Source organism: Bradyrhizobium sp. 35, from assembly GCF_023073215.1.
Classification (GTDB): domain Bacteria; phylum Pseudomonadota; class Alphaproteobacteria; order Rhizobiales; family Xanthobacteraceae; genus Bradyrhizobium; species Bradyrhizobium canariense_D.
In genome coordinates this window covers 1-173,883 of the sequence record NZ_JADPJC010000120.1, presented here as the reverse complement: position 1 = coordinate 173,883, position 173,883 = coordinate 1, and the positions used below count along the sequence as shown (strand labels likewise).

Here is a 173,883-nt window from a genome sequence, read left to right as displayed (position 1 = left end):
CCCCGTCAATCTCGACCCCCGCATGGCCAAGCTCGCCGGCGGTGTCCACCGTCTCGACGGCCAGCTCATGGTCGTCCTCGACGTCGATCGCGTCCTCGAGCTCGCGCCCGATATGATGGCGGCCTGATACGCCGGCACATCCGCCGACGTACCTGCAATTGGAAGTGCCCCCGCAAAAGGGGGGGAAGCAGAGGTTCACATGCGAACTTGTCTCGTCGTTGATGATTCCAGCGTCATCCGCAAGGTTGCGCGCCGGATCCTGGAGGGCCTCGACTTCCAGATCCTCGAAGCCGAGGACGGTGAGAAGGCGCTGGAGGCCTGCAAGCGCGGCTTGCCCGATGCGGTGCTGCTGGACTGGAACATGCCGGTGATGGACGGCTATGAGTTCCTCGGCCATCTCCGGCGCATGCCCGGCGGCGACCAGCCCAAGGTGGTGTTCTGCACCACCGAGAACGACGTCGCGCATATCGCGCGCGCGCTGCACGCTGGCGCCAACGAGTACATCATGAAGCCCTTCGACAAGGACATCGTGACGGCGAAATTCCAGGAAGTCGGCCTTATCTGAGCGACCGCCCTGGAGGCTGAACGGCTCCTTCGGCGTTTGTTTTCAACTGACCGTTTCAGTCTGAGTTGGTGAGTAATGAGTGTTGCGTTCGCAGGTAATTCGACCCCGGGCTCGTCGCGGGAAGCCGGACCGTTGCGGGTGATGGTCGTCGATGACTCCGTCGTCATCCGCGGTCTGATCTCGCGCTGGATCGGCGCCGAGCACGACATGGAGGTCGCGGCCTCGCTGCGCACCGGGCTCGAGGCGGTCAACCAGATCGAACGCATCAATCCCGATGTTGCCGTGCTCGATATCGAAATGCCCGAGCTCGACGGCATCTCGGCGCTGCCGCAACTCCTGGCGAAGAAGCGCGATCTCGTCATCATCATGGCCTCGACGCTGACCCGCCGCAACGCGGAGATCAGCTTCAAAGCGTTGTCGCTCGGCGCCGCCGACTACATTCCGAAGCCTGAATCGACGCGCGAGGCTTCGGCTGCGGACATCTTCCATCACGACCTGATCCAGAAAATCCGCCACCTCGGCGCACGGCTGCGCCGCAAGGCCGCGGTTGCGAGCCCGCCGCTCGCGCCCGCAACCGCAAGCCCGGCTCCGGCGACACGTGGGCCGGTTGTCGCGCGGCCTGCCGCGTCCGCGGCCGCTCCGGCCGTCCATGCGCCGTCGTCGTCCTCGGTGCTGTCCACGCGTCCGTTTTCGACCCAGGCCCCGAAGGTGCTGCTGATCGGCTCATCGACCGGCGGTCCTCAGGCGCTGATGGCGCTCGTCGCCGAGCTCGGTCCCGTGATCGACCGTGTCCCGGTGCTGATCACCCAGCACATGCCGCCCACCTTCACCACCATTCTCGCGGAGCATCTGGCACGCACGAGCCGCAAGCCGGCGGCCGAGGCGGTGGATGGCGAGCCGGTGAAGCCGGGCCGCATCTATCTTGCGCCGGGCGGCAAGCACATGCGCGTCGTGCGTAGCGGCGCCGACGTGGCGATCGCGCTCGACGACGGTCCCGCCGTCAATTTCTGCAAGCCCGCGGTCGATCCGCTGTTCACTTCCGCCATCGACATCTGGCATGGCGCCATCCTCTCCGTGATCCTGACGGGCATGGGCTCGGACGGCATGCGCGGCGGCAAGGACATCGTCGCCGCCGGCGGCAGCGTGATCGCGCAGGACGAAGCTTCCAGCGTGGTCTGGGGCATGCCGGGCGCAGCGGCCAATGCCGGCATCTGTGCGGCGATCCTGCCGCTCAACCAGATCGGCGCCCGGGTCAATCGCCTGTTCGCAGGAGACCGCTCGTGACGCCGGTTGACTACGACTATCTGCGCAAATTCCTGAAAGAGCGCTCCGGCCTCGATCTCTCCCCGGACAAGCAGTATCTGGTCGAGAGCCGGCTGCTGCCGCTGGCCCGCAAGGCGAGCCTCGCCGGGATTCCCGATCTCGTGCTGAAGATCAGGAATGGCGACGGACGGCTTGCGAGCGATGTGGTCGAAGCGATGACCACCAACGAGACTTTCTTCTACCGCGACAAGATCCCGTTCGATCACTTGCGCGAAACGATCCTGCCGGGACTGCTTCGGGCGCGCGCAGCGCGCAAGTCGCTGCGCATCTGGTCGGCGGCGTCGTCGACGGGACAGGAACCGTATTCGATTGCGATGTGCGTGAAGGAGATGGGCGTAGCCTTCGCCGGCTGGCGCATCGAGATCGTCGCCACCGATCTGTCGCAGGAGGTGCTGGAGAAATCCAAGGCCGGCGTCTACAGCCAGTTCGAGGTGCAGCGCGGCCTGCCGATCCAGCACCTGATGAAATACTTCACGCAAGCGGGCGAAGTCTGGCAGCTCAATGCCGACATTCGCGCGATGGTGCAGTTCCGCCAGCTCAATCTGTTGCAGGACTTCTCCCATCTCGGCACGTTCGACGTGATCTTCTGCCGCAATGTGCTGATCTATTTCGACCAGGACACCAAGGCCGTGATCTTCGAGCGCATGGCGAAGGTTTTGGAAGCCGACGGCACGCTGCTGTTGGGCGCCGCCGAATCCGTCGTCGGAATTACCGACGCGTTCCGCCCGATCGCCGATCGTCGTGGCCTCTATCAGCTCAATCCGACGCGCTCCGGGCGCCCGATGGGTGGATTGATGCCGCCGTCATTGAAGGTAGCAGCGGCGCGGTGAGATGCGTTCTTCCCCTCTCCCCTTGCGGGAGAGGGTGGCTCGCCGCGTAGCGGCGAGACGGGTGAGGGGTTCTATCCGCGAGCCCACCGACACTTGAACTCGCGGATAGAACCCCTCATCCGGCGCTTCGCGCCACCTTCTCCCACAACGGGAGAAGGAATGAAGAGCGCACCTCACAAGATCGCATGCGGCAGAAACCGCGAGCCGTTGCCGGTGATCGGGCTTTCGTCCTCGCGGATCGACAGGCCGCAGGGTTCGTGATCCACCAGCCAGCTTCCGATCACGGGATAGAAGCCGGAAAAATTCGGCAGCGGCGCGAGCGCCTGCCGCACGAATCCTTCGGCGCCGTAGGGGCCTGCCTGCTCGTCGAGCGGCATTCCACCAGACACCAGCGTGACATTGGCCCCTTCGCGCGACAGCAGCGGCTTGCGCACATAGGAGCTGCCGAGCTCGGCTGCCCGCGGATCGTCCTCGAAGAACGCCGGTAGCAGATTGGGATGGTTCGGAAACATCTCCCAGAGCAGCGGCAGGATGCCCTTGTTGGAGAGCACCGCCTTCCACGGCGGTTCGATCCAGCGTGTCTGTGCATCCTTGAGCTTTGCGCTAAAGGCGTCGTGGAACATCCATTCCCAAGGATAGAGCTTGAAGGCGAGCGTGATGTCGCGGTCGCCGAGATCGACGAAGCCGCCGGTATCATTGCGCCAGCCGATCGCCTCGATGTCGAGCAGCGTGGTCGTCAGTCCCGCGTGGCGCGCGGTATCTTCGAGATAAGCGAGCGTGCCGGCGTCCTCCTCATTGCCCGTGGTGCCGGTGAGATGGACGTGGCGGCTAGCGGCAATCTGCTTCCAGGCTTCGATCAATCGTTCGTGGATGGAGTTGAACTGGTCGGCCCGCGACGGGATGATGCGCCGTTCGATCGCCTGTTCGAGCCAGGTCCATTGAAAGACCGCGGCTTCGAAAATCGAGGTCGGCGTATCCGCGTTGTATTCGAGCAGCTTTGCCGGTCCCTTGCCGTCGAATTTCAGATCGAGCCGGCCATAGAGGCTGCGGTCGTCTCGTGCCCAGCTCTCGGCGATCAGGCTCCAGAACGCCTCCGGTATCTTCAAGCGCTGCAGATGGCGCTCGTCGCCGATCACGCGGCCGGCGAGCTCCAGGCACATCGCGTCGATCTCGCCGGTCGGCGCCTCGATGCCACGCTCGATCTCGTCGAGCGTGAAGGCGTAATAGGCGCGCTCGTCCCAATAGCGCTCACCGTCGATGGTGTGGAAGGCGAAGCCGCATTGTTCGGCGGTCTGCCGCCAGTCGTCGCGCTCGGGGCAGACGATGCGTTGCATGGGTCAGCCGCCGCCGGAGAAGCCATGGCCAAACGAGCCGAAGCCGCCGCGGCTCACGCCGCCGGAGCCTGAATCGGACGACGTTCCGGACGAGGAATGGCTCGAGGAGTCGCTGCTGAAGAAACTCGATCGCGACGAACTGCCGCCGCCGCTGGAGGAGCTGCGGCTGCTGCTGCACGAGGTGCTCGCTTGCACCGCCGGGTCCATGCCGGCAGGGGAGGGCTCGCAATTCTGCCGCGGCATCAGTGTGTAGGCGGTGGTGCCGACCGCGATCGTGCCCATCACCAGCAGCGCGACATGGCCGGAGCGCTTCACCGGCTGTTGTGCAGGCGGCGGTCCGGCCGCCGGCCGGCGCTTGCCGAACTCCTTTTTGGAGCGCTTGTCGGTCATGTCAGTAGATCATGCAGGCGGCGTTGAGCAGGCCTGCGGCGAGCGAGGACAGCCCGAGCCAGATGGCAGCTGCAAGTTCGCCGGCGGCAATCCGCGCCGACAGGTTCGGCACCGGCACTCTCACCAGGAAGAACACGACGATCTGGACGATCAGCGCGATCATCGCCCAGATCAGGCAGTCCAGCACATTGGCCGAATGCGCGATCGCGCTGACAAGCGGCGCCACGAAGCCGAGCAGGCTGAGGCCGAGTGCGATCGCCGCAGCCGGATCGTTGTCGCGGATCAGCTGGAATTCGTTATGCGTCGTGATGCGGGTGTAGACGAACAGGTACGCCACGATCGCGATCAGCCCGGTGCAGAAATAGACCAGGAAGGCGGGCAGGCCGGCCAGTGATTGCAGGATCATCGTTCCCCCATCGTGCAGCGACCATTCGTCGGCGGGGGAAGGATAGCGGTTCAACGGCGCAAGGACGATGAGGCCCCGTTCGCGTCCCCAAAAAACAAAACCCCGCCATTTGCGGCGGGGTCCAGGCTGGGAGGAGCAAGCCCCGAAGGGCTCGCGGGTAAAACCCAGGATCAGGCGGGGATGCGCTCTTCGACCTCGTGCGGCTCGCGCAGCACGTAGCCGCGGCCCCACACGGTCTCGATGAAGTTGCGGCCTTCGGAGGCATTGGCGAGCTTCTTGCGGAGCTTGCAGATGAAGACGTCGATGATCTTCAGCTCGGGCTCGTCCATGCCGCCATAGAGGTGGTTGAGGAACATTTCCTTGGTGAGGGTCGTGCCCTTGCGGAGCGAGAGCAGCTCCAGCATCTGGTATTCCTTGCCGGTCAGATGCACGCGCTGACCGCCGACTTCCACGGTCTTGGTGTCGAGGTTGACGACGAGGTCGCCGGTCTGGATCACCGACTGGGCATGGCCCTTGGAGCGGCGCACGATCGCGTGGATGCGGGCAACCAGCTCGTCCTTGTGGAAGGGCTTGGTCATGTAGTCGTCGGCGCCGACGCCGAGACCCTTGACCTTGTCCTCGATGCCGGCGAGGCCGGAGAGGATCAGAATGGGTGTCTTGATCTTGGAGACCCGAAGCTGCTTGAGCACGTCGTAGCCGGACATGTCGGGCAGGTTGAGGTCGAGAAGGATAATGTCGTAATCGTATAATTTACCGAGATCGACGCCTTCTTCCCCCAAATCGGTCGTGTAGACGTTGAAGCTCTCAGACTTCAACATCAGCTCGATCGACTGCGCGACGGCGCTGTCATCTTCAATCAGCAAAACGCGCATGCCAGTTCCCCATAGTCGCCGCTCCTGGGCGTCAGGTCGGCCGCATTCGCGGCACACAACAAAACGCCTTTGAACAACTGATTCGGATCCTGACAACAGATGGTTAACAAATTCTGATTCTGGAACGCAAGCCCTGTAGATGCAATTTTCGTCGAATCGCCCTAAGGTCTTGTGTGCGAAGCAGCTTTCGTTATCCGGTTGCGTTCAAGTTCCACTTTAAGAGACGGGCCTAACCGACTCTCGCGACTCAGCCTTCTTCTGAAGGGGAGCCACGCTCAGTCACAAAGACAGTGACGCAATGATTAACGATGCGGGTAAACACGAAGTTAAGCGCCGTTCAGAAATATGGCGAAACTTAAGGTTCTCGCCACGAAACCCCGGATTATGAAGGCGATCACCCTCATGAAGGCCCTCTTGTGAAGGCTCTTGCCGAACAGATCGGCGACATTGACGGCATCAATATTTATGGCCGTGTGGTCGGCGTGCGCGGCCTGATGGTCGAGGTCGCCGGTCCGATCCATGCGATGTCGGTCGGCGCGCGGCTCGTGATCGAGACCGGCGGCAACCGTTCCATCCCCTGCGAGGTGATCGGCTTCTCCGGCAACAACGCCGTCGTGATGCCGTTCGCCGGTCTGGACGGCGTACGGCGCGGCTGCAAGGCCGTCATCGCCAATGCCGCAAATCAGGTGCGGCCTTGCGCGGCCTGGCTCGGCCGCGTCGTCAATGCGCTGGGGGAGCCGATCGACGGCAAGGGGCCGCTGCCGCAGGGCCCGGCGCCGATGCCGTACCGCAATTCGCCGCCGCCGGCGCACTCGCGGAAGCGCGTCGGCGCGCCGCTCGATCTCGGCGTGCGCGCGATGAACACCTTTCTGACCTGTTGCCGCGGCCAGCGCATGGGCATCTTCGCAGGCTCCGGCGTCGGCAAGTCGGTGCTGCTGTCGATGCTTGCGCGCAACGTCGATGCCGCCGTCAGCGTCATCGGGCTGATCGGCGAACGCGGCCGCGAGGTGCAGGAATTCTTGCAGGACGACCTTGGCGAGGAGGGCCTGGCCCGTTCCGTGGTCGTGGTCGCGACCTCCGACGAGCCGGCGCTGATGCGCCGCCAGGCCGCCTATCTGACGCTTGCGGTCGCCGAGTATTTTCGCGACGAGGAGCAGGACGTCCTCTGCCTGATGGATTCGGTGACGCGCTTTGCCATGGCCCAGCGCGAGATCGGCCTGTCCGCTGGCGAGCCGCCGACCGCCAAGGGCTACACGCCGACCGTGTTCACCGAGCTGCCGAAGCTTCTGGAGCGCGCCGGTCCGGGCCTCGGGGAGGGCGCCATCACCGCGATCTTCACGGTGCTGGTCGATGGCGATGACCATAACGAGCCGATTGCGGATGCCGTCCGCGGCATCCTCGACGGACACATCGTGATGCAGCGCTCGATCGCCGAGCGCGGCCGCTACCCCGCCATCAACATCCTCAAATCCATCTCCCGCACCATGCCGAAATCGGCCGACCCGCAGTTCTGGCCGACCATCCAGAAGGCGCGGGCGGTGATGGCGACCTATGCCGACATGGAAGAATTGATCCGTCTGGGCGCCTACCGCGCCGGCTCCAGCCCCGAGGTCGACGAGGCGATCCGCCTGCACGAGCCGCTGGAGGCCTTCCTGCGCCAGCGCAAGGATGAAAATGCATCGCTGGCGGACGGCTACCGCCAGTTGGCGCAAATCCTTGGTGATTTGGAAACGGAACGCTAACTTTGTCCCGTCATCATCCCATCCCACAGAGTAGTAGAGCCGGTCTTGGCCCCCGTCGGGCCTGTGGGGAGACCGGTGTTGTCCCACGTGCAGCCAAGGGACTTCTGGGGAGTACGAGTCGATGAAGTCACGTGATACACTCATCCGCCTGAAGAAATTTCAGGTCGACGAGAAGCGCCGCCGGGTCACCCAGATCGAGACCATGATCGCCGACTTCCAGCGGATGTCGACCGATCTTGAACGCGAGATCTCGACCGAGCAGGAGCGCGCCGGGATCAACGATCCCTCGCACTTCGCCTATCCGACCTACGCCAAGGCTGCCATCCAGCGTCGCGAGAACCTGACCCGCTCGGCCGACGAGCTGAAGGGCCAGCTCGACGAAGCCAAGGCTGCGCTGGCCGAAGCCTTCGAGGAGCTGAAGAAGGTCGAGCTCCTTGACGAGCGCGATCAGGCCCGCGAACGCGCCGAGGAAAACGCCCGCGAGCAGGCCGATCTCGACAGCATCGGCCTGATGCGTGCCCGCATGGGCGCCGTCGCCTGAGACGCTAGCCGCCAGACCTGCGAGAATTTGCAGAACCCGGACCCCAAGGTCCGGGTTTTCGCATGCCCTGTCCACAGTGTGGCGCCGCGCCCCCTTGGTGGTCGGCTTTGTCGCGCGCTATGGTGGCGGAATGCCAGCGCCTGCGCGGAATGCGACGGGCCGCGCATTGGGGGGCTGAATGCTGACGCCAGCAGAGCTGGTCGGGCTGATTGGGGCGATGGCGCAGGGCGATCAGGCCGCGTTCGAGCGCCTCTACGTCGCCACGCGCGCGAAACTCTATGGCGTCGTGCTCCGTATCTTGCGCCGACAGGATCTCGCAGAGGAGGTCATTCAGGAGACCTACGTCAAGATCTGGAACAGCGCCGGCCAGTTCAATCCCGCTCTCGCGTCGCCGATCACATGGATGGCGTCGATCGCGCGCAACCGCGCCATCGACATCGTGCGCAAGAAGACGGAAGTCTCCATCGAGGAAGAGCCCCAGGCGATGGAAGTCGCAAGCGACAGCCCCGATCCGCTGGCGCGGAGGGAGATGACCGAGGAATTGAAGCGGCTGCTGGAATGTATCGGCCGGCTCGAGCCGGACCGTCAGAGGCTCGTGCTTCTCGCCTATTACAACGGCTGGAGCCGCGAGCAATTGGCGGAGAAATTCGCGGCGCCCGTCAACACGGTGAAGACGTGGCTTCGGCGCAGCATGATGGATATTCGCGAATGTCTCGGGCTATGAGATTCGGGCTACGGGAGCTCATACGGTGAGGGTGGGTCTGGACCGCAAGTGATGGCCTATACGGAGGACCATATCGCGCTCGCCGCGGAATATGCGCTCGGCACGCTCGACGCCGGCGAGCGCGCGCAGGTCGAGACCATGATGGCGGTGGACAAGGCGTTCGCCGATGTCGTGCAGGCGTGGGCATTCCGGCTCGGCGTCCTCAACCAGATGGTCGGCTCGATCGAGCCGCGGCCGATCGTGTGGGAGAACATCAGGTCCGAGCTCGCGCGGACAGGCTTTGCGCAGGATCCGCCAGCACTGCCGGACGCAGCGCCGCCGCCACCTGTGCCGGAATATTCCTCGCCCGACACCGTGCCTCCGCAGGTGCCGTCGGAGAATATGCAGCAACCGCCGCCGCCTCCCGAAGCGGAGCAGCCTGCCCCGGCGCGACTTGAGACCGATGCGATTCCCGACGTCGTGCCGCTATTCATGCCGCAGGTCCACGCGCCGGACCCGGAGGTCGCGCGTGCGCCACCGCCGCCGGTTGCCGACAACAGCAACGTGATCCGGCTCGAGGGCCGCGTGAAGCGCTGGCGCACCATCGCATCCGCCGTCGGCGCGCTCGCGGCCGCGCTGCTCGTGACGCTGTCGCTTCAGATCTTCCTGCCCGACGCGCTGCCGGGCGGCTTGCGACCGGTACCGCGCATCCAGACCGTCGAGGTGAAGACACCGGCGCCGCTCCCGGCGTCGTCGCAATATGTCGCCCTGTTGCAGGGCCAGGGCGGAGGTCCCGCCTTCATCCTCACCATCGACGGCGCGACCAAGAACTTTACGGTGCGTAAAGTGGGCGCGACACCGGAGCCCGGCAAGAGTTTCGAGCTCTGGCTGATCTCCGACAAGCTGCCGCGTCCGCGTTCGCTCGGCGTGATCGGCGCCGGCGATTTCACCGCACGACCGGTGCTCGGCTCGTACGATGCCGACGTTGTCAACGGCGCGACCTACGCCGTCACGCTCGAGCAGGCGGGCGGTTCGCCCAACGGCCAGCCGACCTCGGCGCCGGTGTTTTCCGGCAAGCTGATCGAAACCGTGCCATCGTCACAGCCACAGGCGCCCGCGAAGAAGTAGGTTTCCATTGTCGTCCTGGCGAAAGCCAGGACCCATTGCCCCAAGAGCTTGTTGCAAGAGTGAGCGATGGCAACACGGGTGAGCAACCACTCAATCCCCGAGGTAATGGGTCCTGGATCGGCGCTCGCTCTGCTCGCTTGTCGAGGACGACCCCGGGGGGCATTGGACGCTTCAACATGTGGTGGCAATGCCTGATCGGTTCTGTCGCCACGGTCCGTCCCGCGTCGTCTTCCGACAAATTCCGCCGAATCCGCCCCCGATTTGAACCTCTCCGCGTTTCGCGGCGTCAAATGCCCGGAATTTGCAGTCGGCGCCCCCCAATCATGGTGCCGGAGAGGGGCGAGAAATCAGATGGATGCAGCGAAAACGTCGGGCATCTTCATTCACCAATATGCGGGGCTGCCACACGGTCCGGCCTTCGAACATTGGCGCGAGCGGACTTTCGGGGCCTGTGGCCTGGATATCGCGCCGAGCCGGGGCGACAGCATCGATTGCCGGCTCCAAGTCAGCGTGGTCGACAATATCGCGCTCGCCATTCCCGAAGGCGCCTCCGCACAATATTCACGCACCCAGAGCCATCTTGCCGACGGCAGCGACGATCTCGTCCTGATCGCCGCGCATGCGGGCCTCGTCCGCGTCGGGCAGAACGGCCATGCCGTGGAGCTTGCGCCCGCGCAAATGGTGCTCGTCGACATGGGCATCACCGGCACCGTCGGCCACACCGAGGAAGATCGCTTCACCACCATCCGCATGCCGCGCCGCGCGCTGCTCGAGATCCATCCGCGCGCCGAGGACAAGCTGTCGCAAGTGCTCTCGGACGGCGCGCTCGCCGAGACGATCTTGCGCTACCACTCCCTTGCCGCCCATCATGCGCCGCATCTCGATGCCGTCGGCCAGCGCCTCACCGCGCAGCACATGGTCGATCTCGTCGGCCTGCTGCTCGGCACCGACGCCGAACATGCAAGTCTCGCGCGCGGGCGAGGTCATGCGGCGGCCCGTCTCGATCTCATGCGCGCCGACGTGATGGCTGCGCTTGGCCGCAACGATCTCTGCCTGTCCGAGATTGCTACGCGCTCCGGCCTGAGCCCGCGTCAGGCACAGCGCCTGTTCGAGCAGGCCGGAACGACCTTCACCGAATTCGTGTTGGAGCAGCGCCTGCTGCAGGCGCGCAAGCTGCTCAGCGATCCCCGCGCCAGGACCCGCAAGATCAGCGACATCGCGCATTCGTCTGGCTTCTCCGATCTGTCCTATTTCAACCGCGCCTTCCGCAAGCGCTTTGCCGCGACGCCGTCGGAACTGCGCGAGGCCTGAGCCGACCGAGAATTTGTGCGGCGCGCCGGTACCACCGCAGTTGGTCCATCCGGCAGGATGAGCTATATTTGTCTGCGCGGTCAGACAGCTTGATCGTTCGTCGCTTCGTCGTCGCTCTCTTGGGAAATGCAGTCAACGGACATGGCGCGTATCGTCGTGCTCGGCGCCGGGTTTGCAGGTCTGTGGGCGGCCATCGGTGCCGCACGCAAGCGCGAGGAGATCGGCGCGGCCGGCCGTGACATCGAGATCCGTGTCATCGATCGCAATCCCTACCACAACATCCGCGTCCGCAATTACGAGGCCGATCTCAGCGAGGTCGCGCTTCCGCTGCCGCAGCTGCTCGATCCGATCGGCGTCAGTCACGGGATCGGCGAGGTCGAAGCCATCGATCCGGCACGGCGGGAGATTTCGCTGGTCACGGGAGGCGGCGACGAGACGCTGGCTTATGACCGGCTGGTGCTGGCGCTCGGCAGCGAAGTGATGCGTCCCGACATTCCCGGGCTTGCCGAGCATGCTTTCGATGTCGACACTTATTCAGCGGCGCGCCACCTCGAGGATCATCTCACCTCGCTCGGACGCAGCGTGCCCGCGCCGGGGCGCTCGACGATCGTCGTGGTCGGCGCCGGCTTCACCGGCATCGAGGTCGCGGCCGAGATGCCCGACAGGCTGGCGCGCGCCGGCATTACCGGCAGCCGCCGCATCATCCTGGTCGATCCCAATCCGGTGGTGGGCGCCACGATCGGCGCGCATGCGCGTCCCGTCATCGCGACGGCGTTGGCCTCGCTTGACGTCGAGACGCGGCTCGGCGTGCGCGTCGTCTCCGTCGAGGCCGCCGGACTGCGTCTGAGCTCGGGCGAATTCATTCCGACGCGGACGGTGATCTGGTGTGCCGGGATGCGCGCGAGCCCCTTGGCCGCAAGCTTTCCGGACGCACGCGATCGCCTCGGGCGTCTTCTGGTCGATCCCATGATGCGGGTTGCGGATGCCGGCGGCGTGTTCGCGGCCGGCGACGTCGCCTCGAGCGTGGTCGACGGCTTGCATCCGACCGTGATGTCCTGCCAGTTCGCGCGTCCGATGGGCCGCTTCGCCGGCCACAATGTGGTCGCCGATCTCGCGGGCCTGCCGATGCTGCCGCTGCGGATAGACTGGTACGTGACCGTGCTCGATCTCGGCGGCTGGGGCGCACTCTATACGGAAGGGTGGGACCGCGAAGTCCGCGCCACCGGCGCGGCCGCGAAGGCAACCAAGCAGACGATCAACCGCAAGCGCATCTATCCGCCGTTGTCGGGCAGCAAGGACGAGCTATTCGCTGCGGCAGTCCCAACCGTGCAGGCGCCGCCGCCGACGTATGGGGCGCGGTAGTATCCGTGCCTGTTGCGGGATGACGGCGGTACGTTTTCCATCGTCATTGCGAGCGTAACGAAGCAATCCAGAATGTCTCTGCGGAGGGATTCTGGATTGCTTCGTCGCAAGAGCTCCTCGCAATGACGCAGCTGCACGCGCGTGCGCTCACGGTGACGACATACCCCAGACATGAGAAAGCGCCCGTGGGGGGCGGGCGCTTTCTGTAGTCGACTTGGGGTTGGGGTCGTCTACATATCCACGTGGCGACTTTGGGGGGCTGATAAAGAGCCGCGTGAATTCCTGAAACTCAAATCTCCTTAGCGAACGAGGGAAACGTTCGAGCTGGTGATAGCGATCGGCTTGCCCGCCTTCATGACGCGAGCGGTCTGGGTCAGGCCGTCATCTGAACTCGTACGCGCGGTGATCCCGAGACCCGCCACCGTGATGCCGGCAACGAGCGCGACAACCACGATCTTGAGGTGGGTCGAGCGATCTGCGCTGTAAATCGAGTGGTTCATGGAAGGCTCCTGCCGCCATCTACCCGAAGTAGTCGCCTGCGTGCTTGGGCAGGTTCATGCTTCCGGTGCCCAACAACCTAGTATTGGGGGATTCGTTCCCAAGAGGCGATCACAAGGGCGTGACAGGACGTGAGAAGCCGCGATCAGAAAACGACCCTTGATCGTGCAATTTAGCAATTATTTCAAAGCTGTAATGTGTCTGCCAAGCGCCTTGCCCGCCGTCGATCGGCAAGGCGCCAAAACCTGAAAAACCATTTGCCTGTGGCCAAAAAACACACGGCTTCTTAAGGCAAATCAGATGCTTCCGACCGTTTTCAACCTCGCCCTGGGGTGGATTTCAGCCTGCGACAGCACGGTCGTCTGGGCCCGGAACCGCTCGACCAGGGAACGCACGAAGGGACGAATTGCCGCAGAGGTGACCAGCACCGGGGCCTCGCCTTCACGCGCCGCGCGCTCGAAGGCGTCGCGCACGCCGGTCATGAACTCCGACAGCTTCGAGGGCTGCATCGCGAGGCTGCGCTCCTCGCCCTGGCCGATAATGTATTCGGCGAAGGCTTGTTCCCAACGGGCCGACAGCGCGATCAGCGGCAGGTAGCCGCTGTAAGAGGTGTTCTGCGCACAGATCTGCCGCGCCAGGCGGGCGCGGACGTGCTCGACCATGGTGGCCGGATTGCGCGAGAAGGCGAGCGAGTCGGCGATGCCTTCGAGGATGGTCGAGAGGTCGCGGATCGAGATGCGCTCGGCGAGCAGCAGCTGCAGCACGCGCTGGATGCCGGAGACGGTGACCTGTCCGGGCACGATGTCCTTGACCAGCTCGCCCTGCTCCTTCGGCAGCTCCTTGAGCAGCTTCTGCACCTCGCCATAGGAGAGCAGGTCCGACATGTTGGCCTTGAGCAGCTCGGTGAGGTGGGTCGAGAGCACGGTCGCGGCGTCGACGACGGTATAGCCCTTGAGCGAGGCCTCCTCCTTGAGGCTGGCATCGACCCAGGTCGCGGGCAGGCCGAAGGTCGGCTCGGTGGTGTGGATGCCGGGCACCTGCACCTGGCTGCCGCCGGGGTCCATGACCATGAACTGGTTCGGCCAGATCTTGCCGGTGCCGGCGTCGACCTCCTTGATCTTGATGATGTAGGTGTTGGCTTCGAGCTGGACGTTGTCGAGGATGCGCACGGCGGGCATCACAAAACCCATCTCGATCGCGAGCGAGCGGCGCAGCGCCTTGATCTGCTCGGTGAGGCGATCGGTGCCGTCGGGGCCGTTGACCAGCGGCAGCAGGGCATAGCCGAGCTCGATCTTGAGATCGTCGATCTTCAACGCCGCGGAGATCGGCTCCTCCGCCGCAGCGGAGCCGGCTGCGCCCGGCGTTCCGGGCGCAGGTGCGGTCTTCGCGACTTCCTCAGCCCTGGCAGTCGCCCGGTTGCGGTTGCGGGCGTGCCAGGCGAGCGCACCGGCGCCGGAGCCGAGCGCCAGGAAGGGAAGGGTCGGGATGCCCGGCAGGGCCGCCAGCACCAGCATGACCGCCGCGGACATCGCGAGCGCCTGCGGATATCCGGAGAACTGCTTCATCAACGCCTTGTCGGCGGCGCCGGACACGCCGGCCTTGGAGACGAGCAGGCCGGCCGCGGTCGAAACGATCAGCGCCGGCACCTGGGTGACGAGGCCGTCACCGACGGTCAGCAGCGTGTAGCTGCGGCCGGCATCGGCAAAGGACAGACCCTGCTGCGCCACGCCGATGATCATGCCGCCGACGACGTTGATGAAGACGATCAGGAGGCCGGCGATGGCATCGCCGCGGACGAATTTGGAGGCACCGTCCATGGCGCCGAAGAAGCCGCTCTCGTCCTCCAAATCCTTGCGCCGCTGCTTGGCGACCGTCTCGTCGATCAGGCCGGCGGAGAGGTCGGCGTCGATCGCCATCTGCTTGCCGGGCATGGCGTCGAGGTGGAAGCGTGCCGCGACTTCGGCGATACGGCCCGAACCCTTGGTGATGACGACGAAGTTGACGATGATCAGGATGGCGAAGACGATGATGCCGATGACGAAATTGCCGCCCATCACGAAGCTGCCGAAGGCTTCGATGACGTGACCGGCGGCATCCGTGCCCTCGTGCCCGTGCGACAGGATCAGGCGGGTCGAGGCCATGTTGAGCGACAGCCGCAGCATGGTCGAGATCAGCAGAACGGTCGGAAAAGCGGAGAATTCCAGCGGCGCCTGGATGAACAGCGACGTCATCAGGATCAGGATCGAGAGTGTGATCGAAATCGCCAGGAACAGGTCCAGCACTATCGCAGGCAGCGGAAGGATCAGCACCACCAGGATGGTGAGAACGCCGAGCGCGAGCGCGATATCGCCGCGCTTGAGGATGTTGCCGACTTCGGCAAGGGTCGGGAAACCGGCGTTCGTGCTGCCTACGCCCTGTCCTGCGGTGACGTCGACCATGGTAGCTGCCCCTCCGCGCGACTGCCGTCCGCGCGCCCCAAATGTCTGCGCGGCGGCCGAGGGGCCGCCGTTCCGAAAGTGAGGCACCGCACTGGCGTCCACGGGAGCTCCCGTTCTACGCGGCTGACGACACTCGACTCCACTGGGCAATTCTTGCCGGGTGTATGGTTAGCAAAGGGTTAATAAAGGGTGCGGCATGGGGGCTGACCGGGGTATTTCGGCCATCTGGCAGGCAAGCAGTCGTCATGCCCGGCTTGTCCCGCCGAAGGCGTGGATGGCCGGGACGAGCCCGGCCATGATTTGTGGAAGCGTCTGGGGCCGATATCGGCGGACGGAGGAAGTGGCCCTACTTCGCCTTCTCCATCCGGGTCACCGTATAGCCCGAAGTCGCCTCTTCGGCTTCGAAAGTCACCTTGTCGCCGACCTTCACCTGCTTGAGCACGGCCGGGTCCTTGACGCGGTAGATCATGGTCATGGGTTCATCCATGCCGAGGTTCTTCGCGGGCCCGTGCTTGAGCGTGATCTTGCCGGCGCCCTCGTCGATCTTCTTGACCTCGCCGCTGATCGCGGCGCCCTGGGCTGCCAGGGCACCTGTGGCACGGCCGACGGCCAGCGCCAGCGCGGCGGCGATACGGATGATGCGGTTCATGGGAGCCTCCCTTGCGTTACTTCACGGTGACGTGGCCGACCATGCCGTAGTCGCGGTGGTCGGGAATCAGGCAGGAAAATTCGAACGTGCCGGCCTTGCTGAACTTCCAGAGGATCTCGGCTGTCTTGCTCGGCGCGAGCCTGACCCCGTTGGGATCGTCATGCTCCATGTGCGGGTGCTTCTTCATCTCCACCGCATGCGCGAGATTCTCCTTTGTGGTGGCGAGCAGGAATTCATGGTCCTCCTTACCGACATTGCGCAGCACGAAGCGAATCTGCTCGCCGCGTTTGACCTCGATCCTGGCGGGGGCATAGTCCATCTCGTTCAGCAGGATCTCGATGGTGCGCGCGGGCTTTTTGGGATCGCCGGGCTCGCCGGCCGAAAAGGTGCCGTGCCCGTGCTGGTCGTGGGCCAAGGCCGGCGCGGTGGAAAGCGCGGCCAGCGCGAGACCGAGCTTGATCGTCGTCTTCATTGGTAGCTCCAGTTGGTGGTGGTTCATCGAAACGCTCACATCTTCATGTTCTTCATCGGCGGTCCGCCTGGTTGTTGCCGCACGGGCTCCGGGGCCGGCGGCGTGACCTCGTAGGCGACGGTGCCCTGCGGGAATTGGTAGGGGCCGGGATCGCGATAATCGTCCCGCGCGAGGCCTTCGCGGATCTTCATCACCGTGAACATGCCGCCCATCTCGATCGGGCCGAACTGACCGGTGCCGGTCATCATCGGCAGCGTGTTGTCGGGCGCGGGCATCTCCATGTTGCCCATCGCCATGCCGGTCGAGCCCATCGCCATGCCGTCAGGCGCGAGCTTGCCGACCGCCTTGACGAGATCCTTGCGCGACACCCCGATCATATTGCGCATGTCGTGTCCCATCGCATTCATGGTGTGATGCGACTTGTGGCAGTGGAACGCCCAGTCGCCGGGGTTGTCGGCGAGCACGTCGAACACCCTGACAGCGCCGACCGGTACGTCCGTCGTCGTCTCCGGATATTGCGCGCTCTCCGGAATCCAGCCGCCGTCGGTGCAGGTCACCGCAAAGCTGTGGCCGTGCAAATGGATCGGATGGTTGGTCATGCTGAGATTGCCGATGCGCACGCGCACCTTGTCGCCGAGCCTGACCGGCAGCGGATCGATGCCGGGAAACACCCGCGCATTCCAGGTCCACATGTTGAAGTCGGTCATCTCGTTGACCTTCGGCAGATAAGTGCCGGGATCGACGCGATAGGTGCTCATGACGAAGACGAAGTCGCGGTCCACGGCCCGAAAGCTCGGGTCGCGCGGATGCACGACGACCATGCCCATCATGCCCATCGCCATCTGCACCATCTCGTCCGAATGCGGATGGTACATGAAGGTCCCGCTCTTCCTCATCTCGAACTCGTAGACGAAGGTTTTTCCCGGCTGGATGTGCGGCTGGGTAAGTCCGCCGACACCGTCCATGCCGCTGGGAATGATCATGCCGTGCCAGTGCACGGTGGTGTATTCGGGCAGCCTGTTGGTCACGAAGATGCGGACCTTGTCGCCCTCGACGGCCTCGATCGTCGGGCCCGGTGACTGGCCGTTATAGCCCCACAAATTCACCTTCATGCCCTCGGCGAATTCGCGCACCACGGGCTCGGCGACGAGATGGAATTCCTTCCAGTCGCCGTTCATCCGGAACGGCAGCGACCAGCCGTTCAGCGTGACGACGGGGCGATAGTCCGGCCCACTGACGGGGTGCAGCGGCGGCTGCATCACCACCTTGTCCATGTGCGGGGCTTCCGGAATCGAGGCGGCCTGGGCGCGGCCGCTGACGACGGATGCGCCGGCGAGCGCGGCGCTACCCAAAAATCCTCGGCGGGAAAACATGTTGGCCTCCATGTCAGTGACCGCCATCGGCAGGCGCTGCCGCGGCGAGAGTGGTTGAATTGTCGCCGTCAGCAGGCGCGCCGCCGCCATTGACGGCGGTCTGCAAGTCGGATTGGGCAAGGAAAAATCTTTGCCTGGCATCGATTGCACCGCGCAGCGACGCGAGCCGCTGCCGCGCCTCGGTGAGCAGCGCGAAGATATCGACCTGCATGCTGGAGAAGCGGAGCTGCATCTCCTCCGTGATGATTTTTCGCAAGGGGATGATCTCGCGCTGATAATGGCTGGCGATGTCGTAGCCGGAGCGATAGACCCGATAAGCATCGCGTGCCTCGGAGCGTACATTCACGGCGCGCTCGGTCAGCCGGTTGAAGGCGAAATTGTAGGTCTCCGCCGCCTGCCGCACCCGCACCTCGCCGCCGTCGAAGATCGGGATCTGGAACTGCACGTCGAAGCCGCGCTCGCGGAACGGCGCGCCTTCCGGATCCCGGGTCCGGCGGGAGATGCCGGCAAGATCGAGCAGTGTCACGAAGCGCGTCGCCTCCGTGAGGTTCAGCGACTTTGCGAGCGCGCTCAGCTCGAGCCGCGCGATCTGCAGGTCGATGCGATGGGCGACCGCGTCGGCTTCGATCGACGGCAAAGCCTGCGGCCGGCGCGGCAGCGGCGGCAGTTGATTGGGCAGCCGGAAGTCGAGGCCGCCGTCCCACAGCCCCATCAGGCGCGCCAGCTTTTCGCGCGCGCTCGTCGCCGTCTGTCGCGCGGTGGCGAGGTCGGCGGTGGTTTCGGCGTAAAACACCTGTTCTCGGGCCTGATCGAGCTTGTTGATCGAGCCAGTTTCGCCGAGCTTGACCGCGAGCTGCGCGGTTGATTCCGCCGTCGCCTTCGCATCCGTCAGCAACGCCACCATCTCGTTGCCGCCAACGGCGCGCCAATAAGCGCGGCGGACATCGGCGGCAAGCCGCAACGTCGCCAGGCTTGCGCGCAATTGCGCCTGGCGGAAACGGTCGCGGGCGATTTCCGAGCGGAACGGCAGGGTGGCGAGCGCGAGGATGTCGCCGACAATTTGACGCTCGATTTCGCTGGCGCCGTTGCCCGAGATCCGGGAGACCGAGAACACGGGATTGGGCGGCAGGCTCTGCTCGACGAGATCGGTCTCGGCCAGCGCCAGCTCGTTATAAGCGGCCTGAAGCCCCTTGTTGTTGAGCAGTGCGATCTGCACGGCGGTCTCGATGCTGAGTGTTCGCGACAGCAGCTGGCGAACGCGCGCGTCGACCGCGCCGGCTCCTTCGGTTGTTCGCACAAAGGCGACATCCTTGTTGATGGTCTGGCTCGTCAGCTCCGAGACGGCATTCATGCCGCTTTCCGGCGAGAAGGCGGCGCAGCCTGCAAGTCCAAACGAGGTGAGACCGAGCAGGCTTAGCGCGAGACGATGTGTCATGGCGCGCTCCTACCGGTCTTGCTTGAGCTGCGGCGCGACGCTCTCGTTGCGCTCGCGCCATGGTGCCGGCGTCGCGGGCCGCAGGCTGGTGTAGGGCGCAATCGTCGAACGATAGCCGGCGCGCGCGATCTTGGCCGCGGGATCGGCAGGATCAGCGCCAGCGACTTGTATCGTTGCCGGCATGCAGCCGGACAACGCCAAGGCCGTCGCGGCCAGCAGCGGCCAATTGAATCGAAAGTGTCGTCCCCGCGCCGCGGATGCAGCGGCGGACTTCGCCCCGGAAAGCGTAAGCATGAGTCATCCCTGATCTGTCTGGAGACCACAGGTGCGCGCGCGCGGATGCGCGCTCGGCCTGACGTCGTCGCGCGTCAGATCAGGCGATCGGAGGGCGGTAGTGCAGGGGCGGCGCCGCGCTGTGCAGGCTGGCCACGATCTCGGGCGAGCAGGCGGAAACCGGCTGAAGCGACTTTGCGACGCTGGGCAGGTCGGCCGGCAGCGCGCTCACGCACATCATCGCGCAGCACGGTCCCGCCGTACCCTTGCCGCCGTGATGATGAGGGGTGGGGGGCGCGTCCTGCACGGCGCCCTGATGATGCGCATGCGGCCTGGCGTGGTCATGCGAGGCGCCGTCATGCGTGTGGCCGGCCTGCATCTGGTGATGCACCGGCACGCGGTCGGCGAGAAGCGCGTCGTCGAGGCACGGTGCTGGAGCGCTACCCCAGGCGAGGCTTGCGGCCGGCGCGATCACGCAGAACAGATAGGCGAAGGCAATGAAGCGCCCCACCTTGATCCGCATCGATCGTGTCAATCGCAGCAACATTCCGCCGACATGCTCTCCGCGCCGCCGTGTTGCATGCGCTGATTTGCAAAATAATGACAAAACGCGCGTTCGCCAAGCTCCATCTTACCGCAGTGCACCGTGCATGCCCAATATCGCGCCACAATGGTTGACCCTGTGGTGATCCGCGGGCCATGGTCCCGCCCGTGCACGCACCAAATCAGTTAGGACAAACACCCGAAGCATTCACCCCTGATTCGCGTCAGGCCTGGATGCGCCTCGTCATTGCGCTTCTGATCGGCTCGATCGGCGGTGTCGGCATGTGGGCGATCGTCGTCATGATTCCCGCGGTGCAGGCCGAATTCTCCGCCACGCGCGGCGCGGTGTCGCTGGCTTTCACCCTGATGATGTTCGGTTTCGGGCTTGGCGGCGTCATCGCCGGCAGGATCACCGACCGCTTCGGCATCGTGGCGGCTATGGCGATCAGCATTGCCTTCCTCGGGGTCGCCAATGTGCTGGCGGGTCTGTCGACCCAGCTCTGGCAGTTCGTGGCGGCGTATTTCCTGATCGGGCTCGGCACGTCGGCGACCTTTGCGCCGCTGATGGCGGAGGCCTCGCACTGGTTCGAGCGCTATCGCGGCCTGGCCGTGACGATCGTCGCCAGCGGCAATTATGTCGCCGGCACGATGTGGCCGCCGCTCGTGAGCACGGGCATGCAGACGATCGGCTGGCGCTTCACTCATATCGGCATCGGCCTCGTCTGCGTCAGCCTGATGACCATCCTGGTGCTGGTCCTGCGCGCGCAGATGGGCGACGACAAGGTTCACGATCATGCCAATGCAGCGCCGCCGCGGGTCGACCTCAAGCTCTCGACCAACACGCTGACGGTGCTGCTCTCGATCGCCAGCATTTCCTGCTGCGTCGCCATGGCAATGCCGCAGGTGCATATCGTCGCCTATTGCGGCGATCTCGGATATGGCGTGGCGCGCGGCGCCGAGATGCTGTCGCTGATGATGGCCTGCGGCATCGTCAGCCGGATCGGCTCCGGCTACCTCGCCGACAAGATCGGCGGCATCCCCACACTGCTGATCGGTGCGGTGGCGCAAGGCTTTGCACTCGTGTTCTATCTGTTCTTCGACGGCCTGACCTCGCTCTATTTAATCTCCGCGATGTTCGGCCTGTTCCAGGGCGGCATCGTGCCGAGCTATGCCATCATCGTGCGCGAGGCGATGCCGGCGAGCGAGGCCGCAACCCGCGTCGGCATCGTGATCTTCGCCTCCGTGTTCGGCATGTCCTTCGGCGGCTGGGTCTCGGGCGTCATCTTCGATGCGACAGGTTCCTACGCCGCGGCGTTCGCCAACGGCGTGGCGTGGAACGCGCTCAATATCGGCATCGTCTTGACGCTGCTGATCCGCTCGCGGATCAATGCAGTCAGGACCGGTCCGGGTTTTGCGACCTAGACTGCCTGTCCCGCCTTCAGCAGCGAACAACCCGTGATCTTGTAGCTGCCGTCCGGCTGCTGCTCCAGCGTGTAGAGCGCTTCCCAGGCCTCGCCATTGGCATCGATGATATGGACGTGCTGGGCAATCCGGCTGCCCTCGCTCTTGCTGTCGCCAAATTCAAAGCTCTTGTGCCGATAGACCGGCGGATAGCCGTTTTGCACCATGGACATGAAGATGTCGGGCGCGGGGAAGATCTCCTGGATCGCAAAAGCGGCGTAGGAATAGGCCCCGCGCGCGTCGTCGCGGCCGAATGCCTGCTCCTGGGCGCGGATGATACTCTGTGCCGTCGCGACATCGTCGGCGCGCGCTGAGATGGGACCGAAGGCGACACTGAGAAAGACCAGCAAGGCGGCGATGCGCATGACAAGCTCCGCGTTGAAATCCCGGCGGCGCCGATCCTAGCACATCTCGCGGGCTATCGCTTCCGCTTTGCAGCCGGCTTCGCAGGCTTGGCGGACGCGCGGACCTTGGCTTTCATGGCAGGCTGCACCCGCAAACCGTCAACGAACACGTCGAGCATCCGCAGCACCGAGGATTGCCAGCCGGGCTGGTCGTGCATGTAGCACATGCCGAAGAACGCGCGCAGCAAGTCCTCGGGACTGATGTCCGCGCGCATCGCGCCGGCCGCGGCTGCGCGATCGAGCAGCGAGCCGATCGCCTTGGTCAGGCGCTCAAAGGAAAAGGCATGCAACTCCGACCCGCTCTGCACCGCGAGTGCCAGGGCTGCCACCATGCCCTTCTTGGTGGCAACGAATTCGACTCCTGAGCGCAGCCAGCGCCTGAGCGCGTCGACCGGGTCACTGGCGTTCTTCAACTGCTCGGCGAGCTCGCTGAGCTGCTCGACCTCGCGCCGGTACACCGCCTCGAACAAATCCTCGCGGGTCGGGAAATGCCGATAGAGCGTGCCGATGCCGACGCCGGCGCGTTTTGCGACGGCCTCCAGGCTCGCCTCCGGACCACCCGCGTTGAACACGGCCTTGGCCGCCTCGAGCACGCGCTCGCGATTGCGCACGGCATCGGCGCGGGGCTTGCGGGTCTGGTCGGTGTGCTCGTCCATCCAGGCAATGTAGATCACGAATTAGTTAGATTGAACCCTTGTGGGGCTGCATCGCGTTGATGCGCACGGGCTTTTGACGAATTCCAAATATTTCCCGCCGGCCCTTGTTAAGCGGAGGCTGCCTCCGTATTTTCGCTGAAGACGCTGGCTCGGATGATATTCGGACGGCGCGGAATCGACGGCGGCCACGGCGGTGGCGCGCTGCACGATCACTCATGTCTATACCTGATCGGAGCCTTGTATGAACCACTCCATCAGCCTCACCGTGAACGGTGCACGGCGCGACTTCGTCCTCGACGATCCGCGCGTCACGTTGCTCGATCTCCTGCGTGAGCGCCTCCATCTGACCGGAACCAAGAAGGGATGCGACCGCGGCCAATGCGGCGCCTGCACCATTCTCGTCGACGGCAAGCGCATCAACTCCTGTCTCGCGCTGGCCATCAGTCATGACAGCGCCGACATTCTCACCATCGAGGGCGTGGCGCGCGGCGACCAGCTTCACCCCGTGCAGGCCGCTTTCATCGCCCATGACGGATTTCAGTGCGGCTTCTGCACGCCCGGCCAGATCATGAGCGCGATCGGCATGATGAGCGAGGCGCAGGCCGGCAACGATCCCGAGCGCATTCGCGAATGCATGAGCGGCAATCTGTGCCGCTGCGGCGCCTATGCCGGCATCGTCGATGCCGTGCTCGACGCGCAGGCCGGCATGGACGAATCCAATCAGAGGCGCTCCGCATGAAGCAATTTGATTACGTCAGGCCGGCCACGGTTGCCGAGGCCGTCGCCGCCGCGACGCAGCCGGGCGCCGCCTATCTTGCCGCCGGCACCAATCTGCTCGATCTGATGAAGGGCGGCGTCAGCCGTCCGGATCGTCTGGTCGACGTTACCCATCTCGACGGACTCGATCGGGTCGAGCGCCTCGCCGACGGTGGTATCCGCATCGGCGCACTAGTGAGTAACGCCGATCTTGCGCATGACGCAGATTTTGCCAAGGCCTATCCGGCCGTCGCCGAAGCGCTACTCTCCGGCGCATCGGCGCAGCTGCGCAACGCCGCGACCATCGGCGGCAATCTGCTGCAACGGACGCGCTGTGCCTATTTCTACGACACCGCAAGTCGCTGCAATAAGCGCGAGGCCGGCAGCGGCTGCGACGCTCGCGACGGCGAGAACCGCACCCACGCCGTGCTCGGCTGGAGCGAAAACTGCATCGCCACGCATCCGTCCGACTTCTGCGTGCCGCTGGTTGCGCTCGACGCCATCGTCGAGATTGAGGGCAGGAACGGGCGGCGCGAGATCGCGCTCGACGAATTGCATCGCCTGCCCGGCGATACGCCCGAGCGTGAATCGGCGCTTGAACCGGGTGATCTCATCGTCGCGGTGCGCCTGCCGCCCGCTGCGCGCGGCTTTGCCGCTCATGCGCGCTATCTCAAGGTCCGCGACAGAACGTCCTACGCGTTTGCCGTCGTCTCGGCTGCCGCTGCGCTGCGGATCGAGAACGGCAAGATCGCGGAGGCGCGGCTTGCGCTCGGCGGTGTCGCCGCAAAGCCCTGGCGCGCCCGCGCTGCGGAGGATGTGCTCAGGAACGTCGCGCCCACGGTGGACGCTTTCCAGGAAGCCGCCTCGCGCGCGCTCGCCGACGCAAAACCGTCCGGCGACAACGCCTTCAAGATCGAGCTCGCGCGCCGCATCGTCGTACGCGCGCTGAGCCTCGCCGCCGCCGGTACGCCCGTGCGCATCCCCGCGCTGCCGGCCTCTCCCTTTGCCTCGACGTCCGGAGCCATTCATGCCCGAGCTTAATCTCACCAGCGCGCCCGCTCATCTGCGCCACGGCTCGAACATCGGCCAGCCGCTGACCCGCCGCGACGGGGTCCTCAAGGTCAAGGGCCAGGCGACCTACGCCGCCGACAATCATCCGCCCGGCATGCTGTTTGCGGTGATGGCCGTTTCCAGCATTTCGCGCGGTCGCGTGACTTCGCTCGATGTCGCCGCTGCCAAGCGCCACCCCGGCGTCGTCGATGTCATGACGTCAGACCACAAGCCTGAGCTTGCGATCGACCCCGAGATCAAGACCAATCCATTCGTGTTCCGGATGGAGGTGTTGCAGAGCAATGAGGTCCGATACGCCAACCAGCCTATCGCCGTCGTGATCGCCGAGACGCTGGAGGCGGCGACGGAAGGCGCGGCGCTGCTGGCGCCGCGCTACGAGACGCTGCCCGCGCTCATCGGCCTCGATGCGGGTGAAAGCTTCGTGCCGCCGGTCGTCGGTGTCGGCAACCCCACGGAAAATCACCGCGGCGATGTCGAGGCGGGGCTTGCCTCCGCCGACAAGCGGATCGACGCGATCTACGAAACGCCGCCGCAATATCACAACGCAATGGAGCCGCATGCGATCGTGGCTGCCTGGAACGGCGACAGTCTGCAGATCGACATGCCGACCCAGGGTCTCATGCTGTCGCTGGCGCGCGTTGCCGAATTGTTCGGCATCGCACACGACAAGATCCACATCCGCAGCCCGTTCCTCGGCGGCGGGTTCGGCTCGAAGGGGCTCATGGCCGGCCCTCCGGTGCTCGGCATTATGGCGGCAAAGCTCGTCGGCAAACCGGTCAAGCTGGTGCTGCGCCGTGAGCAGATGTACGGCCCGGTCGGCCATCGCGCGCCGACGCGGCAGCGGCTGCGCATCGGCACAGATGGCGAGGGGCGCCTGACCGCGCTCGATCACCATGCGAGGACCGTGTCGAGCACGTTCGACGATTTCTACGAACCCGCGGCTGATGCCTCGCACACGCTCTATGCGGCGCCCGCGATCCGCACCTCGCATGATGCCGTGCGCGTCAACACCGGCACGCCGTTGTTCATGCGCGCGCCCGGCGAGGCCACCGGCTCGATCGCGCTAGAGAGCGCGATCGACGAGATGGCGTGGGCTTGCGGCATCGATCCGCTCGCCTTTCGTCTGAAGAACTATGCCGAGGTCGAGCCCATCACCGGCAAGCCGTTCTCGTCCAAGGCATTGCGCGCCTGCTACGAGCAGGGAGCGGCGCGCTTCGGCTGGGCGAAGCGATCGCTCCAGCCGCGGCAGATGCGCGACGACGATGGCCTTCTGGTCGGCTGGGGCATGGGCACCGCGACGTTCCCGGCGCTGATGTTCCAGGCCGAGGCACGCGCAGTGCTTCGCCGCGACGGCTCCGGCGCCATGGAAATCGGCGCGCATGACATGGGGCAGGGCGCCTGGACGGCGCTGGCGCAGATTGCGGCCGACGAACTGGGGCTTGATATCGACCGCGTCGAGTTCAAGGCGGGTTCATCCGACCTGCCCGATGCCGGCATCGCCGGCGGCTCGGCACACACGGCAACCGCGGGTGCCGCGATCCACAGCGCAGGCGCGGCCGTGATTGCAAAACTCGCCGATCTCGCCACCAACGATGAGCGCTCGCCGCTGTTTGGCGCCGGCAATGCCGGCGTGATCGCGCGCGATGGCAGGTTGATCCGGCGCGACGACGAGAGCCGCGGCGAAAGCTATTCCGAGATTCTCGCGCGCGCCAGCGTCGCCGAGCTCGAGGCGCGCGGCACGGGCGCGCCGAATCCGGCGGCGATGGAGGAGTATGCGATGCACGCCCACGGCGCGGTGTTCGCGGAGGTGAAGGTCGATCCCGAGCTCGGCCAGGTCCGCGTCACCCGCATGGTCGGCGCTTTCGCCGCGGGACGCATCGTCAACCCGCGTATGGTGCAGAGCCAGCTGTTCGGTGGCATGATCTGGGGCCTGTCCTTCGCGTTGCACGAGGAAGCCATCACCGACCGCCGCACGGGCCGGATCATGAACGCCAATCTCGGCGAGTACCATATCCCGGTGAATGCCGACGTGCCGCCGCTCGACGTGATCACGGTCGATGAGCACGACCCGCACGTGAACGCGCTCGGTATCAAGGGTGTCGGCGAGATCGGCATCACCGGCAGTGCGGGCGCGGTTGCCAACGCGGTGTGGCATGCGACGGGCGTCCGTGTCCGCCGTTTCCCGATCCGGATCGAGGAGTTGCTGACGTAGCCTTTAAGCAGCGGCGGGCGAGGCCGTCTCGCTCTCCGCCTGCTAGTGCAGCTTCTTGCGAAGAGCCTTGAGCGCTTCTCGCTGCGACTCGATGTAGTTCGCGATGGCCTTGCGCAGCTCCTCCGAATGGAGCTTGTCGTTGTCGCGCTGCACTTCATCGAGTGCGGCCTCTGCATTTGCGAGCGTGATCTTCATAGCGAGCCCTGTTACGAAGCGGCTCCGGAAAGCGGAGGCTGCTTGGCTATGGCTCGAAATATATAGAGGATCAGGCTGCGGAAATTGAGATGGCTCAAGCTCCGTAAGATACCGGTGGCTCCGTAGGATCGCGGATAACTTCAAAATGTCGGCGGTGTGCAGGCCGAGATCACCTCGCACGGCTTGCCGCCGACGCAGCGGAAGCGATGCGGACGCCGGCTCTCGAAGTAATAGGCATCGCCCGGATTGAGGATGCGGCGCTCGTCCTCGACGGTGACTTCGAGCTTTCCCGAGATCACGATGCCGCCTTCCTCGCCGTCATGGACGAGGTGAACGCGCCCGGTGTCGCTGCCGGGCTCGTAGCGCTCCTTCAGAATCTGCAGGCTGCGACCGAACAGATTGTCGCCGATCTGCCGATAGGAGATCGGCTTCTTGCCGACCTCGGTCAGCTCTTCGCCGCGGTAAAATATCTTGCGCCGGCTCTCCGGCTCCAGCGCGAAGAATTCGGCGAGCCCCATCGGAATGCCGTCGAGGATGCGCTTGAGGGCGCCGACCGACGGGTTCATCTGGTTGGATTCGATCAGCGAGATCGTCGAATTGGTGACGCCGGCGCGCTTGGCGAGTTCGCGCTGCGACAGCTTCTGGCGCGCCCGGATGAATCGCAGCCGTCCACCGATATCGACGCTCATGTCCCTGTCCCGTGTTGCAGGTGTTGCGGATCGCGCAAATATGGACCGGCAGCCCCAGTTAAATCAATGGCTTGCAGCCTCTCAGAAAAGGACTTGTTGCGCTATTCAAGCCGTGCCTCTGGTAGCAGGTCAGCAAAGGAGCGTGGCCCGTGACCCTTCATCAGATTCCGAACACCATCAAGACCGACTCGTTCTGGATGCCGTTCACGGCCAACCGGCAATTCAAGAAGGCGCCGCGCCTGTTCTCCTCGGCCGAGGGCATGCACTACACCACCGTCGACGGCCGCAAGGTGATCGACGCCTCCGCCGGCCTCTGGTGCGTCAATGCCGGCCACGGCCGCAAGCAGATCGCCGCCGCCGTCGAGCGCCAGCTGATGACGCTGGACTTCGCACCGTCGTTCCAGATGGGCCATCCGCTGGCATTCGACTTCGCCGAGCGTCTGGCCGAGATCGCGCCGAAGGGTCTCGATCGCATCTTCTTCACCAATTCCGGCTCCGAGTCGGTCGACACCGCGCTGAAGATCGCGCTCGCCTATCACCGCGCCAACGGCCAGGCGAGCCGCACCCGTTTGATCGGCCGCGAGCGCGGCTATCACGGCGTCGGCTTCGGCGGCACCTCGGTCGGCGGCATGGTCGCCAACCGCCGCGCCTTCGCGACCCTGCTGCCGGGCGTCGACCACATCCGCCACACCCACGATCTCACCCGCAACGCCTTCGCCAAGGATCAGCCCGAGCATGGCGCCGAGCTCGCCGATGATCTCGAGCGGTTGGTGGCCCTGCATGGCGCCGAGACCATCGCCGCCGTCATCGTCGAGCCAGTGCCCGGATCGACCGCGGTGTTGCCGCCGCCGAAGGGCTATCTCCAGCGCCTGCGCGAGATCTGCGACAAGCACGGTATTCTCCTGATCTTCGACGAGGTCATCACCGGCTTCGGCCGCCTCGGCACGCCGTTCGCCGCCAACTTCTTCGGCGTCACGCCTGACATGATGACGACGGCCAAGGGCATCACCAACGGCACCGTTCCCTGCGGCGCCGTGTTTGCGAGCCGCAAGGTTCACGACGGCCTGATGGTCGGCCCGGAGAACGCGATGGAGCTGTTCCACGGCTACACCTATTCGGCGCACCCGGTCGCCTGCGCCGCGGGCATCGCGACGCTCGACATCTACAAGGATGAAGGCCTGCTGACGCGCGGTGCTTCGATCTCTGAATACTGGCGCGACGCGCTGCATTCGCTGAAGGGCCTGCCTAACGTCGTCGATATCCGCAATTGCGGCCTGATGGGCGCGGTCGAGCTGTCGCCGCGTGACGGCACCGTCGGCGTGCGTGGCTACGACGTCATGGTCGACTGCTTCAATCGCGGGCTGTACTTCCGCATGAGTGGCGATAGCTTTGCGCTGTCGCCTCCGCTCATCGTCGAGAAGAGCCACATCGACGATATCGTGTCGATCCTCGGCGACGCCATCAAGCAGGTGGCCTGATAATTGCTCTCGCCGTTGCCGAGTTCCTCTTGCAGCGGCGAGCGTGATGCCGCGGGAGTTTGACCAAGCGTGAAAGTTCTGATCCTCGGCAGCGGTGTCATCGGTGTCACCTCTGCCTACTACCTCGCGCGTGCCGGCCATGAGGTGACGGTTGTCGACCGTCAGCCCGAACCGGCGCTCGAGACCTCCTTTGCCAATGCCGGCGAAGTGTCGCCCGGCTATTCCTCGCCGTGGGCCGGTCCCGGCGTCCCGGTGAAGGCGGTCAAATGGCTGCTGATGAAGCACGGCCCGCTGGTGATCCGGCCGAAGCTCGATCCCGTGATGTGGGTCTGGCTGCTCAAGATGCTGCGCAACTGCACCAGCGAACGCTACGCGATCAACAAGAGCCGGATGATTCCGATCGCGGAATACAGCCGCGATTGCCTGCGCGACCTGCGCCGCGACATCGGCATCCAGTATGACGAGCGCTCGCAGGGCACGCTGCAGCTGTTTCGCTACCAGGCCCAGCTCGACGGCACCGGTGAGGACATCGCCGTGCTCAAGCAATACGGCGTGCCGTTCGAGGTGTTGAGCCGCGAGGGCTGCATCGCGGCCGAGCCGGCTCTGGCGGGCGTGAAAGAGAAGGTCGCGGGCGGACTACGCTTGCCGCAGGACGAGACCGGCGACTGCCACATGTTCACGCAGGCACTGGCCAAGCATGCCGAAGCGCTCGGCGTGCGCTTCATGTTCAATACCGGCATCGACCGCATCGTCACCGACGGGGCGCGCGTCAGCGGCGTCGCGACCAGCGCTGGGATGTTGCAGGCAGACGCTTACGTGCTCGCGCTCGGAAGCTGGTCGTCGCGGCTGGTCGCGCCGCTCGATATTTCGCTGCCAGTCTATCCCGTGAAAGGTTATTCGATCACGGTACCGATCAAGGACGCTTCCGGCGCGCCGGAATCGACGGTGATGGACGAGAGCTATAAAGTCGCCATCACGCGCCTCGGCAATCGCATCCGCGTCGGCGGCACCGCCGAAATCTCCGGCTTCTCGAGCCAGCTCTATGGTGCGCGACGCGCCACGCTCGATCACTCGCTGACCGATCTGTTCCCGCGAGGCGGCGATCTCTCCAAGGCGACGTTCTGGAGCGGCCTGCGCCCGATGACGCCGGACGGCCCGCCCGTGATCGGCCCGACGCAATACGCCAACCTTCACCTCAACACCGGCCATGGCACGCTAGGCTGGACCATGTCCTGCGGCTCCGGCCGCGTGCTCGCCGACATGCTGTCAGGCAAGAAGCCGGACATTGATGTGAGTGCGCTGACAGTGGACCGGTACAAGTACCGGTTTGGCTAAGACTCTATCCTCCCGTCATTGCGAGGAGCTCTCGCGACGAGGAATCCAGAGTGTCTCCGCGGTGAGAATGTGGATTGCTTCGCTTCGCTGGCAATGACGGCTGCGCTACGCCGTCCCCGTCACGCAATTCACCCACAGCACCACCGCCTTCGCGTCATTGGCTGGATTTGAAAACCGGTGCGGCCGACGGCTTGCAAACCGAAAACTGTCGCCCGTCTTCAGCGACCACGTCTCGCTGTCCACCGTCAGCATCATCTCGCCTTCGAGAACGAGGCCGGCTTCCTCGCCGTCATGGGTGTAGAGCTCGTCACCGGTGGAGCCGCCCGGCTCCAGATGCACCAGGAACAGGTTGAGCCGGTTGTCGGGGCTGGCGGGGCTCAGCAACTGCTTGGACACGCCGGTGCGCCAGAGCTTCAGCTCGGGCCGCTGCAGTCCGCGCGTGACCACCTGATCTGGTGCACCGTCGGCGTTCGGGCTGGCGCCGAACAGCGCGGCGATGCCGACGCCGAGCACGTCGGCGAGCGTGGCCAGCACGCGCAGCGACGGCGACGACAGTCCGCGCTCGATCTGGCTGAGGAAACCGATCGACAGCTCCGTGCGCGAGGCGACCGTCTCGAGCGAGAATTGCCTGATGCGCCTGAGATCGCGAATGCGGCGGCCGACCGCAACATCCATCGCCGGCTCGGCCGCTTTGGCGATAGCCCGGGCGGAGGCTTTCACCTTCACCTTCTTCACCGGCTTTGCGGCGGCCGGCCTGTGCATTCTCTTGCCACCGCTCACGTCAAACCGCTTCCTTCATGTGCATGAAAACCACTTGCATCGGCCGCAGAAGTGTGACCAAATTTTCATACTGGTGAAAATAGGCCGAAACGGCTTTGCCCGCAACGTCTGCGATGAACGAGGTTTGCGAGCGCCGCCATCGGTCGGGCCCAAGGGGGATGCGATGAAGCGTTTTGGTCTGGCCGCGCTCGCGGCACTCGCGATTGCCGCAGCAGCGCCGGCTTCGGCGCAGCAAGTGCTGAAGGTCGGCTCGACGCCGACAGGCATTCCCTTCACCTTCCTCGACACCAAGACCAATAGCATCCAGGGCATCATGGTCGATCTCGTCACTGAAGTGGGCAAGGATGCCGGCTTCAACGTGCAGATCGAGCCGATGCAGTTCTCGGCCCTGATCCCGTCGCTGACATCAAGCAAGATCGACATCATCGCGGCCGCGATGTTCATCACAGCGCCGCGCAAGGAGGTCGTCGACTTCTCCGACCCGATCTACACCTATGGCGAAGGCCTCGTGGTCCCCAAGAGCGACACCAAGGCCTACGCCACCCAGGACGATCTGAAGGGCGAGACGGTCGGCGCTCAGGTCGGCACCGCCTTCGTCGACGCGCTGAAGAAGTCCGGCCTGTTCGCCGACGTCAAGGCCTACGACACCATCCCCGACATCCTGCGCGACGTGAACACCGGCCGCCTCAAGGCCGGTTACGCCGACTATCCGATCCTCGCCTACAATCTGAAGCAGGGCGGCTTCCCCGAGGTGCGCCTGGTCGATGGCTACAAGCCCGTCACCGTCGGCTCGGTGGGCATCGGCGTGCGCAAGGGCGAGGCCGCGCTGCTCGGCAAGATCAACGCTTCGCTCGCCAAGCTGAAGGCCAACGGCACCATCGACAAGATCCTCGATAAATGGGGTCTGAAGGCACAGGGTTGATCGGCAGAGGCCATCGATGAAAGCTGATCGATGAAAGGCTTCTGGCACGACGCGGCCGAATTCTTCCCGATCCTGATGAGCGGCGTCGCGCAGACGATCGTCGTCACCATCGGCTCGCTGCTGCTTTCGACGGTTCTTGGCCTCGTCTGGGCGATGATGCGGGTCTCCGGCATCCGCGTCCTGTCGCTGCTCAGCGCCAGCCTGATCAACGTGATCCGCGGCATTCCGATCATCGTGCTGTTGTTCTACCTCTATTTCGTGATGCCCGATCTCGGCGTTACCCTGTCCGCGTTGCAGGCCGCGATCCTCGGGCTCGGCATCGCCTACTCGGCCTATCAGGCGGAGAATTTCCGCGCCGGCATCGAGGCCATCGACAAAGGGCAGATCGAGGCGGCGCAATCGATCGGCATGGGCTGGTGGCTGACCATGCGCCGGGTCGTGCTGCCGCAGGCGGTGCGGATCGTGCTGCCGCCCTATGGCAACGTCATGATCATGATGCTGAAGGACTCTTCGCAGGCCTCGACCATCACGGTCGCCGAGCTCGCCCTTCAGGGCAAGCTGATCGCGTCCTCGACCTTCAAGAACACCAACGTGTTCACGCTTGTCGCGCTGATGTATCTCACCATGAGCATTCCGCTGATCCTGCTGGTCCGTCACTTCGAGAAGCGGGCCGGCAAGAAATGATCGAGTTGACCGACGTCCACAAGAGCTTCGGTGCGAACGAGGTGCTCAAGGGCATCACGGCGTCCGTCCAGAAGGGCGAGGTGGTCTGCATCGTCGGCCCCTCCGGCTCCGGCAAGTCCACCATCTTGCGCTGTATCAACGGTCTCGAAAGCTACGACCGCGGCGAGATCAGCGTCGAGGGATTGAAGGTCGACCGCGACGCGCCGTCGATCGTGAAAGTCCGCACCCAGGTCTCGATGGTGTTCCAGCGCTTCAATCTGTTTCCGCACCGGACGGTGCTGGAGAACGTGGTTGAAGGTCCGCTCTATGTGAAGCAGGAGCCACGCGCTGCCGCATTCGAGCGTGGCCGCGCGCTGCTCGCCCAGGTGGGCCTTGCCGAGAAAGCCAACGAGCATCCGCCCCAGCTCTCCGGCGGCCAGCAGCAGCGCGTCGCGATCGCACGGGCGCTGGCGATGCAGCCCAAGGCCATCCTGTTCGACGAACCGACCTCGGCGCTCGATCCTGAATTGGTCGGCGACGTTCTCGGCGTGATGCGCAAGCTCGCCGACGACGGCATGACCATGGTCGTCGTCACCCATGAGATGGGCTTTGCCCGCGACGTCGCCGACCGCGTGCTGTTCATCGACGGCGGCGTCATCGTCGAGCAGGGGCCGGCCAAGTCGCTGCTCAATCAACCCCAGCATCCGCGCACGCAGGACTTTTTGCGCCGCGTGCTGCATCCGCTCTGACCGGTCTTCGCCATGACCACGCGCCTGCCTCTGCCGCCGTCCCTCTACGCCGACACCGCCGTCGTGCCGCCGACTACGCCGCCGCTCGACGTCGACAGGACGGTCTCGGTCGCGATCGTCGGCGGCGGCTACACCGGCCTGTCCACGGCGTTGCACCTGGCGGAGCAGGGTGTCGAGGCACTGGTGCTGGAGGCGCAGGAGCCGGGCTGGGGCGCATCCGGCAATAATGGCGGCCACACCAATCCGGGACTGAAGCACGACCCCGATCAGATCGAGGCCGATTTCGGCGCTGAGCTCGGCCGCCGCATGATCGACTTCTCCTACGGCACCACGAATTTTACGCATGATCTGATCCGCCGTTACCAGATCCCGTGCGAAGCGCGGCAGAACGGTACGTTGCGCGCGGCCTATAACGAGGCCAGCGCGGCCGCCATCGAGAAAACCGCACAACAGTGTATCGCCCGCGGAATGCCGGTGTCGTATCTCAATCGCGAGCAATTGCGCGGGATGACCGGCACGGATCGCTATATCGGCGCCATGCTGGATGCGCGCGGCGGCGATCTGCATCCGCTCAGCTACGCCCGTGGTCTCGCGCGTGCTGCAATCTCGGCAGGCGCGAAGGTGCACGGCGAAACACCCGCACTATCACTCCGTCGCGAGGGCAGCCGCTGGCGCATCGAAATGCCGCGCGCGGTGGTGCATGCCGACAAGGTGCTGCTCGCGACCAACGGTTTTACCGACGATCTCTGGCCGGCGCTTCGCCGCACCATCGTGCCGGTGTTTTCCTCGATCGCGGCCACGGCCCCGCTCTCTGACGACGTGGCCCGTTCGATCATGCCGACGCGTCCCGTCCTTTACGAGAGCGGCCACATCACCGTCTATTACCGCATCGATCAGCAGAACCGCCTCTTGATGGGGGGCCGCGGCCCGATGCGCTGGATCAGTTCGCCGCGCGACGTCGCCTATCTCATGCGATACGCCGAACGGCTATGGCCGCAGCTCAAGGGCGTGGCCTGGACCCATGGCTGGAACAGCCGGCTCGCCATCACCGCGGATCATTACCCGCACGTGCACGAGCCCGCGGACAACATCCTGATCTCGCTCGGCTGCAACGGTCGCGGCGTCGCGCTCTCGACCGCGATGGGCGCGCAGCTCGCGCGGCGTCTGATCGGCGGCGCCAAGGCCGAGCTCGACATGCCCGTCACCGGCATCAAGCCGATCCCGATGCATGCCTTCTGGCCGGTCGGCGTGACGACGGCAGTGATCGCTGGTCGCCTGCGCGACCGGCTGGGGATCTAGGCTCAGCCCTCCGCCACCGCGTCGGCCCAGGGCTGGAAGATCTCGACCGCGCCGGAATTGGTGTCGCCGTCGCGCATCACGACGCTCGGGCAGGCGAACTTCTGCGGCAAGGACTGCACCCGCGCTTCCTCATAGTCGAATCGCGCCGCGAGCGTCTCGCGTGTGTCCGCCGGCAACCTGGTATCGCCGATCACGATCGCGCCTTCGCTGGCGTCGATGCGCGGTTGATGGATTGCGGCATCGAGATCCATGCCAAAATCCATCGCAAACGACACGATCTGCATCACCGACGGGAGGATGCGGCGACCGCCGGAGGCACCGACCGCGAGCCGTCTGCCGTCCTTGGCCTCGGCGATGACGGGCGTGTAGTTGGTGAGACAGCGCTTGCCAGAGGCGAGCGAGTTGGTGGTGCCTGGCTTCGGGTCGAACCACATGATGCCGTTGTTCATGGCGATGCCGGTGTGCGGCGTGACGTATTTCGAGCCGAAGGACGACAGCAGCGTCTGCGTCACCGCCGCGATGTTGCCGTGGCGGTCGACCACGGAGAAGTGCGTGGTGCAGGCGGGCGCCAGATAGTCCGCGCCGAGCGAGCGCTTGCCGTCGGCATCGCCCATATCCTTGAGCCGCTCGCGATAGGCCGATTGCAGCGCGGCGGCATATTCGGCATAGGCGCCCGCATCGGGCGCGCTTCCCGGCTTCAGGTTCTGCTGCAACAGGCGCAGCGCATGCGCCATGGTCGGTCCGGCCGTCAGCTCCGGTGTCGCAAACACCTTGCCGCCGCGATAGGGGATCGCCAGCGGATCGCGCAGATGGGCTCGGAACGCGGCGAGGTCCTCCACCGATAGCGCGCCGCCGTCAGCCTTGATGTCGGACGCGATGCTCCTGGCGAGGTCGCCCTGGTAGAAATCGCGCGGACCGGCGTCGGCGAGGTGCGCCAGTGTCGCCTTCAGCGTGTCCAGCGGCAGCCGCGTCTCGGACTTGATGCCCCACGGCGCGCTCGGCGGGAGGCCGTCCTTCAGGAACGTTGTCGCGCTCGCGGGATAGCGCCGAAGATCGGACGCCGATGCCGCGATCGTCAGCGTGGTCCACCAATCGACCAGCAGGCCTTCGCCGGCGAGGGCGACGGCCGGCGTGACCAGATCGTTCCACGGCAGCCTGGCGTGACGGCGATGCGCCTCCTCCATGCCGGCGACGACGCCGGGCACGGCGATCGAGCCGGGGCCGTGGATGTTGCGGTCGTCCTTCACCCGCTGCCAGGGAAACAGGTCGGAAGCCGCGCCTTCGCCGCTGAGCGGATAGTCGGCGGCGCGCAGGCTTTGCGGCGCGCACATGCCGTAGTCGATCACCTCGTAGAGATTTTCCGCGGCACGGTAGAGCACCATCCCGCCGCCGCCGCCCATGCCGCTGTTCCAGGGCTCCAGCACGTTAAGCGCGAAGGTGGTGGCGACGATCGCGTCCACACAGTCGCCGCCCGCCGCCAGCACTTGCGCCCCCACTTCGGCCGCCCGCCGCGATTGCGCGGCGACGATGCCGCCTTTGGATGTGACGGCGGGCTTGCGGACGGTTTGGGTGTGGCTGAACTGGTGCGGCATGATGATGTCTGTGTGCTGTCTTCGGTTTGGCTTCGTTGCGCTGAGCTCCGCGAAGAATGGCACATCGCCCCCATCGAGAACATCGAAAGGGCGACGCGGCATGGCTGGTGTGTAACAGCGGGGGTGGCGCAGTCGGCAAGACGTAGATGCCAAGACGAGAAAGCCCGGGACAGGCCCGGGCATGACGAGTTATGAGACCGATCAGTGGGAAGCGGAAGCCGCAGGGCTCAGCGCGCGCGATCCAGCCGGCTGGCCTGATACCTGGCGTGCCATTTCGGGCCAGGCCCGCGCATGTAGTGGAGCTCGGGGCGGTAGGGATTGCCCGCGATCCGGATCAGCGTCAGCCATTTGCTGGCGATGAAGTTCAGGGGCTGGCGGAGCAGGGTCAGTGACGCGAGCAACATGGCATCACCTCAGTGCGGCTTGCCGAGCATGGCAGTGAAGGGGAGGTCGAAGATCTCCTCGCCGTCGGAGCCGCTGACATGGATTACCCAGTCGCGCCAATCCTCAGCGCCGGGCGTCAGGATCATCGCGTTCATGATCTGGGCGGCACGGTCGCGCGCCTCGGTCAGGTTGGTCACGGCTGTGCCGCTGCGATCGATCAGCGTGCCGTCCAAGTTGGAGCAGTGAAAATAGACCTGGACCATATGCGTCTCCTATTGGGAGCGATTGGGACGGCAAACCGATACCATTCCAAGCCTTCGCGAAACATTCGGGTCGAGCCCGGTAAGGGAATCTACGGAGATTGGTCGGCGCCAAGCCCCCTGCTGGTTTGATCACAAGGGGGTGTTGATCAACTGGACGGCGTTCCCGCGGCATGGAACAACCCTGGACGGAACGTCCGGGAGGCGCCGTGAACCACCTCACATTTTGGCGTGAAAGCCGAAGCCTGCGCGCATGCACGGGCGCCTTGGTGGTCCTCCTGACCCTCGCCTCGGTAGGCTCATCAGAACCGGTCCGCAAGAGCGGCTATGCGATCGGCACGGAGACCTGCGGCAGCGCCGATCTCGCCTTTCCCAGAATCCAGATCGACATGAAGGCGGGATTTTGCGCTGGCCTCGTCGCCAGCGAGGAGGATCGGCTGAAATTCCCGCGCTCGATCATCCAGGTGCCCGGTCGTGACCTGTTCGTGGTCGCCGACATGGCGGGCTGGGGCCATACCGATGGCCGGCTGCTGTTGCTCGACCCGCGGGCACCCCAGGGACAGCGGTTCAAGGAGTTGCTGACTGCAATCGAATATCCGTTCGGCCTCGCGATCGGCCCGGACAAGAAGCTCTATGCCTCGAGCGCGGAGACGATCTTCCGGTTCGATCCGCTCGCCGACAATCCGCGCGACACGGTCGAGACCGTCGTCCGTCACATGCCCGGCCGCCGGATCACATTGCCCGACGGCAAAAAGCTCGACGAGAGCGCGCATCCATTCAAGCAGTTTGTCTTTGATAAGAACGGCCGGCTGTTCGTCAATGTCGGCTCGCACAGCGACGACTGCATCACGCCGGCGCCGATCACGAGACCTTGCGCGGCGGCCGAGGGCGTTTCCGCAATGGCGTCGATCTGGCTGTTCACGCCGCCCCCGGGCGGTATCTTCCCGGCGTTGAAGCCTGGCGAACCCGACCCGCCGCACGGTGTCTATGCGCGCGGCCTGCGCAACTCGATGGCGCTGGCGCTGCATCCGAACTTCCCTGATGCGGGCTATGCCTTTCTGCAAGGCGAGAACGGCCGCGACCTGCCTGACATTTTCAAGCCGAACGAGGAGATCAACGCGATCGAGCAGGGCAGGCATTACGGCTGGCCCTATTGCTACGATTTGTCGACGCCGAGTCTAGAATTCAGGATCGTATTGCGGTCGGGGGTCTACAAATCGCTGTGCACCGCCAACGCTCTCTACAAGGCGCCGTTCTCGCTGCTGCCGCCGCACGGCGCGCCGCTCGCGATGCTCTATTATCACGGCGCGAAATTTCCGGAGCTCGAGGGCAAGCTGCTGGTCGGCCTGCATGGCTACCGCCCGACCGGCAGCCGCGTCATCGTCTATGACGTCGACGATCACGGCTTCCCGAAGCCCGCCCCGGCGCCGGTACGCTATCATGTCAGTTGCGCGGCCGATCCGACCCACAGCTTTCAGACCGAGGCCGGCGCCGTCGCCGCCGCGCCGTTCGAGGAGCTGATCGCAGGCTGGCACCGCGTCAACGGCGCGCGGCCGCAAGGTGCGCCGGTCGGCATGACGGTCGCGGAGGACGGCGCAATCTGGCTGGTCGAGGACAAAAACCAGACCGTGATCCGGATCGACCGCGCCGCGGGCGATGCGCCGTCGCCGCTGCCCTGCGACGTGCGTAGCCAGGCGCTGATCGAGCAACTGGCGGTCTTCGTGGCCAGGGACGCGCAGAACAGCGTCCGGCTCACCAATTTGCGCAAGGGCCTCGTCGAAAAGCACTGCGTCGGCTGTCACTCGGATTTCGGCCTGAAGCGGGGGCCTATCGGACGCTCAGAAGGACGCGACGGTGCTTCGCTTCATGCTGTCGCAGGATGGCTGGATCTATCCTGGTGGTCCCGATTCCGGAAAGTTGCGCACGCGGCTTCGTGGGTTGGGCGCGGAGAAACTGATGCCGCCGGGTGGCGACGGCCTGCCGAAGGCCGAACCCGGTTACACGCGCCTGCTCGACACGGCGGATCTGCTGGTGTCAAGAATGGTTCCAGGCATCCGGATGCGGATCAAGTCCGGCCCGCCGCAGCGCAAGTTCTTTGGCAAAACGAACAAGGAATGCGGCGAAATACCGGCTGCCAAGGTCGTCGTCGTGACACAAAGGAACGCTGTAGACAAACCCGGTTTCAGCCGCTTCTTCCGATCGGCCGATGCCTATCTGAATGGCGAGTGCAGCGACGGCGATGGCTATTACATCCGGCAGGAATTTCTGGTGCCTGTGCAGTAGCGTTGTTCTCGTCCTTGCGACGGCACCGGCCCGAGCGGAAACGAAACTGTTCGAAAGCGTGCAGGTGACGCCATCAGGCGAATACACGTTCGGCATCGAAGGGCCGGCCGCCGATCTCGACGGCAATCTCTTCGTCGTCAATTTCGGCAAGCCCGGCACCATCGGTAAGCTGCCCGTCGGCGGCACGGCGTCCGAGCCGTTCACGGCGCTGCCCGAGGGCAGCGTCGGCAATGCCATCCGCTTCGCGCGCGACGGCACCATGTTCATCGCCGACTACAAGAAGCACAACATCTTCGCGATCCCGAAGGGATCGACCGAGCCCGCCATCTGGTTTCACTCCGACGAGATGAACCAGCCCAACGACATCACCATCGCCCGCGACGGCACGATCTACGCGAGCGATCCGAACTGGAAAGGTCGCGAAGGCCACATCTGGCGCATCGCGAAGGGAGCCGACGGAACGGTGCAGGGACAGCTGATGTCGGCGCCGCGCGCGATGGGCACGACCAACGGCATAGATCTCAGCCCTGATGACAAGACGCTCTATGTCGGGGAATCCAGCAGCGGTCAGATCTGGTCCTATACGGTCGCCGGCAACGAGCTCACCAGTCCAAGACTCGTCAAGGCATTTCAGCCCGACACTGTCGACGGCCTGCGCACCGACATCGCTGGCCGCCTGTATGTTGCGCGCATCCTCAAGGGCACGATCACGTTGATGAAGGCCAATGGCGCGGTGGAGCGGGAGATCACGCTGAGAGCCAAGGAGCCGACCAACCTCGCCTTCGGAGGCCACGACGGCAAGACGATCTTCGTCACTCAGCGTCAGGGCGGCTTCGTCGAGTCCTTCCGCACCGACCAGCAGGGCCGCGAGCACTGCCTTCAGCGCGGGCGCTGCTGAGCTTCACGAGGGATCTGCTTCCGGCGCAGGGCGGTGCGACAGGGGCGGCATTCTTCTTGCTTGCATCTCGCCGCCGCGGGGATTTAGACATCTGTGGCACCCTCAAAGCGACCACGGAGTGTTCGAGTGAAAGCCGTCCATACCGAGCTGCATCGCAGCCACGATCCGCAATTCTTCCTGGTTCGCGGTGTGGTCAAGCGCACCACCGAGCAGCCCGAACGTGCCGACCGCCTGCTCAAAGGGCTCAAGGACGGCAAGCATCAACTGGTCGAGCCGACCACATTCGGGCAGGGACCGCGTGCGCGCATCCACAGTCCGGAATATCTGTCGTTCCTGAGCGAGGCCTGGGAGGCCTGGACCGCGCTCGGCGATTCCGGCCCGGAGATGATCGGCAATATCCATCCGGTGCGCCATGCCGCGACTTATCCCACCCATATCACCGGCAAGCTCGGCTGGCACACCGCCGACACCGCGGCGCCGATCGGCCCGGGCACCTGGGCTGCGGCCTGCGCTGCGACCGACGTCGCGGTCACCGCGGCACAGATGGTGATGGACGGCGAGGATGCGACCTATGCGCTCTGCCGGCCGCCCGGCCATCACGCCTATCGCGACATGGCCGGCGGCTTCTGCTTCCTCAACAACAGCGGGATCGCGGCGGCGCATCTGCGGCAGAGGCACGAGCGTGTCGTGATCCTCGACGTCGACGTCCATCACGGCAACGGCACGCAAGGAATCTTCTACGCGCGGCCGGATGTCTACACGGTCTCGATCCATGCCGATCCCGTCGCGTATTATCCTTACGTGTGGGGCTATGCGCATGAGCGCGGCGAAGGTCCCGGCCTTGGCACAAATCTCAACATTCCCCTGGCGATCGGCACCGGCGATGACGGCTATATCCAGGCGATGGACGTCGCGCGCAAGGCGATCGAGTCCTTTGCGCCCGGCGCCCTCGTCATCGCGCTCGGCCTCGACGCCTCCGAGCACGATCCGCTCAAGGGTCTCGCCGTCACCACGCCGGGCTTCCGCCGCATCGGACAGGCCATCGCGAAGATGGGCCTGCCGACCGTGTTCGTGCAGGAGGGCGGCTACCTCTCGGACATCCTCGGCGCGAACCTGACCTCGGTGCTGGCCGGATTCGAAGAGGCGCGCTGATTCTCGCTGAGTGGCCCATCATTCTCCGTCATTGCGAGCGTAGCGAAGCAATCCAGAATCTTTCCGCGGAGGGACTCTGGATTGCTTCGCTACGCTCGCAATGACGATGTGGATGGTTAGGTCGACTTCATCCACAACTCAAAACATCCCGCTTGCCGCGAGCGCCTTGCAGACGTGCTGCATCTCGGTCTCGTCCGCGACCATGTCGAGCATGATCGTGGTCAGCCCCTTCGCGGCAAACTCCTTCAGCTTCGCGCCGATCTCCGCGTAGCTGCCGACGAGGTAGGGGCAGTCGGCCTGGAAGGTCAGGAACGGCAGCAGCCAATAGCCATTGTCCGCGAGCTCGCCGCTCTGGCTCTCGTAGAGGCGCCGTTTCCACACGGAATCGCTGTTCTCCACGGTGAGCGCGAGCAGCTCGCGATCGTCGGCATTATCGCGGAAACGCGCCTTTGCCGCTTGCCGCGCCTCGTCGCGTCCCTCGCGGGCGAAAATTCCAAAATTCATGCCCGGCGCATCGAGGCCGCGGTCGAGATCCGGCGGCAACATCTGCATCTTGATGCAGCCGGTCTCCTTTGCGACGCGCTGTGCCGGCTCGGACTGGCCTGCGACCAGAAATTCCGGCATCAGCTCCGGCGGCAGGCGCGGCCGCAGTTGCAGGTTGCTGGCGCGGTAGAACCGGCCCTCGAAAGTCGTCGGACGCGGGCTTGCCAGCAGCTGGCGCATCAGCGCAACGAATTCGCCGAGCCGGACATAGCGATCGGCGTGCGACTGCTCGTCGCCGAGCCCCTGCAGATCGCTGACCGCCGTCCCCGTGATCATGTTGAGATAGACCTTGCGGCCGTGGAGCTGCGCAAAGGACGAGACGAATTTTGCCGCCGTGAACGGGTGCATGTAGACCGGATTGACCGCGATCAGCGGCGAGGATCGGGTCGTCTCGCCGATGATGTGCTGGGCCATCGCCCAGGGCTCGACGAACACGTCGTTGCCTTCGAATAGCAGGATGCCTTCGAAGCCGTTGCGATCGGCGAACTGCGCCACCCGCATCAGCTCGTCGACATATTTCTTGGGGTCGCGGTTGCGCGAAATCGCGGGAAAGACGCGCAGCCGCCGCGGCGTCATTCAGCCGCCTCCTGTAGCGGCCATCCATTGCGGGTGATGGGAAGGCCGCCGGTGGCGCGGGAGCCGTCCGCGATCGCGAGACGATGCGAGGGCGACGGCGAGATCAGCTGGAATCGCCAGCCTTGCGGATCGTCGGGGATATCGGGCTTGAAGCTGATCTCGATGGCCTCGCGCGATACCTGCATCGCGAAGGCGTCGAGCGGCAAATTGAGGCCGAAACCCCTGGCCTTCAGATAGGCTTCTTTCAGCGTCCAGTAGTCGAAGAAGCGCTCGGTCGCGGCGGGCTCCGGCAGCCTGCGCAGCGTTTCGACCTCTTCCGGCGCGAAGAACCGAAGCGCGGTCGACAGCGGCGCCACCCGACGCGACACGGTCTCGACATCGACGCCGACGGTCTCATGCCCCGACACGACGCAGGCGACGCAGCCGTCGGCGTGCGACAGGCTGAAATGCAGCGTGCTCGATGTCCTGGGTGATGCGACAAACGGCCGCCCGTAACGCCCGGCCGCAAATGACCAGTCGGTCGGTGCGACCTCAGGTGCGACGTGCGAGAGCGCAAGGCGCAACATCGCGTGCGCGAAAATATACTGTCGCTGGTGCCGCTCGAACACGAAGCGGTCGGCTCGTACCCGTTCGTCGACCGAGAGCAGGCGCCGGCACGTATCGATCGCACCTGGCGTGTCAAAATTCTCGATCAATCCGACAAACAGTTCAATTCTGTCGTCTGCCATCAATTGGGCCCATGGCGCCAAGCCGGGGCCAAATCCCCTGCCATGACGGAAGAATCAACTGAGCAAGAATCAACTAAGCGGACCGCTTCTAGCGGTCCACTCGGGCGAATCCTTGTCGATTGCTGGCCGGTTTACGGGCGCAAGCTTGTGCGAGACCCCAACTCGACACGCGAGCGGCCAAATGTGAAAAATGAAGCCCGAAAACTGAAGCCTGAAGATTCGTGCGGCGTCCCGGCCGACGAGTCTTACGTCTTCTTCTTCTTGGACTTCTTGGAGCCGCCCAACATCGAAATGCTGGCGTCGACGTCCTTCAGCGCGGACTGCAGCTTCTTCTTCTCGGCGCCGAGCAACTTCTGCAGGGCCTTGCGGTCCTTGTCGCTCAACGAGGTGCCCTTGGTAAATTTGATGAAACCCATAACGAACTCCCCGGTTGAAAATACTCGTCCAAATCAAAACGCGAGAATAATCTTGCGCGATGGCGCCAAATAATCAAGATGCAACTTGGTCATTCACAGCTTTGACGAGTGACCCCGTATTCGTCCGTGATGTACGGTCGGTCATGCCGCCCTGCGATTGAGCAATCGGCCGAGCGGTGTGTTGGGTTGGGCGAGGGCGGCCGCGAGCAGCGCGACGAGATCCTCCATCCACTGGCCGACCGTAGCGCCGTCGAGCAGCTCGCTCTTGTAATTGCACGAACCGGTGATTCCCGTCGGCCGCTCCTTGAGCATCAGCGACAGCCATGTCTGGTCGATCGGCAGCACCGGCTGGCCTTCGCGGGCGATGTTGCCGATCGATCCTGTCGTGAGATCAGGCAGATCGAGCGGCTGGCGCAGCGGATTTTGCAGGGTGAAATAGACCTGGAGCAGCGAGGCTGGATTGACCCCCTCCTGCTCCAAATGATCGGCCAGGATGTTGAAAGGCAGCTCCTGGCGCGCATGCGCGTCAAGCACGCTCTGGCGGACCCGGACTAAGGCTTGCGCGAACGACAGCTCCGGCGTGATTTTGGTACGAACAATCACCGTGTTCTCGAACGGACCGACGATCCGGTCGGTGTCCGGCTGGGCGCGATTGGCCATGGCGGTGGCGATAGAGATGTCGTGGCGGCCGGTCCGCGCCAGCAGCACGGCTTTCAAGCCGGCCAGCAGGCACATGAACGCCGTGCAACTGTGCTGGCCGGCGAAAGCCGCGAGCCGGCCGATCAGCTCACGCTTGAGACTGACCGGATGGTGCCCCCTGGACGGGCCCGGCCTTGATTCGCCCTCGAAGAGGGGAGCCGCCCCGCGCAAATTCTCGGTCCAGTCGGCCGCCTGACGGCGGGCGGCATCGGTGCCGCACCACCAGCGCTGCCAGCGCGCCACGTCCGAAAAGGCCGGCGGCGGTTTCGGCAGCGGCACCGACGAATATCCGGCCAGCGCCGCATAGCGGTAGGACAATTCCTCGAACAGCACGCCGATCGACCAGCCATCGACGACGGCGTGGTGCAGCGTCAGCAGCAACACGTGATCGCCATCGTGGAGCCGCAACAGCCGGGCGCGCAGCAGCGGCGCGCGCGTGGTGTCGATCGGGACATAGGTCTCCTGTTCGATCAGGAGATTGATCTTGCGGAGCTCCAGCGCCTTGCGCCGCTTGTTGTTGTGGGGCTGACCGTCGCCGATCGTCCCGACAGTCAGGACACGGCCGAGGGCGCCGGGCGCGGCGATGCGGCTGACGGGCTCCCCGCCGCTCCAGCCGAAATGAGTCCGCAGCGATTCGTGCCGGCGCACGATGTCGTCGATCGCCTGCGCCAGGGCGGCCGGATTCAGCGGCCCCTGGAGGCGGAAAGCGAAAGGCAGGTTGAACAGCGGCAGTCCGCGAAGATTCTGCTCGATCCGCAGCATCTGGTCCTGCGCGATCGAGAGCGTGGGTGGGCTGCCTTCGGCCAGGCTCGCGCCAGCCAGCCTTGCAAAACTTGCAGCCGGCTTGCGCGGCTTTGCCGCCACGACCTCGTCGACCCGCCGGGCAAGCTCGTCGATCGTCGGTGCCTCGAAGATGGTCTTGATCGGCAGCGACGCGCCGAGCGCCCGAGCGACCCGCGCCATGACTTGGCCCGCCAGCAGCGAATGGCCGCCGAGGTCGAAAAAATTGTCGGTGACGCCGAGGCTCTCGACCTTCAGCAGGTCGATCCAGATGTCGGACAGCACCTTTTCGGTGAAGCGCCGCGCCGGCACGGCCGCATCCGGTCCGAACGTTTCCTGCTGCGCCGGCGCCAGCAGCGCGGTCCGATCGATCTTGCCATGGGCATTGAGCGGCACCTGATCCAGGAACAAGAACGCGGACGGGATGGCATGGTCCGGCAGCCGGCTCTTCAGGAAGTCGCGCAGCTCGCTGGCGCTGCTCCGGCTGCCGGATCTTGCGACGATATGGGCAATCAGCCTGACATCGCCGCTCGCTTCGCGACGCGGCTCGACGATGCCGGCGCGCACACTGGGATGGTCGGCAAGCGCGTTCTCGATCTCCTTGAGCTCGATACGGTAGCCGCGGACCTTGACTTGATGGTCGGCGCGACCGAGGCATTCGATCGTGCCGTCGGCACGGCGGCGGGCGAGGTCGCCGGTCCGGTACAGCCGGCTGCTTGCTTTGCGCGAGCACGGATCGGGCAGGAAGCGCTGCCGGTTCTGCGCGGGATCGTTGACATAGCCGCGGCCGACACCGGCGCCGCCGATGCAGAGCTCGCCGGTCACGCCGACCGGCTGCGGCTGCAGGTTTGCGTCGAGCACGTAGAGCTGCATGTTCGGCAGCGGCGCGCCGACCGGGACATGGCCTATGTCGGTCGCCGGCGCCTTGGTCAGGCGATGCAGCGAGACGTCGTCGGAACATTCCGACGCACCATAGGCGTTGATCAGCGGCACTTTCGGACAGCGGGCGAACCAGGCCTTGCACAGATCGACGGGCAGCGGTTCGCCCGTCGAAATCAGAAGGCGCAGCCTCGCAAAGGCGCGTCGGATTTGTGCCTCGTCCATACGATCGAGGATCACTCGCAGCAGCGACGGGACGATCTCGAGCACCGTGATGCCCTCGCGCTCGATCTCGCGCGCGAGCAAAATCGGGTCCTGCACGATCGCGGTACCGCAGACATGGACGCGCGCGCCGACCATGGGCCCCGCGAGGAACTGCCACACCGAGATGACAAAACTCTGTGGCGCGGTCTGCGCGATCACGTCCCGGGACGAGAGGTTCAGCTCGGAGATGAGCGAGGCCAGATGGTTCGAAAGCCCGCGCTGCTCGATCATAACGCCCTTGGGCGCCCCGGAGGACCCGGAGGTGTAGATGAGATAGGCGAGGCTCGAAGCCGCGCGCCGCGCCGCACGGGCCGGCTTGGTCGACGCTGGCGCGATCGCGTCCTCGAGCTCGGCCATTTGGATGCGCTCGACCAGCGGTTCGAGCAGCGCCTCCGCCATGGATGACTGCGCCCGTCCGATCAGCAGCATGCGGGCCCCGCTCGATCCGAGGATGGTTGCGAGCCGTTCCCGCGGCTGGTCGGGATCGAGATTGAGGAAGGCGGCGCCCACGCGTTGCACGGCGATCATCGCGGCGAGCAGGTCGGGCCCGCGATCTGCAAGCAAGGCGACCACGGCCTCGGCGCCGACGCCTTCGAGAGTGAGCCAGCGCGCAGCCGCTTGGCTGCGGCGCGCCAGCTCGCGGTAGCTCAGGGATGTGCGGCCGTCCGACACCGCGATCGCGTTCGGCGTCTTCTTGACCTGGCGATCGAAACCTTCGCTCAAATTGCCGCGCGCGACGAAATTGGCCAGCACGCCCCGGCCCTGCGCCAGCAGCTGCCGGCGTTCGGCCTCGGTCAGGAGTGCCAGGCGGGAGATGCGCTGCTCCGGATCGGCGATGACGGATTTGAGCAGGGTTTTCAACTGAGCGGCCATGCCCTCGATCGTCGCCGCGTCGAACAGATCGGTGGCGTATTCGAAGAAGCCGGTGAAACGGCCGTCGGCCTCGACCAGTTCGAGCGTGATGTCGAATCGCGCCACTTTTGGATCGATCTCGATCCGCCGCGTCGACAGACCGGAGAATCGTGCCGCCTCGATCGAGGCATTCTGGAGGATGAACATGATCCGGAACAGCGGATTGCCGTCCGTCCTTCGTGCGATCTGAAGCGAGCGCAGGACTTCCTCGATCGGGAGATCCTGATTGCGATAGGCATCGAGCGTGACCTGCCGTACCCGGCGCAACATGTCGCCGAAGCTCGGATCGCCGCCAAAATCATTGCGCAGGATCAGGGTGTTGGCGAACAGTCCGATCAGGCGCTCGCTCTCGATCTGATTGCGGTTGGCGATCAGCGATCCGGTCGCGACATCTTCGTGTCCGGTGTGACGGAACAGCAGGCACTGGAACACGGCGAGCAGGGTCATGAAGGGCGTGACGCCCTGGTTCTGGCTCAGCGCGCGCAGGTCGGCCGACAGGGTTTTGGAGAATTCGAGATAGTGACGGGCACCGTGGCCGCTCCAGACCTCCGGCCTTGGGCGGTCGGTTCGCAGCGGCAGCGTGGTGACGCCGTCCAGTTGCACCCGCCAGTAATCGAGCTGCTCCTTGGCCGCCGGCGTCTGCGCCCAGCTCTGCTGCCAGAGCGCAAAGTCGCGATACTGGAAGGCGGGCGAAGGCAGTGCCGCCACGTCGTTCTTGCGCGCTGCCGAATAATGGGCGGCGAGTTCTTCCCAGAACAGCCGCTGCGACCAGCCGTCGGTGACGAGGTGGTGGACGTTGACCACCAGCACATGGCTGCTCTTGTCGAACGAGAGCAGCGTGACCTTCAGCGGTGCCTCGTTCGCAAGGTCGAACGGATGTTGCGCGAGCCGGAGTGCTTCGCGCCTGACAACAGCGACCCGCTTGTTCGCGGGGCAGGGCTTGAGCTTGATCCGCTCGAACCGCGGTGGCGATTGCAGCACAAGCTGCACCGGCTCGCCCTCGCGTTCGACGATGACCGACCGCAACGCCTCATGGCGCGCCGATACGGCGGTGAGGCTCGCAGAAAGTGCGGCGACGTCGAGCCCACCCTTGAGGAGCGCGACTTCGACGACGTTATAATTGTAGCGCGTGGGGTCGAGCCGCGAGAGCACGTACATCCGCTGCTGCTGGAACGACAGCGGCGCGTCTGCTTCCCCGGCCTGGCGCCAGGCCGGTAGCATCGTTTCGCGATGGATTGCGGCGGTCTCGATCCGGGCCGCAAGCGCGGCGGCCGTGGCGCAATCAAAAACGTCCTCGAACGAGAAATCGACATTGAAGTGTTCGCGCAGGCGCGAACGCATCTGCGTCACCGCGAGCGAGTCGGCACCGAGCGCAAAGACGTCCTGATCGCCCCCGACCTGCGGCAGCTCCAGCAGATCGGCCCAGATCCCGGCGAACTCGGTCTCCAGCGCGTTGCGCGGCAGACGGGCCTCCTCCTCGCCGCCGCCCGTTGCAATCAATTCGGCGAGCGCATTGCGCTTGACCTTGCCGCTGGCGCCTTTCGGCAGCGTCGCGACGCTGCGGATCAGGCTCGGCACCTTGTAGGCCGCGAGCCGTTTCCGGGCGAACTGGCGCAACTGGTCCGAAGTCGCCTCGGAATTCGGCCGCAGCACCACGATTGCGGCGACGTTCTCGCCGAGCTTCGGGTGCGGGACGGCAAACACGCCGGCCTCCAGCACCGCCGGATGGCTGAGCAGAACCTCTTCCACCTCCAGAGGCGAGATCTTCTGCCCGCCGCGGTTGATGACGTCCTTGATGCGGCCGACGATGAAGAGATAGCCGTCGGCATCGAGATAGCCGAGATCGCCGGTCCGGAACCAGCCGTCGCGGAAGGCAGCCTGCGTCGCCGCCTCGTCATTATAGTAGCCGCGGCTCATGTTGGGTCCGCGCAGCATGATCTCGCCGTGCTGGCCGCTGGCGAGCGGGCGGCCCGTCTCGTCCATGATTGTGATCTCGGGGCCCGCGGCGCGGCCGACCGATCCGACCTTGCGCAGCTCGAACGGGTTGGCCGCGATCTGCGAGGCCGCCTCCGTCATGCCGTAGGTTTCGAGCACGGGAACGCCGAACGTCGCCTCCAACCCGTCGAGGATCGCAGGCGCAAGCGAGGCCGAGGCGGAGCGGATCACGCGCAGCGACGACGATCGGGCAAGATCCGGGTTGGCTTCCGCCGCCGTCAGCAGCGCGCGATGGATGGTCGGCACTGCCGTGTACCAGGTCGGTCGCAGCTGCCGCATCCAGCCGAAGAAGGAGGCTGCGTCGAAACCCTCGGTACAGACTACGCTGGAGCCCGCGGCCAGCGCCGTCAGCAGGCCGGAAATCAAACCATGGGCGTGAAACAGCGGCAGGACGTTGAGCAGACGATCGTGGGACGCGAGCGAGAGCACGCGGCCGGCATTGTAGGCGGAGAGGCACACATTGCGATGCGTCAGCGGCACCATCTTCGGCCGCGCCGCCGTGCCCGAGGTCAGCAGGATGAACGCGTCGTCGTCGCCGCGCGAGGCGCCGCTGCTGCTCGCCGGTCCGACCGCCGGCCCGACCAACGCGCAGCCGCCGAGATCGTCTTGCGGCCCCGGCACGAAATCGATCACCGCAATATCGAGCGCCTTGGCGACATCGCGGGCCGCCGAGTTCGTGTCGGCCCGGGTGACGAGCGCCGTCAGCTTCAATTCGCTGAAATAGCGTTGCAGCTCGTCCGCCGTCAGATCGGGATTGACGGGAACGCAAGCGCAGCTCGAGGCTACCGCGATCAGGGCCAGTGCGCTGTCGGCACCGCGCGGCAGCGCAACCGCGATGCGGTCGGTAGGAGCGATGCCGAGCCCGCGCAGCGTGCGGACGAGATCCTGCGTCCGCGCGCCAATCCCGCCGTAGTTGAGGACCGGCCGGCCGGGGGCGAGGAGGGCGGGGGCCACCGGCATCTTGCGGGCATGGAAATCGAGAAGACCGCCGATATCCTCGAATATCTTCGCTTCGGCCGTCGTGCTCGCTTCCCGCGGGGCTGGGCGTGTGGCGTCCGACAATTCCGTTCCCTTTTGATCCGATTGGGCTATTCTTCCAAGAAGTTAGGAAACGCGTCCAGTCTGAGGTGAAGTTTTGGCCCCAAAATCTGTGGTTGCGGGGCCCTAAGCCCTTCGACGGAGTGATTGGTCGGGCGGAATCACCATGCTGGAGAATGAGCCGGGCACGGGAGCGGAAGGCGGGCTGAAGCGCTGGCTCGAGGGTATCGGTCTTAGCCACTATACCGATCTCTTCGCGCAGCACCGTCTCGATCTCGACGTCATGGCGGACCTGACCGAATCCGATCTGATCGAGCTCGGATTGCCGCTCGGCGATCGGAAGCGGCTCCAGCGCGCCATGACCGCGTTGTTCCGGGCCGAAACCGCGGAGAAGCCCGACGCGACGGCTCGCCCGCAAATCCGGACGGAGGTCGGCGCCGAGCGGCGTCAGCTCACCACCATGTTCTGCGACATGGTGGATTCCACCTCGCTCTCGGTGCAGTTCGATCCGGAAGACGTGCGCGACATGATCGCGAGCTTCCGCGAAACCTGTGTCCGCGTCGTGAAGCATTACGAAGGTTTTGCTGCCCGCTTCGTCGGAGACGGTATTTTGGTCTATTTCGGCTATCCGACCGCACATGAGGACGACGCCGAGCGCGCCGTGCGTGCGGGGCTGGAAATCGTCCGGGTGCTGTCGACCGCTCGCGCGATCGAGCCGCGTGGCGCGCTCAGCCACTCACCCGCCGTCCGCATCGGCATCGCAACCGGTCTCGTCGTGGTTGGCGACCTCGTCGGACAGGGCACCGAAGAGCGCGACTCCGCGGTCGGAGAAACTGTCAATCTCGCCGCGCGCCTGCAGGGCCTGGCGCCGCCCAACGGTGTGGTGATTTCCACGTCGACCCAGTCGCTGCTGAAGGGGAAGTTCGACTACCGCGATCTCGGCGTCCACGTGCTCAAGGGAATCTCGGAGAAAGCCCAGGCCTGGCACGTGATGCGCGCCTCGCGGGTGGAGACCCGCTTCGCCGCCGCCATGGGCACGCGGCTGACCCCGCTCGTCAACCGGGAGGAGGAGATTGCGCTGCTGATGGGGCGCTGGCAGCAGGCCAAGGAGGGCGAGGGCCAGGTCGTGGTCAAGTTCGGCGAGCCCGGCATCGGCAAGTCGCGCATCATCCAGGAGATCTTCGACCGGATCGCGGGCGATCGCCATGGACAGGTCTCGTTCCAGTGCTCGCCCTATTACACCTCCACGGCGTTCTATCCGTTCGCCGAGCAGCTCAAATTCTCTCTCGGTCTCGATCGCGAGGATGCGTCCGTTCAGTCGCTGGCGAGCCTGGAGACCGCGATCGCCGCCGCTCATGGCGACATCGAGCAGGTTGCGCCGCTGTTTGCCGTGCTGTTGTCCATTCCGACCGGCGACCGCTATCCGCCGCTCGAGCTGTCGCCGCAGCAGCAAAAGGATGCGACCGTCGCGGCGCTGGTCAATCATTTCCTCGGCCTTGCGCGCGAGCAGCCGCTGGTGATCGCATTCGAGGATCTGCACTGGATCGACCCGACGTCCCGTGAGGTGATCGATCTCCTGGTCGACCGGGCACAGAACCGGGCAATCCTGGTCATCATCACCGCGCGCACCGAATTCCAGCCGAGCTGGAACGCCCATTCGCATATCACGACCCTGGTGCTGAACCGGTTGAGCCGGCAGTTGCGCGCGACGCTGGTCGAGCGCGTGGCGGGACGCGAGCTTCCCAAGGAGGTCATCGAGGAGATCATCGTCAAGACCGACGGCGTGCCGCTGTTCCTGGAGGAGCTGACCAAGACGGTTCTCGAATCCAACCTCCTGACCGAACGGCACGGGCGCTACGTGCTGTCGGGTCCGTGGCGGCAGCTTGCGATCCCGGCGACGCTGACGGACTCGCTGATGGCGCGGCTGGACCGGATGGGGCCGTTCAAGCGGATCGCGCAAATCGGTGCCACCATCGGCCGCGAATTCTCCTACGAGACTCTGCACGCGGTCGCCAACACACCCGCCGAACAGATCGAGGCCGCGCTCAATCATTTGGAGGAGGCCGGACTGATCATGCGCCGCGGCCATCCGCCCGACGCGCTCTACTCCTTCAAGCACGTGATGATTCAGAACGCCGCGCATGCGAGCTTGCTGCACAGCGAGCGGCGCAAGCTGCATTCCCGGATCGCCCAGGTGCTGGCCGAGATGTATCCCGAGAAGACCGAGCGCGAACCGGAACTGCTCGCCCATCATATGACCGAATCCGGCCAGAGCGAGAGCGCCGCCAGCTTCTGGCTCAAGGCCGGTAAGCAGGCGGCCAAGAGTGGCGCCAATCTGGAGGCGATCGGGCATCTGGGCCGCGGCCTCAGCGTCGTGCAGGCCAATGCGCGCATGCAGGGCGCCGACGAGATGGAGCTCGAATTGCGCATCGCGCTCGGCAACGCGCTGATCGCCGCCAAGGGCTATGCCGTGCAGGAGGTCGAGGAGAACTACGTCCGCGCCCTCGAACTCGGCCAGCAGCTCGACGACGACGAAAAGGCCTTCGCCGCCACGCGCGGGCTCTGGGTCTGTCATTTCATCCGCGCCGATCTGACCCGCGCGCACGATCTCAGCGTCGAGCTGTTGAAGTTCGCCAAGCGCGAGCGGCTGAACGAGGGGACGCAACCGGCGCAGCAGACCGGCTATCTGATCGAGGCGCATCGCTCGATCGCGATGACTATGCTCTATCGCGGGCGCTTTGCCGCGTCCCAGCATCATCTGCACCGCTGCATCAACCTCTACAGCCCCGACCTGCACTCCGATCTGATGGAGCGGCACGGCACCGATCCCGGTGTCGTCTCGCTGTCCTATCTCGGCTACCTCCTGTGGTTCCTCGGCCGGCCCGACGCGGCGCGCCAGCACAGCGAACAGGCGATCGCGAACGCCGAGAAGATCCGCCACCCATTCACGCTCGCCTTCGCGCTCGTGTTCGGCGCCTATCTCTGCCAGCATTTGCGCGATGTTGAGGGCACGCGCGACCACGCCAACCGCGCCATGATCATCGCCACGGAGCACAATTTCCTGCACTGGAAGCAGCAGGCGGCGATCCTGCGCGGCTGGGCGCTGGCGCAGCTCGGCGAGGCCGACGAAGGCCTCAGCCAGATGCGGTTCGGCCTCGACGAATACGAAGCGATGGATTCCTGGCTCGCCGGCTGCTGGTTCCGCTGCCTGCTCGCGGAGGCCTACGCCAAGGTCGGAATGCGCGATGCCGCCTTGCGCGCGCTGGACGGTGCGCTCGCGACCGCAAGACGGACCGGCGACCACTCCTACCTCGCCGAAGTCTACCGCCTGCAAGGCGAGATCACCCTGTCGGATGAGAATCCGGCCTCGGTGCAGGAGGCCGAGGACCTGTTCAACCTGTCGCTGGAGATCGCGCGTAAGCAGGGCGCTCTGTCCTGGGAGCTTCGCACCGCCGTCAGCCTCGCGCGCCTGTCGTACCAAGCCGGCAAGCGCGAGCACGCTCGTCTCCTGCTCGTACCGATCATCGGCAAGTTCAGCGAGGGCTTTTCCACGCCGGACCTGAAACAGGCGATGCAACTGATCGACGAGCTCGGCGTGGACGCGCTTGTTCGTAAACAGGCCGATTCCGTGAGATGAGCGATCTTGCCGCCGCGCGTGCGCGTTACGTGGAGCTGATCTCAAAACGCGAACGGATCTCTTCAACGCGCCTGCTCGAAGCCCTCGGCACTGTTCCGCGCGAAAAGTTTCTGGCGAAGGGGCCGTGGCGCATCAAGACCGAGGCGGCGCGCAACTATCGGCTGACGCCGGATGCCGATCCCGTTCATCTCCAGGACAATGTGCTGGTCGCGATCGATGCGCGCCGCAAGCTTGATACCGGACTTCCGAGCCTGTGGGCGCATTTCATCGATTTGCTCGACGTCGGGGAAAAAGACCGTGTGGTCCAGATCGGCTGCGGGCTCGGCTATTTCTCAGCCGTGCTGTCGAAGATCGTGGGCCCCAAGGGCAGGGTGCAGGCAATCGAATGCGACGAGCGGCTTGCGGCGCGCGCCGCAACCTATGTTGGCGCCTATCGCAACGTCGCGGTCGTCCATGGCGACGGATGCGAGGACATCGGCGAACCCGCCGACGTGATCATCGTTCATGCCGGCTTCTCGCAGCCGCATCCGCTCTGGCTTCGGTCGCTTCGTCCGCGCGGCCGGCTTCTGGTGCCGCTGACCCAGCGGGACCGCGAAGGCGCCGCCCTCAAGATCACCCGCAAGGGCAGTGGGTTCGAAGCCGAGGCGGTGCAGCAGATCCGGATATTTCCAGGCCAAGGCCGCGGTCGGACCGCGCTCGACGACCGCGTCGCCGACTGGTGGCAGCGCGCCTCCGCGCTGGCGCCACTGCGCTTTCGCGGCATCGCGCAGGGATTGCCGTCGGATGGCTAATGCTTCGTTTCATTTTACCTTGATTGCGAATGTAAGTATCCAACGCGTCTCGGCGCCGCTATGACTGCGGCCTGATCGCCATACGAGCGCGCGCCATGCATTCCGTTGCCCTGCTGACCGCCAGCTACGCCAAGGACATCGAGCGCTTTTCGCTGCTCAGCGAGAGCATCGACACATGGTTGACGGGCTACACACGGCATTATGTTCTCGTTAACGATGAGGATCTGCCGCTGTTCGCGCGGTTCGCTTCCGACAAACGCGTCATCGTTCCGGCCTCGCGCTATTTGCCGAAATGGCTGTGGGCGTTGCCGCCGGCTCTGCAGTTCATCAGCAAACGGCGCGTCTGGCTGTCGCTGCTGTCGTCACCTGTTCATGGCTGGCACATTCAGCAGATCCTCAAGATCGCCGGCGTCCTCAACGCGCCCGAGCAGCGCGTCTGCATCCTGGATTCGGACAATCTGTTCTTCCGCGAATTCGACGTCGGTGAGTATGCCGGCGCCGAGAAGACCCCGCTGTTCGTCACGCGCAACGGGATCGACGCCGCCCACCCCTTGCATGTCCTGTGGCTCCGCACCGTCGATCAGCTCCTTGGCATCAAGGACCGGTCCTTCCCCGCGGACGACTATGTCGGTAACGCGCTGGTCTGGGACAGGGACACCGCGCGCGCGATGACCGATTCGATCAAGTCGGCAACGGGATTGAACTGGGTTCTGGCGCTGTGCCGGAAGAAGAAGTTCTCGGAATATCTCATGTACGGCCATTTCGTCGCGAACTCGCCCGCGCATCTGGCCGCTCATCGGGTCACCGAAGACAGCATCGCGGTCTCGCATTGGGACGACACGCGCCTCGACCGTCCCGCCATCGAAGCGATGATGCGGGCCGCTTCGCCCGACCAGGTCGCGCTGTGCATCCAGTCCTATTCGTCGACCTCCATCGACGACATCCGCGACGTGTTCCGCCTCAGCTCGCGCGACCGTCGCGGTCCGAGTCTTTCGCCCGAGCACATGGGCGACGAGGCCCAGTTCGAAGTGCCGAAAGCTCGCTAGACCTTACACGTCTCTCGTGAACTTGCTGATCACGTTCATGAACGGCTTCGGCTTGAACTCGCCGTCGAGCGGCAAAGGACGGTTCGGCTGCTTGTCGGCGCGGGCAAAGGTGCCGTTGATCCAGCTGTAGCGGTCCGAGAGGCCCCAGGTCAGGATCGAGCGCACTGGTCCGCTGGTCGAGATCGCGGTCAGGAGATCATCGACGCGCTTGGCGACGATGGCATCGCGCTCCGCCGGCGTCCCCGTCAGCTTCTGGTCGTCGACATCGAGCTCGGTGACGAGCACCTCGAGGCCCCAGGCGCGCAGCTCGGTGACGAATTCGGCAAGCCCATGGGTGTCGATCTCGAGCTCGGCATGCAGATGCGATTGCAGTCCCACGGCGTGCAACTGCACGCCCTGGTCGAGCAGCTCCATGATGAGATGGCGGTAGGCCGCGCGCTTCGCGATGAACGTGTCCTTGGCCGACTCGATGTCGTATTCGTTGATCGCGAGCTTGACGAAGGGATCGGCCGCGGCCGCCGTGCGGAACGCCAGCGGAATCCAGCGGTTGCCCAGATGCTGCGTCCAGAACGACTCGCGTCGGTCTTTCGGGCTGTGCGGATTGTCCGGGATCGGCTCGTTGACGACGTCCCACGACGTCAGCTTGTCCTTGTAATAGGAGACGACGGTGCCGATGTGGTCGACATAGGCGCGCTCGACGCCCTTGGTATCCTTGATCTGCTTGGTCCAGTCCGGAATGTCGTGATACCAGGCGAGCGCGTGGCCGCGCATCGTCAGGTCGTTCTGCCGGGCGAAATCCAGGATCGCGTCGGCGCGTTCGAAGGCAAAGGTGTGCGCGTCCGGACGCAGCATCGGCCATTTCAGCTCGAGCACCGGCACGACTTGTGTGCAGTAGGTGCTGATGGCTTCGCCGAGCCTGGGATCCGCTTGCAGATCCCAGAGCGTGGCCGCGGCACCAAATCCCTGATAGCGCTGGGCGAGTTTCGACGCCGGCGCTGGGGACGCCGATGCGGCTGCCGCGAGTGCTGCGGCGCTGCCGAGGAGAAATTCGCGTCTGTCGAGCCTGGTCACGGCATTCCTTGAGCCAACGCGCCACCGTACCAAGCGACGCCTTGCAACGCCGGGGATTTCCCTCGTTGGGTTAACTTTGCCAGTGCGAAATCACGGTTCCTTTCGGTGGCCGTGGCGCCGTCAGGGAAGGGCAAATTTAACGCTAACCCGCGAAAGCGGCTTCAAAACCGGATTCGCCGCCCGATCTCCAGACTTATGTGACACTCTTGAGAGATGTTGCGGCGCAATTCGTTCGCCCCGCCATGGTCCAATTGATGAACGGCCGTCACACTCGCAACAATGTTGTCGGTCCCGTGCTCGCATGCTGAACCGCCATTTCTCGATTTATCTCGTCGCCTACATCCTGCCTGCGGCGGTGGGTTTCTTCGCCGTCACGGCCTACACGCGACTGCTGACGCCGGCGGAGTACGGCGTTTATGTCGTCGGCATCAGCCTGGCCGGCATTCTAGGCGCGATCTTCTTCGCCTGGATCAAGCTGTCGGTGTCGCGCTATCAGGCGATGTCGGCCGAGGTGGATTTCCGCGGCACTGCAATGGTCGCCTTCGCGCTCACCGTTGCCGTCCTCTGCGCCACCACGCCGCTGGTTTTCCTGTTCCGCAATGATCTCAGCGTTGGGCTGCTGCTTGCCAGCATGTTCGTCGCGATCATGGCGAATGCCGTCGATGTCGGCCAGGAGTTCGAGCGCGCAAAACTGCGCCCTTACAGGTTCGCGGCGATCTCGATCGTGCGCAGCGTGTCGGGCGTCGGTTTCGGCCTGCTCGGCATCTGGCTCGGCTGGGGTGGACTGGGACTGCTCGCCGCATTCGGCCTGGGTTCGCTCGCCGGGATCATCCTGAACCTTCTCGGTGACCGCACCAGGATCGCGCGCTTTCAGCGCAGCCAGTTCGTGCAGCTCGCGCGCTACGGCCTGCCGCTGACGCTGGCCGGATTGTCGATTGCGGTCTACTCGGCCTGCGACCGCCTCATCGTGGCTTATTTGCTCGGCAAGGACGCCGCCGGAATCTTTGGCGTCGCCGCCGATCTGCCGCGACAGTTCATGGTCATGATCGCCTCCAGCGTCGCCGCGGCGACCGTGCCGTTGGTGTTCCGGTCATTGTCGGACAAGAACATCGAGACGACGCGGGAGCGGCTGACCGAGAGCCTCGAACTTCTGCTCGTCGTAGTTGCGCCCGTCGCGGTCTGGCTCGCGCTCGCAGCCGACCAGGTCGCCGGCACGCTCGTCGGCGTCGACTTCCGCGCCGGCGTGTCGGTATTGCTGCCGACCCTGGTGCTCGCGCGCTTGTTCGGCATCGCCAATCAGTTCTATGTGCAGATCAGCTTCCAGCTTGCCGAGCGACCGTTCATGCTGGCGGCGCAGTCGTTCCTGACGCTGGTCGTCAGCGTGGCGTTGATGTTCGTGCTGGTGGCCGGCCATGGTCTCTACGGCGCGGCGCTGGCGACCCTTGCAACCGAAGCGATCGGTTTCCTCGTTGCCGTCGTGCTGATGCATCGCGCCCATCCGGTCCCGTTCGACCTCCACCGCCTCGCCGGCGTTGCGGTCTCCGCCGCGGCGATGGCGGCTGCGATCCTCGTGGCACGATCCCAGGTCAATGGCATCGGCCTCGTCCCGCTCATGCTCGTGAGCCTCGCCGGCGGGCTCGCTTATGCCGCTGCCGCGTGGTTGCTGAACATCGCAAACGTCCGGACGCTGTCGCTGCGTTTCCTGCGAACCTTCAACCGCAAGGCGCTGGGCGTTTAAGCCGCGATGCCTGACGAGGCTCGGCCTCAGCGTCTGAAGCTCTGAAAGCGCCGCCTGGCCTGGCGATGGCTCGGTTCTGACCGGAAGCGCACAGCCGCCCGGGTCTAGGGCGGAGGGCGATTTTGTTGCGTCCGTGGCCATAACTGTGCTTCTTGGGCGGCATGTCGGGAGCAGAGCAGATATGACCCAAGGAACGCCGGAAATCCGCGCATCGGCGCAGTTGCTTGCCCGCTATCGCGAGCCTGACAATACGCGGGGTGTCCTCGAACTGGCGATCACGGCGATCCCGTTCGTCGTCATCTGGGCTCTGATCTGGGTCGCTCTTGACCAGGGCTATTGGTTTGCCCTCCTGCTCGAGGTGCCCGCGGCGGGTTTGCTGGTCCGCCTCTTCATGATCCAACACGATTGCGGACACGGCTCGTTCTTCCGCGGCCGCGTTGCCAACGATTGGGTCGGCCGTGCCATCGGCGTGATGACACTGACGCCATACGGCTACTGGCGGCATAACCATGCGGGCCATCACGCGAATTCCGGCAATCTCGACCACAGGGGCTTGGGCGACATCGATACGTTGACCACGCGCGAATTTCTCGGGCGGTCGCGATGGCGCCGGACGCTGTATCGCTTGTATCGACATCCCCTCGTGATGTTTGGCGCCGGTCCCTCGTATTTGTTCATCTTGAAGCACCGATTGCCGGTCGGGATGATGCGTCGCGGCTGGAAACCCTGGTTGAGCACGATGGGCACGAACATCGCCCTCGCGGTTCTCGCCGTCACGATGATCTGGCTGGTCGGCTATGGGCCGTTGCTGCTTGTGCATCTGCCGATCGTTGTCCTGGCGGCGTCGATCGGTGTGTGGCTGTTCTACGTCCAGCACCAGTTCGAGCACACGCATTGGGCCCACGACGAGACCTGGAACTTTCACGACGCCGCGCTGCACGGCAGCTCTCACTACCAATTGCCGGGTGTCTTGCGATGGTTCACGGCAAATATCGGCGTCCACCACATCCATCATTTGTCCAGTCGAATTCCCTGCTATCGCTTGCAGGACGTATTGCGCGACCATCCGCAGTTCGCTGGTGTCGGGCGGATCACGCTGCTCCAGAGTTTGCGGACCGTGCGGCTGACCTTGTGGGACGAGGAACGGCAGCGGCTCGTCTCCTTTGGAGAGGCAGCCTTGTTTGGCAAGGCAGCCTTGTTTGAAAAGGCAGCCTTGACTCCAGTGGCTTAGCTTTACGCCGCCCCGCGCGGCCGCCGACCGGCGTGAATCCGCGCGATCGGAACGCGATGGGCGTCTAGCGGCCGTTCAACGTGGCTTCGCCGTCCGACGCCGGGCGCTGGCAGCCGTGTCACCGATCCCCGGTCATTCTGTCGCAGCGATAGACCGCCAGCTTCGGCCGCGCGGCGCCCTTCCGCCTGCGTTAACCGTCGTATATGAGATTTATCGCCGGAACGTGCCGAATGTCGCCACAGACGGAACGTAAGGCGGCTGCGATTTCTTAATTCAAAGATCGCAATCTGATCAATGACCGGCGGACTGGCATTTCGACCGAGGATGGCATGAGAAACCTGATGACAACGGCGCAATCCACCGTGGCGATGCGGCGTTGGGGGCCCCCCGGAATTGTGACCCTGGCGGCAATGCTCGCCTTTGCGGCCGTGGCTCCGGCCAATGCGGCCAAGCAGGCGCGTCAGCCGGCCGAGGCGGTGGCACCGCGCGAGGCCGGCGAACCGATCATGGCGATCGTGTCGATCAAGAGCCAGCAGGTCACCTTCTACGACGCCGAGGGCTGGATTTTTCGCGCGCCGGTTTCCACCGGCACGACGGGACGCGAGACGCCGGCCGGCGTCTTCGCCATCATCGAGAAGGACAAGGACCACCACTCGACCATGTATGACGACGCCTGGATGCCGAACATGCAGCGCATCACCTGGAACGGCATCGCGCTGCATGGCGGGCCGCTGCCCGGCTACGCCGCTTCGCATGGCTGCGTGCGGATGCCGTTCGGCTTTGCGGAGGGCCTGTTCGACAAGACCAACATCGGGATGCGGGTGATCATCTCGCCGAACGACGCGGCTCCGATCGACATCGTTCATCCCGCACTGTTCATGCCGAAGCGAGACGCCATTGCGGCGGCGCCGGGCCAAATCGGCAGGCTCTCCGGAGAGGCCGAGGAGGCCACAAGGGCGGCCGACGAGGCCAAGAGGGCCGCGACGGCGGCCGCGAAAGAGGCGGCATCGCTGCCGGCCTCGTTGCGCAAGCTGGAACAGCAGAAGACCCGCGCCGACGCCGAGCTCGCCTTCGCCGACAGGCAGCTCGCGGCCGCCAAGACCGATCAGGCCCGCGCCAAGGCCGAGGAGCTGAAGCAGAAGGCCGCCGACGCGGCGACGCAGCTCGATGCCGCCAAGAGCGCCGCACAACCGAAGCGCGACGCGGTGGCTGCCACGAAAGAGGCCGCCAAGGCGGCAGCGGCCAGGAAGGCCGATGCCGTGAAGGCCGCGACCGACGCAAAGCTCGCACTCGAGCCGGTCTCGGTCTACATCAGCCGCGCGACGCAGAAGCTCTACGTGCGGCGGAACACGCACAAGCCGGCACCGGACGGCGGCGGCGAGGTGTTCGACACCAGCATCGAGGTTCCCGTCACGATCCGCAATCCGGATCAGCCGCTCGGCACGCATATCTTCACCGCGATGGCGAAGACCGACACCGGCCTGCGCTGGAGCGTGGTCACGATCGAAGACAGCGACAACGCCAAGAACGCACTCGACCGCATCACCATCCCACAGGAGGTGCTCGATCGCATCGCGCCGACCGCGTTGCCGCGCTCCTCGATCATCATCTCGGACGAGCCGCTGAGCAGCGAGACCAACTACCGCACCGAGTTCGTCGCAGTGCTGAGCAACCAGCCCCAGGGCGGTTTCATCACGCGCAAGCCGACCGCGCCTCCGATGGCCATGGCGAGCGATGACGGCTGGGACAATGGCGGCAACGGTTTCGGCTTCTTCTTCCAGCGCGATCCGAATCCGCAGCCCGTCAATCCGCGCCGGCGCGGCCAGTATCAATATTATCAGCCGGCGCAGCCGATGCAGCGGGGCTTCTGGTAGGAGCGGGCGGATCGAAGCTCGCACTATCGCCGCGCCTCGATGACGATAGCCTGGATCTTGCCTTCGATCGGTCCGGACCCATGGCGCGTTCGGATCGCCTCGGCGACGATGTCGGTCGCAGCCTGAAGCTTGCTGGCATCGCGTGCCTCGATCTCGCTGCGCAGCGGCGTGCCCTGGCAGAGCGCGATCGCGACGTGCTCGGGCGACGGGGCCCGGCTTATTTCAGCTCGCGTTTCGATCGATATGTCACGGAAGCCTGCGCGTTCGAGGTCGGTTCTGATGACGGCCTTGTCGTGATAGCCGTGCGGCGTCCGGGCCATGAAACGAGGCGGGTCGTCGGGAAACAGCTTTTCGAGCGCGACGGTCGCTTCATGCGTCAGCACATTGTCCTCGATGCGATCCCAGACGTTGAACACGAACGTGCCATTGCCGTTGAGGACGCGCTTCACTTCCCCGTAGGCCTTCACGCGGTCCGGAAAGAACATGGCGCCGAACTGGCAGCAGACCACGTCGAAGGCTGCATCGTCGAAGGGCAGGGCCGACCCGTCGGCCTGGCGCCACGAGATTCGATCGTCGTCTGCCTGACGCTGCGCCGCGACGGCGAGCATCGGCTCGTTGAGGTCGGTGGCGACATAACGGACACCGCGCGGCAGCGCCGCCGCCACCGCGCGCGTCACGGCGCCGGTGCCTGCCGCGATCTCGAGCAGCACGGAGGGAGACCGGGCCGCGACACGTCTTGCGATGTCGTCGGCGTAAACGGCGAAGATCATCGGCACCAGATATTCGTCGTAAAGCTTCGGGATCGAGCCGGCGAAAACCTTGTCAGTGTTGGACATGCTTGCCTCGCTGAAGTTCGGAGACGAGGCTCACGTTACCATGGATTGCCGTCTACCGCGCCAGCAGCGCGGTGAACCCGGCCGGTTCCTGCATCGCCTTCGCCGGCCAGCGTCATCGGCCCCCTCCGACCTCGCGGATCGGCCGCGTGCCGTCCCAGCTCAAAGCCGCCTGCCGGACCTTCTCGAAGAACGGCCCCTTGGTGCCGCTGATGTCGGAGATCTCGATCACGGTGCCTGGATGGGCCTGGGTGTCGAAATAGGCAAAGCGCCCTCTGTCGCCGCCGATCTGGCCCTCGTGGCCGATCCTGTAGCCGAGCCCGAGCGCCCTGTCGTAGAGCGCCTGGTAGTCGTGGCTCCAGTAGGACATGTGCTGGAGGCCTTCGTGGCCGGACTCGAGGAATTCCCTGTATAGCGAGGGCGCGTCGTTGCGCTGCTGGATCAGCTCGATCTGGAGATCGCCGGAATTGGCCAGCGCGATGCTCATCTCGACGGCGGAGTTTTCGCCGCGATGGCAAAACCAGTCGGTCTTGACGCGGTCCATGTAGTACCAGGGACCGACGCCCATCACCTCGATCCAGTGCTTCATCGCGGAGTGGATGTCCCGCACCACATAACCGTTCTGGCGTACCGCGCCGAAGATGCGGCTCATGCCCGCGCTCCTCTTGTCAGCTTGATCACTTCAGTTCAATGCCGGCGTCCTTGGCAACCTGCTTCCAGGCCGCGATGTCGCGGGCGTTGATGTCACGCTGCTCGTCGCCCGGCACGAATTGCGGCGTGATGCCAAGCCCCAGCAGCTTCTCCTTCACCTCGGCATCGGCGAGCGCGTCCTTCAGCGCCGCGGACAGCTTTCTTGCGATCGGTTCGGCAAGCCCCGCAGGCGCATACATCGCCCAGGACAGGCTGCGGTCGAACGGCACGCCTTGTTCCTTGTAGCTTGCGACATCCGGCAGGCTCGGCGAGCGTTCGCCGCAGGCGGCCAGCGCCTTGATCGAGCCGTCCTTCACCAGCGGCGTCGCGGTCGCCATGTCGAGCGTCGCCAGCGAGATGTGGCCGCCGAGCAGATCGCCGGCCAGTTTGGCGATGCCGTTGAACGGCACGTGGTCCATCTTGATTCCGGTCTGCTGCATCAGGATTTCCGCGCAGAACTGTCCGGTCGAGCCGACGCCCCAGCTTCCGTACTGGATCGGCTCGCCCTTCCTGGCCAGCGCGATCAGGCCCTTGATGTCGTTGGCGGCAAAATCCTTGGTCGCCACCAGCATGATCGAGGACGTGCCGATGCGCCCGATCGTGGTGAAATCCTTGATCGAATCGTAAGGCAGTTTCGGATAGATCGCCGGCGCCAGCACATGCGTGGTCATGCCGCCTACGGTGATGGTGTAGCCGTCATTCGCCGACGCCGCGACCATCTGGGTGCCGAGCGTGCCGGCAGCCCCGGTGTGGTTCTCGATATAGACGCTCTGTCCGAGCGTCTTGCCTATCCTGTCGCCGAGCAGTCGTCCGATCACGTCGCCGCCGCCACCGGCCGCATAAGGCAGCAGCATCCTGATCTTGTGCGTGGGATAGGCGGCCGGATCCTCGGCCCGCGCAGGCAGCACTGCCGAGAACGTTATGACCAATGACAAAGTTGCGGCGCGCAGCAGACGAAAATGGACGAAGCGCGCCATGACCTGATCTCCCCAGATTGCTCTCCGCTTCTTTTGACAGCGGAGTTGAAGCGCAAGACCGAACGAGCGATCGTGCCGGCGGTTGACTAGCGAACGATCGTTCGTTAGTCAAGCCCGCATGGCTGTCCACACCACCAGCGCGGCGGAAGCGGCTGCGCCCACGACCCGCGCGCGCATTCTCGCCGAGGCGCTCGATCTGTTCGCGCAGAGCGGCTATGGCGGCGCCTCGATGCGCGAGCTCGCGCGTCGCGTCGGCATTCGCGAGAGCAGCCTCTACAATCACTTCGCCGGCAAGGCCGCGATCCTCGAGGCGATCGTCAGCGAGCACGGCCCGGCCAGCTCGGCGAGCCGGCTGAAAGAGCCGCGCTACAAGCAGCTCGCGCGCCAGCCCGCCGCGTTCTGCCGCCAGTTTGCACTGGATCTCGTCGAGCAATGGTCCGATCCGCGCGAGCACCAGTTCCAGAAAGTGATCACCGCCGAGCGCAACCGCGTGCCCGGCATCCGCGCCAAATTCGCCGATCATTTCTATGCGCGCGAGCAGAGCATGATGACGGATTATTTCCGCGGCTTTGCGCTCGCCGGTCTCGTCTCGACGCCGGACCCACGCGAGACCGCGCGGCTGTTCGCGGCCGGGCTGATCTACATCCGTCTCGAGCATTACGTGATGGGCGCGGCACCGTCGCCGCGGCCGAAGGTGATCGAGGCGATCGACAGCTATCTCACCTTCTTCCTGTCGCTGATCGCGGCGGATGGCGGGACACAGGACAATAAGAAACGAAAAGCCAAGGGAGAGACTCGTGGCAAGGCTGCCCCTGATTGATCCGGAGACGACGAGCGGCAACATCCGCGCCTCGTTCGACCGCATGCCGGTCAAGCTGAATATTTTCCGCATGATGGCCCATGCCGAGGCCAACATGATCCCGGCGATGCGGCTCGGCAATTCGATCCTGCACAAGCAGAAGCTCAGTGCGGTCCATCGCGAGCTCCTGATCCTTCAGGCCGCCCAGCTCGAAGGCGGTGCCTATGAATGGCGCCAGCACGTGCCGATCGCGCTTGGTGTCGGCTGCACGCAAGCACAGATCGATGCGGTCGAGCGCGCCGATTACGATGCTGCCGGTTTGAGCGAGGCCGAGCGCGCGCTGCTGAAATTCGGCCGCGAAGTGGTCGAGCACGTTCGCGTTCCCGAGCAGATCTTCGCCGCCATGCGCGCGCATTTCAGCGACCAGGAGATCGTCGAATCCATTGTCGCGCTCGGCTTCTACATGATGATGGCGCGTGTCACCGAGGCGACCGAGACCGATCTCGACCCGGCAGCCGGCATGAAGGTCTACGACAGCGGCAAGAGATAGGCGGCGCGCATGCGTGAGAATTCCGAGACCAGGCTGGAGCGCTATGTTCGCGCGCCGAGTGCGGAATCGCTGGGCGAAGCGCCGGGCAGGGGACGCCTTGAGAGGCGTCGCATCCTGATCGTCGCCGGTGGCCAGCGTGTGTTCGACGCCGCCACCGATCCGATCGGCAACGGCCGCGCCATGAGCATTCTTTGCGCGCGCGAGGGCGCGAAGGTCGCGGTCGCCGATCTCAACCACACCTCCGCGCAGCAGACCGTCAAGCACATCACCGACGAAGGCGGCGAGGGCTTTGCCATCACGGCCGATGTCACCTCTGAATCCGACGTCCAGCGCATGATCGAGGAAGCACATCGCGCCATGGGCGGGCTCGACGGCATGGTCCTCAACATCGGCACCTTCGGCAAGGTCGGCCTCGACGCCGTCAGCCCCGAGGAGTGGAATGCGATCTACGACGTCAACGTTCGCGGTCCGATGCTGTGCTGCCGCGCGGCCTGCCGAAATACGGCAACGGCGGATCGATCGTCTTCATCTCCTCCATCGCCGCTCTGAAGGCCGGCTCGCAGATGGCGGTGTATGATTCCTCGAAAGCCGCGCTCGGCGGCCTCATGCGCAACATCGCCCATCTCGGATCGCGCCGCGGCATCCGCGCCAACCTCGTCTATCCCGGTCTCGTCGACACGCCGAACGGTCGCGAGGCCGGCGCCGGCCGCCCCTCGCGCGGCAAGGGTCACGTCCCGTTCGGCCGCCAGGCCACCGCCTGGGAAATCGCCTATGCCGTGCTGTTCTTCCTCTCGGACGAGAGCGTCTACGTCACCGCGCAAACGCTCGCGGTCGATAGCGGCCTGAGCGGGATGTGACGTCGATCCGTAACAGGCTGCGGCTCGACGCGACAGTTTCGCAGGGCCTGCTCATCTGATAAGCCTCAAAGGCATGAAAACCACACTGCTGAAATCCGAAGACTACGCCCGCTCGCCCTGGAAGAACGGCGGCGGCATCTTCACCGATATTGCGGATGCCCATCGCGCTGAATCCGTGAAGGATTGGGACAGCCTGCTCTGGCGCTTCGCGACCACGCCGATTGTGGCGCCGGGGCCATTCTCCCATATGCCCGGCATCGACCGCCTGCAGATGGTGGTCGGCGGACGCGGGCTGGTGCTGAAGTCGCCCACCGAGGAATTCGACGAGCGCGAGCCGTTTACGACGGTGCGCTTCACCGGCGAGCTCGAGATCGTGACCCGGCTCGAGGAAGGGCGAGTCGAGGTGGTGAATTTGATGGGCCGGCGCGGTGCGGTCGCGCTTGAGCTCGAAGCGCTTAAGGAGCCCGGTGAGCGGCGATTTTCCGCCGGCACGCATCTAATTTATGCGGCGCGCGGCGACTGCACTATCCGTCTCGAAGGCACGGATTTTTCGATTTCGCACGAAAACACCTTGAAAGTCGAACTGACGGGGGCATCGACGCTTGCGCTCGTCTCGGGGCTGGCCGTGCTGGGCTCTATCCAGGTCGTCGGCTGAACGGCGTTCCCGCCGATCAGAGCGATGCGTACAATCCATGCAACTGGCTAGGTTGACGCCGTCGCGCCGGAGCACGATATCTGCCTTGATGCAGGCCGCCGCCCCAAGCGCGATATGGGTGGCCACGATATGAACGGGCAGATATGACCGCGCCAGAGAACAAATCCGCCACGCTGTCCGACGGCGTCGTCGACTGGTTGATCAACGGCACGCGCGACCAGCGCTTTATCGACAATATCTTTGCCGAGATGTGCATCCGGCTTCAGCAGGCCGGCATTCCGCTGGCGCGCTCAACCCTTCACGTGCTGATCCAGCACCCGCAATGGCTGGGCGCCCGCTTCATGTGGGCCGACGGCATGCGCGAGGCAGAGATTGCACGGGTCGACCATGACGTCCGCGAGCGGTCTGAATATATCGGCAGTCCCGCCAACGAAATGTTCGACGGCGCGACCGAGTTGCGCGAAAATCTCGAGCAGGACCCAGCGCTCGGCCGCAATCACGCGCTCTACCGCGAGATGCGCGCGCAGGGCCTCACCGACTATGTGGCTTGGCCGCTCTATCATACGCTCGGCAAGCGCCATCTCGTCACCTTCGCGACCAACCGGCCCGGCGGCTTCGACGACACCCATGTCGCTGCCCTCAAGAACTTGTTGCCTGTGCTGGCGCTGGTCAGCGAGATCCGCGTTAAGAATCGATTGGCGCGAACGCTGCTCGAGACCTATGTCGGCTCCCATGCCGGCGAGCTCATCCTGGCCGGCGCCACGCGGCGCGGTACCGGTACGACGGTGCGCGCCGCGATCATGATCTGCGATCTGCGCGACTTCACCAAGATTTCCGACAATTGGCCGCGCGACGACGTCATCGATCTGCTCAACGATTATTTCGACGCGATGTCGGAGCCGATCGCGCGGCATGGCGGCGAGATCCTGAAATTCATCGGTGACGGCCTGCTCGCCATCTTTCCGCTGAGCGAGCCCAAGGCCTGCGCAAACCTGCTGCATGCCGTGACCGAAGCCAGGCAGGCCATGATCGCGTTGAACGCGCGCAACGACGGCACCGGCCGAGCGCCGCTGAACTACGGCATCGGCGTCCATGTCGGCGACGTCATGTACGGCAATATCGGATCGTCCACCCGGCTCGACTTCACCGTGATCGGTCCCGCCGTCAACATGGCCTCACGCCTCGAAGCCTTGACCAAGCAATTGGGAAAGAAAGTGTTGCTGTCACGCGACTTTGCCGAGCTGGTCGAGCGAGAGTTCGAGCTGGAGCATGTCGGAAAATATGAGGTGCGCGGCTTCAGCGATCCGATCGAGCTTTTTGCGTTTTGAAGATGACGGAGGCCCCCGGCTAAGCAGCGGGCGATCATCGAGTCCTGTTGCCAACGCAGGATTGTGTGACTACGCTCGGTGCGAAGCGCAACCAAGCGTTTCGTCCAAGCGTGTCATCGATCGGCCGCAGTACATGCCAAAATTCCTCCGCATCGGAATCCATCAGTCGAACGTATCGGGTTACACGTCGAAGGCGTGGTGTGTCCGGCGCGTTGGCACGGCGATCCTCCTGAAATGGGGCGCCGTGGAAGTCCAGGGCGCGGGTGACGGACGAAAGGTCTACTGGACGCGTCTGCCGCAGCAGAAGACAATTCGCTGCGGCAGCGCGCAGCGCGCCCAGGATTACGCCAAGGCCGCGATCGCGCGGCGCCGCAATCATCGCTATGAACCGCTGACCGGCGCGATCGTGCTCCGGCGCCGACCGGCCGCAGGCAACACCGAGCTCAAGCGGGCGCTTGCCACGATCCTGATCGTCGATATCGTCGGCTCCACCGCAAAAGCCGCAAAGCTCGGCGATGTCCGCTGGACCAAGATCATGGGCCATTATTACGCGGCGGTCCGCAAGGAGCTGAAGAGCTCGCGCGGCAAGGAAGTCACGACGACGGGCGACGGCGTGCTGGCGACGTTCAAGACGCCGGCCGCCGGAATCAATTGCGCGACCGCGATCCAGAAGGCCGTGCGTACGCTCGGCCTCGAGATCAGGGTCGGCCTGCATGCCGGCGAATACACCGTGAGTGGCACTGAGGCGGTCGGCCTGGCCTTCCACATCGGCACCCGCGTCGCCGCAAAGGCGAGCGCCGGCGAGGTGCTGGTGTCGAGCGCGGTGAAGGAGCTGATGGCGTCGCAGTCGGCGATCAACCTGAAAGATCACGGCATTCACCGGCTCAAGGGCGTGCCGGAAAAATGGAGACTCTATAGAGTGGAGGGGTGAGAGTGGGTGAAGCTCTCACCGTCCTTCGTAAACGGGTGGACGCTTCTGTGCCTCGGCATCCCGCCCTTCCTGGAAGTCCCTGGTCGTGAGCAGCGCACGATATTGGTCGCCAAGTTGGGCAAGCGCGGCCTCGGGGTCTTCGAGCGCAAGGTGCGAGGACGCAATCGAGGTCTTGATGCCGAGGGGAGCGCATGCGGCGATCTTCTCGGCGATCTCGACGGCCTTCGCGCGAGCGGCGTCGCGGTTTGTTGCCACCTCCTGAACCGTTCCCATCCGGAGCGCTTCGTTCGCATCCCAATGATCGCCCGTCAGAATGAACCGCATGGCATTTCCCCAGCCGGCTTCTCGTGGGAAGCGAACGGTTGAGCCGCCGCCGGGAAAGCGGCCGTGCGTGTTCTCGTCCTGGCCGAAATCCGTGTCTTCCGATGCTATGCGGATGTCCGCAACGAGGAAGATTTCGTGCGCCATATTCCAGGTATCGCCATGCACCGCGACAATCAGCGGCTTGGTGAGCGCCGGTTTGGTCCGCCCGAGAGGGTCGATGAAGCCGGGTCCCTCCATCATCGTCTTTCCCGATTGAGCAAATGCCTTGTAGGCGTCGACATCGACACCTCTGGAGAAGCGTTCGCCGTAGCCGAACAGAACCGCTGCACGCAGCGAGGGATCTCGATCGTACTGGTAGTAGGCTCTCGCCAGGCTCTCTGTCGCCTCCGGGTCCAGCCGATTGTCGATGCCAGGCCGGTTGATGCCGATCAGCACGATGTGGCCTTTGCGCTCGATGGTGATCTTCGTCCGCTCACCGTACGGAATGTCCGCCATCGGCGCGGACTCGTCAGATTGTGACATCATGGATTCTGTCTTCCCGTGCTGATGAGAGCGCTGCAGCGATGATGTGGTATCATGCAGAAGATTGCATCAGGCCCGACATGGGCGATCGTGCGTATCGGAAAACGCATCTGCGTTTTCGAAACGACGATGAACGAGGGTGTGGGCTCAAGAGCGTGCCGGAGCGGTGGCGGGGTGGGGACTGAGGCGATTGCGCGCGGGGCGGATCCACGCCCTCATCTCATCTGGACGACGATTTTCCCCCTGGCTCGTCCCTTTTCGAGATAGGCCAGCGCGTCTTTCGCCTGTTCGAACGGAAAGACCTTGTCGATCACCGGCCGGATACGCTCCGCCTTGAGAAGCTCGCCGATCTCGGCGAGTTGCCTGCCGTCCGGGTGCACGAACACGAACGAATACTCCGCGCCGATCTTGCCGGCGCGGCGAATGATCTTGCGGCTCAGCCATCCGAACAGGAACACCATGACGACGTTCATCCCGCGGTCGCGCGCGAACGCGGCGTCCGGCGGCCCGACCAGCGAGGCAATCCTGCTCCCCCGCTTCAGGATCCGAAGCGATGTCTCGACCGCATCGCCCCTGAGCGTGCCCAGCACCGCGTCGTAGTCCCGCAGCGCTTCCTCGAATTGCTGGGTCTTGTAGTCGATCACCTCGTCAGCCCCGAGGCTGCGCACCAGATCGATATTTCCAGTGCTGGTCGTCGTCCCCACTTTGGCGCCGAAATATTTCGCGAGCTGGATCGCGAACGTGCCGATCCCGCCGGCGCCGGCGGGGATGAAGACTTTCTGGCCGGGTTTGAGACGTATGCGCTCCCTAAGAGCTTGCCACGATGTCAGGCCGACCATCGGGATCGAGGCCGCGTGCACGAAGTCCAGGTTCGGCGGCTTGAGCGCGGCGGCATCCTCCGGCACGGTCGCGAATTCGGCGAGAGCGCCTGTGCCGAGATCAAAGATGCTGGCGAAGACGGCGTCGCCCGGCTTGAAGCGGGTCACGCGGCTTCCGACCTCGACGACGACGCCCGCCAGGTCGCTGCCCAGCGTGGCCGGCAGTTCAAACTTCAGGATCGGCTTGAACGTTCCCTTCGGAATCATGTTGTCGATCGGGTTCAACCCCGCGGCATGAACCTGGACCAGGATTTCGTTCGGCTTCGGCGTCGGCCGCGGGATATCGGCCAACGCGATCTGGTCCGGCTTGCCGTAGCGCTTGAACACGAGGGCTCTCATTTTTTCTCTCGGTCCGAAGGTTCTTCGCACTGGCAAGATTGCGGCCCTCAGAAAGCCCGCGCGGTGCGGGCGGGCTGCAGCGCCGCCGTCGCATCCAGCCGCAAATCCTTTCGGATTCCGGCATCCACCAGGGCTGCGGGCGCGAACCGGCGCAGAAATCGCAGGCGCTTCGCAAGGCTGCCGGCCGCGTATTTGAGTTGCGGGCGCACCGCGCTCGCGGCCTTCAGCACGGCATCGGCCACGACGCCGGGCTGTTCGGCCGTCGCCATCACCTCGTTCACCCGCTTGGTCACGCCGGCGCGCGCCTCGCGATATTCGTCGAGCGTGGCGTCGGGCTCCATGAAGTTCGCGTCGAACGGCGTCTTGGTGTAGGCGGGCTCGACTACGGAGACCCGGATGCCCCGCGTGCGCAGTTCATGGTCGAGCGATTCCGAATAGCCTGCCACGGCGTGCTTGGTCGCGGCATAGAGCGCGCCGTAAGGCATCGGCAGAAAGCCGAGCACTGAGCCGATGTTGATGATGCGGCCGCTTCCATGGCGCCGCATGTGCGGCACGACGGCGCGCGTCATCCGGATCAGGCCGAAGAAGTTCGTCTCGAAAATCGCGCGCGCCTGCTCCATCGAGCTCTCTTCCGCGCCGGCAGGGGCAACGCCGAAGCCGGCGTTGTTGACGAGCAGGTCGATGCGACCCTCGCGCCGGATCACTTCGCCGACGGCGGCTTCCACCGATGCATCGCTGGTGACGTCGAGAGCCAGCATCTCGAACGCCTGCTTGCCCGCCTGCGCGCCCCGCCTGCTGGTGCCGAACACCTTGTAGCCGGCGTTCGCGAGTCGCTCCGCCGTCGCCTGGCCGATGCCTGAGGAGGCGCCGGTCACTAGCGCGATCTTCGGTGTAATCCTGTTCATAATGCCTCTCCGACGCCACTACCGGGCCTGAAATCGTTTGATTACGATCGTAACTATTGATATACATGACGATCGTAATTATAAAAGTCAAGCCCCGCCTCTAAGGATCGGTCCCATGCGCGTCTCAAAGGAACAGGCCGCCAAAAATCGCGAGCATATTCTCGAGACCGCCTCGCGCCTGCTGCGGGAGCGCGGCATCGCCGGCGTCGGTGTCGACGCGCTCGCCGAGGCGGCCGGGATGACGCACGGCAGCCTCTATAGCCAGTTCGGCTCCAAGGAGCGGCTGGTCGAGGAGGCGGTGGCCCATGCGATCGACGCCAAGGGTCAGGAATTCCCCGAGGCCTTCGAGCTCGAGGACTATGTTTCGCACTATCTCTCGCCGGGGCATCGCGACGATCCCGCCGCCGGCTGCCCCTTCGCTGCGCTCGCCTGTGAAGTGTCACGTCAAAGCAGCGGCCTGAAGCAGCGTTTCACCGCCGGCGTGCGCGGCGTGATCGGCTTGCTGAGCAGCCGAATGGCCACCGATCTGAAGCCACGCCAGCGCGAGGACAAGGCGCTCGCCGCCGCCGCCTCCATGGTGGGAGCCCTCGTGCTTGCCCGCGCCGTGGACGATCCCAAGCTGTCGGACGATATTCTTCGCGCGACGAGGAATTCGCTGGCGGGGTGAGGCCGCGTCCCGGCGGGGCGCCGAAAGTCCGGAACAAAATTCCGGTGACGACGTTCGACGTCGCGGACAGCCAAAAGCGATGGCTGCCGATCTTCGACATCGACATACTTTCGAACGCGCATGGATGACTACAGCGATCTGGTGCTCGGCATGTTGGCCCTGGCCGTCGCTGCCCTCCTGTTGGTGGCGGGCGAGCTCTATCTCGTGACCCGGCCAGAGCCGCCGCAAACTCACGCGCCGGCCCCACCGGTCGTTACATCGTCGGCCGAAACCATTTTTTGTCATGTCGATTTTGGAGCGTAAGCAGACCAACTCGAAGAGGTGGGCAATGGGAAGCACTGCAACTGTTCCGATGCTGTCGTCTGAGGGCGGATTGACACATTACCTGGCGGAAATTCGCAAGTTTCCGATGCTGCGGCCCGATCAGGAAATCGCCTACGCCAAGCGATGGCGCGAGCACGGCGACCGCGAGGCAGCCTATCATCTCGTCACAAGCCATCTGCGGCTCGTTGCCAGGATTGCGATGGGATATCGCGGCTACGGCCTGCCGGTTGCGGACATCATTTCCGAAGGAAACGTCGGCCTGATGCACGCCGTCAAGCGTTTTGAGCCGGAGCGGGGCTTTCGGCTCGCGACCTACGCGATGTGGTGGATCAAGGCGTCGATCCAGGAATACATCCTGCGGTCCTGGTCGCTGGTCAAGATTGCCAACAGCGGGGCGCAGAAGAAGCTGTTCTTCAAGCTTCGCCGGACCAAGGCGGAAATTTCCGCCCTGGAGGATGGTGATCTCCGCCCCGAGCACGCCAGCCGGATCGCGCGGCGGCTCGGCGTGCAGGAGAACGACGTCATCGAGATGAACCGGCGCCTCGGCGGCGACCTGTCGCTCAATGCCTTGGTGCGCGACGCCGACGGCGGCGAAGTCCAGGACTGGCTCGTCGACCCCGCGTCCAGTCCTGAAGCCGCGTACGCCGAGCAGGAAGAAACCAGACGGAGGCGTGAAGCCCTCGCCGGCGCCATGGGCGTCCTCAAGCCGCGCGAGCGCGACATTCTCGAGGCGCGCTGGCTCTCCGAGCCGCCGCTGAGACTTGAGCAGCTCGCGGCACGGTATGGCGTTTCACGCGAGCGGGTGCGGCAGATCGAAATGCGCGCGTTCGAAAAGGTTCGGGCTGCTATCGGCGGGCGCCTGGCAGCCGGCTCTTGAAACCAAATCGCCGCCTCCTAATTCTTTTGGCAGCCGCATGCGAGTGCGGTGCCGGACGCCAAAGCAGGGTCCGGCAAGGCCATCGGGGCTCGCCCCGGTGATGCTCTTAATCCATGTTGCTCACAGGAGGATGTGGTTATGAGAACCGACGATATGTCTCCCCTCTGGCGTTCGACCATCGGTTTCGACCGCCGTTCCGCCGCGTCGCATCGCGATCGATGCTGCCGGCAATGCCGACCCGAAATCGAGCACAAGCAGGCGGCCTGACGAGTTGATCGTCCGGGCTTTGCAGCGCGTGCGTGGCCCTCGCCGCGCGCCGAGCTGCGCCAATCGACAATCAAGACAGGAGATAAGGAGAAACGACAATGGCACTACGCGATCTCATTCCGTGGAACAACGGCTCACGCAATATGGCCGTTCAGCGCGGCGAAGCCGGCAACCCGCTGCTTGCGCTTCATCGTGAGATGAACCGGCTGTTCGACGACGCCTTCCGCAGCTTTGATCTCAGTCCGTTCGGCTCCTCGACCGCAATGGGCTGGCCGAACGTCGAACTCGACGAGAGCGACAAGGAAGTGAAGGTCGTCGCCGAGCTTCCCGGTCTCGAACAGAAGGACGTCAACGTCGAGCTTGCCAACGGCGTGCTGACGATCAGCGGCGAGAAGAAGAGCGAAACGGAAGACAAGGAACGTCTCTTCAGCGAGCGTTACTATGGCCGTTTCGAGCGGCGCATTCCGGTCGATGACGTCGACCAGGACAAGGTCGCGGCTTCCTTCAACAACGGCGTTCTCACCGTCACCCTGCCGAAGTCACCGGCGGCACAACAGAAGGTGAGGCGCATCGCGATCAACGGCAAGTAAGCATGAAGCGGCGGGCGGGAGCCACCGCTCTCGCCCGCGTCCGGCCGGCGGCGGCATTCGCGTCCGTCGGCTCGCTGCAAAATTTTACGGAACGCTCGGAAACTTCAATTCCGGTCTGGCGTTTTGCGGTCGGTTTCCAAGTTCTGGGAGTCGCATATGAAGAAACTTGCGTTGGTCCTGACGATGATCTCGGCCCTGTTCGTGGCGGCGGCCTCGCCGGCGCAAGCCCATGGCTGGCGCGGCGGCTGGCACGGCCATTGGGGAGGTCCCGGCATCGGCTTCGGTCTTGTTGCCGGTGCGCTTGCGGCCGGGCTCGCGGCCGATGCCTATTATGGCCCGCGCTACTATGGCCCGCCCTACGGCTATTATGGACCGCGCGTCGTGCGGCGGGCCTATTATGTGCCTTACGCCTACGCTCCGCCGCCTTATTGGGATCCCTGGTGGTGACGAGACAAGGCCCGGATCATCATCCGGGCCTTTTGCGTGAGGGCAATCGGTCAGCGGTTCGCGGCGCGCCTATTTGCGGTTCGCTCCCGTCGAGCCTGAGCCCGGCATAGCCTGCTGACCGCCCTGGGTTTGCCTGGTGTCGTTGTCGCCTGGCCGGGTCGTGGAGGACTTGGCCGGTGCGTTCGCGCCGCCGCCATTGTTGTCCGATGACGTGTTGAGGCCGGAGGCTCCCGCTCCCGTCGTGCCGCCGGTGCCTGAGGAGTCGATGCTCGACCCGGTCCTGGACGCACCCGCGCCGCCTTGCGCGAATGCGGAAGAGGGGAATGCGAGAGCCGCAACGAGCCCTGCGAGAACCAGCTTTTTCATGTCCGCTCCTGTGCTTGACGTCGTCACATGCCGTGCCGAGGCAAAGATCTCGGCACGCACCTGTTCCTGGGCGGGAGCGGAAATCCCGCGACAGCGACGATGAGTCATCCCGAGCTCATCGCACGCGGGGCGATCCGTTCCTGCGCCTGCGGCGTCAACTCGTAGCGATCGCCGGCTTTCACCAGCCAGCCCGCCTCGATCATGCGTCGCGTCATGCCTGCGCTGCACAGCGGGTGGCTGCCGCCGGGATGAAACAGCGCGCCCTCGCGTTCGATCAGGTAGCCGTAGAGCCGCGCCTGTCGAAGCGGGTTTTGCATCCCTGGTGTGGGCGCCTCCATGGTCTCTCGCGCAGTCCTCCAAGACGGCCTGAGATGCCGGGCCGATCCCCCGTCAGGCGGCCCCGGCCTGTGGCCCGGGGGCGGGGCTTCGAGCCGAGGCCGCCATTGCCGGAATCGCAAGGACCCGGCGCGGCCCAATACGCAACGGCCCCAGGTCGTTCCAACGACGTCGTTCCTGCGAGCTCGGTCCTACAAACTATGCGTTGCTCTTTCCGGATGGGTGTCGGCAAGGCGAATTGCCTAGGCCGACCAACGATCCTGCTCTTCCTGGTGAGCATGCTCGTTCAGCCGTTCGGCGATCTGATCCGCGATCGTGTCCGACTCGGCCGAGGCCACCGGCTCGCCCTTGTGGGTCCTGAGCTTGTCCTTGTCGGCTTCGATGGGGAAATCGTCGGGCTTCAGTCCGGCATCTTTGGTCATGCTGCGCCTCATTGTGTTTCTCGCATCCGGAAAACACGGGCGAGGGCCGTTCGTTGCTGGAACAATGAAGGCGCAATCGAAAGCCACAGCCTGGCGCAAGCGCCGCGCGGCCCGCGCTTTGCTCAGGCCCCGCCGACGGCCCGGATCACGGTCCCGCTGCCGCCGCACGTCGCGCAGGGCGCGCCGTCGATCCGCCCCTTGCCATGGCAATCCGGACACACATCTTCGCCGGTGCCCATCGTCCCCGGTGCGGCTTCGTCCCCGGGGTTGAGCGCCGCCGAACCCGTCGGCGGTGTCCCGGTCTTTACGCCCTCCGTGTCGGTCTTGGTCATCTGCAGCTCCCTCGAAAAGACCGCAACGCGTCTTGCCGCAGGAAGTGCCAATCGTGATGTCAGATGCGGTGAACGTCAGTCGCGAGCCTGCGCAACCTGGGAAAGTACGCCGTCCGCATTGGAGGCCATCACCTCATCATCACCGCACGCCCGTGCCTTTGCAGCGCTGGCACTTCACCACCTTGTCGCCCTTCTTGAGCAGGCCTTTGCCTTCGCAGTTCTTGCATTTCTGCTTCTTCTTGATGTTCGGGCCTTTTTCATTGGTCATGGACGGCTCCTGCCGCGAAAGAGCGGTTGATTGAGCATTGTATGGGCGGGTTCTCGGCGAGAACACGCAGCGTTTCTGGTGGGGCAGCCCAGCGGAACAGCCGAACGGTGCCAGATAAGCCCTACGCTCATGTCGGCTTCGGCACCACCCGCACAACGATGGCGCGTGATCGCGCCGATTGTTCGTCGCCACACGGCTCCCCGGCCTCGGAACGTTCACCGCCTAAACGCATTTAGGTGGTGTCAGATGATGGAGGCCTGAATGGCGAGCGGACTGGCGCACCGGCGCTTGGCGTTGAACGGGATGTCGATCTTCTATCGCGAAGCGGGACGCGCCGGCGCGCCGGTCCTGCTGCTGCCGCACGGCTATCCCTGTTCCTCCTTCCAGTTCCGCCGGCTGATGCCGGCGCTCGCGGACCGGTGGCGGACGATCGCGTTCGACTGGCCGGGCTTTGGTTACAGCGGCACGCCCGACCCGTCGGAATTCGCCTATGATTTCGATGCCTATGCAGACGTGCTGGCCGGCCTCGCCGATGCGCTCGGCCTCGGACGATACGCCTTGTGGCTCCACGATTACGGCTCCCAGATCGGGCTAAGGCACGCGATCGCTCACCCCGAGCGGATCGCCGCGCTCATCATCCAGAACGGCGATATCTATGAGGATGTGCTGGGCCCGAAATACGCGACCATCAAGGCCTGGTGGGCGGACAAGACGCCGGCGAGGCACCGCCCGCTCGAGGAGGCCGTGAGCGAGGATGGCTTCCGTGCGGAGTTCGTTGGCGAAGTGACGGACGACGTCGCTGCCCGGGTGCCGCCCGACCTCTGGAAGCTTCATTGGCCACTCATGGACACGCCAGTGCGCCGACAGGTCTGCGTCGGGCTGATGGAGAAGCTGGAGGAGAATCTCGGCTGGTTCGCGCGCTATCAGGCGTATCTGCGCGAGCACCGTCCTCCAACGCTCGTGGTGTGGGGCCCCGAAGACGGATACATGCCGGCCGAGTCCGCCCGCGCCTATCGCCGCGACTTGCCTGATGTCGATCTGCACCTGCTCGACGGCGCCGGACACTGGCTGCTCGAGACGCATTTCGATGAGGCGCTGCCCCTGGTCCGCGCCTTCCTTGCGGGTGTCCATGCCTGATCGTCCCACGGCGCGGCCTTCGCCGCGCTGGTGTCCCTTCGCCGCCTAAAGGAGGAAGCAAGCATGCCAACCAATCCTTCCATCGCACGAATCTGGCGTGGTCGTACCCGGCGGGACATCGCCGACAGCTACGAGCAATATCTTCCGCTGAAGGCATTCCGCCGCTCGAGAAGACGGCGCTCGGCGTCCAGCTGCTGCGCGAGGACCTTGACGAGGAGACATGGTTCACGACCATCTCTTACTGGTCCGACATGCAGGCAATGACTGCCTTCACCAAGGCCGAGCCGACCAAGGTGCATCACCTCGACCGCGATCCCGAACTCCTGATCGAACTCCCTCAAAGGGTGGAAATCCACCGCGTTCTGGTCGATCGGTACGGCATGCGCTGAGCACGACGGTGCGCAACTTTGTCCTCTTCGCCGCAATGTCGTTGATCTGGGGGCTGACCTGGGCCGCCATCAAGGTCGGGCTCGGCGATCTGCCCCCGCTGCTGCTCGCCGCCGCGCGATACCTGCTGGCGGCCGCACTGCTGGCCATCGGGGTGCGCGGGGCCGGCGCCGCATTCGCCGAAGGCCGCGCACGGCCAACGATCGTTTCAGCTCTGCTGGTCAACACCGGCACCTACGGCTTGCTGTTCTGGGGGATGCAGCACGTGCCATCAGGGCTGTCGGGGCTGGTCAACCTTACCCTGATTCCGGTCCTGCTGTTCGCCCTCGCCGCGTTGACCGGCGAGGAGAGGCCGACCTGGCATCATGCCGTCGTGCTCGCGATCGGTTGTGTCGGTGTCATCGGGCTGTTCTGGGCGCGGCTCGGGGCCGAGTCCGATGCGAGCGGCCTTGGGCTCGCGGCGATCGTCGCCGCGACCGTGAGCTATTGCGTCGGCAGCGTGGTCGCGCGTCCGTTGGTCGGTCCGGTGAAGCCCCTGGCGCTGACGATGGTGCAGGCGGCGATCGGCGGCGCCGCCCTGCTCGGCCTTTCGCTGGTGCTGGAACCCGTATCGAGAGACACGCTCGACGCTTTCCTCACTCCGGCGGCAATCGGCAGCCTGTTGTTCCTGTTGCTGCTCGGAACGATCGTGGCTTATACGATCTATCTCGTGCTGCTGCGTGAATGGGGTACGATGCGCGCAGGTCTGTATGCCTTTGTCTCTCCGATCATCGCGCTTGGCACCGGTGCGTGGTTGTTCGGCGAGGCGATCGGCTGGCTCGAGATCGGCGGCGCTGCCCTCATGCTGGTGGCCGCCGCGATGGCGCTGCTCCGGCCTTGGGAAGAACGTCCGACGTGAAGCGTTTGCGCAGCATCGCCGATCGACCGCCGCCGCTTCACCGCGTAGCGGGGAATCTGGCGCTCGATTTCGCCAACACGATCAGCTGGCGCGGCACGGACCAAGAGGTCGATCACTTGCGCGACGCCGAGGGAATGCTGGCCTGGGCAAGGGATGCTGGACTGGTGGGCGTCGATTTTTCGCTTAATGCAAGGCAGCGGGCGTTGCTGGCCGAAGATGGCCGGCGCCTGCGCAACGCGATCGACAAAGTAGGCGCTGCGATCGCGGACGGCGATGAACCGCCGGCGCTGGGCATGGCGGTGATCCACGATGTTGCGGCCCGTACCTTCACGGCCGCATTGCTGACCGGTTCGCCGGCCACCATCGAATTCACGCACGGGGACCGGATCCTTGGTCCGCTTGCCTGGGCTGCGGTCGACCTGCTGCGCGGCGACGAACTCGACCGATTGAAACGATGTCCACAGCACGACTGCCACTGGCTGTTCATCGATCGCACCAAGAACAGATCCCGTCGCTGGTGCGAAATGGCCACCTGCGGAAACCGCGCAAAGATGCAATCGCGCCGGTAAGCCGACAGCTGCCTTGAACAACAAGCCTCCAGCTCTATTTTGCGCTCGAGAAAGCATCCGCTGCGTAGACGACCTTGCCGCCCACGACCGTCAGCAGAGACGCCGTGGCGCCAATCTGCTCGACGGGGACGGACAGAAAATCCCGATCGAGAATCGCGAAGTCGGCGAGCTTGCCGGTCTCCAGCGTGCCGCGCCGCGTCTCGTCGAAGCAGAACCACGCGCTTCCCACGGTGTAGAGGCGCAAGGCATCTTCGCGGCTGGGTGTTTCGTCCGGGCCGCGCGTCGAGAGTCCGCCGACGGTCTTGCCGTCGAGCATCCATTGCAGCGCCACGAACGGATTGTAGGATGCGACCCGATGCGCATCCGTGCCGGCCCCGACATGGACTCCCATGCGCAACGCCGTGACGAGGGGTGGCATGCTGCGGGCGGCTTCGCCGACCTGCGCCACGATACGGTCACCTCCGAGATACATCGCGTCCTGCATGGTCCAGCCGATACCAAGGGCTTTCATGCGCGCCAGCGTTTGGGGCGAGGTGTTGTCGAGATGGGCGATGGACCAGCGCAACGGCGCGAGCGGCGTCTCCTTGTTGACCTCGTCATAGAGGTCCAGGAGGTGATGGACGGATTTGTCTTCCTGCCAGTGGATGGTGACTGTCAGCCCTTGTTTGGCCGCCCAGCGAATGATCTCGCGGAACTTGCCCTTGGCGGCCGCGTCGGGCGCATTGTTGTTGTACATGGCGCCGGTGATCCGCTCGCCTAGTCCGTTGAACCGCAGCATGTCGTCGCCGAATCCCATCGGCAGGAACGGCGTGAGAGTCTTGTACTCGTCGAATTCCGCGCCGACATTCTGGGCGAACAGGCTGAAGGCAACGCGAACCGACAATGATTTGTCACGCCAGAGCTTTTGCAAGGCCGCGTAGTGGCTGGGATAGATGCTGAAGCCGCCGGGATCCACGATCCCGGTCACGCCGAGACGATTGAGCTCCGTGAAGAACTGCCGGGTCCCGGCGACATTCTCCTCGAAATTCGGCCTCGGCAGCCGATCGAACAGCGCGGAGATACTGACGATGGAGCCGTTGAGCCACCCCGTGGCGTCGCCCGATGCGGCGCGTTCGGTCGTGATCCCGGCCGACAACTGATCCGCGGACATCCCGAGGGCTTGCTGCGCTTTGGGCGTCATCAGCACCGCCGAATAGAACAGCTGGATGTAAGCCGGATTGTCGGGAACGGCCGCCATCACCTCGGCGAGCGTTGGCCGCCGCTTCTCAGTAAACTGCAATTCGCTCCAGCCGCCGGCCACGATGATCCAGGATGCCGGGCGCGCTGTTGCCGCCTGGCGCAAGCGTTCCATGGCCTCGGGAATCGTCTTTGCGCCGATCCAGTTGACCTCGGTTGCGTAGGTGAGGCCGGCGCGCACGGCGTGAATATGGGAATCGATCAATCCCGGAATGATGGTGCGTCCACCTGCGTCGACCCGGCGCGTCGCGGGCCCGATCAGGCCTTCCACGGCATCGTTGCCGCCAATAGCAACGATCTTGCCGTCGCGGACTGCGAGAGCCTGCGCGATCGTCGATGCGGGATCCAGCGTCACGAGCTTTGCGTTCGTGACAATGAGGTCGGCCTTTTGTGCGTAAGCCAAACTGGCCCAGCACGAGATCACCAAAATCGCCAGAAGCTTTCGCATCATCAGTCCCGACATGAGAGAGGCCGAAGCGGCGCCACACATCCGCCGCCGGATGCGCTCGCGGACATCGCGTGTCGCAACGGGGAGTATCGTGATCCTGACCATGTCTGGCTCCAACAAAATCAGCCGGTCCACCGGAAAATCCGGTCAAGGCCCAAGTTTGATTTTGCAGCCCGCCTTCGCCGGTTGGGCTTCGGCGCGGCAGCCTTCGTTTGTGGCTCCGGCTTGCCTAGCCGAAGCTCGCGAAGCGAGCGAAGGCTGGCGGGCCCGGCAGGACTCGAACCTGCAACCAGACCGCTATGAGCGACGGGATAATGATCGGTCTTGTCTGCGTTTGGAAGTGCCGGAGGAGATTATGCCAGACGGTAGCATCGCCTTGCCAGACAAACATCTTGCTTCCCTCCATGGGATCGTTGAGTTCCTGAGGCGGCGCAAAATAAATTTCCTGCTTTTCGAGCTCGTGGAATTCATCGAGGACAGCGCTGGTGCGGCGAAAGCGAAAAAGATCGGTTGTAGGCTATCGGCCGCTGCGATGTTGAAGGTGCCCAAAAGTCTCTTATATAGCGCATCTTACGTCGGTCGGTAGAAAGCGATACCCTCAGTCGCCCGAGTACATCACGTCCGAAACCGCAAACTCCTGCTCGATGAAGCGGCGTGCCAGCCGGTGCATGACGCGGGCAGCCGTATGCAGGCGGACAATCTCAAGGGCATCGTCGGGATCGGACGTTGAGTGCTTTCCCGCATGCGCAACCGCAATACGGCATGAATCGTGTATATATTTATGCGGCGGTTCGCTGCCGCATATGGCGAGGAAGCGGCTGATATCGTCGTCTCTCTTGGACTTGCTGCGCAGCGTTTCGAGATTCGTGAGAAACCATTTTCGCGCGGCTTCCTTTCCGGGATATCTGATCTCGATGATTTTGTAGTAGTTCAGCACGGCGTAGCTGACGAATTCATTTTGCTGCGCGTTCCGCGCCTCCCGGTAGAGCGCAAGGGCGCGCCGTGCTTCCTCGGAATCCGGTATCTTCCGGTCGAAGATGTAGTCGTACGCTGTTGTGAACGCGAGGTCGCGCTTTGAGACCGGAACGGGGACGGGATTGCCCGACCACCCATGCTGTGCAATCGCGAAGTTATCGTCGCACCATGCCATCACGCTAAGAAAGCGGTTGATGACCGTCATAGCGCCTCGTTCGTCGAGGCGGTTGGCCGTCAGATCGATGTGGGCCGATTGCACGTTTTCGTTGGTCTTGGGCATGAGCACCAACTGGTACCGATCGAACGTGATGAGCTTTTCCTCCTTGGGCCAGGTGACCTGATTGTCCACGCCGACATGGAGATAGCGCGAGCCATTACGCACGCCGAGCTTACGGTAACGTTCCTGTTCGGCTTCTTCGGAATCGTATTCGGAGCCGTCGCCGTCAGGTGGCGCGGGAAAGCGCTCGGCCAGCGCACATTCCCGGGCCAGCCGGCGAAAGAACTCCTGCGTAAACGACAGTTCGCGCAGCGTTGGCGCATTCATCCGATCGCGGTCAGGGTCGAAATCGACTTCGCGTCCGGGCGAGATCAGCGAGACCGCTTCTTTTGGTACAAAATAGACTCGCTGCTTTTCCCCGTTGCGCCGGTACATGACCTCGGCGCCGCCATGACTGTTCATGCCGGTTTCAGCCATGGTAAGGGTCATCCGGATGAACTCCTTTCGGGCTCCGTCATCTGCCAGAAGCGCAGCAATGACGTCGCTCAGCGTCTCGGCCATGAAGAACGACGCCTCGGTGCCTCCAACGGGCCGCAACCCCTCCAGTATGATCGCGACATGCCCGGCCCAACCGGGATGCGTCGGGACAAGCCCAAACACGGCAGCGGCTATATGCTTGCCCGACAGCTTCTCTTCGCGCCGCTCCCTTCCGCGCGGGAGCCGGTCGTAGCGACGCAGTGACTCAAATCGCTGCTCCAATTCCTGCGGCGTGCTGTAAGACACGTCGCTGTTCTGGCACAGCAGCCCAAGAATACGGGCCAGATTCTTTGCATACATCGCCACTCTCTTCCCATGGCCCGACCGGCAGCTAATCGTAGGCCATGCGATAGTCCCGGAGCACGGAATTGGACCCGATTCGGTTAAGGCCGTCCTCGCCGATCGGCAACTCCAGGGCCGTCAGCAGATAGCAGAGCGCTTCCATCGCCTGCGTTGATTTCGAGAAGGCGCGAAATTCGGCGTCACTTTCCGGGTTGAAATGGCCATGGGCACTCTTGCCGCGAAAGCTGATCGCGCGCTTAAGGTGGTCCACGGCCTCGGGTGGCAGAACACCGATGCCGAATTTTGCTTCGACCGTGCCGATAAGACGCTTGAACTGCTGCTCGGCCGTTTCCGCCCTGATCCACCGGATGGCGCCCGCGATCCGCTCGGCAATCGCAGGACCGTGCCCTAGTTCCTGCGCCTTCGCAGCCGCCGTGGCCGCGATTGCGTCGGTATCCGACGGCGAGAGAACGGGTTGCGCTTTTGCGACGGGGATGTCCTCAAGCCAGCGGCAGGCGTTGAGGAGCCTTTCTGACGAAACCACATTCTTCAGGCCAAAGCTCGTTATCATCAGCGCGCCAGGGCGCCGCCACGCCGCCACGCGGTTCATCCAGGCAACGAGGCATTCGCGAAAGGAGGCGAGTTCCTTATCGTCCCAGGATCGTACCGGAGAACCCCCGACCCAGAGGTCGCGATTGTCGATCTCGGCCTCGGGCCAGACATAGTGCACTTCGTGGTCGCCGGGATATTCGTGTTTCTCGATCGCTTCCATCATTTGCGTAAAGGAGAGGCGGTCGATCCGGATCGCCGACGGCTTGAGATTCACGCCGAAGCAAAACGACAGGAAGCCGACGTAATCCGAGACGTACAGGATATAGTCCCGGATGCTTCGCGGCTCTTCGAACTCGATCGCGAAACTCGGCCAGAGTTCCTTGGGGGCGTCGAATTCCATGCCATAGCTGGCGCCGTACCACGCTCGAAGCGTCATTCCCCCGGCGGTGTCGGTGAAAAGCGTGAAGTGCTCCTCATTTGGGTACTTCGTCTGGCCGATCGCCTTGACCTTGGCGTTATGATGCATCAACTGCTTCGAGTGCTTCACCTGGAAGCTAACCCGCTTTACTCCGTCTTCGGCCGTCCATGGATCATGGCCGACAACAGCGACGTTTGAGATGATCTCTTGCCGGCGGGTAGCTCTCTTGGGCTCGATATTGCGCGAGTTCGTTCCCGCAGTCGTCGTGATGTTGGAATGCAGGGAGACAATCTCATTCGTCTCGGTCTGAAGGAAGACGGGTTGCTCCCCCTCAATGTGGAAGAAATCCGTATAGCTGTAAATGTCGGCGCGAATCTCTTCGTCCGACATCAACACGTTTCCCGTAAGGCGATCACCCGTTACTAGCTCAACGCAATGCAGCGGCTTACCGCTCTCGATCTTCGGCATGGAGCGCCTTTAGGTGTTCGGTCTGTTCGACATGACGTTTCAGCTAGAACCGCCATGCCACACAGAGCCACAAGAAAGATCAATACCGCGGGATTACGGTGACTGTGCACTTAATTCATAAGAATTGGGTGCTCGATAGCGGGTCAATCATGGAGTGCGCTGTCACCGCAACTTCACCGATGCTCTCCGCTCTACAGCTGCATGTTCCTTATTGCAGCGGGCAATTGTAAGTCGTGATGATATAGATTCCACGGCGCATCCGTTTCGAAGCAACGATTTCGCAAGTTGATCCGACGTGGCGGAGCCACTCCGAAGCTCCGCCGTCCTGAGTGAGGTTATCGCCCGGGTTCGAGACGAGGTAAGCGTCGTTTTCCATACCTGCCATCCCCCAGCTTTCCCAATCAAGCATTACCGAGTCCCTGTCTGCGAACCATTGCAGTGCGTCCTTGTGAGTGCGTAACCAGGCTAGAAACCGAAGTTCATCCTTCCGCTGCCGGCAGTGCCCAGAACGTTCCGCCGATCAGCGTGAGCATCACCACCAGCGAAATGACGATCGAACGTGCTCGGGGTGAGTTTCTCTCAACTCCTGCCCAGATGCAGAGTCCGAGGCAAACCAATGCCACCGCGGGCAAGTAGAGTGAGATGAGAAGCAGAAACGTGCCAAAGTTCTTGCTGTCCCACGCCAGGGGAGTCGCAGTCGTAACCCCGGCAACAGCGGCAACAAGGGGCAGCCACCATAGCGTACGAGCCTCTTTCTCCGGGGCTTGAGCAAAGGAGGTCATGGTCGCAAATTTATCGAAAAGACCCTTGGAGTTGCAAGCACGAACCGGCTTTCGACGGTCTGCTCTCGGGCGGCAGCCTTCGCATATTTCGCGCCATAGCCGCCTGCGCTGGCCTCGCAGCAGTTCGTCCGTCTTCGCTCTCACTTCGTTCAAGCTACGCCGGACACCACGCTTCGCCCTCGTTCTCCGCGCGGCTGCGCCACGCGTAGCCCGAAGGGCGAAGCGTGGTGGGCCCGGCAGGACTCGAACCTGCAACCAGACCGTTATGAGCGGCCGGCTCTAACCATTGAGCTACAGGCCCCGCCGCGAGACGGCCGCGAAAGCTGCGGCCGGCAACGGTGCGCGGTTCGTTTACAGGGACGGAGGCGGGGGTGCAATGCTGGCGCCGGCGGTTGCAAACGTTGGCGCGGCAAGCCTTGGGATTTTTGAATAACCGAAATTGGCGATGATGCCCTTATAGTCCTGTTTTGCCCGACGGCGCAAGCCCATCTCGCCGAGCCTTCGTCCCCGCCCTCTGGCAATCGCGCCAGGGGGCTCGGTTTTCGATTCTGTAACCCCTTGTAATGCCAAGATCTTTCTACTGTGCATGGGGTTGTTTTCGCACATTTTGTTGGAGAGGGGTCTTCCGATCCCCTCCGATGTCGCGTTGGCGCGCTGCAGGCGCGCGGCAGTTCCGCAGGCCTAGTCCACCGACACGCCGGCGAACTCCACCACCTTGCGCCACTTCTCGGTCTCGTCGGTGACGAGCTTGCCGAACTCGGCCGGCGTCATCGGCTTGGGGATGCCGCCGGTCTCGGTGAGGCGCGCGACCAGCTTCGGGTCCTTCAGCGCCTCGTTGACGGCCTTGTTGAGGATCTCGATCACGTCGGCCGGCGTGCCCTTCGGCGCGGAGATGCCGTAGAAGCCGACCGATTCGAAGCCGGGCAACGTCTCGGCGATCGCGGGCACGTCGGGCACGCTCGGCCAGCGCTGCGGCGAGGTGACGCCGAGCGCGCGGACGTTGCCGCCCTTGGCCTGCTCCATCGCGGAGGGGAGGTTGTCGAAGATCAGCTGCACCTTGTTGGAGATGATGTCGGGGAAGGCGATCGCAGATCCCCGATAGGGCACGTGCACCATGTCGCACTTGCTCATCACCTTGAACAGCTCCGCCGACATGTGCACCGAGGTGCCGTTGCCGGACGAAGCAAAGGAGATCTTGCCGGGATTGGCCTTGCAGTAGTCGATGAACTCCTGAACCGTCTTCGCCGGGAACGCGTTGGAGACGACCAGCATGTTGGTGAGCTGCATGATGCTGGCCACCGGCACGGTGTCGCGCAGGAAGTCGAACGGCAGCTTCTTGTAGAGCGAGGTCGAGATCGCGTTGTTGGGCGCGACGAACAGCAGCGTGTAGCCGTCCGGCGGTGAGGTGATCGCAGCAGCGGCCGCGATGTTGCCGCCCGAGCCGGTGCGGTTCTCGACGATGAACTGCTGGCCGAAGCGGTCGGTCAGCCACTGCGCCATGATCCGCGCCACGATGTCGACCGGGCCGCCGGCGGAGAAGCCGATGATCCAGTGCACGGGACGGTCGGGATAAGCGGCGGAGGCGGGAGGTGCGGCGCCCAACAGCGTTGAAAGGAAAACCAGCCCGAAAACACTGTTACGCAAAATTCGCAACATGACGCCTCCCATGTTCTATTGTCGTTGGGCTGCATGCTTTCACAAAATCGGGGCGCTGCCTACATCGCCGCAAGTCGATGTTGACGCGCCCCCGCCGGGACCGACCATGAGATTCGCTTTTGTTTTCCTTCTCGGCGCGGCGCTGCTTTCAAGCCCCGCTGCCGCTCAAACCGGAGCCAACACCATTCCGACCAACACACCCAGCCTGACGATCAGCTTGGGCACCGCGACGCCCGGCGGCGGTTTTCCGCTCTATGGCAACGCCTTTGCGCAAGTGATGAACGCGGCCGATCCGCAAGTGATCATCGCCCCGCGCAACACCAAGGGCAGCAACGAGAACATTCCGCTCTTGGAGAAGGGCGCGCTCGATCTCGCCCTGGTCGCGGGCGAGCCGGCCTATGAAGCCTTCGCCGGCATCGGCCGCGCGCCGGTACGGTTGAAGATCCTCACGGCGATCTATTCCAACCCCGGCATGTTCGTGGTGCGCGCGGACAGTGCCTACAAGACCATTCGCGATCTGGTCGGTCAGCCCGTCGCATTCGGCGCCAAGGGCTCGGGCCTGCCGATCCTGGCGCGCTATGTGCTCGATGGTCTCGGGTTGAAGCAGGACGAGGACTTCAAGGCGATCTATCTCGACCGCGCCGGCGATGGCCCCGCGATGGTCGAGGATGGCCGTGTCGCCGCACTCTGGGGCGCCGGCATCGGCTGGCCCGGCTTCGCCGCGGTGGCCTCGAGCACATCAGGCGCGCGCTTCATCGCGCCTGACGGGGAGGAGATCGCGCGCATCCGCGCCAAGCATGCGTTCCTGAAGCCGCTCACCGTGCCGGCCGGCAGCTACCCGAACCAGTCCGAGCCGATCGCCTCGCTCGGCTCCTGGAGCTTTGTGCTGACACGCGAAGATTTGCCTGACGATGTCGCCTATCGCCTGGCGAAGACGCTTCACGGTGTCGAGCCGACCTTCTGCAAGCAGCTCGCGCAAGCCTGCGAGACTACGGCCGCGAACACCGTCGCCGCCGCGCCGAAGCCCGAGCTGATCCATCCCGGCGTGATCAAGTACTTTCGCGAGATCGGGGTGGTGAAGTAGCGCGCTTCCTTCCTTCTCCCCCTGTGGGAGAAGGTGGCGCGAAGCGCCGGATGAGGGGTATCTCTCCGCGAACTCAACAGCGAGTTGGACTCGCGGAGACGACCCCTCACCCGGCTTCACTTCGCGAATCCACCCTCTCCCGCAAGGGGAGAGGGTGCACCGTCAGCGCGGCGTCGCTACACCCTCACTTCTTCACCATCGCGCACGCCGGGTCGGGCGGACCGAACGCCTTGTCGCCCGAGATCGTGGTGAGGATCTTGTAATAGTCCCACGGATATTTGCTTTCCTCCGGCGTCTTCACCTGCACCAGCCACAGATCGTGCACCATCAGATTGTCTTCGCGTAAGCGGCCGTTGCGGGCGAAGAAATCCTCGATCGGCTTTTCCCGCATCTTGGCGGCCACCTTGAGCGGATCGTCGGTGCCGGTGTCCTTGATGGCGTTGAGATAGTGCATCACGCTCGAATAGACGCCGGCCTGCCACATCGACGGCATCTTGTTCATCTTGGCGAAGTAGCGCTTCGACCATTCGCGGGTCTTGTCGTCCAGGTCCCAATAGAACGACGTCGTCAGCAATAGCCCCTGGGCGGCCTGCAGGCCCAGACCGTGGATGTCGGTGATCAGCGCCAGCAGCGCCGCCATCTGCTGGCCGCCCTTGAACACGCCGAACTCGGAGCCGGTCTTGATCTCGTTCATGTTGTTGGGCGGACCCGCCGCAATGCCGATGATCTTGGCCTTGGAGGCCTGCGCTTGCAGCACGAAGGAGGAGAGGTCGGGCGTCGCCAGCGGCGGCTTCACCGAGCCCAGCACCTTGCCGCCATTGGCGGTCACGACCGCCGAGGCGTCGCGCTCCAGCGAATGGCCGAAGGCATAATCGTCGGTGATGAAGAACCAGCTGTCGCCGCCGCGCTTGACCACCGCGTCCGCGGTGCCGACCGCGAGCGCGCGGGTGTCGAACACCCACTGGATCGCATAAGGCGAGCAGAACTTGCCGTGGAAATCGGCGGTGCCGGTGGAGTGGGTGATGAACAGCCGCTTCTTCTCGTTGGCCATGTTCTGCACCGCGAGCCCGACCGCGGAGACCGGTACGTCGACGATCAGATCGACCTGGTCGACGTCGTACCAGCGCCGCGCGATGGCGCCGCCGATATCGGCCTTGAGCTGGTGGTCGCCGACGACGATGCTGATCGGCTTGCCGAGCACGGTGCCGCCGAAATCGTCGATCGCCATCTGCGCCGCCGTCACCGAACCCTGGCCGGTCGGCGCCGAGGCCGGACCGTTCATGTCGGTGAGCACGCCGATCTTGACGACGTCGTCGGACACCTGCGCCATTGCGGCGCCCGGCAGCAGCGTCGCCGCCAAGAACGTCGCTGCAAAGCCGGCAGCGACCGGCAGTCCAAATCTCGTTGGCTTCATATTTGTCCTCCCCTGATCCGGCGCGTTGGCCGGTGTACCCCCGGGTATGGCCCGGCTGAATTGGTTTCTTTTGCAACTATTTGGGGGCGGGCGTCAACGTCAGGCGGCGAAGCGGATTTGTCCGGCCGGGGAGGGATCGTAGCCGGTCAGCTCCTCGGCGCGCTGGAGCAACCGCTTTTCGCCGAGGAACCGGATCAGGCCCTGCATGGCGGGGCGGAAATAGCTGCGCTGCCGCATCGCGAGGTCAAAATTCTCCCAGATCAGCGGCACGAAATCGAGGCCGGCCGAGCGCGCGGACGCACGCGTCGCGATGCCGCAATCGGCTTGTCCCGCGCGGACGATCTCGGCGAGATCCGGCCCGGTCAGGGCCGGCGTCTCGATCCGGCGCAAATCGCGCGTCGAGGCGCCGGCGCGCCTGAGCAGCACATCGAGCAGCATCTGCGCGCCCGTGCCCTGCTGCCGCATCGCCATCCTGGCCCCGAGCGCGAGCACGTCGGAAAGGCCGCGCAGCCGCTTGGGATTGCCCGGCGGCAGCACGAGACCCTGCTCGCGGCGCACGAACGCGACCAGCAATGCATCATGCAGGTCCGGAGCGTCTCGCAGGACCGTCGCATTGGCCTCGGCGGCAAGATTGCCGTCGGCGTCGAGGCTGTGGAAGTGCATTGCCACGGCCATCACCTCGTCGCGCTGCAACCGCTCGAGCCCGCGTGCGCTGCCCTCGCTCATCGAGCCCAGGCCCGAGACGGATTCGCGCAGACTCCAATCCAGCAGCTCGTCCTGGCTGCCGCCGACGACCGGCGGCGGCTCCGCGATCAGCATGCCGGCCGGGCGCGCCAGTCCGGACAGCACCCAGAGGTCGAGTTCGTGCCGCGGGAAGAGCCATTTTCCGGTCACCTTGGTGCAGGGGATCGCACCGGTGGTGACGAGTTCGTAAAGCTTGCGTTCGCCGAGCCGAAGATAGTCGGCGGCTTCGCTGGTCGTCAGGAATTCCATCCTGCATTCCTATGCAAATTCTTGCTTCTTTTTGACGTTCGACGCAGGTGGAATTCTGCATTTCAAGTTTTGTCCGCCACGACCATGCCCGATCATCTCGCTGCTTTGCAACACATCCCCACGCGCGATCTCTGCCTTGGTGAACGATCCTGAATTGCTCGCGTGGTGTGGATCTTGCGGTCTTCGCGCGCGGCGCATTGCCGGAATTTCCCGACGCTGCGGGCACAATGTGCAAACGCGTCACGAGTGCGGCGCAATCCATCAGCATCATGATCGCGTCATAGCCAGTGGGAACCCGATCATGGCCGTCCGCCGCCTCTCCGTTGCACTCGCGCTTCTCTGCGGCCTCGTCGCCGGCGTTGCAGCGTCATCCGCGGAGGACCGCGCGATCGTGCTCGCCACGACCACAGCGACGCAGGAGTCCGGCCTGCTCGACTATCTGCTGCCGATGTTCCGTGAGAAGACCGGCATCGAGGTGACGGTGATCGCGCGGCGCGCCGACGAGGTGCTCGAGGGGGCACGAAGGGGCGAAGTCGACGTCGTGCTGATGCATGCACGGCCGCAGGAGGAGAAATTCGTTGCCGACGGTTTTGCGGTGAAGCGCTTTGACGTGATGTACAACGACTATGTGCTGATCGGGCCGAAGAGCGATCCCGCCGGCGTGAAGGGCAAGGACATCGCGGCCGCGCTGAAGGCGATCGAGGCCAAGGGCGCGCCGTTCGTGACGCGCGGCGACCGCTCAGGCACGCATGCCGCGGAGCTCGCGCTCTGGATCGTCGCCGGCATCGACATCGCTCGTACCAAGGGCGCATGGTATCGCGAAGCCAAGCAGGACATGGCCTCAGCCCTTGATGCAGCGCGCACGGCGAACGCCTATGTGCTGTCCGACCGTGGCAGCTGGATCGCTTTTCGGGATCGCGGCGATCTCGACATCGTCGTCGAAGGCGACAAGCGGCTGCTCAATCAGTACGGCGTGATGCTGGTGAACCCCGCGAAGTTTCCGAACGTCAAGAAGGAGTTGGGACAAGACTTCGTCGACTGGCTGATCTCGCCTGACGGGCAGGCGGCGATCGCCGGATACAAGGTCGACGGACAACAGCTGTTCTTCCCCAATGCGGACAAATCGGGCGGCTGACGTTCGTGTCGCCAGCGGTTGCCAAACCGGGCGATGCATGGTCCATCATGGCGCATGACCCAGCGCCTGCCGCCATCGCTGACGCCACTCGACGCCGCGCTCGCCGCGTTGCTGAAGGGGCTTGATCCGCTCGAGCCGGTGGAGTTGCCGCTGAGCGAAGCGGCCGGCTGCATCGCCGCGGGCAATCCGCTGCTCGCGCCGCGACCATCCTGTGACGTCGCTGCCGCGGACGGCTGGGCGTTATGCGCCAATGATCTGGTCGGCGCGTCCTCCTATTCACCGCTGCCGCTGCCGACAGCGCCCGCCTGGGTCGATGCCGGCGACGCGATGCCGGCGGGATGCGACTGTGTGCTCGATGCCGATTCAGTCGAGGTGTCTGGTCCGCTCGCCCAGGTGTTGGCGGAGGGCGTGCCGGGGCAGGGCGTCAGGCGCGCAGGAAGCGACATCGACGGACGAACGCCTGCCGCCGCAGAGGGGTATCCGGTCGGTCCTGCCGCTCTTTTGCTCGCGCGCGCCGCCGGGCTGGACCGGCTGAGCGTGCGCCGTCCGCGGCTGCGCATTGTCAATGTATCAGGTGCAACGCTGACCATGCATTTGATCGCGGACATTGCTCGCGCCGCTGGACTGGATGTGCAGACGAGCGAGGCCGGCGCGCGAGACGCGGGATCGATCGCGGAGACGTTGGGGACGCCTACCTGCGATCTCCTGCTGACGATCGGCGGCAGCGGCGTCGGTCGCAAGGATGCCGCGGTCACGGCGCTGGCCCAGGGTGGTGACGTGATTGCCCATGGTCTTGCGCTCCAGCCCGGACGCACCGCCGCGATCGGGCGGCTGGGAACCATTCCTGTCGTCGGCTTGCCCGGATCGCCGGACCATGCGCTCGCGGTCTGGCTCGCGCTCGTGCTGCCGCTCGTCGACCTTCTGTCGGCGCGGCAGCCGCGCCGACAGATAGTCTTGCCGCTCGCGCGAAAGATTGCATCCAGCGTCGGCATCGCCGAAATGGTCCTGCTGGCCGAGGAACATCATGCGTGGGTGCCGCTTGCGGTAGGAGAATGGCCGCTCCAGGCAATGGCCCGTGCTGATGCATGGCTGCTTGTTCCCGCCGGCCACGAGGGATTTGCAGCGGGCGCGCCGGTCGATGCCTATCTGATGCGGGAATGATATGGGTTTAGCATGACCATGATCCCGCAATCGCAAGTCCGCAGCGCACTCGAACAGGAACAGTTCCTGCAAATCGTTTCCCGCGAGGAGGCCCTGGCACGCTTCGAGGCTGCGCTGTTCCCCCGCGCGATCCCAAGCGAAAGACGCAAGCTCGCAGCAGCGCTCGGCGCGTCGCTTGCTGAAGACATCACTGCGCCAATCGACGTGCCACCGTTCGACCGTTCCAACGTCGACGGCTTCGCGGTGCGCTCAGCGGACCTTGCGACAGCCGGCGAAGGTGCGCAAGTTCGCCTCGGGCTGAATGGCGAGACTATTCACTGCGGCACCGTACCCGCGCTGCAAGTGGCGGCGGGAACGGCAACGCCGATTGCCACCGGCGGTCCGCTGCCGCGCGGTGCCGATGCCGTGGTCATGGTCGAGCATACCCAGCCGGCGGGATCGGCCACCATCGACGTCCGTCGCGCCGCCTCGCCCGGGCAATTCATATCATACGCAGGATCCGATATCGCGCGCGGCGAGGCGCTGCTGCGCGCCGGCACGATCGTGGGCTCGCGCGAGGTGGGCATGCTGGCGGCTTGCGGTCTTGCCGAGGTGAGCGTCGTGCGCAAACCTCGTGTGGCCGTGATCTCCACCGGCGACGAACTGGTTCAGCCCGGCGAGGTGCTCGCGCCTGCTGCGATTTACGATACCAACGGCGCGATCGTCACTGCTGCGATCGACGAGAACGGCGGAGAGGCGGTTTTCCTCGGCGCCATTCCCGACGACGAAGCTCAGCTCGAAGCCGCCATGCGGCGTGCGCTGGCGGACGCCGACATGCTAGTGCTCTCCGGCGGCACGTCGAAAGGCGCGGGCGATCTGTCTCATCGCATCATCGGCCGGCTCGGCCAGCCCGGCATCATCGCGCATGGCATTGCGCTCAAGCCCGGCAAGCCGCTGTGTCTTGCGGTGTGCGACGGCAAGCCGGTGGTGATCCTGCCGGGTTTTCCGACCTCGGCGATGTTCACCTTTCACGACATGATCGTGCCGGTGTTGCGCAAAATGGCCGGACTGCCGCCGCGCTCCGATGCCAAGGTGAACGCGACCGTGCCGGTGCGCATTGCTTCCGAGCTCGGCCGCACCGAATTCGTCATGGTCTCGCTGGTCGAAGGCAAGGACGGCTTGATCGCTTATCCCTCCGGCAAGGGGTCCGGTGCGATCACGTCGTTCGCGCAGGCCGACGGTTTTCTGCGCATCGACGCACTCGCCGACCAGATGCCGGCCGGGACCGAAGCCGAGGTGACGCTGTTCACGCCGCATGTGCGGGTGCCCGATCTCGTCATCGTCGGCAGTCATTGCACCGGCCTCGATCTCGTCACGGCGCAACTCGCGCATGCCGGGCTGACCGTGCGTTCGATCGCGGTCGGCAGTCTCGGCGGACTTGCGGCGGCGCGGCGCGGCGAATGCGATCTGGCGCCGATCCATCTGTTCGACGACAAGAGCGAGACCTACAATGCGCCTTACCTCGTCGAAGGTCTCGAACTCGTGCCGGGCTGGCGACGGATGCAGGGCATCGTGTTCCGCAAGGGCGACAAGCGTTTCGAAGGCCACAGCGCGAAGGACGCCGTCGTCGCGGCGCTCGCTGATCCCTCCTGCATCATGGTCAACCGCAACCAGGGCGCCGGCACGCGCATCCTGATCGACCGGTTGCTCGGTGGTGCGCGCCCGGAAGGCTACTGGAACCAGCCACGCTCGCACAACGCGGTGGCCGCGGCGGTCGCGCAGCATCGCGCCGACTGGGGCATGACCATTGCGCCGGTCGCCAAGGCGGTCGGCCTCGGTTTCATTCCGCTCGCGGAGGAGCATTATGACTTCGCGTTGGTGACGGCGCGGAAGCAGCGTCCGGCGGTGCGGGCCTTTCTCGATGCGCTCGGCTCGGACGAAGCGCGTGCCGCGCTGGAGCGGGCCGGATTCCGGCCGGCGTAGAGCTTGGTTAGGACGCCGCATCCAGTGCGGCGAGCCGCTCGGCTTCCGCGATATCCTCGACCGTATTGGCATTGAAGAACGGATCGAGCGGTTCGGTCGGCCACGTCACGGTCGCGAGCGGATAACGCGCGGTCCAGCGGTCGATCTTGCGGAGATCCTCGACCACCAGCGCGTGACGCAGTTCGTCGCGCAAGCCAACGCGCCACAAGCCTATCACCGGATGCGACTGGCCGCCCGACGCCGCAACGGCGAGCTCGGCATTCGCGGCGATGCGTTCGTCATGCAAGCGTGCGACAAGATCGCGCGGCAGAAAGGGGCAGTCGCCGGCGGCGCTGAGCACCCACTTCGCCTCAGGCCGGTTCGCCGCGGTCCAGTCGAGTGCGGCAAGGATGCCGGCGAGCGGACCGGGAAAGCCGGGCACGTCGTCGGCAACGACCTGCAAACCGAACGCGGCGAAGCGGGCGGGATCGCCGTTGGCATTGAGGATCAGCCCGCTGCATTGGGGTGATAGGCGCGCGATCACGCGTTCCAGAATGGTGCGGCCGCCAATGGTGCGCATCGGCTTATCGCCGCCGCCCATGCGCCGCGCGAGGCCACCGGCGAGCAGCACGCCTTGCGTGGTCGGAAAGCTAATCGTCACCACCTTCACCCTTGCGCTTGTGCTTGGCCGCTTCCTCCTCGACGTAAGCGAGGTTCTGGTCGTAGACGATGCGCTCTTCCCCCGACAACGCGATGAAGCGTTTGCCGCGCGCGCGGCCGACCAGCGTCAAGCCCACCTGCCGGGCGAGATCGACGCCCCAGGCGGTGAAGCCGGAGCGCGACACCAGGATCGGAATTCCCATGCGGACCGTCTTGATCACCATCTCAGAGGTGAGCCGTCCCGTGGTATAGAGGATCTTGTCGGATGCATCGACGCCGTGGCGGTACATCCAGCCCGCGATCTTGTCGACGGCGTTGTGACGGCCGACATCCTCGGTGTAGCAGAGCGGCTCCCCCTCCCTGCACAGCACGCAGCCGTGGATCGCACCGGCTTCCAGATAGAGCGAGGGCATGGTGTTGATGGTCTGCGTCATCTGGTAGAGCCAGGACGTACGCAGCTCCGCCTTCGGCAACGCCACGCTCTCGACCGCCTCCAGCAGATCGCCGAAGGCGGTGCCCTGCGCGCAGCCTGAAGTCTGCGTTCGCTTCTTCAGCTTGGCTTCGAAATTGGTGTGATGCTCGGTGCGCACCACCACGACCTGGAGGTCGTCGTCGTATTCGACCTCGGTGACCGCGTCATTATACTTCAGCATGTTCTGGTTGAGCAAATAGCCCAGCGCCAGATATTCCGGATAGTCGCCGATCGTCATCATGGTGACGATCTCCTGCGAATTCAGATAGAGCGTCAGTGGCCGCTCCACCGGCACCTTGATCTCGATTCTGGCGCCGGACTGGTCGGTCCCGCTCACGCTCTCGGTGAGGCGCGGGTCGTCGGTATCAGGGACGATCAGGGGCACTGGGGCTTTGTCGATCTTCATCATGGCCGCGACGTTAGCATGACATTCGGGTCAAGCCGATATAAGCATGCTAGCGAGAGAACGAAATGCCGCCTTTTCGTCATTGCGAGCGAAGCGAAGCAATCCGGGCTGCCGCTGTGGATCCATTCCTAGATGCTTCGCTGCGCTCGCAATGACGGAGGAGAGAGTGGTTCCATCAGGGACCTGGTCGCTCGCGGAGACGGAGCTGGAATGAAAGTCATCGGCCTTGCGGGCTGGAGTGGTGCGGGCAAGACCACGCTGTTGACGCGGCTGATCCCGCATTTCAATGCGCTTGGCTTGCGCGTCTCGGTCATCAAGCATGCGCATCACCAGTTCGACGTCGACGTTCCCGGCAAGGACTCCTGGCGCCATCGTGAGGCCGGCGCGGCCGAGGTGCTGGTTGCTTCGTCAAATCGCTGGGCGCTGATGCACGAATTGCGCGGGGCGGCGGAGCCGCGACTGCCGGAACTGTTGAGCAAATTGTCAGCCGTCGACCTCGTCGTGCTCGAGGGTTTCAAGCGCGAGCCGCATCGCAAGATCGAGGTGCATCGCGCGGCCAACGACAAACCGTTGCTGTTTCCCGATGATCCCGGAATTTACGGGATCGCGGCCGATGTCGCCATTGAAACACGACTGCCGACCGTCCATCTCGACGATATCGCCGCCGCCGCGGAATTGCTGCTGCGCGCGGCGATCCCGGTCGAGGAAGCAGTCGCGAAAAGCGCTGCGATGCGCTGACGAGGCACCATGGCGCAATTGTCGGACGATTGTTTTGCCTTCGGCGGACCGATGATGTCGGTTGCCGAAGCCGTTGGCCTGATCACGACGCGCGTCAACGCGATTGTCGATCTCGAAACCGTGACACTCATCGATGCTGATGGGCGGGTGCTGGCCCGCGATATCGCGGCGCCGCTGCCGTTGCCCCCCTTCACCAATTCCGCTGTTGACGGCTACGCCGTGCGCAACGCCGATCTTCCGGACAGCGCCGAGCGGGCACTCCCGCTCGACGGCCGCATCCAGGCCGGCGGTCTGGCACTGGCGCCGATCAAGGCCGACCATACTGCGCGCATCTTCACCGGCGCGCCGATGCCGCCGGATGCCGAAACTGTCTTCATGCAGGAAGACGTGCGCGTAGACGATGCCGGCCGAATCGTGCTGCCGCCGGGGCTGAAGCCGGGCGCGAATGTCCGCCCTGCGGGAGAGGACATCCCCCAGGGCCACATCGCGCTGCGCGCAGGCCAGCGCTTGCTGCCGCAACATGTCGCGCTCGCGGCGGCGTTCGGCCTGGTCGGGCTCGACGTCGTCAGGCGCATACGTGTCGCGGTGTTCTCGACCGGTGACGAATTGACCTCGCCCGGCGAGCCGCGCGCGGCCTCGCAGCTGTTCGATTCCAACCGCTTCATGCTGATGGCGATGCTGCGCCGGCTCGGCTGCGAGGTCAGCGATCTCGGCATTTTGCGCGACGAACGTACCTCGCTTGCGAATGGCCTCAAGCAAGTTGCAGGCACGCACGATCTGATCCTCACCACTGGCGGCGTCTCGACCGGAGAGGAGGACCACGTCAAGGCCGCGGTCGAAAGCATCGGCTCGCTGGTGTTGTGGCGGATGGCGATCAAGCCGGGACGGCCCGTGGCGATGGGCATCATTGCGGGCACGCCGCTGATCGGACTGCCGGGCAATCCCGTCGCGAGTTTCGTCACCTTTGTGCATGTGGTGCGGCCGACGGTGCTGGCGCTTGCGGGCAGCCTGCCGGCGCCGCTGTTGCCGATCCCGGTGCGTGCGGCATTCACCTACAAGAAGAAGGCGGGCCGACGCGAATATGTTCGCGCCTCCTTGCGGCGCACGCAGGACGGCGCACTCGAGGCAATCAAGTTTCCACGCGAGGGGGCTGGGCTGTTGTCCTCTCTGGTCGACACCGACGGCCTCATCGAGCTCGATGAGGAGGTCACGCGTGTCGAGCCGGGGCAGAGCGTGGGTTTCCTGTCCTATGCCGATTTGCTCTGAGTCTGAACGTGATGCTGGTGCTGGCTCGGCGTTGACGCCATCGGTCGCTCCCGCCATGTTGCGCCGATGACCAGAACGACGCTCGATCTCACCGGACTGAAATGCCCGCTGCCCGCCCTGAAGACGCGCAAAGCGCTGAAGCCGTTGCATCCGGGGGATCAGCTCGAAGTGTACTGCACCGATCCGCTGTCGGTGATTGACATTCCGAACCTGATCCGGGAGACCGGCGACACGGTGGAGATCACCGAGCGCAACGACGCGCGCATCGTGTTCTTGATTGAGAAGGCCGATCGATCGATAGAAAATATCAATGGTGCGCCGCCCACTTAGCTCGCGGTCACTCGGTTGATACCTACCTTTTGTCTATCGACATCGATCATCACTTCTGCCCCAATTGACGTCCTCCGCCGAGACGCGGAGGTCGAGTCGTGCCTGCGATATGCGGAGCAAATGGGCCGTCGAAAGAAGCCCGGCCGTGGCGTCGGGCATAGTCCCCACGGTTAGGGGTTTAACGTCTCGGATGCGCGTGACGATCCTGGCGCGCGTCGATCATTGTGGAGCAGCAGGGACAAAGGCTGCGCTGCAGGCTGAGGAACAGGACCGTCGTGGCAGGCCGTTCAGAAGGGCGGCTTTAGGGGAGGAATGCATGTCTACCATCGAGAGCGCTGGAACACTTTCGGGTGCCGGCGCAGGTTTTCTGGATCGCGAGCGGACCATCGCGACCGCCGGGTTCAATCGCTGGCTGGTGCCGCCGGCTGCGCTGTGCATCCATCTCTGTATCGGCATGGCCTACGGCTTCTCGGTGTTCTGGTTGCCGCTGTCGCGCGCGATCGGAGTTACCGCGCCGAAGGCGTGCGCGGACATGTCACTGTTTCAGGAGCTGTTCACGACCAGCTGCGACTGGAAGGTCGCCAGCATGGGGTGGATGTACACGCTCTTTTTCGTGCTGCTCGGTATCGCGGCTGCGGTCTGGGGCGGCTGGCTGGAGCGCGTAGGCCCGCGCAAGGCCGGCTTCGTCTCGGCCTTGTGCTGGTGCGGCGGCCTCTTCCTCGGTGCGATCGGGGTATACACCCATCAGCTCTGGCTGTTGTGGCTGGGTTCGGGCGTGATCGGCGGCATCGGTCTCGGTCTTGGCTATATCTCGCCGGTCTCGACGCTCGTGAAGTGGTTCCCGGACCGTCGCGGCATGGCGACCGGCATGGCCATCATGGGTTTCGGCGGCGGCGCCATGATCGGCGCGCCGCTGGCTAACCTCTTGATGAACTACTTCAAGACCCCGACCTCGGTCGGCGTCTGGGAGACCTTCGTCACGATGGGCGTCATCTACTTCGTGTTCATGATGATCGGCGCGTTCCGCTATCGCTTGCCGCCGCCCGGCTGGCAGCCCGAGGGCTGGACCGCGCCGTCGAAGGCCAACGCGATGATCTCGAAGGCCAACGTCCATCTCAACGATGCGCACAAGACGCCGCAATTCTGGCTGATCTGGTGGGTGCTGTGCCTGAACGTGTCGGCCGGCATCGGTGTGATCGGCATGGCATCGCCGATGCTGCAGGAGATCTTCGCCGGCAAGCTGATCGGCCTGCCGGAGGTGGGCTTCAACGCGCTCGATGCGGGGCAGAAGGCGCAGATCGCCGCGATCGCCGCGGGCTTCGCCGGATTGCTGTCGCTGTTCAACATCGGCGGCCGCTTCTTCTGGGCATCGCTGTCGGACAAGATCGGGCGCAAGAACACCTACTATACGTTCTTCATCCTGGGCATCGTGCTCTACGCGCTGGCGCCGACCTTTGCGGCGATGGGTTCGAAGCTCCTGTTCGTGCTTGGCTTCGGCATCATCCTATCGATGTATGGCGGCGGCTTCGCCACCGTGCCGGCTTACCTCGCCGACATGTTCGGAACCCAGTTCGTCGGCGCCATCCATGGCCGGCTGCTGACGGCGTGGTCCACCGCAGGCATCATCGGTCCCGTCGTCGTCAACTACATCCGCGAGTTCCAGCTCGCGGCAGGCGTGCCGCGCGATCAGCTCTACAACACGACTATGTACATCCTCTGTGCGATGCTGATTGCGGGCTTGATCTGCAACTATCTGATCAAGCCGGTCGATTCGAAGTGGCACATGAAGGACGCCGATGTCGCCAAGTTGCAGGCTGCAAGCGCCAGCGCCGCCGCCGCGGGGCCGCACGGCTCCTACGGCATCGGATTTGGCGGGCTTGACGCCAAGGCGGCGCTGTTCTGGGCGTTCGTCGGCGTCCCCCTGCTTTGGGGTGTTTGGAAGACATTGGAGAGCGCGGTCAAGATCTTCTGACCGTCGTCGAGACAGAAGCGGGATGCTCATCAGGCGTCCCGCTTCGTTGGCCTTTCGGACATCATCAGAAATGGGACTTAGGGGGATTGAAATGATTCGCACCCGAATTTGCCTTCGAATTTGCCTCGCGGCCGTGTTGCTCGTCGCTGGCCTTCATGCCGCATCCGCGCAGACGGCGACGCCGCCGGCAGCGCCTGCTGCAGCGACGCAAGCCAAACCTGGCAAGATGAAGCTCACCATGCAGAAGCTGAAAGACATGAAGGCGAAATGGGCAACCAACAAGCCGAAGCTGAAAGCCTGCCGCGCCGACGTGAAGTCCAAGGGCCTCGCCGGCGACGATCGCTGGTTCTACATTGAAGAGTGCATGAGCAAGACTTGAGATCGGGTTCCATCCGACGCTTGCGCAAAAGGGCACGGCGGGCGACCGCCGGCCTCCTAAATCATTCTAGAGACGCTCTAAATCTCTTGCATCTGGCATACCAGAGATTAGAGTTGCGTCGAATTTGGCTTGATCGGCGGGACGCAGGAACCGGTGGTTCCGTTTGATCGAGTCGGGAAATGAAGACTGATCGCCTTGGCGGTCCGGTCCAAACTCATCACGCATTTGAAGAGAACGCGACGTCTCCATGAGCAGCAACGACGACGTTCACAAGGTTCGCGAGTTCGAACATCCCGGCCAGGGACGGAAGCGCGCCAAATCCACACCCAAGGGACGGCAGGTCGATCCCACCGCCTCTCATGAGATCGCGCAGTTGCTCGGCGACCGACCGCGGCGTCGCGACCTGTTGATCGAATATCTGCACCTGATCCAGGATCAGTACCGCCAGATCTCGGCCGCGCATCTCGCCGCGCTCGCCGACGAGATGAAGCTCGCCTTCGCCGAAGTGTTCGAGACCGCGACCTTCTATGCGCATTTCGACGTGGTAAAGGAAGGCGAGCCCGATATCGCGCCGCTGACGATCCGGGTCTGCGATTCGCTGACCTGCGCGATGCTCGGCGGAGAGAAGCTGCTCGCGGATTTGCAAGACGCGTCAGGTCCCGGCATCCGCGTGGTGCGTGCGCCCTGCGTCGGCCGCTGCGATACGGCGCCTGCCGCGGAAGTCGGACACAACTTTGTTGACCATGCGACGGTGGCCAATGTCATGGCGGCGGCGAAGGCTGGCGACACCCACGCGCATCTGCCCAAATATATCGGCTATGACGCCTATGTCGCCGGCGGCGGCTACAAGCTGCTCAATCGCCTGTGCTCGGGCGAACTACCGACGGACGACCTGCTGAAGGCGCTCGACGACGCCTCGTTGCGCGGTCTCGGCGGCGCCGGCTTCCCGACGGGACGTAAATGGCGCGCGGTGCTTGGTGAACCCGGCCCGCGCCTGATGGCGATCAACGGCGACGAGGGCGAGCCCGGCACGTTCAAGGATCGCGTCTATCTCGAGAGCGATCCGCACCGTTTCCTCGAGGGCATGCTGATCGGTGCGCATGTGGTGCAGGCCTCGGATATCTACATCTACCTGCGCGACGAATATCCGGCCTCGCGCGAAATCCTCGAACGTGAGATCGCGAAGCTGCCGCCGGGCGGTCCGACGCTGCACATGCGCCGCGGCGCTGGCGCCTATATCTGCGGCGAGGAATCCTCGCTGCTGGAAAGCATCGAGGGCAAGCGCGGCTTACCCAGGCACAAGCCGCCTTATCCATTCCAGGTCGGTCTGTTCGGCCTGCCGACCTTGATCAACAATATTGAGACCTTGTGGTGGGTGCGCGACATCATCGAGAAGGGCGCCGACTGGTGGAAGGGCCACGGCCGGCATGAGCGGCACGGCCTGCGCAGCTTCTCGGTTTCGGGCCGCGTCAAGAATCCCGGCATGAAGCTCGCGCCTGCTGGCATCACCGTGCGCGAGTTGATCGACGAATATTGCGGCGGCATGGCCGATGGCCATCAGTTCTACGCGTACCTCCCGGGTGGTGCGTCCGGCGGCATCCTGCCGGCGTCGATGGACGACATCCCGCTCGATTTCGGCACGCTTGAAAAATACGGCTGCTTCATCGGCTCTGCCGCGATCGTGATCCTGTCGCAAAAGGACAGCGTGCGCGCGGCCGCATTGAACCTGATGAAGTTCTTCGAGGACGAGAGCTGCGGCCAGTGCACGCCGTGTCGCGTCGGAACCCAGAAGGCCGCGCTGCTGATGCAGCAACCGGTCTGGAACCGCGCTCTCCTGGACGAATTGAGCCAGGCGATGCGCGATGCCTCGATCTGCGGGCTCGGACAGGCGGCATCGAATCCGCTTGCCACCGTGATTAAATATTTCCCTGACGAGTTCAAGGAAGCGGCCGAATGACGAAGATTACGTTCGAGCTCGACGGCAAGCAGGTCGAGGCCAATGCAGGCGAGACGATCTGGCAAGTCGCAAAACGCCAGGGTCGCGAGATTCCGCATCTGTGCTACTCGCCCGCGCCGGATTATCGCCCCGACGGCAATTGCCGCGCCTGCATGGTCGAGATCGAGGGCGAGCGCGTGCTCGCGGCGTCCTGCAAGCGCACGCCATCGGTCGGCATGAAGGTGAAGACCGAGAGCGCGCGCGCGGTTTCCGCGCAAAAAATGGTCATGGAGCTGCTGGTAGCCGACCAGCCGGCGCGCGAGACCTCGCACGATCCGGACTCCAAATTCTGGCACTGGGCCGAAACCACTGGGGTCACCGAGAGTCGCTTCCCCGCCGCCGAGCGTTGGGCGACCGACGCCAGCCATCCGGCCATGCGCGTCAATCTTGACGCCTGTATCCAGTGCGGCCTGTGCGTGCGCGCCTGCCGCGAGGTCCAGGTCAACGACGTCATCGGCATGGCCTATCGTAGTCACGGCTCGAAAATCGTGTTCGATTTCGACGATCCCATGGGCGAATCCACCTGCGTCGCCTGCGGCGAATGCGTGCAGGCCTGTCCGACCGGGGCCCTGATGCCGGCCGTAATGCTGGACGAGGCGCAGACCCGTGTCGTCTATGCCGACAAGAAGGTGGATTCGCTCTGCCCGTTCTGCGGCGTTGGTTGCCAGGTGACCTATGAGGTCAAGGACGAGAAGGTGATCTATGCCGAGGGCCGTGACGGCCCCGCCAACCGCAACCGCCTTTGCGTCAAGGGCCGCTTCGGCTTCGACTACATCCATCATCCGCATCGCCTGACCAAGCCGCTGGTGCGGCTACCGAACGCGAAGAAGGATTCCAACGACCAGGTTGATCCGGCCAATCCGTTCACGCATTTCCGCGAAGCGAGCTGGGAAGAAGCGCTCGACATCGCGGCCAAAGGCCTGGTCAAGATCCGCGACGAGAAGGGCGTGAAGGCGCTGGCCGGCTTCGGTTCGGCGAAGGGCTCCAACGAGGAGGCCTATCTGTTCCAGAAGCTGGTGCGCACCGGCTTCGGCTCGAACAATGTCGACCATTGCACCCGTCTGTGCCACGCCTCGTCGGTCGCGGCGCTGTTCGAAGGTCTGAGCTCGGGCGCCGTGTCGGCGCCGTTCTCGGCTGCGATGGACGCCGAGGTCATCATCGTGATCGGCGCCAATCCGACCGTGAATCATCCAGTCGCCGCGACCTTCATCAAGAACGCGGTCAAGCAGTACGGCGCAAAGCTGTTCGTCATGGACCCGCGCCGGCAGACGCTGTCGCGCCATGCGACCAAGCATCTGCAGTTCAAGCCGGGCTCCGACGTCGCCATGCTGAACGCGATGATCCACACGATCATCACCGAAGGGCTGACCGACGATCAGTACATCGCCGGCTACACCGAGGGGTTCGAGGAGCTCAAGGAGAAGATCAAGGAGTTCACACCGGAGAAGATGGAGCCGATCTGCGGTGTCCCGGCGCAGACCCTGCGCGAGGTCGCGCGAACCTATGCGCGGGCAAAATCGTCGATCATCTTCTGGGGCATGGGCATCAGCCAGCATGTCCACGGCACCGACAATGCGCGTTGCCTGATTGCGCTGGCGCTGATCACCGGCCAGGTCGGGCGTCCCGGCACCGGCCTGCATCCGCTGCGCGGCCAGAACAACGTGCAGGGCGCTTCCGATGCCGGTCTGATCCCGATGTTCCTGCCGGATTATCAGCCGGTCGGCCGCGACGACATGCGCGGCGCCTTCGAGAAGCTGTGGGGCCAGGATCTCGATCCCGTGCGCGGTCTGACCGTGGTCGAGATCATGAACGCGATCCATGCCGGCGAGATCAAGGGCATGTATATCGAGGGCGAAAACCCAGCGATGTCCGACCCCGATCTCCAGCATGCGCGCCAGGCGCTTGCCATGCTCGACCATCTCGTGGTGCAGGATCTCTTCGTCACGGAGACCGCGTTCCACGCCGACGTCATCCTGCCGGCCTCGGCGTTTGCCGAAAAGGAAGGCTCCTTCACCAACACCGATCGCCGCGTGCAACTCGCACGCCAGGTGATCAAGCCGCCGGGCGATGCGCGGCAGGATCTCTGGATCATCCAGGAGATCGGCAAGCGCATGGGGCTGCCGTGGAATTATGCCGGTCCCGGCGAGGTCTTCACCGAGATGGCGGAGTTGATGCCGTCGCTGAAGAACATCACCTGGGAGCGGCTGGTGCGCGAAGGCGCGGTGACCTATCCCGTCGACGGTCCCGACGTGCCCGGCAACGAGATCATCTTCACCACGGGCTTCCCGACCGCCAGCGGCCGCGGCAAGATCGTTCCGGCTCACGTCATCCCGCCGGACGAGATCCCCGACACCGAATATCCGATGGTGCTCTCGACCGGCCGCGTGCTCGAGCATTGGCACACCGGCTCGATGACCCGCCGCGCGCAGGTGCTTGACCAGATCGAGCCCGAGGCGGTCGCGTTCATGTCGCCGAAGGACATGCACAGGAAGAAGCTCGCGCCGGGCGATTTCATCCGGCTCGAGACCCGCCGCGGCGCGGTCGAGGTCAAGGTCCGCTCCGACCGCGACGTGCCCGAGAACATGGTGTTCATGCCGTTCTGCTACGCTGAGGCGGCGGCCAATCTCCTGACCAACCCGGCGCTCGATCCGTTCGGCAAGATCCCGGAGTTCAAGTTCTGCGCGGCCAGGGCGGAGCGGGCCGAGATGCGCGACGCGGCGGAGTAGGCTGCGCGCTCGCCGGTTATTTGGCGGCACAATGCCTGCGGTGTCGTCCCGGCGAAGGCCGGGACCCACACCGCGAGGTGTCTCGTTAGCGGATGGTGGGCGTACCGAACGACGAGTCTTCTCCAAACTCCTCCCTGTGGTTATGGGTCCCGGCCTTCGCCGGGACGACGCTGAGGCTGTGGTGCATGTGTCCATCCGTGTCGCCGTCCCTTCGCTCCTCGCAGCGGCGGTGCTAGACATCGTCCATGTCCAAAGCCACCCCAGCCACACGCGCGCTCACGGCCGCCGGTGTTGCCTTCACTGTCCACACCTACGACTACGATCCCGACGCCGAGAGCATCGGCCTTCAGGCTGCATCCGCACTCGGCGAGGATCCCGCGCGCGTCTTGAAGACGCTGATGGCGCTGGTCGACGGCAAGCCGGTCTGCGTGATCGTCCCGTCCGATCAGGAAGTCTCGATGAAGAAGCTCGCCGCTGTTGTTAGCGGCAAGTCGGCGCAGATGATGAAGCCGCCTGAGGCCGAGCGCCTCACCGGCTACAAGGTTGGCGGCATCAGCCCATTCGGGCAGCGGAAGCCTGTGCGCACCGTGATCGAGCAGAGCGCGCTCGCGCATGATTACGTGTACGTGAATGGCGGTCAGCGCGGACTGCAGGTGCGGCTCAGTCCGGGCGATGTGCGGGACGTGTTGAAGGCGATCGTCGCGGAACTGGTCGCCTGAGGCGGCGCTCTGCTATTGTTTTTGCAACAGCTTCAGCCGACAGCGCAGCGCTTCGCGGATGTGTGTGCGCGCGAGCTGCTCCGCTTTGCCGCCGTCGCGAGCCGCGATGGCGTCGATGATGGCCTGGTGCTCGCCGTGGCTGGTCGACGGGCGACCGGATACGGTGAACGTGGTTGGACCGAGCAGGGCGATCCAGTCCTGCAATTCCCGCGAAGCGTTGTCGAGATAGCGGTTGCGCGCGGCGCGGCAGATCGCCTCGTGGAAGGCGCGGTTGAGCCGCGCCATCTCGGCGGGATCAGTCCCCGACGCTTCCACGAAGGTCTGCTCGATGTCCCTGAGCGCGTCGACCTCGGTCGCAGACGCGTGCTCGGCGGCAAGTCGGGCGGCGGAGCCCTCCATGATCTCGCGCATGGCGTAGAGCTCGAGCACCTCCGAGATGTCGAGGTTGCGTACGATCAGGCCGCGGCCGCCGGCAGGTTCGACGAACCCACGTGCCGCAAGCCGCCCGAGAGCTTCCCGCACCGGGGTGCGGCTGACCTTCAGCCGCTGGGCGACCTCTTCCTCGCGCAGGCGGTCGCCGGCGCGGTAGCTGCCGGCCTGCAGCGCCTCGCAGAGCGAGCGGAACACTGCTTCGCCGAGCGCCACGCCGCCGCCGCGCGCGATCGAGCCGCCTGCTTTTGTCGGGCGTCTTGCCATGCATCCTCGTGCTCGCCACGCGCATCCTGCCCATGCAGGATGACGCTTGCCGGACATCGTATATCTTTGTATACAAAGGTGCGCAATGACCAGTCGGATTGGCCGAGGCCGCCGGCGGGCAGAATGTCTCCAACTTCGTCGCATCGGGCAGACGGCATGAGCAGCAAATACGATGTGCTGGTGATCGGCGGCGGCAACGCGGCGCTGTGTGCGGCAATCAGCGCGCGACGCGGTGGGGCATCGGTGCTGGTACTCGAAGGCGCGCCAAAGTTCTATCGCGGCGGCAACACGCGCCACACCCGCAACATGCGTTGCGCACATGACGAGGCGACCGAAATCCTCACCGGCCCCTACACTGAGGAAGAGTTTTGGGAGGATCTCCTGCGCGTCACCGGCGGCCAGACCGACGAGGTGCTCGCCCGGCACATGATCCGCGAGTCCAAGGACATCTTGAACTGGATCGTGGAGCAGGGCGTGCGCTGGCAGCCCTCGCTCGGCGGCACGCTGGGCCTCGGCCGCACCAACTCATTCTTCCTCGGCGGCGGCCGCGCGATGTTGAACGCACTTTATCTCACCGCCGAGAAGCTCGGCGTCGAAATCGAATACGACGCCGAGGTTGTCGACCTCATGATCGAAGACGGCATGTTTCTCGCCGCCCACCTCAGGCGGCCGATCAAGGGCGACACCGAGATCCGCGCGACGTCGCTGGTCGCCGCCGCCGGCGGATTCGAGGCCAACATCGAATGGCTGAAGCAATATTGGGGTGAGGCCGCCGACAATTTCCTGATCCGCGGTACCCGCTATAACCGCGGCTCGATCCTGAAGATGCTGCTCGCCAAGGGCGTGCAGGAGGTCGGCGACCCCACCCAGTGCCATGCGGTCGCGATCGACGCGCGCGCGCCGAAATTCGACGGCGGCATCATCACGCGGCACGATTCTGTCGTGTTTGGCATCGTCGTCAACAAGCACGCGCAGCGCTTCTATGATGAAGGTGAGGACATCTGGCCGAAGCGTTACGCGATCTGGGGCCGGCTGGTGGCCGCGCAGCCCGAACAGATCGCCTACATCATCTTCGACTCCACCGTGGTCACGAGCTTCATGCCGACGCTATTCCCGCCGATCGCAGGGCAGACGGTGGCTGAGCTTGCCGGCAAGCTCGAGCTCGATCCGGCCGCGCTGGAAAAGACGATCACCGAATTCAACGCCGCGGTGCAGCCCGGCACCTTCGACCACACCATTCTGGACGATTGCCGCACGGAAGGCATCACGCCGCCGAAGACGCATTGGGCACGGCGGATCGAGACACCGCCCTACCTTGCCTATCCGGTGCGGCCCGGCATCACCTTCACCTATCTCGGCACGCGCGTGACCAGGGAAGCGCGCATGCTGATGGCTGACGGCAAGCCGTCGGCCAACATGTTCGCGGCCGGCGAGATCATGGCCGGCAACGTGCTCGGCAAGGGCTATGCCGCCGGCATGGGCATGACCATCGGCAGCGTGTTCGGGCGGATCGCAGGACGGGAAGCGGCACGCCACGCGAAGAATTAGGCGGAAGAACAGACACGAGGGAGGAACCATGTCACGCATTGCCATTGCTTCGATCGCGGCGCTGCTGACCGTCGGCTACGCCCACGCGGCCGAGCCGATCACGCTGCGAGACATGGGCTCGTTCCATGTCGGTGGCCGTCTTGTCGAAATCTCGGGCAAGCCGGTGAGGGAGGTCGTGTTCGCGCCCGGCGGAGTGCCGGCCAAGGTTGATCCCAACGGCACGTATCAGGTCGAGCAGATGTATGTTCAGTATTTCCTGCCGGCAAACGAGAAGGGTGCCTATCCTTTGCTGATGTGGCATGGCGGCGGACTGACCGGCGTCACCTACGAGACCACGCCTGACGGACGCGAAGGCTGGCTGAATTATTTTCTACGCATGGGGTGGGGGGTCTATAACTCCGACGCAGTAGAGCGCGGACGCGCGGGCTGGGCGCAATATCCCGATATCTTCAAAGGCGAGCCGGTCTTCCTGACCACGGCCAACCCGTTCGAGCGTTTCCGCATCGGCGATGGGCCGAACTCGTACGATCCCGATCCCGCCAAGCGAAAATTGTTGCCGGGCAACCAGTTCCCCGTCGAGGGTTACGAGAATTTCGTCAAGCAGAACGTACCGCGCTGGACCACGACCGACGATGCGACCATCGCCGCCTATATCGCTGAGATCGATCGCGTCGGCCCCTCGGTGCTTCTGTTCCACAGCCAGGCCGGCACCTTCGGCTTCAAGGTCGCGCAAGCCCGCCCTGACAAGGTCAAGGCGCTGATTGCGATCGAGCCGGCCGGCATCGGCGATCCCGCCAAAGCGGATGTGCTGAAGAACATCCCGACCCTCATCATCTACGGCGACTATATCGAGCGCGATTCGCGCTGGCCCAAGATCCGCGCCAACGGCATCGCCTTTGCGGACGCCATCAAGGCGGCCGGCGGCAGCGTCGACATCATCGATCTCCCGCAGACAGGCATCAAGGGCAATTCGCATATGGTGATGATGGACAAGAACAATCTCGAGGTCGCGGCCCTGATCCAGAAATGGCTCGAGGGCAAAGGCCTGACGAAGTAAAGCCATGCACGGAAGCAGAATTTTGGATGAAGGCGACCGCCTGATGACGGTCTGCAATTCCTGCCGTTACTGCGAAGGCCTTTGCGCGGTTTTTCCCGCCATGGAGATGCGCCGCGCCTTCTCCGACGGCGACCTCAATTATCTCGCCAATCTCTGCCATGGCTGCGGCGCCTGCTACGTCGACTGCCAGTTCTCGCCGCCGCACGAATTCAACGTCAACGTCCCGCAGACGCTGGCGATCGCGCGCGCGGAATCCTATGCGACCTATGCCTGGCCGCAGGCGCTGTCCGGTGCCTTCGCCCGCAATGGTCTCGTCATCAGCATCGTCGCCGCGCTCAGCATGGCCGCCTTCATACTCGGCTTCGCTGCCCTAAACGACCGCAGCGTGCTGTTTGGCGTGCACACTGGCCCCGGCGCGTTCTACAAGTTGATGCCGCACAACGCGATGGCAGCGTTGTTCAGCGCCGCCTTCCTTTATGCGATTTTCGCGCTGGTGATGAGCGTGCGTGCCTTCTGGCGGGATATCGGCCCGCCGATCGGCGGCCGTGCGGACGGCGGCTCGATCTTTCAGGCGATGCGCGACGCTGGTGAGCTGCGCTACCTCCATGGTGGCGGCGTCGGCTGCTACAATGAGGATGACAAGCCGACCGACCGGCGCAAGCTTTTCCATCACCTGACCTTCTACGGCTTCCTGCTCTGCTTCGCCGCGACCTCGGTCGCAACGCTGTATCACTATCTGCTCGGCCGCGAGGCGCCGTATCCGTGGTGGGATCTGCCGGTGGTTCTCGGCACGCTCGGCGGCATCGGCCTGATCATCGGGCCGATCGGGCTGTTCGTCGCCAAGATGCGGCGCGATCCGGCGCTGCTCGACGAGCAGCGCTACGGCATGGATGTCGGCTTCATCGCCATGCTGTTCCTGACCGGGTTCACCGGCATGCTGCTTCTGATTCTGCGGGAGACTGCCGCCATGGGACCGCTGCTGGCACTCCATTTAGGTGCAGTGTTCGCGCTGTTCATCACCATGCCCTACGGCAAGTTCGTGCACGGCATCTATCGCTTCGCGGCGCTGGTGCGTTATGCGCAGGAGCGACGCGGAGAAGCCGGTTCTTGAGATTCAGGCGGCGCGGAAGCGGCCGATCGGAGCACCGCGCCTCGCCTGATTGAGGCGCCTCGTGCATCTCTCTTATGCCACCTCGCGCTCTGGTCCAGACGCCTGCTCGCGGGCCATCGTCGTTGCCGTGACGTAGTCGGTCTTGCCGGTCCCGAGCAGTGGCACCTTGTCGACCACCATGATCGCAGCGGGAACGGTCAACTCGGACGCGCCGATCGCCTTGGCGTGGCCTTGCATGGCGCTGCGCTCGGCGTTCTTCTCCGTCGTCAGCAACACGATGCGCTCGCCCTTTCGCTGGTCCGGGATCGACACGGCGACTGAACCGGCCTGCGGCCACAGCGTTGCCGCGATGTTCTCGACCGCCGACAGCGAGACCATTTCGCCGGCGATCTTGGCAAAGCGCTTGGCGCGACCCTTGATGGTGATGAAGCCGGCCGGGTCGATCGCCACGATGTCGCCGGTGTCGTGCCAGCCGTCGGCGAGCGGTTCGAGCACGCCGGGATTTTCGGCCCGCAAGTATCCGAGCATCACGTTGGGTCCGTGCACCGACAGGCGTCCGCCTTCCTCGATGCCGGGGACCGGGTCGAGGCGGCTTTCCATCAGCGGCGACAGGCGGCCGACCGTGCCTGGACGATTGGCCATCGGCGTGTTCATCGCCAGCACCGGTGCCGTCTCGGTGACGCCATAGCCTTCGAGGATGCGGATGCCGTAACGCTCCATGAAGACCTGCCGGGTGCGATCCTTGACCGCCTCCGCGCCGGCGATCACCAGGCGCAAGGTGCGGAAGTCGTAGGCATGGGCCGAGCGTGCATAGCCCGTGAGGAATGTGTCGGTGCCGAACAGGATCGTGGCTCCGGTCTGGTAGATCAGCTCGGGCACGATCCGGTAGTGCAGCGGCGAGGGGTACATGTAGATCGGAATGCCCGCGAGCAGCGGCATCATCATTCCACCGGTCAGCCCGAAGGAGTGGAACACCGGCAGCACGTTGAACACCTTATCATTGGCGTTGGCATCGACCCGCGCCAGCGCCTGTGCGGCGTTCGCAAGGATATTGCGGTGGGATAGCACAACGCCCTTGGGGGTGCCTTCCGAGCCCGACGTGAACAGCACGACGGCCGGATCGCTCGCCTGGCGGACGACGCGCGGCGTAGTACCGGCGAGCAGACCCTTGATCTTGTCGGCCGTGCCGATCGAGGCCCGGACATCCTCGAGATAGACGACGCCGACTTCCGCGGAGACCGCCGCCATCAGCTTGTCGAGCTTGCCCTTCTCGATGAAGGCCTTCGACGTCAGCACGGTCTTGACCTGTGCGGCCTTCATGGCGGCGAGCACGTTAACCGGGCCGGCCGAGAAGTTGAGCATCGCCGGCACCCGGCCGATGTTTTGCAGCGCCATGAAGACCACGGCGACGCCTGCGGAATTCGGCAGCAGCACGCCGACATTTTCACCGATGGCGGTGCCGTTCTCCAGCTTCCGGCTCAAGACCTGCGCGCCAAGGATCAGCTTGCGATAGGTCAGCTTGGTGCCGAGCGCGTCCTCGACGATGACCTTGCCGGTGTCGCGGTCGCGATAGGCGTGTCCGAGCGCCTCGAACAGGGTGTGATCGAGCATGGCGTTCTTCACCATGGCGTCGATCATCACGTCCTGAAGTGCTGCGCCCGCGGCATTGCGGCGCGCCTTGCCCTTGAGCGCCGCGTCGACCGGTAGCTTGACCGGCGGCAGGATGGTGACGGTCACCCGCGGAAACCACGAGCGCTTGATCTGGCTGCCGTTGAGATAGCTGAGATGCGAGCGTTGGGCGCCTTCGATGCGGACCGGGACGACGACCGCGTCGGCCTTGTCCGCGATCATCGCGGTGCCGTCATAGACCTTCATCAGCGAGCCGGAAACAGTGATGCGTCCTTCCGGGAAAATCACCACTGGCTCTCCGGCGGCGACGAGCTTGATGAGGTCGCGCGCCGCCAGCGGCTTGGTGGGGTCCATGGTGTAGTGCTTGACCACCCGCAGGAACGGCTTGGCCCACCAGGCCTTGGCGATGCCGGTATCAACCGCGAAGCTCGCGTCGATCGGCAGCACGGCGTGCAGGAGCGGGCCGTCGATCAGGCTGACATGATTGGGCGCGATCAGCATGCGCGTGCCAGCAGGCGGCAGGTTCTCCAGCCCGCGGACCTCGGTGCGGAACAGCGCGCGGAACAGCAGCCCGCCAAAGTCGCGCACGCCTTCCTTGCCCCACTTGGTCAGCACGAACCAGACTGCGCCGAAGCTGATGACGCCGAGGCCAAAGAAGATCCAGCCGATGTGCAATCCGCCGGCCTGCAACAGCGCGACGAACAGCGATCCGGCCACCATGAAGGCGGCCTGCAGCACGTTGCCGGCGGCGATAATGCGGGCGCGCTCGGAGGGGGCCGACCAGGCCTGGACGGCGGCGAAGGACGGAACGACGAACAGCCCGCCGCCGAATGCGAAGGCGACGAAGTCGAGCAGCATGCGCAGGCCCGCGAACGAAGTTGCGAAGTCGGCAGCAGTGATGTCCTGGCCCTTGGCGGTCACGCCGATCGCCCAAGCGAGGTCGATGCCGGCAAACCCCATCATGACGGCGCCGATCGGCACCAGCGCGAGGTTTGGTCGAACGTGGCTCAGATTCGCGGCGAACAGCGAGCCGATGGCGATGCCGATTGCGAAGCTCGCGAGACACAACGTCACCACGCCCTCGGTGCCGCCGATGACCTCCTTGACCAGCGCCGGCAGCAGCGAGAGCACGATGGCGCCCACCAGCCAGAACCAGGAGACGATCACGGTGCCGTCCCACAGCCGGTGGTCGGCGTGCAGCGTCTTCAACAGGCCGAGCGTCGAGGTCCAAGGATTGGCGTTGACCGGCAGATCGGGTGCAGACGGCGTCGTCGCGGGAATGCGGGAGGCGAAGGTCCAGGACAGCAGGGCCAGCACGACCACGGCCGATGCGACCCAGCCCATATGCGCGGAGCCGGCCACGAACTGGCCACCGGCAACGGTGCCGAGCAGGATGGCCATGAAGGTCGCGCCTTCGACCAGCGCGTTGCCGGTCGCGAGCTCGCCGAGCTCGAGCTGGTCCGGCAGCATCGCGTATTTCACGGGTCCGAACAGCGCGGCGATGGCGCCGAACAGTGCGAGCGCTGCGAACAGCAGCGGCACCGAGTGCAGGAAGAAGCCGGCCGCGGCAAAGCCCGCGGCAAAGATCTCGGCGAATTTGAGCCGCCTTGCGACGAGGGATTTGACGTATTTGTCGGCGAGCTGGCCGCCGAGCCCGGACAGGATGAAATAGGGGAAGATGAACACCGCGCCCGCGACCGTCACCAGCGCATCACCGTGGCCGGTCGCGGCACTGTAAAGCAGGATGATGACGAGTGCGTTCTTGAGCACGTTGTCGTTCAGCGCCGAGAAGAATTGCGCCCAGAACAGCGGCGCGAAGCGGCGTGACGACATCAAATCCCTGATCATGACTAGTCCTGTTTTGGAAACGCTGTCTGAGGTTGTTTCATTGTCGGATGGGCGTCGGGACCCGAGGAGATGCGACGGGCATTTGCGGGTTGACGAACGATCGCCCCGGCCTGCTCTGCGCCTTTACCTTCGGATCCTGTTGGTCTCCGCGTGGCGACGTTTGGTTCGCAAATGGCTGGTCGCGGCTCTATCACGCCCCGGCAAGGAGGCGTGCGCGCCTCAGGTAAGGTGGGCAAGGCGGCGAAAGGGCGAGAGGCGGCCGAGCAGGCTAATGCGGCGGCCCTCATGACGGGCGCGGTCGCGGTTGGCCCGCCACATCGGGAAGGTCACGCGGCGCTCGGTCAGGACGCCGGCAATGTCGCAGGCATTTGCAATGCGATCGATCGGCCCCGTCGCGAACCGCAGGAGGGCGCGGCCAGATCCGGTCACGAGAGCTGTGGCGTCATCGACGAAGGTGGAGGCGATATCAACAGCGAGGGTTTGCATTTTGCAGATCTCCAGGTTAATTTGAACATTGTTCAAATGAGTACCTTGAAAATGAACAATGTTCAAGACGAATCGTTGCGAGACCGAAAAAAATCTCGCCGGCGGCAGCAGATCGTGGAGATCGCTCGCAGCATTATCGCGACTAAGGGGCTGAAATCGTTGAAAGTCCGGGATGTTGCGGACGCCGCAGGCTGCTCGGTTGGGAGCGTCTACAACGAGTTCGGCGACTTCGACGGGGTGATCCTGACCGTGAATCGGGAGACCGTTAAGGAGCTGACGGTGCGGCTGGGCCAGGTTCCCGCCGAGGATCCCGTTCGCCAGCTCTACGGGCTGGCCGCGACCTACCTCGAATTTTTTGCGGAGCACGCCAATCTGCTGCGCTCGCTGTTCGAACATCGGATGGAGGACGACCGCCCTTACCCCGATGACATCCTTCAGATGGTGATGGACGCCTTCGCGCTGATGCATCCACCCCTGGTGCGGCTGCTTCCGAATGCAGACGACGTGCAGATCGCGCTGCTGTCACGCACCCTGTTTTCCGCCGTGCACGGGATCATCTCGCTCGGCCTCGAAGAACGCATGGTAGCCGTGCCGCCGCAGATGCTGCGCCAGCAGGTCGATCAGTTTCTGGATGCGCATCTCGCAGGGCTCGGGATTGTGCCAGTACGATAAAGTGTGGAGCGCTGCTACGCGCTGGCGGCCTTGCGGTGCCGCGAGGTGACGACGACGACGTCCGTCGTCCCGTTGTCGACCTGAACACGGTTGCGTCCGTTCTCCTTGGCGCGATAGCAGGCGGCATCCGCGCGCCGCATCGCGTCCTCGAGCGTGGTGTTGCCGTCGGTGATGCAGGCAACGCCGATGCTGGCGGTCACTGCAAAGCAACGATCGTCCCACGCGAAGACGGATAGCTCGAGCGACCGGCGCAGCCGTTCGGCGATATCCACGGCGTCGTACGGCGTGCTTTGTGGAAGGATTAGGCCGAATTCGTCACCGCCAAGCCGGGCCACCAGGTCATGCGGCCGTCGTTCCTGTTGCAGGAGACGCGAGATCTGGCAGAGCAGGCGGTCGCCGGCGAGATGACCGCAGCTGTCGTTGACGTCCTTGAATTGGTCGAGATCGAGCAGGACCAGGCCCAGCGAACCCGCCGCGGTGTCGTCCAACTCGCTTTGCAGGCGGGCCTCGAACGCGCGCCGGTTGGACAAGCCGGTCAGCCAGTCGTGCGACGCCTGCCAGACTAGGCGCTCCTTCTCGGCATGCAGGGCATCCTCAAACGCCTGTCGTTGCAGCACCAATCGCCGCGTGTGCCAGATCAGGAGCAGGATCAGCGTCATGGCTGTGACGATATTGACGCCAGTCAGCGTCATCTTGATGGCGCGCGAGCCTTCGCCGAGAACGGTGGAGAACCGCTTGGCGTGCACCGTGAACTGAGTGTTGAGCTCCGAAAGCCGCGACGACAATAATTGCAGGCGGTTGCCGTCCTGAACCGGTCCGCTCTTCAACTCTGACCGGATGACCTCGCCGAAAACGCTCAGCTCCAGCAGCATGGGGTCGGTGGCAGCCCACTCGCTGATCGCTTCCTTGAGAAAGCTGACCTGTTTGAAGTAGCGAAACAGCCAGATCAGTCCCGGCACGTCATCGGGATGGTTGCCGCCTTGCAGGAAGCCGATGCGGGCGGCCTCGACGTCGACCGGATCGCGCTCGAGCGCCCAGCGCGCGAACTCGTCGCCGATGGGAACGGCCAGCGAGGTCTGATATTGCGCAAACTGGCTGGCGTCGCCCGAATGCAGATAGAGATTGAGGAAATAGACGGCGTTCTTCTGCGAGCGCGACCACAACGCTTCGCCCGCGACATAGGCGCGGACCGAGGACATCACCTCCAGGCTGAATCCGGCGATCGCGGCCTGCAGCAGAACGACGGTGACGAAAGGCGAAACGAGCTTGATGACGTGAAGGAAGCTTCGTCCCTTCGTTGACGGCGCTGTTCTGCGAAACACTATGCGTTCCCCAAGTCGCTCAACGACCCCAGCGGAGCGATCCGCTCATAACGCGGATTACGCGCGAAAGGTGCTTAACTCGACTTGAAAATGCCAGGAGACTGCGTCGCAGGGTGAAGGCGTTGTGAAGTGGATGCTTGCAGATCGTCGCAAATGCCGTCGACCCGGAACTGACGCGGCATCGGCGAGCTGATGTCGCGCATTTGCCCCAGATGGTTTACTTGATGGAGATAGATTGCTCTGGCGCTAGACCAGCACCGGCTTGCGCACGCGGCCGGCGTCGCCGAAGACGCGCAAATAGCGCTCGATCTCCGAAGGCAGGCCGGTCGCCTTCTCGGGATTGTCGGAAAGCTTGACGGCCGGACGTCCGTCCACCGACGACACCTTGCAGACCAGCGAGATCGGATCGAGGTTGAACGAGCCGTCCGGCGTGCAGCCGACGAAATCATTGGTGAGATTGGTGCCCCAGCCGAAGGAGAGCCGCACCCGGCCGACGAAGTGGTGGTAGGTCTCCTCGATCGAGCCCACGTCCATCGCGTCGGAGAACACCAGCAGCTTGTCCCTGGGATTGCGGCCCTTCTGCTCCCACCATTTCATGATCTCCTCGCCGGCTTGAATCGACGGCGCGCTGTCGGGGCGGAAGCCGGTCCAGTCGGCAACCCATTCCGGCGCATCGCGCAGGAAAGCCTTGGTGCCAAAAGCGTCGGGCAGCGCAATCAGGAGGTTGCCGCCATAGGTCTGGCGCCACTGGTCGAGGATGCGATAGGGCGCCCAGCGCAATTCCTCGTCGTCCTTGGCCAGCGCAGCCGCGACCATCGGCAGTTCATGGGCGTTGGTGCCGATGGCTTCGAGATCATTGTCCATCGCGAGTAGCACGTTGGAGGTGCCGATGAAGGACGGGCCCAGGCCTTCCTTCACGGCCTCCACGCACCAGCGCTGCCAGAGGAAGCCATGGCGGCGACGGGTGCCGAAATCGGAGAGCCGGAGGCCATCCAGCTTGCGCAGGCGTTCCACCTTGGTCCACAGCTTGGCCTTCGCGCGGGCATAGAGCACGTCGAGCTCGAAGCGGCCGCGGCCCTTCATCGCCGCCCGCGAGCGCAATTCGTTGAGGATGGCGAGCGCAGGAATTTCCCACATCGTGGTATGGCTCCACGGCCCGTGGAAGTGCAGCTCGTACTGGCCTTCGACCTTGCGCAGCTCGTATTCGGGCAGCCGGAATTCGGCGAGCCAGCGGATGAAGTCCGCCGAGAACATGTGGGTCTTGCCGTAGAAAGTGTTACCGGCAAGCCAGATCAGCTCTTTCTTGGTGAAGCGGATGGTGCGGGCGTGGTCGAGCTGGGCGCGCAGCTCGCCCTCGTCGATGATTTCGGCGAGCCGGACATGGCGCGATCGGTTGATGACCGAGAATGTCACCTGCTGATTCGGGTAAGCTTCCCGAATCATTTGCAACATCAATAGCTTGTAGAAGTCGGTATCAAGCAGGCTGCGGATGATGGGATCCAGCCGCCAGCTGTGATTGTAGGTCCGGCTCGCAATGTCGGTCACTGTCATGGGGGAATTCTAGCGTGGCGGCCGCGGCGCAACCAGTGGGTTTGACGGGGATCAGGTTTTCGCGGGGGCGGGGTGCGAGGCCGTCGCCGCCACGGTCTCGAGTTGGCTTCTGATCCAGCGATGCGCGGGGTCCTTCTGATAGCGCTGGTGCCAGACCATGAACATCGGCAACTCAGCCAGGGTTCGCGTGCGCGAGGCCAGCGGAATCCGCACCTGGGCGAAGCCATGCATCACGCCGGTCGCCAGCAGGCTCGGCATGCTCGCCAGCATTTGCGAGCCACGCAGGAAGGACGGCACGCCGGAGAAGCTCGGCACGGAGATCGCGATGTCGCGGTGGAAGCCGTTGGCTGCAAGCCGGCGATCGAAGTCGAGCCGCTCATTGTCAGTGTAGACCACCGTGACGTGACGCGCCGCGAGATAGGCGCCGCGCGTAGCCGGCGTCGCGCGCGCTTTGGGGTCGTAGTAACAAACGTAATGGTCTTGCAGCAGGCGCTTCTGCACGATGTCCACGCCGGATGGCGGCAGCGGCGTGATCAGCAGATCGCAGCGGTTTTCGCGCAGCATCGCCGGCGAGGGCGACTGCGAGGGGATCACGCGCAGGTTCAGGCTCGTCACTTGCGCTGCGACATGATCGAAGAACCGCGGCAGCAGCAGGTCGCGCTGGAAGTCATTGGCGGCGATTGTCAGCGAAAGCTGCGCGCTCGCCGGCTCGAACGTGACGCCGCCGGCAAAGCTGCGCATCTCGTCGATCAGCGCTCGCGCCTTTGCCGCCAGGGCCTGGGCGTGCGCTGTGGCCACAATGCCGCGGCCGGATTTGGCAAACAGCGGATCGCCGACGATCCGCCGCAGCTTGTTCAGGGCGTGGCTGACCGCGGATTGCGTCAGGCCGAGCCGCGTTGCGGCCGCCGTCACCGAACCTTCTTCCAACACGGCCAGGAACAGCTCAAGCGCGTGGCCATCGAGCGCCAAATGATCGATTTTATTCATGGAATGCATTATAATCGATCTATTTATCTTGAGAATAGCCGGCGCCATCATCTCCCGATAAGCCGTGCGCCCCAACGGGAGCGCCAGAGGGAGAGACAACGCCGATGCATGCCCAGGCGCCAGCCTTGCGGGAATCCCGCCCCAACCGTCCCGAGCCGTTCACGCCGCCGCTCGGTGACGGCGGCTTCTTCCAGCGCGACCGTTCCATGCATCCGCCGGCGCACGCGCCGGGCTACAAATCCTCGGTGCTGCGCTCGCCGCGCCAGGCGTTGCTGTCGCTTGAGAACTCGGTCTCGGAGATCACGGGGCCGGTGTTCGGGCACAACGATCTCGGCCCGCTCGACAATGATTTGATCCGCAACTACGCCAAGGACGGCGATCCCGTCGGCGAACGCATCATCGTCCACGGCCGCGTGCTGGATGAGACCGGCCGCGGCGTGCCGAACACGCTGGTCGAGTTCTGGCAAGCCAATGCCGGCGGCCGCTACCGGCACAAGAGGGACACGTATCTGGCGCCGATCGATCCGAATTTCGGCGGTTGCGGCCGCGCGCTGACCGACGACAGCGGCTACTATTATTTCCGCACCGTGAAGCCGGGACCCTATCCCTGGCGCAACTACGTCAACAGCTGGCGTCCCGCTCACATCCACTTCTCGGTGTTCGGCTCGGGCTTTGCACAGCGTCTGATCACCCAGATGTACTTTGAGGGCGATCCCCTGATCCCGGTCTGCCCAATCCTGACGACGATCCCGGACAAGGATGCGCTGGAGCGCCTCATCGCGCCGCTCGACCTCAACGTATCGACCCCGTTCGACTCGCTCGCCTACCGCTTCGACATCGTCTTGCGCGGCCAGCGCTCCACTTACTTTGAAAATCGCACCGCAGGGAACTAGGTCCATGCCGCAGCCGCTCAACTACCTCAAGGAAACCGCCTCGCAGACCGCTGGGCCCTACGTCCATATCGGCCTGATCCCGGCGATGGCCGGCTTCGACATCTTCGAGAAGAACTTTTCCAACGTGCTGGTGACGCCGAACACGCAGGGCGAACGCATCACGCTGGAGGGCAAGGTGTTCGACGGCAGCGGCACGCCGCTGCGTGACGTGCTGTTGGAGATCTGGCAGGCGAACGCGGCCGGCCGCTACAACCATCCGGCCGATCGGTCGACCGGCGCGCTCGACGAGGAATTTCGTGGCTGGGGCCGCGCCGGCTCCGACTTCGAGAGCGCGCTGGTGACGTTCGAGACCATCAAGCCCGGGGCCATCACCGACAAGGCGGGCCGCAAATGCGCGCCTTACGTCAACATCTGGATCGTCGCGCGTGGCATCAATATCGGGCTCAACACCCGGCTGTATTTCTCCGATGAAGAGACTGCGAACGCCGCCGACCCCGTGCTCAGCCTGATCGAGCAGCCGGTGCGACGTTCGACGTTGATCGCAAAGCGCAGCGAGCGTGGCGCCAAGATCGTGTATGCTTTCACGATCAATTTGCAGGGGCCGGAGGAGACGATGTTCTTCGACGTCTGAGAGCCGCCGCCCGAAGGTTCACTCCACCTGGTCACTGCGATCGATCACTACGCGCGCGTGGAATTGCGGTGACTGACGCATCTCGCGCGATCCCGGCCTATTGGCCGGATCGCGCCCCACTTTTGGTTTCAGTTCTGCCAAATCGATGAATATGTCCGCCTGTCGGCGCAGCTCGTCAGCGACCATGGCCGGCTGAGTGGAGAGTGTGGAGACGACCGTCACGCGGACACCGAGGCGTTGCAGGGCTTCCACCAGCGAACGAAAATTCCCATCGCCCGAGAACAACACGATCTGATCGACGTGCTCGGCGAGCTCCATCGCATTTACGGCGAGGTCGACATCCATGCTGCCCTTCACCTTGCGGCGGCCGGTGATGGCGTCGACGAATTCCTTCGTGAGTTTCGTGACGACGGTGTATCCGTTATAGTCGAGCCAATCGATCAGCGGACGGATTGACGAATACTCCTGATCCTCGACGACGGTCGTGTAGTAGAAGGCCCGCAACAGCGCACCTCGGCTTTGGAATTCGCCGAGCAGTCGCCTGTAGTCGATGTCGAAGCCGAGCGCCTTGGAGGTGGCATGGAGATTGGAGCCATCGATAAAGAGTGCGATCTTCTCAATCGAAGACATTATGCACAAATCTCCAGTTGTACGCGAAAGGTGGCCGGTCCAACCGCCGGGGGCGGTGTGTCGGCCGGAAAAACATTGAAGGCACCGATGGCTTGCCGAAAAAGAAGCGCAGACGACCGGACAGGGGCGGCCGTCTTGCGCCCAGGTTAGGGAGGATACAATGCCACCGGCGCCAGGGCGCCGAATGCAGCCAGGCTAAGGCGCGCGCATTCCCTACTCAATTGTACTGAGGTAAAGGGCGCCTATCCAAAGGATAGGGCCCCATATACGAAGGTTAAGTGGCAGCGCTGGCAACAAAGGCCATTGCGGTTCCCAGCGTGGCCTTCGACCACAGGCGCGGCTGATCGATCGGCCGGTGTGTCAGCCTTCATCGCCATGAAGCTGGGCACGAAAGGCCCGCGGTGACACGCCCGTGGCGGCGGCGTAGACCCGGCTGAAATAGGCGGGGTCCTCGAAGCCAAGCGCATAGGCGATCGTCGAGACCGGTAAATTGGTGTAGACGAGGTTGCGCCGCGCCTCGCGGATCAGCCGGTTGAGGATCAGGTGCGAGGCGGTGTCGCCGGTTGCTGCCCGGGTCACACGGTTGAGATGGGTCGGCGTGATCGACAGCGCGCTCGCATAGTCCGCAACGCTCCAGCGTTCCAGATGATGCTGTTCCAGCAGCGCCTCGAAGCGGCGGAATAGTCCGCTTTCAGCCGTGCCGTTGCCACCGCTCTCGCCGGTGAGCGCGCGGGCCACCAGCCCGATCATGGCCGCCGAAAGTGCACGCAGCACATGCGCTCGGCCGAAATCGCGCGCGGCGTGTTCGGCAAAGATCTGCTTCATGGTGGTCCGAATCTGCGGCGTGCCGCGTATCACGGCCGAGCGCGACAAGGCACCTCGCAGCCCTTCGGAGGCGAGCAGCGCTTCGTCCAATATTTCCGCGGCGATGGTCAGCACCCAGCCCTGGGTATCAGGCACGAAACGGAAGCCGTGGACGTGGCCGACGGGCACGTTGACGATTTGCATCGGCTTCAGCTGCACCACGCGCCCGTCGAGCGTCGCTTCGCCGCCGCCGCGCTCGATCAGCAGCACCTGGTGCAGCCGGGCATGGCGGTGCACGGCGAGCGTCCAATCGTGCAGCACCGAGCGCGACGCTATCGTCTCGCAATGCACGACATCGGGCAGATCACCGGATTCGCCGAACAAATTGTAGACCCGGATTGCCGGGGCGGGGGCTGGGTTTCTCATGTTCGAATAGTACAAGACAAAGACGAAAGCCTCCATCCGTCAGCGGCGCTGAATCTGCAAGAAAGTGCCGAGGAGGACGCAAAAATGAAAGTCCAGGTCTGTATCATCGGCGGCGGGCCGTCCGGGCTGCTGTTGTCCCAGCTCCTGCACCTCAAGGGCATCGACACGGTCGTGCTGGAAAAGTACAGCCGCGACCACGTGCTTGCCCGGATCCGTGCCGGCGTGCTCGAGCACGGCTTCGCCAGGCTGATGCGCGAGGCACAGTGCGGCGAGCGGATGGACCGCGAGGGCGAGATCCACAAGGGATTCGAGATCGCCCATGACGGGGTGCTCTCCCAGATCGACCTCCACAAGCATTCCGGCGGCAATTCGGTGCTGGTCTACGGCCAGACCGAGCTGACGCGCGACCTCTACGAGGCGCGCGACCGCCTTGGCGGCAACGTCGTGCACAATGCCGAGGACGTGACGCCGCATGACCTGACCTCGGACCAGCCGTACGTGACCTATCGTTCGAATGCCGAAACCGTCCGAGTCGATTGCGACTATATCGTCGGCGCTGACGGCTTTCACGGCGTCAGCAGGAAGTCGATCCCGAAGGACGTGCTGCGGGAATACGAGAAGATCTATCCGTTCGGTTGGCTCGGCGTGCTGTCGCGCACGAAACCGGTGTCGCCGGAGCTGATCTATGTGAAGCACGAGCGCGGCTTCGCGCTGTGTTCCTTGCGGTCGCAAGTGCTGAGCCGCTACTACGTCCAGGTGCCGCTCACCGACAAGGTGGAGGACTGGAGCGACGATGCGTTCTGGGCCGAGCTGAAGCGCCGTTTGCCGCACGAGGTCGGCGACCGCCTGATCACGGGGTCGTCCATCGAGAAGAGCATCGCGCCGTTGCGCAGCTTCGTCGCCGAGCCGATGAGCTACGGCCGCCTGTTTCTCGCCGGCGATGCCGCCCACATCGTGCCGCCGACCGGCGCGCGCGGGCTGAACAGCGCCGGCTCCGACATCTATTATCTCTACCACGCCATGCTCGCGCATTATCAGAACGGCGATGATTCCGGGCTCCAGGGCTATTCCGCCAAGGCGCTGGCGCGGATCTGGAAGGCGCAACGCTTTTCGTGGTGGATGACGATGCTGCTGCATCGCTTCCCCGACCGTTCCGAGTATGAAGAGAGGCTTCAGCAGACGGAGCTGGAGTATCTGCTGTCGTCCGAGACGGCGCAGCGTCTGCTGGCGGAGAATTACGTGGGGTTGCCGTTCTAGCGGGGAGTGGACCCGAAAAGCGGTGGGACGCTGCGCTACTTTCCTTCTAGGATGTTCACCGGCGTCCAATCCGACCCCGGTGGATTTGTAGCGAGCGCAGTCGCGCGCTTGCCAAAAAGCGCTGACGCCGGATCCATTTCCGCCATTCGCCCGAACGCATCAGCCGCCTTCGCAAACTCCCTTGCCCGCCAGCACGCCAGCCCTTCCGCATACGCGGCGGCAACCTTCGTCTGCCCGGCACTCTCCGTGCCCTTCTCCGCGAGGGGCTCGAACACCTTGATCGCCTCGCCGCGTCCTATCACTTTGATGGCGTCGAGCTCGCGCCAGGTGAAAGTATTGCCTGTCTGCGCGACAGTCATTTCTGAAGCCATGATTGCGGTGCCATAATATTTGTTGGCGCCTTCGAGCCGCGAGGCGACGTTCACGGTGTCGCTCATCACGGTGTAGTTGAAGCGGCGGCGGGAGCCGATATTGCCGACGACAGCCTCGCCGCTGTTGAGCCCGATGCGGTGCGACAGGCCGCGGCCGGCGAAAGCGGCGCTGCCGGCGTTGAGCTCCGCCAGTTTTGCGTGACATTTCAGCGCGGCATGGACGGCGTGGCGCGCATGCGCGGGATCGTCGGCGGGCGCGCCGAACATGGCGACAATAGAATCGCCGATATATTTGTCGACATAGCCGCCATGGCTCTCGATGATGTCGGTCATGGCCGACAGATATTCGTTCATCAGCGTCACCAGTTCGCCCGGCGTCATCGTCTCGGCGATGGAGGAGAAGCCACTCAGGTCGGAGAAGAACATGGTGACGTTGCGCATTTCGCCGCCGAGCGCCGGCATCTTGCCGGAGGCAACCATGGTGTCGATCACTTCGGGGGCGAGATAGAACGCAAAGCTCCTGCGCAGGAAACGCTCGTCGCGATCGGCCAGCACGAAACGGTAGCCGATCATCATCGCGAGCGCGGCAAGGCTTGCGAGTGCCGGCTCCGTCAGCGGCAGCGCCAAGGCATGGACGAATGCACCGACAGCCACAGCGGCGTATACCGCGGTGAGGCCGAACCATGCGATCAGTGCGCCACCCGGTGCGAGCACGCAGGCCGCGCAGGCCACGATCGCTGCGAACACGATGGTGAGAATGCTCCGCAGTGGAAAGCCGAGCTCGGTCACCGCATCGCGTTCGATCAGATTTCGCACCGCGTTGGCATGCACGAAGACACCGGCGATGTCGCTGCGGGCTTTTTGTTCGGTGGTTGCCGGTGCGGGCAGGGCGCATCTTGCGGCCGGCGTTCCGTCATAGCCGCCGGAAAGACGCATCGAGGTGATCTTGCGGTCATCGACATTGAGGATCGTGCCGAGCACCACAATCTTGCCACCGAAGGCGCGGCGGAAGAAGTCGCGGTCGTTCTTCTCGACGCAGGCGTGCAGGTCTGCGAACGAATATGTCGGCACGTCGCGGCCGAGCCCTCGGAAATTGAGCGTTAGCGTGTTCGGCACCGCGCTCGGGATCGTATAGCCGGACAAAGCAGTCACGCCAGAAGGCGCGGTCTGCGGTTTTGCGCCGAGCGCGCGGGTGGCGAGTTCGACGGCCATTGCGGAAGCTCGCATGTCGCCGACAGGAAAACTCAGCGGCATTCGCCGGATTACATGGTCGGTGTCGGTATAGACGTTGAGGCCGCGGACGTTATTCCCCACAGCCAATTGCTGTGCGCGGTCCGGATGATCGCTGCTGAGGACCTCGCCCAGCACCAGCTTGCCGTCACTAGAGAGTTTCCGCAAGGCGATGAGATAGTCTCGGTCGAATCCCTTCAGTCGCGCGCCAAGCGGCGCATCGCCAAAGGGAATCTCCGACCGCTCGATCGAGCTCGGAAAGATGACATCGAAACCGATCACCTTGGCGCCGCCGTCGGCAATGCTGCCGAGCACCCGGGCGATCTCGCGCGTCCAGGTCAGCGTCGGCGACCCCTGGAACGGCGGAGTGTCGTAGGTCTCGCCGTCGATGGCCACGACGACGACCGGTGATGTCGCGGGATCGCGGTGGTCGCCGACGAGCTTGCCGCGCAGTGCCGTGAGGACGTCGAGCGACAGGCCCTGCAGCGTCTGGAACGGCGGAGACGTGACGACGGCGCCTGCAAGAAGCGCAATCAGGATCGCTGCAACGATGTCCCGTCTGCCGATCCGCCGCATCGCCCCGTCGCTAGCTGCCTATTCGAGCCGCAGCAGGCGTCCCACGATCGGCGTCGGCGACGACGTGGCGCTGGGATCGACCTGGAAGGCGTAACGCTTGGTGCCGAGGATGGCGAGATAGCTGCCGCCCGGCGTCAGCGACTTCCCGGCCTTGGCGAAGTCATAGAACTTGCCTCCGACCATGGTCTCGCTCTTGAGCGGCACGCTGATCGTGGGCTCCTTGCCATCGGTGCGCTCGATCACCAGGGTGCTGCCGCTCTTGGCCTGCACCAACGGCGCGACACCGTAGAGCGTCGGCAGCTTGGCCGGAGCGCTGCCCTTGGCGTCCGACCGCATGGTGCGGAAGGTCGTCGCGGCACTCTGGTTCGCCTCGCGCTCCGACAGTTTTGCCGCGTTGGTATCGCAGGGGACCTTTTCCCGCTTGACCTCGCCGAGTTGCACGGTGCTCTGCTCGGTGCCGACCATGACGACGCCTTCGCTGATGGTCTCGCGCTGGCACGATTTGAGATAGCTGAGCGTAATGGTTGCCTTGGGCCCCAGCTTGATGATCTTGCCCGGCACCACATAATCCATGAACGCGACACCGTCGACCTTGCCTTGCACGTCCTCGACGATGGCGGTCGGGCTCTCCGCCAAAGCCGGAGCAGCAAGACAGCATGTGCCGACAACAGCGCCGATCAGGCTTTTCATGGCAATTCTCATCCAATTCGACCAATATTTGCCGGTCCCCATCCAGGCCCGATGCTTAGCAGCGAAACGCCCAGGCAAGTGTGACCGGAATCACTCTTTGATATTGGTGCACTCTATCAGGAAGAGGTTCAAGCCGGCGACCCGAGAAGACAGTGCGCCGGCAAGCTGGATGGATAATTTCAATCGGCTGGGACGGCCTCAACCGGGTGGCTCTCCATATCTATGATGGGCGCGAACGTAGCCTCGGTCTTCTGATACGGCGTCGCCTGCTGACCGGCGGCGATCTCGACCACTTCCTCCCGCGTGACAGGCTAGCTGTCACGAGCTGGCTGGAGTTGATAGCGGTTATATGCGTGCTGCAAACGAGGTCGGCACGCCGATCGTTTTTAGCGCGGTATGCAACGAGGTCCAGCTCCAGCTTTCTTGCCCGCCGCACGGGAAGCATGCGCCCGCGTCGCTGCGCCTCGGCGTCAAATTGACGAGTTGATTTTGCAGGGCGTTAACCGTGGCGGAATGCTCCCCGCGCGGGTCATTGTCGCGCCCCAGAGTTGGTTGCAAATACGTTGGAGTTTTACGGTGGATGTTTTCATGCTGAGAGACGGCAAATATGCGGCCTGGTTCAGGACCCCGCGCGGTCAGGGCACGGGCGTCGTGCATCTGGCGGAGGGACGAATCTCCGGCAGCGACAGCTTCTTCACTTATGGAGGCTCTTACCGAATTGACGAGCAGCGCTTCACGGCGGTTCTGACCACGCGGCGTCATGCCGAGGGGCCGCCGACCGTGTTCGGGCTCGACGAGGTCGAGGTCAAGCTCTCGGGCGTGTGCAGCGGTGCGATGGCGACCTGTTCCGGAACGGCCGAGCAGGCCCCCGATGTGACCTTCGAGGCGACGCTCATCTACAGCCAGGACGAGGTGCAGGCCGTTGACGCCCGAGGTGCGGTCGTGAAGCTCAACGCCGACAAGCTGCCCAAGGGGCTCGACGGCCGTTCGCGATCGCGCCATCCGTTTGCGCCGGGATCGCTCGGCTCAGAACGGAATAGACCATAAGGCCACGTCTTATCCCGCCTGATCGACTTCGAGGATGTTGTCAGAGCTGCTTAAGCGGATGAGCCCTCTGGTGCCAGGCCCAGGCGGTGCGGATTACAGTCGGCAGATCCGAATATCGCGGCACGAAATTCAGCGCTTTTCGCGCTGCGGAGGGATCGGCGACCAGATAGGTGGGATCGCCGGCGCGGCGCGGTTTGACGGTGTGGGGCACCTCGCGCCCGGTCTCCTGCCTGATGGCGGTCAGGATCTCCCGTACCGAAAAGCCGGAGCCGGTGCCTAGATTGAAGCTGCCGCCGGCATGCCCTTGTTCCAGCAGCTTCAGCGCCGCGACATGCGCTGCGGCGAGGTCGGTGACGTGGATGTAGTCGCGGATCGCGGTGCCATCGGGCGTGTCGTAGTCTTGACCGAACACGGCAAAATCGACATGGCCCTGTAATGCCATCATGGCGCGCGGAATGAGATGGGTTTCATTGTCACGCAATTCGCCGATGCCGCCGGCAGGATCGGCGCCGCTGGCATTGAAATAGCGCAGGCAGAACGCGCCGAAGCCGTAAGCGGCGCGGTAATCGGCGAGCATGCGCTCGATCATCCACTTCGATGCGCCATAGGGGTTGATCGGCGCGCAGGGGAAGTCTTCCGGCAGTTCCTTGGAATCGGCATTGCCGTAGACGGCGCCGGTCGAGGAGAACACGATACGATGGCAGCCCGCATTGCGCATCGCCTGCAATAGCGACAGCGTGCCCTGCACATTGTTGATGTAGTACTTTTGCGGGTCGGTCATGGACTCGCCGACGAGACTCGCCGCCGCGAAATGCATGACCGCCGTGATTTTGTGCTCGGCGAAGGCGCGCGCCAGCGTGGCGCCGTCGAGCAGATCGCCTGTTACCAGCGGGCCGGCGACGAAGCCGCGATGACCTGTCGACAGATTGTCATAAACGACGGGCTGATAGCCGGCGGCGGTCAGGGCGCGACAGGCATGCGAGCCGATATAGCCCGCGCCTCCCGTAACGAGGACAGTCGGTCGGTCGGTCATGTCTGCTTACCTCGAGGTGAAATCAACGATCATCCATGCGTCCGCGGCCAGCACCAAATCGGCACCCGGCACGAGCACCGCAAGCGTCAGCCATGCGGGACGTTTGCGGAAGGCGAGGACATGCCGCGTGGCGCCACGGGAGACGACATCAATCAAGGAGAGGGCTTCCGAAGTGACCTGTCCCAATGCGATTGCCTCAGTTCAATAGTTGATCGATCTGGTGAGCATAGATTGATCTTCGCTGTATGCAACCCACCGGCGGCTCGGCACGATCGTCCTTCTTCGTTTAGCTCGCATTGACCCTATCGCTGCGAAACGGTGGGCGCGCGCATCGCGGCAACCGAAGCTTTAAGAACCAAAATTAAGCTGATGGCGAGTAAAGGAGTGACTGAAACATGGCACAGATCTGGATGACCTATGACGAACTCGCCGAGCTTAGCGGCTGCACGTCTGCCGAGGCACGAATGCGGGCCATCCATTTGTCACTTGACCGCCGCAAAAGCCGCGACGGCGCAACCCGCGTCAAGCTCGATCTGGCGCTGACGGCCAAATATTTCGCCTCTGTCCGGGACGCCGATTTTGATCTGGACGGCGCCATCGAGGCGCTCCAGGCCACCCATCGGCAGATGGCAGAACTCCTGACGCCGAACCAGTTCCTGGGCCGGCGCCGCTCGGCTTAGCTCCCGCACGCAATCCATCAGGCTCCGGGTATAAGGAGCCGAGATTCTCGCGATAGTTGTTCCGAATCAGGCATAAATCTCCATCCGGAATTTTCATTGCTGGCCGGGGTTCAACCGCAGCGGGCCGTAGAGCAGGAGAATGCCATGAGGAACGACAGCGATCGAGGCTACGCGACACTGTTGGCAGCGGCGATGCTGGGTGCGCTGATCATCATGACAGCCGCAACGGCAAATGCAGAGCTCGTGAAGTTGCAGGCCGATTTAAAAGGCAGCAATGAAGTGCCTCCGAACAACTCGCCTGGAACAGGCAAGGCCGAGGCGACCTACGATACGGAGGCGAAAACCCTGACCTACACAGTCAGCTTCGCCGGCTTGACCGGGCCAGCCATGGGGGCACATTTCCATGGCCCCGTGGAGGCCGGCAAGAACGCCGGCATCGTGCTGCCGTTCAAGACGGTCCAAAGCCCGATTCAGGGGAGCGCAACGCTCACCGAAGCTCAGGCTGCGGACCTGCTGGCTGGGAAATGGTATGCCAACATTCATACGGCCGCGAACCCGGGCGGTGAACTACGCGGACAAATGATAAAATAAGGACGGTCACTTCCCCGATGCAGACGTGCAGGCCATGCATCTGCTCAGGAGGGCGGCCTCGGTAAGAAGGCCAGGATTGTTTGAGCGAGGAGGACCCCGACGGTCCCGCCTGCTGCTTTTTGCAGCACGTCCAGGAAACCCGGATCACGATCGGGCGTCATTGCTTGCAGAATTTCCAGCCCCATTGCGACCGCCACGACAAGCGAGCATGCGAGGGTGAGCCGACCGGGCAACAGGAAGGACAAGAGAAATCCCAGCAACCCGTAGGCGCTGAAGCGCTCGATCACGACGACCCAATAAGCGTCGTGATGGCCAATAAGCACGGGTCTCCCCGCCAGTCTCGCAAGCGTGGCATAGACGATGAGCGCGAAGCAGACGCCTGCGGCTGCGATAAGGTGGTTGCGGCGCATTGAACGACCATAGCCGGACCGGAGCCAGGCCGCGTTGAAAGATGAGAGTATCGTTAAGGCTGATTGAGCAAGGGGCGCGGCGCGGCGCGTTTGCCGTCCCGGGTTAACGGCTCAATCCTTTCAGGCCACCAACGCCGCGTCGGTCGGCAATTTAGCGCTCTGCGCCAAGCAGCGTGACTCGACCAACTCGTTGAATCGAGGGAAGGGCAGTGGGGCGGAGACCAGATAGCCCTGCCCCTCCTCTACGCCGGATGAAATAAGCGCCCGGACCTGCTCCTCCGTCTCGATGCCTTCCGCGACCACCGTCATTTGGAGGTCCTTCGCAAGTGCGACCAGCATCTCCACGATCGTGGCAGTCGATGCGTCCACGGTGATCGTGTCGACGAAAAATTTGTCGATCTTGATTGTATTGGCGCCCAGGCCCTTGAGCCGGGATAGCCCGCTATGACCGACGCCGACGTCATCGATGGCGACGCGAAACCCGCAGTCCCGCAATTCGCTGACCACGGCTGCGGCGCGTGCGAGGTCGTCGAGCTCGTCGCGCTCGGTCACCTCGATGACGATCTGGCGCGCGGAGACTTGCGCCGCCATGACCGTGCGGCGGAGCGTTTCAATGAAGCCCGCACTCAAGAGATGCTTTGGTACGACGTTGAGGGAGAGCTTAAAATCCTTGTTCGCTTTCAACAGCGGCTGCAGATCCGACAGCGCTGATCGCAGGATCTGCCAGGTCATGACCTGGATGCGGCCGCTGGATTCCGCGAGCGGGATGAAGTTCATCGGAGGCACGACCGATCCGTCTTTGAGGAGCCACCGAGCCAACACCTCGCAGCCTTTGATCCGACCGGTCTTGAGCTCGAAGATGGGCTGGTAGTACGGCTTGAATTCGTTCGCGGCCAGCCCGCGGTCGAAATCGGCAACGGGCCCTTCCATGCGGCGGCTCCGCGCGAAAAGCCCGCCGAAAAGGGCGCCGATTGCAAATGCTACGGCCAGCGTCGGCCAGTAAGCCTCGTTGTTCCACGTCGAGAGGATGCCGCGTTCGAGGCGAATGGTCGCATGGAGTGGGAATCGAGCTGAATTTTTGTCGAGCTCGATCGGGGCCTGCAAGGCTTTGTCGGGATCGAGCAGGAATTCGCCAAGTTTCTCGCCGTTGCTCAACGCGAGGATCACTTCGCTGTGGGCGCGCAACTCGGCGGGCATGATGTCGAACAGGCTGGCGTTGACGCCAAGAATGGCGACCAATGCGGCATTGCCGTTGATGTCTTTGAGCACGCCCAGAGCATCGCCGCCGAATTGCTCGACACGGAAGAGCGAAAGGCTCTTGTCGTGGGAGGGAAGCATATCGCGGCGGTCGATCCATCCCTTGTCGAATTCCAGCGTTTCGGAATAGGCCGAGCAGATCACCGAGCCATCCGGGTTGACGAGGCGCACATCCTTGATCGCGGAACGTTGGTAGACGTGGAGCCGGATCGCCTGCAGCGTCGCGGGCCCACAATCGGCAAGATCGCGCCGCGCGAGTTCGCCCAGGCTCGCGCCGGCAAAGTCGACCGCAAATTCGGCGCGACGCAGAACCACCTCGGTCAATTCGTCGAGCTGGTGGGCCTGCTGGTACCGAATGAACGAAGTTGCCGCAAAGTGGCCAGCCACGCCGAACGCGGCCGTGCTCTCGAGCACGAACGCCGCAAATACGAAAGTCGGTCGCTGCAATCTCATTCGGCCCGGCGGAACAGAGGGAAGCGTCGGCCGATCCTAATCAGGACGCGCTAAGATAGGGTTTAATGCGCGGGCGAGGCATGTGGAACCGGCCTTTGGGGGTGGGCAGGCGAGGGACCCGTCTGCCCCCGGACCGGGGGACCCTATCGAAAATGCTACTTAACCTTCCGCTCCCAAGTTCTGGCGGCCCATTCGATGGCGGAGGGAAGCGGGTGCGGGATTGTAGGGCGCGATGGAAGCCTGCCGAGGGCTGCCACCATGCTGTGGCCGGGTGGCTCGCAAGCGCAAGACCACGAAGGCGATATTGATAGCCAACCAGACCAGAATGACGGAAATGGCAAGATGGGCCACGGCCAGACCTCGCGATGGAGTTGGAGTCAACGCGAGCGCGCTGGTTCGGTTCCCTGGCGAACCGGGCTAGAGCGCATCTATTTCATGTAGCCGGAGTCGAGCCTTCGGGGCGGACGGCGACCTCACCTTGCCTTGAGGTCCTTGCTCTACTCCGATCAGCAACACGACGCATTCGTTCTTCGTCAGAACCGGCGATCGCGCGCCCGCGGCCATCATGACGTCGTTGGCGGAACGCCGCCGCACGCTCGCTTAGGCCTTTTTTCTCGCCTTCGTTTTCAACGAAAGACCAAGGCGCAGGGCCATGCGCTTGATCGCATCGGGCGATCGTCCGAGCTGTTTCGCCGCCTCCTCCAATGAAGCCGAAGACTTAGCCAACTCCATCAGCCGGCGGTCTTCCTTGAACGACCAGGGCTTGCGCGCCATAACCGAAATCATCCTCTCGTCGCGACAAGGACAAAGCCGCCAAGCGGACCCATGTCGCTCGACGGCTTTGCTTGGGTGGGGCCGAGCTTGGGGGAGCCCGGTGAGACGATGGGATAAGTGATTAGTGAGAATTCGCAACAAACAACGCGGATTAAGCTAACCGCTCAACCTTAACGCGTCTAATCCGGCTTTGTCGCTCCGTACTATCACGGAGGTGTCAATGCTGATCAGCGGCGGCCGTTACCGCGCTTTGAATGGCTGGAAGCCGAATTGTCGGGCGCCGGTTCTGAAGGCTGCATGGACTGCGTGAACCCCGATTAACATCCGGCCGGATCCAACTTCAATCAGTGAGACGTTTTGTCATTCCCCGGCCCGCGGCTGTCCGGCAACGACCAAACTTCAATCAGCTCCTTGCACAAATTTCGTCATCGCCTGGCAAAACTTTCAGCGGTGCCGATCTTGAAGTCGTCACAACGACAAGATGAAATGCAATGGGAGGAACGCGCCGAAAAAATGGGACGTTCAAATATTGGCAATTGTGATTTTGGGTTCGATCTTCGCGGGCGGTTTTGCTTGCGGCTATGGTGCGAGGGCGTGGCGCTCACGCAAGCGATCGGCAAGATATCGTCTCTATGCGCCCTATACTCCCGCAACAGGGGCGGGACGAAGTCGGTCGCCCTCCTAATGATGGTATTTCGCGCCTGGCCTGTTTGCCGAGCGATCTCTGTAGCATTATCGAAATAACCATGTGCGGTTAGGTTAACTTGTCGCAATTCTTGAGAGCCTAGCCAATGCCACCTAGAACATCTCGATTCACGGCGGAAGCTTAGCCGCCCCGATTTTTCCGTGGCCCCGCGTTAGGGTAGGCGTAAATGACGTATCTGATTGCATTGCTAGGCGCGATAATTTGCATCGTTATTTTGATGGTTTTCGTTCGCGCCTATGATCGACACCTGAAAGATCTTCCAGGTCCTTGGATCATGGACGAGGCTCATTCGAATGACTGAAAGGCACAACGCGCCCCGCAGGTATTTCGTTGATGCGCAAGGGAAGCGGGTGCTGATAGGGCTGTCGCTTCCGGAAACGGCGGAGTTCGAAGCGCTGGACATCACATCGGGAGAGACGGTTCAAATCGGTCCGGGCGATGGGGCCGCCGCGGCGCACGAAGCTCGATGGCTTGAGCTTTATTCGAAACACGAAGGAGCCTGGCGGGCGTGGATCGTACAAAGCCAGGCGGAGCAGCCACAAGATTCAAGCTTTGTTAACTATGTCTGACCGATGTTAGCGGTCCAAATCTCGAACGTGGGATGGCCCAAATGTTTCAGCTGTTCCTGAGAGCGCGCGCACACAATTTTCTCAGCTCCCGCCGTGAGGACAAAGGCTTCAAGGCCCGTACCATCGAGCGCGATGCGGAGACGGACCGCGTTCGAATCGATGCCGTCATGGTCGCGATCGATACGGCATTGCGCGATGCGGAGAGGGAGCAGGTCGGCCTCGGACGACGTGTTGATGACGCACTCGCGCGTGCATCCGTCACTTTCGGAAACGGCACCGATGAATATCTCGAACGGGAGCCGATCGACAGTCATCATCAAGATCTCTTTGCCGCCGACATCTCCAACGGCCAGCGGCGGCTCAAGGAATTGGCAAACACCATCGCTCATCTGAGGTTTATCAGGACCGCGATGCTCACGCGCTTTCCGAACCTGAAGCCGCCGCAGCTCAATAGCTAGGATCGAGGGTTTGGCTCGGCACCCTTCCGTCTGCTAAACGCAGCAGGTTTGGGCACGATGGATATCTCGGTCCGAAAAGCATAATCTCTCGCTGAACAGCTTTGCCACGGGACAATTCGGGCGCCGCTTTGCCGTTTGGCTCTTCTGCCGGTTTTGATATGGTCCCGTCCAGCGTTCTCGGACGGATTGAAGGAGCGAGCCAGGTGATCTCCAGAAATTTGCAAAGGTCTATGGGATTGGCATTTGTTTTGGCTATTGGCGCGCCAGTAACGGCGTCGGCCGTCACTGTAGAAGTAGCGCGTGCATGCGACGCAGCTTTGGCCAAGGCCTTTCCTCCAAAGCAAATCGGCAATCCCGCTGCCGGCAGCGCAGGGACAGCCAAGGAGCGGCGCGATTATTTCAGCAAATGCGTCACGAACAACGGCAAGGTCGATGATGCGCCCGCGGATGCGCCTAAAGACGCCAAGGCCAAGAAATAAACGGAACGCGTCGCGCCACTTTAGCGTCGCGGCGGGCAGGGGGAGTAGAATGCGCCGTTCGTTGCATTGATGCGTTCGACGCATTGGTTGGGATCAGTCGGCGTCCCGGCCACCGTGAAGTCATAGCCCATACCTTTGACGACCACGACGTAGCGACCCGGCGAAAGCGTAAAGCCGTCCTGCTCCGGCTGCAGCGATAGCATTCTCGGCTGATCCTCGACCGGACCTACTTTGTAAGGGAAGGACATGCTGCGGATGACCCAGGTGTCGCCGGCAGAGACCATGGCCGCTTTCCCGGTTGCATCGACGCCCATCGCTCGGGAGACTTTTGCGACTACTCGAACCTCGGTCCCGGTTGCATCGACACCACCGTCGGGCCCGAAAACAATGAAGCTGACATCTCCGCTTGTCAGGGTCGTCGCGCTCGGTGTGGTGATTGCTGCTGAGATCGCGACACGACGATCCGGAATCTTCCCGGGGACCGGCTTGAGCTCCTGGAGCTGGCCCTGGCTCAGGGCGTAGACGCCGAAGGTCGTTGGCAACGGCATCGAGGGTTGCGCAGGCGTCACCGGCTCCTTCGGTTGATCCGGTGTCCGTTCGACGCTCTCACCGCTCGATGGAGTCACAGCCCCGGTGGGGTGAGGCTCGGGGCTTGTGGAGGTGCGCTTGGACAGCGTCGCGGACTGCCACAATGCGAGGGATTGTGTCCTCAACCGCGGCCAATAAGTAACCGCCGCGCTGGCACCGGCAATGACGACCAGGATGGCGGCTAATCGGATGAGGGAGTTGAGGATGCCGCTTCGCCGAGATTGGTCGGGCGGGCTTGGCGGTGCGACAGAACCGCGCCCTGTTTCCGCAGGCTTCGGGACGGGCGGCGAGGGCGGAACGGGCGCCAGATGCGGAACGGGCTGAGGAGCCGGGGGACTGGGTGGCGACTGATGCGAAGCGACGTCTAGCGCCAACTCCGGCGCTTTGGACAGCGCGTCGCGCTCGCTACGGTCAAATGAAAGCTCAACCTCCCGGATGGCGCGCTCAAGCACTTGCTGGAGCTCGCGGGACTCCCGTGCGTCGCCATGCGTTAATTGTTCCAGAAGCTTGATGCGAGCCAGCTCGTATACGATTTCGCGGATCTGCCGGGGGTCGCTGGATATGTCGCGAATCCGCCCGGACAGGAGACGCACAAACCCGGCCTTGATCGCGTGCATATTTGGCGCGCCGGCGGCGGTGTCGCTGGGGTCGGTCATCAAGGCCGATCAAGTAACCCGGAACAGGCTCTTTCGCTAGGCTTTTCCGCGTCAAAATCCTATCTCGGCGAAAGCCGCTCTGATCGCCAGCCTTGCAAGAGCCCATGGTCGAACAGCTTCGGGGGCTTGCTTTTGGGCAGAAAGCTGTGACAGTTCGACGAGCTCCTCTTTCCGGTATTTTGATCATGCGCGACGGTTTCATAGCACTCACGTTTGTGGCTCTCCTGGTGCAACCTTCTTTTGCACAAGGGACCAAGGACAAAGCCAATTTGACGAGCACCAGCATCGTGACCACCCCTACGAAGAAAACCCAAACGGCCCAGAGCGCCTCACGACCCACAGCCACCCGAAACCTGGCGCCGGGCAAGCTGCCGAGCGGGATGGCGGCTCAGGGGGTCTGGAGAGACGGCAAGTTGATCGCCGTGCCTCGGCAATGACGACCCAAGCAACCGTGAAGGAACGGTGATCGCCTCCCGATGTTCTCGCTTGGGAGACATCTTATGAAACGATTAGTCCTGACCGCGTTTACGCTTCTTGTGACGGCAAGCACGTGGGCCCTCAGCGCTCGGGCCCAGGGGGTCAATGATCCATCGACCCCCGATCGAAATGTAATTATCGTCAATCCCTCGCAGCCCGCGCCGAGCACGGCTACGCGGAATATTCCGAGCCAGATTCAGCCGCCTCTGGTCAGTGGAGGGCGCGCGCGCCCCTATTACGGCAACAGAACGCGGACTAGTGGGTCGAGCAGGCGTTAGTCTGGCTACTGTACGTTGGGTGTCATTCCGCCGCCGGCGGGGAAGTTGCTGGATTTGAGCGCCATCCCACTGACGCGAAAGCGGACATTTCCTGCCAGATACAGATAGTCCGACGTCGTGCTGCTGACGGTCCGCACCTCGACATAGGTCAGTGTGATCGAACCCACGCTTGGGGTTACCTGGGTGATGTCGACAAACCGAGCTCCCGGGAAAAGCTTCTGGTCCAGGCCATAGAAGATCTTTTCCCGCTCCGACCACAGCACGAAGTGACCCCCGGTCTTCTGATCGACGGCTTCGTATTGCGTATGGATCACTTGCGGGTATTCGATCTGGCCTGCTGTCGCAAAGTGAGTGCCTAAAAAGATCACCAGAACCAGGAAAGTAACGTTGCGGACCACTGGTCAATATCCTCGCGAGCTAAAGCACGAAGCTTGCCCGCGATTTGGCTTTCGTGCAATCGGCAAACGTATAGATTGAAGGGAATGGACGAGAAGTTTCCGGCCCTTGCTCGTTCTTCTCGCTCTGCCCTGGAGTTACAGCGTGCCAACCGCGCGACCTCACACCTTTCTAGCTCATGCCAGGCGGCTTGGGCAGCTGGCCGGAGTGGTCCTGACCGTTGCCGGTGCAATCGACTTCGGTCTCGCCAATCCGCCCTCGTGTTTTGCGCAGACCGAACCGGAGCCCTCGGTCAGCGACTATCTTCCACCAAGCGAGCCGGAAGTCAGCCGTGACGAGTGGCGTCAGCGTATCGAAGATGCGCGGCGACGAGCCAAGGAGCTCTCGCGCGAGCGGCGGGACCATCCAGAGCTCTATAAACCGGTCCCGGAGGATCCGGACCTTGTCGCGACCGAACGCCTCCTCAACGACGACAGCCTGCAGCGCGGCGACATCGTCTCGACCAAGAAGGGCATGTTCGTCTACCAGGGGCGACCGGATCAACCGCGCCGTGAGCGGGATTTCGTGCCGATCGCACCAAAAGCGACGCGCTGAAAAATTGACTGCAAGCCAGCAGGCTAACTCGCGCTCGAACTTCAGTACCGCCGCAAAATCTGATTGAACTTGGGATCGGTCCCCTGCGTGGTCTCCAGAAGCAGCGACTTGCCTTGCGGCGTGGCCTGCAGGTAGGCAGCGATCAGGAGCTGCTCGTAGCGAGAGCGGTTGGCAAGCGCCGCGCGGACGTCCGATTGCGCCAGCAGCTTGATCTCTTCGTCGGCTGCTGCCGCGTTCGATGTGACGGTTTGGAGCCGTGCGAAGGCGACGGCGATCGGCACCGCGCCGGCCAGGTAAGACATTTTCACTGCAGGCGTCGCCAGCTCACCCGCCTGCGTCTTCAGCGTGCCGAGCGTCAGCCAAAGCGCGGGCCGGATGGGCGATACTTTCAGAGCCGCAACAACGGCATCCTGGGCAGCCTTGTTCTCGGCGGCCCTGCTGTTCACATCGGCTGCAGGACGGTGAAGAAAATCCGCGGCTTTGGCCGCCGCATAATTCGCCAGCAAGTCGCCGTCGAATGAAAGGGGCGCCAGAACGCCCGAAGCGGCTACGTTGACCTTCTCGGGCGGAAACTCGCCCAAGAACAAATCGCTCGCCCGAAAGTTCGACCGCGTGAGATCGCCGTAAAACCCCAATGCTGCGTAAAGCAGCAACATCACTGCGATGCAGGCGCCAATGATGCGAAGCAAGGTCATGCGGCTCATGATGAATTTCGATGCCCGTGTGGAAGGGCGCAGGAGTTGGCCAGCAACTCTGCAAAAGTCCTAAATTGCGAGCAGACTATCGCCCTGGATCGTGAGCAAGGTCAAGTTGCCGGTCGCGTAAGCGCCGGTGTCGATATTGATCCGGTTTGAGCGGATATCCGGGACGCTGACCGGGGTATGGCCGTGGACGATATATTTGCCGAAGCGTCTTTCGGACTCGAGGAATTCCTCGCGGATCCAGAGCAGATCCTCCTCCTTCTGACGTTCCAGGGCTACGCCCGGCTTGACGCCGGCGTGCACAAAGAAGAAGTCGCCACACGCGAAGGACGGGCGGAGCTGCTGAAGAAACGAAAGATGCTCCCGCGGAAGCGCCTGCCTCAACCCTTCGATCAATTCAATCTGCTGCTCCGGCGTCGGATTCATCGTCGGGTTGATGCCGTATGAAACAAGGGTCAGCAGGCCTCCGTAGCGACGCCATTCCTCCAGGCGCGCCGGGTCCTTGAGGACCTCGAGCAGGAACACCTCGTGATTGCCCTTGAGGCACACTGTCTCATGCGACTTCGAGCGCTCGATCAGGAGATCAATCACAGCGCGCGAGTCCGGGCCCCTGTCGACGTAGTCGCCAAGAAAGACCTGAATCGCTCGTTCGGGAGCGGAGCGGGCAAGGTCGGCGTCGATGACAGTTAAGAGCGACTGAAGCAGGTCGGCGCGTCCATGCACATCGCCGATGGCATAGATCCTCACGCCGTCGGGGAGCCGCGGCTTGACGTTCTTACGAAAACGCTTGGAAAGGCCCATCAGCTGGTCGAATCGGGTCTGGCGTCATGAATGGAGGGCATGGTCGCTCATAGCAGAACAAGTTACGCATCGGTATTCTTAATTGTTTCTGACGGAGTCGCAGCGGTTTTGATTAAAGGATCGCTCGGCTTTTGAGCCGGATTTCAAGACGTGTCCCGTAGCGTTTCCCCAACAAGAAATGGGGAGCGCGACATGCGCAAGACTTTAAAGTTCCTGGCGATTGCCGCCGCTCTGTTGGCTGGGGCGGCTCAACACAAGGCCGAGGCCGCCTTTGTCGGTGCGCCGTCGGCGTTGCGCGGCGCCATCCAGTACATCAAGTTCGACCAGCCGACCCTGGCGCCGATGGCTTTCACGCTCTTTTGCCTGAAGTACGAGGGCGAGTGTAAGCCGCGACCGCAGCAAATCGTGTTCAGGGGCGGACGTCTCAAGCTCACGGCCGAGCGCATGGCCCAGCTTCAGGAGGTCAATCGGCGGGTCAACAGCGCGATCCGACCCGAGCCTAATTTGGAGGGGCTGCGCGGCGAGAAGTGGCTGCTGCATCCCACCAGCGGCGACTGCAACGACTACGCCGTGACAAAACGCCACGATCTGATTGCCAAGGGCTTCCCGGCGCGATCGGTGTTGCTCAGCGAGGTCGTGACGACCTGGGGTGAGCATCATCTTGTGGTCGTGGTGCGCACGTTCGCCGGCGATCTCGTGCTGGATAACCTCACCGGGCACATCCTGCCCTGGTCGAAAAAGTCCTATCGGTGGGTCCGCATCCAAATGCCCAAGAACCCGACCTACTGGGCGTCACTGGCTGATCGCGACGTCTAACGACGAACGACTAATGACCCGTGCCGCGTGGGGACTGGGTGATGCTTTGGGACAAGCCGAGTCCCATGATCGTTGACAGGCAAAGGATTGCTGCCGGATGCAGCAGTCCTGAACCGGCGAAGCCCTCAACCAGCGCGAAGACAAGGCAGGCCGCGGCCGCCGCCGGGAAGAACGAGTCGCGGCCGCGCTGCAAAGCCCCCAAAAACAAGCGGCCCAAAGCCAACATGCCCGCCAGCAGCGCGGCGGAAAAACCGATCCATCCGGTATCCGCGAAGATGGCAAAAGCCGTCGAGGGCGCCATCAAAGCCGCGCCGGAATCGCTTTGGTAGATCCTGCCAACGGCAGAAAAGGTGCCTGCCCCCGCACCGAACCACCTGGTGTCGGCCAACATTCGCTCCAGCGCGGCTCTGGTTTCGGCTCCCGCATCCGGGACAAGCCGCAAAAGAATCGGCCCTGCATTCTTTTCGAACAGGAAGCTCAGGACAATCATCGCTCCGACCAGCGCGGCGAAGGACAGCGCGCCTGCGGCCAACGGCGATAGGTCGATCCTTCGAATGACAAGGATCAGCAACATCAACACGAGGCCAAAGGCCGCGGCGATCGCGCTGTTCGTCCCCGACAAGCCAAAAACCGCGACCGCGCTGGCCAGCGCGCCCACAAGGCCGCAAAGGCCGATGGCGACCGATCGAACGACCGAGTGGCGCGTTTCGGCCCGCTCGGCGGCCAGCTGCATGACGGCTAGATTAAGCATGACGCCAAGACCGGCCATCGTTGTCGCCAGGTCGGAAGGAACGGCGGTTGCAAGGGCGGATGAGAACGGACGCAAATCCAAGGTCAGAGCCGACACCGCTGTTACCCCGCTCAGCACGAACAGCACCAGTTCGGCACGGCTGCGGTCACGGACCACGACGATGGTCACGCTGAGCAACGAGATCGCTGCGAGGGCTTGAAACAGCGCATTCAGGGTGAGGCCGAGATCCGCCGTCACTGGCCCAAGCGACAGGCCAGCCAGAGCATCGTGGCTGCTCGCCCAGATCGGATGCGCCCAACTCAGCCACAGCGGCACCAGCTGAGCCGCGATACAAAGGGGAATGCCGATCAGGATCCAACGGCCCCAGACCGTGGCACGCAGATAGTGCTCGTAGTCGGCCTTTCGTGCGCTGAAGACCGCTGCAAATAGCCCCAGGGCCGTAGCCGTCATCCCGAGCTGTACGCCGAATTTGGCGCCGGCAATGTCGAGAGCGGATGCAGAAACAAGGCAAACGATGAGGGCAAAATAAGCGAAGGACAAACGTGCGCCTGGAAGGAATCCTGAAAGGGTCAGGCCACCATACAAGCCGGAGGCAAGTTTTCAAACAGAGCTCTGCAGCCAACGCAGCTCCCAACCCCAACCCAACCCCACATTAAGGCAGCGTCGCCTGCGGGGGATCAGACGGACTCTTGATGCGCCAAAGAGGTCAGCGGGCGGTCTTGAGCGGACGGGCAAACACGCGGGCGGCACGACCGGCGGCGAGAGCAAAGCGGGCGGCCGAGCCGAAGAGATAGCCGGCCTGGAGCGCGATAGCCGCGAACGCCACGCCCTTCAGGCCGTCAAGGAAGCCCAGATTGGCCATCCAGCCGACCGGGATCGCGGCGAGCAGCATGACGAATGTCAGCGGCAGGAGCACCAGGACGCGAAAGCGTTGGCCCAGAACTGCGCCCACCAGAAAGCTGAAGATCAAAAGCTCGGTCATCCGAAACACTCCGTGCTCCGGACCTTAGGTTCCCCACCCTAAAAAGACCCTTAAGTCGTATGGCTAAATTTTGTCTATTGGCCGCAACTTGCCGCCAGAGAATTATAGGCTTCACGAAGCCCGCTCAGGGTCACCACGCCTTTGATTTCGGTGTCACTTTCCTTCACCACCACGGAAAGCGAGGGCGTCGTCTGCCACTTACCGGCCGCGAACGCAGAAACTTCGTCGGGTAATAGGACGGCAGCGCCGGCCGCCGCCATGCTGGCCTCGAACGTCTGGGTACCGCCGCCAGTTGAGGAGATCGTCACTCGCGGGTGGCTCCGTGGCGGGAACGGCCGGATCAAGGCGACCAACACGTCGATCTTGCCCTTGGGAGCGCAGCGGACGATCAGGCCGGCGAACTCCGGGTCAGACTGCATCGTCTCGGCTGTCTTGGAGATGGAAGCGAAGCTCTCGCTCTCTTTGGAGCCTTGGGTGCGGGAGAATTTCCAGGTCGAGGCCGGTGCGGCTACCCGGATCAAAGGTTGGTTGAGGCAAGCCTGCTCTAAAGCCGACCTGCCGGTACATGCGGCCTGCGAGCCCACCAAGAACAATGCTGCAATTGCGAAAGGCGCCACTTTAGATATCCATCCATCGTTACGCGCTCAGTTTTAGCAGATGCGTGGACAGGTGAGGAGCGGCGGTTCCGTAGACGGCTGCCTGATTAAGCCGCACACAGAATATAACAAATGGTCACAAAGGGTTAATGCGGGTTCCATCCCGTTGCTGAAACGCAACACTCCCGGTCAGATCGCACTGTCAAGCTGCCATTTGGGCTGCGAAGGCTTGTCGCAGTTCGCCGCGCACCGTACCAATTGAGTCAATTGGGGAACCACCGGGCGCCTTCATGCATGCATTTGCGACGACTCGTGTTTTGACGCTGGCGCTTTTGGCCGCGGGCTTGGTGCTTGGGGGATGTTCGACAAATCCAGGCTCGGGACCGTTAACGGACGACGTCAACAACCACATCCAGACGGACAGCGCGCCAGCTTACGAGCTGGTCCCTCTCAACCCAGCTACGGTGAATATCCTGCACACCCACGAGCCGAAAGGGCTCGCTGGCGTATTTACCGACCGTCGCCCGCCGGCAAGCATCGTGTTCGGCATTGGCGATGTCGTTAGCGTCACCATCTTCGAAGCGGCTGCGGGTGGTCTGTTCATTCCGGCGGAAGCCGGCGTCCGTCCGGGCAATTTCGTGACAATTCCGGACCAGGCGGTCGACAATGACGGCTTCATCACTGTGCCCTATGCCGGCCAGGTTAAGGCGGGGGGCCTCACAGCGGTCCAAATCCAGCGCGCGATCGTCGAGAAAATTTCCAACCGTGCCATCGAGCCGCAGGTCGTGGTCGCGATGTCGTCGCAGCGGACGCAGCTCATCAGCGTTCTCGGCGAAGTCAATGCGCCGGCACGTTATCCCGCCAGCGCCGCGGGTGCAAAGGACAAGGTGCTCGACGCGATCACCCGCGCTGGCGGCATCCGGGGTCAGGGTTTCGAGACTTGGGTTATGCTGGAGCGTGCCGGAAAGCGGGCAACGGTACCGTTCGAAAACTTGGTCATGAGCCCGGAGAACAACATCTACGTCCGGCCTGACGATAGCATCTACGTCTATCGCGAGCAGCAGAAGTTCCTGGCGTTTGGTGCGAGCGGTCAGAGCGGCGAGTTCAACTTCGATGCCTGGCGTATCAACCTGGGCGAAGCCGTCGGCAAGGCCGGTGGTCTTTTGGACGGTCAGGCGGATCCGGCAGCCGTGTACCTGTATCGCCGCGAGCCGCGTGACGTCGCAGCCCAGCTCGGCATTGACGTCAGCAAATACACGACCGAGACCATCCCGGTCATCTTCAACGTGAACTTCCGCGATCCGGGTGGATTCTTCCTCGGCACCAAGGTCATGATGAAGAACGGCGACATCATCTACGTTTCGAACTCGCGCAACGTCGAAACTGCCAAGTTCCTGCAGTACCTGCGTGTGATCATGGCGACCGGAAGCGACGCGGTGAATCTGTCGAACAATGCGCTGATCTTCCGCAACAACATCAAGTTGGCGCCGTAAGACCGGAGCCAACCTGATCCACGAAAACGATGGCACCGGGCTTTGTCCCGGTGCCATTTTCGTTTAGCAATCACAGCGGTTCTGTTCGGGGTGGATTAAGGCGCCACTGAGCAAGGCGTGCCGATCATCGGTCATCCCGCAGTGTTGCAAGGGGCGGCATGCGCTTTCGACGACGAGCATTCTGGTGTTTTCTGACCCTTATCATCGGGGGCCCTGTTTTGCTCGAGCAGGCTGCCGGTGCGGCGGGGGAGTTCGGAGTACGCCACCGGATCGATGTCGTGGTCTCTGCCGAGCCCGACGCGCCGATCTTTCAGCGCCTTCGAGGTGCCAAGGGCGAAGTTTCATTCGCAGTCCGCCTGTCGGCGAATTCCAAGGAGAGCCGGTTCTTCGGGATGCTGCACCCGTCCTTTCCGGATATCGTTGTGCCGGAAGGAGCGGGCAAACCTCTCGTCCCACAAACAAAGCTATGGGAGGAGGAGGTCTGCCATCAGCGGCGGGGCTTGCCCAAGGTGACGGTCACTCAACTCGCCGGGAATTTCGGCGAGGGGGTAGGGCGGATCGAGATATCCGGAATTAACCGCCACATAGGCAATCTGGTGCCACCCGACGAATTAACCCCTGGAATAAAGCTCGATCAGGGGAGTGATAATCTTGGGCTGTTTTACGGCTTTCGGGCGCAGACCCGGATCAGCCGCTTGAACGTGGATCTGAAGATCTATCCGATCGATTGCTTCCTCTAGAGCTAGAGCCAAAGGCCGGCTAACCGACGATGCGCTTTCCGCTTCCCCGTATAAGTTGGTCGTGGAGCTGGCCTGCGACCTTCATCCTGTTCTTCGTCGCTGCCGGCGCGCCGTTCCCGTTCGGTTCGACCAACGACCTCTCGATCGCGTTCTGGTGCCTGTGCCTGGGCCTCGCCCTGATAGTGGCGCCGACGCGCGAGTTGCGCCGACCCCATTTCTGGATGATCGCGGGCATCGGGGTGATGGTGGCCGGATACGCCTTCGTGCTGCATGAGCAGCTGTCCGACCATCCCTGGATCGCGCCGTTCAATCCGATCTGGAAGCAGGCGTCCGACCTCCTGGGCGTGCCGATTGCGCCGTCGGCGTCGATCGTCAAGAACGAGGCGTTCTTCGCGTTGGGCGCGCCGCTCGCCAACATTCTGGCGATCCTCCTCGGCATCACCGTCGGCGCGGAGCGTGAGCGCGCCCGACGTCTGCTTTGGGTCATCGCCGTCTCTGGCAGCCTTTACGCGCTTTATGGCGTCGCTTCGTTCCTGATCGAGCCCACCATGATCCTGTGGCGGGACAAGACGGCCTATATGGGCAGCGTCACCGGCACCTTCATCAATCGCAACACGGCCGCCGCCTATTTCGGTTCTTGCGCGGTGATCTGGATGCTCTTGATCCTGGAGGATGTCCGCCGGCGGCTTCCCGAGCGGCACGTCGAATGGCGGCGTTTGTCAGTCGATCTGCGCACAATCCCGCCGAAACAGATCCTGCCGCATCTTGCGAGCTTGCTGGTCTGCCTGATGGCGATGTTCATGACCGGCTCGCGCGCCGGCGTCGGCCTGTCGCTGCTGGCGATGATCGTCTCGTTCACGCTGTTTCTGCGAAAGGACGTGCCCCCGCGCTCCGGCATCTGGATCTCGCTCGGCTCGGGCATCGCGGTCGCGCTCGGCCTGATGCAGCTGCTCGGCGGCCGCGTCTCCTCCCGCTTCGACAGCCAGGGGCTGGTCGACGAGGGCCGCATCGAGGCCTGGAAATCGACGCTGAAGATCATCGCCGACAACCCCTGGTTCGGGACCGGGATGGGCACTTTCCAATGGGCCTTTCCACCCTACCGAAGCCCCAACATTTCGATTCGCGGCATCTGGGACGCTGCGCATTCGACGCCGCTGGAGCTTGCCTCCGAAGTGGGTATCCCCATGGCGCTCCTCATAGCTGCTGCCTGGGCCATCATGCTGGTGGTTCTGGCGAGGGGGGTGTTCGGGCGCCGGCGCGATGCCATCATTCCGCTGGCGGCGGTGGCGACCGCGACGTTGTCGCTGCTGCATTCGTGCCTCGACTTCACGCTGCAGGTGCCCGGCTACAGCATTCCGTTCTTTGCGGTTTTCGGCGCGGGTCTGGCGCAATCCTTCCGCACCAAAGAGGTCCGCCCCATTGCGGAGGCGGGCGCCAGCAGCGGGCGAGGCGAGGGACGTCTGACAACCGCGGGCGCCGCGCGCCGGACCCCTGAGCTTCACAAAACTGTCCAGTTTTGAACCAGTTATGCCGTTTACGAAGTCTTTAGAATAAATGGACAGCGCTTTTTTCTTCGGCTAGGTTCCTGCACTGCACCGCCATTTGCCCGGGCCGAGAAAGCACATCGGGGCAACTGATTTTGTTTGGAGGTTTATTTATGAGCGTTATCAAGATTGCGCTTCGCATGGCTGCGACTGCGGCGCTCGCTGTGACGATTACGTCGGCGGCAAACGCCGCCATTTACCCGCCGCAGCGCCAGCTGCCGGCAACTGTCATTTCCGACTTCAAGGCTTCCCCCAACAGCCTGTTGCAGCAATATCCGGCTGGTGGCCCGCAGCTGATCTCGCGCGTGCGCGACCTCGGGGCCTCCGATCCGGCCACGCTGCCGGGCCTGATCGCACTTCTAAAGGATCCCGCGACCACTAAGGACCAGATGCGCGCGATCGTTGGCGGCCTCGCCCTGGTCGCCCGCATGGCGGCACAGCAGGACCAAGCCTATGGCAATGAGATCCAAGCCGCGATCGCCGGAACGGGCAATCCCGACGTGATCGCCGCCTATCAGACCGCGACCGGCGACGCTGCGATCGCTGCGACCGGTGGCGGTGCCGGCGGCGGCACCGGCGCCGGCGGCCCAACCGGGACCAGCGGCGTCGCTACCGGTGGCAACGGCGGCGGCGTTACTACGTTCGGCAACAACACGACCGCGAACAACGCGCCCAACCCCGGCAATGGCGGCGTTGGCAGCTCCGCGAACAGCGTGAGCCCGCGCTGACCGGTCTGGTTCTACGGCCTGCCCTTTGAGACTTCACGGCAGCGGCGCCCATTCGGCGCCGCTTTGCTTTTGCGCTATTAAGGTTCACGACAGATGCTGCTTCGGTCGCGCGTCGCGCGATTCAACCACGTTCACCTGCACGCGACATTGTGATAGTCTCGACTTGTTGGCTTTGGGATCTGGTTCTTTCCGCCGCCTTCGTGTAGTCGGCAGACTTTTTGGCCCTTGAGACCATCGATTTTTCTTCAGGAATTTGTTTGATGCTGCAGGTAAATAGGCCGGGCTCGGAGATCAACCGGGATTTCGCCGAGTTGAGCGGGTCTTCCCACACGCTGACCTCATACCTCGACATTGTTCGCCGTCAATTTCCGACGATGCTTGCGATCGTGTCGGCCTGCGTGATCCTGGCGCTGCTTTATCTCTTCACCGCCGCACCGTTGTTCACCTCAACCGCTTCGATGGTGATTGACACCCGAAAGGTCCAGCTCTTTCAACAACAATCGGTGCTCGGCGATGTGGCTATCGACTCGGCTACGGTGGAAACCCAAGTCGAAATACTGAAGTCCGAAAACATCAGCCTGAGTGTGATCCGCGATCTTCATCTCACGGAGGATCCCGAATTCGCGGGCAGCGGTGCGGGCCTGCTCGGCGCTATCCTCGGCTCGGTGACCAGCCTGTTCTCCTCCGGCTTCGCCCCCTCTGAGTTCGAACTCACGCGCAAAGCCCTTCAGCGTTTCGAGAGCAACCGATATATCAAGCGCATAGGTGTTACCTATGTGATGGAAATCGGCTTCACCTCACGCGATCCGCAAAAGGCCGCCCGGATTACCAATGCGATCGCGGATGCGTACATTGTCGACCAGCTCGAAGCTAAGTATCAGGCGACTCGTCGCGCAAGCATCTGGTTACAGGACCGCATCAAGGAGTTGCGCACCCAAGCCTCAGCCGCGCAGAGGGCGGTGGTGGATTTCAAGACTGCGAACAATATCGTCGACACGGGCGGGCGGCTGATGAATGAACAGCAACTCGCGGAGGTCAACAGCCAGCTGGTGATGGCGCATGCCTCCACTGCTGAGGCCAAGGCCCGGCTTGACCGCATAAATGACATTCTCAAGCAGGAGATCCCGGACGCCAACGTAGCCGACGCACTGAAAAACGACACCATCGTCAAGCTGCGGGGGCAATATGTCGACATGGCCTCCAAGGAGTCGATCTGGTCGATGAAATACGGCTCCGAGCATCTTGCTGCGGTCAACCTGCGTCGGCAGATGGCCGAGATCAAGAAGAACGTCATCGACGAGCTGAAGCGTATCCAGGAATCCTACAAGAGCGATTACGACATCGCGATGACCCGCGAGGAAGCAATCAAGTCTAGCCTCGCCAATGTCGTCTCGGAGTCGCAGCTTACCAACCAAGCGCAGGTGCAACTCCGCGAGCTCGAGAGCAGCGCGCAGAGCTACCAGGCGATGTATGACAATTTTCTCCAGCGTTATATGGAGAGTGTACAACAGCAGTCGTTTCCGATCACGGAGGCCCGTGTGATCAGCGCGGCGACCACACCGCTGGTCAAGAGCGCTCCGAAGACATCGGTCATTCTCGCGGCGAGCCTGCTTGCCGGCCTGATGCTGAGCTTCGGGGTCGCCGTGGCGCGCGAGTACGCTGACAGCGTGTTCCGTACGACTGCGCAAGTCGAGGAGCAGCTAGGAGCCAACTGCGTAGCGATCGTTCCGGCGCTCGGCGGTGCCGTATCGACGTCAGTATTGAGCGGCAAGCTCAACCGGAGGAATAGCAATCCGCAGCGGGATCTCCTGCGCTTTGTCGTCGACAATCCTCTATCACGCTTCTCGGAGGCGGTGCGATCGCTGAAAGTTGCCGTAGACCTAAACTCCATCGTGCGCGAAAACCGCGTGCTGGCGGTGACCTCGACCCTGCCTAACGAGGGCAAGAGCACCCTTTCGACCAACCTCGCGCAGCTCATTGCTCATGGTGGAGCGAGGGTGATTCTGATCGATGCAGATCTGCGCAACCCCTCTTTGTCCCGAGCGTTGATCCCGGACGCGCAGGTCGGTCTCGTCGACGTGATTGCGCACAAGGCCCAACTCGAGGATGTCATCGCCGTCGATCCTCAAACCCAGCTAGCGATCTTGCCCGCCGGCGCAACTTCGAAGCTCCTGCACACCAACGAGATTTTGGCATCCAAGCCGATGCGCGATCTCATCGCGGCGCTGCGTACGAAGTATGATTACGTGGTGCTCGACATGCCGCCAATGGCGCCCGTGGTGGATGTGCGTGTCACTACCCACTTCGTCGATTCATACATATTCGTCGTGGAGTGGGGCAAGACCAAGATCGACGTCGTACGGCACAATTTGCGTGGAGCGCCGGAGATCCAGGACAAGCTTCTGGGCGTAGTGCTGAACAAGGCCGACACCAAGCTCCTCTCACGCTATGAGTCCTATCATGGGCGCTACTACTACCAAAAATACTATGCCCGCTACGGATATGTGGAATAGCGAGCCCGTGCGGTCGTGCTGCCCTGGTCTAAGAGCTGCGTTGGTGCCTCGATAAACGTCCTGCGAGAATGCCTTTTTTTGCCTGTCTGAGATCCATACTGTTGTTGTTCGGCATTCTTGGGGTCATCTGGCCCCTCAGAGCGCTGCCCGCGTTTTGGTCGGCGGTACCACTCAAGGAGCCAGTAGGACGCATCCTTGCTGGTGACAGGTTCAAGCTGGCTGCGTTGAATGGGATTGGGGCCACGCTGCAAGCCCAAGCTAGGCCACCGATCGCGCGCAATGATGTCGCACGGGCGGAAGCACTGATCTGGCTGCGGATTGCAGAAGAAACAACAGGGCGAATGAGCGCGGAGGAGGCGGATCACGAAGCAGCCATGGCAGATACGAAGATCAAGTCGTCGCTCGAGTTCAACCCAGCCGATTCCTTTCTGTGGCTGATGCTGTACTCCATGGAGACCGCTCATCGCGGTTTCGATGAGAAGACCCTCGGTTATCTCTCCCAATCCTACACAACCGGTCCTATCGAAGGTTGGATTGCGCTAAGACGAAACAAGCTGGCTCTCGCCACATTTGCGGATTTGATCGGGGCCACGCAACAAAGAGTTGTCTCGGAGTTTACTGGCATGGTGGATAGCGAATTTACCGATGCCGCCGCACTGAATCTGATGGGCGTCGGTTGGATGCAAAGTGAGCGCCTGCTAGCCAGCATTGCAGTTGTGAACATTGTTCCACGCGAGTCCTTTGCAAGACGGTTGGCCAGAGAGGGACTGATGGTTCGTGTCCCGGGGGTTGAACTCGAGGAGAGGACATGGCGTCGATGACGATGGACCTATCATGGACGGCCGCTGCAGTCGGTCTGCTGCTGTCGTTTCCATCTGTTGGGTATGCGCAAACGCTCTCACACAATCCGCCGAGGTTGACTTTTCAAGGACCTGCTGAGCAAGCAGGATCGACAGTAATACGGGATGCGCTTGGTAGACCCTGTTTGGATGTTGAAGCAGCAGCGAGGGCACATGTAACCCAACCGAGCGTCTTTGATCACGTCATCAGTATCAAGAACAACTGCCCTCGGCTGACGAAGGTGACTGTATGCTACGTCAATTCTGACAGATGTTTGGATACAACCCTTGCCAGCTATGCCAGGTCCGACGTGATTCTGGGGACAATGACAGGCGTGAAGCTGTTTAAGTATTCAATGAGGCAACGATAGCGCTTGCTATCGCCGTTGCAAGGTTAGCAGGCGGCAGGCTTTGGACTTGACCGGTTGCTTAACCCCGGTGTCACAAGCCAGTGGAACGTGCCAACCTTGCGTTTCCCTTCCGCTCGACGATATTTCCGCCAACAGTGTGAAATCCCCCCGTTGAGGAAGTGTCGGAAGTGACAAGCGAATTGTGTTGGTGCCATCCGCTCCACGCTCTCCAAGATGCTTCGCTTGTTTCGCATACAATGTACTGCGAGCATTGGTGGTCTCATCAAGCAAGAAGATGTTAATCGTCTCATCTCGCCATGTATCGTCCGGCAGTCTAATGGGGACTTCTAGCTCGGTGCGGCCCTCATTTGGCAAGAGAGTAGCCCCCAACGAATCGCGTGCAAGAGTGGCTCGGGGAGGCAAGAACGTTGGCTTTGGCATATCGCTATGCTCAGTTTCGTACGAAAACTGGACTGGATCAGGAGTGGCTGCACTTTCACCACAAAGTCGCGAGCCTTCGTTGGACGCAGTGAATTGGCAAACGTGAACGTAATCTATTTTGAACGACTGGGGGAACGCGGGCTCGTCGATCCCGTGCCGGCCGGCCCATCCGGCACCACCTATTGCAAAATTCAAGATGACCTGGGCTGGCGGACCCAGTGCGCCGTCCGGACGCAGCCAACGGTAGGGGCGAGAATAAATCAGTCGTCCGTCCCAAAAGAACGAAATCCTCTCAGGGGCCCAAACCAAGCCAGCGGTGTGCCATCCTGCGTTCAGAGGAGCGTTAACACGCATCTGATTACGGCGGGCATCAAAGGAGGGGGCAACGAACGTGTACACGCTCGCTGGAGCCTTATCTTGAGCTCCTGAGTGCAACATCGTATCTTTGTCGTCATGGTCGTTTATGACATATTCAAAGATATCGATTTCCGGTGGGTGCCAGGTTCGTCCGTCCCGATCATAGTCGCCTAGCAGCCAAAAGGCTGGCCAGATGCCCTTTCCCTTGGGCAGGAAAACGCGAGCTTCGAAGTAGCCATAGTAGAAGGTTTGATATGTCCGGATCATACCAGAATCGAAGTGGCTCGAGCTTCCTTTCTTGGCGATCAAGCTTAGAACGCCATCCGAGAGAAGGTGACTATCGCGATAGCGCTGAACTTCGTCCTTGAAGTGATCCAACGTTTCATTTTCGTAGATATAACGAGTAGCCCATTTGTCCCTGTCCAGGATGTCGGTGCTGAACTCATCCGAAAATATCAGCTTCCAGCCGCCCGCGGTCGCTGACCCCGTCGCGACCGACATGAGAATTAAGATTGACGACAGAATTCTGACCGCGCCGTTGAATGAAGCAATAGAACAGTAGCCCTCAGAGGCCATTTCCTGATTTTCCTTCCAGCGCTGTCAGCGAGACCAGGGATTCGAATGATTCTTCGACCAAAAATCAGCGTTATTATAACGAACTACAATTACGAGGAATACGTCGGGCATGCCATTGAAAGCGTGCTGTCACAGACCCGGTTGCCGGACGAGATTATCGTGGTCGATGACGGATCTACCGATTCCTCCCGTGACATCATTCGCTCTTACGGAGAGCGCGTCCAGGCCGTGTTTCAATCGAACCAAGGTATTAAGAGCGTCACGAACACCGCTTATGGCAGGACCACTGGCGAAATTGTTATGTACCTGGACTCCGACGATTCGTTTTATCCGATGGCTGTGGAGCGTGTGGAGAAAGCGTTCGGCCCTGGCATTGTAAAGGTTCAATTCGACCTGGATGTCGTCGATGAGCGCGGTCGTCGCCTCGGTAGGCGTATGCCAGACTTTTCCCACCGGACCGTAACAGAGGCAGAGGTGGCTCGCGAGTTCAACGAAACGGGCACGTATCGTTGGCCAGTGACTTCAGGAAACGCGTACTCCCGCGGTTTTCTGAAACAAGTGATGCCTATCAATTCGCCGGTTTCCTTGGACGGAGTTCTCAATACCATCGCTCCACTCTATGGAGGTATCGCCACTATCTCAGACCCACAAGGTCAATATCGCGTGCACCAACGTAACAACAGTCGAATGAATAGCAGCGGCAAGGTTGCTTTCATTCCGGATTTTGCATCTAGAATTAGGTATCGCAAGCAGGAGTTTGACATTTTGCGGGAGCATGCAGCTCGTCTTGGGCATGAACTGCCGAGCGGGGATTTGCTCGACAACGAATTGGTGTTTGTGAACTATCGGATTATGGCGCGTAAGTTATCGCGCGAGGATGAGAGCGATCGAAACAGATCTCTCTTCGATTTGGGGGCCAAGGGCATAATCGCGATAGGTCGTGGCCGCTTTCGATGGAGCGTCGCCCTCAAACACGTGATCTGGATATCCAGTATGACACTATTGCCTGCTTGGTTGGTGCGGAGATTAATCGAGATACGTTTCTCGAGGACGCAATGGTGGTCGAATGTTCGGGGCCGTCTCGGAGGTCTATCTTGTGGTTGACTCAGCTTGACTCGCTTTCACGAACGGCAGCGCGCATCGTTGCGTATGCGGCGACCGGGCGGGACCGGAGTTCGTTAGGGGCTGTTCTTTGAAGCAAATTCTTTGGATTTCTGGACGCATTCCGTCGCCACTGTACAGTGGCGATGCGCTCTACTCGGCCGGACTACTTGAGGCTCTCGTCACTACTCGACAAGTAGCTGTTCATGTCTTCGGCACTCAACGAGATGGCCATAGAAGCGACGACAAGCTGTTTGACTTGCCCGGGGTGACGAGCAGCATGGTTCGACCTGCGTCCGGGATCGGTCTTGGAAGCTTGCTCTCTTCATTGCCGAGAGACGCATACAAGCTCGCCTCTGCGTCATTTCGGAAAGACCTGAGCGATATCCTGGACAAGAAGTGGGACTGGATCGTCATTGATCACGCTAATTCGGCCGGCGTTCTTGATATGCTCAAGGATCGCCGTGTACCGATCTGTTATATAGCGCACAACGCGGAGGGCTTGGTTCGTCCGATGATCGCGCGAGAGTTCGAGGGCCTCGCTCGACGGGCCGTCATGAGACTGGATGCTGAGAAGTATCGACGGCTCGAACGGCAAATCGTAGGGCTTGCCGATGCAGTGATCTGCATCACGAGCGACGATGCTTCGTACTTTCGTCGGTTCTCTGGCAATGTCCACGTCATTCCCCCCGTCTATCTCGGTCCGGTGAGCCCTCGTCGCACTATTGTTGATGCCTGTCCGAGGGCTCTGGTGCTGGTGGGGTCCTTCGAATGGGCCGCAAAGCAGCGAAACCTGCAACAGATACTGGACGGGCTTGTCCCAACTCTCCGACGGAATGGAATCAACCTCCAAGTTGTTGGTGTGGTGCCGAAAGCCATTCGGGCGAGGCATGAAGGCGATTCTTCTGTGACTTTCCATGGACGCTTGCCCGATGTGCGGCCGCTTTTTGACACGTGTAGAGGTGGGCTGGTCCCCGAAGTCTTGGGAGGAGGCTTCAAATTGAAGATTCTTGACTATGCCTTTGCCGGCCTGCCAATCTTTGGCCTGCGGCCCGCGCTGACGGGCATGGCGCCAGAGGAGCACTCTGCAATGTTTGAGGCCGAGAACCTCAGTGGGCTTGGCGACCTCTTAGTGCGCAACATCGATGATCTTGGGGCGCTCAACGCCAGTCAAATTGAACTTCAAAGCCTGGCGGCGCAGCGGTTTGGATTGGCCGCGGGAATAGAGCGGATGAGTCGCGTCTTTTTGAGGTAACGGAATTGAGACCGCTGGTGGATTTTCAGTACGCTAGGACATCGCTTGTCGAACTTGGCGCCGTGAAATGATAGCAAGAGTTCAGGCCTCTTCGGCATCTTGGGAGAGCCAATATCAATCCGTGCAAGGTCAAGCCCGGGCGGAACTGACTCGGCTCGCGAAATTAGCTATCTGGTGCTCCGTTGTTTCGCTGCTATTCCTCTCGCAGATTGCCATCAATATTGGCGACTTTCCCGCCTCGACCGATCTATTTTGCTATCTGGCGTTAAGTGTCTATCTTCTGGGTTCTGGTTTTGCGGCGCTGGATGTTTCGATTGGCGTACTTTGGGTGGCTATCGCGACGGTCGGCTCCGGTCGTATAGTCTATTCGGCAGAGCCGACCTCGTGGAGCTCGCTCTTTTTGCTCCTTTGCCTCTATGCTCCGTTTTCTGTCAGACTCGCTCACCGCGAGAAAATGGATCGTGTCAGCGAATACGTTCAATCCACATTCATTCTTCTAGTAGCGGTCATAGCCGCAATAGCCGTTCTTCAGCTGCTGGCTGTGAATGTCTTCAAGGCCTCGGGCTTTATCAATATTGCTTTCATCTTGCCCGACGAAATCCGTGGAGCTGGCACTTACTCATTTTTTAGAGAGAGTGGCGGCGTCGTTAAAGCCAATGGCTTCTTCCTAAGAGAATCGGCGACGCTTTCGATTCTGACCGCGATCGGCTTCTTGCTTGAATATCATTCCAAGCGAAGGTTGTTCCTGATCGTTCTCCTGCTCGCGGGTCTGCTATCGTCGATCTCCGGCTCGGGTATCCTGATTGTCATTGTGGCCTTTCTCGTTCCGACCTCTCTCAGAAAAGTGCCGCTTTTCGTGGCCGCGCTCGTGGTTCTTTTTGGCTTACTCGCGTACGGATCCGAGATTCCTGGACTGGGCTTGTGGCTTGATCGTTTATCCGAACTCGACAGCCGGGGCTCGAGCGGCTATGCGCGATTTGTGGCTCCGCTCCAGATGCTGGAGCGGAGCGTTGAGAAGGGCAGCGCTGCGATCTGGCTTGGAAACGGGAGCGGAAGTTATCTTCGTACGGTTGCCGCGCTTCAACTGAAATATGAGATCAACGATCCAACCTGGGCAAAGCTGATCTACGAGTATGGTGTGGCCGGCTTTTGCGTCGTCCTAGCTCTCTTTGCCTGCCGGCTGTATTCAAGTCGGCTTCGCCCCGAGATTTGCAACGCTGTTCTATATGCTTGGATCAGTGCTGGAAATATCTTGAAACCTGACTTCGTGCTGTTGGTTTGGATGTTGAGCCTAGTGCATAAGGACCGACGGTAGTTGGTTCCCGCGAATATGCGGGATCAATCCAGACATAGGTCCTGAATTCAGCTTCTGATTGCTCAGGCCGACTGAACCGTTCGCTGCACAAATCGAGGACGAGACATGGGGGCGAAGCGCCAAGAAACGAGAACGTGGGCAATCCTTTTCGGCGCCAAGGCAACACATACGAGCCAAAGTGACATTGCCACATGTCTCGACGGGGTGAGCCCCTGCAGGCTGCAGGTAGCAACTACACCATCTCTCAGGCATCTCAAGATTGTATCGTTTTGGATCGGATGGTTTTCACGGGCGAGCCGCAGAGACGCGATGCGCATTGCAAGATTATAGAATCCGTAACGCCATCGGTCGGGGGCGACTTCGATGCCAAAGTTGCGCGCGAGCTCGGCACCGTAACCAGTGCGCGTAATGTGTTTTCGCAAGTCGCGTGTTATGCGGGCGACATCCAGAGTCAGTTGAGCTCCATCGTTTTTGCCGTGCATTCGGTATGAAATCAACGGTTTGCGGACGGTTATTACATCGCCCAGCAAGGGGGCTGTTGCCAAAAAATAGCTATCGATGAACCTATCCATATCTTGTTGCAACGGCATAATCTTATCAAGGAACTGTCTTGAAAGCAGGTTTCCCGACGCAGGGGGGGTCGGATAGCTGGCTGTGGTGGCCAACGACCTCCTGATCTTCTCAGGTGTGGTATGCTTGTTGTACTTTGGGAAGACGCTTCCGAGAAACCGGCCGGTCTCGTCAACCAGTTTCATCTGAAACTGGATCATCGACCAGCCGGGTCTCATCACAGCCCGAGCTTCGCGGATCAGGGACGGATGGACCGTATCGTCCGCATCGAGAAAGACAATCCACTTGCCTTGGCTATTGCGATAGCCTTCTTCGGCAGCGCTCGCTTGGCCTCGATTAGCTCGAAAAATCATTTTGACGCCGCGAGATGCAAATGATTCGATGATGGTTCGGGACCGATCCGTTGAACCGTCATCGACGACGATCACTTCCACGCGAGGCCAATCGAGGTTGAGAGCACTCGAAATGGCTTCTCCGACAAATTTCTCATAGTTGTAGTTACAGATTATCACGGAAGCCAGTTCCGAGGGATCTGCTGCCACCTGAAGGTGAGCGTTGCTGAGAGATGCCATGGCGCGAGGCCTTATGAATCCGTTGTAGGCGGGCGATATCTATGTGTCCGCCAAAGCCCAACTGCGAGCATCAGAGGGTCCTTGGCGTGGAGCAATGACAGTCCTGCATAGGTGACGAAGCCAACAGCTGAAAGGAGTGCGATACTCAAGCCTGGCTGTGAGTGGGGCAGGAATTGGCGCGTAAGGCCGATCACAATGGCCATCAGACCCGATGCGATCACCGGACCGGTCAGGATACGAAGATGTTCATACGATGAGATGGCGCACTTGCGATTAGCCAAGATCGTCAACAGTACAAGTGCCAAGCATTCGCTACCTGACCAGACCGCCAGCGCGTAGCCGGAGTCGGGGAGTCGGGTAAGTGTGATAGCGATTGCCATGTACGCGAGGACTGCGAGGTTTACGGAGCGAATGCTTTCGATTTCACCGACGGCGCTCAGCAGAGATGTCATGAACAGGCGAGGAGCTTGAACAAAAACCAGTAGGCTTAGCCAGAACGCCGGCTCGGCGGCGGGCAACCATTTCGTTCCAAAGATGACGGTGATGAGTTCAGATGCTTCGCAACCGATCCCTACGAAGATCGGGAACATCAAAATGCAACCCATCGCGAGGGCCGTTCTATATGACCGAAGGAGTCGTTCTCGGTCATGTTGCATCCGCGCCATCAACGGAAGCATTACTTGCGAAATGGCAGTTGCAGTGATTGCCCAGACCGTATCGACAAGCCGAAAAGCGATGTTAAGAAAGCCAACTGTTTCGACCCCGAGAAATACTCCTGCAAAGAAGATGAAAGCGCGTTTGGTAGCAAAGTTGGTTGCGAGTGACGTGACTGCTCCAACGCTGTAGTTGAGCACATCGGCTAGAGGGCGCAGTTCTCTTGTCAGACGAGGACGCCACGCGGATAATACAACCAAGGTGGTGGAGCCTAAGATCGTCATCGAAAGCGATTGGATAACCAGAGACCAGATACCAAATCCTTGCAGGGCTGCCAGTATTCCGATTGCTGCTCCAGCTGTACGGCCAATCAGCGTACGTATTGCGAGAAGTCGGAAGCCGAACTCTTTCCTCAGCCGCGCATTCAAGATGCTCGCTGGAGCTTCGAATAGCAGTCCAACTCCGAGCACGCGGCCGATGTCGCCAATTCTCGGATCACCAACAAGGGTCGCCAGAAGCGGGAATATGGTCAGCAAGATGACAAAGACTACCACACTGACGAGAAGCGATACTGTGAATGCCGCGTTGAAGTGGGCGTCGCTTGCCTTGGGCTCTCGCACCAAGGCGTCATGGAACAGCATGTTGGTGAAGATGCCGGCGACCTCGATCACCGACACAGCTACTGCGTAAGAGCCGAAGTCATTGGGTTCGAGAAGTTTGGCAAAGATGATCAGGGCCGCAAAGGAAACCGCGGTCAAGCTGCCGTTTTCGACTATGCTCCACCAGATAGAACCAATTGCGATGCGTGCGAGCGACAAAGCTGGAGCGCTCAAGTGTCTATCAGGCTATGGCGCACACCAGTCAGTGCTAGCGGTGCCGCCCTCAAATCTTGCATCCATCGCATGACAAATCCAGCGTGTGACGTTTCACTCAGTGAACGGGTTTCCGCGAACCCTTTAATAGGCACTCGGCTTGAACAGAGTGAGGATGGCAGTCCGTGCTAGAATCAAGACATCCAACCTAAAGCTCCAATTGTTGACATACCACAAATCGTGCTCCACACGCTTCTGCATCAGCTCGATGGCGCGGGTTTCTCCGCGGTAACCATTAACCTGGGCCCAGCCGGTGATGCCGGGCTTGACGTGGTGGCGGTAGGCGTAGTTGCCGATGATCTGCTCATATTCGGTGTTGTGGGCGGCCGCGTGCGGGCGGGGGCCGACCAGCGACATGTCGCCCTTGAGCACGTTGAAGAGCTGCGGCAGCTCGTCGATCGAGGTCTTGCGCAGCCACCTGCCGACACGGGTTACGCGCGGATCGTCCTTCTCCGCCTGGCGAACGGTCGGGCCGTCCTCCAGGACGCACATAGTGCGGAATTTGATGATCTTGAAGGCGCGTCCGTTGAAACCGTTGCGGGTCTGTCGAAAGAATACCGATCCTGTCGATGTCAGCTTGATTACGATGGCGGTCATCAGCATCACGGGAGTGAAGACAATCAGTGCGACGCCAGCACCCAAGAGGTCGAGGGTGCGCTTAACCGTTCGTTCCTTCCAGGATAGCGGTGCGCGGCGCAGTTCGGCCGTAAAGGTGTTGCCGGTGCTTTGCAGCGGATGGCGTAAAAAGCGCGCGGTATGCGCGTCGGGCACCAGGTGCACGGGAACGGGCAGGATTTTTAGTGCGTCTAGAATGCTATCGATCGCGTGCTGACGGCTCCAACTCATCAGCAGGAAGACGTGCTCGATCCGATTCTCTCTCACATAACCAACCAGTTCGTCGAGTCGGGGCGCGATCGCGGAAAGCAGAAGGGGCGATGCAAGCTCGTTGGAGCGAATCTCCATGATGCGCCTCAGGCGATAGCCGTGCTGGGCGAGGTCTTGGATTGCGTTGGACGAGGCCGGCAGGCCGAACTCAGCAATCATCACTGCGGGACTGTTGGCGAAAGCTCCGCTGCGTAAGCCACGCGCGATCGCCCGTGCGGCGATGGTTTTCCAAGTCAAGAGCATGGCAAGACCGAGCAAATAGAACGAGATCGTGGTCGCGCGGGAAAATTCCTCGCTCACTTTCATGGTGAAGGCGATGGCGAGCAGAGCGCCGAACAAGCCCGTCCAGGTGGACACTGTCATGCGGAAGCTACGCAACAAATTGGTGATTGTCTTGATCCGGTAGCCGTGCTGGACGGTAGTAAGGAGGACGAAATTGACTGCGACCAAGAGGCTCCCGGCGGCATATTGATTGATCTTAGCAACCTCGGCGTGCACATAAAGGTGGTAAGCTATCGCGCAGCCGATCCCGACGGTTAACACTAGGGCCGCATCAATCAGCATCACCAGCCGCTCCACAACCGGGGGGCGAAGCCAGCTGTACCCTAACCCAGAGGGCGAAGGAGAAGCTTGTTCTGGGTTGCGAGTGTCCTCTGACGAATGACGAGAGGGCGCCCGTTGAGTCCGCAAAACCGTCATCCAAAACTCACTTAAAAATGAATCAGATATCCGAACGTGCCGAGCTATCAGGCGAAACCGCAATTAAAACAAGGAGAAGGGGAAAGTAACCTTACCCCTAAGGAGGATTGTAGCTTACAAGGTATCTTTGAAGATATGTCAATTTTCTAGTTCGTTAGGATGCTCCAGTGGTTCGAAGCGAATCCGGACGCCGGCTCAGACGGCGACTTCGCCGGCTTGTATCGATCGGCCTCGCCGCGGGCGCTCTGCTGGGCGTGGCGGCGCTTGCGCTTCGTTCGGATCGGGCGCCGCCGCAACAGCCATCGAGCTTTGGGGCCACGGCGAACCTCTATATTGACGGACGATATGACGCGCGGTTTGCCGGCGAGTTGGCTGCGACGAAGCAGGGCTTCTTCGCGACCGCGGTCACGCTTCGCCCCAGCTCGGACGACCCCAGCTTCGTCGAGACCGTCGCACGGGACCATGCCATTGGCGTAACAAGCGGCCAGAAATTCCTGTTGGCGGCTTGGCGCGGCGTCCCTGTGACGGCTTTCGCCGCAAGTTTCCTCGATACTTCACTTGCGATATTTGCCTTGGAAAGCTCCGGCCTGCGCCGACCCCAGGATTTGGTTGGCAGGCAAGTCGGCTACCGCAAGGGCAGCGAGGGCGAGGTCGTCTTCGACGCCATGATTGCCCAACTCGGACTGCCCCGCAGCCGGATCACGAAGGTGCCCGATCGCTACAGCTTCGAATTTCTCTACACTCGCGAGGTCGATGCCATCATCGCTCCGATCGACGAACAGCCCGATCCGTCCGCCGCCAGCTACGTACGACTTAGCATTATCAAGCCGCAAGACTACGGCATTCACGTTCCAGGGCTGGTCTATTTTGCCGGCAATGACCTCATACGTCACCGCCCATCCGTCATTGCCGACGTGCTCCAGGGCATCATCCGAGGCTGGCAGTTCGTGTATGCCGACTATGCACGTAGCGAGCCTGTTCTTTCCGGCTTTGACCCCTCAAGATTGAAACCCGAACGTCTGAGATTCGAGCTCCAGCAGCAGCGCAGCTTGGTCCTGCCTACCGGCAGCCGTATCGCAGATTACGATGAGAGTCGTTGGCGGACGCTTCGGGATATTCTCCTGTTCGCCAAGCTCGGCGAGGAGGAGGTGCCGTTGGCCCAAACGGTCAACTACCAGTTCCTTCGGGATCTGTACCGCCGTTCACCGGATCTGGCTGCCCCGGCAGCGTGGAGCGCGGAAAAATAGGACCTAGAAGCCACACTTGTGCGCCATATTGATGCAAAGGACCTTTGGCCGCCGCGGCATCGGTTGCTTTTCTGCCGGCGGCCTTGGTAAGCTTGGGTTCTAGCCGCGGGGCGGTTTGCGGACCGTTGGCATGCCGGGGTCTGACGGTGCAAGCCGACCTTCAAATCCGCAGGGGCAGGAGCTTTTTTGGGATGTTCAAGACGTTGATGCGAGCAGGTTTTTTGGCTGCCATCGTTGCCCTCAGCGTAGCGAGCGGAGCAAACGCGGCAATGCAGATGCCTGCACCGGCGGCCCTGCTCACAGGAGAGAGCCAGGTAACGCCTGTTACATTCTGGGCTCAGCCGTACCCATATCGGTATGTGCCGTGGCGCCGTTGCCCCCTGGTGCGGGTCGAGACACCCTATGGCTGGTATATGGACCGCGTTTGCGCGTCTGTCGGTCCTGTCCTGCGTCGGGCGTACTGAGGTTGGGCTAAACGAGCGGCGGCTGCCGTTTTTTCGAAGAATCTTTTCAAAGGCAGCCGCATACCTAACATGCGGCTGCCTTTCTCATTTTGCTTCGCTGAGTGCTGCTCTCTTGTGCAGCCAGCACGGGTTCACCATGAATATCTTTGTCGGACCGGGATAGGATGTCCCATGGTGAAGATTGTGTTACCAGACTGGCGGGGCTGCATCGGCAGCGTGATTGCGTAAGGCGGCGGTGACGGGATCTCCTCGGAGTGGTGACCCGGCAAACCGGACGTACATAGAGGATACGATGACAGGGGTTTCAGCCTACGATCTCACGGGCAAACGTGTCTTTGTCGCGGGTCACCGCGGCATGGTCGGATCAGCTGTCGTCCGAAGGCTTGCATCAGAGAATTGCACAATGCTGGTTGCCGATCGACGCGAGTTGGACCTCACGAAAGAGGAGCCCACGCTGCGATGGCTGGAGGCCAACCGTCCCGAGATCGTAGTTCACGCCGCTGCAAAGGTCGGCGGTATCGCGGCCAACAGCAATTTCCCGGTTGACTTTCTCTGCGACAATCTTGCGCTGGAATTGAACGTCATCCGTGCAAGCCATACGGTTGGTGTGCAGCGCCTGCTGTTTCTGGGCTCATCCTGTATCTATCCCAAGCACGCCAAGCAGCCGATCGCCGAAGGTGAATTGTTGACGGGACCCCTTGAGCCGACCAATGAGTGGTATGCGATTGCCAAGATTGCCGGCCTAAAGATGTGCCAGGCGTATCGTCGGCAATATGGCGATGACTTCATCTCGGTGATGCCGACCAATCTCTACGGCCGCGGCGACAACTACCACCCGGATCACAGCCACGTCCCCGCAGCGTTGATCCGGCGCTTCCACGAGGCCAAGATGGCCAATGCGCCCAGCGTCTCCGTGTGGGGGACCGGCACGCCGCTCCGCGAATTTCTCAACGTCGACGACTTTGCAGACGCCTGCGTCTTCCTGTTGAAGAACTATTCAAGCGACCTGCCAATTAACGTCGGTAGCGGCGACGAGCTATCGATCGCCGAATTCGCGGTGGCTGTAGCCGAGGTCGTCGGTTACGAAGGCAGGTTGATTTTCGATACCTCCAAGCCTGATGGTACCCCCCGCAAGCTCCTGGATAGCTCACGGATCCAGGCGCTTGGATGGCGCGCCACCACTTCGCTTCGTGCGGGAATTGCTTTGGCCTTTGAAGACTTCCTTCAAGGCCACGGCCGTCACCTGGAGGTTAGCCGCGCGGGTTGAGCAGCTCCATACTTCGATTGCCAAGTTTTTTGAATCTTTTTTTGTTGGATTGTATCAATGCGCTTTCTGCTGGTCGGCATCAATTACGCGCCCAATCTAATTGGGGTGGCGAAGTACAACACGGAGTTGTGCGAAAGCCTCGTCGACGAAGGTCACGAAGTCAGGGTGATTACCGCGCCACCCTACTATCCCGCCTGGAAGATCCCGACGGACTTCAGCGCGTCATATTTCAGGGCAACGGATATCAACGGTGTCCGCGTCACGCGCACGCCGATTTACGTCCCTGCGCAACCATCGGGCGGGAAGCGTTTGATTCATCATGCATCCTTCGCGTTGAGCAGTGTGCTGCCCGTTGCGAAAGAGGCATTCAGCTGGCGCCCTGATATCATGCTCTCGGTGGCGCCCTCATTGATGTCAGCTGCATTCGTTTCCTTCATCGCTCCCCGGGTTCGCGCCAAGTCTTGGCTTCATGTGCAGGATTTCGAGGTCGACGCGGCTTTCGATCTAGGATTGCTTCAGAATGACAATCTGCGAAGGGTGATGCTCAAGACGGAAGCTGCCATCATCCGCTCGTTTGACAGGGTTTCATCGATCTCTCCGCAGATGGTCGCTCGTCTTCATGGCAAGGGTTTGGAGATGGGACGCACGAGCGAGGTCAGGAATTGGATCGATACGAGTGCTATCTTTCCCGCATCCAGGCAGACTAGATATCGTCGACAGCTGGGCATTCCCGACACAGCGACCGTTGGGCTCTATTCAGGCACGATGTCGAACAAGCAGGGTCTAGATCTTGCAATAGATGCAGCTGCAGCTTTGGGAGATAGTCGTCCCAATACGCATCTCATTCTCGCTGGTGAAGGACCTCACAAGGCCAAGTTGGTCGAAATGGCGGATGGCCATTCGAGAGTTCACTTTTTGGACTTGCAGCCCAATGAGAGCTTCAATGAGTTGATGGCGACCGCCGACTTTCATCTCATTCCTCAGAAGGCTGAAGCGGCCGACCTAGTCCTGCCTTCAAAGCTTGGCGCAATCCTGGCATCCGGACGGCCGGTTATTGCAATGGCAAGTCGAGGGACAGGACTCGCTGCGGAAGTTGATGGCGCTGGACTGGTCATTCCTCCGGGCGACTCGCGAGCGCTTGCCGCCGCGATTGTAAAACTGAGCGACGATCACGCGCTTTGCGAAGAGTTGGGCGCTGAGGGGCGGAGGCGTTCCATCGAGCGTTGGGATCGCCGGACAATCGTTCGACGCTGGGTCGAGGACATGGCAGCCATGAAGGCTCCATTCGCTCGAGCGCCAAAGCCCACTCTTGGAGTTAGGGACGTCCCGATTCCGGTGAATGATGGCGTTTCTCTGCCTTGATGATAACGGGTTGGCATACCAAGTCTTGAAATCGAAAAGGGCGGGAGTGATTCAAGCTCCCGCCCTTTCCGTTTTACATCTGCCGCCGCTCACTCATGGCGCGGAAAATATCTGAAGCCGTGTTGCTTGATCAGTTCGTCGCGCTTTGCGGATTCGAGATCTTCCTTCATCATTTCTCGAACCAGGCTTTCGAACGATGTCTTGGGCTCCCAGCCGAGTTTCTGCTTGGCCTTTGATGGATCACCAAGAAGCGTGGCGACCTCGGTGGGACGGAAATAGCGAGGATCGACCGAAACAACGCACTTTCCTGTAGCGGCATCGTATCCTTTTTCTTCGGCGCCGCTTCCTTCCCAGCCAATTGTCATGCCCACTTCGCTCGCGGCGACGTCGACGAAGTCCCTGACCGAGTGCTGCACGCCGGTAGCGATCACGAAATCCTCCGGCTTCTCCTGTTGCAGCATCAGCCATTGCATCTCGACATAGTCACGTGCGTGTCCCCAATCGCGCAGGGCGTCCAGATTGCCGAGGTACAGCCGTTCCTGCAGACCCAAATGAATGCGCGCTACCGCTCGAGTGATTTTGCGAGTGACAAAGGTTTCACCGCGGACCGGAGATTCATGATTAAAAAGGATGCCGTTGCATGCGTACATTCCGTAGGCCTCACGGTAATTAACCGTGATCCAATAGGCATAGAGCTTGGCAACAGCATACGGCGAACGTGGGTAAAAGGGAGTGGTCTCCTTTTGCGGGATCTCCTGGACCATGCCGTAAAGTTCGGACGTTGACGCTTGGTAGAACCGAGCGGTTCTTTCCAATCCGACGATCCGCATCGCCTCGAGAATTCGGAGCGTACCAAGTGCGTCGGAGTTCGCCGTGTATTCTGGCTCCTCGAACGAAACGGCCACGTGACTTTGCGCAGCGAGGTTGTAGATCTCGTGCGGCTGAATCTGACCAACAATGCGTATAAGGCTCGAAGAGTCTGTCAGGTCGCCGTAATGCAGACGGAATGCTGGATTGGGCTCATGAGGATCCAGGTAGAGGTGGTCGATGCGATCAGTATTGAAAAGCGAAGTCCGACGTTTGATGCCGTGGACCTCATACCCCTTTTCCAAGAGCAATTCGGCCAGATAGGCGCCATCTTGACCAGTTACGCCGGTAATGAGTGCACGTTTCTTTGTCATGGAAATCTCTAAGTTCGATATACTCTGTTCGTACTCGAAAACTGGGCCAATAGGGAGAGGTCGGGCCGTAAAATCAAGCTTAGATTAACGGCTCTTAAGGCTCTACTAAGGCAGGGGATGTCGTCTGGGTGCCTGGGTCGGAGTGATGCAATAGAGCATTCGGCTTGCCACGCGCCGACGTCTCAGGCGCGCCCCGCAAGCCTTGGCCGCATCAGCCGCTCAATTCGGTGCAGGCCACGACATCTGCCCCGTCGGCGAGCAGATCACGCCACACCGGCGTGCGCCATAGGTCCGGTCGCCGGCGGCGATGCTGGTCTTGACCTCGCGGCCGGGTTCCTCGTCGCCGCGGGGTCTGGCGCCGAGAGAGCGGGTCCGGCGTTTCGCGACGAAGGCGAACCTCATGACACTTCCTTCGCGAATTAGTCCCCTCGGCCTTCAGCTTGGCGACCTCACGGCGCAGCCGCTCGATCTCCAGCTGCTCCGGCTTCATCTGCCCGTGGTCGGTAAAGGTTGCGCCGGATCGGAGCCGACCTCCTTCACCCATTTGCGGAGAACGTTCTCGCGAACGTCTAGGTCACGACCGGCTTGCGCAACCGACATCGCACGTTCCCGGCCCAGCTTGACCAACTCGACCTAGAGCTCGCGACTGAACTTCCGTCTCTTCTTCGCCCGCCTCCGGGCTTCATGAAACACCTAATCTCCGCGTCCATCAAACCGGCAGCAGCTCAGTCGTCATCGTGGAGTGTAAAGTCGGGACAGCTCCGCGAGCTGACGGCGTGATCTGGAGAGATAGTGCCCGTACGACCGACCTGGTTTCCAGACGAGCAAACGATTCGTTCCGCCGCACAATGTTGAGAGCGCGCCTTCGGTCCGTTAGGCAAGGTCATTGACTAGAGTCCAGCGAGGCTCGTCCAAGATATTGCGGCCGACACCTTAAGCCCCTGCGGGACGCACTAGCGATGATTTTCGCGACTTCCAACCCACTGTTCAGGCCTGACAAAGGATGATTTTGTCATCGCCTTTTGCTGTCGTGTTTGCACTTCCTTGGCACCCACTGCTGCACTGAGATGCCCTCATGGATCGACTTGCACTCCTGCAGCAATGCACAGGCTCCTCCTCTGAACAGTTAATGGGTGGTCTATGAAGCCGAGTTTAGGCAAACATTAAGTTCGCGAAGGCCCCGGACCGTTCTACTTCAATTTGTTGGGATCCGGGTAAGCTGATCTTGAAAGGGAGCATGGATCGTTGCCGCAACAACAGGCGGGGCGTTCATGTCAAAATCGGCAACATCTGCGAAGACCCAGAACTACGCGAGCGTTGTAATCGGTACCTCCGGCAACGATGTTCTTTCTGGTGGCACCGGAAACGATTTGTTGACCGGAGGAGCCGGAAGCGACACGTTTGTAATTTCCAAAGGATTTGGCTCCGACACGATTAGCGATTTCACGGGTGGTGCAGGTGGTGACATACTGCGCGTCGTAGACTATGGGTTCACAAGTTTCGCTGCCTTCAAGGCTGCAGCGAAGCAGGTCGGATCTGACGTCGTTGTCACTCTGTCGACTAGCGAATCTCTCACGCTAAGCAACGTAAAGTTGGGTTCACTGACTGCCGCGAATGTCCTTCTCGTTAATGAGGCGGTCAATCATGCGCCAGTGGCGAGCCCCGTAACCTTGACCGCAGGGATCGAGGACACTGTCTACACGATTAGTGCGACGACATTGTTAGCTGGCGTTGTGGACGTCGACAGCTCTTCGCTGTCGATTACCTCGATCAGTGTGGCAACCGGTGGTGGCAATATTGTCAACAACGGCAACGGCACTTGGACATATAGTCCAGCAGCGAACTACAATGGATTGGTCAGTTTCAACTATACGGCGTCCGATGGATCGGTAACCGCAACCTCGACTGCCAGCTTGACATTGGCGGCAGTCAACGACGCTCCAGTGGCCAAGTCGATGACGCTCGCTCCAGGCACGGAGGATGTCGCCTGTACGATCAGTGCGGCGACTCTGTTGGCTGGAGTTACGGACGTCGACAGCTCCTCATTGTCAATTACTTCAATCAGCGTGGCAAGTGGCGGTGGCAACATTGTCAACAATGGCAGTGGCACTTGGACCTACACGCCGGAAGCGAACTACAACGGACAGGTCAGCTTCAACTACACGGCGTCCGATGGATCGCTGACCGCAACCGCGACGGCCAGCTTGACCCTTGCGGCGGTCAACGACGCGCCGGTGGCAAGGCCGGTGACGCTCGCTGCGGGCACGGAGGATGTCACCTATACGATCAATGCGGCGACCCTGTTGGCCGGAGCTACGGATGTCGACAACTCCTCACTGTTGATCACCTCGGTCAGTGTAGCCAGCGGCGGCGGCACCATCGTCGACAACGGCAACGGCACCTGGACGTACAGTCCGGCAGCGAATTACAACGGCCCTGTTAGCTTCAACTTCACGGCATCCGACGGATCGCTGATGGCAACCTCAGCCGCCAACGCGACCCTTGCGGCGGTCAACGACGCGCCGATAGCCACGTCGGTGACTCTGGCTGCGGGCACGGAGAATGTCGCTTATACAATCACTGCGGCGAGTCTGTTAGCCGGAGTTGTCGACGTCGACAGTTCTTCGCTGTCGATCACCTCAGTCAGCTTGGCCAGTGGCGCCGGTAACGTTGTCAATAACAGCAACGGCATCTGGACATACACGCCGTCGGCGAACTACAGCGGACTGGTCAGCTTCAGCTACACTGCGTCCGACGGATCGTTGATGGCGACCTCGACTGCTAGTCTGACCATTTTGGCGACACAACCGCCGGTTCCGCTCGCGGCAAGCAATATCTTGTTCGGAAGCTCCGGCAATGACGTGTTGACCGGAGGCGGAGCCCCCGACCTATTCGTGGTTTCCAAGGGATTCGGCTCGGACGTTGTCAGTGATTTCCAAGTCGGCGCCGGCGGCGATGTGCTGCGGTTCCAGAACTACGGGTTCGGGACTTTTGCAAGTCTCCTGGCCGCTGCCAAGCAGGTTGGTTCTGATACGGTGATAGCACTGTCCAGTGCTGAGACTGTGACGTTAAAAAATGTCGCAGTTACGTCGCTGGTTGCCGCGAATGTCCAGCTCGATAATCCTCTGCCCCTTAGCGCGACTGCGACCTATGTGCCGGCCGCTGTAACGACCGGCACAGCGTATGGAACTTCCGGAAATGACAAGCTGCAGGCAAGTGGCGCGGCGGTAACTCTCGTCGGTGGCGCCGCCGATGATACCTATGTCGTCTACGATCGCACCACGAAGGTTCTCGAACAGGCTGGCCAAGGCGTCGATACGATCCTGGCCGGGAAGTATGACGGCTATAGCCTCGTCAATGCACCAAACGTCGAAAATCTGACGCTGACAGGGAGTGCTGCAGCACCTGCTACCGGTAACGCGCTTGACAACATCATTACTGGTAACGCCGGCAACAACATGATCGATGGAGGGCTCGGCAACGACGTCCTTGTAGGTGGTGGCGGCATAGACACCTTCGTGATCAAGGCCGGAAATGGAAATGATGTCATCACCGATTTCACCGCCGGGGCGGGAGGGGACATCCTTCAGGTTAGTGGCACGAATTTCAAGACGTTTGCCGATGTTCAGGCTGCGATGACGCAAGCAGGCACGGACGTCTACCTTGCCCTCGGAAATGGCGAGAGGATTACCCTTGAACACGCCAACATTCAAAATATCGTGGCAGCTAACGTCAATGTCGTGACGCCGTCCTCAGGCTTGCTCAAGACGTTTGGCGATGATTTCGATTCGCTGTCGGCCGGTCAGGATCCCAGTTTGACTTGGCGGACGAGCTACGCGTGGAGCGGCCCGGCCAGCTACCTGTTGAGCGGCAGCGGGGAGCAGGGCGTTTACGTCGATAGCAGCTTCTCCGGCTTGCCGGGGACGCAAGCATCGAGTTCGCTTGGTCTCAACCCGTTCTCCATTGAGAATGGCGAGTTGGTCATTACAGCTAAGCCCATCCCTTCGACCGTCAGTTCATATGTCGGAGGAGCTCAATTCTACACCGGCATGATCTCGAGCGAAAACAGCTTCGTCCAGACTTACGGGTACTTCGAGATGACGGCCACGTTGCCGAGCACAACCGGAGCCTGGCCTGCCTTCTGGCTGTTGCCGATTAACGGGCAGTACAGCGGCGAGCTCGACGTGCTTGAGGCATTCGGGCAGAATCCGGACCAGGCTCATTGGCAGGTCCACTCGTCGACCGGATCGACGGCTGCTCCCGGCGCTTGGGCAAATACGGCCGATCTTACGTCGGGAATGCATACTTTCGCGGTTCAATGGACACCCTATGATCTGACGTTCTTTGTCGATGGCGCCGAGATTGCCAAGGCTCCCACGCCTGCAGACATGAACACGGCAATGTACATGATCGCCAATCTCGCCATGGGCGGTTGGGCCGGAGCCGCCGATGGATCTACCGCGACGCTGACTATTGATTCGATTGAAGCCTATCAGCTGCCTGAATACACGCTGGCTAATTATACGCTTCTGGCGAGCGGTACTCCAACCAAGACGATTGCTGGGACAAGCAATGCCGACACTCTCACAGGAACAGACGGTAACGATCTGATCGCAGGCTACGGTGGTGCCGACGTCATGACCGGCGGTCTCGGCGATGACACCTATATCGTGGCGGATACAGGCGCGCGAATCGTTGAGGTCGCCGGGGGTGGGGTGGATACCGCGCAGGCATCGGTCTCGTACGCCCTTGCCAATTACGTCGAGAACCTCACTCTGACCGGATCCGCCGCTATCAATGGGACCGGAAACAGCCAAGCTAATATCATTGTCGGTAATTCCGCTGCAAACATCATCACTGGAGGGCAAGGCAACGATATCCTTACAGGAGGCGGTGGGAGTGATGAATTTGTGATCAATTTGGGGGATGGGTCGGACGTCATCACCGATTTCCATCCAGGCGCTGCCAGCGACCATGACGTCGTCACGCTGACGGGCTTTAGTTTCACCTCGTTCGATGACATCACGGCTGCAATGAATCAGGTCGGATCAGATGTTTACCTGACGTTGACAGACTATGAGACGCTGGTCTTTCGCGGGACAACGATTTCCGATTTCGTGAGTGACAACTTCCAGCTTCCGGGGACTCTGGCGACCAGCGGTGCGGCTCTGAGCTATTGGAGCGGTACTGCCGCTAATCAGTACGTCTATGGCACCGCCATGAACGACAATCTCAAAGCGGGTGGGACAGGCAACACCCTTGTTGGCGGTGCGGGCGACGACACCTATGTTGTCGGTTCGGCAAATACCACTATTGTTGAGAAACCGGGCGAGGGCATCGATACAGTTCAGGTGTGGGGCGTTTCGTATACGCTCGCGCCAAACGTCGAAAATCTAAATCTGATGCAAGGGGGCTTGACCGGAACTGGTAACGATCTCGCAAATCGAATGGTGGGCTCAAGTGGCAATGATATTCTTGCTGGAGCAGCTGGCGATGATTGGCTGTTTGGAGGTGGAGGTAACGACAGCTTTGTGTATGGCAAAGGAAGCGGGCACGATACGATCGCCGACTTCCATGTCTATACAAGCTCAACGGCCGAGCACGACAAACTAGTTTTCAAGGGTTATGACGCAAGCGCCTATCTGACTGTCGAGGGGGACGAGTGGGCCGTTCAGTATGCGGGCGGAGTCGATAAGCTTACGATTGTGGGGGTGACGCATCTAAGTGCTCTGGATTATTCATTTATTGCATAGCTTTGTTTGACCTCCAAATTTGAGCTCGATGTCATAAGCATGAGGCTCCGAAGGGCGAGAAGACTTTGTCGGAAGCACGGAATGGTCGGTTCTAAGTTGGCTGCCTCATAGCTGAGAACGGCTCGCGAGCAAGACGAATTGTAACTCGCCTCACTCCGTCGGCTGCTGTCCGGAGAGAGAGCCAGTTGCGTCTTGAGATAATGAAGGAGTAAGGCAGCCATGACAGATCACCAACCTTGTCCTGAGTTGCCGATCGTTCTCGGCTTCAATCTCATCGTGCACGACCCACCAGGCTTCTGAATAAGGACGGAGGGCGAGTAATACTCTCTCACGTTCTTTGTTCGGCTGGCGTGCAATGGAAGGACTTCTTGCGCGCCTCGCGGTGTAAGGTGGATTGGAGTTGCGGCCTAATCCATCCCATCCAATTGCACGGCCTGGCGTCAATGGTGCGGTTGCGCAGCCTGCGAGCAGGAAGGAGACGCTGGTGGCTGTCATGAAAAATCGGCTATACATTTGGGCCCAATGCAAAGCGGCAAGAGGCACACGGTTCCGCGAATGGAACTTGACGGAAATTGGTTAATGGAAAATTAAGTCAATGGATGATCAGCGTGTCAGCATTCTGTCCTGACTGTAATCCGCTGTGCCCCCTTGGTCCGCCATCGATGGGTGTCAGCATTGAACGCTTTCTAATCGAGACTCTGCGAGGAGAACATCCCGAGGATCGCAGCTGTGCGATCGTCAGCCGTCCGGTTTGATGTCGTTCGAACTTTTGCCGACTTCGATTCGTTCGCGGCGGGGCCTTTTTAGAAGACGGTAACGTTCGCGTCCAACGCTGCAAATCTGCTCCTGACTGCGCGCAATGTATCGGTCTAAGGCGTCCATCAGCGATAGGACTACCGGGCTGAGGTTATCAAGTACGAGGACACCTCTTGCCTCGCGCACCAGTAATACAAGGTGGTGCTCTGCGGTCAATCGGATGACGACCTCCGCTAGGAGCAAAGCTGAGCTGGGCCAACCGGCCCGAAGCAACAGATGGCGTTTGGTAACGGCATAGTCGCCGCAGTTGCCGTCATAAGGAAATATCTCCCATTCCAGGTCGTGTTGGCTTGCGGGCGGACCTTTTGGAACTATGCCGAAGTTCACCGTCGAATTAATGTAGGCGAGTTCTTGCCATCGTTGGACTGACGAAGGGAAGTCTCGAATCCGACGATCTTTGTGGAGCTGACAATCTTCGGATACTCGTTGCAAAATCGTGAGAACAAAAGCGGAGGAGTAACCGCTTGATTTTCGTCATTTGAGTAAGCAGTCTGACTGACAACACAACCAAACTGCGGGAAGCACCTCTAACCATGGGGCTTGACCTGAAAATTGATTGTACGGCGGAATAGCTAAAGTATGTCGCAACGCGACGGAAAGTAAGCGCGAAGCCGATACCCTTGCTTCAGAATTCGAATGAACGTGCGAAAGAAGCCTCCGGCTTGGACGGAGGTTTCGGATGGGATTGGACAGCAAAA

The 173,883-nt window shown here is 62.8% G+C and carries 155 protein-coding genes, 1 tRNA gene and 5 pseudogenes; 86 read left to right on the top strand and 75 right to left on the bottom strand.

The window, feature by feature from the left end; all coding sequences use genetic code 11:
- From IVB36_RS26270 to IVB36_RS26255, 4 genes and pseudogenes are all read left to right on the top strand, one after another.
- Nucleotides 1-127: pseudogene (locus IVB36_RS26270) on the top strand (chemotaxis protein CheW); the annotation flags it as partial.
- Between the two features lie 72 nt (nucleotides 128-199).
- A complete protein-coding gene (locus IVB36_RS26265; RefSeq protein WP_007600538.1) occupies nucleotides 200-565 on the top strand; it encodes a response regulator in 366 nt (121 codons plus the stop codon).
- Nucleotides 566-640: 75 nt separating this feature from the next.
- A complete protein-coding gene (locus IVB36_RS26260) occupies nucleotides 641-1,849 on the top strand; it encodes a chemotaxis response regulator protein-glutamate methylesterase (protein ID WP_247372417.1) in 1,209 nt (402 codons plus the stop codon).
- Nucleotides 1,846-2,718, top strand: coding sequence for a protein-glutamate O-methyltransferase CheR (locus tag IVB36_RS26255; RefSeq protein WP_247372419.1), 873 nt, complete (start codon nucleotides 1,846-1,848; stop codon nucleotides 2,716-2,718). The genes IVB36_RS26260 and IVB36_RS26255 overlap by 4 nt, the downstream gene beginning before the upstream one ends.
- Nucleotides 2,719-2,891: 173 nt before the next feature.
- Here the strand turns inward: IVB36_RS26255 and IVB36_RS26250 are convergent, their stop codons facing one another.
- The 4 genes from IVB36_RS26250 to IVB36_RS26235 form a co-directional block, all read right to left on the bottom strand.
- Nucleotides 2,892-4,052, bottom strand: a complete 1,161-nt coding sequence (locus IVB36_RS26250; protein WP_247372421.1) for a glutathionylspermidine synthase family protein — start codon at nucleotides 4,050-4,052, stop codon at nucleotides 2,892-2,894.
- Nucleotides 4,053-4,055: 3 nt separating this feature from the next.
- Nucleotides 4,056-4,442: a hypothetical protein gene (locus IVB36_RS26245; RefSeq protein WP_018455721.1), complete on the bottom strand. Its 387-nt coding sequence runs from the start codon at nucleotides 4,440-4,442 to the stop codon at nucleotides 4,056-4,058.
- Nucleotide 4,443: 1 nt separating this feature from the next.
- On the bottom strand, nucleotides 4,444-4,848 hold the full coding sequence (locus IVB36_RS26240; protein WP_018455720.1) for a DUF350 domain-containing protein: 405 nt from the start codon (nucleotides 4,846-4,848) through the stop codon (nucleotides 4,444-4,446).
- Between the two features lie 170 nt (nucleotides 4,849-5,018).
- Nucleotides 5,019-5,720, bottom strand: a complete 702-nt coding sequence (locus IVB36_RS26235) for a response regulator transcription factor (protein ID WP_007600544.1) — start codon at nucleotides 5,718-5,720, stop codon at nucleotides 5,019-5,021.
- A 416-nt stretch (nucleotides 5,721-6,136) separates the two neighbouring features.
- Between IVB36_RS26235 and fliI the strand changes: the two genes are divergently transcribed.
- The 6 genes from fliI to IVB36_RS26205 all read left to right on the top strand — a co-directional run bounded on the left by fliI (nucleotide 6,137) and on the right by IVB36_RS26205 (nucleotide 12,507).
- A complete protein-coding gene (fliI, locus tag IVB36_RS26230) occupies nucleotides 6,137-7,462 on the top strand; it encodes a flagellar protein export ATPase FliI (RefSeq protein ID WP_018455719.1) in 1,326 nt (441 codons plus the stop codon).
- 121 nt (nucleotides 7,463-7,583) lie between these two features.
- Nucleotides 7,584-8,003, top strand: a complete 420-nt coding sequence (gene fliJ, locus IVB36_RS26225) for a flagellar export protein FliJ (protein WP_007606301.1) — start codon at nucleotides 7,584-7,586, stop codon at nucleotides 8,001-8,003.
- Nucleotides 8,004-8,181: 178 nt separating this feature from the next.
- Nucleotides 8,182-8,727, top strand: coding sequence for a sigma-70 family RNA polymerase sigma factor (locus tag IVB36_RS26220; RefSeq protein ID WP_018455718.1), 546 nt, complete (start codon nucleotides 8,182-8,184; stop codon nucleotides 8,725-8,727).
- 51 nt (nucleotides 8,728-8,778) lie between these two features.
- Entirely contained in the window at nucleotides 8,779-9,834 is a 1,056-nt protein-coding gene (locus IVB36_RS26215; protein WP_247372424.1) for an anti-sigma factor, read from the top strand.
- A gap of 351 nt (nucleotides 9,835-10,185) precedes the next feature.
- Nucleotides 10,186-11,145 carry an AraC family transcriptional regulator gene (locus IVB36_RS26210; RefSeq protein WP_247393446.1) on the top strand — a complete coding sequence of 320 codons (960 nt, stop codon included), beginning with the start codon at nucleotides 10,186-10,188 and terminating at the stop codon, nucleotides 11,143-11,145.
- Nucleotides 11,146-11,286: 141 nt separating this feature from the next.
- Complete coding sequence (locus IVB36_RS26205; RefSeq protein WP_247393443.1) at nucleotides 11,287-12,507, top strand: FAD-dependent oxidoreductase; 1,221 nt, start codon at nucleotides 11,287-11,289, stop codon at nucleotides 12,505-12,507.
- Between the two features lie 299 nt (nucleotides 12,508-12,806).
- Here IVB36_RS26205 and IVB36_RS26200 read toward each other — a convergent pair whose 3' ends face one another.
- From IVB36_RS26200 to IVB36_RS26165, 8 genes are all read right to left on the bottom strand, one after another.
- Nucleotides 12,807-13,007: a hypothetical protein gene (locus tag IVB36_RS26200; protein WP_247294690.1), complete on the bottom strand. Its 201-nt coding sequence runs from the start codon at nucleotides 13,005-13,007 to the stop codon at nucleotides 12,807-12,809.
- A 294-nt stretch (nucleotides 13,008-13,301) separates the two neighbouring features.
- Nucleotides 13,302-15,443, bottom strand: a complete 2,142-nt coding sequence (gene flhA, locus IVB36_RS26195) for a flagellar biosynthesis protein FlhA (RefSeq protein ID WP_247393440.1) — start codon at nucleotides 15,441-15,443, stop codon at nucleotides 13,302-13,304.
- Nucleotides 15,444-15,789: 346 nt separating this feature from the next.
- Complete coding sequence (locus IVB36_RS26190) at nucleotides 15,790-16,092, bottom strand: copper-binding protein (RefSeq protein WP_247393438.1); 303 nt, start codon at nucleotides 16,090-16,092, stop codon at nucleotides 15,790-15,792.
- A gap of 16 nt (nucleotides 16,093-16,108) precedes the next feature.
- Entirely contained in the window at nucleotides 16,109-16,564 is a 456-nt protein-coding gene (locus tag IVB36_RS26185) for a cupredoxin family protein (RefSeq protein WP_085383679.1), read from the bottom strand.
- 35 nt (nucleotides 16,565-16,599) lie between these two features.
- Nucleotides 16,600-17,937 (bottom strand): copper oxidase, encoded by a 1,338-nt coding sequence (locus IVB36_RS26180; RefSeq protein WP_247294688.1) that lies wholly within the window; start codon nucleotides 17,935-17,937, stop codon nucleotides 16,600-16,602.
- A 13-nt stretch (nucleotides 17,938-17,950) separates the two neighbouring features.
- Nucleotides 17,951-19,372, bottom strand: coding sequence for a TolC family protein (locus IVB36_RS26175; RefSeq protein ID WP_247393437.1), 1,422 nt, complete (start codon nucleotides 19,370-19,372; stop codon nucleotides 17,951-17,953).
- Between the two features lie 9 nt (nucleotides 19,373-19,381).
- Nucleotides 19,382-19,666, bottom strand: coding sequence for a hypothetical protein (locus IVB36_RS26170; RefSeq protein ID WP_018455708.1), 285 nt, complete (start codon nucleotides 19,664-19,666; stop codon nucleotides 19,382-19,384).
- 79 nt (nucleotides 19,667-19,745) lie between these two features.
- Entirely contained in the window at nucleotides 19,746-20,168 is a 423-nt protein-coding gene (locus IVB36_RS26165) for a hypothetical protein (RefSeq protein ID WP_247372433.1), read from the bottom strand.
- A 176-nt stretch (nucleotides 20,169-20,344) separates the two neighbouring features.
- Here IVB36_RS26165 and IVB36_RS26160 point away from each other — a divergent pair, with 176 nt between their 5' ends.
- Nucleotides 20,345-21,610 (top strand): MFS transporter, encoded by a 1,266-nt coding sequence (locus IVB36_RS26160; RefSeq protein ID WP_247372435.1) that lies wholly within the window; start codon nucleotides 20,345-20,347, stop codon nucleotides 21,608-21,610.
- Here IVB36_RS26160 and IVB36_RS26155 read toward each other — a convergent pair.
- Nucleotides 21,607-22,014, bottom strand: coding sequence for a DUF4864 domain-containing protein (locus IVB36_RS26155; RefSeq protein WP_247393433.1), 408 nt, complete (start codon nucleotides 22,012-22,014; stop codon nucleotides 21,607-21,609). The genes IVB36_RS26160 and IVB36_RS26155 overlap by 4 nt on opposite strands.
- Nucleotides 22,015-22,067: 53 nt before the next feature.
- Complete coding sequence (locus IVB36_RS26150; RefSeq protein WP_247372583.1) at nucleotides 22,068-22,709, bottom strand: TetR/AcrR family transcriptional regulator; 642 nt, start codon at nucleotides 22,707-22,709, stop codon at nucleotides 22,068-22,070.
- 241 nt (nucleotides 22,710-22,950) lie between these two features.
- On the opposite strand from IVB36_RS26150, the gene IVB36_RS26145 reads away from it, so the two are divergent.
- From IVB36_RS26145 to IVB36_RS26135, 3 genes are read left to right on the top strand one after another with little or no spacing between them, the layout of a single operon-like run.
- On the top strand, nucleotides 22,951-23,448 hold the full coding sequence (locus tag IVB36_RS26145) for a 2Fe-2S iron-sulfur cluster-binding protein (RefSeq protein ID WP_204513706.1): 498 nt from the start codon (nucleotides 22,951-22,953) through the stop codon (nucleotides 23,446-23,448).
- Complete coding sequence (locus IVB36_RS26140) at nucleotides 23,445-24,506, top strand: xanthine dehydrogenase family protein subunit M (RefSeq protein ID WP_247372440.1); 1,062 nt, start codon at nucleotides 23,445-23,447, stop codon at nucleotides 24,504-24,506. The genes IVB36_RS26145 and IVB36_RS26140 overlap by 4 nt, the downstream gene beginning before the upstream one ends.
- Complete coding sequence (locus IVB36_RS26135) at nucleotides 24,493-26,748, top strand: xanthine dehydrogenase family protein molybdopterin-binding subunit (protein WP_247393430.1); 2,256 nt, start codon at nucleotides 24,493-24,495, stop codon at nucleotides 26,746-26,748. Before IVB36_RS26140 ends, IVB36_RS26135 begins: the two co-directional genes overlap by 14 nt.
- Nucleotides 26,749-26,790: 42 nt before the next feature.
- On the opposite strand, the gene IVB36_RS26130 is transcribed toward IVB36_RS26135, so the two are convergent.
- Both IVB36_RS26130 and IVB36_RS26125 read right to left on the bottom strand, forming a co-directional pair.
- Nucleotides 26,791-26,943: a hypothetical protein gene (locus IVB36_RS26130; RefSeq protein WP_018455699.1), complete on the bottom strand. Its 153-nt coding sequence runs from the start codon at nucleotides 26,941-26,943 to the stop codon at nucleotides 26,791-26,793.
- Nucleotides 26,944-27,083: 140 nt separating this feature from the next.
- Nucleotides 27,084-27,632 (bottom strand): cupin domain-containing protein, encoded by a 549-nt coding sequence (locus tag IVB36_RS26125; protein WP_007600574.1) that lies wholly within the window; start codon nucleotides 27,630-27,632, stop codon nucleotides 27,084-27,086.
- A 149-nt stretch (nucleotides 27,633-27,781) separates the two neighbouring features.
- Between IVB36_RS26125 and IVB36_RS26120 the strand changes: the two genes are divergently transcribed.
- Both IVB36_RS26120 and IVB36_RS26115 read left to right on the top strand, forming a co-directional pair.
- Nucleotides 27,782-29,110 carry an aspartate aminotransferase family protein gene (locus IVB36_RS26120; RefSeq protein WP_247372444.1) on the top strand — a complete coding sequence of 443 codons (1,329 nt, stop codon included), beginning with the start codon at nucleotides 27,782-27,784 and terminating at the stop codon, nucleotides 29,108-29,110.
- Between the two features lie 69 nt (nucleotides 29,111-29,179).
- A complete protein-coding gene (locus IVB36_RS26115; RefSeq protein WP_247372446.1) occupies nucleotides 29,180-30,445 on the top strand; it encodes a D-amino acid dehydrogenase in 1,266 nt (421 codons plus the stop codon).
- A 105-nt stretch (nucleotides 30,446-30,550) separates the two neighbouring features.
- Here the strand turns inward: IVB36_RS26115 and IVB36_RS26110 are convergent, their stop codons facing one another.
- Nucleotides 30,551-31,207 (bottom strand): XRE family transcriptional regulator, encoded by a 657-nt coding sequence (locus tag IVB36_RS26110; protein ID WP_018455696.1) that lies wholly within the window; start codon nucleotides 31,205-31,207, stop codon nucleotides 30,551-30,553.
- A gap of 181 nt (nucleotides 31,208-31,388) precedes the next feature.
- Between IVB36_RS26110 and IVB36_RS26105 the strand changes: the two genes are divergently transcribed.
- From IVB36_RS26105 to IVB36_RS26090, 4 genes are read left to right on the top strand one after another with little or no spacing between them, the layout of a single operon-like run.
- Complete coding sequence (locus tag IVB36_RS26105) at nucleotides 31,389-32,147, top strand: ABC transporter substrate-binding protein (protein WP_018455694.1); 759 nt, start codon at nucleotides 31,389-31,391, stop codon at nucleotides 32,145-32,147.
- Between the two features lie 30 nt (nucleotides 32,148-32,177).
- Nucleotides 32,178-32,831 (top strand): amino acid ABC transporter permease, encoded by a 654-nt coding sequence (locus tag IVB36_RS26100; RefSeq protein ID WP_247393426.1) that lies wholly within the window; start codon nucleotides 32,178-32,180, stop codon nucleotides 32,829-32,831.
- Nucleotides 32,828-33,559, top strand: coding sequence for an amino acid ABC transporter ATP-binding protein (locus tag IVB36_RS26095; RefSeq protein WP_018455692.1), 732 nt, complete (start codon nucleotides 32,828-32,830; stop codon nucleotides 33,557-33,559). Before IVB36_RS26100 ends, IVB36_RS26095 begins: the two co-directional genes overlap by 4 nt.
- A gap of 12 nt (nucleotides 33,560-33,571) precedes the next feature.
- Nucleotides 33,572-34,858 carry an FAD-binding oxidoreductase gene (locus IVB36_RS26090; protein ID WP_204513709.1) on the top strand — a complete coding sequence of 429 codons (1,287 nt, stop codon included), beginning with the start codon at nucleotides 33,572-33,574 and terminating at the stop codon, nucleotides 34,856-34,858.
- A gap of 2 nt (nucleotides 34,859-34,860) precedes the next feature.
- Here IVB36_RS26090 and IVB36_RS26085 read toward each other — a convergent pair whose 3' ends face one another.
- The 3 genes from IVB36_RS26085 to IVB36_RS26075 all read right to left on the bottom strand — a co-directional run bounded on the left by IVB36_RS26085 (nucleotide 34,861) and on the right by IVB36_RS26075 (nucleotide 37,097).
- Complete coding sequence (locus IVB36_RS26085; protein ID WP_247393424.1) at nucleotides 34,861-36,450, bottom strand: gamma-glutamyltransferase; 1,590 nt, start codon at nucleotides 36,448-36,450, stop codon at nucleotides 34,861-34,863.
- A gap of 227 nt (nucleotides 36,451-36,677) precedes the next feature.
- A complete protein-coding gene (locus IVB36_RS26080) occupies nucleotides 36,678-36,854 on the bottom strand; it encodes a hypothetical protein (protein WP_018455689.1) in 177 nt (58 codons plus the stop codon).
- A 9-nt stretch (nucleotides 36,855-36,863) separates the two neighbouring features.
- Nucleotides 36,864-37,097 (bottom strand): hypothetical protein, encoded by a 234-nt coding sequence (locus IVB36_RS26075; RefSeq protein WP_007606355.1) that lies wholly within the window; start codon nucleotides 37,095-37,097, stop codon nucleotides 36,864-36,866.
- A 206-nt stretch (nucleotides 37,098-37,303) separates the two neighbouring features.
- On the opposite strand from IVB36_RS26075, the pseudogene IVB36_RS26070 reads away from it, so the two are divergent.
- The 3 genes and pseudogenes from IVB36_RS26070 (at nucleotide 37,304) to IVB36_RS26060 (ending at nucleotide 41,427) form a co-directional block, all read left to right on the top strand.
- A pseudogene (locus IVB36_RS26070) lies at nucleotides 37,304-39,377 on the top strand (PQQ-dependent sugar dehydrogenase).
- Entirely contained in the window at nucleotides 39,334-40,275 is a 942-nt protein-coding gene (locus IVB36_RS26065; RefSeq protein ID WP_026233001.1) for an SMP-30/gluconolactonase/LRE family protein, read from the top strand. Before IVB36_RS26070 ends, IVB36_RS26065 begins: the two are co-directional and overlap by 44 nt.
- 126 nt (nucleotides 40,276-40,401) lie before the next feature.
- Complete coding sequence (locus IVB36_RS26060; protein ID WP_018455686.1) at nucleotides 40,402-41,427, top strand: histone deacetylase family protein; 1,026 nt, start codon at nucleotides 40,402-40,404, stop codon at nucleotides 41,425-41,427.
- 138 nt (nucleotides 41,428-41,565) lie between these two features.
- On the opposite strand, the gene IVB36_RS26055 is transcribed toward IVB36_RS26060, so the two are convergent.
- The 4 genes from IVB36_RS26055 to IVB36_RS26040 all read right to left on the bottom strand — a co-directional run bounded on the left by IVB36_RS26055 (nucleotide 41,566) and on the right by IVB36_RS26040 (nucleotide 50,281).
- On the bottom strand, nucleotides 41,566-42,546 hold the full coding sequence (locus tag IVB36_RS26055; RefSeq protein WP_018455685.1) for an LLM class flavin-dependent oxidoreductase: 981 nt from the start codon (nucleotides 42,544-42,546) through the stop codon (nucleotides 41,566-41,568).
- The gene (locus tag IVB36_RS26050; RefSeq protein WP_247372448.1) at nucleotides 42,543-43,274 is read right to left on the bottom strand and encodes a 4'-phosphopantetheinyl transferase superfamily protein; all 732 of its coding nucleotides are present in this window, start codon (nucleotides 43,272-43,274) and stop codon (nucleotides 42,543-42,545) included. Before IVB36_RS26050 ends, IVB36_RS26055 begins: the two co-directional genes overlap by 4 nt.
- A gap of 245 nt (nucleotides 43,275-43,519) precedes the next feature.
- A complete protein-coding gene (locus IVB36_RS26045) occupies nucleotides 43,520-43,690 on the bottom strand; it encodes a hypothetical protein (RefSeq protein ID WP_162847227.1) in 171 nt (56 codons plus the stop codon).
- 141 nt (nucleotides 43,691-43,831) lie between these two features.
- Complete coding sequence (locus IVB36_RS26040; protein WP_247393422.1) at nucleotides 43,832-50,281, bottom strand: non-ribosomal peptide synthetase; 6,450 nt, start codon at nucleotides 50,279-50,281, stop codon at nucleotides 43,832-43,834.
- 142 nt (nucleotides 50,282-50,423) lie between these two features.
- Here IVB36_RS26040 and IVB36_RS26035 point away from each other — a divergent pair, with 142 nt between their 5' ends.
- The 3 genes from IVB36_RS26035 (at nucleotide 50,424) to IVB36_RS26025 (ending at nucleotide 55,731) form a co-directional block, all read left to right on the top strand.
- Nucleotides 50,424-53,894, top strand: a complete 3,471-nt coding sequence (locus tag IVB36_RS26035; protein ID WP_247372455.1) for an AAA family ATPase — start codon at nucleotides 50,424-50,426, stop codon at nucleotides 53,892-53,894.
- Nucleotides 53,891-54,685 carry an rRNA adenine N-6-methyltransferase family protein gene (locus tag IVB36_RS26030; RefSeq protein ID WP_247372460.1) on the top strand — a complete coding sequence of 265 codons (795 nt, stop codon included), beginning with the start codon at nucleotides 53,891-53,893 and terminating at the stop codon, nucleotides 54,683-54,685. The genes IVB36_RS26035 and IVB36_RS26030 overlap by 4 nt, the downstream gene beginning before the upstream one ends.
- 95 nt (nucleotides 54,686-54,780) lie before the next feature.
- Nucleotides 54,781-55,731, top strand: a complete 951-nt coding sequence (locus IVB36_RS26025; protein WP_247372463.1) for a DUF6492 family protein — start codon at nucleotides 54,781-54,783, stop codon at nucleotides 55,729-55,731.
- 3 nt (nucleotides 55,732-55,734) lie between these two features.
- Here IVB36_RS26025 and IVB36_RS26020 read toward each other — a convergent pair whose 3' ends face one another.
- Complete coding sequence (locus tag IVB36_RS26020; protein WP_247372465.1) at nucleotides 55,735-56,802, bottom strand: endo-1,4-beta-xylanase; 1,068 nt, start codon at nucleotides 56,800-56,802, stop codon at nucleotides 55,735-55,737.
- A 301-nt stretch (nucleotides 56,803-57,103) separates the two neighbouring features.
- On the opposite strand from IVB36_RS26020, the gene IVB36_RS26015 reads away from it, so the two are divergent.
- From IVB36_RS26015 to IVB36_RS26005, 3 genes are all read left to right on the top strand, one after another.
- The gene (locus tag IVB36_RS26015; RefSeq protein ID WP_247372467.1) at nucleotides 57,104-58,540 is read left to right on the top strand and encodes an oligosaccharide flippase family protein; all 1,437 of its coding nucleotides are present in this window, start codon (nucleotides 57,104-57,106) and stop codon (nucleotides 58,538-58,540) included.
- Nucleotides 58,541-58,721: 181 nt separating this feature from the next.
- Nucleotides 58,722-59,771, top strand: a complete 1,050-nt coding sequence (locus IVB36_RS26010; protein WP_018455677.1) for a fatty acid desaturase — start codon at nucleotides 58,722-58,724, stop codon at nucleotides 59,769-59,771.
- Nucleotides 59,772-60,100: 329 nt separating this feature from the next.
- The gene (locus IVB36_RS26005) at nucleotides 60,101-61,645 is read left to right on the top strand and encodes a L,D-transpeptidase (protein ID WP_247393418.1); all 1,545 of its coding nucleotides are present in this window, start codon (nucleotides 60,101-60,103) and stop codon (nucleotides 61,643-61,645) included.
- Between the two features lie 23 nt (nucleotides 61,646-61,668).
- Here IVB36_RS26005 and IVB36_RS26000 read toward each other — a convergent pair whose 3' ends face one another.
- The 3 genes from IVB36_RS26000 to IVB36_RS25990 form a co-directional block, all read right to left on the bottom strand.
- Nucleotides 61,669-62,481, bottom strand: coding sequence for a class I SAM-dependent methyltransferase (locus IVB36_RS26000; protein ID WP_247294648.1), 813 nt, complete (start codon nucleotides 62,479-62,481; stop codon nucleotides 61,669-61,671).
- A gap of 112 nt (nucleotides 62,482-62,593) precedes the next feature.
- Nucleotides 62,594-63,130 carry a VOC family protein gene (locus IVB36_RS25995; RefSeq protein WP_247372473.1) on the bottom strand — a complete coding sequence of 179 codons (537 nt, stop codon included), beginning with the start codon at nucleotides 63,128-63,130 and terminating at the stop codon, nucleotides 62,594-62,596.
- Nucleotides 63,131-63,155: 25 nt separating this feature from the next.
- On the bottom strand, nucleotides 63,156-64,145 hold the full coding sequence (locus IVB36_RS25990; RefSeq protein ID WP_247372474.1) for a tripartite tricarboxylate transporter substrate binding protein: 990 nt from the start codon (nucleotides 64,143-64,145) through the stop codon (nucleotides 63,156-63,158).
- 118 nt (nucleotides 64,146-64,263) lie between these two features.
- Here IVB36_RS25990 and IVB36_RS25985 point away from each other — a divergent pair, with 118 nt between their 5' ends.
- The 6 genes and pseudogenes from IVB36_RS25985 to IVB36_RS25960 all read left to right on the top strand — a co-directional run bounded on the left by IVB36_RS25985 (nucleotide 64,264) and on the right by IVB36_RS25960 (nucleotide 69,265).
- Nucleotides 64,264-64,965: a TetR/AcrR family transcriptional regulator gene (locus tag IVB36_RS25985; protein ID WP_247372476.1), complete on the top strand. Its 702-nt coding sequence runs from the start codon at nucleotides 64,264-64,266 to the stop codon at nucleotides 64,963-64,965.
- A complete protein-coding gene (locus tag IVB36_RS25980) occupies nucleotides 64,943-65,494 on the top strand; it encodes a carboxymuconolactone decarboxylase family protein (RefSeq protein WP_247372478.1) in 552 nt (183 codons plus the stop codon). Before IVB36_RS25985 ends, IVB36_RS25980 begins: the two co-directional genes overlap by 23 nt.
- Before the next feature lie 9 nt (nucleotides 65,495-65,503).
- Nucleotides 65,504-66,351: pseudogene (locus IVB36_RS25975) on the top strand (SDR family oxidoreductase).
- Nucleotides 66,352-66,424: 73 nt separating this feature from the next.
- Entirely contained in the window at nucleotides 66,425-67,006 is a 582-nt protein-coding gene (locus IVB36_RS25970) for a HutD family protein (RefSeq protein WP_247363737.1), read from the top strand.
- Between the two features lie 143 nt (nucleotides 67,007-67,149).
- Complete coding sequence (locus IVB36_RS25965; protein ID WP_247372480.1) at nucleotides 67,150-68,334, top strand: adenylate/guanylate cyclase domain-containing protein; 1,185 nt, start codon at nucleotides 67,150-67,152, stop codon at nucleotides 68,332-68,334.
- A 133-nt stretch (nucleotides 68,335-68,467) separates the two neighbouring features.
- Nucleotides 68,468-69,265 carry an adenylate/guanylate cyclase domain-containing protein gene (locus tag IVB36_RS25960; protein WP_247372482.1) on the top strand — a complete coding sequence of 266 codons (798 nt, stop codon included), beginning with the start codon at nucleotides 68,468-68,470 and terminating at the stop codon, nucleotides 69,263-69,265.
- A 15-nt stretch (nucleotides 69,266-69,280) separates the two neighbouring features.
- Here IVB36_RS25960 and IVB36_RS25955 read toward each other — a convergent pair whose 3' ends face one another.
- From IVB36_RS25955 to IVB36_RS25945, 3 genes are all read right to left on the bottom strand, one after another.
- Entirely contained in the window at nucleotides 69,281-70,084 is an 804-nt protein-coding gene (locus IVB36_RS25955) for an enoyl-CoA hydratase-related protein (RefSeq protein ID WP_249803237.1), read from the bottom strand.
- A 242-nt stretch (nucleotides 70,085-70,326) separates the two neighbouring features.
- Nucleotides 70,327-71,328 carry an NADP-dependent oxidoreductase gene (locus IVB36_RS25950; RefSeq protein WP_247372488.1) on the bottom strand — a complete coding sequence of 334 codons (1,002 nt, stop codon included), beginning with the start codon at nucleotides 71,326-71,328 and terminating at the stop codon, nucleotides 70,327-70,329.
- Between the two features lie 47 nt (nucleotides 71,329-71,375).
- Nucleotides 71,376-72,233 (bottom strand): oxidoreductase, encoded by an 858-nt coding sequence (locus IVB36_RS25945; RefSeq protein WP_204513725.1) that lies wholly within the window; start codon nucleotides 72,231-72,233, stop codon nucleotides 71,376-71,378.
- 115 nt (nucleotides 72,234-72,348) lie between these two features.
- Between IVB36_RS25945 and IVB36_RS25940 the strand changes: the two genes are divergently transcribed.
- From IVB36_RS25940 to IVB36_RS25920, 5 genes are all read left to right on the top strand, one after another.
- Nucleotides 72,349-72,900 (top strand): TetR/AcrR family transcriptional regulator, encoded by a 552-nt coding sequence (locus IVB36_RS25940; protein ID WP_204513726.1) that lies wholly within the window; start codon nucleotides 72,349-72,351, stop codon nucleotides 72,898-72,900.
- A 120-nt stretch (nucleotides 72,901-73,020) separates the two neighbouring features.
- Entirely contained in the window at nucleotides 73,021-73,203 is a 183-nt protein-coding gene (locus IVB36_RS25935; protein WP_018455661.1) for a hypothetical protein, read from the top strand.
- 25 nt (nucleotides 73,204-73,228) lie between these two features.
- Entirely contained in the window at nucleotides 73,229-74,101 is an 873-nt protein-coding gene (gene rpoH, locus IVB36_RS25930) for an RNA polymerase sigma factor RpoH (protein ID WP_247372491.1), read from the top strand.
- A gap of 365 nt (nucleotides 74,102-74,466) precedes the next feature.
- Nucleotides 74,467-74,958: an Hsp20/alpha crystallin family protein gene (locus IVB36_RS25925; protein WP_085350347.1), complete on the top strand. Its 492-nt coding sequence runs from the start codon at nucleotides 74,467-74,469 to the stop codon at nucleotides 74,956-74,958.
- 156 nt (nucleotides 74,959-75,114) lie between these two features.
- On the top strand, nucleotides 75,115-75,405 hold the full coding sequence (locus tag IVB36_RS25920; RefSeq protein WP_085350348.1) for a hypothetical protein: 291 nt from the start codon (nucleotides 75,115-75,117) through the stop codon (nucleotides 75,403-75,405).
- Nucleotides 75,406-75,474: 69 nt separating this feature from the next.
- Here the strand turns inward: IVB36_RS25920 and IVB36_RS25915 are convergent, their stop codons facing one another.
- The 5 genes from IVB36_RS25915 to IVB36_RS40195 form a co-directional block, all read right to left on the bottom strand.
- Entirely contained in the window at nucleotides 75,475-75,771 is a 297-nt protein-coding gene (locus IVB36_RS25915) for a hypothetical protein (protein WP_026232997.1), read from the bottom strand.
- A gap of 104 nt (nucleotides 75,772-75,875) precedes the next feature.
- A complete protein-coding gene (locus tag IVB36_RS25910) occupies nucleotides 75,876-76,088 on the bottom strand; it encodes a hypothetical protein (RefSeq protein ID WP_018455656.1) in 213 nt (70 codons plus the stop codon).
- Between the two features lie 261 nt (nucleotides 76,089-76,349).
- Nucleotides 76,350-76,529, bottom strand: coding sequence for a hypothetical protein (locus IVB36_RS25905; RefSeq protein WP_247372493.1), 180 nt, complete (start codon nucleotides 76,527-76,529; stop codon nucleotides 76,350-76,352).
- 122 nt (nucleotides 76,530-76,651) lie between these two features.
- Entirely contained in the window at nucleotides 76,652-76,861 is a 210-nt protein-coding gene (locus tag IVB36_RS25900; protein WP_018455654.1) for a hypothetical protein, read from the bottom strand.
- 139 nt (nucleotides 76,862-77,000) lie between these two features.
- Nucleotides 77,001-77,129 carry a hypothetical protein gene (locus IVB36_RS40195; protein WP_018455653.1) on the bottom strand — a complete coding sequence of 43 codons (129 nt, stop codon included), beginning with the start codon at nucleotides 77,127-77,129 and terminating at the stop codon, nucleotides 77,001-77,003.
- A 261-nt stretch (nucleotides 77,130-77,390) separates the two neighbouring features.
- Here IVB36_RS40195 and IVB36_RS25895 point away from each other — a divergent pair, with 261 nt between their 5' ends.
- The 4 genes and pseudogenes from IVB36_RS25895 to IVB36_RS25880 all read left to right on the top strand — a co-directional run bounded on the left by IVB36_RS25895 (nucleotide 77,391) and on the right by IVB36_RS25880 (nucleotide 80,120).
- Nucleotides 77,391-78,266 carry an alpha/beta hydrolase gene (locus tag IVB36_RS25895; protein ID WP_247372495.1) on the top strand — a complete coding sequence of 292 codons (876 nt, stop codon included), beginning with the start codon at nucleotides 77,391-77,393 and terminating at the stop codon, nucleotides 78,264-78,266.
- Nucleotides 78,267-78,329: 63 nt separating this feature from the next.
- Nucleotides 78,330-78,655, top strand: a pseudogene (locus IVB36_RS25890) (hypothetical protein).
- An 8-nt stretch (nucleotides 78,656-78,663) separates the two neighbouring features.
- Nucleotides 78,664-79,551: an EamA family transporter gene (locus tag IVB36_RS25885; RefSeq protein ID WP_247372497.1), complete on the top strand. Its 888-nt coding sequence runs from the start codon at nucleotides 78,664-78,666 to the stop codon at nucleotides 79,549-79,551.
- Nucleotides 79,548-80,120, top strand: coding sequence for an ABATE domain-containing protein (locus tag IVB36_RS25880; RefSeq protein ID WP_085350352.1), 573 nt, complete (start codon nucleotides 79,548-79,550; stop codon nucleotides 80,118-80,120). Before IVB36_RS25885 ends, IVB36_RS25880 begins: the two co-directional genes overlap by 4 nt.
- A gap of 34 nt (nucleotides 80,121-80,154) precedes the next feature.
- Here the strand turns inward: IVB36_RS25880 and IVB36_RS25875 are convergent, their stop codons facing one another.
- Nucleotides 80,155-81,909: an amidohydrolase gene (locus IVB36_RS25875; protein ID WP_247393408.1), complete on the bottom strand. Its 1,755-nt coding sequence runs from the start codon at nucleotides 81,907-81,909 to the stop codon at nucleotides 80,155-80,157.
- Here IVB36_RS25875 and IVB36_RS25870 point away from each other — a divergent pair.
- Nucleotides 81,896-82,390, top strand: coding sequence for a hypothetical protein (locus IVB36_RS25870; protein WP_157642946.1), 495 nt, complete (start codon nucleotides 81,896-81,898; stop codon nucleotides 82,388-82,390). The genes IVB36_RS25875 and IVB36_RS25870 overlap by 14 nt on opposite strands.
- 12 nt (nucleotides 82,391-82,402) lie before the next feature.
- Here IVB36_RS25870 and mauJ read toward each other — a convergent pair whose 3' ends face one another.
- The 5 genes from mauJ to IVB36_RS25845 form a co-directional block, all read right to left on the bottom strand.
- Nucleotides 82,403-83,833 carry a methylamine utilization protein MauJ gene (mauJ, locus tag IVB36_RS25865; RefSeq protein ID WP_247393406.1) on the bottom strand — a complete coding sequence of 477 codons (1,431 nt, stop codon included), beginning with the start codon at nucleotides 83,831-83,833 and terminating at the stop codon, nucleotides 82,403-82,405.
- A gap of 31 nt (nucleotides 83,834-83,864) precedes the next feature.
- Nucleotides 83,865-85,253: a hypothetical protein gene (locus IVB36_RS25860; protein WP_247372504.1), complete on the bottom strand. Its 1,389-nt coding sequence runs from the start codon at nucleotides 85,251-85,253 to the stop codon at nucleotides 83,865-83,867.
- A gap of 479 nt (nucleotides 85,254-85,732) precedes the next feature.
- Complete coding sequence (locus tag IVB36_RS25855) at nucleotides 85,733-86,035, bottom strand: hypothetical protein (protein WP_247372506.1); 303 nt, start codon at nucleotides 86,033-86,035, stop codon at nucleotides 85,733-85,735.
- Between the two features lie 225 nt (nucleotides 86,036-86,260).
- Nucleotides 86,261-86,336, bottom strand: a tRNA-Ile gene (locus IVB36_RS25850).
- 380 nt (nucleotides 86,337-86,716) lie between these two features.
- A complete protein-coding gene (locus tag IVB36_RS25845) occupies nucleotides 86,717-87,691 on the bottom strand; it encodes a tripartite tricarboxylate transporter substrate binding protein (RefSeq protein WP_035969311.1) in 975 nt (324 codons plus the stop codon).
- 106 nt (nucleotides 87,692-87,797) lie between these two features.
- On the opposite strand from IVB36_RS25845, the gene IVB36_RS25840 reads away from it, so the two are divergent.
- Nucleotides 87,798-88,775: a TAXI family TRAP transporter solute-binding subunit gene (locus IVB36_RS25840; protein WP_247372509.1), complete on the top strand. Its 978-nt coding sequence runs from the start codon at nucleotides 87,798-87,800 to the stop codon at nucleotides 88,773-88,775.
- A 184-nt stretch (nucleotides 88,776-88,959) separates the two neighbouring features.
- Here IVB36_RS25840 and IVB36_RS25835 read toward each other — a convergent pair whose 3' ends face one another.
- Entirely contained in the window at nucleotides 88,960-90,189 is a 1,230-nt protein-coding gene (locus tag IVB36_RS25835) for an ABC transporter substrate-binding protein (RefSeq protein WP_018456163.1), read from the bottom strand.
- Nucleotides 90,190-90,288: 99 nt separating this feature from the next.
- Nucleotides 90,289-91,182: a helix-turn-helix transcriptional regulator gene (locus IVB36_RS25830; RefSeq protein WP_247372511.1), complete on the bottom strand. Its 894-nt coding sequence runs from the start codon at nucleotides 91,180-91,182 to the stop codon at nucleotides 90,289-90,291.
- A gap of 301 nt (nucleotides 91,183-91,483) precedes the next feature.
- Between IVB36_RS25830 and IVB36_RS25825 the strand changes: the two genes are divergently transcribed.
- The 3 genes from IVB36_RS25825 to IVB36_RS25815 are packed head-to-tail and all read left to right on the top strand — an operon-like array spanning nucleotide 91,484 to nucleotide 95,440.
- A complete protein-coding gene (locus IVB36_RS25825; RefSeq protein WP_247372513.1) occupies nucleotides 91,484-92,317 on the top strand; it encodes a substrate-binding domain-containing protein in 834 nt (277 codons plus the stop codon).
- 54 nt (nucleotides 92,318-92,371) lie between these two features.
- A complete protein-coding gene (locus IVB36_RS25820) occupies nucleotides 92,372-93,478 on the top strand; it encodes a molybdopterin-binding protein (protein WP_247372516.1) in 1,107 nt (368 codons plus the stop codon).
- Nucleotides 93,479-93,490: 12 nt separating this feature from the next.
- The gene (locus IVB36_RS25815; protein ID WP_247372519.1) at nucleotides 93,491-95,440 is read left to right on the top strand and encodes a molybdopterin biosynthesis protein; all 1,950 of its coding nucleotides are present in this window, start codon (nucleotides 93,491-93,493) and stop codon (nucleotides 95,438-95,440) included.
- A 7-nt stretch (nucleotides 95,441-95,447) separates the two neighbouring features.
- On the opposite strand, the gene mobA is transcribed toward IVB36_RS25815, so the two are convergent.
- The gene (mobA, locus tag IVB36_RS25810) at nucleotides 95,448-96,083 is read right to left on the bottom strand and encodes a molybdenum cofactor guanylyltransferase MobA (protein ID WP_085384396.1); all 636 of its coding nucleotides are present in this window, start codon (nucleotides 96,081-96,083) and stop codon (nucleotides 95,448-95,450) included.
- A complete protein-coding gene (gene fdhD, locus IVB36_RS25805; protein WP_247372521.1) occupies nucleotides 96,070-96,960 on the bottom strand; it encodes a formate dehydrogenase accessory sulfurtransferase FdhD in 891 nt (296 codons plus the stop codon). The genes mobA and fdhD overlap by 14 nt, the downstream gene beginning before the upstream one ends.
- Nucleotides 96,961-97,167: 207 nt before the next feature.
- Between fdhD and mobB the strand changes: the two genes are divergently transcribed.
- From mobB to ybaK, 8 genes are all read left to right on the top strand, one after another.
- On the top strand, nucleotides 97,168-97,695 hold the full coding sequence (gene mobB / locus IVB36_RS25800) for a molybdopterin-guanine dinucleotide biosynthesis protein B (RefSeq protein WP_247372524.1): 528 nt from the start codon (nucleotides 97,168-97,170) through the stop codon (nucleotides 97,693-97,695).
- A 9-nt stretch (nucleotides 97,696-97,704) separates the two neighbouring features.
- Nucleotides 97,705-98,961 carry a gephyrin-like molybdotransferase Glp gene (gene glp / locus IVB36_RS25795; protein ID WP_085384381.1) on the top strand — a complete coding sequence of 419 codons (1,257 nt, stop codon included), beginning with the start codon at nucleotides 97,705-97,707 and terminating at the stop codon, nucleotides 98,959-98,961.
- A 66-nt stretch (nucleotides 98,962-99,027) separates the two neighbouring features.
- Nucleotides 99,028-99,291: a sulfurtransferase TusA family protein gene (locus IVB36_RS25790; RefSeq protein WP_018456154.1), complete on the top strand. Its 264-nt coding sequence runs from the start codon at nucleotides 99,028-99,030 to the stop codon at nucleotides 99,289-99,291.
- A gap of 316 nt (nucleotides 99,292-99,607) precedes the next feature.
- On the top strand, nucleotides 99,608-101,263 hold the full coding sequence (locus IVB36_RS25785) for an OFA family MFS transporter (protein WP_018456153.1): 1,656 nt from the start codon (nucleotides 99,608-99,610) through the stop codon (nucleotides 101,261-101,263).
- 91 nt (nucleotides 101,264-101,354) lie between these two features.
- Entirely contained in the window at nucleotides 101,355-101,642 is a 288-nt protein-coding gene (locus IVB36_RS25780; protein WP_026233096.1) for a hypothetical protein, read from the top strand.
- A gap of 247 nt (nucleotides 101,643-101,889) precedes the next feature.
- Entirely contained in the window at nucleotides 101,890-103,599 is a 1,710-nt protein-coding gene (locus IVB36_RS25775; protein ID WP_247393401.1) for an NADH-ubiquinone oxidoreductase-F iron-sulfur binding region domain-containing protein, read from the top strand.
- Nucleotides 103,596-106,364, top strand: a complete 2,769-nt coding sequence (gene fdhF / locus IVB36_RS25770) for a formate dehydrogenase subunit alpha (protein WP_247393400.1) — start codon at nucleotides 103,596-103,598, stop codon at nucleotides 106,362-106,364. The genes IVB36_RS25775 and fdhF overlap by 4 nt, the downstream gene beginning before the upstream one ends.
- A 245-nt stretch (nucleotides 106,365-106,609) precedes the next feature.
- The gene (gene ybaK / locus IVB36_RS25765) at nucleotides 106,610-107,083 is read left to right on the top strand and encodes a Cys-tRNA(Pro) deacylase (RefSeq protein ID WP_085350047.1); all 474 of its coding nucleotides are present in this window, start codon (nucleotides 106,610-106,612) and stop codon (nucleotides 107,081-107,083) included.
- Nucleotides 107,084-107,095: 12 nt separating this feature from the next.
- Here ybaK and IVB36_RS25760 read toward each other — a convergent pair whose 3' ends face one another.
- Nucleotides 107,096-107,779, bottom strand: coding sequence for a GntR family transcriptional regulator (locus tag IVB36_RS25760; protein WP_247372532.1), 684 nt, complete (start codon nucleotides 107,777-107,779; stop codon nucleotides 107,096-107,098).
- 156 nt (nucleotides 107,780-107,935) lie between these two features.
- Here IVB36_RS25760 and tcuA point away from each other — a divergent pair, with 156 nt between their 5' ends.
- Genes tcuA through tcuB form a run of 3 tightly spaced genes read left to right on the top strand, consistent with a single transcriptional unit; the run spans nucleotide 107,936 to nucleotide 111,495 of the window.
- On the top strand, nucleotides 107,936-109,327 hold the full coding sequence (gene tcuA / locus IVB36_RS25755; protein WP_247393398.1) for an FAD-dependent tricarballylate dehydrogenase TcuA: 1,392 nt from the start codon (nucleotides 107,936-107,938) through the stop codon (nucleotides 109,325-109,327).
- A gap of 28 nt (nucleotides 109,328-109,355) precedes the next feature.
- Nucleotides 109,356-110,384, top strand: a complete 1,029-nt coding sequence (locus IVB36_RS25750; RefSeq protein WP_085384376.1) for an esterase — start codon at nucleotides 109,356-109,358, stop codon at nucleotides 110,382-110,384.
- A gap of 4 nt (nucleotides 110,385-110,388) precedes the next feature.
- On the top strand, nucleotides 110,389-111,495 hold the full coding sequence (tcuB, locus tag IVB36_RS25745) for a tricarballylate utilization 4Fe-4S protein TcuB (RefSeq protein ID WP_085384375.1): 1,107 nt from the start codon (nucleotides 110,389-110,391) through the stop codon (nucleotides 111,493-111,495).
- A 72-nt stretch (nucleotides 111,496-111,567) separates the two neighbouring features.
- Here tcuB and IVB36_RS25740 read toward each other — a convergent pair whose 3' ends face one another.
- Both IVB36_RS25740 and IVB36_RS40570 read right to left on the bottom strand, forming a co-directional pair.
- Nucleotides 111,568-114,972, bottom strand: a complete 3,405-nt coding sequence (locus IVB36_RS25740; protein WP_247393397.1) for an acyl-[ACP]--phospholipid O-acyltransferase — start codon at nucleotides 114,970-114,972, stop codon at nucleotides 111,568-111,570.
- A gap of 219 nt (nucleotides 114,973-115,191) precedes the next feature.
- Complete coding sequence (locus tag IVB36_RS40570; RefSeq protein WP_345947073.1) at nucleotides 115,192-115,458, bottom strand: hypothetical protein; 267 nt, start codon at nucleotides 115,456-115,458, stop codon at nucleotides 115,192-115,194.
- 51 nt (nucleotides 115,459-115,509) lie between these two features.
- Between IVB36_RS40570 and IVB36_RS25735 the strand changes: the two genes are divergently transcribed.
- Nucleotides 115,510-116,130 carry a TetR/AcrR family transcriptional regulator gene (locus IVB36_RS25735; protein WP_162496297.1) on the top strand — a complete coding sequence of 207 codons (621 nt, stop codon included), beginning with the start codon at nucleotides 115,510-115,512 and terminating at the stop codon, nucleotides 116,128-116,130.
- A 14-nt stretch (nucleotides 116,131-116,144) separates the two neighbouring features.
- Here the strand turns inward: IVB36_RS25735 and IVB36_RS25730 are convergent, their stop codons facing one another.
- The 3 genes from IVB36_RS25730 to IVB36_RS25720 all read right to left on the bottom strand — a co-directional run bounded on the left by IVB36_RS25730 (nucleotide 116,145) and on the right by IVB36_RS25720 (nucleotide 119,999).
- Nucleotides 116,145-117,452 carry a GGDEF domain-containing protein gene (locus IVB36_RS25730; RefSeq protein WP_085384371.1) on the bottom strand — a complete coding sequence of 436 codons (1,308 nt, stop codon included), beginning with the start codon at nucleotides 117,450-117,452 and terminating at the stop codon, nucleotides 116,145-116,147.
- Nucleotides 117,453-117,698: 246 nt separating this feature from the next.
- Complete coding sequence (pncB, locus tag IVB36_RS25725; protein ID WP_247393396.1) at nucleotides 117,699-119,003, bottom strand: nicotinate phosphoribosyltransferase; 1,305 nt, start codon at nucleotides 119,001-119,003, stop codon at nucleotides 117,699-117,701.
- A gap of 51 nt (nucleotides 119,004-119,054) precedes the next feature.
- Entirely contained in the window at nucleotides 119,055-119,999 is a 945-nt protein-coding gene (locus IVB36_RS25720; protein WP_162496296.1) for a LysR family transcriptional regulator, read from the bottom strand.
- Between the two features lie 95 nt (nucleotides 120,000-120,094).
- On the opposite strand from IVB36_RS25720, the gene pcaH reads away from it, so the two are divergent.
- Both pcaH and pcaG read left to right on the top strand, forming a co-directional pair.
- Nucleotides 120,095-120,883 (top strand): protocatechuate 3,4-dioxygenase subunit beta, encoded by a 789-nt coding sequence (gene pcaH / locus IVB36_RS25715; protein ID WP_247393393.1) that lies wholly within the window; start codon nucleotides 120,095-120,097, stop codon nucleotides 120,881-120,883.
- Between the two features lie 4 nt (nucleotides 120,884-120,887).
- Nucleotides 120,888-121,514 carry a protocatechuate 3,4-dioxygenase subunit alpha gene (gene pcaG / locus IVB36_RS25710; protein WP_247372536.1) on the top strand — a complete coding sequence of 209 codons (627 nt, stop codon included), beginning with the start codon at nucleotides 120,888-120,890 and terminating at the stop codon, nucleotides 121,512-121,514.
- An 18-nt stretch (nucleotides 121,515-121,532) separates the two neighbouring features.
- Here the strand turns inward: pcaG and IVB36_RS25705 are convergent, their stop codons facing one another.
- Both IVB36_RS25705 and IVB36_RS25700 read right to left on the bottom strand, forming a co-directional pair.
- Nucleotides 121,533-122,144, bottom strand: a complete 612-nt coding sequence (locus IVB36_RS25705) for an NYN domain-containing protein (RefSeq protein WP_085350038.1) — start codon at nucleotides 122,142-122,144, stop codon at nucleotides 121,533-121,535.
- A 360-nt stretch (nucleotides 122,145-122,504) separates the two neighbouring features.
- Nucleotides 122,505-123,410 (bottom strand): helix-turn-helix domain-containing protein, encoded by a 906-nt coding sequence (locus IVB36_RS25700; RefSeq protein ID WP_085359783.1) that lies wholly within the window; start codon nucleotides 123,408-123,410, stop codon nucleotides 122,505-122,507.
- A gap of 48 nt (nucleotides 123,411-123,458) precedes the next feature.
- Here IVB36_RS25700 and pobA point away from each other — a divergent pair, with 48 nt between their 5' ends.
- A complete protein-coding gene (gene pobA / locus IVB36_RS25695; RefSeq protein WP_085350037.1) occupies nucleotides 123,459-124,631 on the top strand; it encodes a 4-hydroxybenzoate 3-monooxygenase in 1,173 nt (390 codons plus the stop codon).
- A gap of 35 nt (nucleotides 124,632-124,666) precedes the next feature.
- Here the strand turns inward: pobA and IVB36_RS25690 are convergent, their stop codons facing one another.
- Together IVB36_RS25690 and IVB36_RS25685 are read right to left on the bottom strand one after the other, a co-directional pair.
- Nucleotides 124,667-126,808, bottom strand: a complete 2,142-nt coding sequence (locus IVB36_RS25690) for an adenylate/guanylate cyclase domain-containing protein (protein WP_085384367.1) — start codon at nucleotides 126,806-126,808, stop codon at nucleotides 124,667-124,669.
- Nucleotides 126,809-126,826: 18 nt separating this feature from the next.
- Nucleotides 126,827-127,498, bottom strand: coding sequence for a hypothetical protein (locus IVB36_RS25685; protein WP_085384366.1), 672 nt, complete (start codon nucleotides 127,496-127,498; stop codon nucleotides 126,827-126,829).
- 588 nt (nucleotides 127,499-128,086) lie between these two features.
- On the opposite strand from IVB36_RS25685, the gene IVB36_RS25680 reads away from it, so the two are divergent.
- Nucleotides 128,087-128,545: a hypothetical protein gene (locus IVB36_RS25680; RefSeq protein ID WP_247372539.1), complete on the top strand. Its 459-nt coding sequence runs from the start codon at nucleotides 128,087-128,089 to the stop codon at nucleotides 128,543-128,545.
- A gap of 40 nt (nucleotides 128,546-128,585) precedes the next feature.
- Here the strand turns inward: IVB36_RS25680 and galE are convergent, their stop codons facing one another.
- Together galE and IVB36_RS25670 are read right to left on the bottom strand one after the other, a co-directional pair.
- Nucleotides 128,586-129,578 carry a UDP-glucose 4-epimerase GalE gene (galE, locus tag IVB36_RS25675; protein WP_085350033.1) on the bottom strand — a complete coding sequence of 331 codons (993 nt, stop codon included), beginning with the start codon at nucleotides 129,576-129,578 and terminating at the stop codon, nucleotides 128,586-128,588.
- Nucleotides 129,579-129,584: 6 nt separating this feature from the next.
- On the bottom strand, nucleotides 129,585-129,734 hold the full coding sequence (locus IVB36_RS25670; RefSeq protein WP_240543981.1) for a hypothetical protein: 150 nt from the start codon (nucleotides 129,732-129,734) through the stop codon (nucleotides 129,585-129,587).
- Nucleotides 129,735-129,973: 239 nt separating this feature from the next.
- On the opposite strand from IVB36_RS25670, the gene IVB36_RS25665 reads away from it, so the two are divergent.
- Together IVB36_RS25665 and IVB36_RS25660 are read left to right on the top strand one after the other, a co-directional pair.
- Nucleotides 129,974-130,258 (top strand): hypothetical protein, encoded by a 285-nt coding sequence (locus IVB36_RS25665; protein WP_085384365.1) that lies wholly within the window; start codon nucleotides 129,974-129,976, stop codon nucleotides 130,256-130,258.
- Between the two features lie 192 nt (nucleotides 130,259-130,450).
- Nucleotides 130,451-130,849, top strand: coding sequence for a CHRD domain-containing protein (locus IVB36_RS25660; protein WP_039799634.1), 399 nt, complete (start codon nucleotides 130,451-130,453; stop codon nucleotides 130,847-130,849).
- A 44-nt stretch (nucleotides 130,850-130,893) separates the two neighbouring features.
- Here IVB36_RS25660 and IVB36_RS25655 read toward each other — a convergent pair whose 3' ends face one another.
- The 3 genes from IVB36_RS25655 to IVB36_RS25645 all read right to left on the bottom strand — a co-directional run bounded on the left by IVB36_RS25655 (nucleotide 130,894) and on the right by IVB36_RS25645 (nucleotide 133,743).
- Nucleotides 130,894-131,259 (bottom strand): VanZ family protein, encoded by a 366-nt coding sequence (locus tag IVB36_RS25655; RefSeq protein ID WP_204513754.1) that lies wholly within the window; start codon nucleotides 131,257-131,259, stop codon nucleotides 130,894-130,896.
- 120 nt (nucleotides 131,260-131,379) lie between these two features.
- Nucleotides 131,380-132,969 (bottom strand): EAL domain-containing protein, encoded by a 1,590-nt coding sequence (locus IVB36_RS25650; RefSeq protein WP_247393391.1) that lies wholly within the window; start codon nucleotides 132,967-132,969, stop codon nucleotides 131,380-131,382.
- A gap of 600 nt (nucleotides 132,970-133,569) precedes the next feature.
- Nucleotides 133,570-133,743, bottom strand: a complete 174-nt coding sequence (locus IVB36_RS25645) for a hypothetical protein (protein ID WP_162847250.1) — start codon at nucleotides 133,741-133,743, stop codon at nucleotides 133,570-133,572.
- 999 nt (nucleotides 133,744-134,742) lie between these two features.
- Between IVB36_RS25645 and IVB36_RS25640 the strand changes: the two genes are divergently transcribed.
- The 3 genes from IVB36_RS25640 (at nucleotide 134,743) to IVB36_RS25630 (ending at nucleotide 135,955) form a co-directional block, all read left to right on the top strand.
- A complete protein-coding gene (locus IVB36_RS25640; RefSeq protein ID WP_018456121.1) occupies nucleotides 134,743-135,018 on the top strand; it encodes a hypothetical protein in 276 nt (91 codons plus the stop codon).
- A 41-nt stretch (nucleotides 135,019-135,059) separates the two neighbouring features.
- On the top strand, nucleotides 135,060-135,476 hold the full coding sequence (locus IVB36_RS25635; protein ID WP_018456120.1) for a hypothetical protein: 417 nt from the start codon (nucleotides 135,060-135,062) through the stop codon (nucleotides 135,474-135,476).
- Between the two features lie 203 nt (nucleotides 135,477-135,679).
- Nucleotides 135,680-135,955 carry a hypothetical protein gene (locus tag IVB36_RS25630; protein WP_083926416.1) on the top strand — a complete coding sequence of 92 codons (276 nt, stop codon included), beginning with the start codon at nucleotides 135,680-135,682 and terminating at the stop codon, nucleotides 135,953-135,955.
- 20 nt (nucleotides 135,956-135,975) lie between these two features.
- On the opposite strand, the gene IVB36_RS25625 is transcribed toward IVB36_RS25630, so the two are convergent.
- Nucleotides 135,976-137,199, bottom strand: a complete 1,224-nt coding sequence (locus IVB36_RS25625) for a hypothetical protein (protein WP_247393383.1) — start codon at nucleotides 137,197-137,199, stop codon at nucleotides 135,976-135,978.
- A gap of 104 nt (nucleotides 137,200-137,303) precedes the next feature.
- Between IVB36_RS25625 and IVB36_RS25620 the strand changes: the two genes are divergently transcribed.
- Nucleotides 137,304-137,636 (top strand): hypothetical protein, encoded by a 333-nt coding sequence (locus IVB36_RS25620; RefSeq protein ID WP_231188852.1) that lies wholly within the window; start codon nucleotides 137,304-137,306, stop codon nucleotides 137,634-137,636.
- Nucleotides 137,637-137,959: 323 nt separating this feature from the next.
- On the opposite strand, the gene IVB36_RS25615 is transcribed toward IVB36_RS25620, so the two are convergent.
- Entirely contained in the window at nucleotides 137,960-138,352 is a 393-nt protein-coding gene (locus tag IVB36_RS25615) for a hypothetical protein (RefSeq protein ID WP_204513756.1), read from the bottom strand.
- A 142-nt stretch (nucleotides 138,353-138,494) separates the two neighbouring features.
- Here IVB36_RS25615 and IVB36_RS25610 point away from each other — a divergent pair, with 142 nt between their 5' ends.
- A complete protein-coding gene (locus IVB36_RS25610) occupies nucleotides 138,495-138,944 on the top strand; it encodes a hypothetical protein (RefSeq protein ID WP_247363721.1) in 450 nt (149 codons plus the stop codon).
- Nucleotides 138,945-138,985: 41 nt separating this feature from the next.
- On the opposite strand, the gene IVB36_RS25605 is transcribed toward IVB36_RS25610, so the two are convergent.
- Together IVB36_RS25605 and IVB36_RS25600 are read right to left on the bottom strand one after the other, a co-directional pair.
- Nucleotides 138,986-139,648: a hypothetical protein gene (locus IVB36_RS25605; protein WP_085384362.1), complete on the bottom strand. Its 663-nt coding sequence runs from the start codon at nucleotides 139,646-139,648 to the stop codon at nucleotides 138,986-138,988.
- Nucleotides 139,649-139,708: 60 nt separating this feature from the next.
- Nucleotides 139,709-140,446, bottom strand: coding sequence for a metallophosphoesterase family protein (locus IVB36_RS25600; protein WP_085359805.1), 738 nt, complete (start codon nucleotides 140,444-140,446; stop codon nucleotides 139,709-139,711).
- Between the two features lie 192 nt (nucleotides 140,447-140,638).
- On the opposite strand from IVB36_RS25600, the gene IVB36_RS25595 reads away from it, so the two are divergent.
- On the top strand, nucleotides 140,639-141,262 hold the full coding sequence (locus IVB36_RS25595; protein WP_085359807.1) for a transglutaminase-like cysteine peptidase: 624 nt from the start codon (nucleotides 140,639-140,641) through the stop codon (nucleotides 141,260-141,262).
- Between the two features lie 10 nt (nucleotides 141,263-141,272).
- Here the strand turns inward: IVB36_RS25595 and IVB36_RS25590 are convergent, their stop codons facing one another.
- The 3 genes from IVB36_RS25590 to IVB36_RS25580 form a co-directional block, all read right to left on the bottom strand.
- Complete coding sequence (locus IVB36_RS25590; protein WP_247393381.1) at nucleotides 141,273-142,553, bottom strand: hypothetical protein; 1,281 nt, start codon at nucleotides 142,551-142,553, stop codon at nucleotides 141,273-141,275.
- Between the two features lie 166 nt (nucleotides 142,554-142,719).
- The gene (locus IVB36_RS25585; RefSeq protein WP_085359811.1) at nucleotides 142,720-142,995 is read right to left on the bottom strand and encodes a hypothetical protein; all 276 of its coding nucleotides are present in this window, start codon (nucleotides 142,993-142,995) and stop codon (nucleotides 142,720-142,722) included.
- A 74-nt stretch (nucleotides 142,996-143,069) separates the two neighbouring features.
- On the bottom strand, nucleotides 143,070-143,612 hold the full coding sequence (locus IVB36_RS25580; RefSeq protein ID WP_247393379.1) for a hypothetical protein: 543 nt from the start codon (nucleotides 143,610-143,612) through the stop codon (nucleotides 143,070-143,072).
- 269 nt (nucleotides 143,613-143,881) lie between these two features.
- Between IVB36_RS25580 and IVB36_RS25575 the strand changes: the two genes are divergently transcribed.
- The 6 genes from IVB36_RS25575 (at nucleotide 143,882) to IVB36_RS25550 (ending at nucleotide 151,430) form a co-directional block, all read left to right on the top strand.
- The gene (locus IVB36_RS25575) at nucleotides 143,882-145,084 is read left to right on the top strand and encodes a polysaccharide biosynthesis/export family protein (protein WP_247393378.1); all 1,203 of its coding nucleotides are present in this window, start codon (nucleotides 143,882-143,884) and stop codon (nucleotides 145,082-145,084) included.
- 218 nt (nucleotides 145,085-145,302) lie between these two features.
- Nucleotides 145,303-145,824: a hypothetical protein gene (locus tag IVB36_RS25570; protein ID WP_247393377.1), complete on the top strand. Its 522-nt coding sequence runs from the start codon at nucleotides 145,303-145,305 to the stop codon at nucleotides 145,822-145,824.
- A gap of 29 nt (nucleotides 145,825-145,853) precedes the next feature.
- A complete protein-coding gene (locus IVB36_RS25565; RefSeq protein WP_247393374.1) occupies nucleotides 145,854-147,344 on the top strand; it encodes an O-antigen ligase family protein in 1,491 nt (496 codons plus the stop codon).
- Between the two features lie 137 nt (nucleotides 147,345-147,481).
- Complete coding sequence (locus tag IVB36_RS25560) at nucleotides 147,482-148,096, top strand: hypothetical protein (RefSeq protein ID WP_247393372.1); 615 nt, start codon at nucleotides 147,482-147,484, stop codon at nucleotides 148,094-148,096.
- 260 nt (nucleotides 148,097-148,356) lie between these two features.
- Nucleotides 148,357-150,609, top strand: coding sequence for a polysaccharide biosynthesis tyrosine autokinase (locus tag IVB36_RS25555; protein ID WP_247393370.1), 2,253 nt, complete (start codon nucleotides 148,357-148,359; stop codon nucleotides 150,607-150,609).
- A 101-nt stretch (nucleotides 150,610-150,710) separates the two neighbouring features.
- Nucleotides 150,711-151,430: a hypothetical protein gene (locus IVB36_RS25550; RefSeq protein WP_247393369.1), complete on the top strand. Its 720-nt coding sequence runs from the start codon at nucleotides 150,711-150,713 to the stop codon at nucleotides 151,428-151,430.
- A 395-nt stretch (nucleotides 151,431-151,825) separates the two neighbouring features.
- On the opposite strand, the gene IVB36_RS25545 is transcribed toward IVB36_RS25550, so the two are convergent.
- Nucleotides 151,826-153,172: a glycoside hydrolase family 16 protein gene (locus IVB36_RS25545; protein ID WP_247393367.1), complete on the bottom strand. Its 1,347-nt coding sequence runs from the start codon at nucleotides 153,170-153,172 to the stop codon at nucleotides 151,826-151,828.
- 45 nt (nucleotides 153,173-153,217) lie between these two features.
- Between IVB36_RS25545 and IVB36_RS25540 the strand changes: the two genes are divergently transcribed.
- From IVB36_RS25540 to IVB36_RS25530, 3 genes are all read left to right on the top strand, one after another.
- Nucleotides 153,218-154,276 carry a glycosyltransferase gene (locus tag IVB36_RS25540; protein ID WP_247393365.1) on the top strand — a complete coding sequence of 353 codons (1,059 nt, stop codon included), beginning with the start codon at nucleotides 153,218-153,220 and terminating at the stop codon, nucleotides 154,274-154,276.
- An 88-nt stretch (nucleotides 154,277-154,364) separates the two neighbouring features.
- Nucleotides 154,365-155,528: a glycosyltransferase gene (locus tag IVB36_RS25535; protein WP_247393363.1), complete on the top strand. Its 1,164-nt coding sequence runs from the start codon at nucleotides 154,365-154,367 to the stop codon at nucleotides 155,526-155,528.
- Nucleotides 155,529-155,649: 121 nt separating this feature from the next.
- Complete coding sequence (locus tag IVB36_RS25530; RefSeq protein WP_247393355.1) at nucleotides 155,650-156,843, top strand: hypothetical protein; 1,194 nt, start codon at nucleotides 155,650-155,652, stop codon at nucleotides 156,841-156,843.
- A 62-nt stretch (nucleotides 156,844-156,905) separates the two neighbouring features.
- Here IVB36_RS25530 and IVB36_RS25525 read toward each other — a convergent pair whose 3' ends face one another.
- From IVB36_RS25525 to IVB36_RS25515, 3 genes are all read right to left on the bottom strand, one after another.
- Nucleotides 156,906-157,985 (bottom strand): glycosyltransferase, encoded by a 1,080-nt coding sequence (locus IVB36_RS25525; RefSeq protein WP_247393353.1) that lies wholly within the window; start codon nucleotides 157,983-157,985, stop codon nucleotides 156,906-156,908.
- 11 nt (nucleotides 157,986-157,996) lie between these two features.
- A complete protein-coding gene (locus tag IVB36_RS25520; protein WP_247393351.1) occupies nucleotides 157,997-159,472 on the bottom strand; it encodes an oligosaccharide flippase family protein in 1,476 nt (491 codons plus the stop codon).
- Nucleotides 159,473-159,595: 123 nt separating this feature from the next.
- Nucleotides 159,596-160,960 (bottom strand): undecaprenyl-phosphate glucose phosphotransferase, encoded by a 1,365-nt coding sequence (locus tag IVB36_RS25515; RefSeq protein ID WP_247393451.1) that lies wholly within the window; start codon nucleotides 160,958-160,960, stop codon nucleotides 159,596-159,598.
- Nucleotides 160,961-161,262: 302 nt separating this feature from the next.
- On the opposite strand from IVB36_RS25515, the gene IVB36_RS25510 reads away from it, so the two are divergent.
- The 3 genes from IVB36_RS25510 to IVB36_RS25500 all read left to right on the top strand — a co-directional run bounded on the left by IVB36_RS25510 (nucleotide 161,263) and on the right by IVB36_RS25500 (nucleotide 165,435).
- Nucleotides 161,263-162,342 (top strand): ABC transporter substrate-binding protein, encoded by a 1,080-nt coding sequence (locus IVB36_RS25510; RefSeq protein WP_247393349.1) that lies wholly within the window; start codon nucleotides 161,263-161,265, stop codon nucleotides 162,340-162,342.
- 756 nt (nucleotides 162,343-163,098) lie between these two features.
- A complete protein-coding gene (locus IVB36_RS25505; RefSeq protein WP_247393346.1) occupies nucleotides 163,099-164,073 on the top strand; it encodes a GDP-L-fucose synthase in 975 nt (324 codons plus the stop codon).
- A gap of 57 nt (nucleotides 164,074-164,130) precedes the next feature.
- Nucleotides 164,131-165,435, top strand: a complete 1,305-nt coding sequence (locus IVB36_RS25500) for a WcaI family glycosyltransferase (RefSeq protein ID WP_247393344.1) — start codon at nucleotides 164,131-164,133, stop codon at nucleotides 165,433-165,435.
- Between the two features lie 89 nt (nucleotides 165,436-165,524).
- On the opposite strand, the gene gmd is transcribed toward IVB36_RS25500, so the two are convergent.
- Both gmd and IVB36_RS25490 read right to left on the bottom strand, forming a co-directional pair.
- Entirely contained in the window at nucleotides 165,525-166,616 is a 1,092-nt protein-coding gene (gene gmd, locus IVB36_RS25495) for a GDP-mannose 4,6-dehydratase (protein ID WP_247393342.1), read from the bottom strand.
- 209 nt (nucleotides 166,617-166,825) lie between these two features.
- Nucleotides 166,826-167,243 (bottom strand): annotated as a pseudogene (locus IVB36_RS25490) (transposase); the annotation flags it as partial.
- A 644-nt stretch (nucleotides 167,244-167,887) separates the two neighbouring features.
- Between IVB36_RS25490 and IVB36_RS25485 the strand changes: the two are divergent.
- Nucleotides 167,888-172,369 carry a cadherin-like domain-containing protein gene (locus IVB36_RS25485; RefSeq protein ID WP_247393341.1) on the top strand — a complete coding sequence of 1,494 codons (4,482 nt, stop codon included), beginning with the start codon at nucleotides 167,888-167,890 and terminating at the stop codon, nucleotides 172,367-172,369.
- A gap of 738 nt (nucleotides 172,370-173,107) precedes the next feature.
- Here IVB36_RS25485 and IVB36_RS25475 read toward each other — a convergent pair.
- A complete protein-coding gene (locus tag IVB36_RS25475) occupies nucleotides 173,108-173,617 on the bottom strand; it encodes a transglutaminase-like cysteine peptidase (protein WP_247393337.1) in 510 nt (169 codons plus the stop codon).
- Nucleotides 173,618-173,883: the final 266 nt, after the last annotated feature.

Bases quoted from the DNA above. Each gene is read 5' to 3' on its own strand.
- IVB36_RS26265 (WP_007600538.1), top strand. From the start codon at position 200: ATGCGAACTTGTCTCGTCGTTGATGATTCCAGCGTCATCCGCAAGGTT.
- IVB36_RS26260 (WP_247372417.1), top strand. From the start codon at position 641: ATGAGTGTTGCGTTCGCAGGTAATTCGACCCCGGGCTCGTCGCGGGAA.
- IVB36_RS26250 (WP_247372421.1), bottom strand. From the start codon at position 4,052: ATGCAACGCATCGTCTGCCCCGAGCGCGACGACTGGCGGCAGACCGCC.
- IVB36_RS26245 (WP_018455721.1), bottom strand. From the start codon at position 4,442: ATGACCGACAAGCGCTCCAAAAAGGAGTTCGGCAAGCGCCGGCCGGCG.
- IVB36_RS26240 (WP_018455720.1), bottom strand. From the start codon at position 4,848: ATGATCCTGCAATCACTGGCCGGCCTGCCCGCCTTCCTGGTCTATTTC.
- IVB36_RS26235 (WP_007600544.1), bottom strand. From the start codon at position 5,720: ATGCGCGTTTTGCTGATTGAAGATGACAGCGCCGTCGCGCAGTCGATC.
- fliJ (WP_007606301.1), top strand. From the start codon at position 7,584: ATGAAGTCACGTGATACACTCATCCGCCTGAAGAAATTTCAGGTCGAC.
- IVB36_RS26220 (WP_018455718.1), top strand. From the start codon at position 8,182: ATGCTGACGCCAGCAGAGCTGGTCGGGCTGATTGGGGCGATGGCGCAG.
- IVB36_RS26215 (WP_247372424.1), top strand. From the start codon at position 8,779: ATGGCCTATACGGAGGACCATATCGCGCTCGCCGCGGAATATGCGCTC.
- IVB36_RS26210 (WP_247393446.1), top strand. From the start codon at position 10,186: ATGGATGCAGCGAAAACGTCGGGCATCTTCATTCACCAATATGCGGGG.
- IVB36_RS26205 (WP_247393443.1), top strand. From the start codon at position 11,287: ATGGCGCGTATCGTCGTGCTCGGCGCCGGGTTTGCAGGTCTGTGGGCG.
- IVB36_RS26200 (WP_247294690.1), bottom strand. From the start codon at position 13,007: ATGAACCACTCGATTTACAGCGCAGATCGCTCGACCCACCTCAAGATC.
- flhA (WP_247393440.1), bottom strand. From the start codon at position 15,443: ATGGTCGACGTCACCGCAGGACAGGGCGTAGGCAGCACGAACGCCGGT.
- IVB36_RS26190 (WP_247393438.1), bottom strand. From the start codon at position 16,092: ATGAACCGCATCATCCGTATCGCCGCCGCGCTGGCGCTGGCCGTCGGC.
- IVB36_RS26185 (WP_085383679.1), bottom strand. From the start codon at position 16,564: ATGAAGACGACGATCAAGCTCGGTCTCGCGCTGGCCGCGCTTTCCACC.
- IVB36_RS26180 (WP_247294688.1), bottom strand. From the start codon at position 17,937: ATGTTTTCCCGCCGAGGATTTTTGGGTAGCGCCGCGCTCGCCGGCGCA.
- IVB36_RS26175 (WP_247393437.1), bottom strand. From the start codon at position 19,372: ATGACACATCGTCTCGCGCTAAGCCTGCTCGGTCTCACCTCGTTTGGA.
- IVB36_RS26170 (WP_018455708.1), bottom strand. From the start codon at position 19,666: ATGCTTACGCTTTCCGGGGCGAAGTCCGCCGCTGCATCCGCGGCGCGG.
- IVB36_RS26165 (WP_247372433.1), bottom strand. From the start codon at position 20,168: ATGCGGATCAAGGTGGGGCGCTTCATTGCCTTCGCCTATCTGTTCTGC.
- IVB36_RS26160 (WP_247372435.1), top strand. From the start codon at position 20,345: ATGGTCCCGCCCGTGCACGCACCAAATCAGTTAGGACAAACACCCGAA.
- IVB36_RS26155 (WP_247393433.1), bottom strand. From the start codon at position 22,014: ATGCGCATCGCCGCCTTGCTGGTCTTTCTCAGTGTCGCCTTCGGTCCC.
- IVB36_RS26150 (WP_247372583.1), bottom strand. From the start codon at position 22,709: ATGGACGAGCACACCGACCAGACCCGCAAGCCCCGCGCCGATGCCGTG.
- IVB36_RS26145 (WP_204513706.1), top strand. From the start codon at position 22,951: ATGAACCACTCCATCAGCCTCACCGTGAACGGTGCACGGCGCGACTTC.
- IVB36_RS26140 (WP_247372440.1), top strand. From the start codon at position 23,445: ATGAAGCAATTTGATTACGTCAGGCCGGCCACGGTTGCCGAGGCCGTC.
- IVB36_RS26135 (WP_247393430.1), top strand. From the start codon at position 24,493: ATGCCCGAGCTTAATCTCACCAGCGCGCCCGCTCATCTGCGCCACGGC.
- IVB36_RS26130 (WP_018455699.1), bottom strand. From the start codon at position 26,943: ATGAAGATCACGCTCGCAAATGCAGAGGCCGCACTCGATGAAGTGCAG.
- IVB36_RS26125 (WP_007600574.1), bottom strand. From the start codon at position 27,632: ATGAGCGTCGATATCGGTGGACGGCTGCGATTCATCCGGGCGCGCCAG.
- IVB36_RS26110 (WP_018455696.1), bottom strand. From the start codon at position 31,207: ATGCACAGGCCGGCCGCCGCAAAGCCGGTGAAGAAGGTGAAGGTGAAA.
- IVB36_RS26105 (WP_018455694.1), top strand. From the start codon at position 31,389: ATGAAGCGTTTTGGTCTGGCCGCGCTCGCGGCACTCGCGATTGCCGCA.
- IVB36_RS26100 (WP_247393426.1), top strand. From the start codon at position 32,178: ATGAAAGGCTTCTGGCACGACGCGGCCGAATTCTTCCCGATCCTGATG.
- IVB36_RS26095 (WP_018455692.1), top strand. From the start codon at position 32,828: ATGATCGAGTTGACCGACGTCCACAAGAGCTTCGGTGCGAACGAGGTG.
- IVB36_RS26090 (WP_204513709.1), top strand. From the start codon at position 33,572: ATGACCACGCGCCTGCCTCTGCCGCCGTCCCTCTACGCCGACACCGCC.
- IVB36_RS26085 (WP_247393424.1), bottom strand. From the start codon at position 36,450: ATGCCGCACCAGTTCAGCCACACCCAAACCGTCCGCAAGCCCGCCGTC.
- IVB36_RS26080 (WP_018455689.1), bottom strand. From the start codon at position 36,854: ATGTTGCTCGCGTCACTGACCCTGCTCCGCCAGCCCCTGAACTTCATC.
- IVB36_RS26075 (WP_007606355.1), bottom strand. From the start codon at position 37,097: ATGGTCCAGGTCTATTTTCACTGCTCCAACTTGGACGGCACGCTGATC.
- IVB36_RS26065 (WP_026233001.1), top strand. From the start codon at position 39,334: ATGGCTATTACATCCGGCAGGAATTTCTGGTGCCTGTGCAGTAGCGTT.
- IVB36_RS26055 (WP_018455685.1), bottom strand. From the start codon at position 42,546: ATGACGCCGCGGCGGCTGCGCGTCTTTCCCGCGATTTCGCGCAACCGC.
- IVB36_RS26050 (WP_247372448.1), bottom strand. From the start codon at position 43,274: ATGGCAGACGACAGAATTGAACTGTTTGTCGGATTGATCGAGAATTTT.
- IVB36_RS26045 (WP_162847227.1), bottom strand. From the start codon at position 43,690: ATGGGTTTCATCAAATTTACCAAGGGCACCTCGTTGAGCGACAAGGAC.
- IVB36_RS26035 (WP_247372455.1), top strand. From the start codon at position 50,424: ATGCTGGAGAATGAGCCGGGCACGGGAGCGGAAGGCGGGCTGAAGCGC.
- IVB36_RS26030 (WP_247372460.1), top strand. From the start codon at position 53,891: ATGAGCGATCTTGCCGCCGCGCGTGCGCGTTACGTGGAGCTGATCTCA.
- IVB36_RS26025 (WP_247372463.1), top strand. From the start codon at position 54,781: ATGCATTCCGTTGCCCTGCTGACCGCCAGCTACGCCAAGGACATCGAG.
- IVB36_RS26015 (WP_247372467.1), top strand. From the start codon at position 57,104: ATGCTGAACCGCCATTTCTCGATTTATCTCGTCGCCTACATCCTGCCT.
- IVB36_RS26010 (WP_018455677.1), top strand. From the start codon at position 58,722: ATGACCCAAGGAACGCCGGAAATCCGCGCATCGGCGCAGTTGCTTGCC.
- IVB36_RS26005 (WP_247393418.1), top strand. From the start codon at position 60,101: ATGAGAAACCTGATGACAACGGCGCAATCCACCGTGGCGATGCGGCGT.
- IVB36_RS26000 (WP_247294648.1), bottom strand. From the start codon at position 62,481: ATGTCCAACACTGACAAGGTTTTCGCCGGCTCGATCCCGAAGCTTTAC.
- IVB36_RS25995 (WP_247372473.1), bottom strand. From the start codon at position 63,130: ATGAGCCGCATCTTCGGCGCGGTACGCCAGAACGGTTATGTGGTGCGG.
- IVB36_RS25990 (WP_247372474.1), bottom strand. From the start codon at position 64,145: ATGGCGCGCTTCGTCCATTTTCGTCTGCTGCGCGCCGCAACTTTGTCA.
- IVB36_RS25985 (WP_247372476.1), top strand. From the start codon at position 64,264: ATGGCTGTCCACACCACCAGCGCGGCGGAAGCGGCTGCGCCCACGACC.
- IVB36_RS25970 (WP_247363737.1), top strand. From the start codon at position 66,425: ATGAAAACCACACTGCTGAAATCCGAAGACTACGCCCGCTCGCCCTGG.
- IVB36_RS25965 (WP_247372480.1), top strand. From the start codon at position 67,150: ATGACCGCGCCAGAGAACAAATCCGCCACGCTGTCCGACGGCGTCGTC.
- IVB36_RS25960 (WP_247372482.1), top strand. From the start codon at position 68,468: ATGCCAAAATTCCTCCGCATCGGAATCCATCAGTCGAACGTATCGGGT.
- IVB36_RS25955 (WP_249803237.1), bottom strand. From the start codon at position 70,084: ATGGCGGACATTCCGTACGGTGAGCGGACGAAGATCACCATCGAGCGC.
- IVB36_RS25950 (WP_247372488.1), bottom strand. From the start codon at position 71,328: ATGAGAGCCCTCGTGTTCAAGCGCTACGGCAAGCCGGACCAGATCGCG.
- IVB36_RS25945 (WP_204513725.1), bottom strand. From the start codon at position 72,233: ATGAACAGGATTACACCGAAGATCGCGCTAGTGACCGGCGCCTCCTCA.
- IVB36_RS25940 (WP_204513726.1), top strand. From the start codon at position 72,349: ATGCGCGTCTCAAAGGAACAGGCCGCCAAAAATCGCGAGCATATTCTC.
- IVB36_RS25935 (WP_018455661.1), top strand. From the start codon at position 73,021: ATGGATGACTACAGCGATCTGGTGCTCGGCATGTTGGCCCTGGCCGTC.
- rpoH (WP_247372491.1), top strand. From the start codon at position 73,229: ATGGGAAGCACTGCAACTGTTCCGATGCTGTCGTCTGAGGGCGGATTG.
- IVB36_RS25925 (WP_085350347.1), top strand. From the start codon at position 74,467: ATGGCACTACGCGATCTCATTCCGTGGAACAACGGCTCACGCAATATG.
- IVB36_RS25920 (WP_085350348.1), top strand. From the start codon at position 75,115: ATGAAGAAACTTGCGTTGGTCCTGACGATGATCTCGGCCCTGTTCGTG.
- IVB36_RS25915 (WP_026232997.1), bottom strand. From the start codon at position 75,771: ATGAAAAAGCTGGTTCTCGCAGGGCTCGTTGCGGCTCTCGCATTCCCC.
- IVB36_RS25910 (WP_018455656.1), bottom strand. From the start codon at position 76,088: ATGCAAAACCCGCTTCGACAGGCGCGGCTCTACGGCTACCTGATCGAA.
- IVB36_RS25905 (WP_247372493.1), bottom strand. From the start codon at position 76,529: ATGACCAAAGATGCCGGACTGAAGCCCGACGATTTCCCCATCGAAGCC.
- IVB36_RS25900 (WP_018455654.1), bottom strand. From the start codon at position 76,861: ATGACCAAGACCGACACGGAGGGCGTAAAGACCGGGACACCGCCGACG.
- IVB36_RS40195 (WP_018455653.1), bottom strand. From the start codon at position 77,129: ATGACCAATGAAAAAGGCCCGAACATCAAGAAGAAGCAGAAATGCAAG.
- IVB36_RS25895 (WP_247372495.1), top strand. From the start codon at position 77,391: ATGGCGAGCGGACTGGCGCACCGGCGCTTGGCGTTGAACGGGATGTCG.
- IVB36_RS25875 (WP_247393408.1), bottom strand. From the start codon at position 81,909: ATGGTCAGGATCACGATACTCCCCGTTGCGACACGCGATGTCCGCGAG.
- mauJ (WP_247393406.1), bottom strand. From the start codon at position 83,833: ATGTATGCAAAGAATCTGGCCCGTATTCTTGGGCTGCTGTGCCAGAAC.
- IVB36_RS25860 (WP_247372504.1), bottom strand. From the start codon at position 85,253: ATGCCGAAGATCGAGAGCGGTAAGCCGCTGCATTGCGTTGAGCTAGTA.
- IVB36_RS25855 (WP_247372506.1), bottom strand. From the start codon at position 86,035: ATGACCTCCTTTGCTCAAGCCCCGGAGAAAGAGGCTCGTACGCTATGG.
- IVB36_RS25845 (WP_035969311.1), bottom strand. From the start codon at position 87,691: ATGTTGCGAATTTTGCGTAACAGTGTTTTCGGGCTGGTTTTCCTTTCA.
- IVB36_RS25840 (WP_247372509.1), top strand. From the start codon at position 87,798: ATGAGATTCGCTTTTGTTTTCCTTCTCGGCGCGGCGCTGCTTTCAAGC.
- IVB36_RS25835 (WP_018456163.1), bottom strand. From the start codon at position 90,189: ATGAAGCCAACGAGATTTGGACTGCCGGTCGCTGCCGGCTTTGCAGCG.
- IVB36_RS25830 (WP_247372511.1), bottom strand. From the start codon at position 91,182: ATGGAATTCCTGACGACCAGCGAAGCCGCCGACTATCTTCGGCTCGGC.
- IVB36_RS25825 (WP_247372513.1), top strand. From the start codon at position 91,484: ATGGCCGTCCGCCGCCTCTCCGTTGCACTCGCGCTTCTCTGCGGCCTC.
- IVB36_RS25820 (WP_247372516.1), top strand. From the start codon at position 92,372: ATGACCCAGCGCCTGCCGCCATCGCTGACGCCACTCGACGCCGCGCTC.
- IVB36_RS25815 (WP_247372519.1), top strand. From the start codon at position 93,491: ATGACCATGATCCCGCAATCGCAAGTCCGCAGCGCACTCGAACAGGAA.
- fdhD (WP_247372521.1), bottom strand. From the start codon at position 96,960: ATGATGAAGATCGACAAAGCCCCAGTGCCCCTGATCGTCCCTGATACC.
- mobB (WP_247372524.1), top strand. From the start codon at position 97,168: ATGAAAGTCATCGGCCTTGCGGGCTGGAGTGGTGCGGGCAAGACCACG.
- glp (WP_085384381.1), top strand. From the start codon at position 97,705: ATGGCGCAATTGTCGGACGATTGTTTTGCCTTCGGCGGACCGATGATG.
- IVB36_RS25790 (WP_018456154.1), top strand. From the start codon at position 99,028: ATGACCAGAACGACGCTCGATCTCACCGGACTGAAATGCCCGCTGCCC.
- IVB36_RS25785 (WP_018456153.1), top strand. From the start codon at position 99,608: ATGTCTACCATCGAGAGCGCTGGAACACTTTCGGGTGCCGGCGCAGGT.
- IVB36_RS25780 (WP_026233096.1), top strand. From the start codon at position 101,355: ATGATTCGCACCCGAATTTGCCTTCGAATTTGCCTCGCGGCCGTGTTG.
- IVB36_RS25775 (WP_247393401.1), top strand. From the start codon at position 101,890: ATGAGCAGCAACGACGACGTTCACAAGGTTCGCGAGTTCGAACATCCC.
- fdhF (WP_247393400.1), top strand. From the start codon at position 103,596: ATGACGAAGATTACGTTCGAGCTCGACGGCAAGCAGGTCGAGGCCAAT.
- ybaK (WP_085350047.1), top strand. From the start codon at position 106,610: ATGTCCAAAGCCACCCCAGCCACACGCGCGCTCACGGCCGCCGGTGTT.
- IVB36_RS25760 (WP_247372532.1), bottom strand. From the start codon at position 107,779: ATGGCAAGACGCCCGACAAAAGCAGGCGGCTCGATCGCGCGCGGCGGC.
- tcuA (WP_247393398.1), top strand. From the start codon at position 107,936: ATGAGCAGCAAATACGATGTGCTGGTGATCGGCGGCGGCAACGCGGCG.
- IVB36_RS25750 (WP_085384376.1), top strand. From the start codon at position 109,356: ATGTCACGCATTGCCATTGCTTCGATCGCGGCGCTGCTGACCGTCGGC.
- tcuB (WP_085384375.1), top strand. From the start codon at position 110,389: ATGCACGGAAGCAGAATTTTGGATGAAGGCGACCGCCTGATGACGGTC.
- IVB36_RS25740 (WP_247393397.1), bottom strand. From the start codon at position 114,972: ATGATCAGGGATTTGATGTCGTCACGCCGCTTCGCGCCGCTGTTCTGG.
- IVB36_RS40570 (WP_345947073.1), bottom strand. From the start codon at position 115,458: ATGCAAACCCTCGCTGTTGATATCGCCTCCACCTTCGTCGATGACGCC.
- IVB36_RS25735 (WP_162496297.1), top strand. From the start codon at position 115,510: ATGAACAATGTTCAAGACGAATCGTTGCGAGACCGAAAAAAATCTCGC.
- pncB (WP_247393396.1), bottom strand. From the start codon at position 119,003: ATGACAGTGACCGACATTGCGAGCCGGACCTACAATCACAGCTGGCGG.
- IVB36_RS25720 (WP_162496296.1), bottom strand. From the start codon at position 119,999: ATGCATTCCATGAATAAAATCGATCATTTGGCGCTCGATGGCCACGCG.
- pcaH (WP_247393393.1), top strand. From the start codon at position 120,095: ATGCATGCCCAGGCGCCAGCCTTGCGGGAATCCCGCCCCAACCGTCCC.
- pcaG (WP_247372536.1), top strand. From the start codon at position 120,888: ATGCCGCAGCCGCTCAACTACCTCAAGGAAACCGCCTCGCAGACCGCT.
- IVB36_RS25705 (WP_085350038.1), bottom strand. From the start codon at position 122,144: ATGTCTTCGATTGAGAAGATCGCACTCTTTATCGATGGCTCCAATCTC.
- IVB36_RS25700 (WP_085359783.1), bottom strand. From the start codon at position 123,410: ATGGAGGCTTTCGTCTTTGTCTTGTACTATTCGAACATGAGAAACCCA.
- pobA (WP_085350037.1), top strand. From the start codon at position 123,459: ATGAAAGTCCAGGTCTGTATCATCGGCGGCGGGCCGTCCGGGCTGCTG.
- IVB36_RS25690 (WP_085384367.1), bottom strand. From the start codon at position 126,808: ATGCGGCGGATCGGCAGACGGGACATCGTTGCAGCGATCCTGATTGCG.
- IVB36_RS25685 (WP_085384366.1), bottom strand. From the start codon at position 127,498: ATGAAAAGCCTGATCGGCGCTGTTGTCGGCACATGCTGTCTTGCTGCT.
- IVB36_RS25680 (WP_247372539.1), top strand. From the start codon at position 128,087: ATGCTGAGAGACGGCAAATATGCGGCCTGGTTCAGGACCCCGCGCGGT.
- galE (WP_085350033.1), bottom strand. From the start codon at position 129,578: ATGACCGACCGACCGACTGTCCTCGTTACGGGAGGCGCGGGCTATATC.
- IVB36_RS25665 (WP_085384365.1), top strand. From the start codon at position 129,974: ATGGCACAGATCTGGATGACCTATGACGAACTCGCCGAGCTTAGCGGC.
- IVB36_RS25660 (WP_039799634.1), top strand. From the start codon at position 130,451: ATGCTGGGTGCGCTGATCATCATGACAGCCGCAACGGCAAATGCAGAG.
- IVB36_RS25655 (WP_204513754.1), bottom strand. From the start codon at position 131,259: ATGCGCCGCAACCACCTTATCGCAGCCGCAGGCGTCTGCTTCGCGCTC.
- IVB36_RS25650 (WP_247393391.1), bottom strand. From the start codon at position 132,969: ATGAGATTGCAGCGACCGACTTTCGTATTTGCGGCGTTCGTGCTCGAG.
- IVB36_RS25645 (WP_162847250.1), bottom strand. From the start codon at position 133,743: ATGGCGCGCAAGCCCTGGTCGTTCAAGGAAGACCGCCGGCTGATGGAG.
- IVB36_RS25640 (WP_018456121.1), top strand. From the start codon at position 134,743: ATGACTGAAAGGCACAACGCGCCCCGCAGGTATTTCGTTGATGCGCAA.
- IVB36_RS25635 (WP_018456120.1), top strand. From the start codon at position 135,060: ATGTTTCAGCTGTTCCTGAGAGCGCGCGCACACAATTTTCTCAGCTCC.
- IVB36_RS25625 (WP_247393383.1), bottom strand. From the start codon at position 137,199: ATGACCGACCCCAGCGACACCGCCGCCGGCGCGCCAAATATGCACGCG.
- IVB36_RS25620 (WP_231188852.1), top strand. From the start codon at position 137,304: ATGGTCGAACAGCTTCGGGGGCTTGCTTTTGGGCAGAAAGCTGTGACA.
- IVB36_RS25605 (WP_085384362.1), bottom strand. From the start codon at position 139,648: ATGAGCCGCATGACCTTGCTTCGCATCATTGGCGCCTGCATCGCAGTG.
- IVB36_RS25600 (WP_085359805.1), bottom strand. From the start codon at position 140,446: ATGGGCCTTTCCAAGCGTTTTCGTAAGAACGTCAAGCCGCGGCTCCCC.
- IVB36_RS25595 (WP_085359807.1), top strand. From the start codon at position 140,639: ATGCGCAAGACTTTAAAGTTCCTGGCGATTGCCGCCGCTCTGTTGGCT.
- IVB36_RS25585 (WP_085359811.1), bottom strand. From the start codon at position 142,995: ATGACCGAGCTTTTGATCTTCAGCTTTCTGGTGGGCGCAGTTCTGGGC.
- IVB36_RS25575 (WP_247393378.1), top strand. From the start codon at position 143,882: ATGCATGCATTTGCGACGACTCGTGTTTTGACGCTGGCGCTTTTGGCC.
- IVB36_RS25565 (WP_247393374.1), top strand. From the start codon at position 145,854: ATGCGCTTTCCGCTTCCCCGTATAAGTTGGTCGTGGAGCTGGCCTGCG.
- IVB36_RS25560 (WP_247393372.1), top strand. From the start codon at position 147,482: ATGAGCGTTATCAAGATTGCGCTTCGCATGGCTGCGACTGCGGCGCTC.
- IVB36_RS25555 (WP_247393370.1), top strand. From the start codon at position 148,357: ATGCTGCAGGTAAATAGGCCGGGCTCGGAGATCAACCGGGATTTCGCC.
- IVB36_RS25545 (WP_247393367.1), bottom strand. From the start codon at position 153,172: ATGGCCTCTGAGGGCTACTGTTCTATTGCTTCATTCAACGGCGCGGTC.
- IVB36_RS25540 (WP_247393365.1), top strand. From the start codon at position 153,218: ATGATTCTTCGACCAAAAATCAGCGTTATTATAACGAACTACAATTAC.
- IVB36_RS25525 (WP_247393353.1), bottom strand. From the start codon at position 157,985: ATGGCATCTCTCAGCAACGCTCACCTTCAGGTGGCAGCAGATCCCTCG.
- IVB36_RS25515 (WP_247393451.1), bottom strand. From the start codon at position 160,960: ATGCTGATTGATGCGGCCCTAGTGTTAACCGTCGGGATCGGCTGCGCG.
- IVB36_RS25505 (WP_247393346.1), top strand. From the start codon at position 163,099: ATGACAGGGGTTTCAGCCTACGATCTCACGGGCAAACGTGTCTTTGTC.
- IVB36_RS25500 (WP_247393344.1), top strand. From the start codon at position 164,131: ATGCGCTTTCTGCTGGTCGGCATCAATTACGCGCCCAATCTAATTGGG.
- gmd (WP_247393342.1), bottom strand. From the start codon at position 166,616: ATGACAAAGAAACGTGCACTCATTACCGGCGTAACTGGTCAAGATGGC.
- IVB36_RS25485 (WP_247393341.1), top strand. From the start codon at position 167,888: ATGTCAAAATCGGCAACATCTGCGAAGACCCAGAACTACGCGAGCGTT.